This is a genomic window from Streptomyces sp. NPDC006235, from assembly GCF_040613735.1.
Taxonomy (GTDB): domain Bacteria; phylum Actinomycetota; class Actinomycetes; order Streptomycetales; family Streptomycetaceae; genus Streptomyces.
Genome location: NZ_JBEXSR010000003.1, coordinates 1 through 226496, shown reverse-complemented (window position 1 = coordinate 226496; position 226496 = coordinate 1). Strand labels below are relative to the sequence as shown.

The following is a 226496-nucleotide window of genomic DNA, read 5'->3' as shown; positions in this document are numbered from 1 at the left end:
AGTGCCGCCCGGTCGGCCGCGGTGGCGACGTGCTCCAGGCCGAAGCCGAGCAGCACGGTGTCGTCCGTGGTGACCGCGCCGTATGTCTGGAACAGGGCCCCGGTGCGGGTCCAGTCCTTCAGGACGGCCGGGCTGCCCGCGGGCGGTCCGGCCGCCTTCCAGGCGCCGAGCGAGGTCTCGAAGCCCTCGGTCTCCTTCGCCGTGCCGCCGACGACGAGCGAGGCGTCGTCGGCGAGGACGCCGTGTCCGCCGGTGCCCGGGTCGGTGACGTAGCTGATCGAGACCTCGACCGTCTTGCCGGCGTACGCGCTCAGGTCGAATTCCACCTGCCGCCAGCCGCCGGAGGAACCGGTGAGACTGTTCCACGACCCGGTGCTGCCGGTCGCGGTGCAACCGTCGTCCGACAGGGTCAGGTAGTGCTTCAGCCAGGGGTGCTCACGGACGTAGAAGCCGCCCCCGCACTCGGCCGGAACGGCGGCCTTGGTGGCGCCGCCCGTCTCGGGCAGGGTGGTCCAGTCGTCGGCGCCCGCGGTGTGGGCCTCGATCAGGACGTTGTCGTAGCCGGGCTCGGTGTCCCACATCAGCTGGGTGCGCAGGGTGGGCTTGTCGGCCGCGGCGACACCGGCGAGGTCCACGGTACGGGTGAGGCGCTTGTAGGCGTTGTCGGTGTGGACGGCGGCGGCCATCGAGGAGCCCGCGTACGGGCCGTACGGGTTGACCGCGCCGGCGAACTGTCCGGCGCCCTTGCTCGCGAACTGCGGGAACTCGTCGGCGGGCAGTTCGTCGGAGGTGACGCCGTAGCGGCCCGCCTTGTCCAAGGGGTTGCCGGGCGCGGCGGCGAGCGGGCCCGTGAAGCCACCCAGCTCGCCGGAGCCGGTGAAGCCGGTGGCTCCGTCGGCCGAGGTACGGCTGTAGGCGCCCAGGTAGTACTGGCTGAAGTCGTTCGACAGGGTGCCGCCCCCGAGGTCGACGCTGCCGCCGGCCTGCTCGCCGGCCTCGATCAGCCTGCCGCCCTCGTTGAGGAAGGCGCGCAGCTGTAGCTGGGTGGCGTTGCCGGGGGCACTCGCCCCTGTGTAGTGGACGACGGTGTCGAAGTGGCTCAGCACGCCCAGCGCGTCCGGTGCGCCGCGCTCGGCGACGTCCCAGACGAGCGCCTTGCGGCCGTTGGCCTTGAGCGCGTCAACGTACTTCTGTGCCTGCGTGGCGGCCGCGCCCTCCTCGGCTACGACGAGGGTGTCCGCCCTGGGCCGTTCGGCGACGGTGTAGGTGAAGCGCTTGCTGGAGACCTTCTTGCCGTTCCTCGTCTCCGCGGTGAACCAGACCTCGACCTTGTCGCCGGGGTCGCCGTCCCTGACCTTCGCCCGGTACTCGTCGAAGTAGAGGTTGTCCTCACCGCCGTAGGTCTCGCCGCCCTTCCAGGGCTTGAGGGCCATGTCCTCGGTGCGGCCGCCGTTGACGCGGTACTTCAGCTCCTTGTCGCGCAGCGACTTGCGTGCGACGACGGAGACCTCCTGGTCGGCGCCGCGGGAGTACGACACCGGGAACGCGGCCGGGGTGAAGTCGGCGGCGCTCAGCCCGACCGACGAGGACGGCCGGTCGGGGTGGGAGGCGGACTCGGCGACGGAGAGCGCGAACGGGACGTTCTTGGCGAACTCCTGCTGGATCAGCTTCTCGTCGTCCGGGAAGGTGAAGATCGACCGGCAGTCGGACGCCTTCCACTCGTCGTCCGGGTCGGCGTTGGAGGCCGTCTGACAGGTCGACATCTCCGGGGTGAACATCGCCAGGCCGTTGACGTTCGCCGCGTGGCCGTCGGCCTCGCCGTTGGTGGTGTACAGCTCGGAGGAGACCTGCGGGTGGTAGCCGGGGATCGCGGGGTTCTCGGGCGTACCGGCGAGCGCTTCGTACACGACGTCGTCCGGGGTGTGCGTGGCCACCTGCCAGCCGACCCCGTAGAGGATGAGTTCGGCGGCGGAGTGGTAGTTGATGCCGTACGTGAAGCCGATCCGCTTCTGGAAGGCGTCCAGGGCCTTGGTCTCCGGTTCCGAGTTGGGTCCGGCGCCGCGGTAGGTCTCACTGGCGGGGTTGGGGGACGAGCCCTCGTTGTCGTAGCCCCACTTGTAGGCGAAGTTGCGGTTGAGGTCGACGCCGTCGCCGGTGCCGATGACGCCGTCGCCGTTGACGTCCCGCAGGTTCTTGCGCCACAGGCGGTTGGCGTCACCGCTGTGGGTGTGGTCGTAGCCGTCGGGGTTGGCCGAGATGACGAACCACAGTTCGGTGGAGTCGACGATCTTCTTGACGCGCCGGTCCTTCTTGTAGTTGTCCAGGTAGTGGTGCATCAGGCGCCGGGTCATCTCCGGCGTGATCCACTCACGCGCGTGCTGGTTGGACAGGTAGAGGACCGAGGGCTTGGAGCCGTCCTTCGTCTTCTTCGCGCCCTTGGTGAGCTTCAGCGCGAGGATGTCCTGGCCCCTGACCGTCTTGCCGATGGAGACGACCTTGGTGAGGCCGGGGTTGTCCTGCGCGGCCTCGAGGATCTCCTCCTTGATGCCGCCCTTGCCGCTGTACGGGCGGAACACGCCCTCGGCGGCGTTCTCCACGCGGGCTTCCGCCTTGGTGGAGAGGTCGTGCTCGGTGAGGTCGACGCCCTGCTTCGCCAGCTTCTTCGCCTGCTGGTCGGTCAGGATGACCTCGATGGTGGCGGTTCCCTTCTCCGGCACCTGCTCACTGAGTTCGTGGCCGTCCTGGCCGGCCGCGAGCAGCAGGGGTACCTGCTCGTGGGTGACGTCGGCGCGGAAGACCTTGACTTCGTCCGGGTCGGACGGGGGTGAACTGTCAGGTTGTGCCTGGGCGATGGGTGCGATGCTCGCTCCGCCGATCAGGAGCGCGCCGACAGCGAGGATCGATCTCGCTCTTCGTCTCATGAACCCCCCTAGCGTGGGTTCGCCACAGCAGCGAACAGATGCCAGGCTCATGACAGTCCATGATCGAGTCAAGAGTGCCCGAGCGACACGCGAAAGCCGGTGCCGACCACCCAAGTGGCGGTCGCACCGGCTTCTTGACGGACTGTGGGATCAGCCTACGAGATTGTCGGCGAGTTCCTCGGAGAGGTTGGCCTCCGTGCCCGGGATACCCAGGTCGGAGGCGCGCTTGTCGGCCATGGCCAGCAGCCGGCGGATCCGGCCGGCGACGGCGTCCTTGGTCAGCGGCGGGTCGGCGAGCGCGCCCAGCTCCTCCAGGGAAGCCTGCTTGTGCTCCATGCGCAGCCGGCCGGCCGCTGCGAGGTGCTCGGGCACGTCCTCGCCGAGGATCTCCAGCGCCCGCTGCACACGGGCGCCGGCGGCGACGGCCGCGCGGGCCGAGCGGCGCAGATTGGCGTCGTCGAAGTTGGCGAGCCGATTCGCCGTGGCCCGCACCTCGCGGCGCATCCGGCGCTCCTCCCAGGCCAGCACCGACTCGTGGGCGCCCAGGCGCGTGAGCAGGGCGCCGATCGCGTCGCCGTCGCGGACGACCACCCGGTCCACGCCGCGCACCTCGCGGGCCTTGGCGGGGATCTGGAGGCGCCGGGCGGCGCCGACAAGGGCGAGCGCGGCCTCGGGGCCGGGGCAGGTCACCTCCAGGGAGCAGGAGCGGCCGGGCTCGGTGAGCGAGCCGTGCGCCAGGAAGGCGCCCCGCCAGGCGGCCTCGGCGTCGCAGGTGGCCCCCGAGACCACCTGCGGGGGCAGGCCGCGGATCGGGCGGCCCCGCCCGTCGACCAGGCCGGTCTGGCGGGCCAGCTGGTCACCGCCCGCGACGACACGCACCACGTAGCGCGAGCCGCGGCGCAGTCCGCCCGGGGCCATCACGATCAGCTCCGAGCTGTGGCCGAAGATCTCCAGGATGTCCCGCTTGAGGCGGCGGGCCGCCATCGCAGTGTCCAGCTCCGCCTCGATCACAATCCGACCGCTCACCAGGTGAAGGCCGCCGGCGAACCGCAGAATGGCGGAGACCTCCGCCTTTCTGCAGCAGGTCCGGGTGACGGGGAGCCGGGAGATCTCGTCCTTCACCGCTGCCGTCATCGCCATGGGCCGATCCTTCCATGCATCCGAAAAATACGGTCGTACGCGGCGGCCAACAGCTCCGGGTCATGCCTCGGGGTCCCGTCGGGCCGGGCCACCGGCGCCAGCTCGACGGCGGCCCCGAACCGCTTGGCGGCATCGGTGAGGGAGTCGCGGTCGGGCACGGCGGCCTCGTCGGCCAGCACCACGTCCAGGGCGAGTTTAGGGGCGTGTCGTCCCAAAACCTCCAAATGACGCTGCGGAGAGAAGCCCTCGGTTTCTCCGGGCTGCGGGGCGAGGTTCAGGGAGAGTACCCGGCGGGCCTTCGTCTGCGTGAGCGCGTCCAGCAGCTCGGGCACGAGCAGATGCGGGATGACCGAGGAGAACCAGGAGCCGGGGCCGAGCACCACCCAGTCCGCGTCCAGGACGGCCTGGACCGCCTCGGGGACGGCCGGCGGGTCGTGCGGCACGACCTGCACGGACTGCACCTCGCCCGGGGTCAGGGCGACGGTGGCCTGGCCGCGGACCGTGTCCACCTCGTCCGGGCGGGCCGGGTCGTGGCCCTTGACCAGGGCCTGGAGCTCCAGCGGGACGGCGGACATGGGCAGCACGCGGCCCTGCGCGCCGAGCAGCCGTCCGACCAGGTCGAGGGCCTGGACGTGGTCGCCCAGTTGTTCCCACAGGGCGACGATCAGCAGGTTTCCGACCGCGTGTTCGTGCAGGTCGCCCTTGGACTGGAAGCGGTGCTGGATGACACGCGCCCAGGTCTGGCCCCAGTCGTCGTCACCGCACAGGGCGGCCAGTGCCTTGCGCAGGTCGCCGGGCGGCAGCACGCCCAGCTCGTCGCGCAGCCGGCCGCTGGAGCCGCCGTCGTCGGCCACGGTGACGACGGCGGTGAGGTCGCCGGTGATCCGGCGCAGCGCGGCGAGCGAGGCGGACAGGCCCATGCCGCCGCCGAGGGCGACGACCTTGGGCTGGGTGCCCCGGCGGCGGGGTCTGCCGCCGCGGGCCTCGGCGGGCCGGCCGCCCCTTGAGTCGGTGCTGCCGTCGGGCACCACCCGGCGCAGCCGGCTCAGCCGCGGAGTACGTCGTGTCATTCGCGTCCCATGTCCCGGTGTACGACCACCGTCTCCACGCCCTCGGCGGCGAGCCGGGCGGCGAGCTTCTCCGACATGGCGACCGAGCGGTGCTTGCCGCCCGTGCAGCCCACGGCGATGGTCACGTAGCGCTTGCCCTCACGGCGGTAGCCGGTGGCGACGAGCTGGAGGAGCTCCGTGTACCGGTCGAGGAACTCCTTGGCGCCGGGCTGGTTGAAGACGTAACCCGACACCTCCTCGTTGAGGCCCGTGTACGGGCGCAGCTCCGGCACCCAGTGCGGGTTCGGCAGGAAGCGGCAGTCGACGACCAGGTCGGCGTCGACCGGCAGCCCGTACTTGTAGCCGAAGGACATGACCGTGGCCCTCAGCTCCGGCTCTTCCTCGCCGGCGAACTGGGCGTCCATCTTGGCGCGCAGCTCGTGCACGTTGAGGCTGGAGGTGTCGATCACCAGGTCGGCGTCGCCGCGCAGCTCGCGCAGCAGCTCGCGCTCGGCGGCGATGCCGTCGACGATCCGGCCGTCGCCCTGGAGGGGGTGCGGGCGGCGCACCGACTCGAAGCGGCGCACCAGGGCCTCGTCGGAGGACTCCAGGAAGACGATCCTCCGGGTGACGTTCTTCGCCTCCAGGTCGGCCAGCGACTCGCGGAGGTTGTCGAAGAAGCGGCGGCCGCGGACGTCGACGACGACGGCGATCCGGGCCACGTTGCCCTGGGAGCGGGCGCCGAGTTCCACCATGGTGGGGATCAGCGCGGGCGGCAGGTTGTCGACGACGAACCAGCCGAGGTCCTCCAGACACTTCGCGGCCGTCGAGCGGCCGGCCCCGGACATGCCGGAGATGATCACCAGCTCGGGGATGGCCGCGTCCGGGACCGGGGCCTTGTCGTTGGGCGTGCCCGTACTCACCTGTGCTCCGTCTCCGGTTTGCTCTTCTTGCCCGTCGTGCTCGTTCACATTCATGTCTCCTGCCCCCGTCGCTCGTCCGGGGCGCCCGTCCGTACGGGCTCCCCGCTGGAACCCATGGTGCCGGGTTCCTCCTCCATGATCTCTCCAGTCGCCGTGTTGACGGCGGGTGCGGCCGGGGCCGCCTGGGCGAGGGCCACCGCGATGGTCTCGGCGGTCTTGCGGCCTATACCGGGAACCTCGCAGATCTGGTCGATGGTGGCGGATCGCAGTTTCTTCAACGAGCCGAAGTGCTTCAGGAGTGCCTGCTTGCGCGTGTCCCCAAGTCCGGGGACGTCGTCCAGGGGGCTGGACCGGAAGCGCTTGGACCGTTTGGCGCGCTGGTAGCTGATCGCGAAGCGGTGGGCCTCGTCACGGACCCGCTGGAGCAGGTACAGGCCCTCGCTGGTGCGGGGCAGGACCACCGGGTCGTCGTCACCGGGCAGCCAGACCTCCTCCAGACGCTTGGCGAGGCCGCACACGGCGATGTCGTCGATCCCGAGGTCGTCCAGGGCCCGCTGGGCGGCCGCTACCTGGGGGGCGCCGCCGTCGACGACCACGAGCTGCGGCGGGTAGGCGAACTTCTTGGGGCGGCCGTCGTCCTCGGTGAGGGTGTTCGGCGCGCCGGCGAGGTCCGGGCCGGCGAGGGTGCCTTCGCGCTCCTGGGCGTCCTGGCCGTCCTCACCGTCGGTCCACTCGCCCGTCTTCTCCTTCTCGGCGAGGTAGCGGCGGAAACGGCGGGTGATCACCTCGTGCATGGAGCGGACGTCGTCCTGTCCGGCGAAGCCCTTGATCTGGAAGCGCCGGTACTCGCTCTTGCGGGCCAGGCCGTCCTCGAAGACGACCATGGAGGCCACCACGTCGTCGCCCTGGAGGTGGGAGATGTCGTAGCACTCGATCCGCAGCGGGGCGCTGTCCAGGTCGAGGGCGTCGGAGATCTCCTCCAGGGCACGCGAGCGCGTGGTCAGGTCGGAGGCGCGCTTGGTCTTGTGCAGCACGAGCGCCTGCTGGGCGTTGCGCTGCACCGTCTCCATGAGGGCCTTCTTGTCGCCGCGCTGCGGGACGCGCAGGGACACGCCCGAGCCGCGCCGCCCGGCGAGCCACTCCTGGACGGGCTCCACGGGGTCGGGCAGCGCGGGGACGAGGACTTCCTTGGGCACGGCGTCGCCCGTCTCCTCGCCGTACAGCTGCTGGAGCGCGTGCTCCACGAGGGCGCCGGTGGTGATCTCCTCCACCTTGTCCGTGACCCAGCCGCGCTGGCCGCGCACGCGTCCGCCGCGCACGTGGAAGATCTGGACGGCCGCCTCCAGCTCGTCCTCGGCGACCGCGATCAGGTCCGCGTCGGTCGCGTCGGCGAGCACGACCGCGTTCTTCTCCATGGCCTTCTTCAGGGCCTCGATGTCGTCGCGCAGCCGGGCCGCCCGCTCGTACTCCATCTCCTCGGCCGCCTCGGCCATCTGCTTCTCCAGGCGGCGGATGTACGTGGCCGTCCGGCCGGTCATGAAGTCGCAGAACTCGTCGGCCAGTTCGCGGTGTTCCTCGGCGGAGACCCGGTCCACGCAGGGGGCGGAGCACTTGCCGATGTAGCCGAGGAGGCAGGGGCGGCCCGTACGGGCGGCGTTCTTGAAGACGCCGGCCGAGCAGGTGCGCACGGGGAAGACGCGCAGCAGGAGGTCGACCGTGTCGCGGATCGCCCACGCGTGCGCGTACGGCCCGAAGTAGCGCACACCCTTCTTCTTGTGACCGCGCATCACCTGCACGCGCGGGTACTCCTCGTTCATCGTCACCGCGAGGTACGGGTAGCTCTTGTCGTCGCGGTACTTGACGTTGAACCGGGGGTCGTACTCCTTGATCCACGAGTACTCCAGCTGGAGCGCCTCGACCTCCGTGGACACCACCGTCCATTCCACGGACGCGGCCGTGGTGACCATGGAGCGGGTGCGCGGGTGCAGGCCCGCCAGGTCCTGGAAGTAGTTCGCCAGGCGCTGGCGCAGGCTCTTCGCCTTGCCGACGTAGATCACCCGGCGGTGCTCGTCACGGAACCTGTAGACCCCCGGCGAGTCGGGGATCTCACCCGGTTTGGGGCGGTAGCTGGAGGGGTCGGCCATGTCTCACACCCTACTGGCGAGCACCGACAGTCCGGCGGGGCGGCGGGGCACGATCACGGCCTCGGCGAGGGGCAGTTTCCAACGGCATGCTCCGTCCGGGGTTACGGCACACCGGGAGCGGGAATGCAGGCTTCCCACGGGACACGGCGCCGTCCGGCGGACGGAGGCCGTGCCGGTGCGGGCACAGGTTGTCGGTGCGGACCGGCCGTTTCGGTGCGAAACGGGCGGGCCATGGGTCGGAGGGCTGCGCAGATGAAGCGGATGCGGATCGAGAAGACCCGACGGGCCGTCCGTGCCCGTCGGTACGCGGACGAACGGTTCGCGCTGCACGACGCCCTCGACCCGCGCGACCCCGACATAGTGCGGGCCAAGCGCCTGGCCGTCGAGGAACGGGGCGGCAGCGACCGTTCCTGAGCCGGACGCCAGAGAGGCCTGATACGCCGGCCTCGGCGGAGGCCGGTGACGCCGCCAGCAGAGACCGCCCGGGGCACCACGCCCCGGGCGGTCGCATGTCCGGACGGCGGGCCTGGCCGGGAGTACGTCACTGTCCGGCATCAAGTGTTGTCGGGACCAGGTCAACACGCTTCAATGCGGGGGAACTCGGGACCCCTGAACGACGGCGTACGGATGTGAAGACCTCCCCGCGCCGGCGGGACGGCCCCGGGCGGCCCGCGCGAACGGTCTGACCAGCCGTCGCCGACTCACAGAGAGGCCCCTGCATGCCGCACGCCCCACAGCACGCGGACGCCGCCACCGCGGAACTGGACTCGGTTCTGCGCGGCGGCCCCTTCCACGTCGCCCTGCGTGCCGCGATCGCCGCCCGCGGCCTGCCGCTGCAACGCGTGCAGCACCACCTCTCCCGCCACGGGGTGAAGGTCGGCGTCACCAGCCTGAGTTACTGGCAGCAGGGGGCCAGGCGCCCGCAGCGCCCCGAGTCGCTGCGGGCCGTGCGCGCGCTGGAGGAGATCCTGGAGCTTCCCGAGGAATCACTGATCCGGCTGCTCGCCGAGCCCGGCGAAGGCTCGTCCGGGCAGCGGTCCGCGGCCCGTTCCTACCGCTCTCTCGTGGAGGCCTCCGGGGTCCTGGACCAGCTGCTGGCCGAGCTGGACTGCCCGCCTGACGGCGGTCTGCACACCCTCGGACACCACGAGCGGCTGCGGATCGGGGCGCGGCGCGAGCTGGCCGAGCGGGAGTCGCACCACATCGTGCGCGCCCACCGGGACGGCGTCGACCGCTTCGTGGCCGTCCACCACGGCGACCGGGGAGCCGCACCGGAGCGCATGAGGGTGCACGCACTGGAGAACTGCCGTACGGGACGCGTCCGTTGGCACCGTGACACGGGCGTGCTCGCGGCCGAACTGCTCTTCGACACCCGGCTGCGGGCCGGTGACACGTTCCTGTTCCGCTACGGCGTGGAGGACGGCACGGCGGGCGTGTCGTACGAGTACCTCCGCGGTTTCGACTCTCCCGGCGGCCAGTACGCGCTCCAGGTGTGCTTCGACGCGGCCGCCCTCCCGGTGCGCTGTCACCGTTTCGCGCAGCACTCGGCGGCGGCCCCGCGCACCGGCTGCCAGGACCTGGCGCTGAGCGGACGGCACCGTTCGGTGCACCTGGTCGAGCCGCGGGTGCGGACCGGGTTCCTGGGGATCGGCTGGGACTGGGAGTAGGGCACCGAGGGCGGCAGCGGTTGACCGCCCTCCGTGCCCTTCGGGTGACGTAAACGCTTGCGTAAGCGTTTACGTATGCCTCCGGATGCGATACGTTCCCGCCCGGGGACCTGACAGAGGAGGCGGGAGAAGCATGGCGACCATGGCCGATGTGGCGCGCAGTGCCGGAGTCTCCGTCGCGACCGTCTCGCACGTCCTGAACGGCACCCGGCCGGTGCTGCCGCACACCCGCCAGGCGGTCCTGGACGCCGTGGAGGAGCTCGGCTACACCACGAACACGCTGGCCCGGTCCCTGGTGACCGCCCGGACCCGGTCCATCGGGCTGGCGGTGTCGGCGATCAGCAACCCGTACTTCACGGAGATCCTCCAGGGGGTCGAGGCCGCCGCCCTGGAGCACGGCTACAGCCTTCTGATCGCCGATCCGCACGACGACCCGGAGCACGAGCGCAAGGTCGTCCAGCTGCTGCACGAGCGCCGGGTGGACGGCATGATCGTCGCGCCCTCCGCGGATCCGCGCGAACTGCTCGCCTACCTGGGGCGGCATGACGTACCGGCCGTGTTCCTCGACCGGCTCGTGGACGCCCCGGACGGCGGACCGCGCTTCGACCAGGTCTGCGCCGACAACGCCGAACCGACGTCCCGGCTGGTCACCCATCTCGCCGGTCTCGGTCACCGGCGGATCGGGCTGGTGGCGGGACGGCCGGGGCTCAGCACCACGAGCGAACGGATCACCGGCTACCGGACCGGCCTCGCGTTCGGGGGACTCCCCTACGACGAACGGCTCGTGGTCCACGGCGACTCGGAGTCGGCCGGTGCCGAACAGGCCACGGCCGCCCTGCTGTCCCTCGCCGTGCCGCCCACCGCGCTGGTCACGGGCAACAACGCCATGACCATCGGGGCGCTGCGGGCCCTGCGCGCGCACGGCCTGTCCGTGCCCGGCGACATCGCGCTGTGCTGCTTCGACGACTTCGCCTGGGCGGATCTGTTCGCGCCCCGGCTCACCGCGATCGCGCAGCCCAGCCGGGACATCGGCGCCCGGGCCGTCCGCGTGCTCCTGGAGCGTCTCGCCGAGCCGGACCGGCCCGCCCGGACCGTGCGGCTCCCCTGCACCTTCGTCCACCGCACGTCGTGCGGCTGCCTCGAGGAGCCGGGGCAGTCCCTGCGGCGCGAGCAGCCTGAGCAGTCCGCGCAGTCCGAGAAAGGAACCGTCGCATGATCGTCGTCGCCGGTGAGGCACTGATCGACCTGGTACCGCGGGGCACGGGTGCCCTGGCGGCACTCCAGCCGGCGCTCGGCGGCGGCCCGTACAACACGGCAGTGGCACTGGGCCGTCTCGGCTCGCCGGCCGCCTTCTGCTCCCGGGTGTCGTACGACGCCTTCGGGGAGGCCTTGCTGGACCGGCTGCGGGAGACCGGGGTGGACGTGTCGTCGGTGCAGCGTGGCGCCGAGCCCACGACGCTCGCCGTCGCCACGGTCGGCGCGGACGGTTCGGCGGCGTACTCCTTCTACGTCGACGGGACGGCGGACCGGCTCTTCACGGCGCCCTCCGCGCTACCGCCCGGCACCCGGGCCGTGTCCTTCGGGACCTGCTCGCTCGTGCTGGAGCCGGGGGCGAGCGCCTACGAGGAGCTGATGCGTGCGGCCGCCGCGCAGGGCGTGTTCACCGCCCTGGACCCGAACATCAGGTCCGGACTGATCCCGGACGCGGACGCCTACCGGGCGCGGTTCAAGAGCTGGCTGCCGTCGGTGTCGCTGCTGAAACTGTCCGAGGAGGACGCCCGGTGGCTCGGCGGCACGCCCCAGGAGTGGCTGGCGGCCGGCCCGGCCGCGGTCGTGATCACCCGGGGCGGCGAGGGGCTGACCGCCTACACCGCCGACGGTGAGTACGCGGTGCCGGGTGAGCGGGTGGAGGTCGTGGACACGATCGGCGCGGGCGACACGGTGAACGCGGCGCTGCTGCACGGTCTTGCGGCGCGCGACGCCCTCAGCGCCCAGGCGCTGGCCGCGCTGGGTCACGACGGCTGGGCCGGGCTGCTGGGCTTCGCGGCCCGTGCGGCGGCTATCACTTGCTCACGGGCCGGCGCGGAACCGCCGTACGCGCACGAGCTGGAGGGCTGACACCGCCCGCGATCTGCACGGACGGCGGGGAACGCGTCCCCGGCTCGTCCCCTGCGCGTCGCTCAGCCGGCCTCCCCCACGGCCCGCAGCGCGCCGGGGCGGCGGCCGTTGAGGCGGTCCAGGGCGGCGGCCGTGGCGTCGTCCGCGGGCAGGTGGACGATCACGCGCTGGCCTTCGTCGGGCAGCGCGAACGTCTCGTGCAGCAGCCGCAGCGATCCAGCCTCCGGGTGCTCGATGTGCTGGGAGCCCGCCCGCCGCGGCGTCGCGGCCAGGTCGGCGAACCGGTCGGCGAAGTCCGCCCCCGCCGTCACCGTCAGCTCGTCGGCCAGCTCGGCGACGTACGGGTCCCGCAGCGGGACCTCGTGCCGGAGCTGGGCGACCAGGTCGTCGGCCACCCGGTCCCAGTCGCGGTAGGCACTGCGGGCCCGCTCGTCGGTGAACAGGTACCGGAGCAGGTTGGGCGGATCACCGTCCAGCAGACCGAGGGGGCCGGCGAGCCGCTCGTATCCCGCGGTGTGGGCGAGGACGTCGCCGATCCAGTTGACGACCAGCGCGGGGGTCGGTTCGAGGCGGTCCAGCACGGACCGGACGGTGGGGCGGGCCGTGCGGCTGAGCGCCGGGGCCGCCGCGCAGAGCAGCGGGTCGCCGCCGTCCGCCTCCTTGGTGAGGCGGCGCAGCAGCATCCGGTCGACGAGAGACAGGTTCAGGGCGTCGGCGAGGGCACCGAGCACCTGGGCGGAGGGGTGGCGGTCGCGTCCCTGTTCCAGCCGGGTGAGGTACTCGACGCTGATGCCCGCGAGGGTGGCCAGTTCGGCCCGCCGCAGGCCCGGGGTGCGGCGGCGCGGGCCGGTGGGCAGGCCCACCTCGGCGGGGCTGACGGCTTCACGCCAGGTGCGCAGGAACGTGCCCAACTCGTTGTCGCTCACCCGCCGAACGTACCTTCCCGGCGCGCGGGAAGGGTGTCCCTGCCACTACCAGGCTCCGGCCGGTCTCCCTCACCGGCCGCGCGCCCCTCAGGGTTGAGGCCATGACGAATGACACCGCTACCACCGCTTCCGCCACCGCTCTGCCGCTGGCCCCGGGGCACTGGACCCTGGACCCGTTCCACTCCTCCGTCGGCTTCACCGTCCGTCACCTGGGCATCGCCAAGGTGCGGGGGCGCTTCGAGCGGCTGGAGGCCGACCTGTTCGTCGGGGAGCGCGTCGAGGACGTGCGGGTCTCCGCCACCGTCGATCTGGCCTCGATCGACACCGGCAACGCCGACCGGGACGCCCATGTCCGCGCCTCCGACCTGCTCGACGTCGAGAAGCGCCCGACGATGACGTACCGCTCGACGCGGGTGTCGGGTGCGGGCGAGGACTGGACGATGGAGGGTGAACTCACCATCGGCGAGGTGACCCGCCCGGTGACGCTCGCCGTGGAGTTCGGCGGGCTGGTCGATGTGCCCATGGATGGCAGCCGGCATGCCGGCTTCGAGGCGACGGGTGAGATCCGGCGCAGCGAGTTCGGGCTCGACTTCGCTCCCGGTCTGCTCGGGGAAGTGGTGAAGATCCAGCTCGACATGCAGTTCGTGGAACCGAAGAAAGCCTGATCAGCAGGCGGACGCACCGTGCCCCGGAAGGGAACTCCTTGTGGGGCACGGCGCGTGGGCGGAAGCTGTCAGCCCTTCGCCGCCCGCGTGGTCTTCTTCGCAGCGGCCTTGGTGGACTTCGCGGCTGTCTTCTTGGCGGCGGTGCTGTCGACCGTCCTGGTAGCGGTCTTCTTCGCCCTGGCCTGGGCCGGGACCGTCTTCTTCGCCGCCGTCTTGCGCGGGGCCTTCACCGACGACGCGTCGCTGATCCGGTCGGCGCCGAGGACCTCGCGCAGGAACTTGCCGGTGTGGCTGGCCGGGACCGCGGCGACCTCCTCGGGCGTGCCCTCGGCGACGACCAGGCCGCCACCGGCGCCGCCTTCGGGGCCCATGTCGACGACCCAGTCGGCGGTCTTGATCACGTCGAGGTTGTGCTCGATGACGATGACCGTGTTGCCCTTGTCGACCAGTCCGGACAGGACCGTCAGCAGCTTGCTGATGTCCTCGAAGTGCAGACCGGTGGTCGGCTCGTCCAGGACGTAGACCGTGCGGCCGGTGGAGCGGCGCTGGAGCTCGCTGGCGAGCTTGACGCGCTGGGCCTCACCACCGGACAGGGTGGTCGCGGACTGGCCGAGCCGGACGTAGCCGAGGCCGACGTCCTTGAGGGTCTTCATGTGGCGGGAGATCGCGGGGACCGCCTCGAAGAACTCCGTGGCCTCCTCGATCGGCATGTTCAGGACGTCGGCGATGGACTTGCCCTTGTAGTGGACCTCCAGGGTCTCCCGGTTGTACCGGGCGCCGTGGCAGACCTCGCACGGGACGTAGACGTCCGGGAGGAAGTTCATCTCGATCTTGATGGTGCCGTCGCCCGCACAGTTCTCGCAGCGGCCGCCCTTGACGTTGAAGGAGAAGCGGCCGGGCATGTAGCCGCGGACCTTCGCCTCGGTGGTCTCGGCGAACAGCTTGCGGATGTGGTCGAAGACGCCGGTGTACGTGGCCGGGTTGGAGCGGGGGGTGCGGCCGATGGGCGACTGGTCCACGTGCACGACCTTGTCGACGAGGTCGTCGCCGTCCACGCGCGTGTGCCGCCCGGGCACGTTCCTCGCGCCGTTCAGCTCGCGTGCGAGGTGGGTGTACAGGATGTCGTTGACCAGAGTCGACTTGCCGGAGCCGGACACGCCGGTGACGGCGGTGAACACGCCCAGCGGGAACGAGACGTCGATGTCCTGGAGGTTGTTCTCCCGGGCGCCGTGCACCGTGAGCTGCCGGGACGGGTCGACCGGGCGCCGGATCTCCGGCAGCGGGATGGCCTTCTTGCCGGACAGGTACTGACCGGTCTGCGACTCGGCGTTGGCGAGCAGCTCCTGCAGGGAACCGCTGTGCACGACCTTGCCGCCGTGCTCACCGGCGCCGGGGCCGATGTCGACGACCCAGTCGGCGGTCTTGATGGTGTCCTCGTCGTGCTCGACGACGATGAGCGTGTTGCCCATGTCGCGCAGCCGGACCAGGGTCTCGATCAGCCGGTGGTTGTCGCGCTGGTGCAGGCCGATGGACGGCTCGTCGAGGACGTACAGCACGCCGACGAGGCCGGAGCCGATCTGCGTGGCCAGGCGGATGCGCTGGGCCTCGCCGCCGGACAGCGTGCCGGCCGCGCGGTTCAGGGAGAGGTAGTCCAGGCCGACGTCGACGAGGAACCGCAGCCGCTCGTTGACCTCCTTCAGGACGCGCTCGGCGATCTTCTTGTCGCGGGCGCTGAGCTTCAGCTCCCTCAGGAAGTCCGCGCAGTCGCTGATCGACATCGCGGAGACCTCCGCGATGGACTTGCCCATGATCGTGACCGCGAGGACGATCGGCTTCAGGCGCGTGCCCTCACAGGTCGGGCAGGGCACCTCGCGCATGTAGCCTTCGAAACGCTCACGGCTGGCGTCGCTCTCGGCCTCGCTGTGCCGGCGCTTGACGAACGGGACGGCGCCCTCGAAGGCCGTGGTGTACCGGCGCTCGCGCCCGTAGCGGTTGCGGTAGCGCACCTCGACCTGGGTCTTGTGGCCGTGGAGCAGGGCCTTCTTGGCACGCTGCGGGAGGCCCGCGAAGGGGATGTCCGTCCTGAAGCCCAGGGCGTCTGCGAGTGCGCCGATCAGCCGGCCGAAGTAGTCCTTGGTGTGGCCGTGCGACCAGGGGTGGATGGCACCCTCGTCGAGGCTCTTGTCCGGGTCGGGGACGATCAGCTCGGCGTCGACCTCCATGCGCGTGCCGATGCCGGAGCAGTCCGGGCAGGCGCCGAAGGGCGAGTTGAAGGAGAAGGAGCGAGGCTCCAGCTCCTCGAAGGACAGGTCGTCGTACGCGCAGTACAGGTGCTCCGAGTACATGCGCTCGCGCTCGGGGTCGTCCTCGGGGAGGTCGACGAAGTCGAGCACGACCATGCCGCCGGACAGGCCGAGGGCGGTCTCGACGGAGTCGGTGAGACGGCGCTTGGCGCTGTCCTTCACCGTGAGGCGGTCGACGACCACCTCGATGGTGTGCTTCTCCTGCTTCTTCAGCGTGGGCGGGTTGGACAGCTGGATGGTCTCGCCGTCCACCCGCGCGCGGGAGTAGCCCTTGGTCTGGAGGTCGGCGAAGAGGTCGACGAACTCGCCCTTGCGCTCGCGCACCAGCGGCGACAGCACCTGGAAGCGGCTGCCCTCCGGCAGCTCCAAGACCTTGTCGACGATGGCCTGCGGCGACTGGCGCGAGATCGGGCGGCCGCACTCGGGGCAGTGCGGCTTGCCGATGCGCGCGAAGAGCAGGCGCAGGTAGTCGTAGACCTCGGTGATGGTGCCGACCGTGGAGCGCGGGTTGCGCGAGGTCGACTTCTGGTCGATGGAGACGGCCGGGGACAGGCCCTCGATGAAGTCGACGTCCGGCTTGTCCATCTGGCCGAGGAACTGCCGGGCGTACGAGGAGAGCGACTCCACGTAGCGCCGCTGCCCCTCCGCGAAGATGGTGTCGAAGGCCAGCGAGGACTTGCCCGACCCCGACAGGCCCGTGAAGACGATGAGCGAGTCGCGCGGGAGGTCGAGCGAGACGTTCTTGAGATTGTGCTCGCGCGCTCCACGAACGATGAGACGGTCGGCCACGCCGGTCCGCACCTTTCTTGAGAGAAGTGACAGGGGCGGGGCCCCCGTGCTTTCTCAGACTAGGGGGAGCCACTGACAACGCCGGGCGGATTCACGGGTTGCCAACAAACCCCGGCTTTCCAGCATGCCCGACGTCACGTCCGACCATATAGCACGCGCATTCGATTACCGGCACTCCTTCACCACCTTCACCCGAAGGTGTGGCGGAGCTAGGGTCAGCACCATGATTGATCACGGTCATGACCTGGCATCTGTACGAGCCGCTACGGAACGGCTGCTCATCGCAGTCGGCAAACTGGACAACGCCTCTGTGACGCAGCCGTCACGGCTGCCCGGCTGGACCCGGGGCCACGTGCTGGCCCACCTCGCCCGCAACGCGGACGCCCTCGTGAACGTCCTCGAAGGCCGCCCCATGTACGTCTCCGGCGAGGCCCGGGACGCCGACATCGAGCGGGACGCCCCGCGCCCTGTCGACGTCCACCTCGCCGACCTGCGCGAGAGCGCGGCCCGGTTCCAGGAGGCCGGGGACGCTCCCGCCGACTGGTCGCGCACGGTGGAGTTGCGGGGCGGAGTCACGGACTCGGCGTCACGGGTGCCGTTCCGGCGGTGGGTGGAGGTGGAGCTGCACCATGTGGACCTGGGGATCGGGTACGAGCTGGAGGATCTGCCGGCGGACTTCACGGAGCGGGAGATCGCCTTCCTCGCCGACCGGTTCGCCGGGCATCCCGACGTACCGCCCACGCGCCTCACGGACGGCACGCGCGCGTGGAGCACGGGACGGGAGGCGGACGACGGGCCCGAGGTGACCGTCACCGGTGCCCCGGCGGACCTGCTGGGCTGGCTCGCCGGCCGCCGCACCGGGGCCGCGCTGACGGTGGACGGCGGAGCGCTCCCTGCGCTGCCCCCGTTGTAGGACCCGGGCCGCTCCCCCGCTATAGGCTGACGCTCATGACGTACAGCGGACAGGTGACGGTCGGTGGACCTGCCGACGTGCACGAGCTCAAGGACCTGATGATCACCAAGATCGCGGTCGGTCCGATGAACAACAACGCCTATCTGCTGCGCTGCCGGGCCACGGACGAGCAGCTGCTGATCGACGCCGCGAACGAGGCGCAGACGCTGCTCGGCATGATCGGTGACGACGGCATCGCGTCCGTCGTCACCACCCACCGGCACGGCGACCACTGGCAGGCGCTCGCGGAGGTCGTGGCGGCCACGGGCGCGCGCACGTACGCGGGCCGGGACGACGCCGAGGGCATCCCGGTGCCGACCGACGTGCTGGTCGACGACGGCGACACCATCCGGGTGGGGCGCGTGGAGCTCACCGCGCGCCACCTGGTCGGGCACACGCCCGGTTCGATCGCCCTCGTCTACGACGACCCTCACGGGCATCCCCATGTGTTCACCGGGGACTGCCTCTTCCCCGGCGGTGTGGGCAACACCCACAAGGATCCCAAGGCGTTCGCCAGCCTCATCCACGATGTGGAGACGAAGATCTTCGACGTCCTCCCGGACGAGACGTGGGTCTACCCGGGGCACGGCAACGACACCTCGCTGGGCGCGGAACGTCCGCAGCTGCCGGAGTGGCACGCGCGCGGGTGGTGAGGGACCGCGTGGGGCGCACGAAACTGTGGAGCAGTTGGCCGCGCACGCGCCCCGTGTGAATCATTCGCACACGCCGGTGTCGTACGTACGCTCCCCCTGCACGTAGTTGCGCAGTCAACTGGTAGCAGCCCCGCGCAGGATGACGGCTCCTGGGCGGATGGGCCGCCGGTCTGTCGATCCCCGCCCTCGACCGGCGGCCCCGGCACAGCTGTCGTCGTGACCTCGGCCGGGCGGGGCGGCGCCGGAGCGCGAATCAGGCGTCGGCGTGCCCCGTCCCGGCCAGCGCCGCGACCCGCTCCACGCCGAAGACGTACCCCTGCACCCCGCAGCCCGCGATGACCCCGTCGGCGCGCAGCGAGACGTAGGAGTGGTGCCGGAACGACTCGCGCTTGTGGATATTGGAGATGTGGACCTCCAACACCGGCATGTCGTCACAGGTGTTGAGGGCGTCCAGGATGGCGACGGAGGTGTGCGAGTAGGCTCCCGGGTTGATCACGATGCCGCAGTGGTTCAGCCGCGCCTCGTGGATCCAGTCCACCAGCTCGCCCTCGTGATTGGACTGGCGGAAGTCGACCGTGCCGCCGTGCGCGGCCGCTGCCTTGGCGCACAGGGCCTCGACGTCGGCGAGGGTGTCGGAGCCGTAGATCTCCGGCTGCCGCTGGCCGAGCAGATTCAGGTTGGGGCCGTTGAGGATCATGATCGGGGCGTTGGCCAGGGTGCGGGGCACGGTTCCTCCGGTCCGTTCGGGGTCGGGCGGCCCGCGACGGACCGCTGCTCGGACCCGGTTTATCACGGTGCGCCGACGGACCGCCGGGCCGTAGCCTCCCGCCATGACGAGCCTCGTGTACCCGCCCAAGCCGTCCCCCGGTGACCGCATCGCCGTGCTCTCGCCCTCCTCCGGCCTGCCCGGGCTCTTCCCGCTCCCCTACGAGCTGGGCCTGGAGCGGCTGCGCGAGGAGTACGGGCTGGAGCCGGTCGAGTACCCGGCGACCCGCAAGATGGGCTCCACGCCCCGGGAGCGGGCCGACGACATCCACGCGGCCTTCGCCGACCCGGACGTCAAGGCGGTCATCGCGTCGATCGGCGGGGACGACCAGATCACCGTACTGCCGCTGCTGGACCGGGAATTGATCCGGGCCAACCCGAAGCCGTTCTTCGGGATGAGCGACAACACGAACCTGCTCGCCTACCTCCACAACAGCGGCATCGTCGCCTTCCACGGGGCGACTGTGATGTGCGAGCTGGGCCGTCCGGTGGCCATGCATCCGCAGACCGCCGAGTCCTTGCGCGCGGCCCTGTTCACCTCCGGCCCGTTCGAGCTGCGGCCCGCCGAGCGGTGGCGTGACATCGACCGGGACTGGGCGGATCCGGCGACCTTCGACGCGGAGCCGGAGACCCGGCCCGGGACCGGCTGGACCTGGGTCAACGCCGACCGGGTGGTCGAGGGCCGCAGTTGGGGCGGCTGCCTGGAGATCCTCGGCTGGCTGCTGATGGCCGACCGGGAGATCGCGCACGATCTGTCGGTGTACGACGGTGGAGTGCTGCTCCTGGAGACCTCGGAGGAGATGCCGAGCGCCACGGAGGTCTTCCGCACTCTGCGCACCATGGGCGAACGCGGACTGCTCCAGCGCTTCTCGGCCCTCCTGATGGGCCGCCCGAAGACCTGGTCCTTCGAGCGCCCCAACAGCCCCGAGGAGGCCGCTCGGCACGCGTCCGCCCAGCGGGAGGCCGTGCTGCACGCCCTGCGTACCTACGCGCCCGACACCACGATCGTCTTCGACGTGGACTTCGGGCACACCGATCCGCAGCTGGTGATCCCGTACGGCGGCACCGTGCGCGTGGACGGACCGGCCCGGCGCATCACGGTCACGTACTGAGGGCCCCTGGTGGCCTCCGCGCGCCCCCGTAACCCGCTGTCACTGTGGGTAGTTGACGCGGCATGCACGACGTACGCTCCGTAAGGGCACCTTCCATGCCGCGCCTCGCGGCCGCCTCGCTCGCCGGCACGGCCATCGAGTTCTACGACTTCTTCGTCTACGGCACCGCGGCGGCCCTGATCCTGGGGCCGCTGTTCTTCCCCACCTTCTCGCCCATGGCGGGGACGCTGGCCGCCTTCGCCACCTTCGGCGTGGGCTTCATCGCGCGGCCGCTGGGGGCGGTGCTGTTCGGGCACATCGGGGACCGGCACGGGCGGCGGCCGGTCCTCGTCGCCTCCCTGCTGCTGACCGGCGCCTCCACGGTCGCGGTCGGCTGCGTACCGACGTACGGGACGATCGGCGTGGCCGCTCCGCTGCTGCTCCTGGTGCTGCGCTTCCTCCAGGGGCTGGGGCTCGGCGGGGAGTGGGGCGGGGCGGTGCTGCTGACGGTGGAGCACGCGCCCGCCGGGCGGCGCGGGCTGTGGTCGAGCTTTCCGCAGGTCGGGCCCGCGCTGGGGTTCCTGCTCGCCAACGGTGTGGTGCTGGGGCTCTCGGCGACGCTGTCCGAGGCGCAGTTCGCCTCATGGGGGTGGCGGGTGCCGTTCTGGGCGGCGGGGGTGCTGGCCGTCGTGGGGCTGTGGCTGCGCTCGTCGCTCGCCGAGAGCCCCAGCTTCCTCGAGATCGACGACCACGCGCGCGTGCCGCTCGTCGAGGTCCTGCGCGACCACTGGCGGCTTCTGCTGCTGACCGGCGGGGCGCTCGCGATCGGCTACGCGGTCTTCTACGCCGTGACGACCTGGTCGCTCGCCTACGGGACGGAGCGGCTGGGGGTGAGCCGCAGCGTCATGCTGACCTGCATCATGGGCGCCGTGGTCGTGAAGGGCGCGCTCACGCCGCTGGTGGCGCTGCTCGGGGACCGATACGGCCGGCGTCCCCTGTGCCTGGCCGGATGCACGGCGGCCGCCCTGTGGATGTTCCCGATGGTCGCGCTCCTCGCCACCGGCGCGCCGTTGCCGATGTTCCTCGGCTTCCTCGGGGCGATGCTCGCCTTCATCACGATGTTCGCCGTGATCGCCGCGTATCTGCCGGAGCTGTACGAGCCGCGGGTGCGCTGCACGGGCGCCGCCGTCGGCTACAACCTCGGCGGGGTCATCGGGGGCGCGCTCACGCCGATCGTGGCGACGGCGCTGGCCGAGCAGGGCGGGCGGGTGCCCTGGGGTGTGGCCGCGTATCTGACGGCGATCGCGCTGTTCAGCCTGGGGTGCTTCGCGCTGTTGCCGGAGACGCGTCCGGTGCCGGTGGCGGCGACCGCGAAGCCGGCTTCGGGGTGAGCTCCCGTTGTCGAGTCGGTGTCCCCGCCGTCGGCCATCGTCGGCCATCAGGGTGACGAGCGAGCCGAACGGTTCGCCGACGCAAGACGTGGAGGGGCCCCGCACTCCGGTCGTGCGTGGCCCCTCCACTCGCGCCAGGGGGCTATGCGAGCTCGCGCTGGTCCACAAGGTCGCAGTTGGTGAACACCCGCTCGCCGATGCAGAGCTCGTCCAGTTGCCGCGCCATCCTGCTGGTCTCGGGGTCGTTGCTGTTGCGCATGGCCTCCTCGTAGGAGTCGAACTCGATCAGCGCCAGATAACGGCGGGGGTTGTCGCGGTCCTTCAGAAGCATGCGCTGCTTGGGGCCGCCCGGCCGGTCGGCGAAGCGCCTCCCCGCTTCCTCGAAGACCCGCTCCATCTCACCGAAGCGCTCGGTCTCGAAATCGATGATCTGTACGAACTTCATGGCACCTCCAGCCGGGCACGGCGTCCCCGGGCCGGGGAACGCGCTCAAGAACAAACAAGCACCGGGACCGGTGGTCGGCAATTCGCCGACCACCGGTCCCGGTGATGGTTGCTCCCGCGTCCGACGTGGTCAGACGTCGATGCTGTCCTTCGAAGCGCCTCCGCTGCGCGCCTGCGCCGCCTCGGCCTCCGCCTGCTTCTTCGAGGCCCGCAGACTGGTGATCGTGGTGACGATCAGGACGGCGCAGATCACGCCGAGCGAGACCGGAATGCTGATCTCGGGCACATGCACCCCGGACTCGTGCAGCGCGTGCAGCACCAGCTTCACGCCGATGAAGCCGAGGATGATCGACAGGCCGTAGCTGAGGTGGACCAGCCTCTTCAGCAGGCCGCCGATGAGGAAGTACAGCTGGCGCAGCCCCATCAGGGCGAACGCGTTGGCCGTGAAGACGATGTACGGGTCCTGCGTCAGGCCGAAGATCGCGGGGATGGAGTCGAGCGCGAACAGCACGTCCGTGGAGCCGATCGCGAGCATGACGACCAGCATCGGGGTCATGACCCGCTTGCCGTTCTCCTGGATCCACAGCTTGGTGCCGTGGTAGCGGTCGGCCACCCCGAAGCGGCGCTCGGCGGCCTTGAGCAGCTTGTTCTCCTCGAACTCCTCGTCCTGCTCTTCCGCCCGGGCCTCCTGGATGAGCTTCCAGGCGGTCCAGATCAGGAAGGCGCCGAAGAGGTAGAACACCCACGAGAAGCTGGCGAGGATCGCCGCGCCGGCGGCGATGAAGATGGCCCGTAGGACGAGGGCTATAAGGACACCGATCAGCAGGACGCGCTGCTGGTACTGCGAGGGCACCGCGAACTTCGCCATGATCAGGACGAAGACGAAGAGGTTGTCGACGCTCAGCGACTTCTCGGTGATGAAGCCCGCGAAGAACTCACCGGCGGGCTGGCCGCCGCCGAACACCAGCAGGCCGAGCCCGAAGAGGGCGGCCAGGACGATCCAGACGACCGTCCAGATCCCGGCTTCCTTGATCGATACGTCGTGCGGCTTGCGGCCGATGAAGAAGTCGACCGCGATCAGGGCGGCGAGCCCCACGATCGTCAGGACCCATAGGGTCACGGAAACATCCACTGCGCCTCCGGCAGTCGTAACGGCAAATGTCAGCGTCGTCGCTGCCGGAGGTCTCTTCCACCCAAAGATGGGCCGACGCCCCGGGATCTGGCCTGATCCGTATTGACGGGTACGCCGCAGCAGACAGGGAGTACTCCCCTCCGTGCCGTCAACAGTACCCCAATCACCAAGAACAGGTAAAGCACTTGGCAAAAGAAAGACCAAAACCCCTGGTCAAATGACTTTACACATACTTGGTACGGGCGGCCGCGACCTGGGTGAGCACCTGCTGGAGGACCTGGCTGCCCGGCGGCACGAGCGAGGGCTCGTACGTCCAGGCATGACCGACCCACGGGTCGGCGAGGTGATCGTCGGGCACCGGCGTCAGTCGCAGCAGCGAACGCCACAGCGGGTCGAGCAAAGGCCCGTACCCGGACGACTCCTCGCGGTCGGCCACCATCATCAGGTGGACTCCGAAGGCAGGGCCCTCGTCGGCGAGGTAGCGCAGCTGGTTCACGGCCCGGTCGTCGAAACCGTGCGGGAAGTCGTTGACGATCAGCAGCTGCTGGGAGGTGTCGAAGCCCGGCGGCAGGGAGTCGGCGGCCCCGCCCCGCACCGCCATCTGCACCAGGTCGACCCGCTGGGTGAGCCGGCTCAGCACGTCCGCCACCCCTGCGGCGCCGAGCGCGGGCGGGGCCGCGAGCACCCCGGTCTGCACCAGGGGTGCGAGCGGCTGCGCACCCGAGCCGGCCGGGTCGATGACGTGAACGGTGAACTCCCCCGCCGGGTAGACGGCGAGCAGCCGGGCCGCGTGCGCGACCGCCGTCTCCAGGGCGAGACGCCCCAGAGTGTGCGAGTCCTCGAACGAACCGCCGGACGAATCGGTCCGGCCGCTGTCGATCCACAGGCCCCGCTCCAGCGGCAGCCTGACCAGCATCGGGATGCGGATCCGGTCGGCTTCGGGGAGATGGAGGTCGCCCAGGCGCAGGGCCATGGGGGTCTCCATCGGTACGCGGTAGGCGTGCCAGACGGGGCTGTCCCAGCGGGCGTACGCCGGCGGGAGGGCTGGTTCGACGACCTCGGCCTCGGCCATGAGTTGGTCGAGGTCCCGGTCGAGGGCCTCGCCGGCCTGGGCGACGAGCTGGTCGTGCCGGGCGCGGGCCGCCTCGCGGGCGGCGTCGCCCTGTCCGCCGATCCGGCTGCGCGGGTCGGAGAGGACCTGCTCCAGCTCCTTGTCCATGCGGGACTCGGCGAAGTCGACGGCGCTGCGGTAGGCGGCGGTGCTGCGGGCGAGGTCCTCGAACATGCCCCACACCTGGTTGTAGAGCCGCTCGTCCATGGACCAGCCGGTCGCGTCGCCCGCGACGGGCCGGGCGGGCTGCCCCGGTGCGGCCGGGGGTGCGGTGGGCGGCGGCGGAGGCGGAGCGGTGTTCTGGCGGCGCGGGTGGCTGTAGTCGATCGAGCCGCCCGTGGTGGGCGTGGAGGGCTGGGTGACGGCGTTGGGGCCGGGGGCCGCGCCGGGGTACGACGGCGTCTGCGGCGCGGGCTGCCCCGGACCGCCGGATGCCTGACCGGCGTACGGCGATGTCGGCGGTGCCTGGTCCGGCTGAGGCGCGGTGCCGCCCTGGTCCGGGCCGAGGGCCGGGGCGGCCGTCTGCCGGGAGCGGTCGCCGTCCGCCGTGCGTGGCAGGGGCGCCTGCACCGAGCGGGCCACCCCCTGGGCCACCGCGTCGTCGATGCCGGCGGCGAGCCTGCGGGCCTCGGCCAGGCCCTGGTCGGTGAGGAGTTCGGCGAGGCCGCCCGCGTAGCCCTGGCCGACGGCGCGCACCTTCCAGGCTCCCTGCCGGCGGTAGAGCTCCAGGGCTACGACCGCGGACTCGGCTTCCAGGCCGGTGATGGTGTAGGTCGCGATCTCGGCGCCGTCGAGGCCGGTGACGGCGACGAACGGGGCGGCCACGGCGCCGAATCGGCTCGGGCCCGCCCCGGCGGCGGGCAGGGCGAGCAGCACGCCGACACGGTGGACGGTCTCCGGCACGGCGTCCAGATCAACGGCGAGGCGATGGTCGGCGGCGGCCTGCCGGGAGACCTCCAGACCCGGCTGGGTGGGCGCGCCCGGGTGGGCGACCCACTCCGCCCCGTGGATCCGGCCGCCCTCGTCGCTGAGCGCGGCCGCGGCCACGATCGGCGTGCCGGCCGAGACCCGGATCTCGAGTCGGACCTGGGAGAGCGGGTGGTTCTGCCCCCGCACCAGCTCGGCCGTCATCGCCTTCTCCCCCTGTGTCGTTGTCTGGTGTCGTGTGCCGCTCGCCTGCCCCGCCCCGGCCGGTTGGCCCCGGGCCTCAGAGGACGGGCAGGATCGCCGGCATCAGGTCCTGGAAGGTGCGGCCGTTGGCCGGGTTGCCGATGGCCGTCATCGTCCAGCCCGGGCCCGAGCGGTGCACCTTGGCCATGATCTGGGCCGTGTACTGGCCGCCGCCGGCCAGTGTGTAGCGGGCGAGCTCCTGGCCGTTGGTCTCGTCGACCAGGCGGCAGAACGCGTTCTGCACCTCCTGGAACGTCTGGCCCGTGAAGGAGTTCACGGTGAAGACGATCTGGTCGATGTGGACCGGGACGCGCGAGAGGTCGACGAGGATCGCCTCGTCGTCGCCGCCCTGGCCGACACCGCCGACGAGGTTGTCACCGGTGTGGCGCACCGAGCCGTCGTCGCTCACCAGGTGGCGGAAGAAGACGACGTCGACCGGCTGCTTGTCGGCGAACAGCACGGCCGAGGCGTCGAGGTCGATCTCTCGCGTACGCGAGCCGAACAGGCCGCGCCGGGGAGCCGCCTGCCAGCCGAGACCCATGCGTACCGCGGTCAGGCTGCCACCGTCGTTCTTCTGCAGACTGATGGCCTGACCCTTGGTCATGTTGACGGTCACGCGCTGATCCCCTCTCGGACGTCCCCTGTTGCCGCGCGGTCGCGGTTGATCAGAACACTACGCAGGGGCACTGACAGTGACGTACCCCGGTCCGCACTTTGTGTCGTTCTTGCAACACTGCGCGTACGCGGTCCGCCGTCAGGCCAGGCCCGCCTCCTTCATCTGGCGCAGTTCCTTCTTCATCTCGGAGACCTCGTCGCGCAGCCGGGCCGCGATCTCGAACTGGAGGTCCGCGGCGGCGGCCCGCATGCGTGCGGTCAGCTCCTCGATCTGCTCGCTGAGTTCGGCTGCGGGGCGGTCGGTCGGCACCGTCTCCTTGGCCTTGCCCTTGCCCTTGGCCGGCTTGGCGCCCTCGGCGCCCCTGCCCAGGGACGGCACGGGCGCCTTGGTGCCCCCGCCGTCCTTCTTCGCCTTGCGGTAGCCCGAGCCGAGCAGCTGCTCGGTGTCGATGTCCTCGCGGGCGATCTGGGCGACGATGTCGTTGATCTTCTTGCGGAGGGGCTGGGGGTCGATGCCCCGCTCCTTGTTGTACGCGACCTGCTTCTCCCGGCGCCGGTTGGTCTCGTCGATGGCCTTCGCCATCGCCGGGGTGATCTTGTCCGCGTACATGTGGACCTGACCGGAGACGTTGCGCGCGGCGCGGCCGATGGTCTGGATCAGGGAGGTCCCGGAGCGCAGGAAGCCCTCCTTGTCGGCGTCCAGGATCGCCACCAGGGACACCTCGGGCAGATCGAGGCCCTCCCGCAGGAGGTTGATGCCGACCAGCACGTCGTACTCGCCGGCGCGCAGCTCACGCAGGAGTTCGACACGGCGCAGGGTGTCGACGTCGCTGTGCAGGTAGCGCACCTGGATGCCCAGCTCCAGGAAGTAGTCCGTGAGGTCCTCGGCCATCTTCTTGGTGAGCGTGGTGACCAGGACGCGCTCGTCCTTCTCGGTGCGCTGCCGGATCTCGTGCACCAGGTCGTCGATCTGGCCCTCGGTGGGCTTGACGACGACTTCCGGGTCGACGAGGCCGGTGGGGCGGATGATCTGCTCGACGACGCCGTCCGAGCGGGAGAGCTCGTAGGCGCCCGGGGTCGCCGAGAGGTAGACCGTCTGGCCGATGCGCTCCTGGAACTCCTCCCACTTCAGCGGGCGGTTGTCCAGGGCGGAGGGCAGCCGGAAGCCGTGGTCGACGAGGGTGCGCTTGCGGGAGGCGTCGCCCTCGTACATGGCGCCGATCTGCGGGACCGTGACGTGCGACTCGTCGATGACGAGGAGAAAGTCGTCCGGGAAGTAGTCCAGCAGGGTGTTGGGCGGGGAGCCGGGCAGGCGGCCGTCGAAGTGCATCGAGTAGTTCTCCACGCCGGAGCAGGAGCCGATCTGGCGGAGCATCTCGATGTCGTAGGTCGTGCGCATCCTCAGGCGCTGGGCCTCCAGGAGCTTGCCCTGCTTCTCCAGCTCGGCGAGGCGCTCGCCCAGCTCCTTCTCGATGTCGTTGATGGCCCGCTCCAGGCGCTCGGGTCCTGCGACGTAGTGGGAGGCCGGGAAGACGTAGAGCTGCTGGTCGTCGCTGATGATCTCGCCGGTGACCGGGTGCAGCGTGGACAGCGCCTCGATCTCGTCGCCGAACATCTCGATGCGGACGGCCAGCTCCTCGTAGACCGGGAAGATCTCGATCGTGTCGCCGCGGACGCGGAAGGTGCCGCGGCTGAAGGCCATGTCGTTGCGCGTGTACTGGATGTCCACGAAGCGGCGCAGCAGCTCGTCGCGGTCGTGCTCCTCGCCGACGCGGAGGGGGACCATGCGGTCCACGTACTCCTGCGGTGTACCGAGGCCGTAGATGCAGGAGACCGAGGCGACCACGACGACGTCGCGGCGAGTGAGCAGCGAGTTGGTCGCGGAGTGGCGCAGGCGCTCGACCTCCTCGTTGATCGAGGAGTCCTTCTCGATGTAGGTGTCCGACTGCGGGACGTAGGCCTCGGGCTGGTAGTAGTCGTAGTACGAGACGAAGTACTCGACGGCGTTGTTCGGAAGAAGCTCCCGGAACTCGTTCGCCAGCTGGGCCGCGAGCGTCTTGTTCGGCGCCATCACGAGTGTGGGGCGCTGGAGCTTCTCGATCATCCACGCGGTGGTGGCGGACTTGCCGGTGCCGGTCGCGCCCAGCAGGACCACGTCCTTCTCGCCTGCCTGGATGCGTCGGGCGAGATCGGCGATGGCCGCGGGCTGGTCGCCGCTGGGCTGGTAGGGGCTGACGACCTCGAAGGGCGCCACCGTGCGTTCGATCTGGGAAACGGGCCGCATGGGATCCACCGTACGACCCCCCACTGACAATGGGCTCCGGTCAGCGGTTCTGCGGGGTTCGGGAGCCCCGGTGCTCCACGGTGCGGCGGGGGCGGAGCCGCAGGCGCTGCGGGTTGTGGGGCGTGTGGACGTGGGCCGGAATGCCGGGCCTGTGCTCGACGGGGACGACCGCGGGCTTCCCCATGACCATCAGCGGGTCGAACATCACCACGACGCCGGCGAGGAGGAGGAAGGCGAGCGGGCCGACCAGCATCGGCGCGAGCAGGGCGGCGGGTGACTCTCCCGCGGTGGGTTCGGCCGTGCCGTGCAGGTGGACGCTGAGGCCGGCCATGCCGGTGTAGTGCATGCCGCTGACGGCGAGTCCCATGACGAGGCTGGCACCCACGCTCCACAGCAGGCCCCTGACCTGGCCGGCCGCCCACAGGGCGGCGGTGGCGGCGGCCATGGCGATCGCGACGGAGATGCCGACGGTGAGCGTGTCGTACTCCAGTTTTCCGTCCAGGTGCATGCTGGCCATGCCGAGGTAGTGCATCGACGCGATGCCCAGGCCGGTGATGGTCCCGCCGGTGAACAGAGCCGTTCCGCGGGCTCCCTTGTAGCCGACGATGAAGATCCCGACGCCCACCATCACGATCGCGACGGCCAGGCTGGCGAAGGTCATCGGCTTGTCGTAGTGGATCGTGGCCCCCCGGACCGTGAACCCCATCATCGCGATGAAGTGCATGGTCCATATGCCGGAGCCGATGGCGGCCGAGCCGAGGGCGAGCCAGCCGGGGCGCCAGGAGTGGGCGACGAGCATGGATCTGGTGGTGCAGCGCAGGCCGAGGGCGCCTCCGAGGCAGGCCATGAGGTAGGCCACCAGGGGTGTGACCAGGCCGTAGCTGAATCCGTCGACCGTGCCCTGCATGCGCGGCTGCCCTTCCCGCCCTTTGCGACCCGGAATTCCCGATGTACGCCCCCTCCCAGGACCGCGGCAGCGGTCAGGGTTGACGCAGAAAGTATGACCCCCACCGGAATGGTCGAACGACTTTCCGACAAAGAAACACGTCCTTGCCCCAGTTGTGCGCTACCGGTGTGCGGAGTTGGGTCCTCTCCATTCAACCTGTGGCCATCCTGTACCCCTCTTCGTTGACTCTCTGCTGTCACAGTTGAGCTGTCTGTGATGCCGTGATCGCTCGACGCGAGGAGTACGTATGCACGCGCGCGCTGTTGCCGCCTCGACCACCGCGCTCCTGGGGACGGCCGCCCTCCTGTTCCCCGTCTCGCCGGCGCGGGCCGCAGCCGGCGGCGGCTGGCCGCTGGTCGTCGCACACCGGGGAGCCTCCGCGTACGCGCCCGAGAACACGCTGGCCGCCGTGGACAAGGCGGCCGAGCTGGGCGTCCGCTGGGTGGAGAACGACGTGCAGCGCACCAGGGACGGTGAACTCGTCGTCCTCCACGACGACAACCTGCGGCGTACCACCGACGTCGAGGAGGTCTATCCCGGCCGGGCTCCTTGGAAGGTGAAGGACTTCACCGCCGCCGAGATCGCCCGTCTCGACGCGGGCAGCTGGTTCGGCCCCGCGTACGCGGACGCGCGCGTGCCGACGCTGGAGCAGTTCGTGAACCGCGTCGAGCGTCATCACCAGAAGCTTCTTCTGGAGATCAAGAACCCGGAGCTGTATCCGGGCATCGAGCGGCAGACGCTCAAGGTCCTGGCCAACGAGGGCTGGCTGGACCGGTCGCATGTGGCGGGACGGCTGGTCGTGCAGAGCTTCAGCGCGGACAGCGTGCGGAGGGTGCACGAGCTGAAGCCCGCCGTGAAGACCGGCCTGCTGGGCACGCCGCCCGTGGCGGCCCTGCCGCTCTACGCCGGTTTCGCCGACCAGATCAACCCGCCGTACGGCTCGCTCTCCACGGCGTACGTCTCTTCCGTCCAGGCGTTCACCGGGCCGCACGGCAGGCCGCTGCAGGTCCTCGCCTGGACGGTCGACGACGCGGCGAGGGCCCGGCGGGCGGCCGGGTACGGGGTCGACGGGATCATCACGAACAAGCCGGACGTGGTGCGGGAGGCCGTGGGCGGGTGAGGCAGGCCGACCGCCGGTGGCGGTGCGTCCGGCCGGGCGGCGTTGTCAGTGGTGGGTCGTACGGTGGGCGCATGGACAGCCATGGGCAGGTTGAGCAGCGGGTCGTGTGGGGCGTCGTGGACAGCGCCATCGGCCCGCTGCTGCTGGCGGCGACCCGCGAGGGCCTGGTGAACGTCGTGTTCCACGCCACGGACGCCGTGCGGGACCGGGCGGTCGAGCGGCTGGCGTCGCGGCTCGGCACCGAGCCCGCCGAGGCGCCCGGCTCCCCGCCGCTGGCCGAGGCGATACATCAGGTCGAGGCGTACTTCGCGGGTGAGCGCCGCGCCTTCGACCTGCCGCTGGACTGGTCGCTGATCTCCGGCTTCAACCGCGAGGTCCTGCGCGAGCTGGCATCCGGAGTGCCGTACGGCACGGTCGTCGGGTACGGCGATCTGGCCGGGCGGGTCGGCCAGCCGGGCGCCGCCCAGGCCGTGGGCACGGCGATGGGCGCCAACCCGCTGCCGGTGGTGGTGCCCTGCCACCGGGTCGTCGAGAGCGGCGGCGGCATCGGGGGCTTCGGGGGCGGCCTGGAGACCAAGCGGAAGCTGCTGGCCCTCGAAGGGGTGCTGCCCGAGCCGCTGTTCTGAGGTCGCGCGCCCTGGTCAGTCGTAGTGCCGCGCCTCGAAGACGTTGCCGTCGGGGTCGCGGAAGTAGAAGCTGCGCGTGGCCTTGCCCCGGGCCCCGAACGAGTCGTACGAGAGGTCCGACACCGGTACGGAGCGTTCCTCCAGACGGCTGAGCAGGGCGTCGAAGTCACCCCGGGACAGGGACAGGCAGACGTGGTTGACGGGGTGCCCCGCGCTGTCGGCGGCGCCGGGCAGCATCGTCATCCGTTCCGCGAAGGTCAGCGGCATGAGGTCGAGGATCGTCTCGTCGTTGACGCGTACGGAGGGGAACGGCACCTCTCCGGCGGCGAACTCGGTGAGCCTGAGCGTTTCCAGGCCGACGGCCTTCTCGTAGAAGTCCGCGGCGGCGAGCGGGTCGCGCACCCAGAGGACGACGTGGTCGAGTCGCGTGTTGTCCGTCATGCACCCCAGGCTCGTGATGTCGCCGACGGCCCGCAAGGGTTTGGCCCGGCGCGCCGCCCGCCAGAGATGAGGGAAGACCGACCGACAGGAGGCAGGCGCGTGGTGCTGGTGGTGTCAGAAGAAGTGCGGGAGGCGATCGACGCGCGTCGGCCCGTGGTGGCCCTGGAGTCCACGATCATCGCCCACGGGCTGCCGCGGCCGCGCAATCTCCAGGTGGCGCTGGAGCTGGAGACGGCGGTGCGGCAGGAGGGCGCGGTGCCCGCGACGATCGCCGTGCTGGACGGGCGGCCCCATGTCGGGCTGGACAAGGAACAGCTGGAGCGGGTCGCGAACGAGGACGGCATCCGCAAGCTGGGCCACCGCGACCTGCCGCTCGCGGTGTCCTCCGGGGTGAGCGGGGCGACCACGGTGTCGGCGACGGCGCTGCTGGCGTCGCTGGCGGGCGTGCGTGTGTTCGCGACGGGCGGGCTCGGCGGCGTGCACCGGGAGTGGACGGTGACGCAGGACGAGTCGGCCGACCTGGGGCTGCTGGCGCGGGCGCGGATCACCGTGGTGTGCGCCGGGGTGAAGTCGATCCTGGATGTGCCGGCGACCTTGCAGCGGCTGGAGACGCTGGGTGTCGCGGTGGCCGGTTACGGGACCGACAGGTTCCCCGGCTTCTATCTGTCCGACTCGGGGCATCCGGTGGACTGGACGCTGCGGACGCCGCAGGAGGTGGCGGGCGTCATGCGCGCCCAGGACGCGCTCGCCGGGCCGGAGTCGGCGCTGATCGTCGCCAATCCCGTCCCCGAGGACGAGCAGCTCGATCCGGAGCTGCACACGCGTGTGCTCACGGACGCGCTGCAGGCGTGCGAGGAGGAGGGAATCACCGGCCAGGCCGTCACGCCCTTCCTGCTCGACTACCTCGTACGGCACACCGACGGCGCCTCCCTGAGCGCCAACCTGGCGGCGGTCCGCGGCAACGTACGCCTGGCGGCGCGGATCGCGGCGGCCTGGGCGCGGGGATGACCGGGGCCGGGGCCGACCGCGGCGCGGCAGGCGGAGCCGGCCCGGCGGGGACCTCGGCAGCGGGCGGGGCGCTGCTGGTCGTCGGGGACGTCATCACGGACGTCGTCGCGCGGCACGCGGGGCCGCTCGCCGCCGGTACGGACACGGCTGCCTCGATCCGGACGGTGCCGGGCGGGGCGGGTGCCAACGTCGCGTGCTGGGCCGCACACCGGGGCGCGGCGGAGGTGCGGCTGCTGGGGGGCGTGGGGGCGGATGCCGCTGCCTGGCACGAGCGTGAGCTGGTGGCCCACGGTGTGCTCCCGCGGCTCGTCGTGGACCCGCGGGCGGCGACCGGCACGGTGATCTGCCTGGTGGACGAGGGCGCTTCGGCGGAGCGGACGTTCCTCACCGACAGCGGCGCGTCGTTGCGGCTCGAACCCGCCGACTGGTCGGACGCGCTGCTCGACGGCGTGGCCCGGCTGCACCTGTCGGGCTACCTGTTGTACTCCGAGCCGAGTCGCGCCCTGGTGACGGTGGCTCTGCAGGCCGCACGCGCGCGTGGCGTGCCGGTGAGTCTTGACCCAGCGTCGGCCGGTTTCCTCGGGGAGCTGGGCGCCGGGCGGTTCCTCGGGCTCGTCGAGGGCGTGGACGTGCTGCTGCCCAGCCGGGACGAGGCGTGCCTGCTGACGGGGATGGCCGACGCGGCCGACGCGGCGGCCGAGCTGAGCCTGCGTGTTCCGCTGGTGGTGGCCAAGCAGGGGCACGAGGGGGCGCTCGTCGCCCGCTCGGGGAAGGTGTGCGCCCGCGTCCCCGCCGTACCGGTGACACCACGGGACACCACGGGCGCCGGTGACGCCTTCACCGGCGCGTTCCTCGCCGCCCTGCTCGCGGGCGCCGGGCCCGAGGAGGCGGCGGAAGAGGGCTGCCGGGCGGGTGCGAGTGCGGTGGAACGGGTGGGCGGCCGACCGCCCTCGCCCGGCTGATGCCCGGCGCCCCGCATGCCCTCTGACTACTGCTTGCGACCCCACGCCGAGATCATCGGAGCCGTCGTCAGATCGAGGGCGCCGGACGTGACGTTCGCGAGATGCCGGTCGATGTCCTGGTCCGTGGCGAGACCCGCCGTGACGAGCTGGTCGCGGACCTGGCGGATCGTCACGGACTCCAGGGCGGCGCAGGCCGGCGAGGCGACGGGGAAGTAGGCGTCGGCGTGCACCCGGGTCACGCCCGCCTCCCGCAGCAGCCGCGGGAGGACGCGGCCGCAGGGGAGTTCGGTACCGCGGTCGGCGAGCAGTCTGCGGAAGCCGTGCCGCAGCCGGTTCGCGAGCTGCTGCTCGGGACCGTGCTCGTCGGGGCAGAGCAGCGGCTGGAGGGCGGGGTCGGCGTCCTCGACGAGGATGCGCCCGCCGGGGCGCAGCGCCTGGACCATGGACCGCATGGCCCGTGCCCGGTCGGCCACGTGGACCAGGGCGAGACGGGCGTGCACCAGGTCGAAGCCCTCCCCCGGCGATTCCTCGGCGCCGAGGTCGTGCACGCGCACCTCCACGGGCGGCCGGGCAGCGGCAACGAGCCGGGAGGTGTCGGTGCCGGTCGCGACGACGCGTCCGGTCGGGCCGACCTTCTTCGCCAGCCAGGACACCACGGAGGTGCCGCCCGCTCCGACCTCCCAGCACCGCCAGCCGGATCCGATGCCGAGCGCTTCGAGATGCCGGAACGTCGTGGGGTCGAAGAGAGCGGCGAAGGCACTGAAGAGCTCTGCCGCCTCGGTCTGCCGGTTGTCGAGGAGGTACCCGTCGGTTCGCGTCATGCCGCGATCATCCCATTTATCCGACTTGTTCGTGATGGTCGACGCTCCGGTAGGGAGAACCGCACGGCGCCGGCACGCGTCGAAGTCTCGGGGACGCGGGCACCCGAACGTCCGGGGACCAGGGCACCCCGAACGTCCGGGGGCGAGGGCCCCGGAGTCGGTCATCCACAGCCGGGAACAAAGCGGAACGAGCCGTTTCCACAGGCTTACCCGCAGCTCACGTCCGCCTGGCAGACTGACGCGGCAAGGCGCGGGACGGCGCGAGGAGCTCCACGCAAGGAGATGCAGATGTCCATGGCAGGGAATCTGCGCAAGGTCACGAGCCTCGGCGGGGTCGGCGGCCTCCGCAAGGTGGCTCGGCTGGCCCGGCGGCGCCCGCGCGTCGACCTGAGTCACCCGGCCCGCTCCCCGCTGGGCTCCTCGGTGGTGAACTGCGTGACGTACCGGGACGGTGCGCGCACCGACGCGCGCGGCGATCTCGAGGACACCATGGAGTGGGTGCGCAAGAAGGGCGAGGGCTTCGTCTGGCTCGGCCTGCACGAGCCGACCGACCAGGAGTTCGCGGGCATCGCCGAGCTCTTCGACCTGCACCCCCTGGCCGTGGAGGACGCCGTCGAGGCCCACCAGCGCCCCAAGCTGGAGCGCTACGGCGAGACGCTCTTCGCGGTGTTCAAGACGGTCTGCTACGTCGAGCACGAGGAACTCACGGCCACCAGCGAGGTGGTGAACACCGGCGAGATCATGGTCTTCGTCGGCAAGGACTTCGTGATCACGGTGCGGCACGGCCGGCACGGCTCGCTGGGCCCGCTGCGCGAGGAGCTGGAGTCCGACCCCGACCAGCTGGCCAAGGGCCCGTCCGCGGTGCTGCACGCGATCGCGGACCACGTGGTGGACGACTACCTGACCGTCACGGACTCGGTGCACGACGACATCGACCAGGTCGAGGCGGACGTGTTCGCGGAGACCGGCGCGCGGGCCGACCCGGGGCGCATCTACCAGCTCAAGCGTGAACTCCTGGAGCTGAAGCGGGCGGTGGTGCCGCTCAGCCGCCCGCTGGAGGATCTCGCCACCCGGCCGATCCGGGCGGTCGACCCGGAGATACAGGCCTACTTCCGCGATGTCTCGGACCACCTGCTGCGGGCGAAGGAGCAGATCGCCTCTTTCGACGAACTGCTCAACTCCATCCTCCAGGCGCACCTCGCGCAGGTCACGGTCGCTCAGAACGAGGACATGCGGAAGATCACGGCGTGGGCCGCGATCGTGGCCGTGCCGACGATGGTCTGCGGGGTGTACGGCATGAACTTCGACCACATGCCGGAGCTGCACTGGCGATACGGCTATCCCATGGTCATCGGCGTCATATCCATCGCGTGCCTGTCGCTGTACCGGGGGTTCCGGCGCAGCGGCTGGCTCTGACGAGGTCCGTGACCCGCGGGGTCGTGACGGGGTGAGGCGCGGTCAGCGCGGGGTGGTCCTGGCGTAGACGCCCTCGGCCCAGGAGGCGATCTGGTCGTCCGCCAGATGCCGGGCCAGGTCGGACTCGCTGATCATGCCGACCAGGCGCTTGTCCTGGATGACGGGCAGCCGGCGGATCTGGTGCTCCCGCATCTCGTGGAGCACCTCGCCGACGTCGGCGTCCGCGTCGATCCAGCGAGGCGTGCCCTTGGCCATCTCGCCCGCGGTGACCTCGGCGGGGTCGTGGCCCATGGCGACGCAGCCGACGACGATGTCGCGGTCGGTGAGGATGCCGCAGAGCCGCTCGTTCTCGTCGCTGATGGGCAGGGCGCCGACGTTCAGTTCGCGCATGAGCTGGGCCGCGCGGTCGAGGGTTTCGTGGGCGGGGATCCACTGGGCGCCGCGGTGCATGATGTCTCCGGCGGTGGTCATGGAGTACCTCCCGGTGCCGGACGGCCGGCGCGGCGCGGGAGGCACCGCGAGTCCCGGCGCCCTTCATTCTCGCCGCGCCATCCGGCGCCCGCACACGGAACAGCGCCCCCGCAGACAGGGCTGCGACTCAGCCGCCCCACGCCGGATGGCGCGGATCGTCAGCCCGTACCAGGACGTCGGCCGTGCCCGCCGGGTCGGTCTCCTGCTCATAGCGCTCGAAGGCCGGCAGGGTCCAGTGCTCGGCCTCGGGCGTGCGGCGGCGCAGGGCGCCCGGGGAGAGCAGGACGTGGACGCTCAGATCGAAGGGGAACCAGTGCCGAAGGAGGAAGGGACCGTGCAGCAACAGCACACCGCCGGGCGGGAGTTGGACATAGTCGCTGCGGGTGGCCCGGTCGGCGTCCGGGTCCCACAGATCGGGCAGGACGCGGCCGTCACCCCCGGCTTCGAGGGGGCCGAACACCTCGCGCCACAGGGCGCTGGTGTCGTACCAGCCGCTGTAGTAGGACTCCACGTCCCGGTGGCCGTACTCCAGCCGCACGGAGGCGGGGCGCAGAAAACCCTCCGTGTCCACGACGAGCGAGGAGCGTCCGCGGATGCGCAACGCCTCGGAGACCCGCCGGGCGAGGTCTCCCGGGCGGGCGGCCGGGGCGCCGTCGAAGGCGATGCGCGGCCAGGGACTGCCGTCGGCGGGCTTCAGGTCGAGCAGACGCTCGGCGAGCGTGTCGCCGAGCCGGTCCCAGGTGATCGCTTCGAGTCGCACACGGCCCATGATGCGTCAGACCGCGGCGGGACGTGTCAGGCCGGTGAGCGCCACCGACACCGGGAAGGACTGGCAGCAGCAGCGGCGCCGAGACCGCCGAGGTCTCCTCCGGCGGACGCGGTGCGCGCCGCCGTCGGCGGGAAGGAACCCCCTATGGTCCCGGACCGCCGTATGGCCCCGCACGCGACACTCCCGCCCCGCACCCCCACCGGACTGCTCGTCTTCCAGCCCCTCAAGCGGCGGCACTGCGCCGAGTGCCGGCGGGGACCGCTGCCGCTGCTCGTCCTGGAGGACGCCGTCCCGCGCTGCCTCGACTGTGCCGACCTCGCACATCTGGTGTTCCTGCCGCGCGGCGACACCGCGCTGACACGCAGAGCGCGGGAGGAGAGCGCGCTGTCGGCGGTGGTCGTGCGGTTCAACCGGCGCAAGAGCCGCTACGAGCGGCAGGGCGTACTGGTCGAGGAGGCGGCACTCGCCAGGGCCGAGCAGCGGTGTCTGGCGGACGCCGAGGCGCGACGGCGGCGCCGGGTGCGGGACGCACGGCGGCGGGCGGCCCAGGACGCCCTGTTTCTGCGGCTTCTCGACCTTCGTCATGCGGGGCCTGGCCACGCTGCCGCACGCGCAGGGGGTCGCCGCGATGAACGCGATCAACGTGGCCGCGGTGACGCCGCCCTTCATGGCGGTGTTCCTCGGGTCGGCCGTGCTGTGCGCGGTGATCGCCGTGGTGACGTTCGTGCTGTGGCCGGACGAGGGGACGGTCGAGCTGCTGGTGGGCAGCGCGCTGTACCTGTTCGGCTCGTTCGGGGTCACCATGGTCGCGAACGTGCCGCGCAACGACGCGCTGCAGAAGCTCGCGCCGGACACCTCGGAGGCGGCCGCGTACTGGCCGGTGTACGTGCGCGAGTGGACGATGTGGAACCACGTCCGCACGGCCGCCTCGGCGGGTGCGGCCGTGGCGTACGTGCTGGCGCTCACCTGAGCGCGCCGGCGGCGCTCGGCTGCGCCCCGTGATCCGCTTCCCTGCGAGCGTGACCCCTGCGGGCGTGACCCCTGCGGGGGTGCCGCCGCGGACGTATCGTGGCCGGAAGGAGCGCCGACCGACGACGCACGGCCTGTCACACGCGCACGCAAGGAAGACGGCCATGGCCGATCCCAAGGGTTTCATGACCACCCCCCGCCAGGACTGGCCGCGCAGGCCGGTCGACGAGCGGGTCCGGGACTGGGACGAGGTGTACGTCCCCGGGGCGCTGCTGCCGATCATCAGCAAGCAGGCCGACCGCTGCATGGACTGCGGCATCCCCTTCTGCCACGAGGCCTGCCCGCTGGGCAACCTGATCCCCGAGTGGAACGACCTGGTGTCGAGGGAGGACTGGCGGGCGGCCGCCGACCGGCTGCACGCCACGAACAACTTCCCGGAGTTCACCGGCCGGTTGTGCCCGGCGCCCTGCGAGACGGGGTGTGTGCTGGCGATCAACCAGCCGGCCGTCACGATCAAGAACGTCGAGTGCGCGATCGCTGACCGGGCGTGGGAGGAGGGCTTCACGCCGGCGAGACCGCCGGAGCGGCTGTCCGGCAAGACGGTCGCGGTGATCGGTTCCGGGCCCACCGGGCTGGCGGCGGCCCAGCAGTTGACCCGGGCGGGGCACACGGTCGCCGTGTACGAGCGGGACGACCGGCTCGGCGGGCTGATGCGGTACGGCATCCCCTCCTTCAAGATGGAGAAGCACCATCTGGAGCGGCGGCTGGAGCAGATGCGGGCCGAGGGGACCAAGTTCCGTACGTCGACGGCGGTCGGGCGGGACATCGGGGCCGACGACCTGCGGACCCGCTACGACGCCGTGGTGCTCGCCACGGGGGCGACCGCGTGGCGCGAGCTCGACGTGCCGGGGCGGGAGCTGACGGGCATTCACCAGGCGATGGAGTACCTCCCGCTGGCCAACCGGGTGTGCGAGGGCGATCTGGAGACGTCCCCGCTGTCGGCCGCGGGGAAGCACGTCGTCATCGTCGGCGGCGGCGACACCGGGGCCGACTGTCTGGGCACAACCGTCCGGGAAGGTGCCGCGTCCGTGACGCAGCTGGACATCTACGCGCTGCCGGACACCGAGCGCGACGAGGACAGGGAGCCCTGGCCGACGTACCCGGTGCGGGTGTACCGGCTGTCCGCCGCGCACGAGGAGGCCCGGGACCTGCGGACGGCTCCGGTGGCCGACGCGGACGCGCGGTTGTTCGCGGCGTCCACGCTGCGCTTCGACGGTGACGCGGAAGGCCGTGTGCGGTCACTGCACCTGGTCGAGGTGGACGCGCGGCGCCGCCCGGTGGAGGGCACCGGGCGGACGCTCCCCGCCGACCTCGTGCTGCTCGCCCTCGGCTTCTCCGGGCCCGACCGCGGCGACGGGCTCGTCGACCAGCTGGGGCTGGACATGGAGCCCCGCGGCACGATCGCGCGCGACGCCGGTTTCGCCACGAACGTGCCCGGCGTGTTCGCCGCCGGAGACGCCGCCCGCGGCCAGTCGCTCATCGTCTGGGCGATCGCCGAGGGGCGGGCCGTGGCGGCAGCGGTCGACCGCCATCTGACGGGCAGTTCGAGGCTCCCGGCGCCGATCGGACCGTACGACCGGCCCATGACGGTCTAGGCATACGTCCGGTCCGGTCGGGTCCGCTCCGGTCCGGGGGGCGATCACCGCTCGTCCGTCCCCGCCACCTTCCGCGTCGACAGCGCCACCCGGTTCCAGGTGTTGATCGCGCAGATCAGAGCGAGGACTTGGGCCAGTTCACGCTCGTCGAACAACGCGGCGGCCTCCGCGTAGACCTCGTCCGGGACGCCCGCGTCGGCGACGAGCGTCATCGCCTCCGTGAGGGCGAGAGCGGCCTGTTCCCGCTCGGTGAAGAAGTGGCGGGCCTCGCGCCACACGGCGACCATGTGCAGCCGGTCCTCGCTCTCGCCGGCCTTGCGGGCGTCGTTGGTGTGCATGTGCAGGCAGTACGCGCAGTGGTTGAGGTGCGAGGCGCGGATCTGGATCAGTTCGACGAGGGCCGGGTCGAGACCCTCGCGGGCGGCGGCGTCGAAGGCGACCAGGGCCCGGAAGGCCTTCGGGGCGGACTTGGCGAACTCCAGCCGGGGTGCCTTCACCTGCGTGCTGTCGGTGTTCGGGTGCGTCGTCATGTCCTTCAACCTACGGTCCGTAAAGACCCACTGTAGGGTGCATTTCCGTGATGGATTCGTGGGTCAATTCGGCGGAACGGATCGGGTCCGACCTGCATCTGGAGCTGACCGGTCCGGGCGGGCGGCGCGCGGCGCTGATCCGGGCGCTGCGGGATGCCGTACGCAGCGGGCGGCTCGCTCCGGGCACGCGGCTGCCGCCGTACCGCTCGCTCGCGGCGGATCTCGGCGTCGCCCGCAACACGGTGGCCGACGCCTACGCGGAACTCGTCGCGGAGGGCTGGCTCACCGCCCGGCAGGGCTCGGGCACGCGGGTCGCGGAGCGTGCCGGGCTGTTGCGGCCCCCGGCCCGCGTGCCCCGAAAGGCACCTCCACGCGCGCGTGGACCCCGGCACGACCTGACGCAGGGCACGCCGGACGCCTCGTCGTTCCCGCGCACCGCGTGGCTGGCCTCGTACCGAAGGGCTCTCCAGCAGGCGCCCAACGAGGTGTTCGGCCCGGGTGATCCGGCCGGCCGGATCGAACTGCGGGAGGCACTCGCGGAGTACCTGGCACGCGCGCGTGGGGTGCGCACAGAGCCGGGCAGGATCGTGATCTGCTCCGGCTTCGCGCACGCGCTGCGGCTGCTGTTCGGAGGGGGCGTGCTGCGCGGGCCCCTGGCGGTGGAGGCGTACGGGCTCGGATTCCACCGGGAGATCCTCGCGGCGGCCGGGGTGCGGACCATGCCGCTCCCCCTCGACGAAGACGGCGCCCGGGTCGACCGGCTGGGGCGTGAGCGGGCCGTGCTGCTCACGCCGGCCCACCAGTTCCCGACCGGCGGGCCGCTGCACCCCGCGCGCCGGTCCGCCGTGATCGACTGGGCACGCGCGCGTGGCGGGCTGCTCCTGGAGGACGACTACGACGGGGAGTTCCGCTACGACCGCAAGCCGGTCGGCGCGGTCCAGGGCCTCGACCCCGAGCACGTGATCCACATCGGCTCGGTCAGCAAGAGCCTGTCACCGGCGGTGCGGCTGGGCTGGATGGTGCTCCCGGAGCGGTACGTCGACGCCGTCCTGGCCGCCAAGGGAGACCGGGAGGCGTGGGCGAGCGTCCTCGACCAGCTGAGCCTCGCGGACTTCGTCGTCTCCGGGGCGTACGACCGTCATGTACGGCGGATGCGGCAGCGCTACCGCGGCCGGCGGGACCGGCTCGTCGCGGCGCTCGCCGAGCACGCGCCGCACATCGAGGCCACCGGTATCGCGGCCGGGCTGCACGCGGTGCTGCGACTGCCGCCCGGCACCGAGGCGTCCACGGTCAAGGCCGCCTCCTGGCAGGGCATCGCCCTGGACGGCCTCGCCGCGTTCCGGCACCCGGACACGGACATGGCGGCGGGCGACGGCCTCGTCGTGGGGTACGCGACGCCCTCCGAGCACGCGTACGGGCCGGCCCTGGAGGCGCTGTGCCGTGCACTGCCGCCGCCCTGACCGGCCGGCCCGTGAAGCGCGTTGAGCTACGGCTTGCGCGCGATCGCGTGGAGCTACGGCTTGCGCGCGACCGCCCCGTACCCCGGAATCACCCCGTCGTCCTGCCCCGGTACGGGCTCGCCCAGTTCGGGGTGCCAGCGATGGGGCACCTCGACGCCGGGCTCGACGAGGTCGAGGCCGTCGAAGAAGCGGGTGAACTCCTCACGGGAGCGCAGGGCCAGGGTGACACCGGCGGCGCGGAGCTTCTCCGTGGCCGCCTTCGACTCCTGAGGCGTGAAGTCGGCCGTGGCGTGGGTGATGACCAGGTGGCTGCCGGAGGGCAGTTCGGCGAGCAGCCGGCGGACCAGGTCGTGCGCGCCGTCGTCGTCGGAGACGAAGTGCAGCAGCGCGATGAGCGACAGCGCGACGGGCCGGGAGAAGTCCAGGGCCTTCCTCGCGCCCTCCAGGATGGCGTCCGGGTCGCGCACATCGGCCTGGAGGTACTCGGTCACCCCCTCGTCCGTGCCGCGCAGCAGCGCCGCCGCGTGGGCCAGCACGATGGGGTCGTTGTCGCAGTAGACGACCCGGGCGTCGGGGGCGATCTCCTGGGCGACCTGGTGGAGGTTCGGCTCGGTCGGGATGCCGGTGCCGATGTCCAGGAACTGCCGTACGCCGTTCGCGGCCAGCCAGCGCGTGGCCCGGTGCATGAACGCGCGGTTGACCCGCGCCATGACCGGCACCCTCGGGTCGAGGGCGAGCATCTGCCGGCCCATCTCCTCGTCGACCGGGTAGTTGTCCTTGCCGCCGAGGTACCAGTCGTACATCCGCGCGGGGTGGGGTCTGGTCGTGTCGATCTGGACGGCCGGTGTGGGGTCCTGCCCGGTCATGAGGCACTCCGTAAGGCACAAAAGATGGTCAATTCAGCACCACGGTCAGAAAGTCGAGTCAGAAAGCCGAACGTTCAGAAAAGGCAATCGCGTCAGGACAGCAGGAAGTCCGCCTCCCCCGCCTTCGCCCCTTCGATGAAGGCCGTCATCTCGTCGGTGGTGTAGATCAGGGCCGGACCGTCCGGGTCGGTGGACTGCCGGACGGCGATTCGGCCGTCGGCGAGCTTCATCGCCTCCAGGCAGTTCCCGCCGTTCCCCCCGCTCCACGGCTTGTGCCAGCCTTCGCTGCCCAAGTCGCGCGCGGGCATGCCGTTGTAGACGTGTTTGCGCGGCTTGATGCGATCCATTCACAGCTCCTTGCGGAGATCCCTGAGGATCTCCTTCGTGCGTTGTGCCGTAGCGGCCTGCGCCGCCATGCGGTCCATGACCTCGAGGTGGGTCGCCACCTCGGCGCGCGCGTCGAGGTAGACCGCGCCGGTCAGGTACTCGCTGTAGACCATGTCCGGCAGTTCGGGCATGGCAAATCGGAACAGCACGAACGGCCCGTACGTGCCCGGGTGCGGCCCGGTCGCGAACTGGGCGACCTGCAGCGTCACATGGGGCAGCTCCGTGGCCTCGAGCAGCCGGTCGATCTGGGCGCGCATCACCTCCGGGCCGCCGACCGGGCGCCGCAGCACGGTCTCGTCCATGACGACCCACAGCCGGGGCGCGTCCTTGCGGGTGAGCAGTTCCTGGCGCTGCATCCGCAGGGCGACGTGGCGCTCTATGTCGTCGGGCCGGGTCTGGCCGATGGCGCCCGAACGGAGCACTCCGCGCGCGTAGTCCTCGGTCTGCAACAGCCCGGGGACGAAATGGGGCTCGTAACTGCGGATGACGCCGGCCGCGCCCTCCAGGCTCACGTACATCGAGAACCAGCCGGGCAGGATGTCGTGGAAACGCTGCCACCAGCCGGGTTTGTTCGCTTCCTCGGCCAGCAGGACGAAGGCGTCGGCCTCCTCGTCGGAGATTCCGTAGGCCTTCAGGAGGAGTTGGAGATAGGGGATTTTGAGCGCGACCTCGGCCATCTCCATACGGCGGACCGTGGCGGGGGCGACGCGCAGGATGCGGGCGGCTTCCTCACGCTTCATCCCCGCGCGTTCCCGCAGGTCCAGCAGGCGCCGGCCGAGGACGACCTGGCCCACGGTCGGAGCGGACCGCGGTTCGCTCACGCTCCACCTCCACCAAGAGTTCTGACGAGCCGGCCACAGAAGAAGCCGACAGCCCGGCGGCGCCATTCGAAGACCTATTCGAAGAGCCGGTCATCCGAACAGATGTTCCGAACATCACTTCGATGTCTCAACTGGCGCCGCACGGGGTGCTGTTGCGAGCAGTGTGCCACGGCCTTCCAGACCGTCACACAGCACTCTGCAATTTTCAGAGTGACACTTGCCAAGTGTTCACGGCGGGACGATAGTGGCAAGCGTGATTCCGTCCGCGCCCTTAGGAACAGACGCCGCCGCAGGCCCTTACGGCCTGGGTGCCAGCCCGGAAGCAAGCCCCGCCGGGGCCGCTGCCGAGCGCCGGTTCCGTTTCGAGCTGGCCGCACACCCGGGATCTCCCGCACAGGCCAGACGCCTGACGCGGGCCCGGCTGACAGGCTGGTCGGTGTGCGAGGACACGTGCGACAGCGCGGCCTTGGTGGTGTCCGAACTGGTCACCAACGCCATCGTGCACACGGCGAGTACCCACATAGTGTGCGAGCTGCACGACGGCGACGATCTGGTGCGGATAGCCGTGCGGGACGAGGGCTGCGCCCCGGGCCAGCCCCACGCGGCCGGCCGCACCCGGCCCGAGGAGGAGCACGGGAGGGGACTGCTTCTCGTCGACGCCCTCTGCGACGCCTGGGGTGCCCATGAGCACGGCCCCGGGCTGCTGGTCTGGGCCGAGCTGCCGCGCAAGGCCGACACCCCGCACGACCCGGCGGAGCCCCGGAACGACCTGGGCTGGGGCACCCGCCCGAAGCCGGGGCCGTCCGACGACTCGGGCGACGGGGACGGGGCACGCCGGGCGCGCCGGGCGGAGGGCGCTCAGGAGGTCCCTGCTCAGGAAGTCCCCGCTCAGGAAGTCCCCGCGCAGGAGCGACGCCGAGAGCGGGGGCCTGCATGAGCCCCGGGCGCGGTGGCCGCGTCCTGAACCTCGACACCCTGGCCCGGCTCGGGCGCGAGCTGCGGACGACGGGCCCGGCTCTGCGACTGCCCGTGCCCGACGGCATGACCGCCCCGCTCGGCTGTGACGCGGTCGCCGTGCCCGCCCGTCTCGGCCCGCTGGTCATGCCCCGGCTGCCCCGCACGGGCTGCGTGTACGCCGACGCGACGCACTGGTGGTGGCTGGTGCCGTCCGACTCCGACCACGCCCTGGAATGGCCGGCCCCGGCGCACTACGCCACCGGCGCGGTCGTCCCGGACGTCCCCGAGCTGCCCGAACTCATCCACCGCCCGGACGGCACGCTGCCGTACACCCCGCCGATACCGCTGTATCTGGCCCTGTGCCGGGTGACGGGGACCGCCCCGTCCTGGTCGCGGCCGGTCACCGCGTAGGGCTCGTCACCGCGCAGGGCTCGTCACCGCGTAGGGCTCGTCAAGCTCGTCGGACACCGCTCGGTCGAGTCCTACCGACCGTTAAGTCCTACCGCTCGTTGAGTCCTACCGCTCGTTGAGTCCTACCGCTCGGTCGAGGCATGGCCACCACCCCTGCGACTCAGCGCCGCCTCACGCCTCCGCCGCCCGATTCGTGCGCCCGCGCGCCTCCGGCGCCCCGGGCTGCGCCCTGCCCGGGCGGGCTCCGCCCCCGCCATAGTGACCGTTCGTCCACGAGCGGGACATGAGCGGGGAGGTCGGTCGACGGTGGCGAAGAAGCGGACCGCGCCGGAGGTGTCCGAGTCGGAGCGGCTGCTCTTCGGCGGGCCGCTGCGCTACGACATGGGCTGGAACCAGCACGCCGACGCGTTCCTGGAGCTGAACTTCCGCGCCATGATCACCCGGCTGCCGTCCCTGCTGGCGTCCAGCCTTCGGCTCGCCCGGCAGGCCGACCGGGGCGCCGCGCGGATCGTGCTGGCCGCCGAGGCGGGCCGGGGCGTGGCGCAGGCGGTGGCGCTGCTCGCGGTCAACAGCGTGCTGGCCCGGCTGATGGGCGGCGGCGACATCGAGGAGCGGCTGCGCGGCGCCGTGCCGGCCCTGGTCACCGTGGCCGTCGTGATGCTGCTCGCGGCGCTGCTGCGGGCCGCGAGCACCTACGCCACCGGGCGGCTGGAGCCCAAGGTGGAGCGGGTGGCGACCGAGCAGTACCTGGAGCGGGCCGCGGCCGTCGAACTGGCCGCGATCGAGGACCACGCCTTCCACAAGCTGCTGGACACCGCGCAGTACGGCGCCGCCTCCGCCCGCCGGATGATCTCCTACGGAACGCGCGTGATCAACGCGATGATCTCGCTGGTCGCCGCGGCAGGCGTGTTGACCGTGCTGCATCCGGCGCTGCTGCCGCTGCTGGTCACGATGACCCTGCCGAGCGCCTGGAGCGCGCTGACCGTGGCCCGGCGGCGGTACGAGTCCTTCCACGCCTGGGTGCAGCACGCCCGGGCGGGCCGGCTGATCGGCAATCTGCTGATCGAGCCCGAGGCGGCCCCCGAGATCCGGGTGCACGGGGTGGGCGCGTTCCTGCTGCGGCACTTCCGCGCGATGTCGGAGACGGCGGAGGCCGAGCAGGCCCGGCTGGCCCGGCTCGCCGCCCGTACCGGCCTGATCGCGGCGGCGTGGACGGGCCTGGCGACGGTGGCGACGTACGCCACGCTCGGCGGGCTGCTGCTGGCGGGCGCGATGGCCCTGTCGGTGGCGGGTACGGCCGTGATCGCGATCCGGACCGGCTCGCAGAGCCTCGACACGCTCGTGGTGGAGGTCAACGCGCTGCACGAGGAGGCGCTCTTCGTCGGCGATTTGCAGCGGCTGTACACGGAGGCGGCCCAGCGGGCCATCCCGGTGGGCGGCCTGCCTCTGCCGGAGAACCCGCGCGAGATCCGCTTCGAGAACGTCACGTTCCGTTACCCGGGCGACTCCGCCCGTCCCGCCCTCGACGACGTGTCGCTCACGCTCCCGCTGGGCCGGATCGTGGCGCTGGTCGGCGAGAACGGCTCGGGCAAGACGACCCTGGTCAAGCTGCTCGCCGGGCTCTACACGCCGGAGAAGGGACGGATCCTGTGGGACGGAGTGGACGCGGCGACCGCCGACCGGCGCCGGCTGGCCGAGCGGATCGCGATGGTGGCGCAGGACTTCAAGCGGTGGCCGTTCACGGCCCGGGTGAACGTCGCCCTGGGGCGCACGTCGGTGCCGGTGTGCGAGCAGCGCCTGGCCGCGTCGATCGCCGAGGCCGGGGCCGAGACGGTGATCGCGGACCTGCCGCGCGGGCTGGACACCCTGCTCGCCCGCAATTTCAGCGGCGGGCACGAACTGTCGGGCGGCCAGTGGCAGCGGCTGGGCATCGCCCGGGCGGCCTACCGCAGGGGCCGCATCCTGATCGTGGACGAGCCGACGGCGGCCCTGGACGCCCGGGCCGAGCTGGAGGTCTTCGAGCGGATCCGCGCCCTGGCCGACAGCGGCCAGACGGTCGTCCTGATCACGCACCGGCTGGCGTCCGTACGGCACGCGGATCTGGTGCACGTCCTGGACCAGGGCCGGCTCGTGGAGTCCGGGACTCCGGACGAGCTGCTGGCGACGGGCGGTCTCTACGCCGAGCTGTACGCGCTCCAGGCGGAGCAGTTCGCCTCGGCACCCACGTCACCCACGACGGTCCAGCCGGTGCAGCCGGTCGCGCCGGTCCCGAAGGTGCCGTCACCGAAGGCGGGCTGAGCCACGCCCCCCTCGGGGCACGCGTCAGGCCGCCGCGTCGGCACCGTCCCCGCTGCGCACGATCACCAGGAACATGTCCGTGGCGAGATCCATGACGACCTCGGCAGGCAGGCCCTCCAGACGCCGCGCCTGCGCGAACTCCTCCGCCGGCCAGGAGCCACGCGGCCCACCGGCGGGAAAGCTCTCGAGCACCGTTCGCCCGTTCACCCTGCACCTCCATGTCGCGCTGTACTCGTAGAGTTAAACGCCAACCATGGGGTGAACGGCTCGCGAAGTGACGGTTCTGAGACGTAGTTGACACTCGTTCACCACCGAGTGTGACCAAACTCTCAGCCGATTGGTCTATCTTTTCACTTTGCGTATCAGTCGTCGTACTCATCGTGATAGCGGACGCGCTCACTTCCCGCAGGCGCCCCAAGAGCTGATGCGCGCCCCTTGGGCTCCTCCCACTCCTCCTGGCGACCCAGCGCGGTGAGGTCCAGCAGGCTGGTGGTCGAGCCGAGACCGTCGAGGCCGCGCTCGTACGTCGAGTAGGTGTGGAAGATCCGGTCGCGGTCCCGCAGGAAGCAGCTGAGGCCCGGGCGCTCGACGAGCTCGCCCTCGCGCGAGAGGGTCACCTCGAAGTCGTGGTTGAAGTCGCTGCCGTACGACGAGTACCAGGGCACCGTCCAGCCCATCCGCGCCTTGAACGGCAGGATCTTCGGGTACGGCACCCGGGACACGGCCGCGAACGACGTACCACGGGCGTTGAGATGGGCGAGATGCCCTACTTGGTCCAGGAATGCGGAGCAGCTGCGGCAGCCGGCGTCCCACTCGGGCGCGAACATGAAGTGGTAGACGACGAGCTGGTGCCGGCCCTCGAACAGGTCGAGCAGGGTGGCCTTGCCGTCCCCGCCCTCGAACACGTACTCCTCGCCGACCTCCACCATGGGCAGTCCGCGCCGCTCGGCATTGAGCGCGTCCCGCGCTCGGGTGGCGGCCTTCTCCTTGACCAGCAGTTCCGCGCGCGCCGCGCGCCACGCCTCGCGCGAGACGATCTCCGGAAGCGACATGGGCCCTCCTGTGGCAACGGTCCGTCCGGGGTGGTGACCGGCGGGAGGGCCGGAACTCATCGCTGCCCCGGGAGGAATCTCGGAGGGAAGGAATCTCGGAGGGCCTTCCGGAAGGTCAGGTGTCGTAGTCCTGGATGCGCCGGCCGTGGCTGCGGTCGACGAGGGCGGGCAGGCGCTCCTCCAGTTCCCGTACCACCGCCGGGACATCGATCGTCAGGAGCGTCCGGTCGCGCATCAGGATCCGTCCGTCGACGATCGTGGTGCGGACGTCGGAAGAGCGGGCGCTGTGCACGAGGGTGGCGGCGAGGTCGTGGACCGGCTGGGTGTGCGGTCCGGTGAGGTCGACCAGGACGATGTCCGCCCGCCGCCCCGGCGCGATGCTGCCGACGCTGTCCCCCAGCCCCACGGCACGCGCGCTCTGGAGTGTGGCGTGGTGCAGGGCCTGGCGTGAGGTCAGCCAGCGGGGGTCGCCCTCGGCGGACTTCTGGACCAGGGAGGTGAGGGCCATCGACTCCCATACGTCGAGGGAGTTGTTGGAGGCGGCGCCGTCGGTGGCGAGTCCGACGTCGACGCCTATGTCGCGCAGGGCGCGGACCGGTGTGGTGTCGGGCCAGGCGAACTTGAGGTAGCCGCGGGGCGCGGTGGCGACGGCCGTACGGCCCGCCGCCCGTTCCAGGACGGGCAGGTCGCGGTCGACGATGCCGGTGCCGTGGGCCAGGAGCACGTCCGTGCCGAGGATGCCGGTGCGTTCCAGGACCCCGATCGGCGTGACGCCGTGGCGGGCGAGGCTGGTCTCGGTCTGGTCGCGGTTCTCGGCGGCGTGGAGGTGCACGGGCAGGCCGTGTTCGCCGGCGAGCCGGGCGGTGGCGGCGAGGTCGGTGTCGTCGACCGTGTAAGGGGAGTGCGGGGCGAGGGCGGTGGTGATACGGCCGTCTGCGGAGCCGCGGTGCCGGAGCGCGAACTCCAGTGACCGCTCCCGGCCTTCGGGGCCCTGGGAGGAGAAGTAGGCCTCCCCCAGCAGCGCCCGCATGCCGCAGTCCGCGACCACGTCCGCCACCGCGTCCATGGCGAAGTAGTGGTCGGCGAAGCAGGTGGCGCCGGCGCGGATCATCTCGGCGCAGGCGAGCCGCGCCCCCAACTCGACGTCTTTGCCGGCGAGGTTGGATTCCACGGGCCAGATGACGTCGTTGAACCACTCCTGTGTCGGCAGGTCCTCGGCGAGACCGCGCAGGGCGACCATCGGCGCGTGCGTGTGACAGTTGATCAGACCGGGCAGGGCGACCTGGCCCCGGGCTTCGAGGCGCTGGGCGGCGGGCAGGTCCGCGACCGCGGCGGTGGTCGTCACAGCCTCGACGACGCCGTTCCGTACGACGATCGCGGCGTCCTCCTCGAACCCGATGCGCTCTTGATCGTCGTGCACGAGGACGGTACATGCGCTGATGATGAGGTCGGCGGGACTGCCCGCGGCGGAAGGCGTCATCGCGCCAACGTACGACCTGTCGGCTTCTGAAAGGAGCCCGGCATGCTCCTCGGCACCTGGAACCTGGAGAACCTCTATCGGCCCGGCGGCCCGTACGGCCCGCAGGACGAGGCCGCGTACCAGGCCAAACTCGCCGCGCTCGCCGCCGTGATCACGGAACTCGACCCGACGCTGCTCGGCGTGCAGGAGGTCGGGGACCCCGAGGCCCTGGAGGACCTCGCCGGGATGCTCGACGACGACTGGCATCTCGCCCTGTCCGGGCATCCGGACAGCCGGGGCATACGGGTCGGGTTCCTGAGCCGTACGGCCATGACGGTGCTGGCCGACACGACGGCCTTCCCGGGGGAACTGCGGCCCGTGCAGGTGGACGACTCCGGGGTGACGGTGACGCGGGCGGGGCGGGGCTTCCTTGCCGTGGAGCTGGAGGAGGCCGAGGAGGTCGAGGGCGGGCCGCTGCGGGTGGCCGTCTGCCATCTGAAGTCGAAGCTGCTGTCGTACCCGAACGGCCGCTTCCAGCCGCGCGACGAGGGGGAACGGGCCCGCTACGGCGCCTACGCCCTGTACCGGCGGGCCGCCGAGGCGACGGCCCTGCGCGCCCTCGCGGACGAGCTCCTGGACGGCGAGGGGCAGGACAGGGACGTGGCCGTACTGGGCGACCTCAACGACGAGGTGCAGGCCGCTACCACCCAGATCCTGCTCGGCCCGCCCGGCTCCGAGATCGGCACGCCGGGCTACGAGCAGGCCGACCGGGGCGACGCGACCCGGCTGTGGGACACGGCCCCGCTCATCCCGCCCGGGCAGCGCTACTCCCGCGTCAATTCCGGGCGGCGTGAACTGATCGACCATGTGCTGGTCAGCCACCGCCTGGTGCACCGGGTGACGGCGGCGGGCACGGGTCTGCCCGGCGACGGCCCGCCCGGTCTGCCGTCGGTCGGCCCCGACCCCTCGGACCGGCGGGGCGTGCCCGGGTCGGACCACGCGCCGGTGTGGATACGGGTCGGTTGAAGGGCCGGGGGTGAGGCGCCGGTGGAGGGCCGGTGGAGGGTCGCACGGGTCGGCCGAGGGGTCATCCGGCGCGGCGCGTCCCGGGCAGCCGCAGGCCCAACCGGTCTCCTGGTCCGGCGAGTTCACCGAGGAGGGCGGTGAGGCGCTCGGTGTGCTCGGGACCGATCCGTCCGGTGTCGTCGAGGTGGACGGCGCAGGCGGTGGTGGTGTCGACGAGGCGTTCGAGGAGGTCGGCCACCTCGTCCGCGCCCTCGGTGTGCCGGGCGAGGGCGGGCAGTTCGTGCGCGGACAGGGAGATGGCCGTCCGGGCCTCAGCGAGCGTGCGGTAGGCCTCGCGGCGCAGGGTCCAGCGGGTGGCGCGGTGCTCGGAGGGGGCGGCGCGGCGGGCGGAGGGCGTGAAGGGGCGCTCGGAGGAGGTGCCGGAGCGCTCGGGGCGCGTGCGGGAGCGCTCGGCGGAAGTCCGGGATGGCTCGGAGGGCGTGCTGGGGCGCTCGGCGGGAGTGCGGGAGCGCTCGGAGGGCGTCCTGGGGCGCTCGGAGGGCGTCCTGGGGCGCTCGGAGGAAGTGCTGGAGCGCGCAGAGGGCGTGCCCGGGCGCTCGGAGGGCGTGCCGGGTGGCCCGACGCGCGGGGTGTCGGCCTCGTCGAGGACGTGGGTGAGGTAGGCGTACGCGGCGTCGCTCGCCGCGGCGAGCCGGGCGCGCACTCCCCCGCCCCGCTGTCCGGGCATCGGCAGGTGCCCGGTGATCAGCACGATCGCGCAGGCCAGCAGCGTCTCGCCGATCCGCCCCATGGAGGCCTGCGGCTCGCCGCCGACCATGACCAGGGCGAGGACGAGGACGGTGACGACGGCGGTCTGGGCGGCGAAGTGCCGGGTGGCGACGGGGATGAGCGCTCCGCTGAGGGCGACGAGCGCGATGAGCCCTTCGGGCCGGGGCAGGACGGCGGCGAATCCGGCGAAGACGACGGCGCCGAGCACGGTCCCGGCAGCCCGGTTCAGCACCCGCGAGGCGAGCGGCCCCAGGTCGGGCTTGACGAGGAAGACGGCGGTGGCCGGCAGCCAGTACCAGTGCTCGTGCTGCCCGTACCACTGGCCCTGGTGCAGGGCCTGGGCGACGGCCGAACTGGCTCCGAAGCAGAGGGCGACCCGCAGCCCGTATTCGCGTCCGGCGCTGCCGAAGGCGGCGCGCAGCCGGTCCCTGGGCGTGCGGGGCCGGGTGTGCAGATCGCCGCCCCTGCCCTGGTCGAACACCTCGGCGGCGTGCAGGAGGGCGTCGTCGAGGGCGCGCAGTGCGGGTGCCGAGCGGGAGGGTGCGGGCAGCGGCCCGGTGTGGCTGTTGCCGCGTACGGCGGCGGCGAGCCGCCGGGGTCCCTCGGAGGCCCGCTCGGCGACGGCCTCTCCGGCCCACGCCAGCGCGGTGGCGGCCTCGGCGAGGGGCAGGGCTGCGGCGTACTGCGCGTGCAGCCGCCGCTCGGCGGAGGAGGAGGCGTACCGCCGCAGCCGGGGCCCGGCGAGGGCGTCCTGCGCGTGGTCGAGGGCGGCGGTGAGCGCGGCCCGGCGGCGCATGGCCTCGGGCCCGCCGACGGCGTCGAGCAGCTCGGCGACGGCGTCGTACACGGCGGCGACGGCCTTCCGCTCCCCGTCGAACCGGAAGTCCCCGGCGAGGGAGCCGGGCGTGGGCAGCACGAGCCGGAGCACGACCAGCCACCCGGCGCCCGCGACATAGGCGAGCGCACGCTCCCACCCCTCCTCCGGCAGGGGCATCCCGGCCCCGATCGCCGAGGCGACGAGCAACTGCGTCCCCACGGCCGAGGCGACCGGCCCGATCGCGCTGATGCTCCCGGCGACGAGTCCGACGAACGTGAGGATCACCGTCAGCACGACCGCGCCGGTCTGCTGCCCGGCGTACGTCCCGGCCACCAGCCCCAGGGCGCCGCCCAGTGCCGGCACCCCGATCCGCTTGACCGAGGCCCGCCGGCTCCCGGGCCGGTCGTTGATCCCGGCGAGCATGGCGGCGATGGCGGCGACGACCCCGAGCGAGGTACGCCCGACCTGCACGGACACCAGCAGCAGCGGCCCCGCCGACAGGGCCCCCCGGGTCACCGCGCTCCAGGGCACCGGCCCCCGCTGGGCGCGCAGGGCGTGCGCGAGCCAGGGCGGCAACGCGAGGTAGGCACGGCGGGACCGGGACACGGGGCTCCTGTCGACTCGTCGAGGGCAGGGGTGGGCCTTCGGGCGACGGTGGCCGGGGCGGGGGTATGGGTGCCCACAGTAGGCGGGGTTCCTGGAGGGAAGGTTTCCGGAACGTGACGGAGTCCGGGAAAGCCGGGTTCTTTATGAACGCAATCGGCAGGAAGGCAAGCGGCAGGAAGGCAAGCGGCGACGGCCGTACGACTCCGGTCAGCTCCGCGCCGCCTCCACGGCCCGGCTCAGGAGCGTCTCCACGTCGGTGATCCTCTTCACGAGCTCGTCCGGAGCGCCGGTGAGGGTGCTGCCCAGCAGCGCGTCCACGTCCCGCAGACCCGCCCTCGCGAGGAGGCCTTTCTCGTTGGTCACCCACTCCCCCCGTGCCGCCAGCACCGCGTGCGCCGTCTGGGTCGCCGCGAGGGCGATCGCGCCCGCGACCTGGGTGACCGCACCCTTGGGCGCGTGGCCCGCCTTCGCGTAAGCGAGGGTGGCCGTGGCCATGCCGTGCCAGTGGGCCGGGGCGGTCTCGCGCAGGGCCGGCGGGTAGGCCGAGGGGCGCGGCAGTTCGCCGCGCAGCACCTTGTTGATGGCGAGTTCGGCGACGAGCAGGTAGGTCGGGATGCCCGCCAGGTGGAACATCAGCGGCTCGACCCGGAAGCGGCCCTCTTCCGCTTCCGCCACCTCGTGTGCGACGACGTCGAGATCGCGGTAGTGCACGTCCACGCGCCGGCCGTCGACGGTCAGCCAGGCACCGCCGTTGAAGACGCCGCCGCCCCAGGCACCCAGCTCGGAGACCTCGCCCTCCCAGCCGACGGCCCGGAGGTCCTGGGGATCGAAGGCGCCCCGGTAGTAGATCGCCAGGTCCCAGTCGCTGTCCGGGCGTTCGGTGCCCTGGGCGCGGGAGCCGCCGAGGGTGACGGCCTCGACGGCGGGGAGGGCGGCGAGGCGGTCGGCGGTGGTGTCGAGGAAGGTCTGGTCCGGGCGGGTGGGCACGGGCGTCGCTCCTGGGCCGGCGGGTGATGCCCGGGAAGCGTAGGGGAGCGCTCGGGTGAGGGCGCAACCGAAATACGGGTGCAGCCGCGTGGCGGAATCTCGCATGATCGGTGGGTTGCCCTCGACCGCCACCGGTAGATCCGCCACCGGAAGATCGGAGACCCCCGTGATCCAGCGAGTCACTGTCCCGAGCCTGTTTCCGCCGCCCACCTACTCCCACGCCTCCGTCGTGGAGGCCGGCACGCGGCTGGCGTTCCTCGCCGGGTCCGTGCCGCTGGACGCCGACGGCGAGCTCGTCGGCCCCGGGGATCCCGTGCGGCAGGCCGAGCAGGTGATCGCCAACCTGCGCGAGCAACTGCGCGCCGTCGGCAGCGACCTCGCGCACGTCGTGGCGACCGACGTGTACGTCGTGAGCGGTGAGCCGGCCGTGCTGTCGTCCGTCTGGGAGGTCGTCGAGGCGTCCGGGCTCAGTACCGGGCCGCACTCGTCGACGCTCATCGGCGTGGCGTGCCTCGGGTACACGGGACAGCTGGTGGAGATTACGGCGACAGCGGTCGTGCCCGGCGAGCCGCCGGCCTGAGGCCTGAGGAGAACGCCATGTTGATCGAGCACCGCGGGCGGCGCCCCGTCGTCCCGGAGTCCGCGTACGTCGCCCCGACGGCCGTCCTGTGCGGGGCCGTCGTCCTCGGTGAGCGCAGCCGGGTGCTGCACGGGGCCGTGCTCACCGCCGAGGACGGGGAGGTGCGGGTGGGCTCGGACGTCGTCGTCATGGAGAACGCCCTGGTGCGGGGACGGGCCCGGCACCCCGCGGTGATCGGTGACGCCGTGCTCGTCGGCCCGCACGCCCATGTCAACGGGGCGACGCTGGAGGACGAGGTCTTCGTGGCCACCGGCGCCTGCGTCTTCCCTGGCGCCGTCGCGAGCGCCGGGTCCGAACTGCGGATCCACAGCGTGCTGCACGTCAACTCCGTGCTGCCGCCCGGCACCGTCCTGCCCATCGGCTGGATCGCGGCGGGAGCGCCCCGGGCCCGTCTCTTCGCCCCCGGCGAGCACGACGAACTGTGGCAGGTGCAGGAGGCGCTGGACTTCCCCGGCACCGTCTACGGCATCCCGCGCGGCACGTCGATGCGGGAGGTCATGGCCCGCCAGGTGGCGTTCTACGGGGCTCATCGCGACGACGTCACACTCGACGACGGCCCGGCATAACGCGGCATGGCCCGGCACGGCCTGGTCCGGCTCGGCCTAATGCTGTCCGGGCCGCCCCCACACCCTCCGTTTCGTCAGCGGCTCGGCGTAGCTCCCCGCGCGGCTCGTCGACAGCCCCAGCGCCACCAGCGATTCCGCCAGTTTGACCGCGGCGGCGACCCCGTCGACGACCGGCAGGCCCAGCTTCTCGCCGACCAGCCGCTGCAACCCCGTCATCCCGGCGCAGCCCAGCACCAGTACCTCGGCCCCGGCCGCGCACGCCCGCTCCGCTGCGGCCAGGAACGCCGTCTCGGTGCGCTCGTCGTCGCCGAGGTCGAGCACGTTCAGGCCCGTGCCGACGATCGCGGCGCAGTTCCGGGCCACGCCCGCCGTCTCCAGGCTGTCCTCGATCTGGCCGACGGACCTCTCCAGCGTGGTGACGACGCCGTAGCGGCGGCCCAGCAGACACGCCAGATGCGCGGCCGCCTCGGTGATGTCGACGACCGGTACGTCCACCAGTTCCCGGACGCCCTCGCGCCCGTGCTCCCCGAAGCCGGCCAGGACGACGGCGTCGTAGGGCGGTCCGTCGTACGTGCGCAGCGTGTCCATGACGGCCGCGGCGGACAAGTAGCTGTCGAGCCAGCCCTCCGCGGACTCCGGCCCCCAGGCGGGGGTCAGCCCGGTCACGGCGGTGCCCGGGCCTGCCGCGGCCCGGGCACCTCGTACGATTTCCTCGGTCATCTCCTGCGTGGTGTTGCAGTTGGTGACGACGATCCGCACGTCTCTCAGACCTCCGCGGTGGCGCGCTCGGGGCGGCACAGGGCCGCGTACAGGCCGGCCGCGAGGGCCGTGCCGATGAACCAGGAGTACGGGGCGACATCACTGAAGGTCTTCACCAGCGCGAGGACCGCCGCGACACCGGCCGCCGGCAGGAACGCCCACAGCGCCTTCGGGTTGAAGCCCTTGCGGTAGTGGTAGCGGGAGCCGGGCGTGGCGTCGAACAGTTCGTCGACGTTCACCCGGCCGCGCTTGACCCAGTAGTAGTCGACCATGATCACGCCGAACAGCGGGCCGAGGAAGGCGCCGAGGCCGCCGAGGAAGTAGTTCACGACGGTCGGGTTGGAGAAGAGGTTCCAGGGCGTGACGAGCAGGGCCGCGACCGTGCTGATCATGCCGCCGACCTTGAAGGTGATCTTCTGCGGCCAGACGTTGGCCAGGTCGTACGCCGGCGAGACGAAGTTGGCGACGATGTTGACGCCCATGGTGGCGATGGCGAAGGTCAGCGCGCCCAGCACCAGCACCCAGGTGTTGCCGATCTCGGCGACGAGGTAGGCCGGGTCGGTGATCTCCTTGCCGAACACCTCGAACGCGCCCGCCGTGACGATGACCGACACGATCACGAAGGCCGTGGAGTTGACGGGCAGGCCCCAGAAGTTGCCGCGCCTGACCGACTTGTAGTCGGGCGAGAAGCGGGAGAAGTCGCAGAAGTTGAGCATCAGCGTGCCGTACGTGGCGAGGACCAGGCCGATCGCGCCGAACCACTGGCGCCACTGCTCGCCGACGGACACCGGGTGCGGGGTGGAGGTGAGCGAGATCGTCCAGCCGGCCTTGGCGAGGATCCACACGGCCAGCGCGATCATCACGAGCCAGATGGCCGGACCGCAGAAGTCCTGGAACTTGCGGACCGATTCCATGCCGCGGCTGATGATCGCCGCCTGGACCAGCCACAGCGCGATGAAGGAGACCCAGCCGAGCGCGTCCAGCCCGAGGAACGAGTTGTGCGTCCACGACTCCAGGCCCGGCCAGGCCGCGAGCAGCATCACGTTGACGGCGACGGAGGCCAGATAGGTCTGGATCCCGTACCACATGATGGCGATCACGGCCCTGATCAGCGCCGGGATGTTGGCGCCCCAGACGCCGAAGGCGATCCGGCTGACGACCGGGAAGGGGACGCCGTGGCGCTGCCCGATCTTCCCCATCCAGTTCATGCCGATGTAGATGATGACGAAGCCGACGAGCAGGGACGTGAAGATCTGCCAGACGTTCATCCCGAGGAAGAGCAGTCCGGCGGCGAAGGTGTAGTTGCCGAGGTTGTGGACGTCGGACATCCACATGGCGAAGAGGTCGAAGACCTTCCAGTTGCGCTTCTTCGCGGGCGCGAGGTCTTCGTTGGTGAGCCGGGGATCGGGGGCGAACGCTGGGGTGCCGGTGGTTGCGGCACGGTCGGCGAGGGACACGGGGCCTCCATGAGCAAGGGGACGAAGGAGGACTGCTCTGCGAGGGTTTGGTATACCAAACTGCGCACATGGTCTCCTCGTCAACCGTTCTGACCGATGTCGCTCTTGTTAACGCTCCGTAAAAGAGACTCCGCGTCGGCGAGGATGGGCTCCATGACGAAGATCGAACCCCTCGGAGCGGTGCGCGAACGCGTCACGGCCGACCTGCGGCAGGAGATCATCGCGGGCAGCCTGCGTCCCGGTGACCGCCTGGTCGAACGCGAGCTGGCGGAGCGCTTCGGCGTCTCGCGCGTCCCGGTCCGGGAGGCGATCCGGGCGCTCGTCGCCGAGGGCTTCGTCCACTTCGAGACGCCCCGGCGCACGGTGGTACGCCGTCTCACCCAGAACGACGTCAAGGAACTGTTCGAACTGCGTGAGGCCCTGGAGGTCTACGCCGCCGGACTCGCCGCGTCCCGCGCGACGCCGCAGGACCTGGCCGAGGTCCAGGAGCTCCTCGACCGCGCGGCCGCCGCCACCGAGGCCGGTGACGCCGAGCTGATCACGGACCTCAACAGCCGCCTGCACGACCGCATCGTGGCGATGGCCGGCAACAGCCTGCTGACCGAGGCCCTGGAACCGGTCGCCGGCCGGCTGCGCTGGATGACCCGGCGCAACGAGGAGTGGCCGCAGCTCCTCGTGGAGCACCGCGAACTGTACGAGGCGATCGCCTCGGGCGACCCGGACCGGGCCCGCGCGCACGCGCTCACCCACGTACGCACCAACTACCGCTCCACGGTGCGGCATCTGTTCGGGGAGGAGGCTTCCGTGGAGGAGGCTTTCGGAGAGAAGACTGCCGGGGAGAAGACTTTCGGGGAGAAGGCTCCTTAGCCGCTTTCGGTGGGCAGTTCCGCCGCCCGCGCGGCCGTCCGCAGGACGTCGCGCAGCATCGCCGGGGTGAGTCGGCCGGTGAAGGTGTTGCGCTGGCTGACGTGGAAGCAGCCGAAGAGTTCGAGGCCTTCCAGGGGGAACCGGGCCCCATGGCCGAAGGCCGGCCGGGGCCGGGGCACGGACCAGCCCGCCTCCGCGAACGCGGGGAGCGCGGCCTGCCAGCCGAAGGCGCCGAGCACGACCACGGCCCGCAGCGTCGGGCGCAGCAGCCGCAGCTCCTGCACGAGCCAGGGGCGGCAGGTGTCCCGTTCCTCGGGGGTGGGCTTGTTCGCGGGCGGGGCGCAGTGCACGGGCGAGGTGACGCGTACGCCGTACAGCTCCAGGCCGTCGTGGGCGTGCTCGGCGGTGGGCCGGGAGGCGAGGCCGACGTCGTACAGCGCCTCGTACAGGACGTCTCCCGAGCGGTCGCCGGTGAACATCCGGCCGGTGCGGTTGCCGCCGTGCGCGGCAGGGGCGAGCCCGACGATCAGCAGCCGGGCGTCCGCCGGGCCGAACCCGGGCACCGGCCGCCCCCAGTACGTCCAGTCCGCGTAGGCGGCTCGCTTCGTCCGGGCCACCTCCTCACGCCAGGAGACCAGCCGCGGGCAGGCCCGGCAGTCCGTGATGCGCTGGTCGAGGAGAGGGAGACCGCTGGCGTCCATGACTCCACCGTAGGCGGCGGTGGGGCCGCCCCTCACCGGAGGCGGAAGGCTCAGGACATGCCGGCACGCGAGCCCTGGGTGAGGGGCGTGTCCGGCGCGGACCGGGTCTCGACGCGGCGTAGCCAGAGCAGGGCCCCGGACAACAGCACCGCGCCGGTCAGCAACCATGGCAGCGGGCCCGGCCGCAACGCGCCGACGACGAGGCCGGCGAGCGCGCCGACCAGTTGCAGGGCGAGGGACTGGACGGACAGGGCGGTGGCGCGGCCGGCGCTGGTGACGCGGCGGTGCAGCAGGTCGTTCTGGTTCGGGGACGCGGCGCCGACGCCGAGGTAGAGCAGACAGAAGCCGACGACCGCGAGGGCCGTGGCGACCGGGTGCCTGGTGGTCGCGGTGACACCGAGCAGCAGCATGCCGCCCGCGCCCGTCACGAGACAGACCAGCACGGCCCGCTCGCCACTGCCCGCGATCCGCGCGGCGAGCGGCGCGAGGTGGCTGCCGGCACCGTTGCAGACGAAGCCCGCGCAGGCGAGCACGGCGTACGCCATCGCTCCGGAGCCGGGTGATCCGGTCAGCTCGACGGTGCGGCCCGGGATGAGCAGTTCGATGCCGGCCAGGGCGCCGCCGACGGCCGCGGCGGTGAGCAGGACCCGGCGGACCAGCGCGTCCCGGCCGCCCAGCCGCAGCCCGTCGAAGACGGTGACCGGGACGCCGCGCAGCACCGCACGCAGGGTGGCCGGCGGTCGCGGCGGTTCCCGCAGCACGGCCAGCACGTAGCAGACGAGGACGACCCTGACCACGGATCCCAGCAGCATGGGGACGGACAAGGGCAGCACCGCCCCGGCCGTCGCCTCGCTCAGCCTGGTACCGAGACCGGGCCCCGCGTCGAGCAGCCAGGGCAGGGCACCGCCGAGCAGCAACCCGGCCGCGAGCGCGGCGGACGTCGCGGAGCCGCCGCGGGCCAGGCCCGTGCGCAACTCGGCGTCCGGGCCGGAGCACTCCTGGACGGTGTCGACGTACCAGGCCTCGGCGGTACCGCTGGCCAGGGCCCGGGCCGTCCCCATGAGCACCATGCCGGCGGTGAGCACCCACACGGTGGTGCCGAGGCCGACCAGCACGCAGGCCACCATGTTGAGGACACCGGCCGTGGCCAGGACCGGCCGGCGCCCGAGGACGTCGGAGAGCCCGCCCGTGGGCAGCTCCAGCGCGGCCACGGTCAGCGAGTGGACGGCGAAGAGCCCCGCGACCGCGGCCAGGGACATGCCGCGCTCGCTGAACAGCAGGACCATCGAGGCCAAGCCGAGGCCCGACGGCAGCCATAAGAGCGCGCAGACGGTGACGTAGCGGCGGCGTACGGTCCGCAGCCGGGTCAGCTCGGTCACGAGGCGTCCTCGCGGCCCGTCTCCTCACGGCCCGTCTCCTCGCGGCCCGTGTCCCCACGGTCGGTGTCCCCACGATCGTGCGGGGCGAGCGGCAGCCCGGCGGTGAGGAACAGGACGTTCTCGGCGCGGGGGTCGTCCGCGTCCCGGGCCGTCAGCTCCGCCAGCTTCCCAGCCACGGCGTCCCAGAGCTCGGTGAGCGACTCGGCCGTCAGCCGGGGCATGCGGTCGCTGATCCCCGACGGCTCCACCCACTCCTGGCCAAACCGCCCCGCGGCCATGTCCGCCTCGTGCCGGGCGAGGGACATCTCCAGGTGCTCCAGCTGCCGCCGCCTCGCCAGGCTGACGAAGGCACGGCCCGCTTCGGAGGACTCCATCGCCTCGTTGCTCCAGGACGTCACGGTGTGCTGGGCCCGCCAGCGCCGCTCCCGTCCGTCACGATGCTCGGCCTCGGTGATGAACGCGTACTTCGCCAGCACCCGCAGGTGGTAACTGGTCGACGCCGACGACTCCCCCGTCCGCGCGGCGAGCTCACTGGCCGTGGCGGGCCCGTCCTGACGCAGCAGTCCGAGCAGCCGGATGCGCAGGGGGTGGGTGAGGGCCTTCAGGGCGTCCGTGTCGTGCTCGGGGTCCAGTACGCGCTTGTGCTCGTCGCTGTCCATGCCGGGAGGGTAGGCCGGCACCCGGCATTCAACAAAGAGTTTTTGCAAAACTTGTTTTGTAGAGTCGGGCGGGAGGCTGGTTACCTGCCCGGACGGCCCGAAATCGGATGACGGGAAGGGCTAAGGTCGGGGACATGGCTTCTGAAGGCACGGAGTACGACGGGACGGGCGACGCGAAGGCCGTGGACCCGAAGACCATGGACCCGAAGGCCGCGGACCTGAAGACCGTGGACCCGAAGACCGTGGACCCGAAGGTCGCAGCTGCCATCGCCGCTGCCGAGGCCGCCGGGCCGCAGAGTGGCCAGACCGTCCGTGTCGACAGCTGGATCTGGGCCGTACGCCTCGTCAAGACCCGTTCCCTGGGCGCCACCGCCTGCCGGGGCGGACACGTCCGCGTCAACGGCGAGCGGGTGAAGCCCGCCCACGCGGTGCGCGTCGGCGACGAGGTGCGCGTACGGCACGAGGGCCGGGAGCGGGTCGTCGTCGTGACACGGCTCATCCGCAAGCGGGTCGGCGCCCCGGTGGCCGCCCAGTGCTACATCGACAACTCCCCGCCGCCCCCGCCCCGCGAGGCCGTCGCCCCGGCCGGCATCCGCGACCGCGGCGCGGGCCGCCCGACGAAGCGGGACCGCCGCGAAATGGAACGCCTGCGCGGCCTGGCCGGCCCCGGTCCGGGCCCTGTAGCCGGCCCTGGCCCCGCCGGCGGCTTCGGCCGCGGTCCTGGTCCCGGTCCCCGCGGAGGCTCCGGCAAACCGAGGCCGTGAGCAGCGCACTCGGCACGGTCACGCCCGGAGCCGCAGCAGGCGCAGCAGATCCGCGTTGTGCCCCCGCCGCGCCCAGGCGATGAGAGCGAGCGGCACCATCAGGATGACCGGCGTCGCCGCGTACTGCCCGTCCATGACGGTGATCTGGACGACGAACGCGCCCACCATCAGCGCGCCCAGCGCCATCGCCGCCACCGACTGGAGCACCGGGATCAACAGGGCGACCGCTCCCGCCAGTTCGAGCGCGCCGATGGTGTACATCCCCGCGCCGCCCCAGCCGAGCTCCTCGAACGACTCGGCAGCCGACGGGTGCGCGATCAGCTTGGGCACGGCGCTCGCGATCCCGTAGAAGAGGGCGAGCAGCACCTGGAGACCACGCAAGGCGATCCGGGCACGCCGCCCGCGGGCGGTCGCGGACTCGGCGACGACGACACCGGCCGGGGCCGAGGGGATGGCGGTGGCGGGAGGGTTGGTCTCGGACATGGAGGTCTCCTGGGGAAGCGGTCCGTGATGATGTCGCAGGGGTAGACCGCCTCTCCCCCTCGAACTCATCGCCGCCCGGCGAATGTCACCCGACCCGCTCCGCCCTCGCCCGTCACGGGCAGAGCCGCCGGAGTCGTTCCGCTGGATAGGGCGTCGTCCTGCTCACCTCCTGGATGGCGCGGTAGAAGTCCGTCATCACGGCCGCGACCGGGGCATGGCGGCTGAGGATCTCCGCCGTCCCGGGCGGCACCCCGGTGGGCTGCTGCCCTTCGGCCCAGGCCCGTATCAGTGGCCCACGTATCTCCCAGTCCGCGCCATACAGGGCGGTGACCAGCCAGTTGACGAGATAACTGGCCGTGTAGCAGCGGTCGTAGCCGGCGTGCCGTTCGTAGAAGTCGGTCTCGGTGGGTGAGAGGTCGAAGCGGCTGGACAGGGCGAGGCCGTAGTCGGCGAAGTACAGGCGCCGGCCGTCGGTCAGGACGTTCTCGAAGTGGGCGTCGAAGTGGAGCAGTTCCCGACTGTTCATGAAGGACGTACCGGCCCGCAGTTCCTTCTCCACGAGCGAGCACGCCCGGTCGAGGGCCCCGCCGCCTGCTCGTACCTGCTCCGTGAGCCACGCGTGCAGCGTCCGGGGGACATACTCCAGGAACAGCACGACGCTCGCCGAGGACTCCCGCAGTGCCTCGATACGGCTCCGTACCTCCGCGCTCCCTCCCCAGTAGGCCACGGCCCGTTCCACATCGGCCAGTTCCTCCGCCGGGGTGGGTGCCTCGTCCGGCAGCACGCGCCAGTGGTACATCAGCGGAAATCCCTGGAACTGCCCGGAGAGCACCCAGTTCGTCGTCATCGTATGGACGGCGACCTCGCGCCACGCCCCGAACCCTGGCCCGCCGACGCCGTACTGGCAGAAGGTGGGGAGCCCGAACACGTTGGCCGTGGACCGGAGGTGTTCCGGCCGCCGCTCCAGGTCGGTCAGGGGCACCCGCTTCACGAAGACCGGCGTGCCGGCCACGTCCGTCCGGGCCGACTTGCCACCGATGCCCGTCCCCAGCGGCACGGCCGCGTCCACCAGCTCACGCAACTCGGCGTCCCCGCACAGCGCCAGGGATGTCGACACCGTGTCGTAGCCGGTCAGCCTCCCGGACTCCCCCGCGCCGTCCGGTGCCTCACGCACCCTGCTCGCCTTGACCGTCAGGCACAGTCCGCACCCAGATCCGGTCCTCCGTCAGGTACCGGTCCACCCTCAGGCCCGTCTCCTCCAGCGCCTCTTCGAACTGCTGCCTCGTCAGTGGTCGTGCCCGGAACGTCTGGGTCCAGACCGCGTCCGGGAACTCGTACTCCGCGCGGACCGAGTTGACCCCGTCGCCGACCGGCTCCGACGACACGATCCGCACGGTGAAGCCGCTGGGGTCCACCCGCTCGCGCGGCACGTTCGCGTGGTAGTCCTCGCCCTCCCGCTGGATCAGCACGAAACCGCCCTCCGCGACATGTCGCACGCACGTGCGCAGCAGGCCCCGCCGCACCTCGGCGTCCCCGGCGTGCACGAGGAACGACGCGAGCAGCACCACGTCGAACGTCTCGCCCAGGTCCAGGTCCTCGATCGGGCTGCATATCGTCCGCGCCCCGCGCACCCGCTCCAGCATGTCGGCGGACTCGTCCACCGCCGTGACCTCGAATCCGCGCTCCAGCAGCGCATGGGTCATGCGCCCGACACCGCTGCCCAGCTCCAGGATGCGCGCGCCCGCCGGCACCGCCGCCGCGATGATCTCCGGTTCGTCCCCGACGGGGAGTCGTGAATAGAACTCCACCGCGCAGCCGTCCGGAGTGATGGCCCCGGGTCCCGTCCCTGCGTACCCCTCACGCATTTTCAGCTCCATGCCCGCCCAACGGGCCACACCCGCACGCCCGTTCCCGTCCCGTCCGCGTTCACCCGCCCGAGTGAACGACGTCGCGCGTCGGCCCCTGCTCCCCCTGTTGGTGGGCATCCGCGGTGAGGAGTACGTTGCAAACAGGAGTGGAGATCGTGATGCGTACAGGCAGTGAACCGAGGACGGCGCGCAGTGCCCTGCGGGCGCGCTTCTGGCTGAGCCTGTGGGGGCTGGTCTGGGCGCTCTTCGGGACGGTCGCGTTCACGCTGGCCGGGCGGACCGGCTGGGCCATCGCCTGTGGCGCGCTCCTGCTGGTCGTCACGGTCGACCTCGTCATCGTCCTCAGGCACATCCGCCAGGGCCCGCACTACCAGCCGGGCGCCGACATCCCGCCCTACCGTCCACCGGAAGATCATCCCTGAGGCAGACGGACCACCCCTGAGGCGGACGGGGGCGGCCGCTCACGCGTCGAAGCGCGCCGCCTTCAGGAACCGCGGGTTCGGGTCCAGCGCGGCGGCCAGCCGGAAGTGGCGCTTGGCCTGGTCGGGGCGGTTCTGTCGCTCATATGTGCGGGCGAGCGCGAAGTGCGCGAACGCGTTGTCCGGCTCGCGCTCCAGCACGATCGAGAACTCCAGCTCCGCCGGCCGCAGCTGCGCCGCGGCGAAGAAGGCACGGGCGCGCAGCAGCCGCGCGGCGGTGTTCTCCGGGTGCGCGGCGATGACTCGGTCGAGCAGCTTCACCGCGCCCCGCGGGTCCCGCGCGGCGAGCAGTTGCTCGGCGGCGCGGAAGTCGATGACATGCGTCTCCGGTGTACGTCCGGTCGAACCGCTGGTCTCGGGCACGGCAGAGTCCTTCCCTCACTGTGAGGGTTCAACGCCCCGGGGCGGTGCCGCTATTCCTGCGAGGGCGGCCGGGACGCCTGCGACCTGCGCTCCAGCTCGGCCCACACGTCCTTCACGCGGCGCTCCAGGTCCGCCAGCGGGACGTCGTTGTCGATGACGATGTCGGCGATCTCCCGGCGCTGCTCGGGGGTCGCCTGGGCGGCCATCCGCGCGCGTGCGTCCTCCTCGGTCATGCCGCGGAGCCGGACGAGCCGGTCGAGCTGGGTTTCGGGGCTCGCCTCGACGACGATCACGACGTCGTACAGCGGTGCCAGGCCGTTCTCCGTGAGGAGCGGGACGTCGTGGACGACGACCGCGTCGTCGGCGGCGGCTTCTTCGAGCTCGCGGGAGCGGGCGCCCACGAGGGGGTGCACGATCGCGTTGAGCGTGGCGAGCTTCGCCGCGTCGGCGAAGACGATGGAGCCGAGCCTGGGCCGGTCCAGACTGCCGTCGGCCGCGAGCACCTCCTCGCCGAAGGCCTCCACGACCGCGGCGAGCCCCGGCGCCCCCGGTGCGACGACCTCCCGCGCGATGCGGTCCGCGTCGATCAGCACGGCACCGCGCTCGACGAGCAGCCGTGACACCTCACTCTTGCCGGCGCCGATTCCGCCGGTCAGACCCACCTTCAGCATGAGCCGAGCCTAGACGCTCCGCCTGGGATGCCGTGTCGAGGGTGCGGGCCGGTGGGGGCTGGTCGCGCCGTTCCCCGCGCCCCTCCCGCGCCCCTGTCGGGGCACGGCAGTCAGCTGTCGCCTTCTCTCTCCGCCAGGAACTTCTCGAACTCCCGGCCGATCTCGTCCGCCGACGGGATGTCCGCCGGCTCGGCGAGCATGTTGCCCCGGGTCTCGGCGCCCGCGACCGCGTCGTACTGGTGCTCAAGGCCCTCGACGAGCGCGGTGAGGTCCTCGTCGCCCTCGCGGATCTGCCGGTCGATCTCCGTCTGGGTGCGGTGGGCGTCCGAGCGAAGCGCGTGGGCGATGCCGGGCAGCACCAGACCGGTCGCCGCCGTGATGGCCTCCAGGACCGTCAGGGCCGCGTCCGGGTACGGGGAGCGGGCGATGTAGTGCGGGACGTGGGCGGCGACGCCCAGGACGTCGTGCCCCGCCTGGAGCAGGCGGTACTCGACGAGGGACTCCGCGCTGCCGGGCACCTGCGCCTCCTCGAACGGGCTGCGGTGGCCCGGGACGAGGTCGGTGCGGTTGCCGTGCGGGGTCAGGCCGACGGGCCGCGTGTGCGGGACGCCCATCGGGATGCCGTGGAAGTTCACCGACAGGCGGACGCCGAGCCGCTCCACGATCTGCTTCACGGCCGCGGCGAAACGCTCCCACTCCACGTCCGGCTCGGGGCCGGACAGCAGCAGGAACGGCGCTCCCGTGGCGTCCTGGACCAGCCGCACCTCGATGGCGGGGTCCTCGTAGTCGCTCCAGCGGTCGCGCTTGAACGTCAGCAGCGGGCGGCGCGCGCGGTAGTCCACGAGCCGGTCGTGGTCGAAGCGGGCGACGACTTGGTGGGGCAGCGAGTCGAGCAGCCGGTCGACGATCTGGTCGCCCGTCTCGCCCGCGTCGATGTATCCGTCGAAGTGGTAGAGCATGACAAGACCGGCCGACTCCTGGGCCAGCGCCATGTCGACGACGGCCAGCCCCTTCGGCTCCCATGCGTACAAGCTCTGCGGATCAAGCACAGTGACCGCTCCTCCTCGTGTTCATACACCACAACGCCGTTGCGGGCATGGGCATTCCCAGGAGAACGAGAACATTGATCTTGGCAGCTGGGACAACGCCATCGAGGGGCGCGGGGAACTGCGCGACAAGCCCCCCGCAGGCCCGCAGCCGAACGACAGCCCTTGCACACGCTGAGGGCCCGCACCTCGAAAGGTACGGGCCCTCAGTCAGGAGCTACAGCTCAGTGGGCGTTCAGCTCTGCCCACCCGCCAGCTTCTCTCGCAGGGCGGCCAGCGCCTCGTCCGAGGCCAGCGCGCCGGAGTTGTCCGGGCCCTCGGAGGAGTACGAACCGCCACCACCGGACGCGGCCGGAGCGGCGGCCTCGCCACCACCCTCGGCAGCGGCCTTCTCGTCCGCCTCGCGGGACTTGATGACCTGCGCCTGGTGCTGCTCGAAGCGCAGCTGCGCCTCGGCGTACTGGCGCTCCCACTCCTCGCGCTGCTTCTCGTAGCCCTCGAGCCAGTCGTTGGTCTCGGGGTCGAAGCCCTCGGGGTAGATGTAGTTGCCCTGGTCGTCGTAGGACGCGGCCATGCCGTAGAGGGTCGGGTCGAACTCGACCGTCGACGGGTCGGCACCGAAGGCCTCGTTGGCCTGCTTCAGCGAGAGGCTGATGCGACGGCGCTCGAGGTCGATGTCGATGACCTTGACGAAGATCTCGTCGTTGACCTGGACGACCTGCTCCGGGATCTCCACGTGGCGCTCGGCCAGCTCGGAGATGTGGACCAGACCCTCGATGCCCTCGTCCACGCGGACGAACGCACCGAACGGAACCAGCTTCGTGACCTTGCCGGGCACGACCTGGCCGATCTGGTGGGTGCGGGCGAACTGCTGCCACGGGTCTTCCTGGGTCGCCTTCAGCGACAGGGAGACGCGCTCGCGGTCCATGTCGACGTCGAGGACCTCGACCGTGACCTCCTGGCCGACCTCGACGACCTCGGAGGGGTGGTCGATGTGCTTCCAGGACAGCTCGGAGACGTGAACCAGGCCGTCGACGCCACCCAGGTCCACGAAGGCACCGAAGTTGACGATCGAGGAGACGACGCCGGAACGGACCTGACCCTTCTGGAGGGTCGTGAGGAACGTCTGGCGGACCTCGGACTGGGTCTGCTCCAGCCAGGCACGGCGGGACAGGACCACGTTGTTGCGGTTCTTGTCGAGCTCGATGATCTTCGCCTCGAGCTCCTTGCCCACGTAGGGCTGGAGGTCGCGGACGCGGCGCATCTCGACCAGGGAGGCCGGGAGGAAGCCACGGAGGCCGATGTCGAGGATGAGACCACCCTTGACGACCTCGATGACGGTACCGGTGACGATCCCGTCCTCTTCCTTGATCTTCTCGATGGTGCCCCAGGCACGCTCGTACTGGGCGCGCTTCTTCGAGAGGATCAGGCGGCCTTCCTTGTCCTCCTTCTGGAGAACAAGGGCCTCGATCTCGTCACCGACGGCGACGACCTCGTTGGGGTCGACGTCGTGCTTGATCGAGAGCTCGCGGCTCGGGATCACACCTTCGGTCTTGTAACCGATGTCGAGCAGGACCTCGTCCCGGTCGACCTTCACGATGACGCCGTCGACGATGTCGCCGTCGTTGAAGTACTTGATCGTCTCGTCGATCGCGGCGAGGAAGGCTTCCTCGTTACCGATGTCGTTGACCGCTACCTGCGGGGTGGTGGCGGTGGTCTCGGTGCTGCTCGTCATGTGGGAAAGGGCTCCGGTACGGACATTGAAGTCGTAGGTACTGCTACGCCGGGAGCCCGTTTCGCTCTGCAGAAGCCGGACAGCCAAGGAAGCGCCACACAAAATCGGTGGCGCCTCGACAACCGAGGGGACATACATACAGATGCGAGCGCAGCCTGCTACGTCTGAGGTGCGCAGGCCCGCAGCGCAACTTGTAGCATACGGGGGCAGCCGGGCAGGGTCAATGCGCGAAGCCGCCCACCCGGGGCGGAACACCGCATACCCGGCACAAGTCGTGTCGTCCGAGGCCACGCAGGGCGTGTGACGCCCCCTTCGGGACACCTCCGGGACCGGCTGGACGGAAGAGTACGACGAGGGAGCCGATCATCCAAGAGCCCGAAGCGTCCGAACCGGAGGCGACCCGGCGTGACGCAGATGTCACCGAGAGCTCCCGGGCCAACCGGGGCTGGTGGGACCGCAACGCGGACGAGTACCAGACCGAGCACGGCACCTTCCTCGGCGACGACCGCTTCGTGTGGGGCCCCGAGGGTCTGGACGAGGTGGAGGCCGAGCTGCTCGGCCCGCCGGAGGAGCTGAAGGGCAAGGACGTCCTGGAGATCGGCGCGGGCGCGGCGCAGTGCTCGCGCTGGCTGGCCGGCCAGGGAGCCCGCCCTGTGGCCCTGGACATCTCGCACCGGCAGCTGCAGCACGCGCTGCGCATCGGCGGACCGTTTCCCCTGGTGTGCGCCGACGCCGGCGCGCTGCCCTTCGCGGACGGCTCGTTCGACCTGGCCTGCTCGGCGTACGGGGCGCTGCCCTTCGTCGCCGATCCGCGCCTGGTGCTGCGGGAGGTACGCCGGGTGCTTCGGCCCGGGGGCCGTCTGGTCTTCTCGGTGACGCACCCGATTCGCTGGGCCTTCCCGGACGAGCCGGGACCGGAGGGGCTGTCGGTGTCGGGGTCGTACTTCGACCGCACGCCCTACGTCGAGCAGGACGAGGAGGGCCGCGCGGTCTACGTCGAGCACCACCGCACGCTCGGCGACCGCGTCCGGGACGTGGTGGCCTCGGGCTTCCGGCTGGTGGACCTGGTGGAGCCGCAGTGGCCGGCCTGGAACACCTCCGAGTGGGGCGGCTGGTCGCCGCTGCGCGGGAATTTGATCCCGGGGACGGCGATCTTCGTGTGCGAACGGGACTGAGGCACGCGCGCGTGACAGACACCCTCCGCGCCGTACGAGACTGAGTGCGTGATCCGTTACGACGCTCTGGACGCCCTGCCCGTACGCGGTGCCCTGCCCGATCTGGACGACGCCCTGGAGGGGCACGGCACCGCAGTGCTCGTGGCGCCGCCCGGCACCGGGAAGACGACCTTGGTGCCGCTGGCCCTGGCGGGGCTGCTCGAGAAGGGGCCCCGGCGGCGGGTGATCGTCGCCGAGCCGCGGCGGATCGCGGCCCGGGCGGCGGCGCGGCGGATGGCGTGGCTGCTGGGCGAGAAGGTCGGCGAGAGCGTCGGCTACACCGTGCGCGGGGAACGCTTCGTCGGGCGGCACACGCGCGTGGAGGTCGTCACGACCGGTGTGCTGGTGCAGCGGGTGCAGCGGGACCAGGAGCTGGCCGGTACGGACGTGGTGGTGCTCGACGAGTGCCACGAGCGGCATCTGGACGCGGACACGGCGGCGGCCTTCCTGTGGGACGTACGGCAGACGCTCCGTCCGGAACTGCGGCTGGTGGCCGCCTCGGCGACGACCGACGCGCAGGGGTGGGCCGAACTGCTGGGCGGCGCTCCGGTGGTCGAGGCCCGCGGGACGGCCTATCCGGTGGAGGTCGTGTGGGCGCCGCCCGTGCGGCCCGTACGGCCGCCGCACGGGATGCGGGTGGATCCGGCGCTGCTGACGCATGTGGCGTCGGTGGTGCGGCGGGCACTGGCCGAGCGGGACGGGGACGTGCTGTGTTTCCTGCCGGGCGTGGGCGAGATCGCCCGGGTCGCCGGGCAGCTCGGGGCGCTCGGGGACGTGGAGGTGCTCCAGGTGCACGGGCGGGCGCCCGCGGCCGTCCAGGACGCCGTGCTGGCCGGCGGTCGGCGGCGCCGGGTGGTGCTGGCCACGTCGGTGGCGGAGTCGTCGCTGACGGTTCCCGGTGTGCGCGTGGTCGTCGACTCCGGGCTGGCGCGGGAACCACGCGTCGACCACGCGCGCGGGCTGAGCGCGCTGGCGACGGTACGGGCGTCGCAGGCGGCCGGGCGGCAGCGGGCGGGGCGGGCCGGGCGTGAGGCGCCCGGGGCCGTGTACCGGTGCTGGGCGGAGGCCGAGGACGTGCGTCTGCCGCGTTTTCCCTCACCGGAGATCAAGGTGGCCGACCTGACGGCGTTCGCGCTTCAGGTGGCCTGCTGGGGGGATCCGGACGCCTCCGGGCTGGCGTTGCTGGATCCGCCGCCGGGCGGGGCGATGGCGGCGGCGCGGGATGTTCTGGCGGCGGTGGGGGCCGTCGACTCCGTCGGGCGGGCCACGGAGCGGGGCGCTGCGCTGGCTCGGCTGGGGCTTCATCCGCGGCTGGGACGGGCCTTGGTGGATTCCCTTCCCTTCGTGGGGGCCGAGCGCGCCTCGGAAGTCGTCGCCCTGTTGAGCGAGGAGGCTCCGCGGGAGTACGGCGATGATCTCGCGGGTGCGTTGCGTCGTGCTCGGCGTGGGGGTGATGCCTATGCCTCGCGGTGGCGGAGCGAGGTTCGGCGGCTGCGGGCCGTCGTTTCGGGGGTTTCCCACCCGCCCACCCGAATCTCGCGTCAAGGGGCACAGGTCGACGCGTGGGCGAACTCCTCGGAGGAACACCAGGTCGGGCTCGTCGCCGCTCTCGCCTTTCCCGAGCGTGTCGCCAAGGCCGACGGTGGGTCGTATCTCATGGCGTCCGGAACCCGTGCCGAGGCCGGCGACGGGAGCGCGCTGCGCGGTTCCCCCTGGATCGCTGTCGCCATGGCCGACCGGCCCGTCGGCAAGGGGCACGCGCGCGTGCAGCTCGGGGCTGTCGTCGACGAGGAGACCGCCCGGCTCGCGGCCGGGGCGTTGCTGGAGGAACGGGACGAGGTCGGGTGGGACGGCGGGGAGGTCGTGGCGCGGCGGGTGGAGAGGCTGGGGGCCGTGGAGGTGGCGGTGCGGCCGCTGAAGGACGCCGATCCGGGACTGGTACGCGGTGCGCTGCTCGACGGGCTGCGGCGGGAGGGGTTCGGGGTGCTGCGGTGGTCGCCGGAGGCCGGTGTCCTGCGGCAGCGGCTGGCGTTCTTGCGGCTGCATCTCGGTGAACCGTGGCCCGACGTGTCCGACGACGCGCTCCACGCGCGCGTGGAGGAGTGGCTGGAGCCGGAGCTGAGCCGGGCCCGGCGGCGGGCCGATCTGGGGCGGATCGACGCCGGGGAGGCGCTTGCGCGGCTGCTGCCCTGGGCCTCCGGAGAGGCCGGGCGGATCGAGGAGCTCGCCCCGGAGCGGATCACGGTGCCGAGCGGGTCGAGGATCCGCATCGACTACTCCCGGCCCGAGCAGCCCGTACTGGCGGTGAAGTTGCAGGAGATGTTCGGGCTCCAGGAGTCGCCACGGGTCGCCGGGGTGCCGTTGCTCGTGCATCTGCTGTCCCCGGCCGGGCGTCCGGCCGCCGTCACGGCCGACCTCGCATCGTTCTGGAAGGAGGGCTACAAGGGCGTGCGGGCGGAGCTGCGCGGGCGCTATCCGAAGCATCCCTGGCCGGAGGACCCGGCCGGGGCGGAACCGACCCGGTACACCAGCGCCCGGCTCAGGCGCTGACGGCCGCCGCCCAGGCTCTGACGGCCGCCACTCAGGCGCTGACCGGTGACGGTTCCTCGGCCTCCGTGGGGGCCGGGCCGGACGGGCGGCGGCTGCGGGCCTCCAGGTACAGCGCGAGGGCCAGCAGGAGGACGCCGAGAGCCAGGGAGCCCCACGGCAGGTAGGACGTCATCAGCAGGATGAGCAGGCGCTGGGACTTCACCAGGTCGACGGTGTGCGCGATGTAGTCCTCCCGCATCTTCACGTGCCCGGCGAACGCGGTCACCTTGTCCCGGTCTCCGAGGAGGGTGCCGCCACGCAGTTCCTCCTTGTGGAGTTCCTCGCCGTAGACGGGGGCGCCGGTGAGGGGTTCGACCCAGAACTTGCGGACCGTGGTGTACCAGCGGGTCGTGCCGGTCTCGGCGACGGACTCGGGGGTGAGGCCCTCGACGGGCAGGGTTTTCGGGATGCGCACCTTGGTCCACGGGATGGTCTGCTCGAAGTAGTAGACCTCCAGGCCGCGGAAGTCCTGGGTGCCCTTGTAGTGGATGGGGGCGGTGACGCGGGCCTGGGCGTCGAAGTACTCGTAGTCCCGTTTCTCCGTGAGGAAGGGCCATTTGAACTCGATGCCCTCGCGGCGCACCGGGTCGCCGTCGACCATCTCGCCGGTGGCGTGGACGGGGTCCTGGGTGTGGGCGTCGAAGATGTAGCGCTCGGGGATCTTCGAGACCATCTCGCCGTCGGGGCCGACGACGTAGGACAGGCCGTCCCAGACGACCACGTCGCGGCCCGCCGATTCCTCGATCCGCTCGGAGGCCTCCACGTTGCCCTTGAGGGTCTGCACGATGGTGACCTCGGGGACGGTGCGGGCCCGCATCGTGCCGTAGTCGAGGAGGGTGGCGTTCCGCGCCTCCAGGACCATGTCCTGGTACTGGTGCGCGGGGACCTTGGCGAGGCGCGGGAAGGCGTACCAGCGCAGCAGCGGGGACAGCGCCGCGAAGAACACGGCGAGGGCGAGCAGGACCAGGCCGGCCTTGCGGCGCATCTCGGCCTCCCTCCCGGGCGGGCGGTCAGGGGTGTGCGGGCACCGTCGTCAGCAGGGGCTTCGGGGACGTGCCGCCCGAGGGCTGTGCGAGGGCGGTCAGCGTCAGGACCACGGCGAACGCGGCGGCGAGACCGATGGCGGCGGCGACGAGGGCACGCATACGGGGCCTCCCCACGGACGGAGCTGATACACCGTCAGGTTTCTCGGCACCGTAGCAACGCGCGGCGGAGATGAGAACACGTTGCACGCACAACGACGCCCCTCTTGAAAGAGGGGCGTCGTCCGTCGTACCTGAGAGCTACGCGCTCGGACTGGCCGAAGGGCTCGGTGAGGACGTCTCGGCAGCCGCCACGGTCAGTTCGACGGTGAGGGTCGCTCCGCCCTCGGTGTTGACGCGGAGCAGGAACGTGCCGGTGGTGTCGTCCGCGTAGAGCCTGGGCAGCGTCAGCAGTCCCTTCGCGTCCGTCTTCAGGCCCGTCAGGGTGCGTACGGCCTTGCCGTCGGCGTCCTTGAAGTAGGGGCCCTTGTCGTTGGCGGTCGGGTCGTCGGCCGACTTGATCAGGGTGGCGGTGGCCGCGACACCGTCGGCGACGGCGCCCTGGTACGTCGCCTTCACCTGGACCCGGTTGGCGAACTCGCCGCCCGGAACACAGGTCAGCGGGGCGTCGCCGGTGCGCGCGAGCTTGTCGGCGGCGCGCTCGGTGACGGTGGCCGTGTAGTCGAGGCCCGCGACCGTGCGGCCCACGACGGTGGCCCGGACGGTGACGTCGCCCGTCTTCTCGCCCGCCTGGAGTGCGGGCGCGACGGCCACTCCGGAGCTGTTGGTGGCGACCGTGGCCACGCTCTCGCCGCCCGCGAAGGTGGTGTCCGTGTCGCCGACGATCGTGAAGCGGATCCTGACCTTGGCGACGGCCTTGCCGGCCTTCGTCTCGGCGCGGGTGCTGATCCGCTTGGTGAACGCGTCGCCCGCCATCGCGGTGAGCTTCGCCGTCCCGGCGTCCTCCAGGTGGTGCACCGTGTCGGTGGGCGTGGGAGACGACGAGGGCGGCGTGCTCGGGGAGGTGGGCGGGGTCGTGGGCGGGGTGGTGGGCTCCGAGGGCTCGGTGCCCCCCGTGCCGGGCTTGTCGGGCCTGGGACTCGGCTCCGGCTTGGAGCCGCCCCCGGCCGGCGTGCTGGGTGTGCTCGGCGTGGAGGGGCTGGGGCTCGCCCCGGCCCCGTCGTCGCTGCGGTTGCCGGGCAGCGTGCCCGTGCCGTCGGGGACCTCGTGCGTGCCCTTGCGGTAGTACTCCAGCCAGCGCATGACCAGGTTCAGGTACTCACGCGAGTTGTTGTAGCTGAGGATCGCGCGGTCGAGGTCGTTCTGGTCGGACAGGTCCCAGTTGTTGCGGCACAGGTAGTGGCCGGCGGCGAGCGCGGCGTCGTAGATGTTGTTGGGGTCCTTCTTGCCGTCGCCGTTGGCGTCGCGGCCCGCCCAGGCCCAGGTCGACGGGATGAACTGCATGGGGCCGACGGCCTGGTCGTAGCTGCTGTTGCCGTCGTAGGCGCCGTTGTCGGTGTCCTTGATGAGGGCGAAGCCGTTGCCGTCGAGCTGCGGGCCGAGGATCGGCGAGATGGTCGTGCCCTCGGCGTTGACGCGGCCGCCGCGGGCCTGGCCCGACTCCACCCGGCCGATGGCCGCGAGGAGTTGCCAGGGCAGGTTGCAGCCGGGCTTGGAGTCGCGCAGCGCGGACTCGGCCTTCTTGTAGGCGTCGAGGACGGTCGCGGGGATGCCCGCCTCCGAGGCGCCGGAGGGGGTGGGGCCCGGCCCGGTGCTCGGTGACGGGCTCGGGCTGTTGAGCGGCGGCAGGTCCGTGTAGTACGGCGAGTTACCGGTGGCGCTGCCGTCGGAGGCACTCGCGTCGGGTGAGGGTGTGGCGTCCGCGGCGGTCTGTCTGCCGTGGTCGTTCACGCCCGGAGCCTGGGAGGCGGACAGGGCCGCGACCGCTACCGCGGCCACGGCGGTGGTTGCCGCCCCCTTGCGCAGCCTCCTGCCGAATTGCGCCGCCATAGAGTGAACCCCTCCCGTGGACGCCCGAGCGCCCGTCTCCGTCTGTCGCGCGCTTGTGTTGCGTACGCGTACTTCTGTTGCGCTCGCCCTGTTGTGACGATCGACCGGCCCGAGTGGTTGCCCTCCGACAGGCCTGTCTCCTGCCACCGGCACGGTGACCCTGGCGACCCTACGACAACTTCCTTTGCTCGGGCACCCGTTCGTGCCCGTTTTTCACCAGTTGGTCATGCCGCGACGCGCGGTGGGCTGGGCGGCATTCGGAATCATCCATACTGGGCCCTCCGATCGCCCGGGCAACGACCGTCACGAGGAGCTGAGTTGCCGTTCACGCTGAGCCATGCGGCAGCCGTACTGCCCGCCGTACGCACCGACGGCACCGGCCGGGGGCCACTGGTGCCCGCCGTGCTCGTGGCGGGTTCCTTCGCGCCCGACATGACCTATTACGCGGCGAGTGCGGTGTCCGGGGCGATGGAGTTCGGTGACGTCACGCACGCGTTCCCGGGTGTGTTCACGATCGATGTGCTCATCGCCTGGGCGCTGGTGGGGCTGTGGCTGCTGCTGCGCGAACCGCTGGTGGCGCTGCTGCCGCGGGCCCGCCAGGGGCGGGTCTCCGCGCTGGTGCGGTGCGGGGCGCCACGCGCGCGAGTGCGGCCGTCCCTGGTGCTGGGGTGGTACGCGTCCGCGGTGCTCGGCGCGCTGACACATGTCGTGTGGGACGCGTTCACGCATCTCGACCGGTGGGGGATGCGGCTGTTTCCGGTGCTGGGCCGGGAGGTGGCGGGTTCGCCGCTGTACTGGTACCTGCAGTACGGCGGTTCGGCGGTGGCCGCTGTCGTGATCGCCGTGTTCGTGGCGCGGGCCGTGCGGCGGGCGCCGGTGCGCGAGCCGGTGGGGGTCCCCGCGCTGTCGGTACGGGACCGGTGGCTGGCCGGTGCTGTGATCGGCGGCTTCGCGCTGGCGGGGGCGGTGCAGCGGGCGTCGCGGTGGTGGGCCTACTGGGGTTCGAGCGCGAAACCGTGGGAGATCATTCCGACGGTGTGCTTCGGGGCGGGCGCGGGGCTCGTCCCGGCGCTGCTGCTGTACGCCGTGGGGGTCAGGTCGTGGCGTCCGGCTCCGGTCCCGGCCCCGGTCCCGGGCGGTCCTGGCCGCCTCGATGACGCGGAGCCGAGCCGGTCGGCCGCTCGCTGAGGGGTGCTGTCGTCGCGATGTACACGGTGATGGTGGTGTGTGCGGGGCGACGGGGCCGCGGAAGCAGGGTCAGGACGAGCGTCAGGTAGCTGCGGGCCAGGTCCGCCCAGGGGCGGCCGGTCCTGCCGGGGCGGTCGGCATGGCCCGGGTGCTGGGCGGCAGGGGCTGTGCCGCTGGTGAGACCGAGGATTTCGGCCACGTCGTCCGGGCTGGTGAGACGTGTGACGGCGGACAGGTCGCCGGTGCCGGTGAGACCCGGGAGGGCCGTCACGTCGCCAACCCTGGTGCGATCGGTCGCGGCGGATGCCTCGGCGGCGCTCGTGGGACCGGCCGGTCTTCGGCCCTTGGCCAGGCGCTGCCGGAGGTCCGCCGTCGTGCGGCGCAGGGCCGTGGTGAGCCCGGCGGGGACGCGGACCGTGCTTGCGGCGACCGCGAAGGGCGGGACCGACGGGAGTGCCACGCCTGGGGCCGTGCGGCAAAGGAGCGTGCGTATACCCATGCCCGCATCTTTGCGACCGCCGGGGGTGGAGGCCCTTTGTCGGGGGCCACGCGAGTGACGTTTTCTGCGGGGGTTCAGCGGGGCGGGGGCGGGTGCCCCAGGCCAGGGCCTGGCCGGGACACCCGAAGTGGAGGCGATACCTCGGCGCGGGGGTGCCCGGCTCAAGACGCGGCTGAGGGCACCCCGCGCCGGGCTGGTGCGCCGCCGACTCCCAGTCCGGTCACACTCCCATCGAGACGCCCAGGAGACGGTGAAATGGACGGCGCACGCGATCCCACGAGCGAGCGGTTTCCGCACGGGTCCAGCCGGGGGGGGTGCCCCCGGCTCAGGATCCGGCCGACGGCACCCGGCTCCGCGCTAGTGCGCCGCCGACTCCCAGTCCGGGCCCGCACCCACCGAGACGCCCAGGGGGACGCGGAGGTGGACGGCGTTCGCCATCTCTCGGCGGACGAGTTCCTCGGCGGCGGCCCGCTCCCCGGGGGCGATCTCCAGCACGATTTCGTCGTGGACCTGGAGCAGCATGCGGGAGGCGAGGCCGGCCTCCTTCAGCGCGCTGTCCACCTTGAGCATGGCGATCTTGACGATGTCGGCCGCCGTGCCCTGGATGGGCGCGTTGAGGGCCATGCGCTCGGCCGCCTCGCGGCGCTGGCGGTTGTCGCTGTTGAGGTCGGGGAGGTAGCGGCGGCGTCCGAAGAGCGTCGCCGTGTAGCCCGTCGCCCGTGCCTCGTCGACCGCCCGGCGCAGATAGTCCCGTACGCCGCCGAACCGCTCGAAGTACGCGTCCATCAGGGCGCGGGCCTCCGCCGCCTCGATGTTCAGCTGCTGGGAGAGGCCGAAGGCGGACAGTCCGTAGGCCAGGCCGTACGACATGGCCTTGATCTTGCGCCGCATCTCGGCGTCCACCGCGGTCGGCTCGACCGAGAAGACCTGGGAGGCGGCCGTGGTGTGCAGGTCCTCGCCGGAGGTGAACGCCTCGATCAGGCCCTCGTCCTCGGAGAGGTGGGCCATCACGCGCAGTTCGATCTGGCTGTAGTCGGCCGTCATCAGGGACTCGAAGCCCTCGCCGACGACGAAACCGCGGCGGATGGCGCGGCCCTCGTCGGTGCGGACCGGGATGTTCTGCAGGTTCGGGTCCGTCGAGGACAGGCGGCCGGTGGCGGCGACCGTCTGGTTGAACGTGGTGTGGATGCGGCCGTCCGCGGCGATGGTCTTGATCAGGCCCTCGACGGTGACGCGGAGCTTGGCCTGCTCGCGGTGGCGGAGCATGATCACCGGCAGCTCGTTGTCCGTCTGCGTGGCGAGCCAGGCGAGCGCGTCGGCGTCCGTGGTGTAGCCGGTCTTGGTCCGCTTGGTCTTGGGCAGGGCCAGCTCGCCGAAGAGGACCTCCTGGAGCTGCTTGGGCGAGCCCAGGTTGAACTCGTGCCCCGCTGCCGCGTGGGCCTCCTTCACGGCCTGCTGGACGGCGCCGGCGAACATCTGCTCCATGGCCTCCAGGTGGGGCCGGTCGGCCGCGATGCCGTGCCGCTCCATGCGGGCGAGCAGCGCGGACGTGGGCAGCTCCATGTCGCGCAGCAGGTCGGCGGCGCCGACCTCCTCCAGGCGGCTCTCGAAGGCCTCGCCCAGGTCGAGGACGGCGCGGGCCTGGATCATCAGGGCCTCGGCCTCGGCGCCCTCGTCCGCTCCGAAGGCGAGCTGCCCGTCGGCCGCGGCGGCGGGGGCCAGCTCGCGGTGCAGGTACTCCAGGGACAGCGCGTCCAGGTCGAAGGAGCGGCGGCCCGGCTTGACCAGGTAGGCGGCGAGCGCGGTGTCCATGGTCACGCCCCCGACGCTCCAGCCGTGCTCGGCGAAGACCCGCATGGCGCCCTTGGCGTTGTGGAAGATCTTGGGTCGGGCGGCGTCGGCGAGCCAGGCCGCGAAGGCCTTCTCGTCGGCCTCGTCCAGCTGGGAGGGGTCGAACCAGGCGGCCGCCCCACCCGGCGCGGCGAGCGCGACCTCGGCGACCGAGCCCGTGCCGAGCGCCCAGGCGTCGACCGTGGCGACGCCGAGGGGCCCGGTGCCGTGCTCGGTGAGCCAGCCGGTCAGCTCGCCGGTGCCGAGCACCGTGCCGTCCAGCTGCACGCCGTCCGTGCTGATGGGGGTGGTCTCGGCCTCCTCGGCGCCGGGGTCGACGGCGAACAGCCGCTCGCGCAGGGAGGGGTTGCGGATCTCCAGGGTGTCCAGGACCATCGCGACGGCCTTGCGGTCGTAGGCGGTCCGCTCCAGCTCGGTGACGCCCTTGGGCAGCTCGACCCGGCGCTCCAGCTCGGTCAGCCGGCGGTTGAGCTTGACCGCTTCCAGGTGGTCGCGCAGGTTCTGCCCGGCCTTGCCCTTGACCTCGTCCACGCGCTCGACGAGCTGCGCGAACGACCCGAACTGGTTGATCCACTTCGCGGCGGTCTTCTCGCCGACGCCGGGGATGCCGGGGAGGTTGTCGGACGGGTCGCCGCGCAGGGCCGCGAAGTCGGGGTACTGCGCGGGCGTCAGCCCGTACTTCTCGAAGACCTTCTCGGGGGTGAAGCGGGTCAGCTCGGAGACGCCCTTGGTCGGGTACAGCACGGTCGTGTGCTCGCTGACCAGCTGGAAGGAGTCCCGGTCGCCGGTGACGATCAGCACCTCGAAGCCCTCGGCCTCGGCCTGTGTGGCGAGGGTGGCGATCACGTCGTCCGCCTCGAAGCCGTCGACCGCGAAGCGGGCCGCGCCCATCGCGTCGAGGAGCTCGCAGATCAGCTCGACCTGGCCCTTGAACTCGTCGGGGGTCTTGGAGCGGTTCGCCTTGTACTCCGTGAACTCCTGCGACCGCCAGGTCTTGCGGGAGACGTCGAAGGCGACGGCGAAGTGCGTGGGCGCCTCGTCGCGCAGCGTGTTGGCCAGCATCGACGCGAAGCCGTAGATCGCGTTCGTCGGCTGGCCCGTCGCAGTGGTGAAGTTCTCCGCGGGCAGCGCGAAGAACGCTCGGTAGGCCAGCGAGTGCCCGTCCATGAGCATCAGTCGCGGCCGGCTGCCGCCGGAGGTCTGGTCGGTCGTCTTCGATGCTGTCTCTGCCACGCCCCCGATCCTGCCACGCCCCACTGACACTCGGCCCCGACCCCGACGCCGCGTACGCGTCGGGACGGCCATCGCCCCGGCCCTCCCGACGCAGGCGCCCCGGGGCGGACCGCCGCCCCGCCCTCCCGACACGCGTAGCCGGGGGGCGGGCCACCATCCCAGCCCTCCCGACGCATGCCCCGAGGCGGGCCGCCACCCCAGTCCCCCCGACGCTTCCGCCCGAGGCGGGCCACCATCCCAGCCCTCCAGACGCGCGTGCGCCCGGGGCGGGCCGTCGCCCCGGTCCCCCCGACGCGTCCGCCCGAGGCGGGCCGCCACCCCAGCCCTCCCGACACGCGTAGCCCGGGGGCGGGCCGTCGCGCCGGTCCCCCCGACGCGTACGCCCGAGGCGGGCCGCCACCCCAGCCCCGACGCCGCGTACGCCCGGGGCGGCCGCCGCCCCAGCCCTCCCCTCACGCGATGTCACCGCAGCGTGCGAGGATCGGAGACGTACCTCACAGCGCGGTCGAAGGGGAGTGTGCGATGGCGACGAAGCCGCCCAAGAGTGATCCGGTTCAGGACGCGCCGCAGGTCGCCGGACCGCAGCACGCGGCAGCGGGCCTCCCCGCGATCGGGCACACGTTGCGAATCGCCCAGCAGCAGATGGGTGTGAAGCGCACGGCGCTGACGCTGCTGAGCGTGAACCAGAAGGACGGCTTCGACTGCCCGGGCTGCGCCTGGCCGGAGCCGGAGCACCGGCACAAGGCGGAGTTCTGTGAGAACGGCGCGAAGGCCGTCGCCGAGGAGGCCACGCTGCGCCGGGTCACGCCCGAGTTCTTCGCCGCGCACCCGGTCGCCGACCTGGCCGGCCGCAGCGGCTACTGGCTGGGCCAGCAGGGCCGCCTCACCCACCCCGTGTACCTCCCCGAGGGCGGCGCGCACTACGAGCCGGTGACCTGGGAGCGCGCCTTCGACATCATCGCCGAGGAGATCGCCGCGCTCGGCTCTCCCGACGAGGCCGTCTTCTACACCTCGGGCCGCACCAGCAACGAGGCCGCGTTCCTCTACCAGCTCTTCGCCCGCGAGCTCGGCACCAACAACCTGCCCGACTGCTCGAACATGTGCCACGAGTCGTCCGGCTCGGCCCTGTCGGAGACGATCGGCATCGGCAAGGGCAGCGTCCTGCTGGAGGATCTGTACAAGGCCGACCTGATCATCGTCGCCGGACAGAACCCGGGGACGAACCACCCGCGCATGCTGTCGGCCCTGGAGAAGGCCAAGGACAACGGGGCGAAGATCATCAGCGTCAACCCGCTGCCCGAGGCGGGCCTGGAGCGCTTCAAGAACCCGCAGACCCCGCAGGGCATGCTCAAGGGCGCCGCGCTGACCGACCTGTTCCTGCAGATCCGCCTCGGCGGGGACCAGGCCCTGTTCCGTCTCCTCAACAAGCTGATCGTCGAGACGGACGGCGCGGTCGACGAGGCGTTCGTCCGGGAGCACACCCACGGCTACGAGGAGTTCGCCGAGACGGCCCGCGCGGCCGACTGGGACGAGACGCTCGCGGCGACCGGCCTGACCCGGGAGGACATCGAGAAGGCCCTCCGCATGGTCCTGGCCTCCGAGCGGACCATCGTCTGCTGGGCGATGGGGCTCACCCAGCACAAGCACTCGGTGCCGACGATCAAGGAAGTGGTCAACTTCCTTCTCCTGCGCGGCAACATCGGCCGCCCGGGCGCGGGCGTGTGCCCGGTGCGCGGCCACTCGAACGTGCAGGGCGACCGCACGATGGGCATCTTCGAGCGCCCCGCCCCGGCGTTCCTGGACGCCCTGGAGAAGGAGTTCGGCTTCGCCCCGCCGCGCGAGCACGGCTACGACGTCGTACGGGCCATCCGCGCGCTGCGCGACGGCGAGGCGAAGGTCTTCTTCGCCATGGGCGGCAACTTCGTCTCCGCGTCCCCGGACACGGAGGTCACGGAGGCGGCCATGCGGCGGGCCCGGCTGACCGTGCACGTGTCGACGAAGCTGAACCGCTCGCACGCGGTCACGGGCGCGCGTGCCCTGATCCTGCCCACCCTCGGCCGTACCGAGCGGGATCTGCAGGGCAGCGGCGAGCAGTTCGTCACCGTCGAGGACTCGATGGGCATGGTGCACGCCTCCCGGGGCCGGCTGGAGCCCGCGAGCCGGCATCTGCTGTCCGAGCCGGCCATCGTCTGCCGCCTGGCCCGCCGTGTGCTGGGCGAGAACAGCGCCACGCCCTGGGAGGAGTTCGAGAAGGACTACGCGACGATCCGGGACCGCATCGCGCGCGTCATCCCCGGCTTCGAGGACTTCAACGCGCGCGTGGCCCGCCCCGGCGGCTTCACGCTCCCGCACGCCCCGCGCGACGAGCGCCGCTTCCCCACGGCCACCGGCAAGGCCAACTTCACGGCCGCGCCCGTGGAGTACCCGGAGCTGCCCGAGGGCCGCCTGCTGCTCCAGACGCTGCGCTCGCACGACCAGTACAACACCACGGTCTACGGCCTCGACGACCGTTACCGCGGCATCAAGAACGGCCGCCGCGTGGTGCTGGTCAACCCCGAGGACGCGCGGGCCCTGAAGCTGGCGGACGGCGATTACGTCGACCTGGTCAGCGAGTGGAGGGACGACGTGGAGCGCAGGGCGCCGGGATTCCGCGTCGTGCACTACCCGACGGCCCGCGGCTGCGCCGCCGCGTACTACCCGGAGACCAACGTGCTGGTGCCGCTGGATGCCACGGCGGACACCAGTAACACCCCGGCCAGCAAGTCCGTCGTGGTGCGTCTGGAACAATCGGCGACCGACTGAGCGTTTGCTCAGCCACAGTGGTAACCGCATGATCTGGACGAACGGAGACCGGGCCCCATGGGCGAGCAGCAGCATGTGAAGTTCCCGCAGGAGGTCATCGACGAGTACGCCGCGCTCGGCGTCGACCTCTTGGCCCTGTTCTCCGCGGGCCACCTCGGGACCCGGATGGGCGTCCAGATCGTCGAGGCGTCGGCGGACCGGGTGGTCGGGACGATGCCGGTCGAGGGCAACACGCAGCCCTACGGACTGCTGCACGGCGGGGCCTCCGCGGTGCTGGCCGAGACGCTCGGCTCGGTCGGCTCGATGCTGCACGGCGGCAGCTCCAAGATCGCCGTGGGTGTCGACCTGAACTGCACGCACCACCGCGGGGTGCGCTCCGGCCTCGTCACCGGTGTGGCCACGCCCGTGCACCGGGGGCGCTCGACCGCCACGTACGAAATCGTCATAACCGACGAAAACGACAAGAGGGTGTGCACGGCTCGGCTGACCTGTCTGCTGCGCGACGTGAACCCGGGCGACGAGCAGCTCATCCGCGCCGCGAGCTGACGACGTAGGGAAAACCCTGGAGGGGCGGGCGCGCTCTTGTCGCGGCCGCCCCCGCGCGCTTCACTGACGCTCCACCCCCACAGGAGAAGACCCGTCCCACCCGTAGAAGGGTTTCTCTTGACCTCCGTACGCGCTCTCGCCGTCACCGCCGCGGCCGGTGCCGCCGTGCTCGCCACCGCGCTGCCGTCCTCCGCCATCAACTCCTACAACGCGACACCCGCCCCCGAACGCACCGAGGTCGGCGCGCTCGTGGCCACGTGGGACAACGACGGCGACCCCGCGACCCCGGACCGGGTCGACTGGGTCTGTTCCGGCACCATGATCGACGCGGACACCTTCCTGACCGCCGCGCACTGCACCTCCGACTGGCCCGACAACGTCCGGTTCTACGTGTCCCTGGACCAGGACGTGCAGTCCGGGCTCGACGCGGCGGCGAAGAAGTACCCGGGCGACCCGGCCGCGCAGGCCGCCGCCGTCGCCGTCCCGGGCACCGCCCACACCCACCCCGACTACCCGGGGCCCGCCTCCGACACCCGCGACATCGCGGTGATCGAACTGCCCGCCGCCAAGGTCAAGGACCGCTGGAGCTTCACCCCGGCCACCCTGCCCACCGCCAACCAGCTCGGCAGACTCGGCCCCAAGGGGCTGAACGCCACCGACTGGCTGGTCGCCGGGTACGGCACGCAGGAAGCCGTCAACGGCCCCGGCGGCCAGACCCACCCGGGCGGCGGCGTCCGCATGAAGGCACCCGTCACCTTCGACGCCCTCAACAACTCCTGGGCCCGGCTGGCGATGACCGCCCCGCAGGGCAACGGAGGCGCCTGCTACGGCGACTCGGGCGGCCCCAACTTCGCCCTCATCGGTGGCAGGAGCATCCTCGCCGCCACCACCATCACCGGCGACACCCCCTGCTACGCGACCAACGTGACCTACCGCCTGGACACCCCCGGCGCCCGCGCCTTCCTCTCACCGTTCGTGAAGCTGCCGTAACCTCGCGCCCCCGGCACGACCGACCGCCCCGCCGCACCACACACCACCAGGTGCGGCGGGGCCCCGCCGCACCTGGCAGCGGGTCCGCCCCTGCTCCCGCGGCCCCATGAGTCGACGAACCCCACCGGGCGCTCGAACCCGTCAAACCCGGCCCATTCGGGTCGAAGTGGACGTCAGCCTCACAAGCCCGGCCGGCAGGTTCGCCGACCGCCCGCCGCTCGGTCACACCGAGGACGCGCGGCCCCGTGCACGCCGAGGACGCGCGACCCCGTGACGGTGGCCGCGACCGCCTCGCCGTACGTGAATCCGCCGAAGCCCTCGCACGGCGCACCACCAGGTGCGGCGGGGCACACCCCCGGGCTGCGGATCAGCCCCTCACCCCCCGGGCCCCAGAGGCAATGAACCTCGCCGGGCGAGGCCCTCGCGCCCGCCAACCCGGCGTGCGCGGGCGGAAGTTCGACAGCATCAGCGCCGGCGCGGCACGCCCGGCCGGTTCGCCGGCCGATGGGCTGCCCGGTAACCCTGAGGACGCGCGATGGCCGCGATCCATGGCCGCGTTCACCCCCTCACCACCGACGACCGGTCCCCGGCTCCCCGCCCCCGGCTCCCGCACGAGCGAGCAGTCCAGGCCCCACCCGGCGCTTACCCGGTCCTCACCAAGCCGGCCCCTCGCATCACCGCGGAAATCGCCCTTTCCGCCGGGCCGGAACTCCCCCGGACGCGGACTCTCCCTTCTCTCGGTGTAACGCTCCGTAACGCGCGCGCAATAGAACAGCTCACTTTCACCTTCGGCCGCACCCACTCCCGGGAACTCGCCGACCCCCGTTCGCACCGCCCGCGCCCCGGTGGCCGCACGATCTCAGCCATGGCCAACCGGAAGTGCGCGTTCTCAGAATGCGGACCACGGAGAAAATCCACCAAACCCGCCGAGAGGGCCCGCCACCGAAGCCGGGCATCCATCGCGTCATAACAAGAAAGTCACAAGCCAGCCCACGCCGCTGACCCTGCCTCCACACGGGCTTAGAGTCACGGCCAGTCACCGCTCCATCGGGAGTTCGGTACCAGCGCGGCACTCACCCCCCGACCAGGGCGGGCCTGCCTGTGAAAGGACTGATCGTGCGACAGCGTTCCTTGGTGATTCTTACCTCCGTTCTGACGACCGGAGCTCTGACTCTCACCGCCTGCGGCTCCCGAGACGACAGCGGCAACAAGAGCGGAGACAGCGGCGACGGCACCACGCTGACCATCGGCGTCGACGCCCCCCTGTCGGGTGAGAACTCCACCACCGGCCTCGGCATCCAGTACGGCGCTCAGATCGCCGTCGACGACGCCAACAAGAACAACTGGGTCCCGGGCGTGAAATTCAAGCTCAAGGCCCTGGACGACAAGGCCCAGCCCGCCACCGGCCAGTCCAACGCCACCACCTTCACCGGCGACAAGACCGCCGTCGGCGCCGTCGGCCCGCTGAACTCCGGCGTCGCCCAGACGATGCAGCAGGTCTTCGCCTCGGCCAACATGGTCCAGATCTCCCCGGCGAACACCGCCCCCGAGCTGACCCAGGGCAAGAACTGGCAGACGGACAAGAAGCGCCCGTTCAAGACGTACTTCCGTACCGCCACCACCGACGAACTCCAGGGCAGCTTCGCGGCCGGCTACGCGTACAACGGCCTCAAGAAGAAGAAGGCCTTCGTCGTCGACGACAAGCAGACCTACGGCGCCGGCCTCGCGAAGATCTTCAACGAGCAGTTCAAGAAGCTCGGCGGCAAGGTCGTCGCCACCGACCACGTCAACACCGGCGACAAGGACTTCGGCTCCCTCGTCACCAAGATCAAGAACTCCGGTGCCGACCTGCTCTATTACGGCGGCCAGTACGACGAGTCCGCGCTGATCACCAAGCAGCTCAAGGACGCCGGCGTCAAGATCCCGCTGTTCGGCGGCGACGGCATGTACGCCTCCACCTACATCGAGGCCGCCGGCAAGTCCGCCGAAGGCGACCTCGTCACCGCCATCGGTGTCCCCGCCGACACCCTGCCCGCCGCCAAGCAGTTCATCCAGACGTACAAGGACAAGGGCTACAAGGGCGACTACGGCGCCTACGGCGCCTACGCCTACGACGCCACCACGGCCATCATCAAGGCCGTCAAGGCCGCGGCCGACGCCAACGGCGGCAAGGTGCCCACCGACATCAACGACCTGCGCTCCAAGGTCGTCGACGGAGTCCAGAAGTCCGACTTCGAAGGCCTCACCGGCAAGGTCTCCTTCGACCAGTACGGCGACACCACCAACAAGCAGCTGACGGTGTACCAGGTCGAGAAGGGCGCCTGGAAGGCCGTGGAAACCGGCACCCCCGACGACCTCCAGTAGGTCCGGCCCCGACAAGCCGCACCACGGGCCGCGCGGGAGGAGGACCCCGACCGCGCGGCCCGTTTTCACACCCCCACACAGCACGCGACCACGCACGCATCCAGTGCACACGACCACCAGCGACATGGAGGCCATGCGGTGAACACCCTGCCGCAGCAGCTGGCCAACGGGCTGCTTCTCGGCTCGATGTACGGGCTGATAGCCATCGGTTACACGATGGTGTACGGCATCGTCCAGCTCATCAACTTCGCGCACGGCGAGATCTTCATGACCGGCGCGTTCGGCGCACTCACGGTCTACTTCTACATCCTCCCCGACGGCACCTCGATGGCCCTCGCCGTACCCCTGATGCTCATCGGCGGCGCCCTCGTGGCCATCCTCATCGCCGTCGGAGCGGAACGGTTCGCCTACCGGCCACTGCGCGGAGCACCACGACTGGCACCGCTCATCACGGCCATCGGCCTCTCCCTGGCGCTCCAGGAGGTCGTGCGCAACTTCTACCCCGGCGCCGACCGCGCCCGCGCCTTCCCCGGCCTCGACGCCACCCACGACATCGGCTCCATCACCATCAAGGACGCCGACATCTTCCTCATCCTCGCCGCCGTCATCTGCATGGCCGCCCTCGCCTTCTTCGTGCGCCGCAGCCGCACCGGCCGCGCCATGCAGGCCACCGCGCAGGACCCCGACACCGCACAGCTGATGGGCATCGACACCAACCGCATCATCGTCATCGCCTTCGCCATCGGCGGCTTCTTCGCCGCCGTCGCGGCCGTCGCCTACGGACTCAAGTACGGCAACGTCGACTACCGCATGGGCTTCCTCATGGGCCTCAAGGCGTTCACCGCGGCCGTCCTCGGCGGCATCGGCAACATCTACGGCGCCATGCTCGGCGGCGTCGTCCTCGGCATCGCCGAAACCCTCGCCTCCGCCTACATCGACGAGATCCCCGGCATGTCGCAGCTCGGCGGCCAGAGCTGGGCCAACGTGTGGGCCTTCTGCCTCCTCATCCTCGTGCTCCTGTTCCGGCCCCAGGGCCTGCTCGGCGAGCGCGTCGCGGACAGGGCGTGATCACATGACCGACACGACCAAGAAGACCCCAGCCCCGGACGCCGTCCCCACCCCGACGCCCGCCCTGCGCGGTCTCATACCCCTGCCCGCCGCGGCCGCCCGCGCCCTGCTGCTCGCCGGCGGCATCGCCACCGCCGCCTCCGCGTTCCTCGCCTGGACCTGGACCGACGAGTTCCCCGGCGACCTCACCATCAACGGCTACCCCGGCGGCCTTCAGTGGCTCACCTTCACCGCCGGAGTCCTCACCGCACTGTTCGCGCTCGCCTCCTACGGCGTCCGCGGCCTCGGCTGGCTGCTGCCCGCCCGCAACAACGCACCCCTCGTCCTCACCGCCCTCGGCGGCTTCGCCGTCACCTGGTTCACGGTCATCGCCATCAGCGCCGAACTCGGCGGTGTCGTCAACCTCGAACCCGGCGGCTGGATCGCGGCCATCGCCTCCCTCCTGCCCCTCCTCGGCGCCTTCGCCCTCCCCCAGGAGAAAAGCACCGACGGCACCAAGGCAGCCCTCAAGGCCTACATCGCCAAACCCGACCGCATCCCCGCCGCCCACCTCGGCAACGGCTGGGTCCAGCGGGCCGTGATCACCGCCGTCACCATCATCGGCCTCGGCGTCTTCACCTACGGCATCGACACCGAGTACGGCGAACTCTTCGTCGGCTACCTCTTCGTCGTCACCTTCGCCATGTGGGCACTGCACACCGCCGGCCTGCTCGACCGCTTCTCCCAACTCATCGCCGGCAACCGCAGCTTCACCCTCGCCATGGGCTTCGCCGCGGCCATCGCCTTCCCCTTCACCCAGACCGACGACCACTACGCCAACATCGGCGTCAACATCCTGATCTTCGGGACCGTCGCCCTCGGCCTCAACATCGTCGTCGGCCTCGCCGGACTCCTCGACCTCGGATACGTCGCCTTCCTCGGCGTCGGCGCCTACACCGCCGCCCTCGTCTCCGGCTCCGAGTTCTCCACCATCTCCGGCGTCCACCTGCCCTTCTGGGCCTCCGCCCTGGCAGGCGCCGCCGCCTCCCTCGTCTTCGGCGTCCTCATCGGCGCCCCGACCCTGCGACTGCGCGGCGACTACCTCGCCATCGTCACCCTCGGCTTCGGAGAGATCTTCCGCATCGCCGTCAACAACATGGACGGCGACTCCGGACCCGACGTCACCAACGGCCCCAACGGCATCGCCAACATCCCCGACCTGAACCTCCTCGGCTTCAACTTCGGCCAGGCCCACGACATCGGCGGATTCACCCTCGGCCGGTTCGCCAACTACTACCTGCTGATGGTCCTCATCATGGCCATCGTCGTCCTCGTCTACACCCGCGCCGCCGACTCCCGCATCGGCCGCTCCTGGATCGCCATCCGCGAGGACGAGACCGCCGCCACCGCCATGGGCATCAACGGCTTTCGCGTCAAGCTCGTCGCCTTCGCCCTCGGCGCCGCCCTCGCCGGCCTCGCCGGCACCGTCAGCGCCCACGTCACCTACAGCGTGGTCCCCACGCCGTACCAGTTCGCCGGCTCCACCCCGCCCAACTCCGCGTTCCTCCTGGCCGCGGTCGTCCTCGGCGGCATGGGCACGGTCGCGGGCCCGCTCCTCGGCGCCGCCCTGCTCTACCTGCTCCCCGAGAAGCTGGTGTTCCTCCAGGACAAGTCGCTCCTGGCCTTCGGCATCGCGCTCATCCTGCTGATGCGCTTCCGCCCCGAAGGCATCATCGCCAACCGCCGGCGCCAGCTCGAATTCCACGAGACCGGCCAACTCGACGTACCCAAACAGACCACGCTGACCGACGAACCGGCCGTCACCAAGGCGGGGGCGTAACCACCATGACGACACCAGTACTCGAAGCCCGCGACGTCACGATGCGCTTCGGCGGCCTCACCGCCGTCCGCTCCGTCGACTTCACGGTCAACGCCGGCGAGATCGTCGGCCTCATCGGCCCCAACGGCGCCGGCAAGACCACCTTCTTCAACTGCCTGACCGGCCTCTACGTCCCCACCGAGGGCACCGTCTCCTACAAGGGCACCGTGCTCCCGCCCAAGCCCCACCTGGTCACCCAGGCCGGCATCGCCCGGACCTTCCAGAACATCCGCCTGTTCGCCAACATGACGGTCCTGGAAAACGTCCTCGTCGGCCGCCACACCCGGACCAAGGAAGGCCTCTGGTCCGCCCTCCTGCGCGGCCCCGGCTTCAAGAAAGCCGAACGCGAAAGCGAAGCACGCGCCATGGAACTCCTCGAGTTCATCGGCCTCGCCCACAAACGCGACCACCTCGCCCGCAACCTCCCCTACGGCGAGCAGCGCAAGCTCGAGATCGCACGCGCCATGGCCTCCGAGCCCGGCCTGCTGCTCCTCGACGAGCCCACCGCCGGCATGAACCCCCAGGAGACACGGGCCACCGAGGAACTCGTCTTCGCCATCCGCGACAAGGGCATCGCCGTCCTCCTCATCGAGCACGACATGCGCTTCGTCTTCAACCTCTCCGACCGCGTCGCCGTCCTCGTCCAGGGCGAGAAGCTCGTCGAAGGCACCTCCGACGTCGTCCAGGCCGACGAACGCGTCATCGCCGCCTACCTCGGCGAACCCTTCGAAGGCGACCCCGGAGAGGCCGAAGCCGCGGAGGTCGAAGCAGCCGAAGCCGCAGCCGAAGCCGCCGACGCGCCCAGCACCACCAGCAGCACCAAGGGAGAAGCCAAGTGACCGCACTCCTCGAGGTCGAAGACCTCCGGGTCTCCTACGGCAAGATCGAAGCCGTCAAAGGCATCTCCTTCAGCGTCGACGCCGGCCAGGTCGTCACCCTCATCGGCACCAACGGCGCCGGCAAGACGACCACGCTGCGCACGCTGTCCGGCCTGCTCAAGCCGACATCCGGAAAGATCCTCTTCGACGGCAAGCCCCTCCACGGGGTCCCCGCCCACAAGATCGTCGCCCTCGGCCTCGCCCACTCCCCCGAAGGCCGGCACATCTTCCCCCGCCTCACCATCGCGGAGAACCTCCAGCTCGGCGCCTTCCTCCGCAAGGACAAGGACGGCATCGAAAAGGACATCCAGCGCGCCTACGACCTCTTCCCCATCCTGGGCGAACGCCGCAAGCAGGCGGCGGGGACCTTGTCGGGTGGCGAACAGCAGATGCTCGCCATGGGCCGCGCCCTCATGTCCCGGCCCAAGCTCCTCATGCTCGACGAGCCCTCCATGGGCCTCTCCCCGATCATGATGCAGAAGATCATGGCGACGATCTCCGAGCTGAAGTCCCAGGGCACGACCATCCTGCTCGTCGAACAGAACGCCCAGGCGGCGCTCTCCCTCGCCGACCAGGGCCACGTCATGGAGGTCGGCAACGTCGTCCTCTCCGGGACGGGGCAGGACCTGCTGCACGACGAGTCGGTACGCAAGGCATACCTCGGCGAGGACTGAGGCCCGGCCCGAACACGAAGAGACCCGCTCCCCTGTCACAGGGGGGCGGGCCTCTCGCTCTGCCGTCTCAGCCCTTGTTGGCCTTCTTCTCCTCGGCGTCCTGGATGACCGCCTCCGCGACCTGCTGCATCGACATCCGCCGGTCCATCGACGTCTTCTGGATCCACCGGAACGCGGCAGGCTCACTCAGCCCGTACTCCGTCTGGAGGATCGACTTCGCCCGGTCCACGAGCTTCCGCGTCTCCAGCCGCAGCGTGAGGTCCGCGACCTCCTTCTCCAGCTCCTTCAGCTCCGTGAACCGCGAGACGGCCATCTCGATCGCCGGCACGACATCCGTCTTGCTGAACGGCTTCACGAGATACGCCATCGCACCGGCGTCCCGAGCCCGCTCCACCAGATCGCGCTGCGAGAACGCCGTCAGCATCAACACCGGCGCGATGCTCTCCTCGGCGATCTTCTCGGCCGCGGAGATACCGTCCAACTTCGGCATCTTCACATCCAGGATCACCAGATCGGGCCGGTGCTCACGGGCCAGCTCCACGGCCTGCTCCCCGTCCCCGGCCTCACCGACGACGGTGTAGCCCTCCTCCTCCAGCATCTCTTTGAGATCGAGCCGGATCAGGGCCTCGTCCTCGGCGATGACGACCCGCGTCGTCATCGGAGGCACGTGCGACTTGTCGTCTTCAGGCACGTCAACAGGCTGGGGCGACTCGGGGGCGCTCACGTGGGCTCCTTGGTAGGGGCAGGCCGGTACTGCTCCCAAGAGCGTACCTAGCAGCGAGGCCGCACAGTGAACCGGTACACTGCTGACCGGTCCCCTGACTTGCCCGGTTGGAGGAACTGGTCAGACTCGCGGCACTCAAAATGCCGTGCCCATTGGGCATGTGGGTTCGAATCCCACACCGGGCACACCGAGGTCAGAAGCGGAGGACCACGTTCGCGTGGTTCTCCGCTTTTTGCTGCCCATGGTCACGATCAGTGACGCAGAGTAGTCGCATGAACTTCCATGGCACTGAAGTGCGACAGAGGGCTCTCACGCTACTGCGCGGCGGCGCAAAGAACGCGGACGTGGCCCGCAGCCTGAACGTGCCGCTGGGCACGGTCGGCTACTGGAAGCACCTGGACCGGGCCACACGCGGCGAGTGCCCCGGTCGGCACGACCCGAAGTGCCCGCGATGCAACGGACGGGAACTCGACGAGGCCGCCTACGCCTATCTGCTCGGCCTGTATCTCGGTGACGGTCATATCAGCCACTACTCCGAGCACCGCGTGCCCAACCTCATGATCACCTGCACGGAATCATGGCCGGGCCTCATGGACGACTGCGAACGGGCCATGCGTGCGGTCTTCCCCGAGAACTCCGTCTGCCGTGTCCGCAAGACCGGCTGCCGCAACGTGAAGGTCTACTCGAAGCACCTGCACTGCCTCTTCCCCCAGCACGGCCCCGGCAAGAAACACGAACGCCGCATCGCCCTGGAACCCTGGCAGCAAGCCATCGTCGACGCCCACCCCTGGGAATTCATCCGTGGCCTCATCCACTCCGACGGCTGCCGGATCACGAACTGGACGACCCGCATGGTCGCCGGCGAGCGGAAGCGCTACGAATACCTCCGGTACTTCTTCACCAACGTCTCCGACGACATCCGGCGGCTGTACACCGACACCCTGGACAAGCTCGGCGTCGAGTGGACGCACTGCACCCGCAACGGCAACCCGTTCAACATCTCCGTCGCCCGCAAAGCCTCCGTAACCCTCATGGACGCCCACGTAGGCCCCAAATACTGACGGCGCCCTACTTCGGGCTGTCGTCCTCGGCGATGTGGTGGACTCGGACCATGTTCGTCGAGCCGGAGACGCCGGGGGGCGAGCCCGCCGTGATGACGACCGTGTCGCCCTTCCGGCAGCGGCCGTAGCGGAGCAGCAGTTCGTCGACCTGGTGGACCATCGCGTCGGTCGATCCGACCTCCGGGCCGAGGAAGGTCTCGACGCCCCAGGTGAGGCTGAGCTGGGAGCGGGTGGCCTGGTCGGGGGTGAAGGCGAGGAGGGGGATCGGGGAGCGGTAGCGGGAGAGGCGGCGGGCCGTGTCGCCGGACTGGGTGAAGGCGACCAGGAAGCGGGCGCCGAGGAAGTCGCCCATTTCCGCGGCCGCTCGGGCTACCGCGCCGCCCTGAGTGCGGGGTTTGTTGCGTTCGGTGAGGGGCGGGAGGCCCTTGGCGAGGATGTCTTCCTCGGCCGCTTCGACGATGCGGGCCATCGTCCTGACCGTTTCGATCGGGTGCCTGCCGACGCTGGTTTCGCCGGAGAGCATGACGGCGTCCGTGCCGTCGATGACCGCGTTGGCGACGTCGGAGGCTTCGGCTCGGGTCGGCCGGGCGTTGTCGATCATGGAGTCGAGCATCTGTGTGGCGACGATGACCGGTTTGGCGTTGCGTTTGGCCAGTTTGATGGCGCGCTTTTGGACGATGGGGACTTGTTCCAGTGGCATTTCGACGCCGAGGTCTCCGCGGGCGACCATGATGCCGTCGAATGCGGCGACGATGTCGTCGATGTTCTCTACGGCCTGGGGTTTTTCGATTTTGGCGATGACGGGGATGCGGCGGCCTTCTTCGTCCATGATGCGGTGGACGTCCTGGATGTCGCGGCCGGTGCGGACGAAGGAGAGGGCGATGACGTCGGCGCCGGTGCGCAGGGCCCAGCGGAGGTCGTCTTCGTCTTTTTTGGAGAGGGCGGGGACGGAGACGGCGACGCCGGGGAGATTGAGGCCTTTGTGGTCGGAGATGATGCCGCCCTCGACGACCGTGGTGTGGACGCGGGGGCCGTCGGTCCCGGTGACTTCGAGGCAGACTTTGCCGTCGTCGACGAGGATGCGTTCGCCGGTGGTGACGTCGGTGGCGAGGCCGGCGTAGGTGGTGCCGCAAGTGGTGCGGTCGCCTTCGACGCCTTCTTCGACGGTGATGGTGAAGGTGTCGCCGCGTTCGAGGAGTACGGGGCCTTCGGTGAAGCGGCCGAGGCGGATTTTCGGGCCTTGAAGGTCGGCGAGGACTCCGACGCTGCGGCCGGTCTCGTCGGCGGCTTTTCGTACCCGGTGGTAGCGCTCCTCGTGTTCGGCGTGTCCGCCGTGGCTGAGGTTGAGGCGTGCTACGTCCATTCCGGCGTCGACCAGGGCTTTGATCTGGTCGTACGAGTCGGTGGCGGGTCCTAGTGTGCAGACGATTTTTGCTCGGCGCATGGTCCGAGCCTATGAGTTACCGACCGGTAGAGAATTGGTCGTGGGTGTCCGCTCAACGGACTTTGCATGAAACGTTATTGACAAGTGTTGAATTGTGCGGCGGGGTGCTCCGATGAGCACCCCGGGGGGAATTCGGTCGGGTTTTCGGAAAAGGGGCCGGCTAGAGCTGCGGCGGCACCATGGTGAAGCGGGCGTTGATCTGGGCGTGGACGCGCTGGCGCTGGGGTTCGAGGTCGAGGGGGGCGGCCGGGGCGTTCTCGGCGGCGGCGCCGTAGGCGGCGGAGCGTGCGCGGCCGGGGGCCTGGGGGTAGGCCGGGGGTGCGTTCTCGGCGCCGATGTCGGCGAGTTCGACCAGGGCGGCGAGGGTGGTGCCGAGTGCCTCGGCGTATTCGCGGGCGCGCTGGACGGCTTCGCGTACGGCCTTTTTGCGGGCTTCGCGGTGGGCGGGCGAGTCGGGGCGCAGGGCCCACCAGGGTCCGTCGACGCGGGTGAGTTCGAGGTCGGCGAGGCGGGTGGTGAGTTCGCCGAGGGCGGTGAAGTCGGTGAGTTCGGCGGTGACGTGGACGGTGCCGTGGTAGGTGCGGACGCGTTCACCGCGGCCGTGTTTGGTGAGTTCGGGGGTGATGGAGAAGGCGCCGGTCTCCAGGCGTTCGACGGCGTCGCCGTAGGACTTGACGAGGTCGAGGACGCCGGCGTTGCGGCGGGTGAGGTCGTCGAGGGCGGAGCGGCGGTCGCGGCCGCGGGCGGCGACGGTGATGCCTATGCGGGCGATCTCGGGGTCGACTTCGAGGCGGGCTTCGCCGCGGACGGCGATGCGGGGGGCGTCGGGTGTGCCGTAGGGGACGGCGGGCTGGGAGGGGTCTGACGTGGGCGCGGTCATACGCCCCACTCTGTCATGTCTTGCCTGGCCAAGAGGTGTGGAGCCGGTGGGACGAGTCATCAGATCGCAACCTGGGGGGACTGTTGCGCTCGGTCATGTCCGGGTCAGAATCTACGCGCGTTATCTACGCGCGTCGTTCACAGATTCCGCAAGGAGCCAGACATGCCGCTGAACCGCCGGAAGTTCCTGGAGAAGTCCGCCGTGACCGGGGCGGGGGTGGCGCTGGCCGGTGCGGTCGGGGCGCCGGGTGCGCAGGCGGCCGAGGCCAAGCGCGGCACCAAGCGGTACGCGTTCACCGTGCTGGGGACGACGGATCTGCACGGCAACGTCTTCAACTGGGACTACTTCACGGACAAGGAGTTCGACGACAAGGACCACAACGACGTCGGTCTCGCGAAGGTCTCCACCCTCGTCAACCGGATCCGTGAGGAGAAGGGCCGCCGCAACACGCTGCTGGTCGACGCGGGCGACACGATCCAGGGCACGCAGTTGTCGTATTACTACGCGAAGGTCGACCCGATCACGGCCGAGGGCGGCCCGGTGCACCCGATGGCGCAGGCGATGAACGCCATGGGCTACGACGCGGCGGCGCTGGGCAACCACGAGTTCAACTACGGCATCCCGGTGCTGCGGAAGTTCGAGCAGCAGTGCCGTTTCCCGCTGCTGGGCGCGAACGCGCTGGACGCGAAGACGCTGCGGCCGGCCTTCGCGCCGTACAGCATGCACCGGCTGCGCACGCCGTGCGGGCGGGACGTGAAGGTGGCGGTGCTGGGTCTGACCAACCCGGGGATCGCGATCTGGGACAAGGCGAACGTCCAGGGGAAGATGACGTTCCCGGGTCTGGAGGAGCAGGCGGCGAAGTGGGTGCCGAAGCTGCGGTCGATGGGCGCGGACGTCGTCATCGTGTCGGCGCACAGCGGTTCGTCGGGGACGTCGTCCTACGGTGATCAGCTGCCGTACATCGAGAACGCGGCCGGGCTGGTGGCCGAGCAGGTGCCGGGCATCGACGCGATCCTGGTCGGGCACGCGCACACGGAGATCCCCGAGTACTTCGTCACCAACAAGGAGACCGGCAAGAAGGTCGTGCTGTCGGAGCCGCTGAAGTGGGGTCAGCGGCTGACGCTCTTCGACTTCGAGCTGGTGTGGGCCAAGGGCCGCTGGACGGTCGAGAAGGTGGGCGCGCGGGTGCTGAACTCCAACACGGTGGAGGAGGACCCGAAGATCGTGCGGCTGCTGGCGGACGAGCACGAGAAGGTCGTGGCGTACGTCAACCAGGTCATCGGCACGAACGCGGCGGAGATGACGTCGGCCCAGGCGCCGTACAAGGACGTGCCGATCATCGATCTGATCAACCACATCCAGGCGGACACGGTGAAGCAGGCGCTGGCGGGCACGGAGCACGCCGCGCTGCCGGTGCTGTCGCAGGCGGCGTGTTTCTCGCGGTCCGCCCGGATCCCGGCGGGCGAGGTGACGATCCGGGACGTGGCGGGTCTGTATGTCTTCGAGAACACGCTGGAGGCGCGTCTGATGACAGGTGCGCAGATGAAGGCGTACTTGGAGTTCTCGGCGAACTACTTCGTGCAGACGGCGCCGGACGCCCCGGTGGATCCGGCGAAGCTGACGAACGCGAACGGCACGCCGGACTACAACTACGACGTGGTGAGCGGGCTTTCGTACGAGATCGACATCGCGAAGCCGGCCGGTTCGCGGGTGACGGACGTGCGGTTCGAGGGGCAGCCGCTCGCGGACGACGCGAGGTTCGTGTTCGCGGTGAACAACTACCGGGCCAACGGCGGCGGCAACTTCCCGCATGTGGCCGCGGCCCCGGTGCTGTGGTCGAACTCGGAGGAGATCCGCAACACCATGATCGCCTGGGTGAAGGCGAAGGGGGCCATCGATCCGGCCGCCTTCGCGGCGGTGGACTGGAAGCTGACGCGGAACGGCACGCCCGTCTTCTGAGCCGGATGCTTCGTCACCTTCGGTCGTCGACGAGCGGCGTCAGTGCCGGTGCCTCTCGGGGTGGCGGGACCTGCTGCCGCTGTGTGAGGCCGAAGGTGGTGAAGGCGGTGCGGCGCGGGAGCGCGTAGGCCTCCCTGCCCGTCAGGGAGTTGAGGATGATCGCGCTGCGCCAGGCGGCGAGGCCGAGGTCCGGGGTGCCGACGCCGTGTGTGTGGGTCTCGGCGTTCTGGACGTACACCGTGCCGGTGACGGACGGGTCGAGGACGAGGCGGTAGTCCTCGTCGATGCGCGGGCGTTCCCGGCTGTCGCGGCGCATGTAGGGGTCGAGGCCGGCGAGGACGCGGTCGAGGGGACGTTCGCGGTAGCCGGTGGCGAGGACGACGGCGTCGGTGGTGAGGCGGGAGCGGCTGTCCTGCCGGGCGTGCTCCAGGTGCAGTTCCACTTTGGTCGTGGCGACGCGGCCGGCGGTGCGGACGCGGACGCCGGGGGTGAGGACGGCGTCGGGCCAGCCGCCGTGCAGGCTGCGGCGGTACAGCTCGTCGTGGATGGCGGCGATGGTGGCGGCGTCGATGCCCTGGTGCAGCTGCCACTGCCCGGCGACGAGCCGGTCGCGGGCGGGTTCGGGCAGGGCGTGGAAGTAGCGGGTGTGGTCGGGGGTGAAGTGCTCCAGGCCGAGCTTGGAGTACTCCATGGGGGCGAAGGCCTCGGTGCGGCCCAGCCAGTGGAGTCTCTCGCGTCCGGCGGGCCTGCGCCGCAGCAGGTCGAGGAAGATCTCGGCGCCGGTCTGTCCGATGCCGACGACCGTGACGTGTTCGGCGGCGAGGAGGGCGGCGCGGTGGTCGAGGTAGTCGGCGGCGTGCACGACGGGCACGCCGGGGGCCTCGACGAGGGGTTTGAGGGGGTCGGGGACGTAGGGTTCGGTGCCGATGCCGAGGACGACGTTCCGCGTGTAGGTGCGGCCGAGGGCCTCGGCTTCTGCGTCGGTGTCGAGCTGGGTGAAGTCGACTTCGAAGAGGTCGCGTTCGGGGTTCCAGCGGACGGCGTCGACCTGGTGGCCGAAGTGCAGGCCCGGGAGGTTGTCGCAGACCCAGCGGCAGTAGGCGTCGTATTCGGCGCGCTGGATGTGGAAGCGCTCGGCGAAGTAGAAGGGGAACAGCCGCTCGCGGGACCTGAGGTAGTTGAGGAAGGTCCATTGGCTGGTGGGGTCGGCGAGGCTCACCAGGTCGGCGAGGAACGGCACCTGGATGGTCGCGCCCTCGATGAGCAGCCCGGAGTGCCAGCCGAAGGCGGGGCGCTGTTCGTAGAAGGCGGTGTCGAGTTCGCCGAGCGGGTGGGCGAGCGCGGCGAGGGACAGGTTGAACGGGCCGATGCCGATGCCGACCAGGTCGCGGGGGGCGTCGGGGTCGTGGTGCGGGTGCGGGGTGGCCGGGGTGGGGTTCGGCTCGTCGTGCGGCTGGGGACTCGGCACGGGGTTCATCGGGGGGTGTGTCCTTCCACGAGTGTCGCTTGCCGTGCTGCCACGAGGTGCAGCAGTGCGGTCAGGTCGGCGGGCCCGGTGGCGGGGTTGAGGAGGGTGGCCTTGAGCCAGAGCCGGCCGTCGAGGCGGGCCCGGCCGAGGACGGCGCGGCCGTCGGTGAGGAGCGCGCGGCGTACGGCGGCCACGGTGTCGTCGGTGGCGCCGGCGGGCCGGAACAGGACGGTGCTGATGACGGGCCGGGCGTGGAGTTCCAAGCCGGGGTGTTCGTCGACGAGCGCGGCGAACTCGCGGGCCCGGGCGCAGACCTGGTCGACGAGCGCGGCGAGGCCGCTGCGGCCGAGGGTCTTGAGGGTGACGGCGAGTTTGAGGACGTCGGGGCGGCGGGTGGTGCGCAGGGACCGGCCGAGCAGGTCCGGCAGGCCGGCTTCGGTGTCGTCGGCGGCGTTGAGGTAGTCGGCGCGGTGCCGCAGGGCGGTGAGGTCGCGGGGGTCCTTGACGGCCAGGAGGCCGGCGGCGACCGGCTGCCAGCCGAGTTTGTGCAGGTCGAGGGTGACGGTGTCGGCGGTGTCGAGTCCGGCGAGCCGGGGGCGGTGGCGGTCGCTGAAGAGGAGGCCTCCGCCGTAGGCGGCGTCGATGTGCAGCCGGGCGCCGTGGGCGGCGCAGCGGGCGGCGATCTCGGGCAGGGGGTCGATGAGTCCGGCGTCGGTGGTGCCGGCGGTGGCGGCGACGAGCAGGGGGTCGGGTAGGCGGGAGAGGGCCTCGTCGAGTGCGGCGGGGTGGAGCGTGCCGGCCGGGGCGGGCAGGACGACGGGGTCGGGCAGTCCGAGCAGCCAGGCGGCTCGGGCCAGTGAGTGGTGGGCGTTCGTCCCGCACACGAGCCGCACGGGTCCGCCGTAGGCCTCCCGTGCGAGGAGGAGGGCGAGTTGGTTGGACTCGGTGCCGCCGGTGGTGATCAGGGAGTCGGGGGCCGTGCCCGGGTCGGGCCCGGGCCCGTAGATCTCCCTGGCCAGCGCGCCCGCCACCAGCAGTTCCAGTTCCGATGCCGCCGGGGCCTGGTCCCAGGAGTCGAGGGAGGGGTTGAGGGCGGAGGCGGCGAGGTCGGCTGCTGTGGCGATGGCCAGGGGCGGGCAGTGGAGGTGGGCGGCGCACAGGGGGTGGGCCGGGTCGGCGGCGCCTTCGGCGAACGCGTGGACCAGGGTGCGCGGGGCGTGTGGGTCGCCGTGGTCGGGGAGCACCTCCCCCACCGCCTCCCGCATCCGTGCCGCGACCGCCTCCGGCCCGCCCGCGGGCAGCGGTCCGCCGCGCGCCCGGGCGCCCTCGTCCAGGGCTTGGAGCACGGTGTCGAGCAACGGCCGCAGGGCGCGCGGGCCTTCGGGGCCTGAGGCGAGGGGTGGCGTGCTCATGGGCGTTCCTCCGGGGGGCGGGGGCGACGCGCCCGGAAAGCCCAACGACCGGACCCGGATGGAGGTACCTCCGTACGGGAAAACCGGACGGAGGTACCTCCCTACGGGAATGCCTGTGGCAGGGGTGCGGCCCCTCTCAGCCCTTGAAGTCGTCCACGTGGTCCTCGGCCCAGGCCGCGAAGGGACGGGCCGGCCGGCCGGTGATCTCCCCTACCGTGCCGGTGATCTCCGGCGGGGTGCCGACCGTCGCGGCGAAGGAGTCCATCAGGGCCTGCAGCATGCCCGGCGGGACGTGCGGGAACAGTTCGGGGCCCGCCTGGTCCGGCGGGATCTCGGTGAAGCGCAGGTCGCGGCCGAGGGCCCGGCCGATCGCCGCGACCTGCTCGGCGTTGGTGATGGCCTCGGGACCGGTGAGGCGGTGGGCCGCGCCCTCGTGGCCGTCGTCGAGGAGGGCGCGTTCGGCGACGGCGGCGATGTCGTCCTCGTGGATGGGGGCGGTCTGTCCGTCGGCGAAGACGCCCCGGACGGTGTCGCCGGTGCGGATCTGCTGGGCCCACTGGAAGGCGTTGGCGGCGAACGCGTTGGGGCGCAGGAAGGTCCACTCCAGGCCGCTGTCGCGGACCTGCTGCTCGGCGGTGGCGTGCATGACGTGGATGGGGTGGTTCTCGTCGGCGCCCGAGCCGATGATCCCGGAGGACAGCAGGACCACGTGGCGCACTCCGGCGGCACGGGCCGCCGCCAGGAGGCCGGCCGTGCGGTCGCCGCCCGCCTGGACGTACAGGAACAGCTTGGTCGCGCCCTCGAACTGGGGGGCCGGTTCGTCGAGGTCGAGCCGTATCGCCTCGGCGCCCGCGGGCAGGCGGGCCCGTTGCGGGTCGCGGGTGAGCGCCCGCACGGGCCGTCCGGCGGCGACGAGGCGGTCGACCAGGGCGCGGCCGACGTTTCCGGTGGGACCGGTCACTGCGATCATGAAGGGCTCCTCGGGGCGTGATCGTGCTTGTCCGCCCGAGGCTATGAAGGGCGGCCGGCCCGCCGCATCGTCGAAAGGGACCAGCCGGCCCGCTCGCGCCCTACGTCTGTCGTCCTAGGCCTCCTCGCCCTGGCGGACCCGCAACGCCCGTGCCAGGTCGTCGAGTTGGTCGACGAGCTTGCGGCGCAGCGCCGGGGTCGGCTCGGCCTGACGCAGGCATTCCTCGCCGAGGCGGAGGTTCTCCGGGTCGACGACGTCGGCGGGGAAGGCCCAGCGGCCGGCGGCTTCGGCGATGGCGGGGCCGCGGCGGTCGGCGAGGGCGACCGCGTCCGTGTAGTAGCGCGGCACGTACGCGCGTACCAGGTCGGCCTGTTCGGGCTGCCAGAAGCCCTGGGCGGTGGCGGTGAACAGGTAGTTGGACAGGTCGTCGGAGCCGAACATGGACTCCCAGGCGCGGGCCTTGGCGTCCGGGTCGGGCAGGGCGGCCCGGCAGCGGGTGGCGCCTTCCAGGCCGGTGGCGCTCGGGTCGCGTTCCAGTTCGGCGGCGATGGCGGCCTCGTCGGTGGCGCCGAGGACGGCGAGCCGGCCCAGGACGCGCCAGCGCAGCTCAGGGTCGAGCTCCGGGCCGCCGGGCACGGTGCCGTCGGCGAGCCAGGCGGCGATGGTGTCCGGGTGGGCGGTGACGTCGATGCGGTGGCGTACGGCGATCAGGCGCAGGCCGGGGTTGTCGCCGTCCTCGGTGCGGCGGATGAGGTCGCGGCACAGCTCGGAGAGCGTGGCGAGCGCGGCGGGCCGCTCCTCGGGCGTGACGTAGCGGTCGGTGATGTACGTGGACGCGAAGGCGAGCACGCCCTGGACGATCGCGAGGTCGCTCTCCAGCGGGAGGTGGGCGCGGGCGGTCTCCAGGTAGGCGGCGGGCGCCAGTTCGCCGTCGCGGACGGCGTCGCGCAGGGCGTTCCAGACGACCGCGCGGGTGAGCGGTTCGGGCAGGCCTGCGAGGTCCTTGCGGACGGTCTCGAAGGACTCGGGGTCGAAGCGGACCTTGGCGTAGCTGAGGTCGCCGTCGTTGAGGAGGAGCAGCGCGGGGCGCTTGCCGATGGGGTGGGCTTCGGTCTGCGGGAGGTCCATGTGGAGGCGTGTCCGCAGGACGAGCTGCCTGCCGTCGTCGCCGAGGTCCCGGTCGTACAGACCGGCGGCGATGCGGTGCGGGCGGCTGCCGGTGCGGTCGACGGTGAGGGAGCAGGTGCCGTTCTCGCCGGGGGTGATGCTCGGGGTGAGGGTGTCGACGCCGGTGGTGCGCAGCCAGGCGTCGGCCCAGGCGTGGACGTCGCGTTCGGTGGCGCCGGCGAGGGAGTCGATGAAGTCGGCGAGGGTGGCGTTGCCGAACTTGTGGCGGGCGAAGTGGGTGTTGATGCCGGCCAGGAAGTCCTTCTCGCCGAGCCAGGTGACCAGCTGCCGCAGTGCGCTGGCGCCCTTGGCGTAGGAGATTCCGTCGAAGTTGAGCAGTGCGGAGGCGGTGTCGTCGACGGCTTCGGGGGCGACGGGGTGGGTGGAGGGGCGCTGGTCGGCGTCGTAGCCCCAGGCCTTGCGGTTGACGCCGAAGTCGGTCCACGTGTCGGTGAAGCGGGTGGCCTCGGTGAGGGTCTGGTAGCCCATGTACTCGGCGAAGGACTCGTTCAGCCAGATGTCGTCCCACCACTTGAGGGTGACGAGGTCGCCGAACCACATGTGGGCCATCTCGTGGGCGATGACCATGGCGCGGGTCTGCCGCTCGGTGTCGGTGACGGCGGAGCGGTAGACGAACTCGTCGCGGAAGGTGACCAGTCCGGGGTTCTCCATGGCGCCCGCGTTGAACTCGGGGACGAAGGCCTGGTCGTAGGAGTCGAAGGGGTACGGTTCGTCGAACTTCTCGTGGTAGCGGTCGAAGCAGGCGCGCGTGACGTCGAGGAGCTCGTCGGCGTCGGTGTCCAGGTAGGGGGCCAGTGAGCGGCGGCAGTGCAGGCCGAAGGGCAGGCCGCGGTGCTCGGTGCGCACGGAGTGCCAGGGGCCTGCGGCGACGGCGACGAGGTAGGTGGAGATCAGCGGCGTGGCGGCGGCCTGCCAGAGGCCGTCTCCGGTGTGCTCGGTGAGGCCGTTGGCGAGGACGGTCCAGTCCTGCGGGGCCCGCACCGACAGCTCGAAGACGGCCTTGAGGTCGGGCTGGTCGAAGGCGGCGAAGACGCGCTGGACGTCGTCCAGGAACAGCTGGGTGTAGACGTAGGTCTCGCCGTCGGTGGGGTCGGTGAAGCGGTGCATGCCCTCGCCGGTGCGGGAGTAGCGCATGCGCGCGTGCACGCGCAGTTCGTGTTCGCCGGCGGTGAGGTTCTTCAGGGGCAGCCGGTTGCCGTCGAGGCTTTCCGGGTCCAGGGGCTGTCCGTCGAGGGTGACGGAGCGCAGCTCGGCGGGCTTGACCTCGACGAAGGTGTCGCCGTCCGCGCGGGCGCCGAACCTGATCAGAGTGCGGGAGTCGAACGTCTCGTCCCCGGTGGTCAGGTCGAGTTCGATCGTGTAGCGGTGGACGTCGAGGAGCCCTGCTCGGGTCTGCGCTTCGTCGCGCGTCAGTACGGACATGCAGGACATGCTGCCTGATGGCACCGGCATGGCACAGTGGCGGATCGGTATGCGACCGATGTCCGGTCTCAGGTGCGGTCTTTTTCGAGCTCCCCGGCGTGCGCCCCCGAGGGCCGCTGGGGCGGCACGCGCACGTCGGGGTGGGGCAGGGCGGGCCGCTCGGGGCGTGCGCCGGTCTCGGTGTGCGCCAGGGCGGGCCGCTCGGGGCGTGCGCCGGTCTCGGTGTGCGCCAGGGCGGGCCGCTCGGGGCGTGCGCCGGTCTCGGTGTGCTCCCGGATCTGGACGCGCAGCCGGCGCACCTCCTGTTCCAACGCCTGGTGGTGCTGATGGGCGTCGTAGAGGTAGCGGACCTTGGTGCGCAGGGCCCAGGGGTCGACGGGTTTCATGACGAGGTCGGCGACGCCGAGGCGGAAGGCGGCGGTGGTCAGTTCCTGGTCGGGGCCGAAGCCGGTGAGCAGGATGACCGGGATGTGCTGGGTCTGTTCCACGCGTCGCATGTAGCGCACCACCTCCAGTCCGCTGACGCCGGGCATGCGCACGTCCAGCAGGAGCAGGCCCACCTGGCCGCGCAGCACCTCCTTGAGCGCCTCGTCGCCGCTGGTGGCCCGGCCGAGCCGGTAGCCCAGCGGGGCCAGGGCGCTCTCCAGCGCGTACAGCGTGTCCTCATGATCGTCGACGATGAGGATCCTGGTATCCGACGGCATGGCCCGACGCCCCTCCCTCGTGGAGGATCCAGAGTAAGTCCGGGACACTGACGCGCAGTACTGGTCGGCTGACATGCTGTGCACAGCGCAGCATGCCCCGCGCGGGGCGCCGTGTCACTCCCTCCGGGGGGTGGTCGTGAGAGGTCAGTCCCGGCCGGGGGCCGATCCGTTGAGCGCCTCGTCCGCGATGCGCTCGTGGTGGCGGATGACTTCCGCGACGATGAAGTTCAGGAACTTCTCGGCGAAGGCCGGGTCCAGTTTGGCGTTCTCGGCGAGCGAGCGCAGCCGGGCGATCTGGCGGGCTTCGCGGGCCGGGTCGGCGGGCGGCAGCTGGTGCCGGGCCTTGAGGTGGCCGACCTGCTGGGTGCACTTGAAGCGCTCGGCGAGCATGTGGACAACGGCCGCGTCGATGTTGTCGATGCTGTCGCGCAGGCGGGCGAGTTCCGTGACGACGGCAGGGTCGACGTCACCGCTACCGGTGTTGCTGGTGGTCATGGCTGGTCAGCTTAAGGGGCGCAAACCCGGCGGCCGCGGGCCGTCTCACGAATCGGTGACTCGGCGCCGCTCAGCCGCTGGGGGAGGCACCGCCCAGCCGCTTGTGGAAGCAGACGTCCTCGTGTCCGCCGGGCACGCCCTCGATGCGCGCCCGTTCCCGGAAACCGAGCCGCGGGTAGAAACCGGGCGCCTGGAAGCTGTACGTGGAGACGACCATGTCCGTGCAGCCGCGCCGGACGGCCTCTTCCTCGGCGGCGCGCATCAGCCGGCCGCCCCAGCCGGCGTGCCGCTGGTCCGCGCGCACCCAGAGCAGATCCACCGAGCACAGGCTGCCCCAGGTCCAGGCGGTGAGCCCGCCGATCAGGTCGCCGGCCTCGTCGGTGACGCGCACGGAGAGCGGCTCGGTCGTGACGCCGTCGGCGGCGGCGGTGTTGAAGGCGGTCAGCTCCTCGTCGAGCCGCTTCTCGAGTGCGTCGTCCTGGCCGCCCACCTTGAGGGAGGCGGCGACGGAGTGCTGTTCACCGGTCACGGCCCGGATTCTGCCAGCGGCCCGGGGCGGCGACGACCGGTTTTCGCGGCGGCGGGGCGGCCCCGTGGCCGTCACACTTCCGTACAGTGGAATCGGGTTCAGGGGCGTCTTGGGGGTGACGCGTGGCGAACGACGGGCCGGTCGAGCACGGCTACCCGCATCTGGAGACGGTGCGGGCCGCCATCACGGCGCTGTACAAGCGACTGTCGTACGACACGATCCAGACGTTCGCGACGAGTGTGCTCCCCGCCGACGTGGCGTTCTGCGACACCGACGACCTGTATCTGGGGGCGCAGCGGGTGGCGCACGAGCTGGTGGGGCACTACCGGCTGCCGGACGCCCGGCTGGTCGTGAGCTTCCGGGAGATGCGGCACGCGGCGAATGTCGAGCTGGCGGCCGGGCCGGAGTACTTCGTGGAGCTGAACGACCGGTTCCGTACGCATCGGCGGGACATCGGGGCGGCGCTGGCGCACGAGGTGATGCATGTGTACCTGCACCGCCTCGACCTGTCGTTTCCCGGCGTCCGGGACAACGAGATCCTGACGGACACGGCGACGACGTATCTGGGCGCGGGCTGGCTGCTGCTGGACGCGTACCGGGAGGACCGGGCGTCGTCCCAGAAGCTGGGGTATCTCACGCCGGAGGAGTTCGGGTACGTGCTGGCCAAGCGCGCGCTGCTCTTCGGGGAGGATCCGTCGGTGTGGTTCACCAGTCCGCAGGCGTACACGGCGTACGGGAAGGGGCGGGAGCTGGCCCGACGCGATGAGCAGCAGCCGCCGTTGACCGCGGCGGGGTGGGCGGGGCGACGGCGGTACGCGCACGACCGGCGGCATGCGCAGGCCGGGCCGCCGCAGCCGGGAGTGCGGTACTCGTTCACGCCGGACGGGGGCGGGCGGCTGCGCGTGTCGTTTCCCTGTCCGACCTGTCATCAGCGGATCCGGGTGCCGGTGCGGGGGCGCGTTCGGGCGCGGTGTGCGTTGTGCCGGAGCGTGTTGGAGTGCGATACGTAGGTGTGCGCGCGGGGTGGGGAGAGGGATCGCTCGCCGGTCTTCCTACGCCCCGTACACGCGCCCCGGCTCCCCCGCCTCCGCCAGGAGTTTCCGGGCCGCCTCCCCCGCCTCCGCCGGATCCCACCGTCCCCCCTTGTCCGCGCTCGGGCCCGGGCGCCAGCCCTCCATCACCGTGATCCGGCCGCCCTCGGTCTCGAAGACCCGGCCCGTGACCCCGACGCTCGCGTCCGAGCCGAGCCAGACGACCAGAGGCGAGACGTTCTCCGGGGCCATCACGTCGAAGCCCGAGCCGGGCGCCGCCATCGTTTCGGCGAAGGTCCGCTCCGTCATACGGGTCCGGGCGGCGGGGGCGATCGCGTTGACCTGGACGCCGTAGCGGCGCAGTTCGGCCGCCGCGACCAGGGTCAGCGCGACGATCCCGGCCTTGGCGGCGCTGTAGTTGCCCTGTCCGACCGAGCCCAGCAGCCCGGCTCCGCTGCTGGTGTTGACGATCCGCGCCCCGGGCGGGCGGCCCGCCTTGGCCTCGGACCGCCAGTGCGCGGCGGCGTGCCGCAGGGGGAGGAAGTGACCCTTGAGGTGGACGCGTACGACGGCGTCGAAGTCGTCCTCGTCGAGGTTGACCAGCATCCGGTCGCGCAGGAAGCCCGCGTTGTTGACGAGCGTGTCGAGCCGGCCGTACGTCTCCAGGGCCGTCCGGACGAGGGAGGCGGCGCCCTCGGTCGTGGCGATGTCGCCGCCGTGCGGCACCGCCTCACCGCCCGCCGCGCGGATCTCCTCGGCGACGCGGGCGGCCGGGCTGCCCGGGCCCGGGCCTGGCGTCCCGTCTGCTCCGGGCGTCCCGTCTGCTCCGGGTGTGCCGTCGAGGCCGACGCCGAGGTCGTTGATGACGAGCCGCGCGCCCTCGGCGGCGAACGCGAGGGCGTGGGCGCGGCCGAGACCCCGGCCCGCGCCGGTGACGACGACGACCCGGCCGTCGCAGATTCCGCTCATCCGAACTCTCCTGTCATGTCAGGTCTCCTCATGCCAGGTCTCCTTGTCGACGGTCGAGGCGTCCAGGAACGCGGGGCGCTCCCCGCCCCCGTGGACGAGCAGACTCGCCCCGCTGATGTAGGCGGCGGCGTCCGAGGCGAGGAAGACCGCGGCCCGGCCGACGTCGGACGGCTCGGCGAGACGGCCGAGCGGGACGGTGCGGGCGACGGCGGCGACGCCGTCCCGGTCGCCGTAGTGGAGGTGGGACAGTTCGGTGCGGACCATGCCGACGACGAGGGTGTTGACCCGGATGTCGGGCGCCCACTCCACGGCCATCGAGCGGGCAAGGCTCTCCAGGCCCGCCTTGGCGGCGCCGTAGGCGGCGGTGCCCGGGGAGGGGCGGCTTCCGCTGACGCTGCCGATCATGACGATCGAGCCCCTGGTCCGCCGCAGGTGCTCGTACGCGGCGAGGGACACGGTCAGCGGAGCCACGAGGTTGAGCTCCACCACGCGCGCGTGCCGGGCGGCGTCGGCGTGGGTGAGCGGGCGGTGGGGGCTGCCGCCCGCGTTGTTGACGAGTACGTCCAGTCGGGGCAGCTCGCCGCACAGGCGCCGGACGGCCTCGGCGTCCCGGACGTCCAGCGGCCTGAATTCCGTCCCGGGCACCGGGACCTCCGGCGGGCGGCGGGCGCAGACCACGACCTCGGCGCCGGCCCGTACGAAGGCACGCGCGATGCCGGCACCGACGCCCCGGGTCCCGCCCGTGACGACGGCGACCTTCCCGTCCAGCTCCATTCGCTGCTACCTTCCACCTAACAAACGTTTGGTGGAAAGGTAGCTGATGCGGCCATGGGTGTCTCCACCTCGTGCGGGGAAAAGGGCATAGCCGTCGTCACGGTCGACTTCCCGCCGGTGAACGCCCTGCCGGTGGCCGGCTGGTTCGTCCTGGCCGACGCGGTCCGCGCGGCCGGGCGCGACCCGCAGGTGCGGTGCGTGGTGCTGACGGCCGAGGGGCGGGGGTTCAACGCGGGCGTGGACATCAAGGAGATACAGAAGGACGGGAACAGTGCGCTGATCGGGGCCAACCACGCCTGCGCGGAGGCCTTCGCCGCGGTGTACGACTGTGCGGTGCCGGTCGTGGCGGCGGTGCACGGTTTCTGCCTGGGCGGCGGTATCGGGCTGGTGGGCAACGCGGACGTGATCGTGGCGAGCGAGGACGCCGTCTTCGGGCTGCCCGAGCTGGACCGGGGCGCACTGGGCGCGGCCACCCATCTGGCCCGGCTGGTCCCGCAGCATCTGATGCGCGCCCTGTACTACACCTCGCGCACGGCGACGGCGGCCGAGTTGCACGCGCACGGCTCGGTGTGGCAGGTCGTGCCGCGCGGGGAACTGCGAGCCGCCGCACTCACCCTCGCCCGCGAGATCGCCGCGAAGGACGGGCGGCTGCTGCGCCTGGCCAAGGCCGCCATCAACGGCATCGATCCGGTCGACGTGCGCCGCAGCTACCGCTTCGAGCAGGGCTTCACCTTCGAGGCGGGCCTGAGCGGGGTAGCCGACCGGGTGCGCGCCGGCTTCGGGACTTCCGGTGGTTCCGGGAAGGAGGGCGCTTAGGTGAGCGACAAGACGATGACGGCCGACGAGGCCGTGTCCCGACTGTCCAGCGGCATGACCCTGGGCATCGGCGGCTGGGGCTCCCGCCGCAAGCCGATGGCTCTGGTGAGAGCACTGCTCAGGTCGGAGATCACCGAGCTCACGGTCGTCTCGTACGGCGGCCCGGACGTCGGCATGCTGGCCGCCGCCGGGCGGATCCGGAAGCTGGTCACGGCCTTCGTCACCCTCGATTCGATCCCCCTGGAGCCGCACTACCGCGCGGCCCGGGAGCGCGGCGCCTTCGCGCTGACGGAGATCGACGAGGCCATGTTCCTGTGGGGCCTGCGCGCGGCGGCGCACCGGCTGCCGTTCCTGCCCGTGCGGGCCGGCCTCGGCTCGGACGTGATGCGGGTCAACCCCGGTCTGCGGACGGTCACTTCGCCCTACGGGGACGGGGAGACGTTCGTGGCGATGCCCGCCCTGCGCCTCGACGCGGCCCTGGTGCACGTGAACCGCGCCGACCGGCTGGGCAACGGACAGTACCTGGGCCCGGACCCGTACTTCGACGACCTGTTCTGCGAGGCGGCGGACACGGCGTACGTCAGCTGCGAACGGATCGTCGACACGGCCGAACTGACGAAGGCGGCACCGGCGCAGACCCTGCTGGTCAAGCGGCACACGGTGACAGGCGTCGTGGAGGCGCCGAACGGAGCGCACTTCACGTCCTGCGCGCCCGACTACGACCGGGACGAGGCGTTCCAGAAGACGTACGCGACGACGCCCTGGCCTCAGTTCGCGGCCCGCTTCCTCGCCGGGGACGAGCAGGCGTACCGGTCGGCCGTCAGGGAGGCGACATGACGGGTGTGACCCGCGCGGAGTACTGCGTGATCGCGTGTGCCGAGGCCTGGCGGGGCGCAGGTGAGGTGCTCGCGAGCCCCATGGGGCTGATCCCGTCCGCGGCTGCCCGGCTCGCCCGGCTCACCTTCGCGCCGGACCTGCTGCTGACCGACGGTGAGGCGCTGCTGGTCCGCCCGGACGGGACGACGGAGGGCTGGCTGCCGTACCGGCAGCATCTGGCCCTGGCCATGGGCGGCCGGCGGCACGTGATGATGGGCGCGAGCCAGATCGACCGGTTCGGCAACCAGAACATCTCGTGCATCGGCGACTGGGAGCGGCCGCGGCGGCAGCTGCTCGGGGTGCGCGGCGCACCCGTCAACACCCTCAACCATCCGACCAGTTACTGGATCCCGCGGCACTCCCGGCGGGTCTTCGTCGAGCGGGTCGACATGGTCTGCGGAGTCGGGTACGACCACGCGGCCGGGGCCCCTCATCACCGCATCCCGAGGGTCGTCTCCGACCTGGGTGTCTTCGACTTCGCCACCCCCGACCGTTCGATGCGGCTGGCCTCGCTGCACCCGGGTGTCACGGTGGAGCAGGTCAGGGAGGCGACGGGCTTCGAGCTGTCCGTCCCCGGCGAGGTGCCGCCGACCCGCGAGCCGACCGCCGAGGAGCTCCGGCTGATCCGCGAGGTCGTCGACCCGGCCGGCAGGCGTACGAGGGAGGTCGCCGCGTGATGGAGACGGCGCTGACGCGGCTGACCGGTGTCCGCCATCCGCTCGTGCAGACCGGGATGGGCTGGGTGGCGGGGCCGCGTCTGGTCTCCGCCACGGCGAACGCGGGCGCTCTGGGCATCCTGGCCTCCGCGACGATGACGCTCGACCGGTTGCGCGCGGCCGTCCGGGAGGTCCGGGCCCGTACCGACGCGCCGTTCGGGGTGAACCTGCGCGCCGACGCGGCGGACGCCGGGGAGCGGGTGCGGATCCTGATCGAGGAGGGCGTCCGGGTCGCCTCCTTCGCCCTGGCCCCCTCCCGGGAGCTGATCGGCGAGCTCAAGGAGGCCGGTGTGGTCGTCATGCCGACGGTGGGGGCGCGGCGGCACGCCGAGAAGGTCGCCGCGTGGGGCGCGGACGCGGTGCTCGTGCAGGGCGCGGAGGGCGGCGGGCACACCGGCGAGGTGGCCACGACGGTGCTGCTGCCGCAGGTCGTCGACGCCGTGGACCTACCGGTCGTGGCGGCGGGCGGGTTCTTCGACGGTCGGGGACTGGTCGCGGCGCTGGCCTACGGGGCGGCGGGCGTCGCCATGGGCACGCGGTTCCTGCTCACCTCGGACTCGACGGTGCCGGAGGCGGTGAAGGCGCGCTATCTGGCGGCGACGGTGCGGGACGTGACGGTCACCAGGGCGGTGGACGGGCTCCCGCACCGCATGCTGCGCACGGACCTGGTGGACGCGCTGGAGCACTCGGGCCGGGTGAAGGCGCTGTTCCACGCGACGCGCCGGGCGTCCCGCTTCCGTAGGCTCTCCGGCCTCACCTGGCGTCGCATGGTCCGCGACGGCCTCGCCCTCCGGCACGGCAAGGACCTGACCTGGAGCCAGGTCCTGCTCGCGGCGAACACGCCGATGCTGCTCAAGGCGTCCATGGTGGACGGCCGTACGGATCTGGGCGTGATGGCGTCCGGGCAGGTCGCCGGGGTCATCGACGACCTGCCGTCGTGCGCGGAGCTGGTGGAGCGGATCATGAAGGAGGCCGAGGACGCCCGCAGGCGTCTCACAGCCTCTCGATGATCGTCACATTGGCCTGTCCGCCGCCCTCGCACATGGTCTGCAGGCCGAACCGGCCGCCGGTGCGCTCCAGTTCGTGCAGCAGGGTCGTCATCAGCTTCACGCCGGTCGCGCCGAGCGGATGGCCCAGCGCGATGGCACCGCCGTTGATGTTGACCTTCTCCGGGTCCGCGCCGGTCTCCTGCAGCCAGGCCAGGACGACCGGGGCGAAGGCCTCGTTGATCTCGACGAGGTCGATGTCGTCGATGGTCATGCCGGTCTTCTTCAGGGCGTGGGCGGTGGCCGGGATCGGGGCGGTGAGCATGCGGATCGGGTCCTCGCCGCGCACCGAGAGGTGGTGCACGCGCGCGCGGGGGGTGAGCCCGTGGTCGCGCACGGCCCGCTCGGAGGCCAGCAGCATCGCCGCCGCCCCGTCGGAGACCTGCGAGGAGCAGGCGGCGGTGATGGTGCCGCCGTCGATGACCGGCTTGAGCCCGGCCATCTTCTCCAGGGAGGTGTCCCGGCGCGGGCCCTCGTCGGCGGTGACGTCCCCGTAGGGCACGGTCTCGCGGGCGAAGCGGCCCTCGTCGATGGCCCGCACCGCCCGTTGGTGGGACCGCAGGGCGAACTCCTCCTGGTCCTGCCTGCTGATCCCCCACTTCACGGCGATCATCTCGGCGCCCGCGAACTGGTTGACGGGCTTGTCCCCGTACCGCGCCCGCCAGCCCGCACTGCCCGCGAACGGCCCCTGGGTCAGCCCGAGCGGCTCGGCGGCCTGCCGGGTGGCGAAGGCGATGGGGATCATCGACATGTTCTGCACCCCGCCTGCGACCACCAGGTCCTGGGTACCGGACAGCACGGCCTGCGCCGCGAAGTGCACGGCCTGCTGGGAGGAACCGCACTGCCGGTCGACGGTCACGCCCGGCACCTCCTCGGGCAGTCCGGCCGCCAGCCAGCAGGTCCGCGCGATGTCCCCGGCCTGCGGCCCCACTGCGTCCAGACAGCCGAGGACGACGTCCTCCACGGCGGCCGGGTCGACGCCCGAGCGGGTCATCAGCTCTTTCAGCGCATGCGCGCCGAGGTCGGCCGGATGGACCGCGCTCAGCCCTCCCCCGCGCCGCCCGACGGGCGTGCGGACCGCTTCGACGATGTAGGCCTCGGCCATGGCAACTCCCTCAGAGGTAAGGGCTATTCGCGTACGGCGATCCCGTCCAGCACCATCGACAGGTACTGCCGGGCGATCTCGTCCGGGCTGTGCTGGCCGCCCGGCCGGTACCAGGACGCGGCCACCCACACCGTGTCGCGCACGAACCGGTAGGTGAGCCGGACGTCGAGGTCGGCCCGGAAGGCCCGCTCGGCGACGCCGCGCTCCAGGGTGGACAGCCACGCCTTCTCGAATCTGCGCTGCGACTCGGCGAGGAACCCGAACCGCTCCTGCGCCACGAGCTGCTTGCTCTCCTTCTGGTAGATCGCGACGGCCGCGCGATGCCGGTCGATCTCCCGGAACGACTCGGTGACCAGGGCCTCGAGCGTCTCGCGGGGCTCGAGTCCGGCGCCCAGGACGGTGTCGTAGCCGTCCCAGAGCTCGTCGAGGAAGGTGCGCAGGATCTCCTCCAGCATCGACTCCTTGGAGTCGAAGTGGTAGTAGAGGCTGCCCGCGAGCATTCCCGCGTGGTCCGCGATCTTGCGGACGGTGGTGGCGTTGTAGCCCTGCTCGGCGAAGACCTCGGCGGCGGTGCCGAGGAGTTCGCTGCGGCGGTCCGGGGCGGCGGGGGGCTCGGCTGTCGCGGCGGTCACCTGGGGCTTCTTCTTGGTCGGCACGCTGTCCATTGTCCTAGGGATGCTGGCTGCTGACGGAGACGACCTCGCCCGTCATGTACGAGGAGTACTCCGACGCCAGGAACACGATCACGTTGGCCACCTCCCAGGGCTCGGCGCAGCGCCCGAAGGCCTCGCGGGCCGTCAGTTCCTCCAGCAGGCCGGGGCTCGTCACCTTCGCGAGGTGGGGATGCAGAGCGAGGCTCGGCGAGACCGCGTTGACCCGCACCCCGTACGCGGCGGCCTCCATGGCGGCGCACCGGGTCAGCGCCATCACGCCCGCTTTCGCGGCCGCGTAGTGCGCCTGTCCGGCCTGGGCGCGCCAGCCGACGACGGAGGCGTTGTTGACGATCACGCCGCCGGTGTCCCGCATCCGGCGCAGGGCGGCCCGGGTGCACCTGAAGGTGCCGTTCAAGGTCACGTCGAGGACCTTCGACCACTGCTCGTCGGTCATGTCGACGAGCGGCGCGGTCCCGCCGAGGCCCGCGTTGTTGACGACGACGTCGAGCCGGCCGTGCTCCTGGACGACGGTGTCGAACAGCGCCCGCACCTGCGCCTCGTCGGTGACATCGCACACGGCGGACGCCACCGCGCCCTCGAACTCCCGGGCCAGCTCCGCCTCGTGCTCCTTCAGCCGCCGCGGGTGCGCGTCGCTGATCAGTACGCGCGCGCCTTCCTCCAGGAAACGGCGGGCGGTCGCCCCGCCGATCCCCGCGCCCGCCGCCGCGGTGATGACGGCCGTGCGCCCGTCGAGCAGCCCGTGTCCGGGAACCCTCGTCGGCGCCTCGACGTTTGTCATGGCAGCACGCTAACCTACCAAACACTTGTTAGGGAAGCCCGTCGGTGAGGGAAGGAGGACGCCGGTCGTGGATCTCACCCTCTCCCCCGCCGACGAGGCGTTCCGCGCCGAGGCCCGCGCCTGGCTGCGCGCTCACGTGCCGTCCGAGCCGCTCCCCTCCCTGGAGACCGGGGACGGCTTCGCCGCTCACCGCGCCTGGGAGGCGGAGCTGGCCGCGGACGGCTGGTCGGTGGTGAACTGGCCGAGGAAGTACGGCGGCCGGGGCGCCACACTGGTCCAGTGGCTGCTGTTCGAGGAGGAGTACTACGCGGCGGGGGCGCCCGGCAGAGTCGGGCAGAACGGCATCCATCTGCTCGCCCCGACGCTCTTCGATCACGGCACGCCCGAGCAGCGAGCCCGGGTGCTGCCCTCCATGGCCACCGCCGAGGTGGTCTGGGCCCAGGCCTGGTCGGAGCCGGAGGCGGGCTCGGACCTGGCGTCCCTGCGCTCGAAGGCCGTGCGCACCGACGGCGGCTGGCTGCTGACGGGACAGAAGACCTGGTCGTCCCGGGCCGCCTTCGCCGACCGCGCCTTCGGCCTGTTCCGCAGCGACCCGGACGCGCCGAAACCCCACCAGGGCCTTACGTACCTGATGTTCGGCCTGCGCGCCCCCGGCGTGACCGTCCGCCCCATCGCCCGCCTCGACGGGAAGCCGGCCTTCGCGGAGCTGTTCCTGGACGAGGTGTTCGTGCCCGACGAGGGCGTGATCGGCGAGCCCGGCCAGGGCTGGCGGATCGCGATGTCGACGGCGGGCAACGAGCGCGGTCTGATGCTGCGCTCCCCCGGCCGCTTCCTCGCCGCCGCCGACCGGCTCCACCGGCTCTGGCGGGCACACGGCAGCCCGGAGAGCACCCGGGACCGCGTGGCCGACGCGTTGATCGGCGCCCGCGCCTACCAGCTGTTCACCTACGCCGCCGCCTCCCGCTTCCTGGACGGCGCGTCGATCGGCCCCGAGTCCAGCATGAACAAGGTCTTCTGGTCGGAGTACGACATCGCGCTGCACGAGACGGCCCTCGACCTCCTGGGCGAGGAGGGCGAGCTCGCCGACACGGACTGGGCCGAGCGCTACGTCTTCTCCCTGGCCGGTCCCGTCTACGCGGGCACGAACGAGATCCAGCGCGACATCATCGCCGAGCGCCTGCTCGGACTGCCGAAGGGACGCCGCTGATGCGTTTCCTCCTGGACGCCGAGCAGCGCGCCTTCGTCGCCTCCCTGGACGCCCTGCTGACGGCGGCGGACACACCGGCGGTGGTGCGGGACTGGAGCCGGGGCGACCATGCGAGCGGGCGGGAGCTGTGGTCCCGTGTCGCGGAGGCGGGCGTGTTCGCGCTGGCGGTTCCGGAGGCCTACAAAGGCGGCCTGGGACCGCGTCCGGTGGAACTGGCCCTCGCCTTCGTCGAGCTGGGCCGCCACGCGGTGCCGGGGCCTCTGGTCGAGACGGTCACGGCGGCGGTGCTCCTCGGCGATGCGGACCCGGGCACGGCCGAGCGGCTGCTCCCGGCGCTGGCCTCGGGCGGGACGATCGCGACGGTGGCGCCCGAGGGGGCGTTCGCCCTGGACGGCGATGCCGCCTCCCTCCGCCTCGCCCTCTCCCCCGACGGCATCCGCCTCTCCCCCGGTCACGGCCCCGTCCGCCCCTCCCTCGACCCCGCCCGTCGCCTCACCCCCCTCGCCCCCGGCGGCGAACTCCTCGACGCCCCCACCGGACAGGCCCTCACCTGGGCCCGTCTCACCACGGCCGCTCAAGCCCTCGGCGTCGGCCTCGCACTCCTCGACACAACCGTCGGACACGTCAGGCAACGCACCCAGTTCGGCGTCCCCGTCGGCTCGTTCCAGGCGGTCAAACACCGGCTGGCCGACGCGAAGATCGCCCTGGACTTCGCACGCCCGCTGGTCTTCGGAGCCGCCCTGACCATGCGGCCGGCCGAGGTCGCCGCCGCCAAGGCAGCCGCGTGCGAGGCGGCGTACGGCACCGCCCGCACGGCGCTGCAACTGCACGGCGCGATCGGCTACACGGCGGAGTGCGACCTGTCGCTGTGGCTGACCAAGGCCCGGGCCCTGCGCACCGCCTGGGGCGATCCCCACACGTGCCGGGCCCTGGTCGTCAGTGCGGCTGGTGATCGCCGCTGGTGATCTGCCGGTACTCCTCCACCGTCGGCTTCTCGATCCGCGCGTCCGGCCCGAACATCGCCTTGGCGAGCCGGGCCCGCAGCCGCTCGGACCGCTTGACCTTGCGACGGACGCCCCCCGCGTCGACCAGGGGCCCCATCTCGTAGGGCGGATGCTGTTCGTGCTGGGTGAGGGTGAACAGCTCCGCCTGCGAGAGGGGCTCGTGCACCTCGATGTACTCGCCGTTCGGCAGCCGCTTGATGGTGCCGGTCTCCCTGCCGTGCAGCACCTTGGCGCGGTCGCGTCGCTGCAGGCCCATACAGATCTTCTTCGTGACGATGAAGGCGACGACCGGCAGCACGAAGACACCGATCCGCACGAACCAGGTGATCACGTTGATGGACAGATGCAGATGCGTGGCCACGATGTCGTTGCCGCCGCCGATCAGCAGCACCCCGTACAGCGTCAGCCAGGCCACGCCCAGGCCGGTGCGCACGGGCGCGTTGCGCGGCCGGTCCAGGATGTGGTGCTCGCGCCGGTCTCCGGTGATCCACGCCTCGATGAAGGGATAGAGGCCGAGGGCGAGCAGGATCAGCGGGAAGAGCGAGAAGGGGATGAACACGCCGAGCACCAGCGTGTGGCCCCACAGGTTGATCTCCCATCCCGGCATCACCCGGATCAGCCCCTCCGAGAACCCGAGGTACCAGTCGGGCTGGGCGCCGGTGGTGACGAGGTCGGGGCGGTAGGGGCCGAAGGCCCACACGGGGTTGATCTGGGCGATGGCGCCCATGATGGTGAGGACACCGAAGACGAGGAAGAAGAAGCCGCCCGCCTTGGCCATGTAGACCGGCAGGAAGGGCATCCCGACGACCGACCGCTCCTGGCGTCCGGGACCCGGGAACTGGGTGTGCTTGTGGTAGAAGACCAGGATCAGATGGGCGGTCACCAGGCCCAGCATGATCCCGGGCAGCAGCAGGATGTGGACGGGATACAGCCGCGAGATGATGTCCTCGCCCGGGAATTCCCCGCCGAAGAGGAAGAACGACAGGTACGTCCCGACGATCGGGACCGACAGGATCGCGCCCTGAGCGAAGCGGATGCCGGTGCCGGACAGCAGGTCGTCGGGGAGCGAGTAGCCGGTGAGGCCGGTGATGATGCCGAGCATCAGCAGGGTCCAGCCGAAGACCCAGTTGAGCTCGCGGGGCTTGCGGAAGGCTCCGGTGAAGAACACCCGCATCATGTGCACCAACATGCCCGTGATGAACACCAGGGCGGCCCAGTGGTGGATCTGCCGGATCAGCAGCCCGCCGCGCACGTCGAAGCTGATGTCCAGCGTGGACTCGAACGCCCTGGACATGAGCACGCCGTTGAGCTCCGTGTAGGACCCCTGGTAGACGACCTCCTGCATGCTCGGTTCGAAGAACAGGGTGAGGTAGACGCCGGTGAGGATCAGGACGACGAAGCTGTAGAGGGTGACCTCGCCCAGCATGAAGGACCAGTGGTCCGGGAAGACCTTGCGCATGTTGGCCTTGGCCAGCCCGTAGAGCCCGAGCCGCCCGTCCGCCCAGTCGGCGAGCTTCTCGCCCTTGCCGGCCGGAGGCGTCCGGCGAGCGGAAGCCGTCCCGTACACCCGTCGTGCGCCGTCGTCGCCCATACGTCGTCGCCTCCCCGTCGGATCCTTCCCAGCGTGGCACGGCAGCGCGGCCACGCAAATGGGGCGTATCGGCGTTTGGGCCAAGAGGCGGGTCGGTTGGGCCAGGGGAGCTAGGGCGTGTCAGGACCCCGCACGATCCCCTGGGCCCTGGCGGCCGCGAGCCACTGCGGGAACTCGGCCACCAGCCGGTCGTACAGCTCGGCGTCCGAGATCCTCCGGGGGTCCTCGCCCGCGTGGAAGAACCCGGCGTTGTCGACGATCCGTTTGCCCGGCACGGGCAGCTCGTCGAGCCTGCGCAGGAAGTCGAACTGCTTGCTGCCCGGGTCGCCGAAGCCGATGAACTGCCAGAACAGCGGCAGCCGCGCCGCCTTGCACAGGTACCGCTCCGCGGCGAGCTTGTTGATGGGCCCGCCGTCGGTCTGGAAGACCACGAGGGCCGGCTCGGTGGCCCCGCTGTCGAGGTAGTGGTCGAGGACGGCGTCCATGGCCAGGTGGTAGCTGGTCTTCCCCATGTGTCCGAGCCCGGCGACGATCCGGTCGATCCGCCCCTGGTGGCCGGCCAGCGCGATCTCGGTCTCGGCGTCGACGTCGGTGGAGAAGAACACCACCGGCACGGTGCCGTCGTCGTCGAGGTGCGCCGACAGCCCGAGCACCCGGTCGGCGAGCGCCTGCACGCTGCCGTCCTTGTAGTACGGCTTCATCGAGCCGGAGTAGTCGACCACCAGGTAGACCGCGGCACGCAGGCCGTCGAGGCCGTGCTTGCGGAGCGACACCCCGGCGCTCTTGTAGAGGTTCACCAGCGCGGGGGCGGACTCCTCCACCTTGCTCAGACTGATCGCGGCCATACGTGTCCCCCTGGATCACCGGACGTGGATGCCGAAAGTATGCCGTGGCGACCCGCCGATGGACGCGCTCGGACGCTGGCGTACGCTTACGCGCCCCTGGACCGGCGCCGGGCGCCGGTGCGGGCGGGGAGCGTGCGCCGGGCCGCTGGTGCTCCAGGCGGCCGGGACGGCGGGGTAAGTCACGGAGCTGACAGGCAGGGTGATCCCAGTGAAGCGTGCCGGTGTGGCGTTCTTCGTCGCCGTTCCCGTGGCCGCCACGGCGTTGGCCTACCTCCTCGCACCCGCGGACTCCGCCGAGCCCACGGCGAAACCCTCCGTGTCTGCCGCCCAGGCGGCCCGGGAAGAGGCCAAGCACCGGGCCGAGGTGGAGCGGGCGGAGGACGACAAGGTGATCGCCGGGCTGCCCGCGGGCCTGGCCGCCCCGGAGAAGAAGGAACTGGCGCAGCAGATCGTGGCGAGCGCCCACCAGTCGACGCTGAACTGGCGCGCCCTGTACGGCTCCATCGAGGACCTGGAGGACGGGCGGGGCTACACCGCTGGGATCGCCGGCTTCTGCACCGGCACCCACGACCTGCTCGCCCTGGTCGAGCGCTACACCGAAACCCACCCGGACAACGGCCTGGCCCGCTATCTGCCTGCCCTGCGCGAGGTCGACGGCACGGACTCCCACGAGGGCCTGGACCCCGGCTTCACCGCGGCCTGGAAGGCGGAGGCGAAGCTCCCGGCCTTCCGCAGGGCCCAGGACGAGCACCGTGACCGTTTCTCCTTCGACCCGGCGGTCCGCCTCGCCAAACTGGACGGCCTGGGCACGCTCGGCCAGTTCGTCTACTACGACGCTCTGATCTTCCACGGCCCCGACGCCGGCCCCGAGGGCTTCTACGGCCTGCGCGAACGCGCGCTGCACGTGGCGGACATACCGGCCGAGGGCGGTGGTGAGAAGGCGTACCTGGACGCCTTCCTCGACATCCGGCGCACCGCCATGGCCGCCGAGCGCACGGACACCAGCCGCATCGACACCGCCCAGCGCCGCTTCCTGAACGAGGGCAACCTGCGTCTCGAGACGCCGCTGGAGTGGGCCGTCTACGGGGACACGTACAAGGTGCCGTGACCAGGACCCGTACAGGGTGTCGTGACCGGCAGGGGAATACGGCGGCGCCTGCCCGTTCGTCCGGTCGGGGACAAGGGGCAGGCGCCGTCTCGGGGGGTCTGGGAGGGGAGCCCCCCCCAGATATCCCGCCCGTACGCCTTTGTACGGGTTGTCTGTGCGTGACCGTCAGGTCAGTTCGTCACCGGGCTCTCAGACCATCAGCGCACGGTCCGTCGGGCGGATCGGCGCGTGCAGCTCGCTGGCGCCCGTGAGGTGGCGGTCCACCCCGCGCGCCGCCGAGCGGCCCTCGGCGATCGCCCACACGATGAGCGACTGGCCCCGGCCCGCGTCACCGGCGACGAACACGCCCGGCACGTTGGTCTGGTAGTCCTCGTCGCGGGCGATGTTGCCGCGCTCGTCGAGCTCCAGGCCGAACTGCTCGACCAGGCCGTTCTCCCGGTCGGTGCCGGTGAAGCCCATGGCGAGCGTGACCAGCTGGGCGGGGATCTTGCGCTCCGTGCCCGGCTTCGGGGACAGCCTGCCGTCGATGAACTCCACCTCGGTGAGGTGCAGCCACTGCACGTTGCCGTCCTCGTCGCCCTCGAAGTGGGTCGTCGAGACCGAGTAGACGCGCTCGCCGCCCTCCTCGTGGGCCGAGGTGACCTTGTAGAGCATCGGGAAGGTCGGCCAGGGCTGGTTGACCGGATGCCGCTCGTCGTTCGGGCGGGGCATGATCTCCAGCTGCGTGACGGAGGCCGCGCCCTGGCGGTGGGCGGTGCCGACGCAGTCCGCGCCGGTGTCGCCGCCGCCGATGACCACGACGTGCTTGCCCTCGGCCGAGATGGGGGGCGCCACGAAGTCGCCCTCCTGCACCTTGTTGGCCAGCGGCAGGTACTCCATGGCCTGGTAGATGCCCTTGAGCTCGCGGCCGGGCACCGACAGGTCACGGGCCGTGGTGGCGCCGACGGCCAGGACGACCGCGTCGTAGCGCTTCTTCAGGTCCGTGGCCTTCAGGTCGCGGCCGATCTCGATGCCCGTGCGGAAGCGGGTGCCCTCCGCGCGCATCTGCTCGATACGGCGGTTGATGTGCCGCTTCTCCATCTTGAACTCGGGGATGCCGTACCGGAGGAGGCCTCCGATGCGGTCCGCGCGCTCGTAGACGGCGACGGTGTGACCGGCGCGGGTCAGCTGCTGGGCGGCGGCCAGACCGGCCGGGCCCGAGCCGACGACGGCAACGGTCTTGCCGGACAGGCGCTCGGGGATCTGCGGGGCGACGTCCCCGGTCTCCCACGCCTTGTCGATGATCGAGACCTCGACGTTCTTGATGGTGACCGGCGGCTGGTTGATGCCGAGCACACACGCCGACTCACAGGGAGCGGGGCACAGACGGCCCGTGAACTCCGGGAAGTTGTTCGTCGCGTGCAGGCGCTCCGAGGCGGCGGCCCAGTCCTCGCGGTAGGCGTAGTCGTTCCACTCGGGGATCAGGTTCCCGAGCGGGCAGCCGTTGTGGCAGAACGGGATGCCGCAGTCCATGCACCGGCTGGCCTGCTTGCTGATGATCGGCAGCAGGGAGCCGGGGACGTAGACCTCGTTCCAGTCCCTGACACGCTCCTCGACGGGGCGGGACTTGGCGACCTCGCGCCCGTGGTTCAGGAAGCCCTTCGGGTCAGCCATTGATCGCCGCCTCCATCATCTTCTCGTGGGTCTCGGTCTCGGAGAGACCGGCTCGCTCGGCGGCGTCCTTGGCGGCGAGCACTGCCTTGTACGTGCTGGGGATGATCTTGCTGAAGCGCTCGACGGCGGTGTCCCACTCGGCCAGGAGCTTCTCGGCGACGGTGGAGCCCGTCTCCTCCTGGTGGCGGCGGACCACGTCGTGCAGCCACTGCCTGTCGGTGTCGTCCAGCGCCTGGACCGCGTCCAGGTTGCCGACGTTGACGTTGTCGGGGTCCAGGTCGATGACGTACGCGATACCGCCGGACATACCGGCCGCGAAGTTGCGGCCCGTCTCGCCGAGCACCACCGCGTGACCGCCGGTCATGTACTCGCAGCCGTGGTCGCCCACGCCCTCGGAGACGACCGTCGCACCGGAGTTGCGGACGCAGAACCGCTCGCCGACCTTGCCGCGCAGGAACATCTCGCCGCCGGTGGCACCGTAGCCGATGGTGTTGCCGGCGATGACGCTGTACTCGGCGAGGTGGTCGGCCGCGCGGTCCGGACGGACGACGATCCGGCCGCCGGACAGACCCTTGCCGACGTAGTCGTTGGCGTCGCCCTCCAGGCGCAGCGTGACACCGCGTGGCACGAACGCGCCGAAGGACTGGCCGGCGGAGCCGGTGAAGGTGATGTCGATGGTGTCGTCGGGCAGGCCCGCGCCGCCGAACTTCTTCGTCACCTCGTGGCCGAGCATGGTGCCGACCGTGCGGTTGATGTTGCGGATCTGCACCTGCGCGCGGACCGGCTGGGCCTCGGTGGCGTCCGAGGCGGACAGGGCGTCCGCGGCCAGCTTGATCAGCTGGTTGTCGAGCGCCTTCTCCAGGCCGTGGTCCTGGGCGATCAGCTGGTGGCGGACCGCGCCCTCGGGCAGCTCGGGCACGTGGAACAGCGGTGCCAGGTCCAGGCCCTGCGCCTTCCAGTGGTCGACGGCCCGCGTGACGTCGAGGGTCTCGGCGTGGCCGACGGCCTCCTCGATGGAGCGGAAGCCCAGCTCGGCGAGGATCTCGCGGACCTCCTGGGCGATGTACTGGAAGAAGTTCACGACGTACTCGGCCTTGCCGGTGTACCGCTCGCGCAGCACCGGGTTCTGCGTGGCGATGCCGACCGGGCAGGTGTCCAGGTGGCAGACGCGCATCATGACGCAGCCGGAGACGACGAGCGGCGCGGTCGCGAAACCGAACTCCTCGGCGCCGAGCAGCGCGGCGATGACCACGTCGCGGCCGGTCTTCAGCTGGCCGTCGGTCTGCACGACGATGCGGTCGCGCAGGCCGTTGAGGAGCAGCGTCTGCTGGGTCTCGGCGAGGCCGAGCTCCCAGGGACCGCCCGCGTGCTTCAGCGAGGTCAGCGGGGAGGCGCCCGTGCCGCCGTCGTGGCCGGAGATGAGGACGACGTCCGCGTGGGCCTTGGAGACACCCGCGGCGACCGTGCCGACACCGACCTCGGAGACCAGCTTGACGTGAATCCGCGCCTGCGGGTTCGCGTTCTTCAGGTCGTGGATCAGCTGGGCCAGGTCCTCGATGGAGTAGATGTCGTGGTGCGGGGGCGGCGAGATGAGGCCGACGCCCGGCGTCGAGTGCCGCGTCTTGGCGACCCACGGGTAGACCTTGTGGCCGGGCAGCTGGCCGCCCTCGCCGGGCTTGGCACCCTGGGCCATCTTGATCTGGATGTCGTCGGAGTTGACCAGGTACTCGGAGGTCACACCGAAGCGGCCGGAGGCGACCTGCTTGATGGACGACCGGCGCGCCGGGTCGTACAGGCGCTCCGGGTCCTCGCCGCCCTCACCGGTGTTGGACTTGCCGCCCAGCTGGTTCATGGCGATGGCGAGCGTCTCGTGCGCCTCCTGCGAGATGGAGCCGTACGACATGGCGCCCGTGGAGAACCGCTTGACGATCTCGGAGACCGGCTCGACCTCGTCGATCGGAATGGGCTGCCGGTCGGACTTGAAGCCGAAGAGCCCGCGGAGCGTCATCAGCCGCTCGGACTGCTCGTTCACGCGCTCGGTGTACTTCTTGAAGATGTCATAGCGGCCGGAGCGCGTGGAGTGCTGGAGGCGGAAGACCGTCTCCGGGTCGAACAGGTGCGGCTCGCCCTCGCGGCGCCACTGGTACTCGCCGCCTATGTCGAGCGCGCGGTGCGCCGGGGCGATGCCGGAGGCCGGGTAGGCCTTGGCGTGCCGGGCGGCGACCTCCTTGGCGATGACGTCGAGGCCGACGCCGCCGATCTTGGTGGCCGTGCCGTTGAAGTACTTCTCGACGAAGGTCTCGTCGAGGCCGACGGCCTCGAAGACCTGGGCGCCGCGGTAGGAGGCGACGGTCGAGATGCCCATCTTCGACATGACCTTCAGCACGCCCTTGCCGAGGGCGTAGATGAGGTTGCGGATGGCCTTCTCGGACTCGATGCCGGGCAGGAAGGTGCCGGCGCGGACCAGGTCCTCGACGGACTCCATCGCCAGGTACGGGTTGACGGCGGCGGCGCCGTAGCCGATGAGCAGGGCGACGTGGTGGACCTCGCGGACGTCACCGGCCTCGACCAGCAGGCCCACCTGGGTGCGCTGCTTGGTGCGGATGAGGTGGTGGTGGACGGCCGCGGTGAGCAGCAGCGAGGGGATCGGCGCGTGCTCGGCGTCCGAGTGGCGGTCCGACAGGACGATCAGCCGGGCGCCGTTCTCGATCGCGGCGTCGGCCTCGGCGCAGATCTCGTCGATCCGCGCGGCCAGCGCGTCACCGCCGCCGTGCACCCGGTATAGGCCGGACAGGGTCGCGGCCTTGAAGCCGGGCATGTCGCCGTCGGCGTTGATGTGGATGAGCTTGGCCAGCTCGTCGTTGTCGATGACCGGGAAGGGCAGCACGACGCTGCGGCAGGAGGCCGCGCTCGGGTCGAGCAGGTTGCCCTGCGGGCCCAGCGAAGAGCGCAGCGAGGTGACGAGTTCCTCGCGGATGGCGTCCAGCGGCGGGTTGGTGACCTGCGCGAACAGCTGGGTGAAGTAGTCGAAGAGCAGGCGCGGGCGGTCCGACAGCGCGGCGATCGGCGAGTCGGTGCCCATCGAGCCGATGGGCTCGGCACCGGCCTTGGCCATCGGCGCGAGGAGGACGCGCAGCTCCTCCTCGGTGTAACCGAAGGTCTGCTGGCGGCGGGTGACCGAGGCGTGGGTGTGGACGATGTGCTCGCGCTCGGGCAGGTCGGAGAGCTCGATCTCGCCGGCCTCCAGCCACTCCGCGTACGGCTGCTCGGCGGCGAGCTGGGCCTTGATCTCGTCGTCCTCGATGATGCGGTGCTCGGCGGTGTCGACGAGGAACATGCGGCCGGGCTGCAGGCGGCCCTTGCGGACGACCTTGGCCGGGTCGATGTCCAGGACGCCGACCTCGGAGCCGAGGACGACGAGGCCGTCGTCGGTGACCCAGTAGCGCCCGGGGCGCAGGCCGTTGCGGTCGAGGACGGCGCCGACCTGGGTGCCGTCGGTGAAGGTGACGCAGGCCGGGCCGTCCCAGGGCTCCATCAGGTTGGAGTGGAACTGGTAGAAGGCGCGCCGGCTGGGGTCCATGGAGTCGTGGTTCTCCCACGCCTCCGGGATCATCATCAGCACGGAGTGCGGCAGGGAACGGCCGCCCAGGTGCAGGAGTTCGAGCACCTCGTCGAAGGAGGCGGAGTCGGAGGCGTCCGGCGTGCAGATCGGGAAGATACGGTCGATCTTCTCCTGGTCGCCGAACAGGTCGGAGACGAGCTGGGACTCGCGGGCCGCCATCCAGTTCCGGTTGCCCTTGACCGTGTTGATCTCGCCGTTGTGGGCGACGAAGCGGTAGGGGTGGGCCAGCGGCCAGCTCGGGAAGGTGTTGGTGGAGAACCGGGAGTGCACGAGCGCGATCGCGGAGGCGAAACGGCGGTCGGACAGGTCCGGGAAGAAGGGCTCGAGCTGGCCGGTGGTCAGCATGCCCTTGTAGACGATCGTCCGCGCGGACAGCGACGGGAAGTAGACGCCGGCCTCACGCTCGGCGCGCTTGCGCAGTGCGAACACCCTGCGGTCCAGGGCGACGCCCTGGGACACCCCGTCGCTGACGAAGATCTGGCGGAAGACCGGCATGGTCGACCGGGCGGTGGCACCGAGCAGCTCGGGAGCGACCGGGACCTCGCGCCAGCCGAGGACGGTCAGGCCCTCGTCGGCCGCGATCGTCTCGATCCGCGAGACGGCGTCGGTGGCGGAGTCCTCCGGCAGGAAGGCGGTGCCGACCGCGTAGGCGCCGGCCTCGGGCAGCTCGAATCCGGCCACGTCACGGAAGAAGGCGTCCGGGACCTGCGACAGGATGCCGGCGCCGTCGCCGGAGTCGGGCTCGGAGCCGGTGGCACCGCGGTGTTCGAGGTTGCGCAGGACGGTCAGGGCCTGATCGACCAGGGTGTGGGACGCCTCGCCGGTAAGGGTGGCGACGAAGCCGACGCCACAGGCGTCGTGCTCGTTGCGGGGGTCGTACATACCCTGCGCAGCAGGGCGAGCATCCATGAAGGACCAGTTCTGGCCATTCGCGGAATGCTGGGACGGCTGGCGCGGCGTACGCATCGGCTCTCCCGTCGTCGTCATGTGGCATGTGCAAGTGCCGAGGGACGACGTTGGCCCTCGCGTGATCGCAAAATTTCGTGCAGGTTACATGATGGAGCGGTTCTCGGGAACCGGGATAACCCGTTCCAACATGCGGACACCGGCGGCTCGCGGCGGGGGTACCGCACCGGCGGTGGAAGCTATGGGGGGCCTGTACGGAACGACCGGGTGAGATCGATGCCCGTCGGGCCCGGAGGCGGGACAGGCGTCTTCGCCCACCCCGCTGAGCGCGGCCACGGGCCTCGTTGCCCGCAGCGCTTACGGCTCATGCCCGGTGATTGCGCGTTCGAAACCAGCAAGTAACGGCTACTTATGCGGTCCCTCGCATAAGTCCGAGCCGAGCTATCCTACGGCCGTTCCGAACAAGCTGCCCAGGGCGTACGTCACACCGGCCGCCGCACCTCCCAGGAGCAGCTGCCGCAGCCCGCTGTACCACCAGGTGCGGGCCGTCACCTTGGCCACCACCGCTCCGCACAGGAAGAGTCCGAGCAGCGCCAGCAGCACGGCCGGCCACAGGCTGCCCGCACCCAGAAGATACGGCAGGACCGGGATCAGCGCGCCGAGCGCGAAGGAGCCGAAGCTCGACACCGCGGCCACGGTGGGCGAGGGCAGATCGCCGGGGTCGATGCCCAGCTCCTCCCGGGCGTGGATCTCCAGCGCCTGCTCGGGATCCTTAGACAGCTGCCGGGCGACCTCGTCGGCCAGGCCCGGCTCGACCCCGCGCGCCCGGTAGAGCGCGGCGAGCTCGGCCTCCTCGCACTGCGGGTGCTTGCGCAGCTCGCGCCGCTCCACGTCCAGCTCGGCCTCGACCAGCTCGCGTTGCGAGGCGACGGAGGTGTACTCGCCGGCGGCCATGGAGAAGGCACCGGCGGCCAGGCCCGCGAGTCCGGTGAGGACGACGGTGTGCTGGCTGACCGAGCCGCCCGCGACACCGGTCATCAGGGCCAGGTTGGAGACGAGGCCGTCCATCGCACCGAACACCGCGGGACGCAGCCAGCCGCCGTTGACGTCCCGGTGGGTGTGGTTGTCCCGGTGCGCCTCGTGCAGCGCCGCCTCGGTCTCGATGATGGCCATGAAAAGTCCCCGATCCCCTTACCGAACCAAGCTTCTCTGGACGAGTTCCAGATTTTTACAACACACAAAGTACGCCGTGAATTCCGGCGCCGCCAGCAAGGAAAGGCTGCGCTAACCTGCGGTTTTACCCTTCAGCGCTCACTTGATGAGGATCTTGCACAGATGTCGACCGGGTGATGCTGAGGCTCCCGAGGCTCGGGGTGGTCGCCGGAGTGGGACACATCCCGTATGGCATCGATCGCCTGCATCCCCTCCGTCCCGGCGCCCGGGGACGCCACCGAACTCCGCGCACGGGCACGGGGCGCCCTGCTGGGCCTGGCCGTCGGGGACGCGCTCGGGGCCCCGGCCGAGAACCTGAAGCCCTCGGAGATCCGCGCGCGGTGGGGCCGCATCACCGGCTACGTCGCCGAGCACCCCGCCGGCACGGACGACACCGAGTACGCGATCTTCTCGGGCCTCCTCCTGGCCCGGCACGGCTCGGCGCTGACCCCCGCGCACGTGGAGGCGGCCTGGCACGAGTGGATCGCCGACCGCGACGAGGGCCCCTTCCGGGGCGCCGGCTTCAGCGAACGCGGCACGCTGGAGAACCTCCGCCGAGGTCTGGCGGCCCCCATCTCCGCCCAGCACCGGCACGCCTGGAGCGACGGCCTGGCCATGCGGGCGGCCCCCTTCGGGGTGTTCGCGCCCGGTCGCCCGGCGGAGGCGGCCCGGCTGGTGGCGATCGACGGTTCGGTGAGCCATGACGGCGAGGGCATCTACGGCGGCCAGGCGGTGGCCGCAGGAGTGGCGGCGGCGATGGCGGGTGCCCAGCCGATCGCGGTCGTGGCGGCCGCCCTCGCCGTCGTGCCCGACGACTCCTGGACGGCCCGCTGCCTGCGCCGCGCGGTGGCGGTGGCCCACCGCGGCGAACGCGCGGTCCGCTCCGCGGTCGTCATCGGCGGCTACCCCTGGACCGACCTGGCCCCCGAGGCGGTCGCCCTCGCCTTCGGCGCGTACGCGGCGGCCGACGGCGACTTCGAACAGTCCGTCCTGACGGCGGTGAACATGGGCCGCGACGCGGACACGACGGCGGCGGTCGCGGGTGCCCTGGCGGGCGCGACCCGGGGAGTCTCGGCGATCCCGGAGGCCTGGACGACCCCCATCGGCCCGGTCCGCGGCCGCTGCCTGCCGGCGATGGCGGGCTACCACGTCCTGGACGTGGCGGACCTGCTGACACCGGCGGTATGCAACGAGGAGCCGGTGCCGACGGACTTCGCCCTGGCGGGCGACGGGACGGAGGCCCCCGCATGACGCCGCACGAACCGGCGGCAGCGGCCGGCACCGCGGTCCCGGAGGGACCACCCGCAGCCGCCGACGGCGATGTGGATCCACGGGAGACCAGGACCCCTCGGGTGACAGGTACGGGCGGTGCGCGGGTGAGAGACAAAAAGGCCGAAGGCCTCCTGCTCGGACTCGCCGCCGGCGACGCCGCCGGCTGGCCCGCGGCCCGCCACAGAGCCGCCCGCATGCCCGACTGGACCCGCCGCCTCACCCGCGAACTGGACACCTTCGCCGAACACAACGCCACCACCACCCTCCCCGTCCCCATCGCCCTGAACCAGCCCCCGGAACCCCTGCGCCTCGGCCCCTCCGACGACGCCGAATGGGCCGCCTTCGCCGCGGAGGCCCTCCTCCGCGCCGGCGACGACACCGTCCTGAACGACCTCAGCCGGGACCGCCGCATCCGCGCCGCCATCGACCTCACCTGGAACGCCATCGCCTGCGAGGTAGCCGCCGCAGCGAACCGCGCGCCCGAGATCGAATCCGCCGTCCTCCCCCTGCGCGCCCGCATCTCCGTCCGCGCCGGCCTCGGCAACCTGGCCACCGGCCTGCGCCCGCCCGCCACCGGCCACGACAACCCGCACTACTTCGACGACGCGGCCTGCGTCCGGGCGTGCGTCCTGGCCGTGGCCCACCCCGGGGACCCCCGGCGCGCCGCCGACCTCGCCGAGTTCGACGCCCGCTACACCCAGGACGGCGACGGCGTCCACGGCGCCCGCGCCATGGCGGCGGCACTCGCCCTCGCCCTGGCCGGCGCGCATGTCGACGCCTGCGTCACGGCGGCCCTCGCCGAACTCCCCGAGGAGACGGAGATCGGCCGCAACGCCCGGCACGCCCTGCACCTCGCCGCCGACGCGGACAGCGCCTTCGCCCTGGTCCCGCCCCTGGAACACCAGATCGTCGACCACGTCTACAGCTACGGCATCGCCGCCGCCGAAACGGTCCCGGTCGCCCTCGCCCTGGCCACCGCGGCCCGCGGCCGCATCGCGGAGGCGATCCCCGCCGCGGCCTGCCTGTCCCGCGTCGCGGACTCCGCCCCGGCCCTGGCGGGCGCCCTCACCGGCGCGCTGGGCGGCGGCGCCTCGATCCCGGCCTCCTGGCGGGAGACCTGCCGCACCCTCTCCGGCTGCGTCCTTCCCCGCCTCACCGGCACGGACCTCGTGGAACTCGCCGGACTCCTGGAAGCCGCCCAACCGGCCCGCCCCGGTGGATGATGCGGCCATGCAGCCCAAATCACACCAAAACGCCACCCTGGACGAGCGGATCACCGGAGCCCTGGTCGGCGCCGCCGTCGGTGACGCCCTCGGCGGCCCCGTCGAGGGCTACTCGCCCGAGCAGATCCTGGAACGCCACGGCGGCCGCGTCCACGGCATCGTCGGCCCCTGGCACGGCGACGACTGGCGCACCGCCCGCCCCCTCGCCCCGTACCACAAGGGTGACGGCCACGTCACCGACGACACCTTGATGACGCACGCCCTGATCCGCGTCTACGCCCGGGTCCGCGACCACCTCGACGCCTACGCGATCGCCGACCACCTCGTCCCCGACCTGATGACCGAGCCCCGCTGGATCCCGGAGCTGGAGAGCGAGGCACTCCCCCTGCACCGTGTCTTCCTGGCGGAGAAATGGCTGGTCGCGAGGATCCACTACGGCCACGCCGACCCGCGCGAGGCCGGCACCGGCAACATCGTCAACTGCGGTGCGGCGATGTACATGTCCCCGGTCGGCCTGGTCAACGCCGCCAACCCGCGGGCGGCCTACGCCGAGGCCCTCGACATCGCCGGCGCGCACCAGTCGTCGTACGGCCGTGAGGCGGCGGGCGTCCTGGCGGCGGCGGTCGCGGCGGCGTGCACCCCCGGGGCCACCCCGGACTCGATCGTCTCCACCTGCCTGTCCCTGGCGAAGGACGGCACGCGCACCGCCATCGAGCGGGTCTGCGAGGAGGCCTCCCGCCACACGGACTTCGAGTCGGCACTGCGCCCCCTGCGCGAGGCGGTCGCCCCCTACGACACGGTCGGCCCCGACTACCGCGCCCCATCCCTCGGCGCCCGCCGCCCCTCCCGTCTCCACGCGATCGAGGAACTCCCCGTGGCCCTGGGCATGTTGCTCGTGGCCGGGGGCGACTACCGGCACGCCGTCCTGGGCGCCGTCAACTACGGCCGCGACTGCGACTCCATCGCCACGATGGCCGGCGCCCTGGCGGGCGCCCTCGGCTCGCCGGTCCCCCAGGACTGGGCGAAGACGGTCGCGGAGGCCAGCCGCCTGGACCTCTGGGAACCGGCCACGACCCTCACGGCCGTCACCCGCGAGATCTTCACCCGGGACACCTCCCGCCGCCGCACCCACGAACAGGCCTTCGCATCCCTCAAAGGCCCGGAATGCTCCGCCTGACCTGGGTCCAGCCGGAGGACCTGCTCGGCCACGAACTCCGCCAGGCGACCCAGGACGGCCGCGAGCCGAAGGCGATCGCGTCCCGCTGGAGAGCAGCAGGCGGCCCGGACGCCCCTCTCACAGCAGGAGCGTCCCCGTCCCCCGCCTCCCGCTACCTCCGCCAACTGGCAGAAGACCTCCTGGACGAACTGGCGGACCTCCCGAGCAGGTTGGCGGACGACGAGCCAACGGACCTGGAGAGAATCAAGTCGGCCTGCCCGAACTGGCCGCCGCCCGCGGGCGGCCGTAGCCGACTCAGCTGCGGGCAGTTGTGCCGCTGGGGCGATGGGGGTCCCCCCGCTCGAGCGAAGCCGAGAGTGGGGGAGGGTGGGCGCAGCGGCACCCCGCCAGCGCCGGCGAGCGCCCCGACCCCCGCCACCACGCCGCAGCACCTGGAATCCGCCTGGCTGGGCCGAGCCGTCGGCTGCCTCCTGGGCAAACCAGTCGAGAAACTCCCCCTCGAAGCCATCCGCCAACTGGCCAGCGCCACCGGCAACTGGCCCCTCAACATGTACTTCACGGCCAGAGGCGTCCCCCAGGAACTCCTGGCCACGCACCCCTGGAACCGCCGCTCGGCAACAACCTCCCTCGCCGAGAACATCGACGGCATGCCCGAGGACGACGACCTCAACTACCCCCTCCTCAACCTGATCCTCCTGCAACGCCACGGCAAGTCCTTCACCACCACGGACGTGGCCCGCACCTGGCTCGACGAACTCCCCGCCGGCCGCACCTTCACCGCCGAACGCATCGCCTACCGCAACCTCCTCACCGGCCTGGAACCCCCGCACACCGCCCGCCACCGCAACCCGTTCCGCGAATGGATCGGCGCCCTGATCCGCGCCGACGTCCACGGCTGGACCAACCCCGGCGACCCGGCCGCCGCCGCGGAACAGGCCCACCGCGACGCCACCCTCACCCACACCGCCAACGGCGTCTACGCGGCGATGTTCACCGCGGCCACCATCGCGGCCGCCGCGACAGGCGAACACGACGTCCACACCTGCCTGCGCACCGGCCGCACCGTCGTCCCTCCCCGCTCCCGCCTCGCCCGAGCCGTCCACCACGCCATCCAACTGGCCCGGGAACACCACGACTTCGACACGATCGTCGACGAACTGCACGCCGCCCACGCCCCCACCCACCACTGGGTGCACGCCGTCCCCAACACCGCCCTGATCGCCGCCGCCCTCACCCACGCGAACGGCGACTTCTCCGGCTCGATCTGCCGCGCGGTGAGCGGCGGCTGGGACACCGACTCCAATGGCGCGACCGCCGGCAGCATCGCCGGCCTGCTGGCCGCAGACCCCGCGGCGCTCCCCGACCGCTGGACGGCACCCCTGAAGAACCGCCTGGCCACCTCCATCGGCGACTTCAACGGCATCGGCTTCGCCACCCTCGCCCACCTCACCCACCGGGAGACCCACCGCTCATGACCGCACCCGCGCCCCTCACCGGCCTCCGCGTCCTGGACCTCGCCACCCTCTTCGCCGGCCCGCTCGCCGCCACCCTGCTCGGCGACTTCGGCGCGGACGTCGTCAAGGTCGAGCACCCGTCGAAACCGGACCCGTCCCGCGGCCACGGCCCGTCGAAGGACGGCGTGGGCCTGTGGTGGAAGATGCTCGGCCGCAACAAACGCACCCTCACCCTCGACCTGTCGAAGCCCGGCGGCCGCACCACCCTTCTGCGCCTCGCCGCCGGCGCCGACGTGATCATCGAGAACTTCCGCCCCGGCACCCTGGAGAAGTGGGACCTGGGCTGGCCGGAGCTGTCGGCCGCCAACCCCCGCCTGGTCCTGGCCCGCGTCACCGGCTTCGGCCAGTTCGGCCCCTACGCCCACCGCCCCGGCTTCGGCACCCTCGCCGAGGCGATGAGCGGCTTCGCCGCGATCACCGGCGAACCGGACGCGCCCCCGACGCTGCCGCCGTTCGGCCTGGCCGACTCCATCGCGGGCCTGACGACGGCGTACGCGGTGATGACGGCCCTCGCCGCCCGGGACAGGACCGGCGAGGGCCAGGTCGTCGACATGGCCCTGATCGAACCGATCCTGGCCGCGCTCGGCCCGCAGCCCCTCTGGTTCGACCAGCTCGGCCACGTCCAGCCCCGCACCGGCAATCGCTCCCCCAACAACGCCCCGCGCGGCGTCTACCGCACCGCGGACGGCACCTGGGTCGCCGTCTCGACGTCGGCCCAGTCGGTCGCGGAACGCGTGATGCACCTGGTGGGCCGCCCCGAACTGATCGACGAGCCGTGGTTCGCGACGGGCGCCGACCGCGCCCGCCACGCCGACGTCCTGGACGAGGCGGTGGGCTCCTGGATCGCCGCACGCACCCGCACGGACGTCCTGGCGGCCTTCGAGAAGGCCGAGGCGGCGGTGGCCCCGGTCCAGGACGTCCGGGACGTGATGGCGGACCCGCAGTACCAGGCCCTGAACACCATCACCACGGTCGACGACCCGGAGCTGGGCCCCCTGCGCATGCAGAACGTCCTCTTCCGGCTCTCCGCCACGCCCGGCGCGATCCGCTGGGCCGGCCGCCCGCACGGCGCCGACACCGACGAGATCCTCACCGAACTGGGCCTCACCCCGGCCGACCTCACGGCGCTGCGCGCGGAGGGCGCACTGTGACGGCGTTCCCGCTCACCTGGCTGTACGCCCCCGGCGACCGCCCCCATGTGGTCGCCAAGGCCCTCACCTCCGGCGCCGACATCGTCGTCGTCGACCTGGAGGACGCGGTCGCCCCCGACCGGAAGGCGTACGCCCGTGCCGCCACCGCCGAGTTGCTCGCCGAGCTGCCGCCGGTCCCGGTCCACGTCCGCGTCAACGCCCTGGACAGCCCCTGGGCCGGGCAGGACCTCGCCGCCGTCGCCGCGGCTCCCGGCCTCTGCGCCGTGCGGCTCCCCAAGATCGGCTCACCCGCCGAGGTCGTCCGGATCGCCCAGCACGCCGTCCCCACCGGGCTGCCCCTGTACGCCCTCCTGGAGACGGCCCTCGGCGTGGAACAGGCGTACGCCGTCGCCACGGCCCACCCGTCCCTGCGGGGCATCGCGCTCGGCGAGGCGGATCTCCGGGCCGACCTGGGCGGATGTGACGACGAGGGGCTCGACTGGTCCCGTTCCCGGGTGATCGTGGCCGCCCGGGCCGCGGGCCTGCCGCCGCCGGCCCAGTCGGTCCACCCGGACGTCCGGGACCTGGAGGGGCTGGCCGCCTCCTGCGTCCACGGCCGCGCCCTGGGCTTCCTGGGCCGGGCCGCGATCCACCCCCGCCAGCTCCCGGTCATCGAGCGGGCTTTCCTCCCCACCGAGGAGGAGATCGAGCAGGCGGAGACGATCGTCAAGGCGGCGGCGACGGAACAGGGCGCCCAGGCCCTGCCGGACGGCCGCTTCATCGACACGGCGGTGGTGGCGGCGGCCCAGCGCACCCTGTCCCTGGCCCGCCGCCGTTAGACGCACCGAGGGGTGCCCGGACAGCTCCGGGCACCCCTCGAATGCGTGCGGCTGACCGTCAGGTCTTCTTCGCCGACCCGGCCTCGTCATTGGCCTCGTCGGCCTTGGACTCGTCGGCTTCCTTGCCTTCGCCTTCGGACTCGTCTTCCTTGCCCTCGCCGACGGACTCGTCGTCACCGTCGGAGGCACCCGGCTCCACCACGGCTTCCCGGCCCGGCCGCTTCTTCGACGACAGCACGAGGTAGATGACCGCGAGCAGGAACACGAACATCGCGGTCCACACGTTCAGCCGGAGACCCAGGATGTGGTGGGCGTCGTCGACCCGCATGTACTCGATCCACGCCCGGCCCGTGCAATACGCGGCGACGTACAGTGCGAACGCCCGGCCGTGTCCCAGCCGGAAGCGGCGGTCCGCCCAGATGACCAGGAACGCGACGCCGATGCACCACAGCGATTCGTACAGGAACGTCGGGTGGTACGTGCCCGGCACCCGGCCGTCCGCGGAGGACGTGATCTCCAGGGCCCAGGGCAGGTCGGTGGGCTTGCCGTACAGCTCCTGGTTGAACCAGTTGCCCCAGCGGCCGATCGCCTGGGCGAAGGCGATGCCGGGTGCGATGGCGTCGGCGTACGCGGGCAGCGGGATGCCCCGGCGCCGGCAGCCGATCCACGCGCCGACCGCGCCCAGCGCGATCGCGCCCCAGATGCCGAGACCGCCCTCCCAGATCTTGAAGGCGTCCACCCAGTCACGGCCCTCGCTGAAGTACAGCTCGTAGTCCGTGATCACGTGGTAGAGCCGGCCGCCCACGAGGCCGAAGGGCACGGCCCAGACCGCGATGTCGGCCACCGTGCCGGCCCGCCCGCCCCGGGCGATCCAGCGCTTGTTGCCGAGCCAGACGGCAACGAAGACGCCGATGATGATGCAGAACGCGTAGCCGCGCAGCGGAATGGGGCCGAGATACAGCACCCCGCGTGACGGGCTGGGAATGAAGGCAAGTTCCATGGCAAGGTCGACGCTACCGTGCCGGACCCGGGCCGCGGCAGGCAGCCCGGCTACGGGTCCATAACAGGCAGGTGAGAAAAGCCTTCACCCCTTGTTCTTCTCCAGCACCATCTGCTTCAGCTTCGCCGGGGTCATCGTCCGGTCCTGGTAGATGTTCTTGCCGTCGAACAGCACGGTCGGCGTGCCGGAGAAGCCGCCCTTGTTGAAGGCCTGGTGGGACTTGGCGACCCAGCCGTTGTGCCTGCCGTCCTCGACGCACTTGCGGAAGGCGCGGGTGTCCAGGCCGTCGACCTTGCCGGCCAGCTCGATCAGCTTGGCGTTCCTGGCGTAGGCGTCGTCGACCTCCTGGGGCTGGTTGTCGAAGAGCACGTCGTGGTACGCGGGGAACTTCCCGGCGTCCTGCGCGCAGGCCGCGGCGTTGGCCGCGTTGCGGGAGCCGCTGCCGCCCATGTTGCCGTCGATGAGGGTGACCAGGTGGTACTCGGTCTTCAACTGGCCGGCGTTCGTCAGCTCGTGGATCACCGGCCGGTACGCCGTCTCGAAGGACTTGCAGGCCGGGCAGCGGAAGTCCTCCCACACCGTGAGCGTGGACTTGGCGCTGTCCTTGCCGACCGGGATCGCGAGGCCGTCCTTGCCCTGTGCTCCCGAGGGAGCCACGACCGGGCCCGCCGCCTCGCTGTCGTCGTCCTTCCCGGCGTTGGCGGCGACGACGCCGATCACCGCCGCGAGTCCCAGGACGGCCACGACGGCACCGCCCACGATCAGCGCGCGCCGGCGCTTCTCCGAGGCCTTGTGCTTCTCGCGCTCCACCGCCAGCTTCTCCCGGGCGGTGCGCTTTCCCTCACGGTTCTTCTCGCTCACACCCCGGAAACGAACCGGGGAGACGCACCGCGCCTCCCCGGCCCCAGGTCCACCCGTACGAGGGACCTGTATGACTTCCGGCTTTCCTACGCCTGTCGGCGCACGCCCTTCGCGAGGTCACCCGCGAGTGAGCGCACGGCCTCAAGACCGGTCGCGTCGTCCGGGGCGTCCAGCATGGCCTTGACGAAGGCCGAGCCGACGATCACGCCGTCGGCGAAGCCGGCGACCTCGGCGGCCTGGGCGGCGTTGGAGACGCCGAGCCCGACGCAGACCGGCAGGTCCGTGCCGGTGGCACGGGTGCGTGCCACCAGGTCCTCGGCCTGCGAGCTGACCGACGCGCGGGTGCCGGTGACGCCCATGAGGGAGGCGGCGTAGACGAAGCCGCTGCCCGCCGCGGTGATCTGCGCGAGCCGCTGGTCCTTGCTGCTGGGGGCGACGACGAAGACGGTGGCCAGGCCGTGCTTCTCCGCGTGCTCCCTCCACAGCGCCGACTCCTGTACGGGCAGGTCGGGCAGGATGCACCCGGCGCCGCCGGCCTCGGCGAGCTCGGCGGTGAACCGTTCGACGCCGTAGCGGTCGATGGGGTTCCAGTACGTCATGACGAGCACCGGCTTGCCGGTCGCCGCGTGGGCCTCGCGGACCGTGCGCATCACGTCGGCGATCTTCACGCCGCCGCGCAGGGCGATGTCGTCGGCGGTCTGGATGACGGGCCCGTCGAGGACGGGGTCGCTGTGCGGCAGACCGACCTCGACGACGTCGGCGCCGCCGTCCAGGACGGCTTTGATCGCCTCGATGCCGCCGTCCACGGTCGGGAACCCGGCCGGGAGGTAGGCGATGAGCGCGGACCGGCCCTCGGACTTCGCCGCGGCGAGGGTGTCGCTCAGCAGCTGAATGTTCCCGCTCACTTGGCGTCCCCCTCGATCTCTGCGGTGTCGGTGTCCGCGTCGGCGGCGACCTCGGCGTCGGTGTCGTACAGGCCGAAGTAGCGGGCGGCGGTGTCCATGTCCTTGTCGCCGCGGCCGGACAGGTTGACCACGATCAGCCCGTCCTTGCCCAGCTCCCTGCCGACCTCCAGGGCACCGGCCAGCGCGTGGGCGCTCTCGATGGCCGGGATGATGCCCTCGGTGCGGGACAGCAGGTGCAGGGCCTGCATGGCCGCGTCGTCCGTGACCGCGCGGTACTCGCCGCGGCCGGAGTCCTTGAGGTAGGAGTGCTCGGGGCCGATGCCCGGGTAGTCCAGACCGGCCGAGATCGAGTACGGCTCGGTGATCTGGCCCTCGTCGTCCTGGAGGACGTAACTGCGGGAGCCGTGCAGGATGCCGGGCTCGCCGGCGGTAAGGGTCGCCGCGTGCTCGCCGGTGTCGACGCCGTGCCCGGCCGGCTCGCAGCCGATGAGGCGGACGGACTCGTCCGGGATGAAGGCGTGGAAGAGGCCGATGGCGTTGGAGCCGCCGCCGACGCAGGCGACGGCCGCGTCGGGGAGCCGGCCCGCGCGCTCCAGGAGCTGGCGGCGGGTCTCCACGCCGATGACGCGGTGGAAGTCGCGGACCATGGCCGGGAACGGGTGGGGTCCGGCGACCGTGCCGAAGAGGTAGTGCGTGTGGTCGACGTTGGCAACCCAGTCGCGGAACGCCTCGTTGATCGCGTCCTTCAGCGTGCGGCTGCCGGACTTCACGGCGATGACCTCGGCGCCGAGCATGCGCATGCGGGCCACGTTGAGGGCTTGGCGCTGGGTGTCGATCTCGCCCATGTAGATCGTGCACTCGAGGCCGAAGAGCGCGCAGGCCGTGGCCGTGGCGACGCCGTGCTGGCCGGCGCCCGTCTCGGCGATGACCCGGGTCTTGCCCATGCGCTTGGTGAGCAGGGCCTGGCCGAGGACGTTGTTGATCTTGTGGGAGCCGGTGTGGTTGAGGTCTTCCCGCTTCAGGAAGACCCGGGCACCGCCGGCGTGCTCGGCGAACCGGGGGACTTCGGTGAGTGCGGAGGGGCGGCCGGTGTAGTTGACCAGGAGGTCGTCGAGTTCCTTGGCGAACTCGGGGTCGTGCTTGGCCTTGTCGTACTCGACGGCCACTTCGTCGACTGCCGCGACCAGGGCCTCGGGGATGAACTTGCCGCCGAATGTCCCGAAGTAGCCGTCGGGGTTGGGCGTTTGGCCCTCGGGGTCGGGGATGAAGAACTGACTGGGCATGCGGAAACCTTCACGGTGAGTGTGTGGGATGTGCACTAATCGCCGTGGGGGCAGGGTTGTCAGGCGGCTGCGGGACCGTTGTGGCCGGTCGCGCAGTTCCCCGCGCCCCCAAAAGAAGGGCGCTGCTGCCATCGCATGCCATTCACCTGGCCCGGCTCGTCACCGATGACGTAGCGGACGCGGCGGCCGTGGACGCGGCGCGCGGGAGCACGGCAGCCGCGGGGGCGGCAGCCGCGCGCGAGGCGGGCGTACCGGTCCACGGTCGTCATGGTGAGAGTCATCGGGGCCAAGCCTAGCGGGAGATCAGCCCCGGCCGTGCCGGAGTGCAGGGTGTTCGCCCGCCGCCACCAGGTCGGAGACCGCCGTCTTGGGGTCCTTGCCGGTGACGAGGGACTCGCCCACCAGGACCGCGTCGGCGCCGGCGTTGGCGTAGGCGATGAGGTCGTGCGGTCCGCGGACGCCGGACTCGGCGATCTTGATGATGTGGTCGGGGATCTCCGGTGCCACGCGCTCGAAGGTGCCGCGGTCGACCTCGAGGGTCTTGAGGTTGCGCGCGTTGACGCCGATGACCCGGGCACCGGCGTCCACCGCGCGCTCGACCTCGTCCTCGTCGTGCACCTCGACGAGCGGCGTGAGCCCGATGGACTCGGCGCGCTCGATGAGGGACTCCAGGGCGGGCTGGTCGAGGGCGGCGACGATCAGCAGGACGACGTCGGCGCCGTAGGCGCGGGCCTCCCACAGCTGGTACGACGTGACGATGAAGTCCTTGCGCAGGACCGGGATGTCCACGCGGGCGCGGACCGCTTCGAGGTCGGCGAGCGAGCCGCCGAAGCGCCGCTGCTCGGTGAGGACGGAGATGACGGCCGCGCCGCCCGCCTCGTAGTCCGCGGCGAGTCCGGCCGGGTCGGCGATCGCGGCCAGCGCGCCCTTGGAGGGGCTGGAGCGCTTGACCTCGCAGATGACCTTGACGCCGTCGCCGCGCAGTGCGGCCGCGCCGTCCTTGGCCGCGGGAGCCTTCGCCGCGCGCTCCTTGAGCTCGTCGAGGCTGACGCGCGCCTGCCGCTCCGCGAGGTCGGCACGGACTCCGTCGATGATCTCGTCGAGCACACTCACGCGAGCGGCCCCCTTCCAGACTCTTGACAGTTCCAGCGACCGATCGAAAACCGATGGTCACTGCGATGGTATCCGCAGCGGGGCGTAGGCCTCGCATCCGGTTGACGCCGGTCCCACTACCTGGACATCCACCAGTTGATCAAGGATGGAGCCAGCCTCCGAAGGGCAGGTTCCGGACAACCGTGAAGACCAGCAGCAACACGCCGAGGCTCCACACCAGGCCCGGGCGGGGGTCGATCCGCAGCGGGCGCCCGCGCACCGCGTGGACCACCCATACGGTCCACAGCACGGCGAAGGCCAGATAGCCGAGGACGGCGAGCGCGTTGGCGTGCAGTGCCGCCGGGAGATCGCCGTGGACGAAGGCGTGCGCGCTGCGCAGCCCGCCGCAGCCGGGGCAGTACAGGCCGGTGTAGCGCAGCAGCGGGCAGACGGGGTAGTGGCCGGGTTCGTTGGGGTCGACCGCGCCCACGTAGGCGAACGCGGCGGCGGCGGCCGCGAGCACCCCGGCGGGGACGGCCAGGCGGGCCGGGACGCTGTGCGTCGCCCTTCGGCTGTCGGCGTTCACGGCAGCCATTGTGCCCCTCACGCGATGACGCGGTTCCGCGGGGATCAGCTCTTGGCGCCCGCGGGCTCGCGGTCGCCCGTCATCGCGTGCGGCTTGTGCAGGTCCTTGGGCTGGCCGAGGCCCATCATCCGCATGATGGCGCCGACGACACCGCCGAGGAGCACGACGACCATGCCCGCCCAGAAGCCCAGGGGCTGGTCCATCACCATGAACGCGCCCGCGACGCAGAAACCGATGAAGGCGATGATGACACCGGTCCAGGCGGCCGGGGTGTGACCGTGGCTGCTGCCCGCCATTGCTTGCTCCTCGTTGCTGTGTGCGTGTCTGAGCAGGACGCTCGGGCCCATTGTCCCGCACGCGTGCCCCCGCTGTGAGCGGGGGTGTCCCCCGCTCCCCCGGGTGGGCTCACGCCCCGGTGGGGTCCTCGCCCCGGTCGAGTGCCTTCCACAGTTCCTCGGGCCGGTCGGGGTCGACGGCGGGGGCCTTGCGGCGCGGCTGGGGCGTGCCGCTGCGCTCGTAGCGGCCGGACATCGCGGGCCACAGCCGGCCGTAGCGCAGGGCGAGCAGCCCGGCCAGGAGGATCAGGACGCCGCCGACGGCCGCGACATACGGCCAGGCGGTGTGGCTGAGGGTGTCCACGGAGGCGGAGGTGTCACCGGAGGCCTGGGCTGCCTGCTCGTCGAGCGCGGCATCGTCGGAGGCGCCGAGCAGGGCGGCGGCGACGATGCCCGCGCCGGAGAGCGCCAGCAGTCCGGCCACGACGAAGCGGCCGGCCCGGCGGACGGCGAAGACGGCGACGAGCGCGGCGAGGCCCACTATGGCGAGCGCCGCGGGTACGCCCGTGACGTCGCTGCCCTTGGCGGTCAGGGGGAAGGCGCCGCCGGCCACCGTCGCGGTGCCCTCCGCCCAGCGCTGCCGGGTGGCGAGCAGCGCCACGGCCGCGCCGAGCGCGCCGCACAGCAACGCGACGGCGAGGCTCAGGCGGCCGGCCCGGGCGGATCCGGCGGCTTCGGAACGGGGGTGGTGAGGTGCAGCAGTCACGTACCCCACTATCGCTTGAACCCGGGGCGAACCGTCACCCGGGGTTCATCTCAGGCCTTTCCCAGCCGGTTCGCCGTGTGGACGGCCCTGAGGACCGCCGCCGCCTTGTTGCGGCACTCGGTGTCCTCGGCGACCGGGTCGGAGTCGGCGACGATGCCCGCGCCGGCCTGCACGTACGCGGTGCCGTCCCGGAGGAGGGCCGTGCGGATGGCGATGGCCGTGTCGGAGTCGCCCGCGAAGTCGAGGTAGCCGACGCAGCCGCCGTACAGCCCGCGCCGGGACGGTTCGAGTTCGTCGATGATCTGCATGGCGCGCGGCTTCGGGGCGCCGGAGAGGGTGCCGGCCGGGAAGCAGGCCGTGAGGACGTCGAAGGCCGTGCGGCCCGGGGCGACGCGGCCCGTCACCGTCGAGACGATGTGCATCACGTGCGAGTACCGCTCGACGGACATGAAGTCGACGACCTCGACGGAGCCGGGCTCGCAGACCCGCCCCAGGTCGTTGCGCCCCAGGTCGACGAGCATGAGGTGCTCGGCGCGCTCCTTGGGGTCGGCGAGCAGTTCGTCGGCGAGGGCCTGGTCCTCCTGCGGGGTGGCGCCGCGCCAGCGGGTGCCGGCGATGGGGTGCACCATGGCCCGGCCGTCCTCGACCTTGACCAGGGCCTCGGGGGACGAGCCGACGACGTCGAAGCCGTCGAAGCGGAACAGGTACATGTACGGGGAAGGGTTGGTGGCCCGCAGGACCCGGTAGACGTCCAGCGCGCTCGCCGTGCACGGTGTCTCGAAGCGCTGGGAGGGAACCACCTGGAAGGCCTCCCCGGCCCGGATGCGCTCCTTGATGTCCTCGACGGCCTCCTGGAAGTCGGGGCCGCCCCACAGCGCCGTGTACTCGGGGAGCTCGGAGGGCGGGAGCGCGGCCGGGGGCTGGGCGACCGCTCGGGAGAGGTCGGCCTCCATGGCGTCGAGCCGGGCCACGGCGTCCGCGTAGGCCTCGTCGACGCCGGTGTCCAGGTCGTTGTGGTTGATCGCGTTGGCGATCAGCAGGACCGAGCCCTCCCAGTGGTCCATGACGGCCAGGTCGCTGGTGAGGAGCATGGTCAGCTCGGGCAGCTTCAGGTCGTCGCGCTCGCCGGGGCCGATCTTCTCCAGGCGGCGGACGATGTCGTAGCCGAGGTAGCCGACCATGCCGCCGGTGAAGGGCGGCATGCCGTCCTGGTGGGGCGTGTGCAGGGCCTCGATGGTGGCGCGCAGCGCGGCGAGGGGGTCGCCGCCTGTGGGGACGCCGACGGGCGGGGCGCCGAGCCAGTGGGCCTGTCCGTCGCGCTCGGTCAGCGTCGCCGCCGACCGCACGCCCACGAAGGAGTAACGGGACCACGAGCGGCCGTTCTCCGCGGACTCCAGCAGGAAGGTGCCCGGGCGCTCGGCGGCGAGCTTGCGGTAGAGCGCGACCGGGGTGTCGCCGTCGGCGAGGAGCTTGCGGGTGACGGGGATGACCCGCCGGTCGGTGGCGAGCTTGCGGAACGTCTCGAGGTCCATGGCCGCTGACCTTACTGATCCGAGGCGGGGGCGTCGGAGCCGCCGTCCTTGAGGAGCACGTCCTCGTCGAAGCAGGTGCGCGCGCCGGTGTGGCAGGCGGCGCCGACCTGGTCGACCTTCACCAGGACGGTGTCGGCGTCGCAGTCGAGGGCGACGGACTTCACCCACTGGAAGTGGCCGGAGGTGTCGCCCTTGACCCAGTACTCCCGGCGGCTGCGGGACCAGTACGTGCACCGGCCGGTGGTCAGGGTGCGGTGCAGCGCCTCGTCGTCCATCCAGCCGAGCATCAGCACCTCTCCGGTGTCGTACTGCTGAGCGATGGCGGGCAGGAGGCCGTCGGCGCTGCGCTTGAGGCGGGCGGCGATCTCCGGGGCGAGACGGCTGGGCCGGGGGGACGTGCTGGTCATGCCGACCATTGTGCCGCGCGCCACTGACAGGCCAGGTGGAGTGTCCACTGTGCGGACCTTCGAGCCGGTCGTAGGCTGACTCCATGTCGACCCATGCCAAGCGTGAACGACTTCTCCTCGCCGATCTGTTGGAGACCGCGGGCCCGGACGCGCCCACCCTGTGCGAGGGCTGGACCACCCGGGACCTCGCGGCGCACGTGGTGGTGCGCGAGCGCCGCCCGGACGCCGCCGGCGGAATACTGATCAAGCAGCTCGCGCCGCGCCTGGACCGGGTGATGGCGGAGTACACCGACAAGCCGTACGAGGAGCTGATCCAGCTGATCCGTACGGGGCCGCCCCGCTTCTCGCCCTTCTCGCTCAAGCCGGTCGACGAGATGTCCAACATCATCGAGTTCTACGTCCACACGGAGGACGTCCGGCGCGCCCAGCCCGACTGGTCGCCGCGTGAGCTCGACACGGTCTTCCAGGACGCCCTGTGGTCCCGGCTGGAGCGCACGGCCCGGCTGATGGGGCGTGGCGTCCCGACGGGCCTGGTGCTGCGCCGGCCCGACGGCCAGACAGCGGTCGCCCAGCGCGGCACCCCGGTGGTCACGGTGACCGGCGAACCCTCCGAACTCGTCCTGTTCACCTACGGCCGCCAGAGCGCGGCCAAGGTCGACCTGGACGGCGACGAGAACGCGATCGCGAAACTGCACGAGGCGAAGCAGCTCGGGATCTGAAGGCACATTCCCCCTGGGGGAGCATGGTGAAGCCCCGGCCGCGGCACGCGACCGGGGCTACCGGCAGGCGGGTCACCGCACCGGGTGGCCCGCCTCCCGCAGCGTCTGCTTGACCTCGCCGATGCGCAGGTCCCCGAAGTGGAACACCGACGCGGCCAGCACCGCGTCCGCGCCCGCCGCGATGGCCGGCGGGAAGTCCGCCAGCTTGCCCGCGCCGCCCGAGGCGATGACCGGGACGGTCACGTGCCCCCGGACGGCCTGGATCATCTCCAGGTCGTAGCCGTCCTTGGTGCCGTCCGCGTCCATGGAGTTGAGCAGGATCTCGCCGGCGCCCAGCTCGGCGGCCTGGTGCGCCCACTCGACGGCGTCGATGCCGGTGCCGCGACGACCGCCGTGGGTGGTCACCTCGAAGGAGCCGGACTCGGTGCGGCGCGCGTCCACCGACAGGACCAGGACCTGGCGGCCGAAGCGTTCGGCGATCTCCCGGATCAGCTCCGGGCGGGCGATCGCGGCCGTGTTGACGCCGACCTTGTCCGCGCCGGCCCGCAGCAGCTTGTCCACGTCCTCGGCGGTGCGCACCCCGCCTCCGACCGTGAGCGGGATGAACACCTGCTCGGCCGTGCGGCGCACCACGTCGTACGTCGTCTCGCGGTTGCCCGACGAGGCGGTGATGTCCAGGAACGTCAGCTCGTCGGCGCCCTCGGCGTCGTACACCTTGGCCATTTCGACGGGGTCGCCCGCGTCGCGCAGGTTCTGGAAGTTGACGCCCTTGACGACCCGGCCGTTGTCCACGTCCAGGCAGGGGATGACTCGGACCGCCAGGGTCATGAATCCACCGTTCCTCTGAATGCCTCTAGTTCCACCGACACCAGGACGCGCGGGTCGACGAAGCCGTCCACCACGAGGAAGGTCGCGACCGGGCGCACGGAGTCGAACAGCTCCTTGTGGGCCCGGCCCACCTCGTCGAGGTCGCGCGTGTGTGCCAGATACATCCGCGTCCGGACCACGGACTCGATGCCGAGCCCGAACTCGCCGATCGCTTCCAGGGCGCTGGTGAAGGCCGCCTTGGCCTGCTCGTACGGGTCGCCCTCGCCGTACAGCACGTCGCCCTTGAAGGGTGTCGTGCCCGCCACCAGCACCCGATCGCCCGCCGCCACGGCGCGCGCGAAACCGAAACTCTCTTCCCAGGGACTTCCGCTCTGCACGCGCCGTACGGCATCGCTCATGACGACACAGTCTCCAATGCCTCTTCCAGGGTGAACGCCTTCGCGTACAGCGCCTTCCCTACGATCGCGCCCTCTACGCCGAGCGGGACGAGCTCGGCGATCGCACGGAGGTCGTCGAGCGAGGAGACGCCGCCGGAGGCCACCACCGGGCGGTCGGTCGCCGCGCAGACGTTCTTCAGCAGCTCCAGGTTGGGACCCTGGAGGGTGCCGTCCTTGGCGATGTCCGTGACGACGTACCGCGCGCAGCCCTCCTTGTTGAGGCGCTCCAGCGTCTCGTAGAGGTCGCCGCCGTCGCGGGTCCAGCCGCGGCCGCGCAGGGTCGTGCCGCGGACGTCGAGACCGACCGCGATCTTGTCACCGTGCTCGGCGATGACCTTGGCGACCCACTCGGGAGCCTCCAGGGCGGCCGTGCCCAGGTTCACGCGGGTGCAGCCGGTGGCCAGGGCGGCGGCGAGGGTGTCGTCGTCGCGGATGCCGCCGGACAGCTCCACCTTGATGTCCATGGCCTTGGTGACCTCGGCGATCAGCGCGCGGTTGTCGCCGGTGCCGAAGGCGGCGTCCAGGTCGACCAGGTGCAGCCACTCGGCGCCGGACCGCTGCCAGGCGAGGGCGGCCTCCAGGGGCGAGCCGTAGGAGGTCTCCGTACCGGACTCGCCGTGCACCAGGCGCACCGCCTGGCCGTCGCGGACGTCGACGGCGGGGAGGAGTTCGAGCTTGCTCACAGTGTTCCGATCCAGTTGGTGAGGAGCTGGGCTCCGGCGTCGCCGGACTTCTCGGGGTGGAACTGCGTGGCCCACAGGGCGCCGTTCTCGACGGCCGCGACGAACGGCTTGCCGTGTGTGGACCAGGTGACCTTGGGGGCCTCCATCGCCGGGTTGTGGGTCTCCAGCGACCAGTCGTGGACGGCGTAGGAGTGCACGAAGTAGAAGCGCGCGTCCGTGTCCAGGCCGGCGAACAGCTGCGAGCCGGGCGCCGCGTCCACGGTGTTCCAGCCCATGTGGGGCACGATCTCGGCCTGGAGCGGTTCGACCGAGCCGGGCCACTCGTCGAGGCCCTCGCTCTCCACGCCGTGCTCGATGCCGCGGGCGAAGAGGATCTGCATGCCGACGCAGATGCCCATGACGGGGCGGCCGCCGGACAGCCTGCGGTCGACGATCCAGTCGCCGCGCGCCTCGCGCAGGCCCTTCATGCAGGAGGCGAAGGCGCCGACGCCCGGCACGAGCAGCCCGTCGGCGTTCATGGCCTTGTCGTAGTCACGCGTGATCTCGACGTCGGCTCCCGCGCGCGCGAGGGCGCGCTCGGCGGAGCGGACGTTGCCGAAGCCGTAGTCGAAGACGACGACCTTCTTCTGCTTCTTCGAGGGGGAGCTCGACGGGGCGCTCAATTCCACACCTCCAGCCTCACGACACCGGCCGCCAGGCACATCGCGGCGCCGATGGAGAGCAGCACGATCAGGCCCTTGGGCATCTTCTGCTTGACGAAGGAGTAGATCCCGCCGACGAGGAACAGGCCGACGACGATCAGCAGGGTCGAGATGCCGTTCACAGGGCGCCCTTCGTGGAGGGGAGGATGCCGGCCGCGCGCGGGTCGCGCTCGGAGGCGTAGCGCAGGGCCCGGGCCAGCGCCTTGAACTGGCACTCCACGATGTGGTGGGCGTTGCGCCCGTAGGGCACGTGCACGTGCAGCGCGATCTGGGCCTGGGCGACGAAGGACTCCAGGATGTGCCGCGTCATCGTGGTGTCGTACTCGCCGATCATCGGCGCCATCTTCTCGGGCTCGGTGTGCACGAGGTAGGGGCGGCCGGACAGGTCGACGGTGACCTGGGCGAGGGACTCGTCCAGCGGGACCGTGCAGTTGCCGAAGCGGTAGATGCCGACCTTGTCGCCGAGGGCCTGCTTGAAGGCTGCGCCGAGGGCGAGGGCGGTGTCCTCGATCGTGTGGTGCGAGTCGATGTGCAGGTCGCCCTCGGTCTTCACGGTCAGGTCGAACAGACCGTGCCGGCCGAGCTGGTCGAGCATGTGGTCGTAGAAGCCGACGCCGGTGGAGATCTCCGTCTTGCCGGTGCCGTCGAGGTCGATCTCGACGAGGACCGAGGTCTCCTTGGTCGTCCGCTCCACGCGTCCGATGCGGCTCATGAACTCTGCTCCTTCTTCAGTGCACGTACCGCGTCGAGGAACGCGTCGTTCTCTTCGGGGGTGCCGGCCGAGACCCGCAGCCACCCGGGGATGCCGTTGTCCCGGACCAGGACGCCCCGGTCGAGGATCTTCTGCCAGGCCGTGTGCGCGTCCTCGAACCGGCCGAACTGCACGAAGTTGGCGTCGGACTCGACGACGTCGTAGCCCGTGGCGCGCAGTTCGCGTACCAGGCGGTCCCGCTCGGCCTTGAGCTGCTCGACATAGCCCAGCAGCGTCTCGGTGTGCTCCAGGGCGGCCAGGGCGGTCGCCTGGGTGACGGCCGACAGGTGGTAGGGCAGCCGGACGAGCTGGACGGCGTCGACGACGGCCGGGTGCGCGGCGAGGTAGCCGAGGCGCAGGCCGGCGGCGCCGAACGCCTTCGACATCGTGCGGGAGACGACGAGGTGGGGACGCCCGTCGAGCAGCGGCAGCAGCGAGTCGCCGTGGCTGAACTCGATGTAGGCCTCGTCGACGACGACCATCGACGGCTTCGCCGCCTGCGCGGCCTGGTAGAGGGCGAGGACCGTCTCGGGCGGGACCGCGTTGCCCGTGGGGTTGTTGGGGGTGGTGATGAAGACGACGTCGGGCCGGTGCTCGGTGATCGCCTTCTCGGCGGCGGCGAGGTCGATCGTGAAGTCGTCGTTGCGGGGGCCCGAGATCCAGCCGGTGCCGGTGCCGCGCGCGATCAGCCCGTGCATCGAGTACGACGGCTCGAAGCCGATCGCGGTGCGGCCGGGCCCGCCGAAGGTCTGCAGCAGCTGCTGGATGACCTCGTTGGAGCCGTTGGCGGCCCAGACGTTGGCCAGGCCCACCTCGTAGCCGGAGGTGTCCGTCAGGTACGCGGCGAGCTTCGTGCGCAGCTCGACCGCGTCCCGGTCCGGGTAGCGGTTGAGGTCGCGCGCCGCCTCACGGACCCGCTCGGCGATGCGCTCGACCAGCGGCTCGGGCAGCGGGTAGGGGTTCTCGTTGGTGTTCAGCCGGACGGGGACGTCCAGCTGGGGCGCGCCGTAGGGGGACTTGCCGCGCAGCTCGTCCCGTACGGGGAGATCGTCGATGCCTGTCACTTGCCCTGTGGAACCTTCCAGTCGAACCTCGCCTTGATCGCCGCGCCGTGTGCCGGCAGGTCCTCCGCCTCCGCCAGCGTGACCACGTGGTGCGCGACCTCGGCCAGCGCGTCCTTCGTGTAGTCGACGATGTGGATGCCGCGCAGGAAGGACTGGACGGACAGGCCCGAGGAGTGGCAGGCGCAGCCGCCGGTGGGCAGGACGTGGTTGGAGCCGGCCGCGTAGTCGCCGAGGGAGACCGGCGCCCAGGGGCCGATGAAGATCGCGCCGGCGTTCCGGACGCGGTCTGCCACGGCGGCGGCGTCGGCCGTCTGGATCTCCAGGTGCTCGGCGCCGTACGCGTCGACCACCTTCAGGCCCTCGTCGATGCCGTCGACCAGGACGATGGCGGACTGCTTGCCGGACAGGGCCGGAACGATCCGGTCGTCGACGTGCTTGGTGGCCGCGACCTGCGGCTCCAGCTCCTTCTCCACCGCGTCCGCGAGCTCGGCGGAGTCGGTGACCAGGACGGCGGCGGCCAGCGGGTCGTGCTCGGCCTGGCTGATCAGGTCGGAGGCGACGTGCACCGGGTCGGCCGTGTCGTCGGCGAGGACCGCGATCTCGGTCGGGCCGGCCTCGGCGTCGATGCCGATCTTGCCGGTGAAGTAGCGCTTGGCGGCGGCGACCCAGATGTTGCCGGGGCCGGTGACCATGGTGGCGGGCGGGCAGGACTCGGTGCCGTAGGCGAACATCGCGACGGCCGTGGCACCGCCGGCCGCGTACACCTCGTCGACGCCGAGCAGGGCGCAGGCGGCGAGGATCGTCGGGTGCGGCAGCCCGTTGAACTCGGCCTGGGCCGGGGAGGCGAGCGCGATGGACTCGACGCCGGCCTCCTGTGCGGGCACGACGTTCATGACCACGGAGGACGGATACACGGACCGGCCGCCGGGCGCGTACAGCCCGACGCGGTCGACCGGAACCCACTTCTCGGTCACGGAGCCGCCGGGCACCACCTGGGTGGTGTGCGTGCTGCGGCGCTGCTCGCGGTGGACGGTGCGGGCGCGCCTGATGGACTCCTCCAGTGCCGCGCGCACGGCCGGGTCGAGCTCCTCCAGCGCGCGCGTGAGCGCGGCGGCCGGCACCCGCACCTGGTCGAGCCTGACCCCGTCGAACCGCTCGGCGAAATCGATCAGCGCCGCGTCGCCCCGATGATGCACGTCCTCGCAGATCGGACGCACCTTCTCCAGGGCGGCCTGAACGTCGAACTCGGCTCGGGGCAGCAGGTCACGCAGGGCGGGGCCCTCGGGGAGGGCGTCGCCGCGCAGATCGATTCGGGAGATCACGTGCTCAATTCTCTCAGACCCGATTCCCGCGCCGTCCGCTCGTATCAATGGCTGATACAGCCCTGCGCCGGAACCCGGAAGATCCCCTTCACGTTTCGCGTTCGGGGTGTCACTCAGCGGGCATGAACAGGTGTACGAAGCACCTGACCCGCGAGTATCCGGGGAGGAAGGAAGAGACGTGACAGAGGGGGCCGGCGTGCGTGCCGGGGAGCTGCCCGACGACCTGACGGCGGCCGAGGCCGGAATGTGGCAGGCGTTCCGCAACGGCAGCGTGTACGACCTGAGCAGCGGCGACCCCATGGTGGACGATCCGCACGGCGGCCACCCCTGGGGCGAGGAGCGGACCGTGCGGGCCCGGATCGTCTGCTGGCTGCTCCTGGACGGCCCGCCCGCCCTGGCCGGCCGGGTGTCGTCGCTGAAGCTGGCCGGCGTGCTGATCAGCGGCTCGCTGGACCTCGCGGGCGGCACGGTGGTGCCGTACGTCGAGATGCGCCAGTGCCGGTTCGAGCAGGACGTGCTGCTGCCGGAAGCCCGCTTCACGACCGTGCGGATGGTGGACTGCTCGGTGCCGCGGCTGGAGGCGGCCCGGGTGCAGACGGAGGGCGATCTGCATCTGCCGCGCTGCCGCTTCCACCGCGGTATCCGGCTCACGGACGCGCAGATCGGCACGGACCTGATGCTCAACCAGGCGATCGTGCACCGGGACCGCAGCGGCCGGTCGATCGCCGCGGACGGCCTGACGGTCGGCCAGGACTTACAGGCCGAGCTGCTGGAGTCGCACGGCGAGCTGAGCCTGCGCGCCGCCACCATCGGCGTGTCCCTGAGCCTGCGCGGCGCCCGCCTGGCCAACCCGTACGAGCGGCTCGCCTTCAACGCCCCGCAGCTGACCGTCGAGCGCAGCCTGTATCTGACCCCCGCGGGCGTCGGCGCCCAGGCGATGAGCGGGATGACCCCGGCGCGCGGGACGCGGATCCAGCGGTTCGCGTGCGAGGGCGGGATCCGGCTTGACGACGGGCGGTTCGGCGACGCGGTCGACTTCGAGCAGGCCAGATTCACCCTCACCGACGACCAGGAACTGTCACTGCGCCGGGTGCAGACGCCGGAGCTGCGGTTCCTCGGCGAGCATCCCGCGCGCGGGCGTGTCGTGCTGTCGGGGGCGAAGATCGTCAACCTGATGGACCGGGCGGACGCCTGGCCCGGCCCCGGGCGGCTGCACATGGGCGGCTTCACCTACGAGAACCTCGTGCCGCGCGGGCCGTTCCCGCTGGCCGAGCGGCTGGACTGGGTGGCGGCGGCGACCGCCGAGTACAACCCGGAGCCGTACGAGCGGCTCGCGGCGGTGCTGCGGGCCGGCGGGGAGGACGAGGACGCCCGCGAGGTGCTGCTCGCCAAGCAGCGCCGGCACCGGGAGAGCCTGCCGCCGGCCGCCAAGCTGTGGGGTTACGCGCAGGACTGGACGGTCGCCTACGGGTACCGGCCGGGCCGGGCCGCGGTGTGGATGGCGGTGCTGTGGGCGGCGGGCTCGCTCGCCTTCGCCCAGGCCGGGCACCCGCCGCTCAAGCGTGGTGAGCATCCGGAGTGGAATCCCACGCTGTTCACGCTCGATCTGCTGCTGCCGGTGATCGACCTCGGCCAGGTGGGCTTCTGGCAGTTGCGCGGGGGCTGGCAGTGGCTGGCGGCGGCGATGATCCTGCTGGGCTGGGTCCTGGCGACGACGGTGGCGGCGGGGGCGACGCGGTTGCTGCGGCGCAACTGATGATGTTGCTGTGACCAGTGTTGTTGAACTGTCACACTTTTACGCTCTCTTGACCTTACGGCGTACAACTTTCCGCGAGTTCACCGAACGATCTGGCGCCACCATGACCAGCGGACTTTCAATGGTCGGCACCATGGCCATGCAGCTTCCGTTCATCCGCCCGGGCCGGATGACAAGGACCGCTCCCCGCCCCGTCAGCAGGCCGCGCGCCGACGACGAGGTGGTGCTCGACGCGCCCGACGCCCGGCTCAGTCCGGCACTGGTCGCGGCCGCCCGCGGCGACCACGGACCGGCCTCCGGGCTGCTCCGCGCGACCCGGGCGGCGGCCGAGTGGGAGCGGCGCGACCGGTACGTGACCCGGCTGGCCGCCTTCGCCCGCTCGCGCCCCGACTGGCTGGACGCCTGGCTCGCCACCGCCCCGCAGGACCCGGACGCGCTGCTGCTCGGGGCCCAGCTGGCGGTGGACCGCGCCTGGCAGTCACCGGCCCGGGCCGAGGCGCTGCGCGAGGTGAGCCCACTGATCACGGCGGCCGCGCGGGCCGACCACGGCGACCCCGTCCCCTGGCGGCTCGCGCTGGACCACGCGCGCGGCGCCCAGGCGGGACACAGCTACTTCGAGGAACTGTGGGCGGCGGCCGTCCGCCGCGCCCCGCACCACTACGGCTGCCACGAATCGGCCCTGCGCTATCTGGCCGCCTCCTGGCACGGTTCGCACCAGGAGTGCTTCGACTTCGCCGACCGGGCCGCCCAGGACGCGCCCGCCGACGCCCTCGTCCAGGCGCTCCCGCTGCGGGCGGCCTTCGGCTACCTCACCGACGGCTGCGGGCCCGAGCTGCCGCGCGAACGGCTGGACGCCGCCGCCGACCGGGCGATCGCGCTGTCTCCGCGACTGCCGGCCGCCGACCCCTGGCCGGCCCGGATGCGGAACCTGCTCGTCTTCGTCCTGGTGCGCCTGGAGCGCTGGCAGGACGCCCGGGAGCAACTGCTCCTGAACGGCCCGTACGCCACCTCGTTCCCGTGGGACCAGGTGTCGGACGACCCGCTCGGCCACTTCCTGCGGATACGCGACGACATACTGTCCGGAGCAGCCGTCCGGCCTGCCGGGCATCCACGGAGTGAACGGGGCGGACGAGTCCGCTCCGGCGACCATTAGGCTTTTGCGTCGTGACCACCGTCCGGCTCCCCCTCTTCCCCCTGAACTCGGTGCTGTTCCCGGGGCTCGTGCTCCCGCTCAACGTCTTCGAGGAGCGGTATCGCGCCATGATGCGCGAACTGCTGAAGACACCGGAGGACGAGCCGCGCCGGTTCGCCGTCGTGGCGATCCGCGACGGCCACGAGGTGGCCCCGAGCGCGCCCGGCATGCCCGACCCCACGTCGCTGCCCGAGCGGGGGCCCGCCGCCGGCTTCGGCACGGACCCTGCCAAGGCGTTCCACAAGGTGGGTTGCATCGCGGACGCGGCGACGATCCGGGAGCAGACCGACGGCTCCTTCGAGGTGCTGGCGACCGGCACGTCCCGGGTACGGCTGCTGTCGGTGGAGGCGTCGGGTCCGTTCCTGACGGCCGAGCTGGAGACATTGCCGGAAGAACCCGGCGACGAGGCGGCGCCGTTGGCCGAGGGGGTGCTGCGGTCCTTCCGCCAGTACCAGAAGCGGCTGGCGGGCGCGCGGGAACGGTCGCTGACGACCGGCGCCGACCTGCCCGACGAGCCGGGCGTGGTGTCGTACCTGGTGGCCGCGGCGATGATGCTGGACACCCCCACCAAGCAACGCCTGCTCCAGGCGCCCGACACGGCTTCCCGGCTGCGCGACGAGCTGAAACTCCTTCGCTCCGAGACAGCCATCATCCGTAATCTGCCGTCGTTGCCGGCGTCGGACCTGACGCGCGGCCCGATGAGTCTCAACTGAAGCGGACCGGGATGGCGAAGAAGTCGAAGAAGCAGCACCAGCCGGGCGGCACCCCCGCGACCGTCGCGCTCACGGCAGCGGGCGTGGAGTTCACGGTCCACTCCTACGACCACGACCCCGCCCACCCCTCCTACGGTGAGGAGGCGGCCGAGGCGATGGGCGTCTCCCCCGACCGCGTCTTCAAGACCCTGGTGGCCGACATCGACGGCGCGCTGACGGTCGCGGTGGTCCCGGTGGCGGGCCAACTCGACCTGAAGGCCCTGGCAGCGGCGGTGGGCGGCAAACGCGCGACGATGGCCGACCCGACCCTGGCGGAACGCACGACGGGGTATGTCAGGGGCGGCATTTCGCCTTTGGGCCAGCGCAAGAAGCTGCCGACGGTCCTCGACGCATCGGCGTCTTCCCACCCGACGATCTGCGTCTCGGCGGGCCGGAGAGGACTGGAGGTGGAACTGTCCCCAGAGGACTTGCAGAAGCTGACGGGGGCGGTACTCGCCCCCATCGGACGGCCTGCCTAGCCTGCGGGCAGTCGTGCCGCTGGGGCGGCACGGGTGGGCGGCAGGCGGCACCCCGCTACGCCGGGCTGCGCCCCCACCCGCCCCCAGCACCAGCGCCGAGCACTACGCAACCGGCGGTGCCTGATACGGCCCGTCCGAGAACTCCGGCTCCGGATCCCGAGGCCCGAACAACGCCATGAGCCCGAGGTGCAACAGCAACGCGGCAAGCGGCCAGGCCAGCAACGCCCCCTTCGCCCCCAACTTCAGCGGCGCGGAGAACGTCACCCCCCGCCCCAGATCCCGCGCACGCGCGACCACGTCCTCCGCGGGCCCGAGCCACACCCCGACCCGCCAGGCCAGCAACGACCCGAGCAGCCCCCCGACGGCCAGCCCCACCACCAGCGGCACACCCCCACGCCGCCGCAGCAGGAACACGACCAGGGCGCTGACGACCCCGAAGGCCAGCCCGAGCAACGAGAACGTGCCGTCGACCCCGACGGCCTGCTCCCCCTCGGTGTCCTTCAGGTAGACGATCCACTTGCCCTCGACCACGTCCCCGATCAGCGGCACGTGCGGAGCGAGCCACCACCACAGCACACCGAGCAGCACCCCGCCCAGCGCCACCGCGAGGGCGACCACGCCGGCCTCCCGCACTTCCGTCTTCATGCCGGGCCCGTCCTGCCCGTACCAGCCGTGCCCGGAGTACGCGGCGTGCCCGGCATGCTCGGCGTATTCGGCGTGCTGAGTCCCGGGAGCCCGGGATCCGTGCCCCCCGGACCCGGTGCCCGGCGGCGGCCACGCATCCTGTGCGGAACGTTCATGCGGCGGCGGTGGCGGATTCAGTGGTGCGGTCACCCTGCCATCGTGCCAGGCCCGCCTGTGCCCCGCGTCACCGGACGATCCCTCCCCGCTCACCGGACGGCCGCCCGGCGGTACGCCCAGGTCGCCACGGCCAGCGAGACGACGCCCACGAGCCCGCACACGGCGAGGTCGCCGAGCACGAAGGCCCAGTCGGGATGCGGCCCGAACGTCCGCGCGAAGGCCTCCACGCCGTACGTCGACGGCAGCAGGTCCCGCGTGAACCGCACGGCCTGAGGCATCCGCTCGGCCGGCAGCACGCCCAGCAGCAGCGCCGCCGACATGCCCAGCTGCCCGAGCAGCGTGGCCAGCTCCGGCCGGGGCGCGAGCAGCCCGAGCGCCGCCCCCAGCCCGGCGAGCGCGGCGCCCGCCAGCGGGATCACGGCCACCAGGACCCACAGATGGGCCAGCGGCAGCCCGAACAGCACACAGCCGAACACGGCCGTCACGACGGTCCCGGGCACGGTGAACGACGCGTACGCGCCCGCCGCGCCCAGCACGACCGCCGCCGGCGGCACCGGCAGCGTCGCGTAGTGGTCGAGTCCGCCGCTGGCCCGCAGCTGCCCGAAGTACTGCGCGAGCAGGTTCAGCGCGACGAAGGCCACCACCAGGACGGACGACCCGGCGACGACGGCCTGCGCCTCCGCCCCGTCGTCCACGACCCCGCGCATGAGGATCATGATCCCGATCGACTGGAACGTCGCCACGAACAGCAGCGGGATCCGCGCGACCCGCGCCCGGGACAGCTGCGCCCGGTACACGGCCGCCAGCGACGGCCACAGCCGCGCCCGCGGCCCGAGCTCGGCCGCGCACACGGCGGGCTCGTCCACGGCCAGGGCACTGCCCGGCAGGACATCGGCGGGTACGACACTCACGTCGCGCTGCTCCCCTTCGTCGGGTCCACTGCGGCAGTCGCCCTGTTCGGTACGTAGACGGCGGCCCGCGCACTCAAGGCCGCCGTATCGCGGGCCGTCGTGTTCCGGGTCTCGGTGCTCCTCACGCCTTCACCAGCCCCTGCTGCGCGGCACCGCCCAGGGCCAGGTACACGTCCTCCAGGCTCGGCGTGGCCAGCGTGAAGTCGTCCAGGGCGGCGAAGGCGGCTCCTCCGGTGACGGTGGCGACGACCGCCCGGGCCTCCTCGGGCCCGAGCCGGAGCGTCCACAGGCGGCCCGACTCCACGGCCCGGTCCCGCAGCGCGGCCACCTCGGGGACGTGCACCGGCGCCGTGTCCCGCCACACCAGGTCGACCCGCACCTCGCCGGCGACCTGTTCCTTGAGCCCGGCCGGGGTGTCGCAGGCGATCACCCGCCCCCGGTCGAGGACGGCCACCCGGTCCAGCACGGTCTCGGCCTCGATGACGTTGTGGGTGACGAGCAGCACGGTCGTCCCGCGATCGGCCCGCCGCCGGTCGACGGCGGACCACACGGCCCGCCGCGCCACCGGGTCCATACCGGTGGTCGGCTCGTCGAGCACGAGCAGCGGCCGCTCCCCCACCAGCGCCGCGGCGAAGCACGCCAGGCGCCGCTGGCCCCCGGAGAGCTTCTTCAGCGGCCGCCCGGCGAGCGGCGCGAGCCCCAGCTCGTCGAGGACGTCGTCCCGCTCGGCCCGCGCCCGCCGGATGTCCAGGCCGCGCAGGCGCCCGGTGGTCTCGGCGGCGAGCGACACGGTCAGCTCGTCGAGGGCGGTGGACTCCTGACCGAGGTAGGCGAGGATCCGCGCGGCCCGTTCCGGGTGGCGCACGATGTCGTGCCCGAGGATCTCCACGCTTCCGCGGTCGGGCCGCATCAGCCCGGTGAGCTGCCGTACGAGGGTGGACTTGCCGGCGCCGTTCGGCCCGAGCAGGCCGAAGATCTCGCCGCGCCGGATGTCCAGCGTCACGTCGTCCGTGGCGCGGACCTCGGGTGTTCCGGGCGCGCCGCGCCGGCCGCGGACGGCCGGGTAGGTCTTGGTCAGCCCGCGCACCGCGCACACGACGTCACCATCGTGCCGAAATGCCTGTGCCGCGCGCTTACTCACAAGGGACGAGACTACGGGGTCGACCGCCCCGGCCCGCTCCCGGGTCGGTCCGGGGCGGGAAATCCGTCGGCAAAGTTCTCATTCACCGACGGGCGCGTGCTCCACTCCCGTGCGCACGCCGATCTCCTTCCAGAAACCGGCCCGGATGGCGTACCGGTCCCGCTCGTCGATCTGGTCGTCCTTGTGGGCGAGCAGGCCGAAGCGGGCGGCGTAGCGCAGCAGCTCCCCGTCGACGCGGTGCGGGATGCGCGGGTACATCCCGGACAGTTTCTGCAGGTGGCTCTGGTCGCCGAGGCGCTCGACCCAGCGCCGGGCGAAGACCTGCCCCACCTCGTAGGGGTCGCCGCCGACGGTGGTGATGTCCTCCTCGCGGTCGGCCCACCGCTGCTCGGCCGTGGTCAGCTGGGCGAGCGTCGGCATCGAGGCGGCCTCGGGGGGCTCGGCCGTGGGCCGGTCGACCCAGCCCTTGTCGGAGGACCAGCGGAGGGTGGCGGAGGCGGGCTGCTGGGCGGACTGGGGGCCGGGGGCGCGCAGGGCGGCCAGGTCTTTGGGCGTGGGGACGCCTTTGGCGGCGGGCGCCCGTTCCTCCGCGCCGTTCTGCCCGGTACCGGCCGCGGGGTGCTGCGGTTGCGGGGCGGGGCGCTCGGTCGCGGCGGTGAGCGCGGACTCGGGCAGCGGGGCGGACAGGATCGCGGCGATCTCGGGCCGGGTCGCGGGCTGCGGGGCGCACACGCCGGTGTGCTCCTTGGCGCGGACGGCCTTGGTGATCCACGCCCGGTCCAGGACGCGCCGCTCGTCGGCCTCGGCGACCAGGTCCTCGGACTGGTTGTAGTCGCCGTCGGCGGCCTGCACGGCCCACAGGTGGACGGCGACGCCATGCTCCTTGGCGGCCATCATGCCGGGCAGCAGATCGCCGTCGCCGGTGACGAGGACGACGTCGGAGCAGGCGCGGTTGCGGGCCAGCTCGGTGAGCTCGGCGTGCATCGCGGCGTCCACGCCCTTCTGTGCCCAGCGGCCGTCGCTGCGGGTCAGCGCGCCCAGCCGGACGGTGACCCGGGGCATCACGCGCAGCCTGCGGTGCTCGGGCTGCGGGACGCGGTCGGGGGCGCCGTCGAACCAGTAGATCCGCAGCAGCGGCTGCTGGGTGTCCGACTCGGCGCGTTCGCGCAGCCCCTGGATGAGGGCGGTGTGGTCGACGGTGATCCGGGATCGGGAGGGTTCCCCGGCGAGGAGACTCGCCGCCGCCCCCAGCAGATACCCCGCGTCCACCAGGACGATGCAGCGGTCCACACGACTCACCCTCTTCCCGGGAGGTTTGCTTCGGGCTTGCTTCGAGTCTGCCCGACGGCGCGGAGGTTAACGGCCGGAACTCGATCTTCGGCGTGGCGTTTCGCTCCGTCCCGCTCCGACTGCCCCTGTCACGCAGGGTAATTGTCCGACATGCGATCGTTGTCGGCCTGTGTGAATCTGGTCCCGGCCCTGGCCCCTAGATCCCCCACAGGAGGCATCACCATGGCCAAGAACAAGAACCGTGACCGTAAGCAGCAGCGTCCGACCGAGCGCGGGCAGCGGGCGGACCGCAGCCCGGCGGCCGAGACGGAGCCCCAGCCCGACGTCGAGCTGACTCCCGGCGACGTGGCGTCCCGCAAGCGGAAGCGCAGCTTCGGCCACAACTGACATCTGTGTAACGGGTTGTTGAGACCCACGCACATACGTGAGGGGCGTACCAGGTACCGGGTACGCCCCTCACGCGCGTCAAGAGCCGTCTGCGGCCTCGGTCAGCCCGCCAGGCAGGACGGTCCGAGCAGCACCTTCAGATCGCCGAAGAGCGCCGGGTCCGGCTTCACCCGGTGCCGGTCCAGGCGCAGCACGGTCGTCTTGGTCGGCCCCTGGAGCTTGATCCGGACCTCGCTGTCGCCCTTGTGGTGGCTGAGGACCTCGCCGAGGCGGCTGACCAGCGGCGGGGTGACCCGCGTGGCCGGGATGGTCAGTACGACGGGCGCGTTGGTGCCCGCGTTCGACAGGTCGGGGACCTGCAGCTCCATCGCGACCAGCCGCGGCACGTCCTCGCGCTTGTCGAGGCGGCCCTTGACGAACACCACGGCGTCCTCGACGAGTTGGGTCGAGACGAGCTGGTACGTCGCCGGGAAGAACATGCACTCGATCGAGCCGGCGAGGTCCTCCACGGTGGCGATGGCCCAGGCGTTGCCCTGCTTGGTCATCTTGCGCTGGAGGCCGGAGATGATGCCGCCGATGGTGACGACCGCGCCGTCCGCGTGCTCCCCGCCGGTCAGCTGGGAGATGCCCGCGTCGGCCTTGTCGGACAGGATGTGCTCCAGGCCGAACAGCGGGTGGTCGGAGACGTACAGACCGAGCATCTCCCGCTCCTGGGCGAGCAGATAGGTCTTGTCCCACTCCTCGGTGGTGAACTCCACGTCGAGCCCGAAGCCGGGCTCGCTGCTGTCGGCCTCGCCCATGCCGCCGAAGAGGTCGAACTGCCCCTCGGCCTCCTTGCGCTTGACCGCGACCACGTTGTCGATCATCGGTTCGTACTGCGCGGTGAGGCCCTTGCGGGTGTGGCCCATGGCGTCGAAGGCGCCGGCCTTGATCAGCGACTCGGTGGTGCGCTTGTTGCAGACCACCGCGTCCACCTTGTCGAGGTAGTCCGGGAACGAGGTGTACTTCCCCTTGGCCTTGCGGCACCTGATGATCGACTCGACGACGTTCGTACCGACGTTGCGGACGGCGGAGAGGCCGAAGAGGATCACGTCGTCGCCCTGGGCGGCGAAGTTGGACATCGACTCGTTGACGTCCGGCGGGAGCACCTTGATGCCCATGCGGCGGCACTCGTTGAGGTAGACGGCCGACTTGTCCTTGTCGTCCTTCACCGAGGTGAGCAGGGCGGCCATGTACTCGGCGGGGTGGTTCGCCTTGAGGTACGCCGTCCAGTACGAGACGAGTCCGTACGCGGCGGAGTGCGCCTTGTTGAACGCGTAGCCGGCGAAGGGGACCAGCACGTCCCAGAGCGCCTGGATGGCTTCGTCGCTGTAGCCCTTCTTGCGGGCGCCCTCCTTGAACAGCACGAAGTTCTTCGCCAGTTCCTCGGGCTTCTTCTTGCCCATCACGCGGCGGAGGATGTCGGCCTCGCCGAGCGAGTATCCGGCGATGATCTGGGCGGCCTTCTGCACCTGCTCCTGGTAGACGATCAGGCCGTAGGTGACGTCCAGGACCTCCTTGAGCGGCTCTTCCAGCTCCGGGTGGATCGGCGTGATCTCCTGCTGCCCGTTCTTGCGCAGCGCGTAGTTCGTGTGGGAGTTCATGCCCATCGGGCCCGGGCGGTACAGGGCCGACACGGCGGAGATGTCTTCGAAGTTGTCCGGCTTCATCAGCCGGAGCAGGGAGCGCATGGGGCCGCCGTCGAACTGGAAGACGCCGAGGGTGTCGCCGCGCTGGAGCAGTTCGAAGGTCGTGGGGTCGTCGAGCGGGAGGCTCAGGAGATCGATGTCGATCCCCTTGTTGGACTTCACCATCTTGACGGCGTCGTCCATGATCGTCAGGTTGCGCAGGCCCAGGAAGTCCATCTTCAGCAGGCCGAGCGACTCACAGCTCGGGTAGTCCCACTGCGTGATGGTCACGCCGTCGGTGTGCCTGACCCAGACCGGGACGTGGTCGGTGATGGTCTCGCTGGACATGATCACGCCGGCGGCGTGCACACCCATCTGCCGGACCAGGCCCTCGACGCCCTTGGCGGTGTCGATGACCTTCTTCACGTCCGGCTCGTTCTCGTACATCGCCCGGATCTCGCCCGCCTCCGAGTAGCGGGGGTGCTCGGGGTTGGTGATGCCGTCGAGGTTGATGCCCTTGCCGAGGACGTCGGCGGGCATGGCCTTGGTGAGGCGGTCGCCCATCGCGTACGGGTAGCCCAGCACGCGCGCGGAGTCCTTGATCGCGTTCTTGGCCTTGATGGTGCCGTACGTGCCGATCATGGCGACCTTGTCGGCGCCGTACTTCTCCGTCACGTAGCGGATCACCTCGACGCGCCGGCGCTCGTCGAAGTCGATGTCGACATCGGGCATGGAGATGCGCTCGGGGTTGAGGAACCGCTCGAAGATCAGGCCGTGCGGGATGGGGTCGAGGTCGGTGATGCCGAGGGCGTAGGCGACGATCGAGCCGGCCGCGGAGCCCCGTCCGGGGCCGACCGCGATGCCCTGCTTCTTGGCCCACATGATGAAGTCGGCGACCACGAGGAAGTAGCCCGGGAAGCCCATCGAGATGATGGTGTCCATCTCGTACTCGACCTGCTTCATGCGGTCGTCCGGGATGCCGTCCGGGAAGCGGCGGTGCATGCCGCGCAGAGTCTCCTCGCGGAACCAGCTGACCTCCGTGTACCCCTCCGGAATGTCGAACTTGGGCATCAGGTCCCGCTTCTCGAACATGCCCGTGGTGTCGACCATCTCGGCGATCAGACGGGTGTTGGCGCAGCCCTCCTGCCAGGCGTCCGAGGAGTCGATGGCGTACATCTCGTCCGTGGACTTCAGGTAGTAGCCGGTGCCGTCGAACCTGAAGCGGTCGGGGTCGGAGAGGTTCTTGCCGGTCTGGATGCACAGCAGGGCGTCGTGGGCGGACGCCTCGTGCGCGTACGTGTAGTGCGAGTCGTTGGTGACCAGCGGGGGGATGCCGAGCTTCTTGCCGATCTCCAGCAGGCCGTCGCGGACCCGGTGCTCGATCTCGATGCCGTGGTCCATCAGCTCCAGGAAGTAGCGGTCCTTGCCGAAGATGTCCTGGTAGTCGGCGGCGGCCTTGAGGGCCTCGTCGAAGTGGCCGAGGCGCAGCCGGGTCTGGACCTCGCCGGAGGGGCAGCCGGTGGAGGCGACGATGCCCTCGGACCACTTGGCGATGGTCTCCTTGTCCATCCGGGGCCACTTCTGGAGCCAGCCCTCGGCGTACGCGTCCGAGGAGAGCCGGAAGAGGTTGTGCAGGCCGGTCTTGTTCACCGCCCACATCGTCTTGTGGGTGTAACCACCGGAACCGGAGACGTCGTCCCGCTTCTGGTGCGGCTGGCCCCACTGGATCTTGCGCTTGTTGCGGCGCGACTCGGGCGCGACGTACGCCTCGATGCCGATGATCGGTGTGACCCCGGCCTTCTGCGCGGAGTGGAAGAAGTCGTACGCCCCGTGGAGGTTGCCGTGGTCGGACATGGCGATGTGCGACATGCCCATCTCATTGCACGCGTTGAACATGTCCTTCAGCCGCGCGGCACCGTCCAGCAGCGAGTACTGGGTGTGGACGTGCAGGTGCGTGAACGGCGGCTTTGACACGGCTGCGGCCTCCAGGGAAAACATACGTCGAATGGGGCCCGACAGGCTGCGGACAGTCTGGGGGACAGCGTCGAAGTCTATGCCTCGCCAGTGACACTCGGAGGCCTGACCCGCGTACCTTCGTGCGGGGCTCGCGGGCACTCCCGCGGACCGCCGCACGTTACGCAGAGGGCGGACCTGCCGTCCCCAGACGCACCACCAGGAGGCACCAAGCGATGTCGTTCCCGCAGCTCGACGACGAGCACCGCGGTGAGGAGATTCTCGCCGTTTTCGACACCGCCTTCGGCGAGCTCCTGGCCGCCGACCCGGCCGCGTTCCGCGTGAAGTTCCGGAAGATGGCGGCCTCGGCCTTCGCGTTCTACCGGGGCACGGCAGCGCTCTTCTACCACGACCTGGACGAGGAGAAGCGGGGCGGCCCGTTCCTGGACGAGCGCACCTCGCGCGTGTGGATCCACGGCGATCTGCACGCGGAGAACTTCGGCACCTACATGGACGCCAACGGCCGCCTGATCTTCAACGTCAACGACTTCGACGAGGCCTACGTCGGTCCCTTCACGTGGGACCTGAAGCGCTTCGCCGCCTCCATCGCCCTCATCGGGTACGCCAAGGCGCTCAGCGACGAGCAGATCTCCGAGCTGGTGACGATCTACGCGGTCGCCTACCGCGAGCGGATCCACGCCCTGGCCACCGGCGCCAAGAGCGACGAGGTGCCCCCGTTCACGCTGGACACGGCACAGGGCCCGCTGCTGGACGCGCTGCGCGACGCCCGGTCGCTGACCCGCTTCGGGCTGCTGGAGTCGATGACGGAGATCCGCGACTTCGAGCGCCGCTTCGCGGCCGGCGGCGGCTCCGTCGAGCTGGACGCGGCCACGCGCTACAAGGTCCTCGCCGCCTTCGACGGCTACCTGGAGACGCTCCCGGACAGCTCGCTGGCCCGCCCGGACTCCTACCGCGTGAAGGACGTGGTCGGCCGGCGCGGCATCGGCATCGGCTCGGCGGGGCTGCCGTCGTACAACATCCTGCTGGAGGGCCACAGCGACGCCCTGGAGAACGATGTGGTGATCTACATCAAGCAGGCCCAGACCCCGGCCGTCTCCCGGCACGTCACGGACCAGGCCATCCGCGACTACTTCCAGCACGAGGGGCACCGCACGGTCATCTCCCAGCGCGCCCTCCAGGCGCACGCCGACCCGTGGCTGGGCTGGACGGAGCTGGACGGCGCCGGCCAGCTGGTCGCCGAGGTCTCGCCGTACGCGGTGGATCTCGACTGGGGCGACATCGACGACGCGGAGGAGATCGCCCAGGTGGTGGCCGACCTCGGCCGGGCCACGGCCACGATGCACTCGGCGGCGGACGACCAGTCCGGTGAGTCCCTGGTGCCGTTCTCCACCGAGCGGGCCATCGACGCGGCGATCGCCGGCGACGAGGAGGGCTTCGTCCCGCTGCTGACCGACTTCGCGCACAGCTACGGCGCACGCGCGCGTGCCGACCACCAGACCTTCGTGGACCTGTTCCGCAACGGCCGGATCCCGGGGCTGTAAGAAGCCCTGAGCCGGGGCTTTGGCCGTCCGCCCTCTCACAGGCATCCTTTAGGGGTCCCTTACCGGCCCCCGTGACAGACTCTCCTCTCGCTATGGACATATCCGGGATCCCGCTCAGAGCCGTACGCGCGGCGCTGTTCACGGCAGTGGTCGTGACGCTCAGCACCGCGTCGCACGTGCTGCTGTCCCAGGTCCCGCTCCCGATGGGCACGGTGGCCGCGGTCGCCGCCACCGTGTTCGTGATCGCGTACGCCCTGGCGGGCCGCGAGCGTTCCTTCGGGCGGATCGCGGCCCTGCTGATCCCGGTGGAACTGGCCGCCGACACGGTGTTCACCACGGGACAGCACGCCTGTTACGGCCGGTCGGGCGGCCCGGTCGCCGGACCGCTGCGGTCGGTCGGCCTGGACGTGCTGTGCGGGGGCGGCGAGATCGGCACACCGCTGGCCCGGATGGCCGGGGCCACCGGCACCGAACGGCTCGCCGCCGCGGTGGCGCACGCCGACCCGGCCACCGCCTGGCTGCTGCTGGGCGCGCACATCGGCGTGGGGCTCGCCGCCGCCGTCTGGCTGCGCCGGGGCGAGCGGGCCCTGGCCCAGCTGCTGCGCGCCGTGGGGGCGACCACCTTCCGGCCGCTGCTGCTGGCGGTCGCCGCGGTGACGGTGACGCGGGCCCCGGCCGGGCGCCGGCTGCCGTCGCGGACCCCCGACCACACGCCCACCGCCCGCGAGAGGATCCTCGCCCAGTGTCTGGGACGGCGTGGACCGCCGTGCTCGCCCGCCTTCGCGTGAGGCACCTTTCGAGCACCGGCAGTCCCCCTTACGTATTGCGCACACGACCTGTGCGCGTCCCCGACGGAGAACATCACCATGAGCAAGCGGAACACCCAGGCGGCGAAGACGGCGGCCCGTGAGCGGCTGCGGATCGAGCGCGAGCGCGAGGCCAAGCGGGCGAAGGCGAAGCGGCAGATCATCGTCGCCGCCTCCATAGTCGGTGTACTGGCGATAGCCGGCGGCATCGGCTACGCGGTCGTCCAGGGCAACAAGCCCTCCCACTGGGAGGCCCAGAAGGACGCCAAGGTCGTCGCCCCGGCCAACACCACGGGCGCCAAGGGCACCACGGTCGTCATCGGCAAGGAATCGGCCAAGAAGACCCTGAAGATCTACGAGGACCCGCGCTGCCCCGTGTGCGCCCAGTTCGAGCAGACCGTCGGTCCGACCGTGAAGAAGGACATCGACGACGGCAAGTACAAGATGCAGTTCATCGGCGCGACCTTCATCGACAACAAGGACAACGGCGAGGGCTCCAAGAACGCGCTGAGCGCCCTGGGTGCCGCGCTGAACGTCAGCGACCAGGCGTTCCTCGACTACAAGGCCGCGCTGTACTCGGCCAAGTACCACCCCGAGGAGACGACCGACAAGTTCAAGGACGACAGCTACCTGATCAAGGTCGCGAACACGGTCCCGGAGCTGAAGGGCAACAAGAAGTTCCAGGACGCGGTCGAGAAGGGCACCTACGACGCCTGGGCGATGGCCATGTCGAAGACCTTCGACGACAACAAGGACGGCGTGCAGGGCACCCCGGGCTTCGTCATGGACGGCAAGCAGCTCACCGCTGACAACCAGGGCACGCCGCTGATGACGGTGGCCGACTTCAACAGGGTCGTGGGCGAGGCCCTCAAGAAGTGACGGCAGGTCGGGGACCGGCCGGCATGTGAAGAGCGGGCGAACTTCCTTCAGTTCGCCCGCTCCGGTGCATACCGACCAGTAACCTGATCGCTCGTGACCAGTCGATACAGATCATCGAACACGTCCGAGGGCCTCAACTCCCTCACCCCGCGCCGCCGTACGGTCGTCAAGGCCGCGGCGGCGACCGCTGTCCTGGCCGGGCCGCTGGCAGGGACCCTGCCCGCGCGCGCCGTCGACCAGGCCCCCGCCTTCCTGCACGGCGTCGCCTCCGGTGACCCCCTGCCGGACGGCATCCTGCTGTGGACCCGCGTGACGCCCGTCCCGGAGGCGATACCCGGCTCCGGGCTCGGCCCGGACACCGAGGTGAGCTGGGTCGTCGCCAAGGACAAGGCGTTCAGCACCGTCGTCGCCAAGGGCTCCACCACCGCGACGGCCGCCTCCGACCACACCGTGAAGGCCGACATCCGCGGCCTGGAACCGGCCACCGACTACTGGTTCCGCTTCTCCGCCGGGGGCACCGACTCCCCCGCCGCCCGCACCCGCACCGCCCCGGCGGCCGACGCGGCCGTCACGGGCCTCCGCTTCGGCGTGGTCTCCTGCGCCAACTGGGAAGCCGGCTACTTCGCCCCGTACCGCCACCTCGCCGCCCGCGGCGACCTGGACGCCTGGCTGCACCTCGGCGACTACATCTACGAGTACGGCACCGGCGAGTACGGCACCCGCGGCACGGTCGTCCGCCCGCACGCCCCGGCCCACGAGATCGTCACGCTCGCCGACTACCGCGTCCGGCACGGGCGTTACAAGACGGACCCCGATCTCCAGGCCCTGCACGCGGCGGCCCCGGTCGTGGCGATCTGGGACGACCACGAGTTCGCCAACGACGCCTGGTCGGGCGGCGCCGAGAACCACACGGAGGGCGCCGAGGGCGCCTGGTCCGCCCGCCAGGCCGCCGCCAAGCAGGCCTACTTCGAGTGGATGCCGGTGCGCCCGGCGATCGCGGGCACCACCTACCGCCGTTTGCGCTTCGGCAAGCTGGCCGACCTCTCGCTGCTGGACCTGCGCTCCTTCCGTTCGCAGCAGGTCAAGGTCGGCAACGGCGAGGTCGACGACCCGGACCGCACGCTCACCGGCCGCGCCCAGCTCGACTGGCTCAAGGCGGGCCTGAAGGCGTCCGACACCACCTGGCGGCTGGTCGGCAACTCGGTGATGGTCTCGCCGTTCGCCATCGGCTCGCTCTCCGCCGATCTGCTGAAGCCGCTGGCCAAGCTGCTGGGCCTGCCGCAGGAGGGGCTCGCCCTCAACACCGACCAGTGGGACGGCTACACCGACGACCGGCGCGAACTCCTCAGCCATCTGCGCGCGAACGCGATCCGCAACACGGTCTTCCTCACCGGCGACATCCACATGGCCTGGGCCAACGACGTGCCGGTGGACGCCGGTACGTACCCGCTGTCCCCGTCGGCCGCCACGGAGTTCGTGGTCACCTCGGTCACCTCCGACAACCTCGACGACCTCGTCAAGGTCCCTCAGGGCACGGTCTCCGCGGTCGCCGCACCCGTGATCCGCGCCGCCAACCGGCACGTCCACTGGGTCGACACCGACCGCCACGGCTTCGGCGTCCTGGACATCACGGCCGAGCGTGCGCAGATGGACTACTACGTGATCTCCGACCGCGCGCGGCGCGACGCGAGCGCCACGTGGTCCCGCTCGTACCGCACGCGCAGCGGCACGCAGAAGATCGAGCGCGTCTACGACGCCGTGTGAGCCGCGGGTAACCGCCGGCTACAGGCTGTCGAGGAAGCCGAGCGCCACCCTCCAGGTGGCCTCGGCGGCCTCCTCGTCGTAGTCCGGCAGGTCGGGGTCGGTGTAGAGGTGACCCGCGCCCGCGTACCGGTACACCTCGACGTCCGCGCCGGTGCGGCCCATCTGGAGGTACCAGGCGCTGAGCCAGTCGTCCGTCTCGAACGGGTCGGGCTCCGCCACGTGCAGCTGGACCGGCAGCTCGTCCACCGTGACGCCCGGCGCGATGTCCGACGTGCCGTGCAGGAGGAGCAGCCCGCGCGCCTTGTCGTCGCCGAGAGCGAGGGTCTGGGCGATGGAGGCGCCGAGCGAGAACCCGGCGTACACCAGCCCCCGCTCCGAGTAGGGCGCGGCGGCCAGCACGGCCCGCTTCAGCAACTCGTCCTTGCCGATCTTCTCCTTGTGCTCCATGCCTTCCTCGACCGAGTCGAACGTGCGTCCCTCGAAGAGGTCAGGCGTCCACACCTCGTGTCCGGCCGCGCGCAGCCGGTCGGCGGCCTGGAGCACCGCGGGCCGCAGTCCGTGCGTCGAGTGAAAGAGCATGATGTTCATGAGGCCATGGTGCCAGCCGGGTGTGACAGGCCGGGATCACGGCACTACCCAGGACGCCGCCGAAGTCACATGTTCATGTGCCCCGTGAGCCGGTTAGGTTCGGGGGCATGGAAAACCTGCTGCGACCGCTGATCGTGGTCGGTGGCTCGGTCGTGCTCACGCTGGTGATCGGCTGGGCCACCGACTTCCTGCTGCGCAAGGCCGACGAACGGCACCACGAGACCCCGCTGTGGGGGCTGCTCCGCCGCGGCCGCATCCCCTACCAGCTCGTGCTCCTCGCGGCCCTGCTGAGAGGGTCGTACGACGAGGCACAGCTGCTGGAGAGCCGTAGGGAGGGCATCGGCCAGGCGCTGACCCTGGTGCTGATCGGGTCGACGGCCTGGCTGGTGATCCGTATCGCGTCGGCGATCGTCGAGACGTCGTACAGCCGGTACGCCCATTCCCGGGCCCAGCGGGACCCGGCCAGGGTCCGCCGGGTGCGCACCCAGGTGACGCTGATCATGCGGGTGGTGTCGGCGATCGTCGGCGTGGTGGCCGCGGCGAGCATGCTGCTGACGTTCCCGGCGTTCCGCGCGGCGGGTGCCTCGCTGCTGGCCTCGGCCGGCATCCTCGGCATCGTCGCCGGTGTCGCCGCGCAGTCCACGCTGAGCAACATGTTCGCGGGGTTCCAGATCGCCTTCGGCGACATGGTGCGCATCGGGGACACCGTCGTCGTGGACGGCGAGTGGGGCACGGTCGAGGAGATCACCCTGACGTTCCTGACCGTGCGCACCTGGGACGAGCGGCGGATCACCATGCCGGTGTCGTACTTCACGTCCAAGCCGTTCGAGAACTGGTCGCGCGGCACGCCGCAGATGACCGGCACCGTGTTCTGGCACGTCGACCACACGGCCCCCGTGGAGGCGATGCGCGAGAAGCTCCGCGACATCCTGCGCGAGTGCCCGGCCTGGGACGGCCGCGCCTACGACCTGTCCGTCACGGACACCACCCCGAACACCCTGCAGGTCCGGGCCCTGGTGACCGCCAAGGACGCGGACGACATCTGGACGGTGCGGGTCACGGTCCGCGAGCAGATGGTCCGCTGGCTGACCGAGGAGCACCCCTACGCCCTGCCCCGGGTCAACACGGCGGACGCGATCCCGCCCCCGTCCCGCAACGGCCACCGCCCGTCCCAGGACGGCGTCCCGCACCAGCAACGCCGTTACCACGGCGCTCCGAGGTCGGAGCGCTGAGTGAGTCGAGGGAGGGTCTTGGCGGCCCGTCAGCCGCCGACGGCGAACATCCCCCACGGGAAACCAGGACCCCTCGACCGACAGCTACGGGCGGCGCGCGGGCGGGGAACAAAAGGACAACAACCCCCACCCGCCGAAAGCCGAAAAGTCACCGCATGGACCGCACATCGAGATGCCGCAGCACCCGGTCCACCACCTCCGGGTCCGCCCCCGGCTCACTCCGCGCCGCCAGCACCTCATGCCGCGCAGCGCTCAGCATCTCCTGCTGGATCCGCCGCACCCGCTTCAGCCGCCGGGCCCGCTCCCGATAGGCCTCCCGCCGCTCGTCCTCGGCCACCGCGGGACTGATCCGCACCGCGATGTCGAACGCCCGCCGCACCATCTGCTCGGACAGCTCCTCCGGCAGCTCCTCGGACTCCTCGATCTCCTGGAGCCTGCGCTTGGCCGCCTTGGACGCCCGGATCGCCAGCGTCTTCGCGAACTCCTTCTCGACGTCCGTGTCGGCCCGCACCCCCAGCCGCCGCACCAGCCACGGCAAGGTCAGCCCCTGCACCACCAGCGTCACCACGATCACCCCGAACGCGATGAAGATGATCTCGTCCCGGCTGGGGAAGGGCGCCCCCGCGTCGGTCTCCAGCGGAATGGCCAGCACCAGCGCGACCGAGGCCACCCCGCGCATCCCCGACCACCACATCACCACGGTCTCGCGCCAGCTCACCGGGATGTCCTCGTCGTAGTCCCGCCGCGCGTGCAGCCGCTTCGTCAGCCAGGTCGCCGGCAGCAGCCACAACAGCCGTACGAACACGACCACGCAGACGACCACCGCCGCCCAGCCGAGCAACTCGCCCCACCGGCCGGACGCCGTGTGGATCGCGTTGTGCAGCTCCAGCCCGACCAGCCCGAACGCCACGCCGGTGACGAGCGTGTCGACGATGTTCCAGAACGTGTGCCCGGCCAGCCGCGTCATGACGTCGTCGGCGTCGGAGCCGTACTCCGCGAGGAACAGCGCGGTGGTGAGCACGGCGAGCACTCCGGACCCGTGCATCTCCTCGGCCAGGACGTACGAGGCGTACGGCACCAGCAGGGTCAGCCCGATCTGGAGGGTCGCGTCCCCGAGCAGTTCCATCAGCTTGTTCGCGCCCCAGCCCAACGCGAGGCCCACGGCCACCGCCACCACGGCCGACAGCACGAGATCGAGCCCGGCCTTCCAGGGCGAGAACGTCCCGCTGACGGCGGCGGCGATGGCCACGTGGTAGAGGACGATGGCCGTCACGTCGTTGAACAGCCCCTCGCCCTCAAGGATCGACACCAGCCGGCGCGGCAGCCCCAGTTGCCCGGCGACGGCGGTCGCGGCGACCGGGTCCGGCGGCGCGACCAGCGCGCCGAGTGCGAACGCCGCCGCCAGCGGCAGGCCCGGCACGATCGCGTTGGCCGCGGCGGCCACACAGGCCATCGTGACGAACACCAGCGCCACGGCCAGCAGGAAGATCGGCCTCTTGTTCGCCGCGAACTGCCGCCAGGACGTGCGCCGCACCGCGGCGTACAGCAGCGGCGGCAACAGCAACGGCAGGATCAGGTCCGGCGGGATCTGGACGTTCGGCACGAAGTCGAGCAGTGCGAGGACTATGCCCAGCAGCGTCATCAGCACCGGCGCGGGCACGCTGAACCGGTCCCCGACCGGGACACTGATCACGGCCCCGAGCAGCAGCACGAACAGCAGGGCCAACTGATCCACGGTCAGCGCTCCGGAAGGTCAAACGTTCAAACGACTGACCTCAAGCCTGCCACGCAACTCCCGGGACACACCGTTTCGGCGCCCTTCATGGCGGGCCGGAGCGAAGGCCGCATCCCCTCTAGACCGAACGCCGCATCCCCTGGTGCGCAATGCCCGCCTCCAAGTACTCCGGTCCGTACGGCTCGTAGCCGAGCCGCTCGTAGAAGCCCAGCGCGTGCGTCTGCGCGTGCAGGTCCACGGCCGTGAGACCCCGCGCGCGTGCCGCGTCCTCGATGGCCCGCACGAGGGCGACGCCGACACCGAGTCCGCGCGCGTGGGCGGCCACGGCGAGCCGGCCGAGGGAGCCCACGGACGGGTCGGCTCCGGTCTTCGCCACGGCCGCCTCCCCGAGCAGCAGCCGCCCCGTCCCGAGCGGCACGCCGTCCTCCCGGACCGCCAGCACATGGACGGCCTCCGCGTCGTACGCGTCGTACTCGATGTCCTCCGGCACGCCCTGTTCGCCGACGAACACCTCCTTGCGCACCGCGAAGCACGCCTCACGGTCGGCCGGGACCTCGGCGACCCGCACCACGTACGACGGCGCCGGCCTCCCGCTCATGCGTACGTCTCCTCCCGGACCTGGTCCAGGGCTTTCTGCAGGTCCTCCGGGTAGTCGCAGGCGAACTCCACCCACTGCCCGTCCCCGGGGTGCTCGAAGCCGAGCCGCACCGCGTGCAGCCACTGGCGGGTCAGATGGAGCCGCTTGGCGAGCGTCGGGTCGGCCCCGTACGTCAGGTCGCCCACGCAGGGGTGCCGGTGGGCGGCCATGTGGACGCGGATCTGGTGCGTGCGGCCGGTCTCCAGCTTCACGTCGAGCAGGGACGCCGCGCGGAAGGCCTCGATCAGGTCGTAGTGCGTGACGGACGGCTTGCCCTCGGCGGTGACCGCCCACTTGTAGTCGTGCTGCGGGTGACGGCCGATGGGCGCGTCGATGGTGCCGCTGGTCGGGTCGGGGTGGCCCTGGACGAGCGTGTGGTACCGCTTGTCGACCGTGCGCTCCTTGAACTGGCGCTTGAGCGACGTGTACGCGTACTCCGACTTGGCGACCACCATCAGCCCGGACGTGCCGACGTCGAGCCGGTGCACGATGCCCTGGCGCTCGGCGGCCCCCGAGGTCGAGATGCGGTACCCGGCGGCGGCGAGGCCGCCGATGACGGTCGGGCCGGTCCAGCCCGGCGACGGGTGCGCGGCCACGCCCACCGGCTTGACGATCACCACCACGTCATCGTCGTCATGCACGATCTCCATGCCCTCGACCGGCTCGGCCACCACCTGCACCGGCGCGGGCGCCTGCGGCATCTCGACCTCCAGCCAGGCGCCGCCGTGCACGCGCTCCGACTTGCCGACCACCGATCCGTCGACCGTGACCTTCCCCGCGGCGGCGAGCTCGGCCGCCTTGGTCCGGGAGAAGCCGAACATGCGGGAGATGGCGGCGTCGACGCGCTCGCCCTCCAGGCCGTCGGGCACGGGCAGGGTACGGATCTCGGGAATCGTGCTCACCCGTCGAGTATGCCGGACGGGTGAGACAGCCCCGTACCGACCTGTGGACAACCCCCTCGCGGGCTCAGTCCTTGTGGACGGTCCCGTCGGGGTCCAGCCCCTTGAACGACAGCAGCACGATCAGGATGCCGCCGCACACGATCGCCGAGTCGGCCAGGTTGAAGACGGCGAAGTGCTTGGGCGCGATGAAGTCCACGACCGCGCCCTCGAAGACACCCGGCGCCCGGAAGATCCGGTCGGTGAGGTTGCCCAGCGCACCGCCGAGCAGCAGGCCGAGCGCGATCGCCCAGGGCAGGCTGTAGAGCTTGCGGGCGAGCCGGGCGATCACCACGATCACCGCCGCCGCGATCATGGTGAAGATCACCGTGAAGGCCTCGCCGAAGCCGAAGGCCGCGCCCGCGTTGCGGATCGCCTCGAACTTCAGCCAGTCCCCGATGATCTCGATGGGCGGGTGGTGCTCCAGCTTGGCCACCACGATCATCTTGCTGATCAGGTCGAGGGCGTAGGCGAACGTGGCGACGGCGAACAGGACCGCGATCCTGCGCTTGCCCCGGGACCGCCCGGCCGCCGCCGGCTCATCCGCACCGGACGCCCCGGCGGCCGCCGCCTCGTCGGGCCGCTCCCGTCCGTTACCGGCCGCGTCCGGTGTGTCCGGCGTACCGATGATGCGCTCCGCCTCTGCCACGTGAGTCCCTCAACCTAGGTGCCTGACTGAGGACGAGGGTACGTCAACCCCGGGCGTCCCACGTGCTCAGGAGGCATTCGGCGGCGGTCAGTATCGGCGCTCCTGCTTCTGCTTGCACGCCACGCACAGGGTGGCCCGCGGGAAGGCCTGCATACGGGCCTTGCCGATGGGGTTGCCGCAGTTCTCGCACAGGCCGTAGGTACCGGAGTCGAGGCGCTCCAGGGCGCGCTCGGTCTGGACGAGCATCTCGCGCGCGTTGGCGGCCAGCGCCAGTTCGTGCTCGCGCGTGATGTTCTTGCTGCCGGTGTCCGCCTCGTCGTGGCCGGCGCCGTCCCCGGAGTCCCGCATCAGACCGGCCAGTGACCGCTCCGACGATTCGAGCTCCTCACGCAGCCGGGTCTCCTCGGACGTCAGCTCGGCACGCGCCTCCTCGACCTCCGCCTCCGTCCAGGGGTCCTCGCCGGGGCGTACCGCGAGCTCACCTGGCTCCGCCGCGGCCCCCCGTGCCTTCGGAACAGCGGTCTTGGCCGCCGTCGCCGTGCCAGGAGTCTTCTTAGCACCCACCGTCGTCGCTCCCGTCTGCTGCGCGGCCTCGGCCGCACCCGCCTTCTTGGCCGTGCTGCTCCCGGCCGTGTCCTGTGTGACCGCGCCGGTCCGGGCAGAGCCCTTCCCGACAGCGCCCTTCGTGGTGGTGCTCTCGCCTCCGGCGCGAACGCCCTCGGCCTCGACGCCCTGCTTCGCGGCACCGGCCTTGGCGGCCTTCGCCCTCTTGACAGCGGCCTTCTTCACCGCCGCCTCCTCCCCCGCCGCCTTCTTGACCGGGGCCTTCTCGACCGCAGCCTTCTTCCTCACGACCTTCTTCCCCGCCGCCTTCTTCCCCACCGCCTCCTCGGCCACCGCCTTCTTGGCCGGGGCCTTCTTGGCCGCTGTCTCCTCGGCCGCCGTCTTGACCGGGGCCTTCTTGGCCGCGGTCTCCTTGGCCGCCGCCTTCCTGGCCGGGGCCTTCTCGGCCGTGGCCTTGGCTGCCGGCTTCTCAGCCACCGTCTCCTTGACAGCCGTCTCCTTGGCCGAGCCTCTCCCGGCCGCGGCCTTGCCTGCCGCCTTCTTGCCTGCCGCCTTCCGGGCCGGCGCCTCCTTGGCAGCCGCCTTCCTTGCCGGAGCCTTCTCGACCACAGCCTCGGCTGCCGTCTTCCTGCCTGCCGCCTTCTTGCCCGCGACCGTCTTGCCCGCCGTCTTCCTGGCCGCCGCCTCTTCGGCAGCCGCCTTCCTTGCCGGAGCCTTCCCAGCCGTCGCCTTCCCAGCCGGAGGCCTCGTCGTGGACTTCCCGGTCACGGCCTTGCCGACCTTGGCCACCGCTTCCTCGGCCACGGCCTTCTTGGCCGTCACCTTCTTGACGGCCGACTTCGTCTTCTCGACCGCCGCCTTCGTCCCCTCGGCCGCCTTCCCTGCCGCCCCCTTCGCCGCCCGCCCCGCCGGGCCCCCCTGCGTGGTCTTCTTCCCGCCCACGTCCTTGGCCGCACCGCCGGAGGCCTCCGCGGACCTGCCGGACGCCGGCTGCTGTACGGCGGTCTTCTTCGCCACCATGGCCGCGGCCCCTTCACATATTGTGATCTTGCTCGCGAATCGTTCTGGGACGATAAATCGACTTGAGTCCCGCGGCAACGGGGCACACCGCCCGATTCGCCCGCCTCGCGCACGCCGCGCGGCGAACCTGCATCCGTTGTGCCCAGCTCCCCGCCGGGTAATCCGCCGAGCCGGACGTCCCAGGATCCGAACACCCATACCACTCCATTCAGGTCATCAAACCCATACGTCACCCACAACGGCGCCCCTCGCGGCCCCCCGCCCCCGGCCGCCCCGAAAAGCGGTCGGCCGCTGTCCGCGCGGCGCCGTACACTGGGCGGAGCGAAAAGCGTGGATGGGGACGAGTAGCGGCGTACGCAGCCCAGAGCGACCCGGGGACGGTGGAAGCCCGGGGGCGAGCGCGACGCGAAGATCACCCCGGAGCCGCCGGAAGAAAACCGCCGCCGAGCGCGGCGGCCAGTAGAACCGGCATCGCGACCCCAATGAGGGGGCTCACCGACGCACACCCCGCGCCGGAGGGCCAAGGAGGGTGGTACCGCGGGAGCGCGCCGAAGGCGGCGCAGGCAGACGTAGCTCTCGTCCCTCCGGACGGAAGGCAGCAAGTCCGCCGGAGGAAGCCCGCTGATGACATCGCCGACGTACCGCCAGGTGCCCGCCCAGGTCGACCTGCCCGCCCTCGAGCACGCCGTGCTCGACTTCTGGCGCGAGCAGAAGATCTTCGCCAAGAGCCTGGAGCACTCCGAGGGCCGCCCCGAATGGGTGTTCTACGAGGGCCCGCCCACCGCCAACGGCATGCCCGGTGCCCACCACATCGAGGCCCGCGTCTTCAAGGACGTCTTCCCCCGCTTCCGCACCATGCGCGGCTACCACGTGGCCCGCAAGGCCGGCTGGGACTGCCACGGCCTCCCGGTGGAGCTCGCGGTGGAGAAGGAGCTCGGCTTCTCCGGCAAGCAGGACATCGAGGCGTACGGCATCGCCGAGTTCAACGCGAAGTGCCGCGAGTCGGTGACCCGGCACACGGACGCCTTCGAAGAGCTCACGACCCGCATGGGCTACTGGACCGACCTCACCGAGCCGTACCGCACGATGGACCCCGAGTACATCGAGTCGGTCTGGTGGTCGCTCAAGGAGATCTTCAACAAGGGCCTGCTGGCCCAGGACCACCGCGTCGCCCCCTGGTGCCCCCGCTGCGGCACGGGCCTGTCGGACCACGAGCTGGCGCAGGGCTACGAGACGGTCGTCGACCCGTCGGTCTTCGTCCGCTTCCCGCTCACCTCCGGCCCGCTGGCCGGCGAGGCGGCGCTCCTGGTGTGGACGACCACGCCCTGGACGCTGGTCTCCAACACCGCCGTCGCCGCGCACCCCGAGGTCACCTACGTCGTCGCGACGAACGGCGAGGAGAAGCTGGTCGTCGCCGAGCCGCTCCTCGCCAAGGCCCTCGGCGAGGGCTGGGAGACTACCGGCCGGACGTTCACGGGTGCCGAGATGGAGCGCTGGACGTACCAGCGCCCGTTCGAGCTCGTCGAGTTCCCGGAGCCGGCGCACTTCGTCGTCAACGCCGAGTACGTCACCACCGAGGACGGTACGGGTCTGGTCCACCAGTCCCCCGCCTTCGGTGAGGACGACCTCAAGGTCTGCCGCGCCTACGGCCTGCCGGTCGTGAACCCGGTCCGCCCGGACGGCACCTTCGAGGAGGACGTCCCCCTCGTCGGCGGCGTCTTCTTCAAGAAGGCGGACGAAAAGCTCACCGAGGACCTCCAGCAGCGCGGCCTGCTCTTCAAGCACATCCCGTACGAGCACAGCTACCCGCACTGCTGGCGCTGCCACACCGCGCTGCTGTACTACGCGCAGCCCTCCTGGTACATCCGCACCACGGAGGTCAAGGACCGCCTCCTCGCGGAGAACGAGAACACCAACTGGTTCCCGGACACGGTCAAGAACGGCCGGTACGGCGACTGGCTGAACAACAACATCGACTGGGCGCTGTCCCGCAACCGCTACTGGGGCACCCCGCTGCCGATCTGGCGCTGCGAGGACGACCACCTCACCTGCGTCGGCTCGCTCACCGAGCTGACCGAGCTGACCGGCACCGACCAGTCGGGCCTGGACCCGCACCGCCCGTTCATCGACGAGGTCACCTTCGCCTGCCCGCAGGACGGCTGCGGCAAGACGGCCACGCGCGTGCCCGAGGTCATCGACGCCTGGTACGACTCGGGTTCGATGCCGTTCGCGCAGTGGGGCTACCCGTACAAGAACAAGGAGCTGTTCGAGGCCCGTTACCCGGCCCAGTTCATCTGCGAGGCCATCGACCAGACCCGCGGCTGGTTCTACACGCTGATGGCGGTCGGCACGCTCGTCTTCGACAAGTCCTCGTACGAGAACGTGGTCTGCCTCGGCCACATCCTCGCCGAGGACGGCCGCAAGATGTCCAAGCACCTGGGCAACACCCTGGAGCCGATCCCGCTCATGGACCGGCACGGCGCGGACGCGGTCCGCTGGTTCATGGCCGCCGGCGGCTCCCCCTGGGCGGCCCGCCGCGTCGGCCACGGCACCATCCAGGAGGTCGTCCGCAAGACGCTCCTCACATACTGGAACACGGTCGCCTTCCAGGCCCTGTACGCCCGCACGTCAGGCTGGGCCCCGTCCGAGGCCGACCCGGCCCCGGCGGACCGCCCGGTCCTGGACCGCTGGCTGCTGTCCGAACTGCACGCGCTCACCGACCAGGTCACCCAGGCCCTCGACACCTACGACACCCAGCGCGCCGGCAGGCTGCTGTCCGCGTTCGTCGACGACCTGTCGAACTGGTACGTGCGCCGCTCCCGCCGCCGCTTCTGGCAGGGCGACAAGGCCGCGCTGCGCACGCTGCACGAGGTCGTCGAGACGGTGACGCAGCTGATGGCCCCGCTGACCCCGTTCATCACCGAGCGGGTGTGGCAGGACCTGATCGTTCCGGTCACCCCGGGTGCCCCGGAGTCGGTCCACCTGTCGACCTGGCCCGAGGCGGACCTCACCGCCATCGACCCGGAGCTGTCGAAGCAGATGATGCTGGTGCGCCGGCTCGTGGAGCTGGGCCGTGCCACGCGCGCGGAGTCGGGCGTCAAGACCCGGCAGCCGCTGTCCCGCGCCCTGATCGCGGCGACGGGCTTCGAGACGCTGGACTCCGAACTGCGCACGCAGATCACGGAAGAGCTGAACGTCGAGTCCCTGGCGACGCTGAGCGAGGTCGGCGGCTCCCTGGTGGACACCACGGCGAAGGCCAACTTCCGCGCGCTGGGCAAGCGGTTCGGCAAGCGCGTCCAGGACGTGGCCAAGGCCGTCGCCAACGCGGACGCGGCCGCGCTGTCCCTGGCCCTGCGCGAGGGCACGGCGTCGGTGGAGGTCGACGGCGAGACCATCACGCTCGCTCCCGACGAAGTGATCATCACGGAGACGCCCCGCGAGGGCTGGTCCGTGGCGTCCGACGCGGGCGCGACGGTCGCCCTCGACCTGGAGATCACGGAGGAGCTGCGCCGTGCGGGCCTGGCCCGTGACGCGATCCGCCTGATCCAGGAGGCCCGCAAGAACAGCGGCCTCGACGTGGCCGACCGCATCGCACTGCGCTGGACCGCCACGGACCCGGCGACGGTCGCGGCCCTCACCGACCACGCCGGCCTGATCGCCGACGAGGTCCTGGCGACGGCCTTCGTGCATGAGGACAGCGCCGAGGGCGACGCGGACGGCGGCTACGGGGACCCGTTCACGGACGAGGGACTGACGCTGACGTTCCGCCTGCGCAAGGCGTAACCCACAGGGGGTAGCCCGGACCGAAGGCCCGGTCCCGCCAAAGATCTTGGCGGAACCGGGCCTTCGGCGTTGTGTGCGCACGAACGCGTGTGGCAAAGGGGCGACGTGTCCGGCGAAGAGGCGCGTGCGGCAAAAGGGCGGGGCCCCGGGTTCAAACCCGGGGCCCCGCCCTGAACGCTGCCGACGTCTATGCCGTACTACTGGCCATCAGGCCGTCAGTTGTCGTCCTCGTCGATCAGGAAGCCCCGCATGGGCGAGGGCGCCTGACCCATCGGCGACGGGCCCTGCGGACGCACCGGCGCCATCGGCTGGGTCATCGCCGGGGACATCTGCTGCTGACCGCCGTAGGACGGACCGGACGGCGAGGGACCGCCGCCCATCGTCTGGTTGCCACCGCCGTACGACGGGGCGCTCGCGCCGGCCGGTGCCATGGAAGGCGCCGGGGACGGCGGGAGGGACGCGGTCGCCGGAGTACGCGGCGGGGCCAGCGAGTCGTCGGCCTGGGTCTCCAGCTGACGCAGCTGCGACTCCAGGTACGACTTCAGACGCGTGCGGTACTCGCGCTCGAAGCCGCGCAGGTCCTCGACCTTGCGCTCCAGCGTGGCGCGGGCGGACTCCAGGGAGCCCATCGCGACGCGGTGCTTCTCCTGCGCGTCCCGCTCCAGGGCATCTGCCTTGGCACGGGCGTCACGCTCCAGACCCTCGGCGCGCGAACGCGCCTCGCCGACGATCTTGTTGGCTTCGGAACGGGCCTCGGCGATCGCCTGGTCGGCGGTCTGCTGGGCCAGCGAGAGGACACGGGCGGCGCTGTCGCCACCGGGGCCTCCTTGACCGGGGCCGCCCATCGGACCGCCCATGGGGCCGCCCATCGGACCACCCATCTGCTGCTGCATCGGGGGCTGACCCATCGGACCCGGACCCTGGCCCATCGGACCGGGACCACCAGGACCCTGGGGACCACCCTGACCGCCGGGACCGGCGGGCAGCTGCGGGGCACCGCTCGGCAGCTGGGGCGGACCACCCATGGGGCCACCCATCTGCTGCTGCGGCGGGCCCGATATGCCGGCGGGAACAGGACCACCAGGACCGCGCATGCCCTGCTGCTGCTGTTGCTGCTGCTGATCCTGCTGCTCCGGAGGCTTGCGCATGTTCTGCTGGTTCTGGGCAGCAGCGCGCGTGGCCGCGGCCAGCTTGGCGCGCAGGTCCTCGTTCTCGCGGAGCAGGCGGGTCAGTTCGGCTTCGACCTCGTCGAGGAAGGCATCGACCTCGTCCTCGTCATAGCCTTCTCGGAGGCGGACGGTCGTGAACTGCTTGTTCCGCACGTCCTCGGGGGTCAACGGCATCTCTTCACCTCAACGTAGTCGTCGGCATTCGGCAAGACCGTAGTTCACATCGCTCACAGCCGGCTCACGATCGAGATCAGGATGTAGACGATGATCATCAGCACGAAGAAGGACAGGTCGAGCGCCACGCCCCCGAGACGCAGCGGCGGAATGAACCGCCGCAGAAGCTTGAGCGGTGGATCCGTGACAGTGTAGGTGGCCTCGAGAACGACCACCATCGCCTTGCCTGGTTGCCATGAGCGGGCGAACTGGAAGACGTAGTCCATGACCAACCGGAAGATGAGCACGATGAGGAAGCACATCAGCGCGATGTAGGCGACATCCAAAACCACGCTCATGATCTGTTGCTTCCCTCTCCCCTGTGCCCTGCTGTTGCTGCTGCTTCCGGTGTTACGTCTCAGCTCTGGTTGAAGAACCCGCCCTCTGCGATGCGGGCCTTGTCCTCCGCCGTGACATCGACGTTAGCAGGCGACAACAGGAACACCTTCTGCGTCACCCGCTCGATACTGCCGTGAAGACCAAACACCAAACCGGCCGCAAAGTCGACAAGTCGCTTCGCGTCTGTGTCATCCATCTCAGTCAGATTCATGATCACCGGGGTGCCTTCACGGAAGTGTTCCCCGATGGTACGGGCCTCGTTGTAGGTCCGTGGGTGGAGCGTGGTGATCCGGTAAGGCTCTCGTTCGGACACGACCTTGGGCATGATCACCGGTGCGTTCTTCTCCAGACTTGCGCGTTCTTGTGTGATGGATGCCACGGGCGCGATACGCGCCGGGCGGCCGGATTCCGCGGGTAGCGAAGCGGAACGGGCAGCCGGCTCACGAGGTGCGGGCGCTTGTACGACTCGTACCTCTTCGTCCCTTTGGGGCTGATGTGAGCCGTGCGACTGGTGGGACGGCTCGTGCCGTCGGTGGTCCCGTTCGGGCTCCGGGTCCAGTTCGGGTTCGAAGTCGTCGTCGGGGTCAAATCCGCGGCCGTCGTACCCATCGTCCTCCACGAGGCCGAGGTAGACCGCCATCTTGCGCATCGCGCCGGCCATGCTCTGAGTCCTCCGCTCTGTGGTGGATCGGCTGACGACTGCCAAGTGCCCGCGATCCACGAGGTCCTTGAATCCGCCTTTCGGCGGCAATGACCATATTTTCTGCTGTGGTCCGACTTCTTGGCGACGTTACCCGAGCCTGGGGCGGACTCCGAGTACCGCGCTGCCGACGCGCACATGTGTCGCTCCGGCCGCCACGGCCTGCTCGAGGTCCGCACTCATCCCTGCCGAGACCATGGTGGCAGCCGGATGACTCCGGCGCAGGTCAGTCGACAAATCCATCAACCGCCCGAACGCCGCCTGTTCGCGTCCCGCGTACTCCCCGGTGAGCGGTGCGACGGTCATCAGTCCGCCGAGCCTCAGCCCCGGTGACCGCGCGATGAGGTCGGCCAGCTCTTCGATTCCGGCGGGCGCGACGCCTCCCCGCTCACCCCGCGCGCTCTCGCCGGCGTCGAGTGCGACCTGGATGAGACACCCCAGCTCCCGTCCGGCGCGGACGGCCTCCTTCGACAGAGCTGTGACGAGCTTGGAACGATCGACGGACTGCACGAAGTCCGCATATCCGACCACGGATCGCACCTTGTTGGTCTGGAGTTGACCGACAAAATGCCAAGTAAGGGGCAGATCCATACACGCGGCGGCCTTCGGTGCCGCGTCCTGGTCGCGGTTCTCCGCGACGTGCCGCACGCCGAGTTCCGCGAGGATCCGCACATCGGTCGCGGGGTAGGTCTTGGTGACCACGATCAGGGTCACCTCGTCGCGCCCCCGACCAGCGGCCGCGCACGCGCCGGCGATGCGCCGCTCCACTTTCGCCAGATTCGCGGCGAGTTCGTCCTTACGGTCCGTCATGCTCTATCAGTCCAGCCACACATAGCCCGCGAGCCGACCGGTGACGCGGTCGCGGCGGTACGAGAAGTGATCGTCCGACTCCAGCGTGCACACCGGCGATTGCGCCCGGTCGCACACTCCGAGCCGGTCCAGCTGTGCGTGCACTCCGGCGCTCACGTCGACCGCCGGTGTGCCCCAGCTCGTCTCGGCGTACGCCGCCGGCTCGATGGCGGACACCTCGGCGCGCATCGCCTCGGGCACTTCGTAACACCGGCCGCAGACGGTGGGCCCGGTGCGGGCGACGATCCGGGAGGGCTCGGCACCCAGCTCCGTCATCGCGCGTAGCGCGGCCGGGACGACTCCGGCGATCATGCCGGGCCGGCCCGCGTGGGCCGCGGCGGCGATCCCGGCGACGGGGTCGGCGAGCAGAACCGGCACGCAGTCGGCGGTGAGCACGGCGAGGGCGAGCCCCCGCCGCGTCGTGACGATCGCGTCGACCGACGGGATCTCGGAGGAAGATCCCCACGGCCCGTCCACCACCGCCACGTCGGCACCGTGCACCTGGTTCATCCAGACCACCCGGTCCGGCTCGACGCCCAGGGACTTGGCGGCCAGTTCACGGTTGGTGCGTACGGCGTCCGGATCGTCACCGACCGCTCCGCCGAGATTGAGCTCCTCATACGGAGCGGCGCTCACCCCGCCCCACCGGTCGGTGAAGGCGAAGTGGGCGCCGCTCACGCTTTCGCGCTGTCCTATCACGTCAGAAGGATCACTTGAGGAAGTCCGGTACGTCCAGTTCCTCGGCCGCGCTGTCCGAGTAGGTCCGCGGCGCCGGCGGGACCGGCGGGGCGACCGGGATGTCCTCGACCGGCTTGGGAGCGGGCTCCGGGTCCTCCTTCGGAGTCACGCTGCCGAGCGAACCGAAGGACGGGCGGCTCTCGGTCTGCCGTGCCGGGGCCGGCTCCTCGCGCTTGGCCGAGGCCGAGCCGATCACGTTCTCCCGGCGGGCCGGGGGCTGGCCGCCGTCGAAGCCGGCCGCGATCACGGTGACCCGGACCTCGTCGCCGAGGGCGTCGTCGATCACCGCGCCGAAGATGATGTTGGCCTCGGGGTGGGCGGCCTCGCTCACCAGCTGGGCGGCCTCGTTGATCTCGAACAGACCGAGGTCCGAGCCACCGGAGATGGAGAGCAGCACACCGCGGGCGCCGTCGATGGACGCCTCCAGCAGTGGCGAGGAGATCGCCATCTCGGCGGCGGCCACCGCGCGGTCGTCGCCGCGGGCGGAGCCGATGCCCATCAGGGCCGAGCCGGCCTCGGACATGACCGACTTGACGTCGGCGAAGTCGAGGTTGATCAGGCCCGGCGTGGTGATCAGGTCGGTGATGCCCTGCACACCGGAGAGCAGGACCTGGTCGGCCGACTTGAAGGCGTCCAGCACCGAGACCTGGCGGTCCGAGATGGACAGCAGCCGGTCGTTCGGGATCACGATGAGGGTGTCGACCTCTTCGCGGAGCTCGGCGATGCCGTCCTCGGCCTGGTTCGCGCGGCGCCGTCCCTCGAAGGTGAACGGGCGCGTGACCACACCGATGGTGAGGGCACCGAGCGAGCGGGCGATGTTGGCCACGACGGGCGCGCCGCCGGTGCCGGTGCCGCCGCCTTCACCGGCTGTCACGAAGACCATGTCGGCCCCCTTGAGGACCTCCTCGATCTCCTCGCGGTGGTCCTCGGCGGCCTTGCGGCCGACGGCCGGGTTGGCTCCGGCGCCGAGTCCGCGGGTGAGTTCACGGCCGACGTCCAGCTTGACGTCGGCGTCGCTCATCAACAGAGCTTGCGCGTCGGTGTTGATGGCGATGAACTCGACGCCCTTGAGACCGACCTCGATCATCCGGTTGATGGCATTGACACCACCGCCGCCGACACCGATGACTTTGATGACTGCGAGGTAGTTCTGCGGTGCTGCCACGTCGAAGGCCTCTCGCCTCGAGTTACGTGTCGCCCAATCAGCGTGGCGCGCTGCGCCCCGCGACCCGACGACTGATGCCGAATGGGACGGTCCGTATCGCCGACCCGAACCCTAACCCTGAAGTTTAGGGTTACCAGTGTGTCTGTTCCTTGGAGTCTTCTGAACAGGACACTAAGTCGACAAGTGGCGCTCCTTCAACGAACACGCCGAACCTCCCGTTTTTCTTTTCACCCTATGTGATCAGCCGTAGCACTGCCCAACCAGGGTGCTGGCCTGCGCGGATGTGCGTCAACTCCCTGATGACGCGGGCGCGGTGGGAACACTCACGTCGAAGTACCGCGCACCGGGGGTGGCTTTCATCAGAGCCGTGAGCGTACGGGCCTTCGCGGCACCCTTCGCGCTGCTCCCCCAGGCGACCGTGCGCCCGTCCTTCAACTCCAGCGAGATGTCGTCGTAGGAACGGACCTTGACGGTCCGTGTGTCGCGCGCGACGGTGGCCGGAACGGCACGGACGACGCCCACCGCCTCGCGCACCAGCCGGGCCTCACCGAAGCGGCGCAGGCTCGCGGCGGCGGGGCTGGACCGGGAGAGCGTCAATTCCAGTGCGGGTACGCCTTTCGGTGCCTCGGAAACCGTAGCGAAACGGACACCTTCATCGTCCACTTCGACGAACTTTCCGGCCTTTTGGGCAATCAGAACCGGAGTCCGCTCGACCACTTTCAGGTCGATTCCATGGGGCCAGGAACGGACCACGTCAACCGAGTCAATTCGGGGCATTTTTTGCCGCAGTCGCGTCTCGATCGCCTCGGTGTCGACGGAAATCAGCGGCTTCCCGAGGGGGACGTCGGCGGCCGCCTCGACCTGATCCGGAGTCAGGACCCGTGTCCCCGACACGGAGACCTGCTCGGCGCGCAGCCAGTCGGAGCCGTAGAACAACCAGACCGTCGGGATGCCGAGGAAGACCAGGGCGAGGCCCAGGATGACGATCACACGAAGGTGACGTCGCCTCAGGCGCCTGACGGGCGGCGGGCCGGACGACTCCTGCTGGCGTTCACCGCGCTCGGCGGTGGTCGATCCGGCCACGCTCCCCTGCCTTCCGTCATACGGTCCTAGCGGTGTGCACGAGCGGCGGCGATCGCCTCGTACACCATGCCGACGAGCAGGTCGTCGGCGTCCCGGCGGCCGAACTCGGCGGCGGCGCGGGACATCTGGTACAGCCGGTGCGGGTCGGCGAGCACGGGCAGGACGTTCTGCTGGACCCACTCGGGGGTCAGCTCCGCGTCGTCGACCAGCAGGCCGCCGCCGGCCTTGACCACCGGCTGGGCGTTGAGCCGCTGTTCGCCGTTGCCGATGGGCAGCGGGACGTAGGCGGCCGGGAGCCCGACGGCGGAGAGCTCGGCGACGGTCATTGCGCCCGCGCGGCACAGCATCATGTCGGCCGCGGCGTATGCGAGGTCCATCCGGTCCAGGTAACTTACCGGGACGTAGGGGGGCATTCCCGGCATCTGCTGGACGTGCGGCAGTTCGTTCTTCGGTCCGACCGCGTGCAGGATCTGGATTCCGGCCTGCTGGAGCCAGGGGGCCACCTGCTGGACGACCTCGTTCAGGCGGCGGGCGCCCTGGGAGCCGCCGGTGACGAGCAGCGTGGGCAGGTTCGGGTCCAGCCCGAACGCGGCGCGGGCCTCGGGGCGCACGGCGGCCCGGTCCAGGGTGGCGATGGAGCGGCGCAGCGGGATGCCGATGTAGCGGGAGTTGCGCAGCTTGCTGTCCGGCGTGGAGACGGCCACCTGGCTGGCGTATCGCGAGCCGATCTTGTTGGCCAGGCCCGGGCGGGCGTTGGCCTCGTGGATGACGATCGGCACGCCGAGGCGCTTGGCCGCGAGGTAGCCGGGCAGGGCGACGTAGCCGCCGAAGCCGACCACGGCGTCCGCCTTGGTGCGCTCCAGGATCTGCTCGGTCGCCTTGATCGTCCCGCGCAGCCGGCCCGGGACGGTGATCAGCTCGGGGGTGGGCTTGCGTGGCAGCGGTACGGCGGGGATCAGCGCGAGTTCGTACCCGCGCTCGGGTACGAGACGGGTCTCCAGGCCTCGCTCCGTGCCCAGGGCCGTGATGCCCACGGTCGGATCCTGCCTGCGCAGGGCGTCCGCGAGGGCGAGCGCGGGCTCGATGTGGCCCGCGGTTCCTCCGCCGGCAAGTACGACATGCACCGAAATTCACCGCTCTCCGGACGAACGCGCCGCCGAGGCGCGCCGTCGCATCGTGTTCCATCTCCGAGGACTCCGGCCGGAACCGGTTCCCCCAGCCCCCCGCTTTCTACCAAAGCGGGGTTGCCGCATCGCAAGCGCCGCCCGCGCAGCGGGCTCGTCCCGCGCGAAGGCGATCAGGAGCCCGATGGCGAACATGGTCGGCAGCAGGGCGGATCCCCCGTAGGAGAACAGCGGGAGGGGGACGCCGGCGATCGGCAGCAGACCGAGCACCGCACCGATGTTGATCACGGCCTGGGCCGTGATCCAGGTGGTCACGCCTCCCGCGGCATACCTCACGAAGGGGTCCTCCGTGCGTCCGGCCACGCGGATACCCGCATAGCCTAGAGCCGCGAAGAGGGCGAGTACCGACAGCGTCCCCGCCAGACCCAGTTCCTCACCGGTGACGGCGAAGATGAAGTCGGTGTGGGCTTCGGGGAGTTGGCCCCATTTCTCCACACTCGCACCCAGCCCGGAGCCGAAGATTCCGCCGGAGGCCAGGGCGTAGATGCCGTGCACGGCCTGCCAGCAGTCGACCGGTCCCGACTGGGGTTCGGTGGCGCCGAGGCACTGCAGGCGCGCCATGCGGTTCGCGCTGGTCTTGATGAGGATCAGGCCGAGGACGGCGGCGATCGACAGCACTCCGGCGAACAGGCGCGTGGGCGCGCCGGCCAGCCAGAGCAGGCCGAACAGGATGGCCGTGAGGATGATCGCGGTGCCCATGTCGCCGCCGATCATGATCAGTCCGAGCAGCATGAAGGCGGCCGGGACCAGCGGCACCAGCATGTGCTTCCACTGGGTCAGCAGCCTCTTGTCCTGCTTGCGGGCGAGCAGGTCGGCGCCCCACAGCACGAGGGCCAGCTTGCCGAATTCGCTGGGCTGGATCTGGAAGGAGCCGCCGACAGCGATCCAGTTCTGGTTGCCGTTGACCGACACTCCTATCCCGGGGATCTGCACCAGGGTCATGAGGAAGACGGCACCGGCGAGGATCGGGTAGGCCAGGGCCCGGTGCAGCTTCACCGGCATCCGTGAGGCGGCGAAGAGCAGTCCGGCGCCGATCACGGCGGCCAGCAGCTGCTTGCGGAAGAAGTACGAGCCCGGCAGCGACATCTGGAGCGCGGTGATCTGGGAGGCCGAGTAGACCATCACCAGGCCCAGCACGGTGATCAGCAGACTGCCGCCGAAGATGAGGTAGTAGGCGGTCAGCGGCCGGTCCCAGCCCTGGCGCGCACGCGTGTAGAAGGCCAGGACGCGGTTCTGGCGGGCGAGCCGGGGCGCGGCGGGGCGCTTGGGAGCGCGGGAGACGGGAGGCCGTCCGGTGCGGCTGGTGGGCATCGCCGCTCACCCCGCCTTGCCGGAGGGGAACGTTCCGCGGTCAGGGGGCGTTGTGAAGGACCCAACACTCCCTGGCCGCTCGTGCACCAGCCGCATCCGTGTCACGTGTCCCTCCCAGATACGCCCGGCGCCGCCGCCGGGCGAGGCGGACCCGGGTCAGCCGTCGGCGGAGCCGAGTTCGCGGACGGCGTCCGCGAAAGCGTCCCCGCGCTTGTTGTAGTTGGCGAACATGTCCATGGAGGCGCAGGCCGGAGCCAGCAGCACCGTGTCACCGGCCCGGGCGAGCCGCCGCGCCTCCTGGACCGCCGCGCGCATCGCCCCAGTGTCGGTCCGGTCGAGGTCGACGACGGGTACTTCGGGGGCGTGTCGCGCCAGGGCTTCGCGGATCAGCGCGCGGTCCGCGCCGATCAGCACGGCCCCGCGCAGCCGGGGTGCCGACTTGGTGACGAGCTCGTCGAAGGTGGCGCCCTTCGCGAGGCCGCCCGCGATCCACACGATCGACTCGTAGGCCGCCAAAGAGGCTTCCGCGGCATGCGTGTTGGTGGCCTTGGAGTCGTCGACGTACGCGACGCCGTCCACGTCGGCCACGTGCGCGATGCGGTGGGCGTCCGGGGTGAAGGCCCGCAGACCGTCCCGTACGGCCTTGGCGGGCACACCGTAGGCCCGTGCGAGGGCCGCCGCCGCGAGGGCGTTGGCGATGTTGTGCGGGGCCGGCGGGTTGACGTCGGCGACCTCGGCGAGCTCCTGGGCGTTCTTCTGCCGGTTCTCGACGAAGGCGCGGTCGACCAGGATGCCCTCGACGACGCCGAGTTGGGAGGGTGCGGGCGTGCCGAGGGTGAAGCCGATGGCCCGGCAGCCCTCCTCGACGTCGGCCTCGCGGACCAGGTCCTCGGTGGCCTTGTCGGCCGCGTTGTAGACACAGGCGACGCGATTGCCCTCGTAAATACGGCCCTTGTCGGCGGCGTACGCCTCCATGGAGCCGTGCCAGTCGAGGTGGTCGGGGGCGAGGTTGAGCACGGCGGCCGAGTGGGCGCGCAGCGAGGGTGCCCAGTGGAGCTGGTAGCTGGACAGCTCCACGGCCAGCACGTCGTACTGCTCCTCACCGAGCACCGCGTCCAGCAGGGAGACGCCGATGTTGCCGACGGCGGCCGTGCGCAGGCCCGCCGCCTTCAGGATCGAGGCGAGCATCTGGACGGTGGTGGTCTTGCCGTTGGTGCCCGTGACGGCGAGCCACGGGGCCGCGTCGGGACCGCGCAGGCGCCAGGCCAGCTCGACGTCGCCCCAGACGGGGACGCCCGCCCGCTCCGCCGCCGCGAACAGCGGCTTGTCGGGCTTCCAGCCGGGCGCGGTGACGATCAGTTCGGTGCCCTCGGGCAGGGTGTCGCCGTCACCGAGGCGCACGGTGATGCCGAGCGCCTCCAGCTCGGCGGCCTGCGCCCGCGCGCGCTCGTCCGCGCCGTCGTTGACGGCCGTGACGATCGCGCCGAGGCCGTGCAGCACCTTGGCCGCCGGGACGCCGGAGACGCCGAGCCCGGCGACGGTGACGTGCTTGCCCTGGAAGTCGAAGGGCTCCGGGGAGGTCACTTGTCCGCTGCCCATCCTGCGTAGAAGAGGCCCAGTCCGACGATCACACAAATGCCCTGAATGATCCAGAAGCGGACCACGACGAGCACTTCGGACCAGCCCTTGAGTTCGAAGTGGTGCTGGAGTGGCGCCATCCGGAAGACGCGCTTCCCGGTGAGGCGGAAGGAGCCGACCTGGATCACCACGGACATGGTGATCAGGACGAACAGGCCGCCGAGGATGGCCATCAGCAGCTCGGTGCGCGAGCAGATCGCGAGGCCGGCGAGCACACCGCCGAGCGCGAGCGAGCCGGTGTCACCCATGAAGATCTTGGCCGGCGAGGTGTTCCACCACAGGAAGCCCAGGCAGGCACCCATCAGCGCGGAGGCGACGACCGCGAGGTCGAGGGGGTCGCGCACCTCGTAGCACGCGCCCGGGTTGGTCAGCGTCTGCGCGTTGGCGCAGGACTCCTGGAACTGCCAGACGCCGATGAAGGTGTAGGCGCCGAAGACCAGCACGGAGGCGCCGGTGGCCAGACCGTCCAGACCGTCGGTCAGGTTCACGCCGTTCGACATGGCGAGGATCATGAACAGCGCCCAGACCACGAACAGCACGGGTCCGATCGTCCAGCCGAAGTCCGTGATGAACGACAGCTTCGTGGACGCGGGGGTGTTGCCGCGGTTGTCCGCGAACTGGAGCGAGAGCACCGCGAAACCGATGCCGACGATCAGCTGGCCGGCCATCTTCGCCTTGGCCCGCAGACCCAGCGAACGCCGCTTGACGATCTTGATGTAGTCGTCGAGGAAGCCGACCAGGCCCATGCCGACCATCAGGCCGAGCACCAGCAGCCCGGAGAAGGTCGGCGCCGCGTCGACGTCCGGGTCGAGATAGCCCGTGATCACCTTGGCCAGGAAGTACGCGGCGACCGTCGCGAGGATGAACGCGATACCGCCCATGGTCGGCGTCCCGCGCTTGCTGGCGTGCTCGCGCGGGCCGTCGTCGCGGATGTACTGGCCGTAGCCCTTGCGCGCGAGGAGCTTGATCAGCAGCGGGGTGCCGACCAGCGTCAGGAAGAGACCAATGACTCCTGCGAACAGGATCTGCTTCATCATCGGGCGGAAACCTCACCCTCGGCACCGGTCTCGAGCAGCGCCTGGGCAACGCGCTCGAGCCCGACCGAACGGGACGCCTTCACGAGTACGACGTCCCCCGGGCGCAACTCGCTGCGCAACAGGTCGATCGCCGCCTGTGCGTCGGACACGTGCACCGACTCCTCACCCCACGAACCCTCGTTATATGCGCCCAGTTGCAGCCAGGCGGCTTCCCTGCCACCGACCGCGACGAGCTTGCTGACGTTGAGCCGGACGGCGAGCCGTCCGACCGCGTCGTGCTCGGCGAGAGCCTCGTCCCCGAGCTCGGCCATCTGGCCGAGCACCGCCCACGTACGACGCCCCTTGCCGATGGCCACGAGCGCGCGCAGCGCGGCCTTCATGGACTCGGGGTTCGCGTTGTAGGCGTCGTTGACGACCGTCACGCCGTCCGGGCGCTCGGTGACCTCCATCCGCCAGCGGGAGAGGGAGCCCGCCTCGGAGAGCGCGACGGCGATCTCGTCTGCGGACATGCCCAACTCGTGGGCGACGGCGGCCGCGGCGAGCGCGTTCGACACGTGGTGCTCACCGTACAGGCGCATGGTCACATCGCTTGCACCGGAGGGTGTGTGAAGCCTGAACGCGGGCTGTCCGGTGTCCGTGAGTCGCACGTTCTCGGCGCGAACGTCCGCTTCGTCGGACTCTCCGAAAAAGATCACCTTCGCCTTCGTACGGGAGGCCATGGCCCGCACGTAGGGGTCGTCCGCGTTGAGGACGGCCGTGCCGCCGTCGGCCTCGGACGGGAGGGACTCGACGAGTTCGCCCTTGGCCTGCGCGATCTGCTCCCGGCCGCCGAACTCGCCGATGTGGGCGCTGCCGACGTTCAGGACGAGGCCGATCTTCGGGGGCGTCAGATCCGTGAGGTAGGAGATGTGCCCGATGCCGCGGGCGCCCATCTCCAGGACCAGGAACCGGGTCTCCTCGGTGGCGCTGAGCGCGGTCAGCGGCAGCCCGATCTCGTTGTTGAGCGAGCCGGGCGTGAACACCGTCGGCGCCTTGCGCTGGAGCACCTGTGCGATGAGGTCCTTGGTGCTGGTCTTGCCCGCCGAGCCGGTGAGGGCGACGAGCGTGGCACCGAGGCGCTGTACGACGTGACGGGCGAGCGCGCCGAGGGCGGTCTGGACGTCGTCCACGACGATCGCGGGCACGCCGACGGGCCGGGTGCCGAGCACGGCCACCGCTCCCGCCTCGACGACCGCCGCCGCGAAGTCGTGGCCGTCCACGCGCTCACCGGCGAAGGCCACGAACAGGCTGCCCGGCCCCGCCTCGCGGGAGTCCCGGACGACCGGGCCGGTGACCTGGACGGCCGGATCCGGTATGTCGTACGTCTGCCCGCCGACGACTTCTGCGATCTCGGCGAGGGAGAGGGCGATCACAAGTTCATCCCCTGGATCATGCGGGAATTCATCCCTGGGTCTTCTGAATGGCTTCGCGAAGCACCTGGCGGTCGTCGAAGGGACGGACCACCCCGGCGATGTCCTGGCCCTGCTCGTGGCCCTTGCCCGCGACCAGCACGGTGTCGCCCGGCTCGGCGCGGGCGACGGCGGCGGCGATCGCGGCGGCCCGGTCCTCGAAGACCGCCACTTCGCCACGCTCGTGCGCCGGCACGGAAGCCGCGCCCTGGAGCATCGTGGCGAGGATCGCGAGGGGGTCCTCACCACGGGGGTTGTCGGAGGTCAGTACGGCGGTGTCGGCGAGCCGGGCCGCGGCGGCGCCCATCGGCTCGCGCTTGGTCCTGTCCCGGTCGCCACCGCAGCCGAGGACGATGTGCAGCTTGCCCTCGGTGACCTTGCGCAGGGCGCGCAGCACGGACTCGACGGCGTCGGTCTTGTGGGCGTAGTCGACGACGGCGAGGTAGGGCTGTCCCGCGTCCACGCGCTCCAGGCGGCCCGGTACGCCGGGGACGGCGGCGACGCCGTCGGCGGCGGCCTGCGGGTCGAGGCCGGCGACGGCGAGGGCGACGATCGCGGCGAGGGTGTTGGCCACGTTGAAGGGGCCGGGCAGCGGCGACTTGGCGCTGATCCGCTCGCCCTTGGGCCCGACGACGGTGAACGTCGAGTCGAGACGGCCGACCTCGACGTCCTCGGCGCGCCAGTCCGCGTCGGGGTGGCCCTCGGCGGAGTAGGTGACGACCGGGACGGTGGCCTCGTTCGCCAGCCTGCGGCCGTACTCGTCGTCGACGTTGACCACGCCGAGTTTGCCGCGCTCCGGCGTGAACAGCTGCGCCTTCGCCTGGAAGTAGTCCTCCATGCCGGAGTGGAACTCCATGTGCTCCGGGCTGAGGTTGGTGAAGACGCCGATGTCGAAGACGCAGCCGTCGACGCGGCCGAGGACCAGGGCGTGGCTGGAGACCTCCATGGCCACGGCGTCGACGCCGCGTTCGCGCATGACGGCGAAGAGGGCCTGGAGGTCGGTGGCCTCGGGGGTGGTGCGCTCGGACTTGATGCGCTCGTCGCCGATGCGCATCTCGACCGTGCCGATCAGGCCGGTGGACCTGACGGTCTTCAGGCCGCCCTCGACGAGGTAGGCGGTGGTGGTCTTGCCGGAGGTGCCGGTGATGCCGATCTGGAGGAGGTCCCGGCCGGGGTGGCCGTAGATCGTGGCCGCCAGCTCGCCCATCCGTCCGCGGGGGTCGTCGACGACCAGGACCGGCAGCCCGGAGGCCGAGGCGCGCTCGGCGCCGGTGGGGTCCGTCAGCACGGCGGCCGCACCGAGGCTCGCGGCCTGCTCGACGAAGTCGGCGCCGTGCAGGCGGGCGCCCGGGAGGGCGGCGTACAGGTCGCCGGGGCGCACGGCGCGTGAGTCGTGGGTGATGCCCGTGACGTCGGCGGCGCCCTCCGGCGCGGGGGCACCCAGCTGGTCGGCCAGTTCCGCGAGGGGTGTGGCGGAGACCTGCGCCGGCCTGGGCGGCCCGGGGTATGTCACGGGATGGCCCTTCTGGGTGGTTTGAGACTGATCAGCGTGTGGCACGGCGGTGAGCGTACCGGGCGTACCCGCCTCCGGGCGAAGTGAGGGGCGGGGGGCGCTCTGGTTCCCGGGATCGGGGGTGATCGTTGTCACGGGGGCGGTCCTGGTGGCTCGGTGGTACTCGGTGCTGATCAGGGACTTGGCGGTGCGGGGTCGGTCGGTTCGATTCTCGGGGGGGGCGGGTCGGTTCCCGTGGGGTCGGTCCGGTTCTCGGGGCCGGTTCAGTTCTTGTTCTCGGGGCCGGTTCAGTTCTTGAACGTGACGGGCAGTCTCGCGGGCTTGGCCCCGGTCGGCGGGACCTGGAGGGACTTCAGTGCGAACTCCATGACCTGCTTGTACACGGGGCCGCAGATCTGGCCGCCGAAGTAGTTGCCCTTGGTGGCGTTCTGGATGGCGCAGTAGACGGTGATGCGCGGCTTGTCGGCAGGCGCGAATCCGGCGAACGACGACGTGTAGCCCTTGTACTTGCCGGTGGCCGGATCCACACGGTTGGCGGTGCCCGTCTTGCCCGCGACGCGGTAGCCGGGGATGCGCGCCTTGGTGCCCGTGCCTTCCTCGTCGTCCACGACCGACTCCAGCATCTGGGCGAGGGTCTTCGCCGTCTTGGCGCTGACGACCCGGGTCTTCTCGGGCTTGGGGGCCGGGGTGAAGCGGCCGTCCGGGCCCTTGGTGCCGCGTACGAGCGTGGGTTCGACGCGGACACCGCCGTTGGCGATGGTCGAGTACACCGACGCCGCCTGCATGGCGTTGATGGAGACGCCCTGGCCGAAAGGGATCGTGTACTGCTGCGAGGTCGACCACTTGTCGGGCGGGGCGAGGATGCCCTTGGTCTCGCCGGGGAAGCCGAGGCCGGTGTAGCTGCCGAGGCCGAACTTGCGCAGGTAGTCGTAGAGCACCTTGTTGGACTGGGCCTGGGTCCTGCCGAGCTGCCCGGTGGCGAGGATGGTGCCGATGTTGCTGGACTTGGCGAGGACGCCGTTGAGCGTCAGGTGCCAGGTGGGGTGGTCGATGTCGTCCTTGAAGAGCCGGTCGCCGCGGTGCAGCCGGTTGGGCACGACGACGTGGGTCATCGGCGTGGCGGCGCCCTCCTGGAGGACGGCCGCCATCGACATGACCTTCGCGGTGGAGCCGGGCTCGAAGGCGTCCTGGAGGGCCGCGTTGCCGAGGGCTGCGGGATCCGCGTCCGACAAGTCGTTGGGATCAAAACCGGGCGAATTGGCCATGGCCAGGATCTGGCCGGTGCGGGTGTCCTGGACGATGACGTAGCCGCGGTCGGCCGCGGACTCCTTCACCTGGTCGCTGATGGCCTTCTGGGCGGCCCACTGGATGTCGCGGTCGATGGTGAGTTCGACGTCGCTGCCGGGCACTGCGGGCGTCTCGGTGGAACCCGCGGTGGGGACGAGCCGGCCGCCGGACTGGGCGTAGCGGATCTTCCCGTCCTTGCCGGCCAGCTGCTTGTTCAGCTGGAGCTCGATGCCGCCGCCGGGCTTGCCCTCGCCGTTGACCCAGCCCAGTATCCCGGCGGCGAGGTCGCCGCCCGGGTACACGCGCTTGCTGGTGGCGACGGAGAAGACGCCGCCCAGGACGTTGTGCGCGGACTTGTCGGTCTGCTCCTTCTTGGCGAGCGCGGACTTCAGGTCCTTGATCTGCTTCCAGACCTGCGGGGTCTGCCGGGAGGCGAGCTTGACGTACCGCAGCGCCTTGTTCTTCGGCCGCAGCTTCTGGACCAGGGTCTCCTGCTCCTGGCCCAGGATCGGCGAGAGCAGCGCGGCGGCCTGCTCGGGCCCGTCCCCGATCTTCAGCTGGTCGGGGGCGAACATCGTGGGATCGGCCGTGATGTCGTAGGCGTCCTCACTGGTCGCCAGGGCCACACCGGACCGGTCCGTGATCTCCCCGCGGTCCGCCGCCAGCACCTGCCCGACGTACCTGTTCTGCTCGGCCTTGGCGGCATACGTGCTCGCGTCGACGGCCTGCACCTGGAACAGCCGTACGACGAAGGCGATCAGGACGAGCGTCAGCGCGAGCCCGACCAGACGCAGCCGGGGCCGGGGGCTGCCCAGCCGGAGCGGCTTGGGCGCCACCTGACGGGCCGGGCCCGGACGCCGGGCCGGACGGGCACCGGGCCCGGGACGACGCCGGGCGTCGGGACGAGCCGGCCTGGCGGGGCCGGGCACGCGGCGGCGCGGGGGTTTCCTGTCGGTCACTTCCGTCACCTGCCGGGGGTAGGGGTGGGCTGGGGACTGGCGGACGCGGTGACGGTCGGACGGGGGCCGGGGCGGCACCCGGCGCCACGGGCGGCGGCCGAACGCAAGCCCGAGCAGCACCCCGCACCACGGACGGCCGTCGGCGACGGCTGTTCCGTCGGCGCACGGAGCGCACCGCGCCGGCCGGGGGCCGCGGGACCGGCGGCCCCGGCGGAGCCGGGCACAGGGCAGCGCGGCGACTGCCCGCCGCGCACCCCCGTCGGCCGACCGCAAGCCGGGCCTGCCGCGCACCGGGAAGCGGAAACCGCGCCGAGGACCGGACGAACGCCCGGACCAGGAGGGCAGGCGGGCCCGGCGAGGGCCGGCACGCGGCGGCGCGGGGGTTCCCCGTCGGTCACGTCCGTCACCTGCCGGGGGTCGAGGTGGAGCCGTTGGGCATGGCCTCGGGGGCCAGGACCACGGGGAGGTCGGCGGAGCCCTGCCGGACGCCCGGGGCGGGGCTGGGGACGCCCTTGACCGTGCCGTCGGGGGCGAGGAAAGCGGGGTCGCCGCCGGGGACCATGCCGAGCTCGCGGGCGCGCCGCTGGAGGGCCTCGGGAGCGGAGTAGGCGTCGATGTCCCGCTGGAGGGCCTGTTCCTCGTCGGTGAGGCTCTTGGTCTCGCGCTGGAGGTCGTCGAGCTTGAACGCGCCTTCGCTGAGGGCCGAGTTCAGCACCAGGAGGCCGATGAGACCACCGCCGAGCAGGAGGACCACGAGGAGGACGAACGGGGTGCGGGCCGCCTGCCCGCGGCCGGTCGGGAAGAGTTGCGCGAGACGGGCCGCCCTCCCCTTCAGTTCGGGTTTGCTGCTCACGCGCGCTCCCTCGGTCCGGCCTGCAAACGCCTCACTCGACGTCCTCCCTGATGCGCTGGGCGCCGCGCAGCCGCGCCGGTGCCGCCCGCCGGTTCTCGGCGATCTCCTCCTCGGTGGGGAGTTCGGCACCCCGCGTGAGCAGCTTGAGCCGCGGCTGGTAGCGCTCGGGCACGACGGGCAGCCCGGGCGGCGCCGTGGTCGCGGCACCCGCCGCGAACACCTGCTTGACCAGCCGGTCCTCCAGCGAGTGGTACGACAGCACGGCGATCCGCCCGCCCACGTCCAGCGCCTTCACGGCCGCCGGGACCGCCCGCTCCAGGACGGCGAGCTCGCCGTTGACCTCGATACGCAGGGCCTGGAAGGTGCGCTTGGCCGGGTTGCCGCCGGTGCGCTTGGCGGCCTGCGGCAGCGCGTCCCGAATCAGCTCGACCAGCCGCGCGCTGGTGCTGAACGGCTCCTTCTCGCGCTCGCGCACGATCGCGGACACGATCCGCTTGGCCTGCTTCTCCTCGCCGTACGCCCTCAGGATGCGCACCAGCTCGCCCGGCGGGTACGTGTTGAGGACCTCGGCGGCGCTGACTCCGGACGTCTGGTCCATGCGCATGTCGAGCGGGGCGTCCTGGGCGTAGGCGAAGCCGCGGTCGGCCTCGTCGAGTTGCATGGAGGAGACGCCGAGGTCGAACAGCACGCCCTGCACGCGCGCGATGCCCAGTTTCTGCAGCACCTCGGGGAGCTCGTCGTACACCGCGTGGACGAGGGTGGCGCGCTCCCCATAGGGCGCGAGGCGCTCGCCGGACAGGCGCAGGGCCTCCTTGTCACGGTCGAGGGCGACGAGACGGACTCCGGGGAACCTCTCCAGGAGCGCCTCACTGTGGCCGCCGAGGCCGAGGGTGCAGTCGACGACCACGGCGTCCGGGCCCTCCAGGGCGGGTGCCAGCAGGTCCAGGCACCGCTGGAGCATCACCGGGACGTGTCGACTCTGTCCCTCCCGTCGCCCGCCACCACCCTCATTCGAATGCGCTTCGTGCCCCATCGATCCTGGGCCCTCTCAGATCCGGCGCGGCCCCTACGCACCGCCGGGTCCCCGCCCGCTCGTGAAGGGGAGGCCTGCCGGCGCCGGAAGCGTCAGCCGACCGGGAGCGGGAGGAGGCCGAGCCGTACGTACGCGCCGCGCACGTGGGGAGATCTCCGGTCGTCGCCGGGGTCTCCGGGGAAAACAGTCCAGCGGGGAGGGTCTCGCCTCCCGCTTCGCGTCACTTTAGTCCACCCTGTCTCCCGGTCAATCAACCGGCCTGCGCGTCGCGACCGCCGGCACACCACCCTTGTGGGTTACCTCACACCACAGGCCGGCTGACATTCTTTGTCCACTCTCACAAGAGGCTCGGACGGGGTGTGACCAGTAACGTCATGCATATGACGACTTCTGCATCGGTTCCCACAGCCTCGGAGAACACCCCGGCCGGCGGCGGCACGGTCACCGACCGCCTCGTCGACGCCAACGCCCGGTACGCCGCCGAGTTCACCGACCCGGGGATGGACGCCCGGCCCGTGCTCCACGTCGCCATCGTGGCCTGCATGGACGCCCGGCTCGACCTGCACGCGGCACTCGGCCTCGAACTGGGTGACTGCCACACGATCCGCAACGCGGGCGGCGTGGTCACCGACGACGTGATCCGCTCGCTCACCATCAGCCAGCGCAAGCTGGGGACGCGCAGCATCGTCCTCATCCACCACACGGGCTGCGGCCTGGAGAGCCTCACCGAGGACTTCCGCAACGAACTGGAGGCCGAGGTCGGCCAGCGCCCGGCATGGGCGGTGGAGTCCTTCCGGGACGTCGACCAGGACGTACGGCAGTCGATGCAGCGCGTGCGCACCTCGCCGTTCCTGCCGCACACGGACGACGTGCGGGGGTTTGTCTTCGACGTGAAGACCGGCCGGCTGCGTGAGGTCGACCCCGCCGTCTGACCTGGCCGCCCGCCCCGGACACAACCTGCTGCAGCTGTCGAAAGCCTGTCAGTCACACGTTCGAATGGTCGCAAGGCGGACATATCGCGGCCAGTTATCCACAGTCGAGTGACACGAATCGGTAACGGCAGCAAGAATGCGGGAGTGGCGTCACGCGGAACGTTTCGCGCGTGGTGTCCGTGGTTCGGGGTGGGCCGGCCCGCGTCTTGGGGCGTCGGCCCGGAAATATGGGGTATCCCGTGCTTCCTGAGAGCAAGGGAAAGGCCGAGGAGGGCCGGGTGACGACCTATGACGATCGAGCGAGCCTCACTGATCTGACCGCCGTGGTGGAACGCGTGCGGGAGTCGGTGGAAGGCGTGATCGAGGGCAAGCCCGAGGTCGTACGGCTCTCGCTGACCGTACTGCTCGCCGAGGGACATCTGCTGATCGAGGACGTCCCGGGCGTCGGCAAGACGATGCTCGCCAAGGCACTGGCGCGGTCCATCGACTGCTCGGTACGGCGCATCCAGTTCACGCCCGACCTGCTGCCCTCGGACATCACCGGTGTGTCCATCTGGGACCAGCAGCGCCGCGACTTCGAGTTCAAGCCGGGCGCGATCTTCGCGCAGGTGGTGATCGGCGACGAGATCAACCGCGCCTCGCCCAAGACGCAGTCCGCGCTCCTGGAGTCCATGGAGGAGCGCCAGGTCACCATCGACGGCCAGACCTACGAGCTGCCCAGCCCCTTCATGGTGGTGGCGACGCAGAACCCGGTCGAGATGGAGGGCACCTACCCGCTGCCGGAAGCCCAGCGCGACCGCTTCATGGCCCGGGTCTCGGTCGGCTACCCGAGCGCCGAGGCCGAGCTGCAGATGCTGGACGTGCACGGCGGCGTCTCGCCGCTGGAAGACCTCCAGCCCGTGGCCCACGCGCACGAGATCCTCAAGCTGATCGAGGCGGTGCGCGGCGTCCACGTCGCCGAGCCGGTCCGGCGCTACGCGGTCGAGCTGGTCGGCGCCACGCGCACGCACCCCGACCTGAGACTGGGCGCCTCCCCGCGCGCGACGCTGCACCTGCTGCGCGCGGCGAAGGCGTCCGCGGCCCTGAGCGGCCGGGAGTACGCGCTGCCGGACGACGTGCAGGCACTCGCCGTCGCCGTCCTGGCCCACCGCCTGCTGCCCACCGCCCAGGCCCAGCTCAACCGACGCACGGCCGAGCAGGTCGTCGAGGAGATCCTCCAGCGCACTCCGGTGCCGGCCGCGCCCCAGCAGCAGAGCGGGTTCGGCGGCCTCGGCCGGGGCGTGCCGGCGTATCCCCAGCAGCCGCCGCGGAGGCTGTGATGACCACCGCGGGGACGGGGCAGGCGGAGGCCGACCGGGGCGAGCAGGGCGGCATCCGCACCGCCCTGGCCGGTCTGACCACCCGCGGACGCTCCTTCCTGGCCGCCGGCGTCGCGGCCGCCGTCTGTGCGTATGTGCTCGGGCAGAGCGATCTGCTGCGCGTGGGCCTGCTGCTGGCGGTGCTGCCGCTGGTGTGCGCGACGGTGCTGTACCGCACGCGCTATCGGGTCGCGGGCAGCCGCCGCCTCTCCCCCGCGCGCGTGCCGGCCGGCAGCGAGGCCCGGGTCCACCTGCGGATGGACAACGTCTCGCGGCTGCCCACGGGCCTGCTGATGCTCCAGGACCGGGTGCCGTACGTACTCGGCCCCCGGCCCCGTTTCGTGCTCGACCGGGTGGAGGCGGGCGGCCGGCGCGAGGTGTCCTACCGGGTGCGCTCCGACTTGCGCGGCCGCTACCCGCTGGGCCCGCTCCAACTGCGCCTGACCGACCCGTTCGGCATGTGTGAGCTGACCCGGTCCTTCTCGACGTACGACACCCTGACGGTGATCCCGCGCGTGGAGGCGCTGGCGCCGGTGCGCCTCAGCGGCGAGGCGAAGGGGTACGGCGACGGCCGGCAGCGCTCGCTCGCGCTGGCCGGCGAGGACGACGTGATCCCGCGCGGGTACCGCTACGGCGACGACCTGCGCCGGGTGCACTGGCGCTCCACCGCCCGCTACGGCGAGCTGATGGTGCGCCGCGAGGAGCAGCCGCAGCGCGCCCGCTGCACGGTGCTGCTCGACACCCGGGGCATCGCCTACCAGGGCGCGGGACCGGACTCGGCCTTCGAGTGGGCAGTGTCGGGCGCCGCGTCGGTGCTGGTGCACATGCTCGAACGGGGCTACTCGGTACGGCTGCTGACGGACACCGGCAACGCGGTACCCGGCGACGGCGGGGACGGCTTCGCGGGCACGAGCCAGGAGTCGGCGGACGCGGCCGGGCTGATGATGGACACCCTCGCGGTGATCGACCACTCCGACGGCGCGGGCCTGTCCCGGGCCTACGACGTGCTGCGCGGCGGGAACGAGGGGCTGCTGGTGGCCTTCCTCGGCGACCTGGACGAGGAGCAGGCGGCCGTGCTGGGCCGGATGCGGCAACGCAGCCCGGGCGCGGTCGCCTTCGTGCTGGACAGCGACACCTGGGTGCGGGAACCCAGCGACGTACCCGGTCCGTTGGACCGGAGCGGGGAGCGGCTGCGCATGCTGCGCGAGGCGGGCTGGACGGCCCTCGGCGTGCCGCGGGGCGCCTCCGTGGACGAGCTGTGGCGGCAGGCCGACCGGGAGCGCAGGGGGCTGGCCGCCACGGGCGGCGGGGAGGGGCCGTGATGAGCGGGCGGGTACGACTGACGCTGGGCGCGTGGGCGGCCACACTGATGGCCGCGTGCGCTCTGCTGCCCCTCGTCAGACCGGCGACGTGGATCGCGCAGGCGGCCTTCCTGCTGGCCGTGCAGGCGGGCGTGGGTGCCGCGACCCGCAGGGTGCCGCTGGCGCGGCCGCTCACGGTGGCGGCCCAGGCCGTGGTCACGGTGGTGCTGCTGACGTTCCTGTTCGCCCGTGAACAGGCACTCGCCGGGCTGGTGCCCGGGCCGGAGGCCCTCGACCGCTTCGCGCTGCTGCTCCGGCAGGGCGGGGAGGACATCGCGCGGTACGCGATCCCGGCGCCCCTGGAGTCCGACGGCATCCGGCTGATGCTCATCGGCGGTGTCCTGATCATCGGGTTGCTGGTGGACACCCTCGCGGTGACCTTCCGCAGCGCCGCCCCGGCCGGTCTGCCGCTGCTGGCGCTGTACTCGGTGGCCGCGGGGCTGTCCGACGGGGGCGCGGACTGGCTGTGGTTCCTGGTCGCGGCGGCGGGCTATCTGATGCTGCTCCTGACCGAGGGCCGGGACCGGCTCTCCCAGTGGGGCCGGGTCTTCGGCGGGGCCCCGCGCACGGCCGGAGGGGAACCGAGCGGCGCCGTCGCCCCGGTCCGCACCGGCCGGCGCATCGGCGTGGTCGCGCTGGGCATCGCCCTGGTGGTGCCGCTCGGCCTGCCCGCGATGAACGGCGGCCTGCTGGACTCCGTGGGCACGGGCGCGGGCGGCGGCACGGGCAACGGCGGCACGATCTCCGCCGTGAACCCGCTGGTGTCGCTGCGCGACAATCTGAACGTGGACGAGGACCGGCAGGTCCTGTCCGTGAAGACGAAGATGGCCGACGTCTCGGACCTCTATCTGCGGATCGTGTCCCTGGACGACTTCGACGGCACCACCTGGAAGCCGTCCCGGCGCTCCATCACCGCCGTCCCCGACGGCACCTTCCCGACACCGATCGGCCTCGGCTCCGACGTCAAGCGCACGGAGGTCGCCAGCACGATCACGGCGGCCGGCTGGTACGCCCAGGACTGGCTGCCCATGCCGTACCCGCCGAGCGACGTCAGCATCCGGGGCAACTGGCGTTACGAGCCCCTGGGCATGACGCTGGTCGGCGACCACGGCCAGAACACACGAGGGCTGACGTACCAGGTCAAGAGCCTGGACGTGCAGCCGACGGCGGAGCAGCTGGCCTCGGCGCCGCCTCCGCCGGGGGCCATCGAGCGCGACTTCACCAAGCTGCCCGACTCGCTGCCGGCGGTGGTGGGCCGCACCGCCCGCCAAGTCACCGCGGGCGCCGCCAGCCCCTACGACCAGGCGGTCAAGCTCCAGGACTGGTTCGCGGTGACCGGCGGCTTCGAGTACGACACCCGGGTGCAGGTCGGCAGCGGCTCGGAGGGCATCGCCCGCTTCCTGAAGGACAAGCAGGGCTTCTGCGTGCACTTCTCCTTCGCGATGGCGGCGATGGCCCGCTCCCTGGGCATACCGGCCCGGGTCGCGGTGGGCTTCGCGCCCGGTTCCCCTCAGGCGGACGGCTCGGTGTCGGTGGGGCTGCGCGACGCGCACGCCTGGCCGGAGCTGTATTTCGAGGGCGTGGGCTGGACCCGCTTCGAGCCGACCCCGAACCGCGGCTCGATGCCGCAGTACACCCTGCCGGACGACACCGGCAGCTCGGTGCCGGACGAGGCGCGCCCGTCCCAGACGTCGTCCGCCGCGCCGTCCCCGACGCCCTCGACGAGCGACAGCTGCACGCCGGAGCAGAAGAAGCTGGACGGCGGATGCGCGAGCGAGTCCCCGCAGGCGGTGCTGCCCACCGGCGACGACGGACCGAAGTGGTACGCGCTCCTGGCCTGGGCCCTGAGCGGCCTCGCCGTCCTGGCGCTCCCGCTGGCACCGATGCTGTGGCGCCGGCGGACCCGCGCGGTCCGGCTGGGAGCGCACGGTCGCGGCGAGGCGGACGCGCTGCCGCACACGCTGGCCGTGTGGCAGGAGCTGACCGACACGGCCTGGGACTTCGGCATCGCGCCGGACGAGTCGCAGACGCCGCGCAAGGCCGCCGCCCGTATCGTCCGGCTGGGCTCCCTCGACGCGACGGCCGCGGCCTCGGTGCACCGCGTCGCGGACGCGGTGGAGCAGGTCCTGTACGCCCCGCATCCCCGCCCGACGGCGGGCCTCACGGACGACGCCCGCCGTGCGGCAGCGGGCCTGAGCGCCGGGGTCGGGCGCGGTGCCAGGCTCCGTGCGGTCCTGGCCCCGCGTTCGACCGTGCGCGTGGTGTGGGCGGTGTCGGCCTGGTGGTCGGGCGTGCGGACCCGTGTTCTGTCGCTGCGGCCGACGTGGCGGAAGGCATCGGGCCAGCAGGGCTGACGGGCCCCGCGGTTGGCTGTCACCCTGGTAGGCAGGCACGCCGGTACGCATGCGTCAGGGGTGACCACCCGGTAGGTGGTCACCCCTGACGCATGCGTGTGTGCGTGTCCTGGAGAGCTGCGCTCCGGGCTAATGGCCGCCCTGCTCGTCGCGGCGCTTCTGCCAGCGCTGCTCGATGCGGTCCATCATGGAGCGCTTTTGCCGACCCTGTCGGCGGGCGGCCTGCTGTCCGTCGGCCCCGGCCGCCTGTTCACCTGGCTTCGGGGCCTTGCGCCAGCCGGTCACGGCGAGCACCGCACAGCCCAGCATGACGAGGAAGCCCACGACGCTGAGCCAGACCTGCTTGGCGACCATACCGGCCATGAGGAGCGCAATACCTACGAGGAAGCCCGCGACCGCCTGGTAGACCCGCCGCCGGGTGTACGTACGCAGCCCGCTTCCCTCGAGCGCCGACGCGAACTTGGGATCTTCGGCGTACAGCGCTCGCTCCATCTGCTCGAGCATGCGCTGCTCGTGCTCCGAGAGCGGCACGGAGTCCTCCTCATCGTGCAGTCGCCGGGGCGACCCGGGGGGTCTCTTCAGGATAGGCAGGGAATCGCCCCCGTGAAACCCGCCCCTCTGCGCCAATTGGCCAACCGGAATCCGCCATGAACGACCCGGCTCGCTGAGGCTTCCATTCCCCGGCGGCCGACCCGTCATGCCGGAACGGTCTCCCTCGATCATACGGCGCCAAGCCGCCGTTCGGGGGGCCTGTGGCGTACTCCATGCACAGCCAAGGCGCTGATCAGCGGCGGTACCCCACCAGGGGCCTCAGGCCTCGGCAGACCCACCAGCCTCGTTTGCCTCGTCAGTCCCAGGAGTCTCAGTTGTTTCACCCAGCACATGAAGCTGCGTGGCCACCGAGTGGAAGGCGGGAAGCTCGGCGGCTGCCTCCTCCAGCTTCAGCAGCGCCTCCAGGGCGCCAGGCTCGGTGTCGACGAGGACGCCGGGCACGAGGTCGGCGAAGACCCGCACGCCGTGCACGGCGCCGACACGCAGGCCCGCGCCCTCGACCAGCCCGGTGAGCTGTTCGGCGGTGAAGCGGCGCGGGACGGGGTCACCCGTGCCCCATCGACCGTTCGGGTCGTCGAGCGCCTGCCGGGCCTCCTTGAAGTGCCCGGCGAGGGCACGGGCCAGCACGGCACCGCCGAGACCGGCGGCGAGCAGGCTGAGGACGCCCTCCGGGCGCAGGGCGGCCACCGCGTTGCGGACACCCTCGGCCGGGTCGTCCACATACTCCAGGACGCCGTGGCACAGCACCGCGTCGTAGCCACCGCGCTCGGCCACGTCGAAGAGGCCGTGGGCGTCGCCCTGCACGCCCTTCACCCGGTCGGCGACTCCCGCCTCGGCGGCGCGGCGCTCCAGGGCGAACAGCGCGTTGGGGCTGGGGTCGACGACGGTGACCCGGTGGCCGAGACGGGCGACGGGCACCGCGAAGTTGCCGCTGCCGCCTCCGGTGTCGAGGACGTCCAGCGACTCCCGACCCGTGGCCTTGACCCGGCGGTCCAGGGCGTCCTGGAGGACCTCCCAGACCACGGCGGTACGGAGTGAGGCGCGGGGGCGCATCGGGTCCGACACGGCAGTTGACTCCTCGGCGCGGCACCGCCTCTTGCGCGGCGGAGCGAACGGGGCGTCTCCCCCGGCCCCGGCGAGGGGGAGGGAAGACTTCAGGCGTCCCCCACCCTATTGCCTTCGGCAGGCCGGGCCCTATTGCCTCCGGCAGGCCTGCCGGCCTGGGCCGGTGCTCACCCGGACACGCCTCGGTCCGACCGGGCGGGCCCGCGCCGCCGGGGCCGCTCAGCCCGCGTCCGGCATGTCCCGCCCCTCCCCCGGCCGCTCCGGCTGGTCCTGGTCCGGGCGGGGCTGCGGGAGGACCGGCTGGAGGACCAGCATGCGCTCGACGAGGCGGAGGAACATCGCCACGTCCCGTATCAGGTCGTCGGCGTCCCGGCTGCTGGCCGCGTCCCGGATGCCCGCCTCGGCCCGGGCGCGACGCCGGGCACCGGAGGCGAACAGGGCGCTCCACTCGGACAGTTCGGGCGCGATCTCGGGGAGCACTTCCCAGGCGCTCCTGATCTTGGCCCGGGCCCGGGGTGAGGTCTCCGGGCGGCCCCGGGCGGCGAGTACGGCGGCGGCGGTGCGGAGGGCGGCTAGGTGGGCCGTCGCGTAGCGCTCGTTCGGTGTCTCCAGGACGGCGGCCTCGTCGAGGGCGGCGTGGGCCTGGGCGAGCAGGTCGAGGGCGGCGGGCGGGGCCGTGGCCCGGCGCAGCACGGGGTGCACGTCGCTCGCCGGTCCGGTCAGTGAGGGGGCAGGGCCGGTGGCACGGCGCCGGCGGGCGGCTGCTGCGTGGTAGCTGGCCATGACGAACCTCCTGTCGTCTGTGTGACGGCACGTCCGGTGAGGAGTGCCGTATGTGACCCATCGTGAGGTATGGCACTGACAATCCGTTCTGACCTGCTGTTTTGCTTCGATCGTAGGTGCGGAGTAGTTTTTGCACTGACCAGTCAGTTCAAATTCTCCGAAGATCGAGGGAGACTCGTGGGGGAACGAGGGGGAGGGGCGCGGGTCGCCGCCGCGGGCCTTGGGGTCAAAGGGCCGCGCGGGTGGGCGTTCCGCGGGATCTCCGTCGACGCCGAGCCGGGATCGCTCGTCGCGGTCGAGGGGCCGTCCGGGTCCGGCCGTACGTGCCTGCTGCTCGCGCTGACGGGGCGCATGAAGATCGCGGAGGGCGCGGCCACGGTCGGCGAGGCCAGGCTGCCCAAGCAGCTGTCGGCGGTGCGCCGGGTCAGCGCCCTGGCCCATGTGCCCGGGGTCAGCGAGCTCGACCCGGCCCTGACCGTCGGTGAGCACCTGCGGGAACGGGCGCTGCTCCAGCGGCGGTTCGGTGACTCCCTGCGCGGGCTGTTGCGCCCCCGCGGCGAGCGGGCGGCCGAGGCCGGGCAGCGCGTCGACGCGGCACTGGCCGCCGCCGGCCTCGACCTGGAGGCGCTGCCCAAGGGGCCCCGTACCTCCGTACGCGATCTGGAGCGCCTGGAGGCGCTGCGGCTGTCCATCGCCCTCGCGCTCGTCGGCCGGCCCCGGCTGCTCGGGGTGGACGACACCGACCTCAAGCTCTCCGACGGCGAGCGGGACGAGGTCTGGTCCCTGCTCAGGTCCCTCGCCGACGCCGGGACGACGGTCGTGGCGGTGTGCAGCGAGGCCCCGGAGGGCGCCGTCAGGGTGTCCACCGAGGAGAGCCAGGACGCCCGGGAGGACCAGGACGCCAGGAACCAGGTCGGCCAGGAGAACCAGGACGACAGCGACGATCACCAGGCCGCCGAGGGCGAAGAGGCCGGTCAGGGAGAGGAGAAGGCCGATGCGCTCGCCGAAACTCGCCGCGCTTGAGCTCCGCCGCTTCGGCCGGGGCAAGCTGCCGCGCGCCGCGCTGGTCGCGCTGCTGGTGCTGCCGTTGCTGTACGGCGCGCTGTACCTGTGGTCGTTCTGGGACCCGTACGGCCGTCTGGACCGTATCCCCGTGGCGCTCGTGAACGACGACAAGGGGGCGACCGCCGACGGGAAGGAGATCACGGCGGGCGACGACATCACCAAGGGCCTGCACGACAGCAAGACCTTCGACTGGCGGGAGGTGAGCGCCGCCGAGGCCCGCAGGGGTGTCGAGGACGGCACCTATTACCTGTCGCTCACCATGCCGGCCGACTTCAGCGAGCGGATCGCCTCCAACTCCGGGAACTCCCCGGAGACCGGCGCCCTCCAGGTGCGCACCAACGACGCGAACAACTACATCGTCGGGCAGATCTCCCGGACGGTGTTCAGCGAGGTGCGCCAGGCCGCGTCCACGAAGACGTCGCGGTCCTTCCTGGACAAGATCTTCGTCTCGTTCTCCGACATCCACGGCAAGACCGTGAAGGCGGCGAAGGGCGCCGACCAGCTCAAGGGCGGCATCGGCAAGGCCGAGAAGGGCTCCAAGGACCTCGCCGACGGCCTGAGGGACGCCAAGGACGGCAGCGGCAAGCTGTCCACGGGCCTGAAGAAGCTCCACACGGGCGCGGACGACCTGGAGGACGGCTCGAAGCAGGTCGCGGACGGCACGCAGAAGCTCGCCGACAAGATCAACGGAACCGCCGGCAAGGTCCGCCCCTTCCTGAAGGGCAACGAGCAGACCATCGGTGACACGGCCCGGCTCGTCGCCGACTCCTCCGGTGTGATCCGCAAGCACCTGGACACCCTGGCGAAGAGGGCTCCGACCGCGGCCAAGGGCGCCCGTACGGCGTCGGACACGCTGAACGGCGTCTACGCCAGGCGCTGCGAGGACCCCGTGCTGCCCGATGCCGCCTGTGCCGACCTGAAGAAGGCCAAGGAGGCGGCGGCCGACGCGGCCCTCATCGCCGACGACGTCAACACGCTGATCGCGGACCACAACGGCGATCTGGCGAAGCTGGACAAGAACCTCGCCACCCTCCAGAAGCAGTCCCAGGCCCTCGCCGAGCGTGCGCCGCACCTCTCCGAAGACCTCGACGACGCCGTCAAGAAGATCAACAAGCTGAACGACGGGGCGGCCGAGGTCGCCGCTGGTGCGAAGAAGCTGCACAAGGGGCTCGGCACGGCCAAGACCGGTGCCGTCGACCTGAACAAGGGCGTCGGCCGGCTCAAGACGGGCGCGGACGACCTCAGCGGCGGCATGTTCAAACTCGTCGACGGCTCCGGCAAGCTCGCCGGCGGGCTGCACGACGGGGCGGAGCGCATCCCCGACTACGACAAGCAGGACCGCGACCGGCGCACCGAGGTCATGGCCGACCCCGTGCGGCTCGCCTCCCAGGACCTGCACAAAGCGCCCAACTACGGCACCGGGTTCGCCCCGTACTTCATTCCGCTGTCCCTGTGGGTGGGCGCGATGGTGGCCTACATGCTGATCACGCCGATGAACCGGCGCGCGCTCGCAGCGGGTGCCCCGGCATGGCGGATCGCGCTGGCCGGCTGGCTGCCGGTGGTGGCGATCGGGGTGCTCCAGACGGTGGCCCTGATGTCGGTGCTGCACTGGGCGGTCGGTCTGGAGATGGCGCGGGCGGCCGGGACGGTGGGCTTCCTGTTCCTGGTGACGGCGTGCTTCGCGGCGATCGTGCAGTGGCTGAACGCGCGCTTCGGTGCGGCGGGCCGGATCCTCGTCCTCGCCCTGCTGATGCTCCAGCTGACCTCGGCGGGCGGCACCTACCCCGTGCAGACCAGCCCCGGCTTCTTCAACGCGCTCCACCCGTTCCTGCCCATGAGTTACGTCGTCGAGGCGCTGCGCAGGCTCATCACGGGCGGTGGTCTGGAACCGGTGTGGCACGCGTGCGTGGTGCTGACGGCGTTCACCGCCGGCGCCCTCGCGCTGACCGCCGTGGCGGCCCGCCGCCGCCAGGTGTGGACGCTGGACCGGCTGCACCCGGAGCTGACCCTGTGAGCCCTTCGGCGACCTCCCCGGTGAACCCTTCGGCCTCCCCTGTGAGCCCTTCGGTGACATCCCCCGGAAAGGTTCCTGTGACAATCAGGGCCATGGAAAGCAGCAGTGCCGCGTCGGGCGGCAGCACGCGCCGCGAGGCCACCCGGCAGAAGCTCTACGAGGCGGCCGTCACGCTCATCGCCGAGCAGGGCTTCTCCGCCACGACCGTGGACGAGATCGCCGAGCGTGCCGGAGTCGCCAAGGGCACGGTCTACTACAACTTCGCGAGCAAGTCCGTCCTCTTCGAGGAACTGCTGCGGCACGGGGTCGGCCTCCTCACCGCCTCCCTGCGGGAAGCGGCCGAGCCGACCGCCCGGGAAGGCGGCACCAAGGTCGACGCCCTGGACGCGATGATCCGCGCTGGGCTGGTCTTCATCGACCGCTACCCGGCCTTCACGCAGCTGTACGTGGCCGAGCTGTGGCGCACGAACCGGGCCTGGCAGTCGACGCTGATGGTGGTCCGGCAGCAGGCCGTCGCGGTCGTGGAGGACGTGCTGCGCGCGGGCGTGGCGGGCGGCGAGTTCAGCGACGAGATCGACGTCCCGCTGACGGCGGCCGCGCTGGTCGGCATGGTCCTGGTGGCCGCGCTGGACTGGAAGTCCTTCCAGCCGGAGCGCTCCCTGGACGACGTCCACGCGGCGTTGTCCCGGCTGCTCCAGGGGCGGGTGAGCGGCTGCCGCTGAGGACACCCCCTGAGCGCTGCCGCCGAAGGCACCCGAACGCAGACGTGAAGGCGCCGGTCCGCCGTGGCCGCGTCCCCCGCGGGCCACCTCGAACCGGCGCCTTCCGTGCTCCCCCGTTTTCCTGCTCCCCCGTACGTCCCCCCGCAGGACCCCCGTTCGGTCGTCCCCCGGTTCTCCCCCGTGCCTCGCTCCCGCCGACACCGTCGGCGGAAGGAGCGGATCGCGGGCCCGGTCCCGTTCCGGCGCCCCGTGTCGCCGGTACCGGGGCCGTGCCCCCTCTCCGTGCCTCCACTCTCTCGTTCTCGCAGGTCGTCTCCCATCCGCGCGCGTACTCAACTCCCCCACTAGGTACACGTACTCAGCCCTGCGCACGCGGCCCCAGGACGCTCCGTGCCCGACTGGTCACGATCACCTCCGCGCCCGTACTCGGAGCCCACCGCGGGGGCTCTCGGCGGGGGCTGTCAGTGGGGGCCGATAAAGTCCCTGGCATGGCACGGATTGCGGTGATCGGCGCCGGGATGGGCGCCATGGCGGCGGCGGCCCGGCTGGCCGTCGCGGGCCACCGGGTGGTGGTGTACGAGCGGACGGACACCTACGGCGGAGCGCTGCGCCGCTTCGAGCGCGAGGGGTTCTCCTTCGACACCGGCCCCGGCCTGCTGCCGCTGCCCGCCGTCTACCGCGACCTGTTCGTCAAGACGGGCAAGGAGCCGCTGGAGCGTTGCGTCGACCTGGTCCAGGTCGACCCCTCGTCCCGGCACGTCTTCGCGGACGGCACCCGGGTCTCACTGCCGAACGCCTCGCGCGCGGGCGTCGTGACGGCCCTGGACGAGGCGCTCGGCGCCGGGGCGGGGAAGCGGTGGGGGGACTTCCTGGTGCGGGCCCGCGAGGCCTGGGACCGCACGCGCCGCCCCCTCCTGGAGGAGCCGCTGTGGCCGAACTGGCAGGTGCTGGCCGCGCGTGAGCCGTACCCGGCGGTGCCTCACAAGCGGCTGCTGCGCACCCGCCGGGCCGGCACGCTCGCCGAGGTCGGCGCCTGGGAGCTGCGGGACGCCCGGCTCACCGCCCTCCTGGAGAGCCACGCCCTGGCGTACGGCCTGGACCCCCGGACGACTCCGGCGAGCGCGGCCGTGCTGCCCTACATGGAGCACGCCTTCGGCATCTGGTACGTGCGCGGCGGCCTGCGCGAGCTGGCCCGCGCGGTGTACGAGCGGTGCGTGGCCCGAAAAGTCGAGTTCCGTTTCGGCGCCGACGTGACCGGGGTGCTGGAGAAGGACGGCCGCGCCTCGGGGGTGGAACTCGCCGACGGCACGGTCGCGGAGGCGGACTTCGTCGTCGCCGGTGTCGCGCCCGGCGCGCTGGACCGGCTGTCGGCACAGGCCGTGGTGCGAGGTGACGGCGACGTGCCGCCGCAGCCCGCGGCGGCGAGCCGGGTCACGGTGCTGCTCGCCCTGCGCGGCGCCCGCCCCGAGGGCACGGCACATCGCACGGTGGTCCACGCGGCGGACCGCGAGGCCGAGTTGGACGCCCTGTTCGGCACGGCGGCGCAGAACCCGCGTCCCACGGTCACGGTCCTGCGGCCCGACGACCTGGAACTGGTCCCGGACCCGGACCACGAGGCGGTCACGCTCACGACGGTGGTGCCCGCCCGGCCCGGCGAGCCCAGCGACGCCCTCGCCGAGAACATGATCATGGTCGCCGAACGCGCCGTACCGGATCTGCGCGACCGCCTCCTCTGGCACGAGGTGCGCACCCCGGCCGACATCGCCGAGGCCACGGGCGCGCAGGGCGGGGCGGTGCCGGTGCCCGCCCTGGCGGCGGACGGGGGGCGTCTGCTGCATCCGTCCAACAGCACGCGCGTGCCCGGTCTGTTCACCGTCGGCGGCTGGGCGCATCCCGGCGGCGGTCTGCCGCACGCGGGTATGTCGGGTGCGCTGGTGGCGGGACTGATCGTGGAGGGACCGGAGTTCCGGGGCTCTCAGTGAGCTCGCCGCCCCAGCGGCGTTCAGGCTTCAGAAACGGTACTGCTCGTCGAAGCCGTTTCCGGGCGTCTGCTGCTGCGGCGTCTGCTGCTGCCCGTTGCCCTGGTACGGGTAGGACTGCTGCTCCGGCGGCAGCTCCTGGCCGTACTCGTCGGTGGTGCGCTGCTGCGGGACCCACACGCCGCCGGGCGGGGTCTCGCCGCCGTAGGTGCCGGCGTACTGGTCCTGGCCGTAGCCCTGCTGGGCGTAGTACTGCTGGTCGCCGTAGGAGGTGTCGTACGAGGCCCCGCCGTAGGTCGGCGTGCCGATGTACGGGTCGGAGTAGGCGGCGTACTGCTGCTGGTCCGTGGCGTCGTAGCCCTGCTGCTGGCCGTAGCCCGAGTAGTCGTAGGCATAGGGCTGGTCGGTGCCCTGGGCCGCGGCGGCGTACTGGTCCTGGGACGGGCCCTGCTGGTAGCCGGTGTCGCCGTACACGCCGTAGGAGCCGGTGTCGTCGGGCACGGGCTGCGGCTCGTAGACGGCGGTGGTCTCGGCGGCCGTCGGTTGCACCGGGCGCGACGGGGTGAAGACGTCGTCGCGGTCGTAGTCGTCGTCCTGGCCGTAGGCGGGGGCGGTGGTGTCGCGGCGGTAGTCGGCGCCCTCGTCGCCGTAGCCGCCGTCGGCCGCCTCCATGCCGGAGACCTCCAGGCTCGGCTCCTGACGGCCGCGCTCACCGCGGCGGCTCTTGCCGCCGCCCAGCATCGGCGCGTTCATCGCCCACCCGGACGAGAAGCCGCTGCGGAACGACAGGGTGACGTACGTCTGCCCGACCGCGAAGGCGGCCGCGCCCAGCCCGATCACGATGACGGACGGGATCAGCACACCCACCACGACACCGAGGAAACCGACGAAGGCCAGCAGCCGCCAGCGCAGCCGCGCCTTGTACTGCAACAGCACCTCGCCCAGCAGCCACAGCGCGACGATGCCGAACGCGATGTAGAGGACCGCCCAGCCCATGTACGCCCCTCTCCCAGTCGCCGCAACGCAGTGTGTCGTATACCGGTGCGAACGGTCTAGGCCTGCGGTCGGTGGTGCAGGCCCAGGTTCTCGTAGATTTCCAGCGTCGCCGTGGAGTTGTTGAGCGTGATGAAGTGCAAGCCGGGCACTCCCTCGGCGAGCAGCCGCGCACAGAACTCCGTGGCGAATTCGATACCAATGGAGCGTACAGCGGCCGGATCGTCTTTTGCTGTGAGGATCCGCTCTTTCAGGGCGGCCGGGAACGCGGCGTTGGTGAGGGACCCGATCCGCTCCAGCGAGCGCACGCTGGCGATCGGCATGACCTCGGGGATGATCGGGGTGTCGCAGCCGGCGGCCGAGACGCGGTCGCGCAGCCGGAGGTAGTCCTCCGGGTGGAAGAACATCTGCGTGATGGCGTAGTCCGCGCCCGCACGGCACTTGTCGACGAAGTGGCGGACGTCGGTGTCCCAGTCGGTGGAGCGCGGATGCATCGCCGGGAAGGCGGCGACGCCCACGCAGAAGTCGCCGGACGCCTTGATCAGCTCGACGAGTTCGGCGGCGTAGGCGAGGCCCCGGGGGTGCGGTACCCAGTCGCCCATCGGGTCGCCGGGCGGGTCGCCGCGCAGGGCGAGCATGTTGCGGATCCCGGCGTCGGCGTACTGGCCGATGATGTTGCGCAGGTCGGCCACGGAGTGGTCGACCGCCGTGAGGTGCGCGATGGGCGTGAGGGTGGTGTCGGAGGCGATCGCCTCGGTCGCCTTGACCGTGCCCGCGCGGGTGGAGCCGCCCGCGCCGTAGGTCACGGAGACGAAGTCGGGTGCCACGGCCTCGACCCGGCGCAGCGCGTTCCACAGGTTCCGCTCGCCCTTCGGGGTCTTCGGGGCGTAGAACTCGAACGAGTACGTCGTTTTGCCGGTCGCGAGCAGGTCACGGACGGTGCGCGCGTGGTCCGATCTGATGGATGCGGTGCCGAGGGCCATACCGGCAGGTTAGTCAGGGGCGGTCGGTCCCCCAACCGGGCACCGAACTTTGGCCCGATTTGTGCACTTGTTGTCCATCCCTTGGACAAACGGGCCTACGAACCGGTCACCGGCTGCTCCCGCAGCCTCTTCGCGAATGCGGCCGCCGCCGCGCCCGGGTCGTCGGCCTCGGTGATCGCCCGTACGACGACGGCACGCCGGGCCCCCGCTTCCACGACCTGGTCGAGATTGCCGAGGTCGATGCCGCCGATGGCGAACCAGGGCCGGTCGGTGCCGAGGGCGGCGGTGTACCGGACGAGGTCCAGGCCGGGGGCGTGCCGGCCGGGCTTGGTGGGGGTGGGCCAGCAGGGGCCGGTGCAGAAGTAGTCCACACCGTCCTGGACGGCGGCCGCGGCGGCCTCGGAGTCCGCGTGCGTGGAGCGGCCGATCAGGACGTCGTCGCCGAGGATCGCGCGGGCCGCGGCGACGGGGAGGTCGCCCTGGCCGAGATGCAGCACGTCGGAGCCGGCGGCGTGGGCGACGTCGGAGCGGTCGTTGACCGCGAGCAGCTTGCCGTGCCGGGCACAGGCGTCGGCGAAGACGGCCAGGTGCTCCAGCTCCTCGGCCGCCTCCATGCCCTTGTCCCGCAACTGCACGATGTCGACCCCGCCGGCCAGCACGGCGTCCAGGAACTCCACGAGATCGCCCTGCCGCTTGCGCGCGTCGGTGCAGAGGTAGACCCGGGCGTCGGCGAGCTGGGCGCGGGCGGTGGTGCGGGTGGTGGCGGCCATGCGTCGTCCCCCTGGTGTTGGTGGTGTGCGGGTGCGGGTGCGTCCTCGCGCTGTCGGGTGCGGGTACACCATGGTCGCGCACGGGTGCGGGTGCGCCTGTGGTGGCGTACCGGCTCGAGGCGCACCCGTGCCGCCGGCAGGACGAAGCGCCCGGGCCCCCGCGTCCGTGCGGGCGGGCGGCACGGCGCCCCTGCGCACGGCGCGCGGCCCCGGCCGCAGAGAGTCCCCGCTCCGGTGACTCCGGCGCCCGCGCTCCTGCCGGGCACAGGCCATCCCGTGGCCGGGCCCCACGGGTCGTCCGCGGGCCCCGGCCCACACACCGGGCGGTTGTTCGGGTCCGGTCCCGCGCATGCGGCACCGGACCGTTGTTCGGTCGTGGTCGGGTCAGACCGCGAGCGCCTGGGCTCGGCGCTTCACCTCCGTGCCGCGGTTCTCGCTCAGGGCCTGTGCCGGCGTACCGGGCAGGCTCGGGTCGGGGGTGAAGAGCCACTCCAGCATCTCTTCGACCGTGAAGCCGTCGTCCCGCAGGAGCGTCAGGGTTCCGGCCAGGCCCTTGACGACCTTGTCCCCGTCGATGAAGGCCGCGGGGACGTGCAGTGCGCGGTTCTCACCGCGGCGTACGGCGATGAGCTGGCCCTCCTTGACCAGCTGCCGCACGCGCGTCACCTCGACGCCGAACTGTTCGGCGATGTCGGGGAGGGTGAGCCAGGCAGGGACGAGAGCATCGATCTTTGCGTCAATCTCGGTCACGGAAACCAGCCTGCCATCCCCCACTGACAGTCGGAAGCCGGGCCCGCCCACCTGGGCGGACCCGCGCGCCGTCCGAGCTACGCCGTGGCCGCCTTCAACGGCCTCGCCGGGTCCGTCAGCAACGCCGGATTCATCGGCGTGCCCGACTCGATCAGGCGGCGGCCCTGCGCCAGGTCCCGGGGACGGCCCACCGCCAGCAGCGCGACGAGCCGGTCGCCGCGCAGCCAGCAGACCGTCCAGGCCGGTCCGGCCGGGTCGCCCCGCCACAGGGTCGTGTCGGCGGCCGCGTGGTGCCCGGCGTACTGCACGAACCGCCCGAACTGCTCCGACCAGAAGTACGGCACGGGGTCGTAGACCGCGGGGGTCTTCCCCGAGGCCCGGCCGACGATGTTCACGGCGACCGTGCGCGGCCCCTGGAGGGCGTTGTCCCAGTGGTGCACCAGCAGGCGCTCGCCGTACCGGCCCGAGGGGAAGGAGGCGCAGTCGCCGACCGCGTACACGTCGGGCACCGACGCACGCAGGTGCTGGTCGGCCACGATCTCGCCGTGCGTGCCCAGCTCGATCCCGGAGCCGGCCAGCCAGGCCGTGGCCGGACGCGCGCCGATGCCGACGACGACCGCGTCCGCGGGCAGCCGCGCGCCGTCGTCGAGAACCACCGTGCCGGGCTCCACGCGCTCCACGCGCGCGTGCGTCCGCAGCACGGCGCCCGCGTCGGCGTACCAGCGGGCCATCGGCGCGGCGACCTCGGCGGGCAGGGCCCCGGCGAGGGGCCGTTCGGCGGCCTCCACGACGGTCACCGCGCAGCCCGCCTCACGCGCGGCCGTGGCGAACTCCGCGCCGATCCAGCCGGCGCCGACGACCACGATGTCGTGCCGTCCGGCCAGCACCGGCCGCAGCCGCTCTGCGTCGTCCAGGGTGCGCAGCAGATGGACGCCCGGCACGCCCTCCGCCCCGGGCAGCCGGATCGGTTCGGCACCGGTCGCGACGACCAGGACGTCGTACGGCACGGGCCCGTCCTCGGTGTCCAGCTCGTGGTCGCCCGGTCGCAGGCCCCGCACCTCGCAGCCGAGCCGCAGCTCGATGCCCAGGGCCTCGAAGTCGACGTCGAAGGCGGAGCCCTCGGCCTTGCCGAGCAGGACGGCCTTGGACAAGGGGGGCCGGTCGTAGGGCTGGTGGGGTTCGGCGCCGAGCAGGCTCACGGTGCCGGTGAAGCCCTGCTCGCGCAAGGCGACCGCGGTCTGGACACCGGCCATCCCCGCGCCCGCCACGACCACGCGCCGGGGCGCGGACGAACCTGGTTCCTGCGTCTGCTCGCTCACCTGATCACCATAGACAACTGACATTTTGTCAGTCAGTGCTCATACCCAGTGACCTGCTGCACACGCGACCGGGGCGAGGACCCGGCCGTCGCGGGAGCGGGACGTGGGGTGGCTCCCTTACTGCGGCACACGGCAGCGGGCTAGGGTGGGTGGCCAACGCAATGCACTCGCGGGAGCCCGGACGCACCGGGCTGAGAGGGAGGCTGGCGGCCTCCGACCGTACGAACCTGATCCGGGTCATGCCGGCGAAGGGAGGGGCTGGACGCCCATGTCGCGTACGCGCACGTCAGACGTCCTCGTCATCGGGGGCGGGATCATCGGCCTGGTCACCGCGTGGCGGTCCGCGCAGCGCGGGCTCGCCACGGCCGTGGTGGACCCGGAGCCGGGCGGCGGGGCCGCACAGGTGGCGGCCGGGATGCTGGCCGCCGTCACGGAACTGCACTACGGCGAGCAGACCCTGCTCGGGCTGAATCTGGCCTCCGCCCGGCGCTATCCGGACTTCGTGGCCGAGCTGACCGAGCAGACCGGCCACGACCTCGGCTACCGCCGGTGCGGCACGCTCGCCGTGGCCCTTGACGCCGACGACCGCGCCCATCTGCGCGAACTGCACACTCTGCAGCAGCAGTCGGGCCTGGAGTCGCAGTGGCTGTCGGGGCGGGAGTGCCGTCGCCTGGAGCCGATGCTCGCGCCGGGCGTGCGCGGGGGGCTGCGGGTCGACGGGGACCATCAGATCGATCCGCGGCGGCTGGCCGGGGCGCTGGTCACCGCGTGTGAACGGGCCGGTGTGGTCTTCCACCGGGCGTGGGCGGAGCGGCTCACCGTCGCGCGGGACCGGGCCACGGGCGCCGTCACGGACGACGGCACTCCGCTGGAGGCCGGGCAGGTCGTCCTGGCCGGGGGCAGCCTCAGCGGGCGGCTCGCGGGCGTCCCGGAGGATGCGCTGCCCCCCGTGCGGCCGGTGAAGGGGCAGGTCGTACGGCTGACCATGCCGCGGCGGCACGGGCCCTTCCTGAACCGCACCGTGCGCGCGGTCGTGCGCGGCAGCCACGTCTACCTGGTACCGCGCGAGAGCGGCGAGCTGGTCGTCGGGGCGACCAGCGAGGAGATGGGCTGGGACACCACCGTGACGGCGGGCGGCGTGTACGAACTGCTGCGCGACGCGCACGAGCTGGTGCCGGGCATCACCGAGCTGCCGCTCACCGAGACCCGGGCCGGACTGCGCCCCGGCTCCCCCGACAACGCGCCCCTGCTCGGCCCGACCGGGCTGGAGGGACTGCTGCTGGCCACCGGGCACTACCGCAACGGCGTCCTGCTCACGCCGGTCACCGGCGACGCCATGGCGCACGTCCTGGCGACGGGCGAGCTCCCCGAGGAGGCCCGTCCCTTCACGCCGAAGCGCTTCAGCACCGCCACCGCACTCACGGAGCAGCCCGCATGAACATCTCCGTCAACGGGGAGCCCCGGGAGGTCCGGCCCGGTACGGCTCTCGACACCGTCGTGAAGTCCCTCACCGCCGCGCCGTCCGGTGTGGCCGCCGCCCTGAACGAAACCGTCGTCCCGCGCGCGCAGTGGCCGTCCACGCCCCTGACCGAGGGTGACCGCGTGGAAGTCCTCACCGCCGTCCAAGGAGGCTGACCATGGCCGACGATCCGTTTGTCCTCGGTGGTACGTCCTTCACGTCCCGCCTGATCATGGGTACGGGCGGGGCGCCCAGCCTCGACGTGCTGGAACGGTCGCTGGTCGCGTCCGGGACGGAGCTGACGACGGTCGCGATGCGCCGGGTGAACGCCTCGGTGCACGGCTCGGTGCTGTCCGTCCTCGACAAGCTCGGCATCCGTGTCCTGCCCAACACGGCGGGCTGCTTCACCGCCGGCGAGGCCGTCCTCACGGCCCGTCTCGCGCGCGAGGCCCTCGGCACGGACCTGATCAAACTGGAGGTCATCGCCGACGAGCGCACGCTGCTGCCGGACCCGATCGAGCTGCTGGAGGCGGCCGAGACGCTGGTCGACGACGGGTTCACGGTGCTGCCGTACACCAATGACGACCCCGTGCTGGCGCGGAAGCTGGAGGACGTGGGTTGCGCGGCGATCATGCCGCTCGGTTCGCCGATCGGCTCCGGGCTGGGCATTCGCAATCCGCACAACTTCCAGCTGATCGTCGAGCACGCGCGTGTGCCGGTGATTCTGGACGCGGGGGCCGGTACGGCGTCGGACGCGGCGTTGGCGATGGAGCTGGGGTGTGCGGGTGTGATGCTCGCCTCGGCGGTGACGCGGGCGCGGGAGCCGGTGCTGATGGCTGCCGCCATGAGGAACGCGGTTGAGGCGGGGAGGTTGGCTTATCGGGCTGGGCGTATTCCTCGGCGGCATTTCGCGCAGGCGTCTTCGCCGGTTGAGGGCATCGCTGCGTTGGATCCTGAGCGGCCTGCTTTTCAGTGACCCGGCGTTGGTGCTGAGGGCGGGGCGTTTCGCAGCCCGGCGGTGCGGAGTGCCGCTGCGCCCACCCGTGACGCCCCTAACGGCACGACTGCCCGCAGCTAAGTGGACCCACGTCACAGGTCCGCTTCAGTCGTGACCCGAAAATGGCCGGGGCGCGAGAGCTGTCAGTCGCGGCTCGTACACTCGCCTGCGTGGACACGACCCTTCAGGACCCCTTGGTCGGGCAGGTGCTCGACGGCCGGTATCGCATCGACGCGCGGATCGCGGTCGGCGGGATGGCCACGGTCTACCGGGCCGTGGACACCCGGCTCGACCGGGTCCTCGCGCTCAAGGTGATGCACCCCTCGCTCGCGGTCGACGGCTCGTTCGTCGAGCGGTTCATCCGCGAGGCGAAGTCGGTCGCCCGGCTGGCTCACCCGAACGTGGTGCAGGTCTTCGACCAGGGCACCGACGGCGGTTACGTCTACCTCGCCATGGAGTACGTCGCGGGCTGCACCCTGCGGGACGTGCTGCGCGAGCGCGGGGCCCTGCAGCCGCGTGCCGCCCTGGACATCCTGGAGCCGGTGCTGGCCGCGCTGGGCGCCGCGCACCGGGCCGGGTTCGTGCACCGGGACATGAAGCCCGAGAACGTCCTGATAGGGGACGACGGCCGGGTCAAGGTCGCCGACTTCGGCCTCGTACGGGCCGTCGACACGGTGACGAACACCACCGGCACCGTCCTCGGCACGGTCTCGTACCTCGCCCCCGAGCAGATAGAGAACGGCACCGCCGACCCCCGCGTCGACGTGTACGCGTGCGGCGTGATGCTGTACGAGATGCTCACCGGCGACAAGCCGCACGACGGGGACTCCCCGGCCGTGATCCTCTACAAGCATCTGCACGAGGACGTCCCGCCGCCCTCGGCCACCGTGCCCGGTCTGGCGTACGAGCTGGACGCGATGGTGGCCTCGGCGACCGCCCGCACCCCGGAGATCCGCCCGCACGACGCGGTGGCGCTGCTCGCGCAGGTCCGCGACGGGCGCGGCCGGCTGACCGCGGAGCAGCTGGACGCGGTGCCGCCGCAGGCGCTCGCGGCGGACCACGTCAACGCGGACGACCGTACGAGCGTGATCCCGCGGGCGCTTGCCACACCGCGCCCGCTGCCCGTCAACGAGGACGAGGAGGGCTCCGCGGCCGCGCACAACCGCACCAGCCGCTTCGAGTCCCCGCCGCCCCCGCCGTCCCGGCGCCGCTCGGGATCCCGGCGCGGCCCCATGGCGATCGTCGTCGCCGTCCTGCTCGTGCTCGGGCTCGGCACCGGCATCTGGTACGTCAATTCGGGCCAGTTCACCGAGGTCCCCCCGCTGCTGGCGAAGACGCAGGCGCAGGCCGAGGACCGGCTGGCGGACGCCGGGCTGGAGCTCGGCAAGGTGGAGCACGCCTACAGCGACACCGTGAAGCGTGGCACGGTCATCAGCAGCGACCCGAAGGCCGGGACGCGCATCCGCGGCAACGACTCGGTGTCCCTCACCATCTCCGACGGCCCCGAGAACGTGCGGGTGCCCGCCCTGGAGGGCCAGCGGCTGGACAAGGCGCGGTCGCTGCTGAAGGAGGACGGTCTGGAGCCGGGCATGGTCACCCGGGAGTTCAGCGAGGACGTGCCCAGGGGCTCGGTGATCTCCGCGCGGCCGGCGGACGGCACGAAGGTGCGCGCGGGCTCGGCGGTCGCGCTCGTCGTCAGCAAGGGCAGCCCCATCGACATCCCCGACGTCACCGGTGACGACCTGGCCGACGCCAGGGCCGAGCTGACGGACGCCGGTCTCAAGGTGAAGGTCGCCACCGAGCGGATCACCTCCTCCGAGTTCGACAAGGGCCAGGTCGCCCGGCAGAGCCCGAACCCCGGCGGCCGGGCGGCCGAGGGCGACACGGTGACGCTGACGGTGTCCAAGGGCCCCGAGATGATCGAGGTCCCGGACGTGGTCGGGGACAGCGTCGACGACGCCACTCGGGAGCTGGAGGGCGCCGGGTTCCAGGTCGACGAGGACCGCGGACTGCTCGGCCTGTTCGGGGACACGGTGAAGGACCAGTCCGTGAAGGGCGGCGAGACCGCGCCCAAGGGCTCGACGATCACCATCAAGATCAGGTGAGGGACCGGACGGGGAGCCCGTGGACAGGGCTGGGCCGGGCGCGTGACACCCTGAACGGGTGAATCATCAGCTGTCCGGCCCCTCCCGCAACCCCGTGGGCGGCCACGTCCCCGTGGCCGGCGGGCTCCACTCCGTCGGTCTGGCCTACGCCCGTGACCTGAAGGCCGAGACCGTCCAGGTCTTCGTCGCCAACCCGCGCGGCTGGGCCACTCCGGCCGGTAATCCGAAGCAGGACGAGGCGTTCCGCGCCGCGTGCGAGGCCGAGTCGATCCCGGCGTACGTGCACGCCCCCTACCTGATCAACTTCGGCTCGCACACCGAGGCGACCGCGGAGCGGTCGGTGGAGTCGCTGCGGCACTCGCTGCGCCGCGGACGGGAGATCGGGGCGCTGGGCGTGGTCGTGCACACCGGCAGCGCGACCGGCGGCCGGGAGCGGTCGGTGGCGCTGAAGCAGGTCCGGGAGCGTCTGCTGCCGCTGCTCGACGAGCTGACCCACGACGACGCCCCGTATCTGCTGCTGGAGTCGACCGCCGGCCAGGGCGCCTCCCTGTGCTCGCGGACCTGGGACTTCGGCCCGTACTTCGAGGCGCTGGACGCGCATCCGATGCTGGGCGTGTGCCTGGACACCTGCCACATCTTCGCCGCCGGGCACGACCTGACCGGCCCGTCCGGCATGCACCAGACGCTGGACCTGCTGGTGGACACGGTCGGCGAGGGCCGGCTGAAGCTGATCCACGCCAACGACTCCAAGGACGTGGTGGGCGCGCACAAGGACCGGCACGAGAACATCGGTGCCGGCCACATCGGCGAGGACCCGTTCCGGGCCCTGATGACGCACCCCGCGACCGAGGGGGTACCGCTGATCATCGAGACGCCGGGCGGCAAGGAGGGGCACGCGGCGGACGTGGAGCGGCTGAAGAAGCTGCGCGACTGCTGAAGACCGCACCGGGCACCGGAGGCGTCAGAGCCTCGCAGGGCTCAGAGGTCGGGGCCGTCCCCCGGCTCCTCCTGGTAGGAGTAGCGCTGCTCCTGCCACGGATCGCCGATGTTGTGGTAGCCGCGCTCCTCCCAGAAGCCGCGCCGGTCGGCGGTCATGTATTCCACGCCGCGCACCCACTTGGGGCCCTTCCAGGCGTACAGGTGGGGCACGATCAGGCGCAGCGGGAAGCCGTGCTCGGCGGTGAGCAGCTCCCCGTCCTTGTGGGTGGCGAACAGGACGTGCTCGGAGGCGAAGTCGGACAGCCGGAGGTTGGAGCTGAATCCGTACTCGGCCCACACCATCACATGGGTGACGTCGTCGGCGGGCGGCGCGATGTCGAGGATGGTGCGCGCGGGGACACCGCCCCACTCGGCGCCCAGCATGCTGAACTTGGTGACGCAGTGCAGATCGGCCACGACGGTGGTGTACGGCAGGGCCGTGAACTCCTCGTGGGTCCAGCAGTGCTTGCCGCCGTCCGCCGTGGCGCCGAAGACCCTGAACTCCCAGCGTTCGGGCCGGAACTTGGGGACGGGCCCGTAGTGCGTGACCGGCCAGCCGCGCTGCACCCGCTGTCCCGGCGGAAGCCCGGGATGCGTCGCTCCTGCCGGATCGCGCCCTTCTCCCGATTCGTGTCCCACCGGCTGACCCATGGCTCCATCCTGACAGACCCCCGGTGATGCCCCCGACCGGGGCAACCCCAAAACAGGGCAACTAGAACTAAGCATGCCCTTACTTAGTAAGTGAAGACTTACTGGACGATCTTCGCCGCCGGTGGAATCATGCGGCGCAACCTGCCAGTTCCCCCCGCGCGGAAGGAGCCTCTGCGATGCAGGGCGACCCCGAAGTCCTCGAATTCCTCAACGAGCAGTTGACCGGCGAGCTGACGGCGATCAACCAGTACTGGCTGCACTACCGGATCCAGGACAACAAAGGCTGGACCAAGCTCGCCAAGTACACGCGTGAAGAGTCCATCGACGAGATGAAACACGCGGACAAGATCACCGAACGCATCCTCATGCTGGACGGTCTGCCCAACTACCAGCGGCTCTTCCATGTCCGGGTCGGTCAGACGGTCACCGAGATGTTCCAGGCGGACCGGCAGGTCGAGGTCGAGGCGATCGACCGCCTCAAGCGCGGTATCGAGGTGATGCGCAGCAAGGGCGACATCACGTCCGCGAACCTCTTCGAGTCGATCCTCGAGGACGAGGAGCACCACATCGACTACCTGGACACGCAGCTGGAGCTCATCGACAAGATCGGCGAGGCGCTGTACATCGCGCAGCAGATCGAGCAGCCGAGCTAGGCGGCTCTAAGCGGCGTCTTCCAGCTCCGCGAGCACCGGCTGCCCCCGGTCGGCCATCTCACGGCGAGGGCACGCGCCCCTGCCCAGAATCGCCTGGATGCGGCGTACGCACGACCCGCAGTCCGTGCCGGCCTTGCAGGCGGAGGCAATCTGCCGGGGGGTGCAGGCGCCACCGTCCGCGTGCTGCTTGACCTGCTGCTCGGTGATCCCGAAGCAACTGCACACGTACACGCGGTCCACCTCCCGGCAGGGTCGTTCCAAGGCGCCGTCCCCGTTGATCGGTGAGGCTAACCTAACCTTACCCGCCGGGCGGGAGGCACAAAAGTCGAGAGGGGCGCGGATCGTATGTGATCCGCGCCCCAGTCGATGTCGGGTAACAGGCGAACCCGTTACTGGTCCCTGTACATCTCGGCCACGAGGAACGCCAGGTCCAGCGACTGGCTGCGGTTGAGCCGCGGGTCGCAGGCCGTCTCGTAGCGCTGGTGCAGATCGTCGACGAAGATCTCGTCGCCGCCGCCCACGCACTCGGTGACGTCATCGCCGGTCAGCTCCACGTGGATGCCGCCCGGGTGGGTGCCGAGCGCCTTGTGGACCTCGAAGAAGCCCTTCACCTCGTCGAGCACGTCGTCGAAGCGGCGGGTCTTGTGCCCGGAGGCCGCCTCGTAGGTGTTGCCGTGCATCGGGTCGGTGATCCAGGCCACCGTCGCGCCGGAAGCGGTGACCTTCTCGACCAGCTCGGGCAGCTTGTCGCGGACCTTGTCGGCGCCCATGCGGACGATGAAGGTCAGCCGGCCGGGCTCGCGCTCGGGGTCGAGGCGCTCGATGTACTGCAACGCCTCCTCGGCCGTGGTCGTCGGGCCGAGCTTGATGCCGACCGGGTTGCGGATCTTCGAGGCGAACTCGATGTGCGCGTGGTCCAGCTGCCGGGTGCGCTCGCCGATCCACACCATGTGCGCGGAGACGTCGTACAGCTGCCCGGTGCGCGAGTCGACCCGGGTCAGGGCGGACTCGTAGTCGAGCAGCAGCGCCTCGTGCGAGGAGTAGAACTCGACGGTCTTGAACTCCTCGGGGTCGGCCCCGCAGGCGTGCATGAAGTTCAGCGCGTTGTCGATCTCGCGGGCGAGCTGCTCGTAGCGCTGCCCCGACGGCGACGACTTCACGAAGTCCTGGTTCCAGGCGTGCACCTGGCGCAGGTCGGCGTAGCCGCCGGTGGTGAAGGCGCGCACCAGGTTCAGCGTGGAGGCCGAGGCGTGGTACATCCGCTTCAGCCGCTCGGGGTCCGGGACGCGGGCCTCTTCGGTGAAGTCGAAGCCGTTGACGGAGTCGCCCCGGTACGTCGGCAGCGTCACGCCGTCGCGGGTCTCGGTCGGCTTGGAGCGCGGCTTGGAGTACTGGCCGGCGATGCGGCCGACCTTCACGACCGGCACGGACGCGGCGTACGTCAGCACGGCGCCCATCTGGAGCAGCGTCTTGAGCTTGTTGCGGATCTGGTCCGCGGACACCGCGTCGAAGGCCTCGGCGCAGTCGCCGCCCTGGAGGAGGAACGCCTCTCCCTTGGCGACGGCCGCCATCCGGGCGCGCAGCTGGTCGCACTCGCCCGCGAAGACGAGCGGCGGATACGACTCGAGGTCCGCAACGACTGCGCGCAGAGCCTCGGTGTCGGGGTACTCGGGCTGCTGCGCCGCGGGCAGGTCTCGCCAGGTGTTGCCAGCACTCGCGCTGGTCTTAGCGTTCACGGTCACGGCCTCAACATTACGGGGTCGTGTCGGGCGTCCTGACCCATGCCCAGCAATTGAGACACGGGGTACACGACTCGGACATGGGGTCTCGGGCATGGGGTAGGGTGCCTGCCATGTTCGCGCACTCGATCCAGACCTGGTGGTGGACCGCTCATCCGGCGGCCCACTGACTGCGCGTACGACAGACTTCGCGAAGGCCGCCCGAGGGCGGCCTTCGGTGTTTTCCGTAGGTCCGCTCCTCACCGACATCGATCGCCGTCGATCGACAGCCACGGAGGAACCATGGACCTGACACAGCTGCTGCACGAGCCCCGCCCCTTCGCCCTGCTCCGCCGCCGCACCCCGGGCCACGACCACGACCTGATCGAGGTCCTCATCGGCCCGGTCACCCCGTACGACCGCCTCGCCGACCTCCCCGACGAGGGCCTGGCGCTCGTCCCCTTCCGGCAGATCCGCGAGCGCGGCTTCGACGTCCGCGACGACGGCACACCGCTGTCGGTGCTGACACCCGTGGAGTCCTACGGCGTCCCGCTCGCCGACGCCCTGGCACAGCTCCCGGCGCATGACGTGCGGGTCGAGGGCGGCGGCTTCGACGTCGGTGACGAGGAGTACGCGGAGATCGTCGGGCGCGTGCTGCGGGAGGAGATCGGGCGGGGCGAGGGAGCGAACTTCGTCATCCGGCGGACGTACGAGGGGGAGATCCCCGGGTTCGGCCGGTCCGACGCGCTGGCGCTGTTCCGGCGGCTGCTGGAGGGCGAGCGGGGCGCGTACTGGACGTTCGTCGTGCACACCGGCGACCGCACGCTGGTCGGGGCGAGCCCGGAGGTGCACGTGCGGATGTCCGGGGGCACGGTCGTCATGAACCCGATCAGCGGCACGTACCGCTATCCCGCCGAGGGGCCGACGCCCGAGCACCTGCTGGACTTCCTCGCCGACGGCAAGGAGATCGAGGAGCTGTCGATGGTCGTCGACGAAGAGCTCAAGATGATGTGCACCGTCGGCGACATGGGCGGGGTCGTCGTCGGGCCCCGGCTGAAGGAGATGGCACACCTCGCGCACACCGAGTACGAGCTGCGCGGCAAGTCCTCGCTGGACGCGCGGGAGGTGCTGAAGGAGACCATGTTCGCGGCGACCGTCACGGGCTCCCCGGTGCAGAACGCCTGCCGGGTCATCGAGCGGCACGAGGTCGGCGGGCGCGGGTACTACGCCGGTGCGCTGGCCCTCCTCGGGAGGGACTCGGGCGGCGCCCAGACCCTCGACTCCCCCATCCTCATCCGCACGGCCGACATCGACGCCGGTGGCCGGCTGCGGGTGCCGGTGGGTGCCACGCTCGTGCGCGGGTCCGACCCGGCGGGCGAGGTCGCGGAGACGCACGCGAAGGCGGCGGGAGTCCTGACGGCGCTGGGCGTACGGCCGGGACGGCCGCGCGAGGAGTCCGTACGGCCGCGCCTGGCCGACGATCCGCACGTGCAGGCGGCGCTCGACGGGCGCCGGGCCTCGCTCGCGCCGTTCTGGCTGCGGATGCAGGAGCCGTCCGGGGAACTCGCCGGACATGCCCTGGTCGTCGACGGCGAGGACACCTTCACGGCGATGCTCGCGCACGTGCTGCGGTCGGGCGGACTGGAGGTGACCGTCCGCCGGTACGACGAGGACGGGCTCCGCGAGGCGGTGCTCGCGCACGCGGGCCCGGTCGTGCTCGGCCCGGGTCCCGGTGACCCCTCCGACCTCACCGATCCCAAGATGCGTCTCCTGCGGAGCCTCACCGCCGAGGTCATCCGTGAGCACCCGCACGGTGTCCTCGGCGTCTGCCTCGGACACGAGCTGATCGCGGCCGAGCTGGGGCTGGAGATCGTACGGAAGGACGTGCCCTACCAGGGGGCGCAGACGACGATCGATCTGTTCGGGCGGCCGGAGACGGTCGGTTTCTACAACAGCTTCGTGGCGCGCTGCGACGAAGGGGCCCGTCAGGAGCTGGCCGCGCACGGCGTGGAGGTCAGTCGCTCGGCGAACGGGGAGGTGCACGCGCTGCGAGGGCCCGGGTTCGCTGGGGTGCAGTTCCACCCCGAGTCGGTGCTGACGCTGAACGGGGCGCGGGTCGTGCGGGAGCTGGTGGGACAGCTGCGGGGCACGAGCGAAGGTGGAGCGGCTGGCGATGTTAGTGGGACGTTCGAGGGCGTCCAGGAGGCCGCCGAGCTGCTCGCGCTCGTGAGGGTGGCGAGCGAGGTAGG

Annotated in this window: 201 protein-coding genes, 1 tRNA gene, 2 pseudogenes and 1 riboswitch (1 of these 205 running past the window's edge); of the genes and pseudogenes, 83 read left to right on the top strand and 121 right to left on the bottom strand. The window is 71.4% G+C overall.

The features are described from left to right. The 5 genes from ABZ192_RS05115 to uvrC form a co-directional block, all read right to left on the bottom strand. Positions 1–2921: the 5' portion of a M14 family zinc carboxypeptidase gene (locus ABZ192_RS05115; RefSeq protein ID WP_356923154.1), read on the bottom strand. Its footprint begins 34 nt before the window's first position; only the first 2921 of its 2955 coding nucleotides appear in the window; the start codon lies at positions 2919–2921; the stop codon falls past the left edge of the window. A 150-nt stretch (positions 2922–3071) separates the two neighbouring features. After that, positions 3072–4061 (bottom strand): DNA-binding protein WhiA, encoded by a 990-nt coding sequence (whiA, locus tag ABZ192_RS05110; protein WP_338777341.1) that lies wholly within the window; start codon positions 4059–4061, stop codon positions 3072–3074. Then, positions 4052–5131, bottom strand: coding sequence for a uridine diphosphate-N-acetylglucosamine-binding protein YvcK (gene yvcK, locus ABZ192_RS05105; RefSeq protein WP_356923153.1), 1080 nt, complete (start codon positions 5129–5131; stop codon positions 4052–4054). Before yvcK ends, whiA begins: the two co-directional genes overlap by 10 nt. Then, positions 5128–6087, bottom strand: coding sequence for an RNase adapter RapZ (gene rapZ / locus ABZ192_RS05100; RefSeq protein ID WP_356923152.1), 960 nt, complete (start codon positions 6085–6087; stop codon positions 5128–5130). Before rapZ ends, yvcK begins: the two co-directional genes overlap by 4 nt. After that, positions 6084–8177, bottom strand: coding sequence for an excinuclease ABC subunit UvrC (uvrC, locus tag ABZ192_RS05095; protein WP_356923151.1), 2094 nt, complete (start codon positions 8175–8177; stop codon positions 6084–6086). Before uvrC ends, rapZ begins: the two co-directional genes overlap by 4 nt. 252 nt (positions 8178–8429) lie before the next feature. On the opposite strand from uvrC, the gene ABZ192_RS05090 reads away from it, so the two are divergent. The 4 genes from ABZ192_RS05090 to ABZ192_RS05075 all read left to right on the top strand — a co-directional run bounded on the left by ABZ192_RS05090 (position 8430) and on the right by ABZ192_RS05075 (position 11962). Beyond that, on the top strand, positions 8430–8591 hold the full coding sequence (locus ABZ192_RS05090) for a hypothetical protein (protein ID WP_167409582.1): 162 nt from the start codon (positions 8430–8432) through the stop codon (positions 8589–8591). Between the two features lie 305 nt (positions 8592–8896). Further along, a complete protein-coding gene (locus tag ABZ192_RS05085) occupies positions 8897–9844 on the top strand; it encodes a hypothetical protein (RefSeq protein WP_356923150.1) in 948 nt (315 codons plus the stop codon). A gap of 133 nt (positions 9845–9977) precedes the next feature. Further along, the gene (locus ABZ192_RS05080) at positions 9978–11060 is read left to right on the top strand and encodes a LacI family DNA-binding transcriptional regulator (protein WP_356923149.1); all 1083 of its coding nucleotides are present in this window, start codon (positions 9978–9980) and stop codon (positions 11058–11060) included. Beyond that, a complete protein-coding gene (locus ABZ192_RS05075; RefSeq protein WP_356923148.1) occupies positions 11057–11962 on the top strand; it encodes a carbohydrate kinase in 906 nt (301 codons plus the stop codon). Before ABZ192_RS05080 ends, ABZ192_RS05075 begins: the two co-directional genes overlap by 4 nt. A 62-nt stretch (positions 11963–12024) precedes the next feature. Here the strand turns inward: ABZ192_RS05075 and ABZ192_RS05070 are convergent, their stop codons facing one another. After that, complete coding sequence (locus tag ABZ192_RS05070; RefSeq protein ID WP_356923147.1) at positions 12025–12888, bottom strand: helix-turn-helix domain-containing protein; 864 nt, start codon at positions 12886–12888, stop codon at positions 12025–12027. A gap of 101 nt (positions 12889–12989) precedes the next feature. Between ABZ192_RS05070 and ABZ192_RS05065 the strand changes: the two genes are divergently transcribed. Continuing rightward, positions 12990–13553 (top strand): YceI family protein, encoded by a 564-nt coding sequence (locus ABZ192_RS05065; protein ID WP_356923146.1) that lies wholly within the window; start codon positions 12990–12992, stop codon positions 13551–13553. 68 nt (positions 13554–13621) lie between these two features. On the opposite strand, the gene uvrA is transcribed toward ABZ192_RS05065, so the two are convergent. Continuing rightward, on the bottom strand, positions 13622–16645 hold the full coding sequence (uvrA, locus tag ABZ192_RS05060) for an excinuclease ABC subunit UvrA (RefSeq protein ID WP_356923145.1): 3024 nt from the start codon (positions 16643–16645) through the stop codon (positions 13622–13624). 223 nt (positions 16646–16868) lie between these two features. Here uvrA and ABZ192_RS05055 point away from each other — a divergent pair, with 223 nt between their 5' ends. Further along, the gene (locus ABZ192_RS05055; RefSeq protein ID WP_356923144.1) at positions 16869–17558 is read left to right on the top strand and encodes a maleylpyruvate isomerase family mycothiol-dependent enzyme; all 690 of its coding nucleotides are present in this window, start codon (positions 16869–16871) and stop codon (positions 17556–17558) included. 35 nt (positions 17559–17593) lie between these two features. Beyond that, positions 17594–18250: an MBL fold metallo-hydrolase gene (locus tag ABZ192_RS05050; RefSeq protein ID WP_356923143.1), complete on the top strand. Its 657-nt coding sequence runs from the start codon at positions 17594–17596 to the stop codon at positions 18248–18250. A gap of 253 nt (positions 18251–18503) precedes the next feature. On the opposite strand, the gene aroQ is transcribed toward ABZ192_RS05050, so the two are convergent. After that, positions 18504–18977 (bottom strand): type II 3-dehydroquinate dehydratase, encoded by a 474-nt coding sequence (gene aroQ, locus ABZ192_RS05045; RefSeq protein ID WP_356923142.1) that lies wholly within the window; start codon positions 18975–18977, stop codon positions 18504–18506. Positions 18978–19080: 103 nt separating this feature from the next. Here aroQ and ABZ192_RS05040 point away from each other — a divergent pair, with 103 nt between their 5' ends. Beyond that, positions 19081–20127, top strand: coding sequence for a S66 peptidase family protein (locus ABZ192_RS05040; RefSeq protein WP_356923141.1), 1047 nt, complete (start codon positions 19081–19083; stop codon positions 20125–20127). 95 nt (positions 20128–20222) lie between these two features. Continuing rightward, positions 20223–21497: an MFS transporter gene (locus ABZ192_RS05035; RefSeq protein WP_356923140.1), complete on the top strand. Its 1275-nt coding sequence runs from the start codon at positions 20223–20225 to the stop codon at positions 21495–21497. Between the two features lie 142 nt (positions 21498–21639). On the opposite strand, the gene ABZ192_RS05030 is transcribed toward ABZ192_RS05035, so the two are convergent. The 6 genes from ABZ192_RS05030 to ABZ192_RS05005 all read right to left on the bottom strand — a co-directional run bounded on the left by ABZ192_RS05030 (position 21640) and on the right by ABZ192_RS05005 (position 29160). Next, the gene (locus ABZ192_RS05030; RefSeq protein WP_356923139.1) at positions 21640–21942 is read right to left on the bottom strand and encodes a hypothetical protein; all 303 of its coding nucleotides are present in this window, start codon (positions 21940–21942) and stop codon (positions 21640–21642) included. 129 nt (positions 21943–22071) lie between these two features. Next, positions 22072–23073: a TerC/Alx family metal homeostasis membrane protein gene (locus tag ABZ192_RS05025; protein ID WP_356923138.1), complete on the bottom strand. Its 1002-nt coding sequence runs from the start codon at positions 23071–23073 to the stop codon at positions 22072–22074. A gap of 223 nt (positions 23074–23296) precedes the next feature. Further along, the gene (locus tag ABZ192_RS05020; protein ID WP_356923137.1) at positions 23297–25315 is read right to left on the bottom strand and encodes a TerD family protein; all 2019 of its coding nucleotides are present in this window, start codon (positions 25313–25315) and stop codon (positions 23297–23299) included. Positions 25316–25391: 76 nt separating this feature from the next. Then, entirely contained in the window at positions 25392–25970 is a 579-nt protein-coding gene (locus tag ABZ192_RS05015) for a TerD family protein (protein WP_020277616.1), read from the bottom strand. A 138-nt stretch (positions 25971–26108) separates the two neighbouring features. Next, a complete protein-coding gene (gene uvrB, locus ABZ192_RS05010) occupies positions 26109–28253 on the bottom strand; it encodes an excinuclease ABC subunit UvrB (RefSeq protein WP_356923136.1) in 2145 nt (714 codons plus the stop codon). Between the two features lie 40 nt (positions 28254–28293). After that, entirely contained in the window at positions 28294–29160 is an 867-nt protein-coding gene (locus ABZ192_RS05005) for an MHYT domain-containing protein (protein WP_356923135.1), read from the bottom strand. A gap of 286 nt (positions 29161–29446) precedes the next feature. Here ABZ192_RS05005 and ABZ192_RS05000 point away from each other — a divergent pair, with 286 nt between their 5' ends. After that, positions 29447–30319, top strand: a complete 873-nt coding sequence (locus ABZ192_RS05000) for a glycerophosphodiester phosphodiesterase family protein (protein WP_356923134.1) — start codon at positions 29447–29449, stop codon at positions 30317–30319. Between the two features lie 71 nt (positions 30320–30390). Next, complete coding sequence (locus tag ABZ192_RS04995; RefSeq protein ID WP_356923133.1) at positions 30391–30945, top strand: methylated-DNA--[protein]-cysteine S-methyltransferase; 555 nt, start codon at positions 30391–30393, stop codon at positions 30943–30945. Between the two features lie 15 nt (positions 30946–30960). Here the strand turns inward: ABZ192_RS04995 and ABZ192_RS04990 are convergent, their stop codons facing one another. Next, a complete protein-coding gene (locus ABZ192_RS04990; RefSeq protein WP_356923132.1) occupies positions 30961–31386 on the bottom strand; it encodes a VOC family protein in 426 nt (141 codons plus the stop codon). Between the two features lie 99 nt (positions 31387–31485). Between ABZ192_RS04990 and ABZ192_RS04985 the strand changes: the two genes are divergently transcribed. Both ABZ192_RS04985 and ABZ192_RS04980 read left to right on the top strand, forming a co-directional pair. After that, entirely contained in the window at positions 31486–32394 is a 909-nt protein-coding gene (locus ABZ192_RS04985) for a pseudouridine-5'-phosphate glycosidase (protein WP_356923131.1), read from the top strand. Continuing rightward, a complete protein-coding gene (locus tag ABZ192_RS04980; RefSeq protein WP_356923130.1) occupies positions 32391–33356 on the top strand; it encodes a sugar kinase in 966 nt (321 codons plus the stop codon). Before ABZ192_RS04985 ends, ABZ192_RS04980 begins: the two co-directional genes overlap by 4 nt. 26 nt (positions 33357–33382) lie before the next feature. On the opposite strand, the gene ABZ192_RS04975 is transcribed toward ABZ192_RS04980, so the two are convergent. Continuing rightward, on the bottom strand, positions 33383–34177 hold the full coding sequence (locus ABZ192_RS04975; RefSeq protein WP_356923129.1) for a methyltransferase domain-containing protein: 795 nt from the start codon (positions 34175–34177) through the stop codon (positions 33383–33385). Between the two features lie 288 nt (positions 34178–34465). Between ABZ192_RS04975 and corA the strand changes: the two genes are divergently transcribed. Beyond that, the gene (corA, locus tag ABZ192_RS04970; protein ID WP_356923128.1) at positions 34466–35593 is read left to right on the top strand and encodes a magnesium/cobalt transporter CorA; all 1128 of its coding nucleotides are present in this window, start codon (positions 34466–34468) and stop codon (positions 35591–35593) included. Between the two features lie 42 nt (positions 35594–35635). On the opposite strand, the gene ABZ192_RS04965 is transcribed toward corA, so the two are convergent. Further along, complete coding sequence (locus ABZ192_RS04965; RefSeq protein WP_356923127.1) at positions 35636–36064, bottom strand: CBS domain-containing protein; 429 nt, start codon at positions 36062–36064, stop codon at positions 35636–35638. Positions 36065–36191: 127 nt separating this feature from the next. Further along, entirely contained in the window at positions 36192–36833 is a 642-nt protein-coding gene (locus tag ABZ192_RS04960; RefSeq protein WP_356923126.1) for a uridine kinase, read from the bottom strand. A gap of 162 nt (positions 36834–36995) precedes the next feature. Here ABZ192_RS04960 and ABZ192_RS04955 point away from each other — a divergent pair. The 3 genes and pseudogenes from ABZ192_RS04955 to ABZ192_RS04945 all read left to right on the top strand — a co-directional run. Further along, positions 36996–37385: pseudogene (locus ABZ192_RS04955) on the top strand (DUF2293 domain-containing protein); the annotation flags it as partial. Positions 37386–37392: 7 nt separating this feature from the next. Beyond that, positions 37393–37803, top strand: a pseudogene (locus ABZ192_RS04950) (anthrone oxygenase family protein); the annotation flags it as partial. A 163-nt stretch (positions 37804–37966) separates the two neighbouring features. Continuing rightward, positions 37967–39457 (top strand): glutamate synthase subunit beta, encoded by a 1491-nt coding sequence (locus ABZ192_RS04945; protein ID WP_356923125.1) that lies wholly within the window; start codon positions 37967–37969, stop codon positions 39455–39457. Between the two features lie 44 nt (positions 39458–39501). Here the strand turns inward: ABZ192_RS04945 and ABZ192_RS04940 are convergent, their stop codons facing one another. After that, complete coding sequence (locus ABZ192_RS04940) at positions 39502–39987, bottom strand: carboxymuconolactone decarboxylase family protein (protein ID WP_356923124.1); 486 nt, start codon at positions 39985–39987, stop codon at positions 39502–39504. 47 nt (positions 39988–40034) lie between these two features. Between ABZ192_RS04940 and ABZ192_RS04935 the strand changes: the two genes are divergently transcribed. Next, positions 40035–41447, top strand: coding sequence for a PLP-dependent aminotransferase family protein (locus tag ABZ192_RS04935; protein WP_356923123.1), 1413 nt, complete (start codon positions 40035–40037; stop codon positions 41445–41447). Between the two features lie 53 nt (positions 41448–41500). Here ABZ192_RS04935 and ABZ192_RS04930 read toward each other — a convergent pair whose 3' ends face one another. The 3 genes from ABZ192_RS04930 to ABZ192_RS04920 form a co-directional block, all read right to left on the bottom strand. Continuing rightward, entirely contained in the window at positions 41501–42313 is an 813-nt protein-coding gene (locus tag ABZ192_RS04930) for an SAM-dependent methyltransferase (RefSeq protein WP_356923122.1), read from the bottom strand. A 92-nt stretch (positions 42314–42405) separates the two neighbouring features. After that, positions 42406–42660: a DUF397 domain-containing protein gene (locus ABZ192_RS04925; protein WP_020277664.1), complete on the bottom strand. Its 255-nt coding sequence runs from the start codon at positions 42658–42660 to the stop codon at positions 42406–42408. Then, a complete protein-coding gene (locus tag ABZ192_RS04920; protein ID WP_356923121.1) occupies positions 42661–43521 on the bottom strand; it encodes a helix-turn-helix transcriptional regulator in 861 nt (286 codons plus the stop codon). 244 nt (positions 43522–43765) lie between these two features. Here ABZ192_RS04920 and ABZ192_RS04915 point away from each other — a divergent pair, with 244 nt between their 5' ends. The 3 genes from ABZ192_RS04915 (at position 43766) to ABZ192_RS04905 (ending at position 47187) form a co-directional block, all read left to right on the top strand. Continuing rightward, complete coding sequence (locus ABZ192_RS04915) at positions 43766–44458, top strand: ATP-binding protein (RefSeq protein ID WP_356923120.1); 693 nt, start codon at positions 43766–43768, stop codon at positions 44456–44458. Continuing rightward, complete coding sequence (locus ABZ192_RS04910) at positions 44455–44889, top strand: hypothetical protein (protein WP_356923119.1); 435 nt, start codon at positions 44455–44457, stop codon at positions 44887–44889. Before ABZ192_RS04915 ends, ABZ192_RS04910 begins: the two co-directional genes overlap by 4 nt. 381 nt (positions 44890–45270) lie before the next feature. Continuing rightward, entirely contained in the window at positions 45271–47187 is a 1917-nt protein-coding gene (locus ABZ192_RS04905; RefSeq protein WP_356923321.1) for an ABC transporter ATP-binding protein, read from the top strand. A 24-nt stretch (positions 47188–47211) separates the two neighbouring features. Here ABZ192_RS04905 and ABZ192_RS04900 read toward each other — a convergent pair whose 3' ends face one another. From ABZ192_RS04900 to ABZ192_RS04890, 3 genes are all read right to left on the bottom strand, one after another. Continuing rightward, on the bottom strand, positions 47212–47394 hold the full coding sequence (locus ABZ192_RS04900; protein ID WP_037674458.1) for a hypothetical protein: 183 nt from the start codon (positions 47392–47394) through the stop codon (positions 47212–47214). Positions 47395–47549: 155 nt separating this feature from the next. Beyond that, positions 47550–48239, bottom strand: a complete 690-nt coding sequence (locus tag ABZ192_RS04895) for a DUF899 domain-containing protein (RefSeq protein WP_356923118.1) — start codon at positions 48237–48239, stop codon at positions 47550–47552. A 115-nt stretch (positions 48240–48354) separates the two neighbouring features. Then, positions 48355–49719 carry an amidohydrolase gene (locus ABZ192_RS04890; RefSeq protein ID WP_356923117.1) on the bottom strand — a complete coding sequence of 455 codons (1365 nt, stop codon included), beginning with the start codon at positions 49717–49719 and terminating at the stop codon, positions 48355–48357. Between the two features lie 42 nt (positions 49720–49761). On the opposite strand from ABZ192_RS04890, the gene ABZ192_RS04885 reads away from it, so the two are divergent. After that, positions 49762–50724: an endonuclease/exonuclease/phosphatase family protein gene (locus ABZ192_RS04885; protein WP_356923116.1), complete on the top strand. Its 963-nt coding sequence runs from the start codon at positions 49762–49764 to the stop codon at positions 50722–50724. A gap of 61 nt (positions 50725–50785) precedes the next feature. Here ABZ192_RS04885 and ABZ192_RS04880 read toward each other — a convergent pair whose 3' ends face one another. Then, positions 50786–52915 (bottom strand): FUSC family protein, encoded by a 2130-nt coding sequence (locus ABZ192_RS04880; protein ID WP_356923115.1) that lies wholly within the window; start codon positions 52913–52915, stop codon positions 50786–50788. A 207-nt stretch (positions 52916–53122) separates the two neighbouring features. Beyond that, positions 53123–53902, bottom strand: a complete 780-nt coding sequence (locus tag ABZ192_RS04875; RefSeq protein ID WP_356923114.1) for a nucleotidyltransferase domain-containing protein — start codon at positions 53900–53902, stop codon at positions 53123–53125. 166 nt (positions 53903–54068) lie between these two features. Here ABZ192_RS04875 and ABZ192_RS04870 point away from each other — a divergent pair, with 166 nt between their 5' ends. Both ABZ192_RS04870 and ABZ192_RS04865 read left to right on the top strand, forming a co-directional pair. Next, positions 54069–54482 carry a RidA family protein gene (locus ABZ192_RS04870; protein WP_356923113.1) on the top strand — a complete coding sequence of 138 codons (414 nt, stop codon included), beginning with the start codon at positions 54069–54071 and terminating at the stop codon, positions 54480–54482. A gap of 17 nt (positions 54483–54499) precedes the next feature. Then, entirely contained in the window at positions 54500–55108 is a 609-nt protein-coding gene (locus ABZ192_RS04865; protein ID WP_356923112.1) for a gamma carbonic anhydrase family protein, read from the top strand. Between the two features lie 36 nt (positions 55109–55144). Here ABZ192_RS04865 and ABZ192_RS04860 read toward each other — a convergent pair whose 3' ends face one another. After that, positions 55145–55867, bottom strand: a complete 723-nt coding sequence (locus tag ABZ192_RS04860) for an aspartate/glutamate racemase family protein (RefSeq protein ID WP_356923111.1) — start codon at positions 55865–55867, stop codon at positions 55145–55147. Between the two features lie 5 nt (positions 55868–55872). Continuing rightward, complete coding sequence (locus ABZ192_RS04855; protein ID WP_356923110.1) at positions 55873–57324, bottom strand: NCS1 family nucleobase:cation symporter-1; 1452 nt, start codon at positions 57322–57324, stop codon at positions 55873–55875. 144 nt (positions 57325–57468) lie between these two features. Here ABZ192_RS04855 and ABZ192_RS04850 point away from each other — a divergent pair, with 144 nt between their 5' ends. Next, positions 57469–58191, top strand: coding sequence for a GntR family transcriptional regulator (locus ABZ192_RS04850; RefSeq protein WP_356923109.1), 723 nt, complete (start codon positions 57469–57471; stop codon positions 58189–58191). Here the strand turns inward: ABZ192_RS04850 and ABZ192_RS04845 are convergent. The 3 genes from ABZ192_RS04845 to ABZ192_RS04835 are packed head-to-tail and all read right to left on the bottom strand — an operon-like array spanning position 58188 to position 60930. After that, on the bottom strand, positions 58188–58892 hold the full coding sequence (locus ABZ192_RS04845) for a uracil-DNA glycosylase (RefSeq protein WP_356923108.1): 705 nt from the start codon (positions 58890–58892) through the stop codon (positions 58188–58190). The two genes, ABZ192_RS04850 and ABZ192_RS04845, sit on opposite strands and share 4 nt — an antisense overlap. 50 nt (positions 58893–58942) lie before the next feature. Beyond that, positions 58943–60271 carry an MFS transporter gene (locus ABZ192_RS04840; RefSeq protein ID WP_356923107.1) on the bottom strand — a complete coding sequence of 443 codons (1329 nt, stop codon included), beginning with the start codon at positions 60269–60271 and terminating at the stop codon, positions 58943–58945. Continuing rightward, entirely contained in the window at positions 60268–60930 is a 663-nt protein-coding gene (locus ABZ192_RS04835) for a winged helix-turn-helix domain-containing protein (RefSeq protein WP_356923106.1), read from the bottom strand. The genes ABZ192_RS04840 and ABZ192_RS04835 overlap by 4 nt, the downstream gene beginning before the upstream one ends. A gap of 134 nt (positions 60931–61064) precedes the next feature. Here ABZ192_RS04835 and ABZ192_RS04830 point away from each other — a divergent pair, with 134 nt between their 5' ends. After that, on the top strand, positions 61065–61694 hold the full coding sequence (locus ABZ192_RS04830; RefSeq protein ID WP_356923105.1) for an RNA-binding S4 domain-containing protein: 630 nt from the start codon (positions 61065–61067) through the stop codon (positions 61692–61694). An 18-nt stretch (positions 61695–61712) separates the two neighbouring features. On the opposite strand, the gene ABZ192_RS04825 is transcribed toward ABZ192_RS04830, so the two are convergent. From ABZ192_RS04825 to ABZ192_RS04815, 3 genes are all read right to left on the bottom strand, one after another. Continuing rightward, positions 61713–62177 carry a DoxX family protein gene (locus tag ABZ192_RS04825; RefSeq protein ID WP_356923104.1) on the bottom strand — a complete coding sequence of 155 codons (465 nt, stop codon included), beginning with the start codon at positions 62175–62177 and terminating at the stop codon, positions 61713–61715. A 112-nt stretch (positions 62178–62289) separates the two neighbouring features. Beyond that, positions 62290–63351 carry a protein kinase family protein gene (locus ABZ192_RS04820; protein WP_356923103.1) on the bottom strand — a complete coding sequence of 354 codons (1062 nt, stop codon included), beginning with the start codon at positions 63349–63351 and terminating at the stop codon, positions 62290–62292. Beyond that, positions 63344–64042 (bottom strand): class I SAM-dependent methyltransferase, encoded by a 699-nt coding sequence (locus tag ABZ192_RS04815; protein WP_356923102.1) that lies wholly within the window; start codon positions 64040–64042, stop codon positions 63344–63346. Before ABZ192_RS04815 ends, ABZ192_RS04820 begins: the two co-directional genes overlap by 8 nt. A gap of 161 nt (positions 64043–64203) precedes the next feature. Between ABZ192_RS04815 and ABZ192_RS04810 the strand changes: the two genes are divergently transcribed. Continuing rightward, the gene (locus ABZ192_RS04810; protein ID WP_356923101.1) at positions 64204–64467 is read left to right on the top strand and encodes a DUF6343 family protein; all 264 of its coding nucleotides are present in this window, start codon (positions 64204–64206) and stop codon (positions 64465–64467) included. Between the two features lie 39 nt (positions 64468–64506). On the opposite strand, the gene ABZ192_RS04805 is transcribed toward ABZ192_RS04810, so the two are convergent. The 4 genes from ABZ192_RS04805 to rpsA form a co-directional block, all read right to left on the bottom strand. After that, positions 64507–64887, bottom strand: a complete 381-nt coding sequence (locus ABZ192_RS04805) for a tetratricopeptide repeat protein (protein ID WP_356923100.1) — start codon at positions 64885–64887, stop codon at positions 64507–64509. Positions 64888–64937: 50 nt separating this feature from the next. Next, a complete protein-coding gene (gene coaE, locus ABZ192_RS04800; protein WP_356923099.1) occupies positions 64938–65558 on the bottom strand; it encodes a dephospho-CoA kinase in 621 nt (206 codons plus the stop codon). Positions 65559–65668: 110 nt separating this feature from the next. Beyond that, positions 65669–66607, bottom strand: a complete 939-nt coding sequence (locus tag ABZ192_RS04795) for a PAC2 family protein (RefSeq protein ID WP_356923098.1) — start codon at positions 66605–66607, stop codon at positions 65669–65671. A 232-nt stretch (positions 66608–66839) separates the two neighbouring features. Continuing rightward, positions 66840–68339 (bottom strand): 30S ribosomal protein S1, encoded by a 1500-nt coding sequence (gene rpsA, locus ABZ192_RS04790; protein ID WP_356923097.1) that lies wholly within the window; start codon positions 68337–68339, stop codon positions 66840–66842. A gap of 365 nt (positions 68340–68704) precedes the next feature. Here rpsA and ABZ192_RS04785 point away from each other — a divergent pair, with 365 nt between their 5' ends. Then, entirely contained in the window at positions 68705–69514 is an 810-nt protein-coding gene (locus ABZ192_RS04785) for a class I SAM-dependent methyltransferase (protein WP_356923320.1), read from the top strand. A 48-nt stretch (positions 69515–69562) separates the two neighbouring features. Further along, entirely contained in the window at positions 69563–72103 is a 2541-nt protein-coding gene (gene hrpB / locus ABZ192_RS04780; RefSeq protein WP_356923096.1) for an ATP-dependent helicase HrpB, read from the top strand. Positions 72104–72134: 31 nt separating this feature from the next. Here hrpB and ABZ192_RS04775 read toward each other — a convergent pair whose 3' ends face one another. From ABZ192_RS04775 to ABZ192_RS04765, 3 genes are all read right to left on the bottom strand, one after another. Next, positions 72135–73127, bottom strand: a complete 993-nt coding sequence (locus ABZ192_RS04775) for a DUF3068 domain-containing protein (protein ID WP_356923095.1) — start codon at positions 73125–73127, stop codon at positions 72135–72137. Between the two features lie 25 nt (positions 73128–73152). Beyond that, positions 73153–73287 carry an SPW_0924 family protein gene (locus tag ABZ192_RS04770; protein ID WP_356923094.1) on the bottom strand — a complete coding sequence of 45 codons (135 nt, stop codon included), beginning with the start codon at positions 73285–73287 and terminating at the stop codon, positions 73153–73155. Positions 73288–73425: 138 nt separating this feature from the next. After that, on the bottom strand, positions 73426–75174 hold the full coding sequence (locus tag ABZ192_RS04765) for a lytic transglycosylase domain-containing protein (protein ID WP_356923093.1): 1749 nt from the start codon (positions 75172–75174) through the stop codon (positions 73426–73428). Between the two features lie 318 nt (positions 75175–75492). On the opposite strand from ABZ192_RS04765, the gene ABZ192_RS04760 reads away from it, so the two are divergent. Continuing rightward, a complete protein-coding gene (locus ABZ192_RS04760) occupies positions 75493–76362 on the top strand; it encodes a DUF4184 family protein (protein WP_356923092.1) in 870 nt (289 codons plus the stop codon). Here ABZ192_RS04760 and ABZ192_RS04755 read toward each other — a convergent pair. Continuing rightward, on the bottom strand, positions 76268–76822 hold the full coding sequence (locus tag ABZ192_RS04755) for a hypothetical protein (protein ID WP_356923091.1): 555 nt from the start codon (positions 76820–76822) through the stop codon (positions 76268–76270). The genes ABZ192_RS04760 and ABZ192_RS04755 overlap by 95 nt on opposite strands. A 396-nt stretch (positions 76823–77218) precedes the next feature. Further along, positions 77219–79945, bottom strand: a complete 2727-nt coding sequence (gene polA / locus ABZ192_RS04750; RefSeq protein ID WP_356923090.1) for a DNA polymerase I — start codon at positions 79943–79945, stop codon at positions 77219–77221. A 522-nt stretch (positions 79946–80467) separates the two neighbouring features. Here polA and ABZ192_RS04745 point away from each other — a divergent pair. From ABZ192_RS04745 to ABZ192_RS04710, 8 genes are all read left to right on the top strand, one after another. Further along, positions 80468–82747: an FdhF/YdeP family oxidoreductase gene (locus ABZ192_RS04745; protein WP_356923089.1), complete on the top strand. Its 2280-nt coding sequence runs from the start codon at positions 80468–80470 to the stop codon at positions 82745–82747. 57 nt (positions 82748–82804) lie between these two features. Next, complete coding sequence (locus ABZ192_RS04740) at positions 82805–83293, top strand: hotdog fold thioesterase (RefSeq protein WP_356923088.1); 489 nt, start codon at positions 82805–82807, stop codon at positions 83291–83293. A gap of 117 nt (positions 83294–83410) precedes the next feature. Next, complete coding sequence (locus tag ABZ192_RS04735; RefSeq protein WP_356923087.1) at positions 83411–84283, top strand: trypsin-like serine protease; 873 nt, start codon at positions 83411–83413, stop codon at positions 84281–84283. Positions 84284–85414: 1131 nt separating this feature from the next. Then, entirely contained in the window at positions 85415–86647 is a 1233-nt protein-coding gene (locus tag ABZ192_RS04730) for a branched-chain amino acid ABC transporter substrate-binding protein (RefSeq protein ID WP_356923319.1), read from the top strand. Positions 86648–86785: 138 nt separating this feature from the next. Then, positions 86786–87715, top strand: a complete 930-nt coding sequence (locus tag ABZ192_RS04725; protein WP_356923086.1) for a branched-chain amino acid ABC transporter permease — start codon at positions 86786–86788, stop codon at positions 87713–87715. A 4-nt stretch (positions 87716–87719) separates the two neighbouring features. Then, on the top strand, positions 87720–89534 hold the full coding sequence (locus tag ABZ192_RS04720) for a branched-chain amino acid ABC transporter permease (RefSeq protein ID WP_356923085.1): 1815 nt from the start codon (positions 87720–87722) through the stop codon (positions 89532–89534). A 5-nt stretch (positions 89535–89539) separates the two neighbouring features. Beyond that, positions 89540–90412 carry an ABC transporter ATP-binding protein gene (locus ABZ192_RS04715; protein ID WP_356923084.1) on the top strand — a complete coding sequence of 291 codons (873 nt, stop codon included), beginning with the start codon at positions 89540–89542 and terminating at the stop codon, positions 90410–90412. Continuing rightward, entirely contained in the window at positions 90409–91125 is a 717-nt protein-coding gene (locus ABZ192_RS04710; protein WP_356923083.1) for an ABC transporter ATP-binding protein, read from the top strand. The genes ABZ192_RS04715 and ABZ192_RS04710 overlap by 4 nt, the downstream gene beginning before the upstream one ends. A 67-nt stretch (positions 91126–91192) precedes the next feature. Here the strand turns inward: ABZ192_RS04710 and ABZ192_RS04705 are convergent, their stop codons facing one another. Continuing rightward, positions 91193–91849: a response regulator gene (locus tag ABZ192_RS04705; RefSeq protein WP_356923082.1), complete on the bottom strand. Its 657-nt coding sequence runs from the start codon at positions 91847–91849 to the stop codon at positions 91193–91195. 101 nt (positions 91850–91950) lie between these two features. Between ABZ192_RS04705 and ABZ192_RS04700 the strand changes: the two genes are divergently transcribed. Together ABZ192_RS04700 and ABZ192_RS04695 are read left to right on the top strand one after the other, a co-directional pair. Further along, positions 91951–92034: transfer RNA gene (locus ABZ192_RS04700), tRNA-Leu, on the top strand. A gap of 87 nt (positions 92035–92121) precedes the next feature. Continuing rightward, on the top strand, positions 92122–92910 hold the full coding sequence (locus tag ABZ192_RS04695) for a helix-turn-helix domain-containing protein (protein WP_356923081.1): 789 nt from the start codon (positions 92122–92124) through the stop codon (positions 92908–92910). Positions 92911–92917: 7 nt separating this feature from the next. On the opposite strand, the gene pyk is transcribed toward ABZ192_RS04695, so the two are convergent. Continuing rightward, positions 92918–94354 carry a pyruvate kinase gene (gene pyk / locus ABZ192_RS04690; protein WP_356923080.1) on the bottom strand — a complete coding sequence of 479 codons (1437 nt, stop codon included), beginning with the start codon at positions 94352–94354 and terminating at the stop codon, positions 92918–92920. 160 nt (positions 94355–94514) lie between these two features. Beyond that, the gene (locus ABZ192_RS04685; protein ID WP_356923079.1) at positions 94515–95234 is read right to left on the bottom strand and encodes an SIMPL domain-containing protein; all 720 of its coding nucleotides are present in this window, start codon (positions 95232–95234) and stop codon (positions 94515–94517) included. A 162-nt stretch (positions 95235–95396) separates the two neighbouring features. Between ABZ192_RS04685 and ABZ192_RS04680 the strand changes: the two genes are divergently transcribed. Further along, the gene (locus ABZ192_RS04680) at positions 95397–97193 is read left to right on the top strand and encodes a 5'-nucleotidase C-terminal domain-containing protein (RefSeq protein ID WP_356923078.1); all 1797 of its coding nucleotides are present in this window, start codon (positions 95397–95399) and stop codon (positions 97191–97193) included. A gap of 13 nt (positions 97194–97206) precedes the next feature. Here ABZ192_RS04680 and ABZ192_RS04675 read toward each other — a convergent pair whose 3' ends face one another. The 7 genes from ABZ192_RS04675 to ABZ192_RS04645 all read right to left on the bottom strand — a co-directional run bounded on the left by ABZ192_RS04675 (position 97207) and on the right by ABZ192_RS04645 (position 105381). After that, the gene (locus tag ABZ192_RS04675) at positions 97207–98670 is read right to left on the bottom strand and encodes a SidA/IucD/PvdA family monooxygenase (RefSeq protein ID WP_356923077.1); all 1464 of its coding nucleotides are present in this window, start codon (positions 98668–98670) and stop codon (positions 97207–97209) included. Beyond that, positions 98667–100073, bottom strand: a complete 1407-nt coding sequence (locus ABZ192_RS04670; protein WP_356923076.1) for an aminotransferase class V-fold PLP-dependent enzyme — start codon at positions 100071–100073, stop codon at positions 98667–98669. Before ABZ192_RS04670 ends, ABZ192_RS04675 begins: the two co-directional genes overlap by 4 nt. A 136-nt stretch (positions 100074–100209) precedes the next feature. Further along, on the bottom strand, positions 100210–101043 hold the full coding sequence (locus ABZ192_RS04665) for an NAD(P)H-binding protein (RefSeq protein WP_356923075.1): 834 nt from the start codon (positions 101041–101043) through the stop codon (positions 100210–100212). A 114-nt stretch (positions 101044–101157) separates the two neighbouring features. Next, complete coding sequence (pepN, locus tag ABZ192_RS04660; RefSeq protein WP_356923074.1) at positions 101158–103653, bottom strand: aminopeptidase N; 2496 nt, start codon at positions 103651–103653, stop codon at positions 101158–101160. A 68-nt stretch (positions 103654–103721) separates the two neighbouring features. Further along, positions 103722–104357, bottom strand: coding sequence for a response regulator (locus ABZ192_RS04655; protein WP_356923073.1), 636 nt, complete (start codon positions 104355–104357; stop codon positions 103722–103724). 144 nt (positions 104358–104501) lie between these two features. Continuing rightward, positions 104502–104852 (bottom strand): chorismate mutase, encoded by a 351-nt coding sequence (locus ABZ192_RS04650; RefSeq protein ID WP_356923072.1) that lies wholly within the window; start codon positions 104850–104852, stop codon positions 104502–104504. 70 nt (positions 104853–104922) lie between these two features. Then, positions 104923–105381, bottom strand: coding sequence for a GNAT family N-acetyltransferase (locus ABZ192_RS04645; protein ID WP_356923071.1), 459 nt, complete (start codon positions 105379–105381; stop codon positions 104923–104925). Positions 105382–105503: 122 nt separating this feature from the next. Between ABZ192_RS04645 and ABZ192_RS04640 the strand changes: the two genes are divergently transcribed. After that, positions 105504–106391, top strand: coding sequence for a hypothetical protein (locus ABZ192_RS04640; protein ID WP_356923070.1), 888 nt, complete (start codon positions 105504–105506; stop codon positions 106389–106391). 42 nt (positions 106392–106433) lie between these two features. On the opposite strand, the gene ABZ192_RS04635 is transcribed toward ABZ192_RS04640, so the two are convergent. Beyond that, entirely contained in the window at positions 106434–107381 is a 948-nt protein-coding gene (locus ABZ192_RS04635) for an SDR family oxidoreductase (protein WP_356923069.1), read from the bottom strand. Between the two features lie 18 nt (positions 107382–107399). Next, positions 107400–108155 carry an SDR family oxidoreductase gene (locus ABZ192_RS04630; RefSeq protein WP_356923068.1) on the bottom strand — a complete coding sequence of 252 codons (756 nt, stop codon included), beginning with the start codon at positions 108153–108155 and terminating at the stop codon, positions 107400–107402. A gap of 54 nt (positions 108156–108209) precedes the next feature. On the opposite strand from ABZ192_RS04630, the gene ABZ192_RS04625 reads away from it, so the two are divergent. From ABZ192_RS04625 to ABZ192_RS04610, 4 genes are read left to right on the top strand one after another with little or no spacing between them, the layout of a single operon-like run. After that, positions 108210–108971 carry an enoyl-CoA hydratase family protein gene (locus tag ABZ192_RS04625; RefSeq protein WP_356923067.1) on the top strand — a complete coding sequence of 254 codons (762 nt, stop codon included), beginning with the start codon at positions 108210–108212 and terminating at the stop codon, positions 108969–108971. Next, positions 108972–109808: a CoA-transferase gene (locus ABZ192_RS04620; protein WP_356923066.1), complete on the top strand. Its 837-nt coding sequence runs from the start codon at positions 108972–108974 to the stop codon at positions 109806–109808. Next, positions 109805–110524 carry a CoA-transferase gene (locus tag ABZ192_RS04615; protein WP_356923065.1) on the top strand — a complete coding sequence of 240 codons (720 nt, stop codon included), beginning with the start codon at positions 109805–109807 and terminating at the stop codon, positions 110522–110524. The genes ABZ192_RS04620 and ABZ192_RS04615 overlap by 4 nt, the downstream gene beginning before the upstream one ends. Further along, positions 110524–111573, top strand: a complete 1050-nt coding sequence (locus ABZ192_RS04610) for a nitronate monooxygenase (RefSeq protein ID WP_356923318.1) — start codon at positions 110524–110526, stop codon at positions 111571–111573. The genes ABZ192_RS04615 and ABZ192_RS04610 overlap by 1 nt, the downstream gene beginning before the upstream one ends. Here the strand turns inward: ABZ192_RS04610 and ABZ192_RS04605 are convergent. From ABZ192_RS04605 to ABZ192_RS04595, 3 genes are read right to left on the bottom strand one after another with little or no spacing between them, the layout of a single operon-like run. After that, positions 111557–112714, bottom strand: a complete 1158-nt coding sequence (locus tag ABZ192_RS04605; RefSeq protein WP_356923064.1) for an acetyl-CoA C-acetyltransferase — start codon at positions 112712–112714, stop codon at positions 111557–111559. The genes ABZ192_RS04610 and ABZ192_RS04605 overlap by 17 nt on opposite strands. Before the next feature lie 23 nt (positions 112715–112737). Further along, entirely contained in the window at positions 112738–113370 is a 633-nt protein-coding gene (locus ABZ192_RS04600; RefSeq protein WP_356923063.1) for a TetR/AcrR family transcriptional regulator, read from the bottom strand. 13 nt (positions 113371–113383) lie between these two features. Next, complete coding sequence (locus ABZ192_RS04595; RefSeq protein WP_356923062.1) at positions 113384–114166, bottom strand: SDR family oxidoreductase; 783 nt, start codon at positions 114164–114166, stop codon at positions 113384–113386. 67 nt (positions 114167–114233) lie between these two features. On the opposite strand from ABZ192_RS04595, the gene ABZ192_RS04590 reads away from it, so the two are divergent. Further along, complete coding sequence (locus ABZ192_RS04590; RefSeq protein WP_356923061.1) at positions 114234–115373, top strand: acyl-CoA dehydrogenase family protein; 1140 nt, start codon at positions 114234–114236, stop codon at positions 115371–115373. Continuing rightward, positions 115373–116338: an acyl-CoA dehydrogenase family protein gene (locus ABZ192_RS04585; protein ID WP_356923060.1), complete on the top strand. Its 966-nt coding sequence runs from the start codon at positions 115373–115375 to the stop codon at positions 116336–116338. Before ABZ192_RS04590 ends, ABZ192_RS04585 begins: the two co-directional genes overlap by 1 nt. Here the strand turns inward: ABZ192_RS04585 and ABZ192_RS04580 are convergent. After that, the gene (locus tag ABZ192_RS04580) at positions 116310–117968 is read right to left on the bottom strand and encodes a cytochrome bc complex cytochrome b subunit (protein WP_356923059.1); all 1659 of its coding nucleotides are present in this window, start codon (positions 117966–117968) and stop codon (positions 116310–116312) included. The genes ABZ192_RS04585 and ABZ192_RS04580 overlap by 29 nt on opposite strands. A 110-nt stretch (positions 117969–118078) precedes the next feature. After that, on the bottom strand, positions 118079–118813 hold the full coding sequence (locus ABZ192_RS04575) for a VWA domain-containing protein (RefSeq protein ID WP_356923058.1): 735 nt from the start codon (positions 118811–118813) through the stop codon (positions 118079–118081). A gap of 208 nt (positions 118814–119021) precedes the next feature. Here ABZ192_RS04575 and ABZ192_RS04570 point away from each other — a divergent pair, with 208 nt between their 5' ends. Then, positions 119022–119921, top strand: coding sequence for a chitosanase (locus ABZ192_RS04570; RefSeq protein WP_356923057.1), 900 nt, complete (start codon positions 119022–119024; stop codon positions 119919–119921). Positions 119922–120110: 189 nt separating this feature from the next. On the opposite strand, the gene ABZ192_RS04565 is transcribed toward ABZ192_RS04570, so the two are convergent. The 3 genes from ABZ192_RS04565 to ABZ192_RS04555 form a co-directional block, all read right to left on the bottom strand. After that, positions 120111–121574 (bottom strand): glutamate synthase subunit beta, encoded by a 1464-nt coding sequence (locus ABZ192_RS04565; protein WP_356923056.1) that lies wholly within the window; start codon positions 121572–121574, stop codon positions 120111–120113. Next, positions 121567–126162, bottom strand: a complete 4596-nt coding sequence (gene gltB / locus ABZ192_RS04560; RefSeq protein WP_356923317.1) for a glutamate synthase large subunit — start codon at positions 126160–126162, stop codon at positions 121567–121569. The genes ABZ192_RS04565 and gltB overlap by 8 nt, the downstream gene beginning before the upstream one ends. A 381-nt stretch (positions 126163–126543) precedes the next feature. Continuing rightward, positions 126544–127275 carry a VIT1/CCC1 transporter family protein gene (locus tag ABZ192_RS04555; RefSeq protein WP_356923055.1) on the bottom strand — a complete coding sequence of 244 codons (732 nt, stop codon included), beginning with the start codon at positions 127273–127275 and terminating at the stop codon, positions 126544–126546. Positions 127276–127503: 228 nt separating this feature from the next. Between ABZ192_RS04555 and ABZ192_RS04550 the strand changes: the two genes are divergently transcribed. Genes ABZ192_RS04550 through ABZ192_RS04525 form a run of 6 tightly spaced genes read left to right on the top strand, consistent with a single transcriptional unit; the run spans position 127504 to position 134469 of the window. Beyond that, positions 127504–128565 (top strand): ADP-ribosylglycohydrolase family protein, encoded by a 1062-nt coding sequence (locus ABZ192_RS04550; RefSeq protein WP_356923054.1) that lies wholly within the window; start codon positions 127504–127506, stop codon positions 128563–128565. After that, positions 128562–129809: an ADP-ribosylglycohydrolase family protein gene (locus ABZ192_RS04545; protein ID WP_356923053.1), complete on the top strand. Its 1248-nt coding sequence runs from the start codon at positions 128562–128564 to the stop codon at positions 129807–129809. Before ABZ192_RS04550 ends, ABZ192_RS04545 begins: the two co-directional genes overlap by 4 nt. A gap of 7 nt (positions 129810–129816) precedes the next feature. After that, positions 129817–130986: an ADP-ribosylglycohydrolase family protein gene (locus ABZ192_RS04540; RefSeq protein WP_356923052.1), complete on the top strand. Its 1170-nt coding sequence runs from the start codon at positions 129817–129819 to the stop codon at positions 130984–130986. Continuing rightward, positions 130974–132461, top strand: a complete 1488-nt coding sequence (locus tag ABZ192_RS04535) for an ADP-ribosylglycohydrolase family protein (RefSeq protein ID WP_356923051.1) — start codon at positions 130974–130976, stop codon at positions 132459–132461. The genes ABZ192_RS04540 and ABZ192_RS04535 overlap by 13 nt, the downstream gene beginning before the upstream one ends. Further along, entirely contained in the window at positions 132458–133651 is a 1194-nt protein-coding gene (locus tag ABZ192_RS04530) for a CoA transferase (RefSeq protein ID WP_356923050.1), read from the top strand. The genes ABZ192_RS04535 and ABZ192_RS04530 overlap by 4 nt, the downstream gene beginning before the upstream one ends. Next, the gene (locus ABZ192_RS04525; protein WP_356923049.1) at positions 133648–134469 is read left to right on the top strand and encodes a CoA ester lyase; all 822 of its coding nucleotides are present in this window, start codon (positions 133648–133650) and stop codon (positions 134467–134469) included. The genes ABZ192_RS04530 and ABZ192_RS04525 overlap by 4 nt, the downstream gene beginning before the upstream one ends. A 58-nt stretch (positions 134470–134527) precedes the next feature. Here ABZ192_RS04525 and lgt read toward each other — a convergent pair whose 3' ends face one another. From lgt to hisI, 11 genes are all read right to left on the bottom strand, one after another. Continuing rightward, positions 134528–135469 carry a prolipoprotein diacylglyceryl transferase gene (gene lgt, locus ABZ192_RS04520; RefSeq protein WP_356923048.1) on the bottom strand — a complete coding sequence of 314 codons (942 nt, stop codon included), beginning with the start codon at positions 135467–135469 and terminating at the stop codon, positions 134528–134530. An 84-nt stretch (positions 135470–135553) separates the two neighbouring features. Further along, entirely contained in the window at positions 135554–136330 is a 777-nt protein-coding gene (locus ABZ192_RS04515; RefSeq protein WP_356923047.1) for a thioredoxin domain-containing protein, read from the bottom strand. Between the two features lie 86 nt (positions 136331–136416). Beyond that, positions 136417–137235 carry a tryptophan synthase subunit alpha gene (gene trpA / locus ABZ192_RS04510; protein ID WP_356923046.1) on the bottom strand — a complete coding sequence of 273 codons (819 nt, stop codon included), beginning with the start codon at positions 137233–137235 and terminating at the stop codon, positions 136417–136419. After that, on the bottom strand, positions 137232–138518 hold the full coding sequence (trpB, locus tag ABZ192_RS04505) for a tryptophan synthase subunit beta (protein WP_356923045.1): 1287 nt from the start codon (positions 138516–138518) through the stop codon (positions 137232–137234). Before trpB ends, trpA begins: the two co-directional genes overlap by 4 nt. Positions 138519–138577: 59 nt before the next feature. Beyond that, the gene (locus ABZ192_RS04500; RefSeq protein ID WP_356923044.1) at positions 138578–138799 is read right to left on the bottom strand and encodes a tryptophan synthase subunit(beta); all 222 of its coding nucleotides are present in this window, start codon (positions 138797–138799) and stop codon (positions 138578–138580) included. Between the two features lie 22 nt (positions 138800–138821). Beyond that, on the bottom strand, positions 138822–139631 hold the full coding sequence (gene trpC / locus ABZ192_RS04495) for an indole-3-glycerol phosphate synthase TrpC (protein ID WP_037668094.1): 810 nt from the start codon (positions 139629–139631) through the stop codon (positions 138822–138824). Positions 139632–139770: 139 nt separating this feature from the next. Then, positions 139771–140205 (bottom strand): DUF2752 domain-containing protein, encoded by a 435-nt coding sequence (locus ABZ192_RS04490; protein WP_356923043.1) that lies wholly within the window; start codon positions 140203–140205, stop codon positions 139771–139773. 35 nt (positions 140206–140240) lie between these two features. Next, a complete protein-coding gene (locus tag ABZ192_RS04485; RefSeq protein WP_356923042.1) occupies positions 140241–140492 on the bottom strand; it encodes an HGxxPAAW family protein in 252 nt (83 codons plus the stop codon). Between the two features lie 109 nt (positions 140493–140601). Continuing rightward, entirely contained in the window at positions 140602–141246 is a 645-nt protein-coding gene (locus tag ABZ192_RS04480; protein ID WP_356923041.1) for a TIGR02234 family membrane protein, read from the bottom strand. A gap of 41 nt (positions 141247–141287) precedes the next feature. Then, the gene (locus tag ABZ192_RS04475; protein ID WP_356923040.1) at positions 141288–142769 is read right to left on the bottom strand and encodes an anthranilate synthase component I; all 1482 of its coding nucleotides are present in this window, start codon (positions 142767–142769) and stop codon (positions 141288–141290) included. A gap of 11 nt (positions 142770–142780) precedes the next feature. Beyond that, positions 142781–143176: a phosphoribosyl-AMP cyclohydrolase gene (hisI, locus tag ABZ192_RS04470; RefSeq protein ID WP_306967757.1), complete on the bottom strand. Its 396-nt coding sequence runs from the start codon at positions 143174–143176 to the stop codon at positions 142781–142783. Between the two features lie 83 nt (positions 143177–143259). On the opposite strand from hisI, the gene ABZ192_RS04465 reads away from it, so the two are divergent. Next, on the top strand, positions 143260–143895 hold the full coding sequence (locus ABZ192_RS04465) for a TIGR03085 family metal-binding protein (protein WP_356923039.1): 636 nt from the start codon (positions 143260–143262) through the stop codon (positions 143893–143895). Positions 143896–143967: 72 nt separating this feature from the next. On the opposite strand, the gene hisF is transcribed toward ABZ192_RS04465, so the two are convergent. The 8 genes from hisF to hisD are packed head-to-tail and all read right to left on the bottom strand — an operon-like array spanning position 143968 to position 149681. Then, positions 143968–144723 (bottom strand): imidazole glycerol phosphate synthase subunit HisF, encoded by a 756-nt coding sequence (gene hisF, locus ABZ192_RS04460; RefSeq protein WP_356923038.1) that lies wholly within the window; start codon positions 144721–144723, stop codon positions 143968–143970. Beyond that, positions 144720–145121, bottom strand: coding sequence for a RidA family protein (locus ABZ192_RS04455; protein ID WP_356923037.1), 402 nt, complete (start codon positions 145119–145121; stop codon positions 144720–144722). The genes hisF and ABZ192_RS04455 overlap by 4 nt, the downstream gene beginning before the upstream one ends. Beyond that, on the bottom strand, positions 145118–145843 hold the full coding sequence (gene priA, locus ABZ192_RS04450; protein WP_086601778.1) for a bifunctional 1-(5-phosphoribosyl)-5-((5-phosphoribosylamino)methylideneamino)imidazole-4-carboxamide isomerase/phosphoribosylanthranilate isomerase PriA: 726 nt from the start codon (positions 145841–145843) through the stop codon (positions 145118–145120). Before priA ends, ABZ192_RS04455 begins: the two co-directional genes overlap by 4 nt. Further along, positions 145840–146505, bottom strand: coding sequence for an imidazole glycerol phosphate synthase subunit HisH (hisH, locus tag ABZ192_RS04445; protein WP_356923035.1), 666 nt, complete (start codon positions 146503–146505; stop codon positions 145840–145842). Before hisH ends, priA begins: the two co-directional genes overlap by 4 nt. Then, a complete protein-coding gene (locus ABZ192_RS04440) occupies positions 146502–146666 on the bottom strand; it encodes a hypothetical protein (protein WP_010039417.1) in 165 nt (54 codons plus the stop codon). The genes hisH and ABZ192_RS04440 overlap by 4 nt, the downstream gene beginning before the upstream one ends. Then, the gene (gene hisB, locus ABZ192_RS04435; protein ID WP_086849365.1) at positions 146663–147256 is read right to left on the bottom strand and encodes an imidazoleglycerol-phosphate dehydratase HisB; all 594 of its coding nucleotides are present in this window, start codon (positions 147254–147256) and stop codon (positions 146663–146665) included. Before hisB ends, ABZ192_RS04440 begins: the two co-directional genes overlap by 4 nt. Beyond that, entirely contained in the window at positions 147253–148359 is a 1107-nt protein-coding gene (locus ABZ192_RS04430) for a histidinol-phosphate transaminase (RefSeq protein WP_356923034.1), read from the bottom strand. The genes hisB and ABZ192_RS04430 overlap by 4 nt, the downstream gene beginning before the upstream one ends. Beyond that, entirely contained in the window at positions 148356–149681 is a 1326-nt protein-coding gene (gene hisD / locus ABZ192_RS04425; RefSeq protein WP_356923033.1) for a histidinol dehydrogenase, read from the bottom strand. The genes ABZ192_RS04430 and hisD overlap by 4 nt, the downstream gene beginning before the upstream one ends. A gap of 178 nt (positions 149682–149859) precedes the next feature. Here hisD and ABZ192_RS04420 point away from each other — a divergent pair, with 178 nt between their 5' ends. The 4 genes from ABZ192_RS04420 to ybaK all read left to right on the top strand — a co-directional run bounded on the left by ABZ192_RS04420 (position 149860) and on the right by ybaK (position 153860). Continuing rightward, complete coding sequence (locus ABZ192_RS04420; RefSeq protein ID WP_356923032.1) at positions 149860–151437, top strand: oxidoreductase; 1578 nt, start codon at positions 149860–149862, stop codon at positions 151435–151437. A 121-nt stretch (positions 151438–151558) separates the two neighbouring features. Beyond that, positions 151559–152590 carry a hypothetical protein gene (locus ABZ192_RS04415; RefSeq protein WP_356923316.1) on the top strand — a complete coding sequence of 344 codons (1032 nt, stop codon included), beginning with the start codon at positions 151559–151561 and terminating at the stop codon, positions 152588–152590. A gap of 11 nt (positions 152591–152601) precedes the next feature. Further along, positions 152602–153342: an LON peptidase substrate-binding domain-containing protein gene (locus ABZ192_RS04410; protein WP_356923031.1), complete on the top strand. Its 741-nt coding sequence runs from the start codon at positions 152602–152604 to the stop codon at positions 153340–153342. A gap of 11 nt (positions 153343–153353) precedes the next feature. Then, positions 153354–153860 carry a Cys-tRNA(Pro) deacylase gene (ybaK, locus tag ABZ192_RS04405; protein WP_356923030.1) on the top strand — a complete coding sequence of 169 codons (507 nt, stop codon included), beginning with the start codon at positions 153354–153356 and terminating at the stop codon, positions 153858–153860. 102 nt (positions 153861–153962) lie between these two features. Here ybaK and ABZ192_RS04400 read toward each other — a convergent pair whose 3' ends face one another. The 4 genes from ABZ192_RS04400 to ABZ192_RS04385 form a co-directional block, all read right to left on the bottom strand. Further along, positions 153963–154694 (bottom strand): AAA family ATPase, encoded by a 732-nt coding sequence (locus ABZ192_RS04400; protein WP_356923029.1) that lies wholly within the window; start codon positions 154692–154694, stop codon positions 153963–153965. 56 nt (positions 154695–154750) lie between these two features. Continuing rightward, on the bottom strand, positions 154751–155572 hold the full coding sequence (locus ABZ192_RS04395; protein ID WP_356923028.1) for an ABC transporter permease: 822 nt from the start codon (positions 155570–155572) through the stop codon (positions 154751–154753). 121 nt (positions 155573–155693) lie between these two features. Further along, complete coding sequence (locus ABZ192_RS04390) at positions 155694–156668, bottom strand: ABC transporter ATP-binding protein (protein ID WP_356923315.1); 975 nt, start codon at positions 156666–156668, stop codon at positions 155694–155696. A gap of 123 nt (positions 156669–156791) precedes the next feature. After that, the gene (locus tag ABZ192_RS04385) at positions 156792–158003 is read right to left on the bottom strand and encodes an NYN domain-containing protein (RefSeq protein WP_356923027.1); all 1212 of its coding nucleotides are present in this window, start codon (positions 158001–158003) and stop codon (positions 156792–156794) included. A gap of 222 nt (positions 158004–158225) precedes the next feature. Between ABZ192_RS04385 and ABZ192_RS04380 the strand changes: the two genes are divergently transcribed. Further along, positions 158226–158390 (top strand): hypothetical protein, encoded by a 165-nt coding sequence (locus ABZ192_RS04380; protein WP_356923026.1) that lies wholly within the window; start codon positions 158226–158228, stop codon positions 158388–158390. Between the two features lie 101 nt (positions 158391–158491). Here ABZ192_RS04380 and dnaE read toward each other — a convergent pair whose 3' ends face one another. Beyond that, positions 158492–162031, bottom strand: a complete 3540-nt coding sequence (gene dnaE / locus ABZ192_RS04375; protein ID WP_356923025.1) for a DNA polymerase III subunit alpha — start codon at positions 162029–162031, stop codon at positions 158492–158494. A 215-nt stretch (positions 162032–162246) separates the two neighbouring features. On the opposite strand from dnaE, the gene ABZ192_RS04370 reads away from it, so the two are divergent. The 4 genes from ABZ192_RS04370 (at position 162247) to ABZ192_RS04355 (ending at position 167021) form a co-directional block, all read left to right on the top strand. Continuing rightward, positions 162247–163572 (top strand): DUF2252 domain-containing protein, encoded by a 1326-nt coding sequence (locus tag ABZ192_RS04370; protein WP_356923024.1) that lies wholly within the window; start codon positions 162247–162249, stop codon positions 163570–163572. A gap of 92 nt (positions 163573–163664) precedes the next feature. Continuing rightward, complete coding sequence (locus tag ABZ192_RS04365) at positions 163665–164360, top strand: hypothetical protein (RefSeq protein WP_356923022.1); 696 nt, start codon at positions 163665–163667, stop codon at positions 164358–164360. 78 nt (positions 164361–164438) lie between these two features. Next, positions 164439–165257 carry a DsbA family protein gene (locus tag ABZ192_RS04360; RefSeq protein ID WP_356923021.1) on the top strand — a complete coding sequence of 273 codons (819 nt, stop codon included), beginning with the start codon at positions 164439–164441 and terminating at the stop codon, positions 165255–165257. A gap of 93 nt (positions 165258–165350) precedes the next feature. After that, complete coding sequence (locus ABZ192_RS04355; RefSeq protein WP_356923020.1) at positions 165351–167021, top strand: alkaline phosphatase D family protein; 1671 nt, start codon at positions 165351–165353, stop codon at positions 167019–167021. An 18-nt stretch (positions 167022–167039) separates the two neighbouring features. On the opposite strand, the gene ABZ192_RS04350 is transcribed toward ABZ192_RS04355, so the two are convergent. Further along, positions 167040–167609, bottom strand: a complete 570-nt coding sequence (locus ABZ192_RS04350) for a dienelactone hydrolase family protein (RefSeq protein WP_356923019.1) — start codon at positions 167607–167609, stop codon at positions 167040–167042. Between the two features lie 107 nt (positions 167610–167716). Here ABZ192_RS04350 and ABZ192_RS04345 point away from each other — a divergent pair, with 107 nt between their 5' ends. After that, entirely contained in the window at positions 167717–168841 is a 1125-nt protein-coding gene (locus ABZ192_RS04345; protein WP_356923017.1) for a mechanosensitive ion channel domain-containing protein, read from the top strand. A 148-nt stretch (positions 168842–168989) separates the two neighbouring features. On the opposite strand, the gene ABZ192_RS04340 is transcribed toward ABZ192_RS04345, so the two are convergent. The 5 genes from ABZ192_RS04340 to ABZ192_RS04320 form a co-directional block, all read right to left on the bottom strand. Next, the gene (locus ABZ192_RS04340; protein ID WP_356923016.1) at positions 168990–170576 is read right to left on the bottom strand and encodes a Na+/H+ antiporter; all 1587 of its coding nucleotides are present in this window, start codon (positions 170574–170576) and stop codon (positions 168990–168992) included. 118 nt (positions 170577–170694) lie between these two features. Further along, the gene (locus ABZ192_RS04335; protein WP_356923015.1) at positions 170695–171174 is read right to left on the bottom strand and encodes a GNAT family N-acetyltransferase; all 480 of its coding nucleotides are present in this window, start codon (positions 171172–171174) and stop codon (positions 170695–170697) included. Next, positions 171171–172115: an RluA family pseudouridine synthase gene (locus ABZ192_RS04330; RefSeq protein WP_356923014.1), complete on the bottom strand. Its 945-nt coding sequence runs from the start codon at positions 172113–172115 to the stop codon at positions 171171–171173. The genes ABZ192_RS04335 and ABZ192_RS04330 overlap by 4 nt, the downstream gene beginning before the upstream one ends. A gap of 64 nt (positions 172116–172179) precedes the next feature. After that, positions 172180–172800 carry a signal peptidase II gene (gene lspA, locus ABZ192_RS04325; RefSeq protein WP_356923013.1) on the bottom strand — a complete coding sequence of 207 codons (621 nt, stop codon included), beginning with the start codon at positions 172798–172800 and terminating at the stop codon, positions 172180–172182. Between the two features lie 87 nt (positions 172801–172887). Next, a complete protein-coding gene (locus ABZ192_RS04320; RefSeq protein WP_356923012.1) occupies positions 172888–174384 on the bottom strand; it encodes a TraR/DksA family transcriptional regulator in 1497 nt (498 codons plus the stop codon). Positions 174385–175008: 624 nt separating this feature from the next. Between ABZ192_RS04320 and ileS the strand changes: the two genes are divergently transcribed. Beyond that, positions 175009–178167, top strand: coding sequence for an isoleucine--tRNA ligase (gene ileS, locus ABZ192_RS04315; RefSeq protein WP_356923011.1), 3159 nt, complete (start codon positions 175009–175011; stop codon positions 178165–178167). Between the two features lie 215 nt (positions 178168–178382). On the opposite strand, the gene ABZ192_RS04310 is transcribed toward ileS, so the two are convergent. The 16 genes from ABZ192_RS04310 to rsmH form a co-directional block, all read right to left on the bottom strand. Then, positions 178383–179510 carry a DivIVA domain-containing protein gene (locus ABZ192_RS04310; protein WP_356923010.1) on the bottom strand — a complete coding sequence of 376 codons (1128 nt, stop codon included), beginning with the start codon at positions 179508–179510 and terminating at the stop codon, positions 178383–178385. 53 nt (positions 179511–179563) lie between these two features. After that, entirely contained in the window at positions 179564–179848 is a 285-nt protein-coding gene (locus ABZ192_RS04305) for a YggT family protein (protein ID WP_037674328.1), read from the bottom strand. A gap of 59 nt (positions 179849–179907) precedes the next feature. Further along, positions 179908–180549 carry a cell division protein SepF gene (gene sepF, locus ABZ192_RS04300; protein ID WP_356923008.1) on the bottom strand — a complete coding sequence of 214 codons (642 nt, stop codon included), beginning with the start codon at positions 180547–180549 and terminating at the stop codon, positions 179908–179910. A gap of 129 nt (positions 180550–180678) precedes the next feature. Further along, positions 180679–181398 carry a YggS family pyridoxal phosphate-dependent enzyme gene (locus ABZ192_RS04295; RefSeq protein ID WP_356923007.1) on the bottom strand — a complete coding sequence of 240 codons (720 nt, stop codon included), beginning with the start codon at positions 181396–181398 and terminating at the stop codon, positions 180679–180681. Positions 181399–181404: 6 nt separating this feature from the next. Further along, positions 181405–182136 (bottom strand): peptidoglycan editing factor PgeF, encoded by a 732-nt coding sequence (gene pgeF / locus ABZ192_RS04290; protein ID WP_356923006.1) that lies wholly within the window; start codon positions 182134–182136, stop codon positions 181405–181407. 10 nt (positions 182137–182146) lie between these two features. Next, positions 182147–183340 (bottom strand): cell division protein FtsZ, encoded by a 1194-nt coding sequence (gene ftsZ, locus ABZ192_RS04285; RefSeq protein ID WP_356923005.1) that lies wholly within the window; start codon positions 183338–183340, stop codon positions 182147–182149. Between the two features lie 288 nt (positions 183341–183628). Then, positions 183629–184423: an FtsQ-type POTRA domain-containing protein gene (locus ABZ192_RS04280; RefSeq protein WP_356923004.1), complete on the bottom strand. Its 795-nt coding sequence runs from the start codon at positions 184421–184423 to the stop codon at positions 183629–183631. A 26-nt stretch (positions 184424–184449) separates the two neighbouring features. Next, positions 184450–185547, bottom strand: a complete 1098-nt coding sequence (murG, locus tag ABZ192_RS04275; protein ID WP_356923003.1) for an undecaprenyldiphospho-muramoylpentapeptide beta-N-acetylglucosaminyltransferase — start codon at positions 185545–185547, stop codon at positions 184450–184452. A gap of 6 nt (positions 185548–185553) precedes the next feature. Continuing rightward, positions 185554–186918, bottom strand: coding sequence for a putative lipid II flippase FtsW (gene ftsW, locus ABZ192_RS04270; protein WP_356923002.1), 1365 nt, complete (start codon positions 186916–186918; stop codon positions 185554–185556). A 156-nt stretch (positions 186919–187074) separates the two neighbouring features. Next, the gene (gene murD, locus ABZ192_RS04265; protein ID WP_356923001.1) at positions 187075–188517 is read right to left on the bottom strand and encodes a UDP-N-acetylmuramoyl-L-alanine--D-glutamate ligase; all 1443 of its coding nucleotides are present in this window, start codon (positions 188515–188517) and stop codon (positions 187075–187077) included. Beyond that, positions 188499–189590 (bottom strand): phospho-N-acetylmuramoyl-pentapeptide-transferase, encoded by a 1092-nt coding sequence (gene mraY, locus ABZ192_RS04260; protein WP_037670865.1) that lies wholly within the window; start codon positions 189588–189590, stop codon positions 188499–188501. The genes murD and mraY overlap by 19 nt, the downstream gene beginning before the upstream one ends. Beyond that, a complete protein-coding gene (gene murF / locus ABZ192_RS04255) occupies positions 189590–191005 on the bottom strand; it encodes a UDP-N-acetylmuramoyl-tripeptide--D-alanyl-D-alanine ligase (RefSeq protein WP_356923000.1) in 1416 nt (471 codons plus the stop codon). Before murF ends, mraY begins: the two co-directional genes overlap by 1 nt. A 28-nt stretch (positions 191006–191033) precedes the next feature. Next, positions 191034–192554, bottom strand: coding sequence for a UDP-N-acetylmuramoyl-L-alanyl-D-glutamate--2,6-diaminopimelate ligase (locus ABZ192_RS04250; RefSeq protein ID WP_356922999.1), 1521 nt, complete (start codon positions 192552–192554; stop codon positions 191034–191036). Positions 192555–192841: 287 nt separating this feature from the next. Next, the gene (locus ABZ192_RS04245; RefSeq protein ID WP_356922998.1) at positions 192842–194809 is read right to left on the bottom strand and encodes a penicillin-binding protein 2; all 1968 of its coding nucleotides are present in this window, start codon (positions 194807–194809) and stop codon (positions 192842–192844) included. Between the two features lie 394 nt (positions 194810–195203). Further along, a complete protein-coding gene (locus ABZ192_RS04240) occupies positions 195204–195653 on the bottom strand; it encodes a septum formation initiator family protein (RefSeq protein ID WP_356922997.1) in 450 nt (149 codons plus the stop codon). Positions 195654–195684: 31 nt separating this feature from the next. Further along, positions 195685–196686, bottom strand: a complete 1002-nt coding sequence (gene rsmH / locus ABZ192_RS04235; protein ID WP_356922996.1) for a 16S rRNA (cytosine(1402)-N(4))-methyltransferase RsmH — start codon at positions 196684–196686, stop codon at positions 195685–195687. A gap of 380 nt (positions 196687–197066) precedes the next feature. Here rsmH and ABZ192_RS04230 point away from each other — a divergent pair, with 380 nt between their 5' ends. The 4 genes from ABZ192_RS04230 to ABZ192_RS04215 all read left to right on the top strand — a co-directional run bounded on the left by ABZ192_RS04230 (position 197067) and on the right by ABZ192_RS04215 (position 202691). Next, on the top strand, positions 197067–197618 hold the full coding sequence (locus tag ABZ192_RS04230; protein ID WP_356922995.1) for a carbonic anhydrase: 552 nt from the start codon (positions 197067–197069) through the stop codon (positions 197616–197618). A 278-nt stretch (positions 197619–197896) separates the two neighbouring features. Next, entirely contained in the window at positions 197897–198937 is a 1041-nt protein-coding gene (locus tag ABZ192_RS04225; RefSeq protein ID WP_356922994.1) for a MoxR family ATPase, read from the top strand. Next, on the top strand, positions 198937–200298 hold the full coding sequence (locus ABZ192_RS04220) for a DUF58 domain-containing protein (RefSeq protein ID WP_356922993.1): 1362 nt from the start codon (positions 198937–198939) through the stop codon (positions 200296–200298). The genes ABZ192_RS04225 and ABZ192_RS04220 overlap by 1 nt, the downstream gene beginning before the upstream one ends. Further along, complete coding sequence (locus ABZ192_RS04215) at positions 200298–202691, top strand: DUF3488 and transglutaminase-like domain-containing protein (RefSeq protein ID WP_356922992.1); 2394 nt, start codon at positions 200298–200300, stop codon at positions 202689–202691. The genes ABZ192_RS04220 and ABZ192_RS04215 overlap by 1 nt, the downstream gene beginning before the upstream one ends. Before the next feature lie 129 nt (positions 202692–202820). Here ABZ192_RS04215 and ABZ192_RS04210 read toward each other — a convergent pair whose 3' ends face one another. The 3 genes from ABZ192_RS04210 to ABZ192_RS04200 form a co-directional block, all read right to left on the bottom strand. Continuing rightward, a complete protein-coding gene (locus tag ABZ192_RS04210; protein ID WP_356922991.1) occupies positions 202821–203222 on the bottom strand; it encodes a DUF3040 domain-containing protein in 402 nt (133 codons plus the stop codon). Positions 203223–203501: 279 nt separating this feature from the next. Next, positions 203502–204308 (bottom strand): methyltransferase, encoded by an 807-nt coding sequence (locus ABZ192_RS04205; RefSeq protein WP_356922990.1) that lies wholly within the window; start codon positions 204306–204308, stop codon positions 203502–203504. Positions 204309–204527: 219 nt separating this feature from the next. Next, positions 204528–205091 (bottom strand): SAV_6107 family HEPN domain-containing protein, encoded by a 564-nt coding sequence (locus ABZ192_RS04200; RefSeq protein ID WP_356922989.1) that lies wholly within the window; start codon positions 205089–205091, stop codon positions 204528–204530. Positions 205092–205268: 177 nt separating this feature from the next. Here ABZ192_RS04200 and ABZ192_RS04195 point away from each other — a divergent pair, with 177 nt between their 5' ends. The 4 genes from ABZ192_RS04195 (at position 205269) to ABZ192_RS04180 (ending at position 210874) form a co-directional block, all read left to right on the top strand. Continuing rightward, positions 205269–206114: an ATP-binding cassette domain-containing protein gene (locus tag ABZ192_RS04195; protein ID WP_356922988.1), complete on the top strand. Its 846-nt coding sequence runs from the start codon at positions 205269–205271 to the stop codon at positions 206112–206114. Beyond that, positions 206086–208170, top strand: coding sequence for a YhgE/Pip domain-containing protein (locus ABZ192_RS04190; RefSeq protein WP_356922987.1), 2085 nt, complete (start codon positions 206086–206088; stop codon positions 208168–208170). The genes ABZ192_RS04195 and ABZ192_RS04190 overlap by 29 nt, the downstream gene beginning before the upstream one ends. Before the next feature lie 92 nt (positions 208171–208262). Then, positions 208263–208892 (top strand): TetR/AcrR family transcriptional regulator, encoded by a 630-nt coding sequence (locus tag ABZ192_RS04185; protein WP_356922986.1) that lies wholly within the window; start codon positions 208263–208265, stop codon positions 208890–208892. A 488-nt stretch (positions 208893–209380) separates the two neighbouring features. Further along, complete coding sequence (locus tag ABZ192_RS04180; protein ID WP_356922985.1) at positions 209381–210874, top strand: NAD(P)/FAD-dependent oxidoreductase; 1494 nt, start codon at positions 209381–209383, stop codon at positions 210872–210874. 27 nt (positions 210875–210901) lie between these two features. Here the strand turns inward: ABZ192_RS04180 and ABZ192_RS04175 are convergent, their stop codons facing one another. The 5 genes from ABZ192_RS04175 to ABZ192_RS04155 form a co-directional block, all read right to left on the bottom strand. Continuing rightward, positions 210902–211867 carry a hypothetical protein gene (locus tag ABZ192_RS04175; RefSeq protein ID WP_356922984.1) on the bottom strand — a complete coding sequence of 322 codons (966 nt, stop codon included), beginning with the start codon at positions 211865–211867 and terminating at the stop codon, positions 210902–210904. 56 nt (positions 211868–211923) lie between these two features. Then, positions 211924–212847, bottom strand: a complete 924-nt coding sequence (metF, locus tag ABZ192_RS04170) for a methylenetetrahydrofolate reductase [NAD(P)H] (protein ID WP_356922983.1) — start codon at positions 212845–212847, stop codon at positions 211924–211926. A 95-nt stretch (positions 212848–212942) separates the two neighbouring features. Beyond that, entirely contained in the window at positions 212943–213617 is a 675-nt protein-coding gene (gene thiE / locus ABZ192_RS04165; RefSeq protein ID WP_356922982.1) for a thiamine phosphate synthase, read from the bottom strand. Positions 213618–214001: 384 nt separating this feature from the next. Then, positions 214002–214367, bottom strand: coding sequence for a helix-turn-helix domain-containing protein (locus ABZ192_RS04160; RefSeq protein ID WP_184982857.1), 366 nt, complete (start codon positions 214365–214367; stop codon positions 214002–214004). 77 nt (positions 214368–214444) lie between these two features. Continuing rightward, entirely contained in the window at positions 214445–215686 is a 1242-nt protein-coding gene (locus tag ABZ192_RS04155) for an FAD-dependent oxidoreductase (RefSeq protein WP_356922981.1), read from the bottom strand. Positions 215687–215845: 159 nt separating this feature from the next. After that, positions 215846–215957: riboswitch (TPP riboswitch) on the top strand. On the opposite strand from ABZ192_RS04155, the gene thiO reads away from it, so the two are divergent. From thiO to ABZ192_RS04130, 5 genes are all read left to right on the top strand, one after another. After that, positions 215955–217124 carry a glycine oxidase ThiO gene (thiO, locus tag ABZ192_RS04150; RefSeq protein WP_356922980.1) on the top strand — a complete coding sequence of 390 codons (1170 nt, stop codon included), beginning with the start codon at positions 215955–215957 and terminating at the stop codon, positions 217122–217124. It overlaps the preceding riboswitch by 3 nt. Continuing rightward, positions 217121–217321: a sulfur carrier protein ThiS gene (gene thiS / locus ABZ192_RS04145; protein ID WP_356922979.1), complete on the top strand. Its 201-nt coding sequence runs from the start codon at positions 217121–217123 to the stop codon at positions 217319–217321. Before thiO ends, thiS begins: the two co-directional genes overlap by 4 nt. 2 nt (positions 217322–217323) lie before the next feature. Further along, positions 217324–218121 carry a thiazole synthase gene (locus ABZ192_RS04140; RefSeq protein WP_356922978.1) on the top strand — a complete coding sequence of 266 codons (798 nt, stop codon included), beginning with the start codon at positions 217324–217326 and terminating at the stop codon, positions 218119–218121. 191 nt (positions 218122–218312) lie between these two features. Continuing rightward, positions 218313–220247 (top strand): Stk1 family PASTA domain-containing Ser/Thr kinase, encoded by a 1935-nt coding sequence (gene pknB / locus ABZ192_RS04135; protein WP_356922977.1) that lies wholly within the window; start codon positions 218313–218315, stop codon positions 220245–220247. Between the two features lie 58 nt (positions 220248–220305). Then, positions 220306–221184: a deoxyribonuclease IV gene (locus ABZ192_RS04130; protein WP_356922976.1), complete on the top strand. Its 879-nt coding sequence runs from the start codon at positions 220306–220308 to the stop codon at positions 221182–221184. Positions 221185–221225: 41 nt separating this feature from the next. Here ABZ192_RS04130 and ABZ192_RS04125 read toward each other — a convergent pair whose 3' ends face one another. Next, the gene (locus ABZ192_RS04125; protein ID WP_356922975.1) at positions 221226–221876 is read right to left on the bottom strand and encodes a sulfite oxidase-like oxidoreductase; all 651 of its coding nucleotides are present in this window, start codon (positions 221874–221876) and stop codon (positions 221226–221228) included. 176 nt (positions 221877–222052) lie between these two features. Between ABZ192_RS04125 and bfr the strand changes: the two genes are divergently transcribed. After that, on the top strand, positions 222053–222529 hold the full coding sequence (gene bfr, locus ABZ192_RS04120) for a bacterioferritin (protein ID WP_020272982.1): 477 nt from the start codon (positions 222053–222055) through the stop codon (positions 222527–222529). A 6-nt stretch (positions 222530–222535) separates the two neighbouring features. Here the strand turns inward: bfr and ABZ192_RS04115 are convergent, their stop codons facing one another. Continuing rightward, positions 222536–222769, bottom strand: coding sequence for a (2Fe-2S)-binding protein (locus tag ABZ192_RS04115; protein WP_020272981.1), 234 nt, complete (start codon positions 222767–222769; stop codon positions 222536–222538). A 149-nt stretch (positions 222770–222918) separates the two neighbouring features. Continuing rightward, positions 222919–224271, bottom strand: coding sequence for a class II 3-deoxy-7-phosphoheptulonate synthase (locus tag ABZ192_RS04110; protein ID WP_356922974.1), 1353 nt, complete (start codon positions 224269–224271; stop codon positions 222919–222921). A 77-nt stretch (positions 224272–224348) separates the two neighbouring features. Here ABZ192_RS04110 and ABZ192_RS04105 point away from each other — a divergent pair, with 77 nt between their 5' ends. Beyond that, positions 224349–224438 carry a trp operon leader peptide gene (locus ABZ192_RS04105; RefSeq protein ID WP_356922973.1) on the top strand — a complete coding sequence of 30 codons (90 nt, stop codon included), beginning with the start codon at positions 224349–224351 and terminating at the stop codon, positions 224436–224438. Between the two features lie 112 nt (positions 224439–224550). Further along, a partial coding sequence (locus tag ABZ192_RS04100) for an anthranilate synthase family protein (RefSeq protein ID WP_356922972.1) occupies positions 224551–226496 on the top strand: 1946 nt, incomplete at its 3' end.

Excerpts from the sequence above, each read along its gene's own strand:
- whiA (WP_338777341.1), bottom strand. The coding sequence starts at position 4,061 with ATGGCGATGACGGCAGCGGTGAAGGACGAGATCTCCCGGCTCCCCGTC.
- yvcK (WP_356923153.1), bottom strand. The coding sequence starts at position 5,131 with ATGACACGACGTACTCCGCGGCTGAGCCGGCTGCGCCGGGTGGTGCCC.
- rapZ (WP_356923152.1), bottom strand. The coding sequence starts at position 6,087 with ATGAATGTGAACGAGCACGACGGGCAAGAAGAGCAAACCGGAGACGGA.
- uvrC (WP_356923151.1), bottom strand. The coding sequence starts at position 8,177 with ATGGCCGACCCCTCCAGCTACCGCCCCAAACCGGGTGAGATCCCCGAC.
- ABZ192_RS05090 (WP_167409582.1), top strand. The coding sequence starts at position 8,430 with ATGAAGCGGATGCGGATCGAGAAGACCCGACGGGCCGTCCGTGCCCGT.
- ABZ192_RS05085 (WP_356923150.1), top strand. The coding sequence starts at position 8,897 with ATGCCGCACGCCCCACAGCACGCGGACGCCGCCACCGCGGAACTGGAC.
- ABZ192_RS05080 (WP_356923149.1), top strand. The coding sequence starts at position 9,978 with ATGGCGACCATGGCCGATGTGGCGCGCAGTGCCGGAGTCTCCGTCGCG.
- ABZ192_RS05075 (WP_356923148.1), top strand. The coding sequence starts at position 11,057 with ATGATCGTCGTCGCCGGTGAGGCACTGATCGACCTGGTACCGCGGGGC.
- ABZ192_RS05065 (WP_356923146.1), top strand. The coding sequence starts at position 12,990 with ATGACGAATGACACCGCTACCACCGCTTCCGCCACCGCTCTGCCGCTG.
- ABZ192_RS05055 (WP_356923144.1), top strand. The coding sequence starts at position 16,869 with ATGATTGATCACGGTCATGACCTGGCATCTGTACGAGCCGCTACGGAA.
- ABZ192_RS05050 (WP_356923143.1), top strand. The coding sequence starts at position 17,594 with ATGACGTACAGCGGACAGGTGACGGTCGGTGGACCTGCCGACGTGCAC.
- ABZ192_RS05040 (WP_356923141.1), top strand. The coding sequence starts at position 19,081 with ATGACGAGCCTCGTGTACCCGCCCAAGCCGTCCCCCGGTGACCGCATC.
- ABZ192_RS05035 (WP_356923140.1), top strand. The coding sequence starts at position 20,223 with ATGCCGCGCCTCGCGGCCGCCTCGCTCGCCGGCACGGCCATCGAGTTC.
- ABZ192_RS05030 (WP_356923139.1), bottom strand. The coding sequence starts at position 21,942 with ATGAAGTTCGTACAGATCATCGATTTCGAGACCGAGCGCTTCGGTGAG.
- ABZ192_RS05020 (WP_356923137.1), bottom strand. The coding sequence starts at position 25,315 with ATGACGGCCGAGCTGGTGCGGGGGCAGAACCACCCGCTCTCCCAGGTC.
- uvrB (WP_356923136.1), bottom strand. The coding sequence starts at position 28,253 with ATGCGGCCCGTTTCCCAGATCGAACGCACGGTGGCGCCCTTCGAGGTC.
- ABZ192_RS05005 (WP_356923135.1), bottom strand. The coding sequence starts at position 29,160 with ATGCAGGGCACGGTCGACGGATTCAGCTACGGCCTGGTCACACCCCTG.
- ABZ192_RS05000 (WP_356923134.1), top strand. The coding sequence starts at position 29,447 with ATGCACGCGCGCGCTGTTGCCGCCTCGACCACCGCGCTCCTGGGGACG.
- ABZ192_RS04995 (WP_356923133.1), top strand. The coding sequence starts at position 30,391 with ATGGACAGCCATGGGCAGGTTGAGCAGCGGGTCGTGTGGGGCGTCGTG.
- ABZ192_RS04990 (WP_356923132.1), bottom strand. The coding sequence starts at position 31,386 with ATGACGGACAACACGCGACTCGACCACGTCGTCCTCTGGGTGCGCGAC.
- ABZ192_RS04980 (WP_356923130.1), top strand. The coding sequence starts at position 32,391 with ATGACCGGGGCCGGGGCCGACCGCGGCGCGGCAGGCGGAGCCGGCCCG.
- ABZ192_RS04975 (WP_356923129.1), bottom strand. The coding sequence starts at position 34,177 with ATGACGCGAACCGACGGGTACCTCCTCGACAACCGGCAGACCGAGGCG.
- corA (WP_356923128.1), top strand. The coding sequence starts at position 34,466 with ATGTCCATGGCAGGGAATCTGCGCAAGGTCACGAGCCTCGGCGGGGTC.
- ABZ192_RS04965 (WP_356923127.1), bottom strand. The coding sequence starts at position 36,064 with ATGACCACCGCCGGAGACATCATGCACCGCGGCGCCCAGTGGATCCCC.
- ABZ192_RS04960 (WP_356923126.1), bottom strand. The coding sequence starts at position 36,833 with ATGGGCCGTGTGCGACTCGAAGCGATCACCTGGGACCGGCTCGGCGAC.
- ABZ192_RS04945 (WP_356923125.1), top strand. The coding sequence starts at position 37,967 with ATGGCCGATCCCAAGGGTTTCATGACCACCCCCCGCCAGGACTGGCCG.
- ABZ192_RS04940 (WP_356923124.1), bottom strand. The coding sequence starts at position 39,987 with ATGACGACGCACCCGAACACCGACAGCACGCAGGTGAAGGCACCCCGG.
- ABZ192_RS04930 (WP_356923122.1), bottom strand. The coding sequence starts at position 42,313 with ATGACCGGGCAGGACCCCACACCGGCCGTCCAGATCGACACGACCAGA.
- ABZ192_RS04925 (WP_020277664.1), bottom strand. The coding sequence starts at position 42,660 with ATGGATCGCATCAAGCCGCGCAAACACGTCTACAACGGCATGCCCGCG.
- ABZ192_RS04910 (WP_356923119.1), top strand. The coding sequence starts at position 44,455 with ATGAGCCCCGGGCGCGGTGGCCGCGTCCTGAACCTCGACACCCTGGCC.
- ABZ192_RS04905 (WP_356923321.1), top strand. The coding sequence starts at position 45,271 with ATGGGCTGGAACCAGCACGCCGACGCGTTCCTGGAGCTGAACTTCCGC.
- ABZ192_RS04895 (WP_356923118.1), bottom strand. The coding sequence starts at position 48,239 with ATGTCGCTTCCGGAGATCGTCTCGCGCGAGGCGTGGCGCGCGGCGCGC.
- ABZ192_RS04890 (WP_356923117.1), bottom strand. The coding sequence starts at position 49,719 with ATGACGCCTTCCGCCGCGGGCAGTCCCGCCGACCTCATCATCAGCGCA.
- ABZ192_RS04885 (WP_356923116.1), top strand. The coding sequence starts at position 49,762 with ATGCTCCTCGGCACCTGGAACCTGGAGAACCTCTATCGGCCCGGCGGC.
- ABZ192_RS04865 (WP_356923112.1), top strand. The coding sequence starts at position 54,500 with ATGTTGATCGAGCACCGCGGGCGGCGCCCCGTCGTCCCGGAGTCCGCG.
- ABZ192_RS04850 (WP_356923109.1), top strand. The coding sequence starts at position 57,469 with ATGGGCTCCATGACGAAGATCGAACCCCTCGGAGCGGTGCGCGAACGC.
- ABZ192_RS04845 (WP_356923108.1), bottom strand. The coding sequence starts at position 58,892 with ATGGACGCCAGCGGTCTCCCTCTCCTCGACCAGCGCATCACGGACTGC.
- ABZ192_RS04835 (WP_356923106.1), bottom strand. The coding sequence starts at position 60,930 with ATGGACAGCGACGAGCACAAGCGCGTACTGGACCCCGAGCACGACACG.
- ABZ192_RS04830 (WP_356923105.1), top strand. The coding sequence starts at position 61,065 with ATGGCTTCTGAAGGCACGGAGTACGACGGGACGGGCGACGCGAAGGCC.
- ABZ192_RS04825 (WP_356923104.1), bottom strand. The coding sequence starts at position 62,177 with ATGTCCGAGACCAACCCTCCCGCCACCGCCATCCCCTCGGCCCCGGCC.
- ABZ192_RS04815 (WP_356923102.1), bottom strand. The coding sequence starts at position 64,042 with ATGCGTGAGGGGTACGCAGGGACGGGACCCGGGGCCATCACTCCGGAC.
- ABZ192_RS04810 (WP_356923101.1), top strand. The coding sequence starts at position 64,204 with ATGCGTACAGGCAGTGAACCGAGGACGGCGCGCAGTGCCCTGCGGGCG.
- coaE (WP_356923099.1), bottom strand. The coding sequence starts at position 65,558 with ATGCTGAAGGTGGGTCTGACCGGCGGAATCGGCGCCGGCAAGAGTGAG.
- rpsA (WP_356923097.1), bottom strand. The coding sequence starts at position 68,339 with ATGACGAGCAGCACCGAGACCACCGCCACCACCCCGCAGGTAGCGGTC.
- ABZ192_RS04775 (WP_356923095.1), bottom strand. The coding sequence starts at position 73,127 with ATGCGCCGCAAGGCCGGCCTGGTCCTGCTCGCCCTCGCCGTGTTCTTC.
- ABZ192_RS04770 (WP_356923094.1), bottom strand. The coding sequence starts at position 73,287 with ATGCGTGCCCTCGTCGCCGCCGCCATCGGTCTCGCCGCCGCGTTCGCC.
- ABZ192_RS04765 (WP_356923093.1), bottom strand. The coding sequence starts at position 75,174 with ATGGCGGCGCAATTCGGCAGGAGGCTGCGCAAGGGGGCGGCAACCACC.
- ABZ192_RS04745 (WP_356923089.1), top strand. The coding sequence starts at position 80,468 with ATGGCGACGAAGCCGCCCAAGAGTGATCCGGTTCAGGACGCGCCGCAG.
- ABZ192_RS04740 (WP_356923088.1), top strand. The coding sequence starts at position 82,805 with ATGGGCGAGCAGCAGCATGTGAAGTTCCCGCAGGAGGTCATCGACGAG.
- ABZ192_RS04720 (WP_356923085.1), top strand. The coding sequence starts at position 87,720 with ATGACCGACACGACCAAGAAGACCCCAGCCCCGGACGCCGTCCCCACC.
- ABZ192_RS04715 (WP_356923084.1), top strand. The coding sequence starts at position 89,540 with ATGACGACACCAGTACTCGAAGCCCGCGACGTCACGATGCGCTTCGGC.
- ABZ192_RS04695 (WP_356923081.1), top strand. The coding sequence starts at position 92,122 with ATGAACTTCCATGGCACTGAAGTGCGACAGAGGGCTCTCACGCTACTG.
- pyk (WP_356923080.1), bottom strand. The coding sequence starts at position 94,354 with ATGCGCCGAGCAAAAATCGTCTGCACACTAGGACCCGCCACCGACTCG.
- ABZ192_RS04685 (WP_356923079.1), bottom strand. The coding sequence starts at position 95,234 with ATGACCGCGCCCACGTCAGACCCCTCCCAGCCCGCCGTCCCCTACGGC.
- ABZ192_RS04680 (WP_356923078.1), top strand. The coding sequence starts at position 95,397 with ATGCCGCTGAACCGCCGGAAGTTCCTGGAGAAGTCCGCCGTGACCGGG.
- ABZ192_RS04675 (WP_356923077.1), bottom strand. The coding sequence starts at position 98,670 with ATGAACCCCGTGCCGAGTCCCCAGCCGCACGACGAGCCGAACCCCACC.
- ABZ192_RS04670 (WP_356923076.1), bottom strand. The coding sequence starts at position 100,073 with ATGAGCACGCCACCCCTCGCCTCAGGCCCCGAAGGCCCGCGCGCCCTG.
- ABZ192_RS04665 (WP_356923075.1), bottom strand. The coding sequence starts at position 101,043 with ATGATCGCAGTGACCGGTCCCACCGGAAACGTCGGCCGCGCCCTGGTC.
- pepN (WP_356923074.1), bottom strand. The coding sequence starts at position 103,653 with ATGTCCGTACTGACGCGCGACGAAGCGCAGACCCGAGCAGGGCTCCTC.
- ABZ192_RS04655 (WP_356923073.1), bottom strand. The coding sequence starts at position 104,357 with ATGCCGTCGGATACCAGGATCCTCATCGTCGACGATCATGAGGACACG.
- ABZ192_RS04650 (WP_356923072.1), bottom strand. The coding sequence starts at position 104,852 with ATGACCACCAGCAACACCGGTAGCGGTGACGTCGACCCTGCCGTCGTC.
- ABZ192_RS04635 (WP_356923069.1), bottom strand. The coding sequence starts at position 107,381 with ATGAGCGGAATCTGCGACGGCCGGGTCGTCGTCGTCACCGGCGCGGGC.
- ABZ192_RS04630 (WP_356923068.1), bottom strand. The coding sequence starts at position 108,155 with ATGGAGCTGGACGGGAAGGTCGCCGTCGTCACGGGCGGGACCCGGGGC.
- ABZ192_RS04625 (WP_356923067.1), top strand. The coding sequence starts at position 108,210 with ATGGGTGTCTCCACCTCGTGCGGGGAAAAGGGCATAGCCGTCGTCACG.
- ABZ192_RS04615 (WP_356923065.1), top strand. The coding sequence starts at position 109,805 with ATGACGGGTGTGACCCGCGCGGAGTACTGCGTGATCGCGTGTGCCGAG.
- ABZ192_RS04610 (WP_356923318.1), top strand. The coding sequence starts at position 110,524 with ATGGAGACGGCGCTGACGCGGCTGACCGGTGTCCGCCATCCGCTCGTG.
- ABZ192_RS04605 (WP_356923064.1), bottom strand. The coding sequence starts at position 112,714 with ATGGCCGAGGCCTACATCGTCGAAGCGGTCCGCACGCCCGTCGGGCGG.
- ABZ192_RS04595 (WP_356923062.1), bottom strand. The coding sequence starts at position 114,166 with ATGACAAACGTCGAGGCGCCGACGAGGGTTCCCGGACACGGGCTGCTC.
- ABZ192_RS04585 (WP_356923060.1), top strand. The coding sequence starts at position 115,373 with ATGCGTTTCCTCCTGGACGCCGAGCAGCGCGCCTTCGTCGCCTCCCTG.
- ABZ192_RS04580 (WP_356923059.1), bottom strand. The coding sequence starts at position 117,968 with ATGGGCGACGACGGCGCACGACGGGTGTACGGGACGGCTTCCGCTCGC.
- ABZ192_RS04575 (WP_356923058.1), bottom strand. The coding sequence starts at position 118,813 with ATGGCCGCGATCAGTCTGAGCAAGGTGGAGGAGTCCGCCCCCGCGCTG.
- ABZ192_RS04565 (WP_356923056.1), bottom strand. The coding sequence starts at position 121,574 with ATGGCTGACCCGAAGGGCTTCCTGAACCACGGGCGCGAGGTCGCCAAG.
- gltB (WP_356923317.1), bottom strand. The coding sequence starts at position 126,162 with ATGCGTACGCCGCGCCAGCCGTCCCAGCATTCCGCGAATGGCCAGAAC.
- ABZ192_RS04555 (WP_356923055.1), bottom strand. The coding sequence starts at position 127,275 with ATGGCCATCATCGAGACCGAGGCGGCGCTGCACGAGGCGCACCGGGAC.
- ABZ192_RS04550 (WP_356923054.1), top strand. The coding sequence starts at position 127,504 with ATGGCATCGATCGCCTGCATCCCCTCCGTCCCGGCGCCCGGGGACGCC.
- ABZ192_RS04545 (WP_356923053.1), top strand. The coding sequence starts at position 128,562 with ATGACGCCGCACGAACCGGCGGCAGCGGCCGGCACCGCGGTCCCGGAG.
- ABZ192_RS04540 (WP_356923052.1), top strand. The coding sequence starts at position 129,817 with ATGCAGCCCAAATCACACCAAAACGCCACCCTGGACGAGCGGATCACC.
- ABZ192_RS04535 (WP_356923051.1), top strand. The coding sequence starts at position 130,974 with ATGCTCCGCCTGACCTGGGTCCAGCCGGAGGACCTGCTCGGCCACGAA.
- ABZ192_RS04530 (WP_356923050.1), top strand. The coding sequence starts at position 132,458 with ATGACCGCACCCGCGCCCCTCACCGGCCTCCGCGTCCTGGACCTCGCC.
- lgt (WP_356923048.1), bottom strand. The coding sequence starts at position 135,469 with ATGGAACTTGCCTTCATTCCCAGCCCGTCACGCGGGGTGCTGTATCTC.
- trpB (WP_356923045.1), bottom strand. The coding sequence starts at position 138,518 with ATGCCCAGTCAGTTCTTCATCCCCGACCCCGAGGGCCAAACGCCCAAC.
- ABZ192_RS04500 (WP_356923044.1), bottom strand. The coding sequence starts at position 138,799 with ATGACTCTCACCATGACGACCGTGGACCGGTACGCCCGCCTCGCGCGC.
- ABZ192_RS04490 (WP_356923043.1), bottom strand. The coding sequence starts at position 140,205 with ATGGCTGCCGTGAACGCCGACAGCCGAAGGGCGACGCACAGCGTCCCG.
- ABZ192_RS04485 (WP_356923042.1), bottom strand. The coding sequence starts at position 140,492 with ATGGCGGGCAGCAGCCACGGTCACACCCCGGCCGCCTGGACCGGTGTC.
- ABZ192_RS04475 (WP_356923040.1), bottom strand. The coding sequence starts at position 142,769 with ATGGACCTCGAGACGTTCCGCAAGCTCGCCACCGACCGGCGGGTCATC.
- hisI (WP_306967757.1), bottom strand. The coding sequence starts at position 143,176 with ATGACCAGCACGTCCCCCCGGCCCAGCCGTCTCGCCCCGGAGATCGCC.
- ABZ192_RS04465 (WP_356923039.1), top strand. The coding sequence starts at position 143,260 with ATGTCGACCCATGCCAAGCGTGAACGACTTCTCCTCGCCGATCTGTTG.
- hisF (WP_356923038.1), bottom strand. The coding sequence starts at position 144,723 with ATGACCCTGGCGGTCCGAGTCATCCCCTGCCTGGACGTGGACAACGGC.
- ABZ192_RS04455 (WP_356923037.1), bottom strand. The coding sequence starts at position 145,121 with ATGAGCGATGCCGTACGGCGCGTGCAGAGCGGAAGTCCCTGGGAAGAG.
- hisB (WP_086849365.1), bottom strand. The coding sequence starts at position 147,256 with ATGAGCCGCATCGGACGCGTGGAGCGGACGACCAAGGAGACCTCGGTC.
- ABZ192_RS04415 (WP_356923316.1), top strand. The coding sequence starts at position 151,559 with ATGGTCGGCACCATGGCCATGCAGCTTCCGTTCATCCGCCCGGGCCGG.
- ybaK (WP_356923030.1), top strand. The coding sequence starts at position 153,354 with ATGGCGAAGAAGTCGAAGAAGCAGCACCAGCCGGGCGGCACCCCCGCG.
- ABZ192_RS04380 (WP_356923026.1), top strand. The coding sequence starts at position 158,226 with ATGGCCAAGAACAAGAACCGTGACCGTAAGCAGCAGCGTCCGACCGAG.
- ABZ192_RS04370 (WP_356923024.1), top strand. The coding sequence starts at position 162,247 with ATGTCGTTCCCGCAGCTCGACGACGAGCACCGCGGTGAGGAGATTCTC.
- ABZ192_RS04365 (WP_356923022.1), top strand. The coding sequence starts at position 163,665 with ATGGACATATCCGGGATCCCGCTCAGAGCCGTACGCGCGGCGCTGTTC.
- ABZ192_RS04360 (WP_356923021.1), top strand. The coding sequence starts at position 164,439 with ATGAGCAAGCGGAACACCCAGGCGGCGAAGACGGCGGCCCGTGAGCGG.
- ABZ192_RS04350 (WP_356923019.1), bottom strand. The coding sequence starts at position 167,609 with ATGAACATCATGCTCTTTCACTCGACGCACGGACTGCGGCCCGCGGTG.
- ABZ192_RS04345 (WP_356923017.1), top strand. The coding sequence starts at position 167,717 with ATGGAAAACCTGCTGCGACCGCTGATCGTGGTCGGTGGCTCGGTCGTG.
- ABZ192_RS04335 (WP_356923015.1), bottom strand. The coding sequence starts at position 171,174 with ATGAGCGGGAGGCCGGCGCCGTCGTACGTGGTGCGGGTCGCCGAGGTC.
- ABZ192_RS04320 (WP_356923012.1), bottom strand. The coding sequence starts at position 174,384 with ATGGTGGCGAAGAAGACCGCCGTACAGCAGCCGGCGTCCGGCAGGTCC.
- ileS (WP_356923011.1), top strand. The coding sequence starts at position 175,009 with ATGACATCGCCGACGTACCGCCAGGTGCCCGCCCAGGTCGACCTGCCC.
- ABZ192_RS04310 (WP_356923010.1), bottom strand. The coding sequence starts at position 179,510 with ATGCCGTTGACCCCCGAGGACGTGCGGAACAAGCAGTTCACGACCGTC.
- ABZ192_RS04305 (WP_037674328.1), bottom strand. The coding sequence starts at position 179,848 with ATGAGCGTGGTTTTGGATGTCGCCTACATCGCGCTGATGTGCTTCCTC.
- sepF (WP_356923008.1), bottom strand. The coding sequence starts at position 180,549 with ATGGCCGGCGCGATGCGCAAGATGGCGGTCTACCTCGGCCTCGTGGAG.
- ABZ192_RS04295 (WP_356923007.1), bottom strand. The coding sequence starts at position 181,398 with ATGACGGACCGTAAGGACGAACTCGCCGCGAATCTGGCGAAAGTGGAG.
- ftsW (WP_356923002.1), bottom strand. The coding sequence starts at position 186,918 with ATGCCCACCAGCCGCACCGGACGGCCTCCCGTCTCCCGCGCTCCCAAG.
- murD (WP_356923001.1), bottom strand. The coding sequence starts at position 188,517 with ATGGGCAGCGGACAAGTGACCTCCCCGGAGCCCTTCGACTTCCAGGGC.
- mraY (WP_037670865.1), bottom strand. The coding sequence starts at position 189,590 with ATGAAGCAGATCCTGTTCGCAGGAGTCATTGGTCTCTTCCTGACGCTG.
- rsmH (WP_356922996.1), bottom strand. The coding sequence starts at position 196,686 with ATGGGGCACGAAGCGCATTCGAATGAGGGTGGTGGCGGGCGACGGGAG.
- ABZ192_RS04230 (WP_356922995.1), top strand. The coding sequence starts at position 197,067 with ATGACGACTTCTGCATCGGTTCCCACAGCCTCGGAGAACACCCCGGCC.
- ABZ192_RS04220 (WP_356922993.1), top strand. The coding sequence starts at position 198,937 with ATGACCACCGCGGGGACGGGGCAGGCGGAGGCCGACCGGGGCGAGCAG.
- ABZ192_RS04215 (WP_356922992.1), top strand. The coding sequence starts at position 200,298 with ATGAGCGGGCGGGTACGACTGACGCTGGGCGCGTGGGCGGCCACACTG.
- ABZ192_RS04200 (WP_356922989.1), bottom strand. The coding sequence starts at position 205,091 with ATGGCCAGCTACCACGCAGCAGCCGCCCGCCGGCGCCGTGCCACCGGC.
- ABZ192_RS04190 (WP_356922987.1), top strand. The coding sequence starts at position 206,086 with ATGCGCTCGCCGAAACTCGCCGCGCTTGAGCTCCGCCGCTTCGGCCGG.
- ABZ192_RS04185 (WP_356922986.1), top strand. The coding sequence starts at position 208,263 with ATGGAAAGCAGCAGTGCCGCGTCGGGCGGCAGCACGCGCCGCGAGGCC.
- ABZ192_RS04180 (WP_356922985.1), top strand. The coding sequence starts at position 209,381 with ATGGCACGGATTGCGGTGATCGGCGCCGGGATGGGCGCCATGGCGGCG.
- ABZ192_RS04175 (WP_356922984.1), bottom strand. The coding sequence starts at position 211,867 with ATGGGCTGGGCGGTCCTCTACATCGCGTTCGGCATCGTCGCGCTGTGG.
- metF (WP_356922983.1), bottom strand. The coding sequence starts at position 212,847 with ATGGCCCTCGGCACCGCATCCATCAGATCGGACCACGCGCGCACCGTC.
- thiE (WP_356922982.1), bottom strand. The coding sequence starts at position 213,617 with ATGGCCGCCACCACCCGCACCACCGCCCGCGCCCAGCTCGCCGACGCC.
- thiO (WP_356922980.1), top strand. The coding sequence starts at position 215,955 with ATGTCGCGTACGCGCACGTCAGACGTCCTCGTCATCGGGGGCGGGATC.
- thiS (WP_356922979.1), top strand. The coding sequence starts at position 217,121 with ATGAACATCTCCGTCAACGGGGAGCCCCGGGAGGTCCGGCCCGGTACG.
- ABZ192_RS04140 (WP_356922978.1), top strand. The coding sequence starts at position 217,324 with ATGGCCGACGATCCGTTTGTCCTCGGTGGTACGTCCTTCACGTCCCGC.
- ABZ192_RS04125 (WP_356922975.1), bottom strand. The coding sequence starts at position 221,876 with ATGGGTCAGCCGGTGGGACACGAATCGGGAGAAGGGCGCGATCCGGCA.
- bfr (WP_020272982.1), top strand. The coding sequence starts at position 222,053 with ATGCAGGGCGACCCCGAAGTCCTCGAATTCCTCAACGAGCAGTTGACC.
- ABZ192_RS04105 (WP_356922973.1), top strand. The coding sequence starts at position 224,349 with ATGGGGTCTCGGGCATGGGGTAGGGTGCCTGCCATGTTCGCGCACTCG.